Below are 230,686 nucleotides of genomic sequence, written 5' to 3' on the forward strand. Positions count from 1 at the left end.
AGCAGCATTTATTCCGCCAAAACCAGCATTAGTCATAACACCGATTGAATTATCAGGTATCAAACGCTCACTGGTTGAAACCCATCCTTCAGCATCCATGTCAGCTTCTTTTAAATTCACAGTAGGAGGTACTTTTCCATCTCTCAGCGCCCGCATCGCAATTATCATCTCAACAAGACCGGAAGCAGCCATAGTATGGCCTATTCCTCCTTTAATAGAATATACCGGCTTTTTATCTGTGAATACAGCCTTAAAGGCCCTCATCTCCATCGAGTCATTATAAACCGTGCCTGTCCCATGGGCAGAGATGAAACCAATATCTTTATCATCAGCGCCGGCAGACAACAGAGTTTTTTTTAAAGCTAATATCAATCCCTCGCTGCCGCGTGCAGGCCCGGTCATATGGTTGGCATCATCGCTCAATCCCCATCCGAGCACCTCACCTGTTATCTCTCTGTTTTCCTTGCGGGCCCTCGCTTCGCTCATAAGCAGCACAAAAGCAGCAGCCTCTCCAACGCTCAATCCGTTTCTGTTTTTATCAAAAGGCATAGCTGAAAACTTATCAAGCGCCATGAGTGAAGAAAAACCTGAAAAGACAAATTCAGTCACACTGTCACATGCAATAACAAGCACGCATTCCGTTCTTCCGCATTTTATCATTGCACAAGCCCCGGCAACTGCTGCTGCTGCAGAGGAGCAGGCAGCTGAAATAATCATCCCTTTATCCTTTGTGCCTGCAATTGAAGAGACCTTTTCGAGAAAAACGGACTGGCTGTTTCCCTGAATATTGTTTTGGCCTTTCAGTATCTTCTTTTCCAAAAGGTCTATCTCACCTTTTGTTGAAGCAACTATAAGACTGGCGTCATCAGGGATTGCTTCCTTATACTTCTCGAATAAAGAAACGAGCATCTGCTCAACCAATGAGTTTTTTCCAAGATACTCAAGCCCTTCTATAGTCGCCGCATATTCTGATTGAAATGCACTCGCATCAAATCTTCTTAATTTTGAGATAGCTGTCCGGCCTGCAAGGATATTTTCCCAGCAGGCATCTGTACCATTGCCATATGGTGTGATCATGTCACTGGCAACAGCAACAACCTTTATTATGTTTTCTGGAATTCGCCTGCTCTCCACCTGTTATGGCACCTCTCCAGTAATGCGGGTAAGACTATGCATGCCTCCCCGGTTTTTGCATCGGTCAATAATTGCACAGTATATCCTGACACAGCAAGGGTCCCGTCCATTTTGTAAAGACCATATTCCGTATTCAGCCTGGCGCCTTCATGCCAGATCAGTGAGGCCCTGGCAATAAACTCCTCGTCAAGAAAAAGGGACCGGTAGTAATCTATATGTAATTCGACTATCGGGGCGCGCAATCCTGTCTCGTAGAATTCCTTATATGTAAGCCCGCATATCCTACCCAACAGCTCAGCAGCTTCTTCAAAGTATAAAGGGTACCTTCCGTACCAGACAATGCCCATAGGATCAGCTTCGCTGAAATGAACGCGCCTCAGGCGCTCAGCAACAATAGGGGCAGGTGCGTCATCGCCTGTTTCAAAATAAGACTTTCTCTTTCTCGGTCTCATCGTTTTATTCTTTCCCCTGATCAAAACTGCCTTTTAATTTCATCTCAGCCACGGCCTTGCCATTCCTGCTGACAGACGCCTTAACCACAAAAGCACTGTTAGCGTCCTTTATCCCGCGGCAGACGCAAATGATTTCTTCAGAAGGAAAAACAGGAGCAAGGAATTTTACAGATACTATCTCTTTAAGCAATACTGATTTCCCCGTATATTTTTCTATCATCGTGGTGACACACTGTATCTGGCAGACACCCGGCAATACTTTCTCCTCCGGGAAATGTCCCTGAAAGCCGAGAAAATCTTCAGGGAATATAAAATAGGCAGTCAATACCCCTTCGTCCCCTGATCCCAGTCCGGCCATGTATTTTTCTATTTGTTTTTTTATACTCAATCCGAGATTTCCTTTAGTCTTACTATCAGTCTGTAGCCGTATTTATAATTCTTTAAAATAGTCCCGCCAGGATATATCTTGCCGTCCCTGCTTTGATATTCATAAAAAGAAACCCGCCATACAGGGCTCCCGTTCTCATAATATGTTTTTTCCTTTAAATATTGGTCCTGTCCTGAGAAAACATATTCAGCTGTCCCTTCTCCTTCTTTCTGCCTGAAGACAACAGCGAATTTCTCCTTTGTTGCTTCAGCCCAGTCTGAGGGAACCAGGTCAAAAGATATACGTTTGATATCTTCACCTACCGCCTTTGTAAAGTTGCCCTTTGAAGTAAATTCCGAAAGGGCAAAGCTGGTATTTATACTGTCCTTGTCAATTGATATTTCGAAAAGCTTCATTCCCATCTGGTTTATACAGGCAAGGGTACAGGTCCTTTTCGCGGTATCAACATCTATAAATCCTATGCCGGAAAATGTCCTCAAATTATACTCAAAGACAATTGTGTTTAGCAAACGGGAGCGCTCAGGAAGACTGCCTTTAAACCTTTCTCTTACAGCAGCAGGATCAACGGAGGCATAAGACTGATCAAGCTCTTTCTGAAACGAAATGCTCTCGCACCCGATTATGAGGAACAGAATGCAGAGAATTACAGCTCTCCCAACTAATGACATTAAGCTCATGCGCCCTCCTTTTGTTTCCGTGTTGACAGCATAATGCAGAACGCGGGCACAACGAACATAGCAGAAAGGTATCCTGCTGACATGCATATCACCATCGCCATACCGGTTGAAGAAAAGGCCGGATGTTTGGCAAAAAGCAGGGCGCCTGCACCGATAATGTTTGTAGCAGCAGACATAGAAACGACAAACGCGGTTCCCATAGTTAAATTATTCCTGTAATCATATGTTCTGCCGATACCGTAGTCCACTATAACACCGCTTGTAATGATCGCTGCAACAATGTTCACCACATTGAGAGGAAAACCAAGGAGCGACATAAGACCGGTTAACCATATCATTCCGGTTAAAACAGGGATGAGGGCAATAGCAGTCTCCCTGATGTTCCTGAAAAATAAATACGTCAGGACAATATTGAATATTACAGCAAGCGGTATAAGGAGCTTAGCTTCCTTTGCTGTGAAACTTGATATTGATTCGGACATGGCACGGCCTGAGACAATGAACGATCCCGGATAATCCCTGCTCAGGTCTGACATGGTTTTTATAAATTCCTTTTCATCAGGGAAAAATGACAGCATCCTGTATCCCTCAGGCCTTTCCTGAACAAACCTCTCTTTTACATTATCTATGAACCCGTTATTAACATTGTTTTTATCCACAGCTTTATAAAGGTTATCAAAAAAAGGAGAAAAGGCATTTTCTGAAAAATCGTACTTCCCCGACTCACTCTTAATTAGAGCTTTAAGCCTCGCCTCCCTTCCCTGCTTCCAGAAATTATTCCAGTCTTCAACATTTTTTCTTCTCGTCTCTTCAGAAGACCAGAACATGGCCAAGCTCGAAAAACGCTCAGTATTCATGGATTCTGCAACCCTTTGGAATATTGCGTCATTTGTTTTCATCGCCTCCTCAAAAGTACTGCCAGTAACCACAAAGATCGCCTGTCCACCCTTCCCTCCCCAGACCTCATGAAAGCTTTTTTCTGCATTTATCACCTCAGGCTCACTTCCGTCGAGCTGTTTGATATCACTTTCTATTCTGGTATTCAGTGACAGTATCGCAGCAGCAACAGTCAGAATAGCCCACAAGCCTATGCTCACATTTCTCAGCTTCGGGTTTTTTTCGAGCCTGTCCGCTATCCTCGGCTGTTTTATCTCAGGACATTTTTTCCAGGACAAGGTGAGGGGCAGGATAAAGAGCGCAAATAAGAGGGATATTACAATACACAGTATTGAGAAAAGGGCCAGTTGGTGGTATCCATGGATTTTTGAGAAGTAAAGGACATAAAATCCGAATGCCGAAGTTATAGCGTCAATGCATAAAAGTTTAGCGAGCTTCAGTGCCCGGGATGAGTCAGCGCCTTTTCTTGCTGAAATATAGACCATGAGGCCGTAATCAACAGAGATACCTGCTATCGCAGTCCCGAATCCGATGACCAGATAGGAGAGTTTTCCTGCATAGACACTCGAAATATTGATCGCTATGGCTACCGCAATAAGCGGAATAACATATACCAGGACAACTCTCATGTCCCTGAAGACAGCAAAAAAAAGCAGGAGAAAAACGATAGAAACCATGATCGACAGAAGACTGATATCCCGCTTAATGACCTTCTCGTTGCTGACAGTATGCCGGTGCCCGCTGATTACATCCGCTGAGATATACTTTGGTAACCGCCCGATATTTTCTTCAAGTGCAGCCAGAAGCCTTTTGGAGTTAGGCCCGTCCGTTATCTTCACCGGCGTCTGAATGATCAGCATCGCATGACGGCCGTCACTGCTTATAAAATGGCCGTCTTCAACAGAGACGTCATACCCCATAGAAGCAGGAAGTGCCTTCAGCTTTTCCATGAGAATGAAGTTTATGCCGAGCGGGTCTGCCCTGTATAATGGCGTCATAAACACGCTCTCCGGCTTCAGAGACTGTATATAGATCCTCTTTAATTTTTCTGATACTGATGCAGCATTTATAAGACTGTCAATAGAGGAAAGGTCTTTCTCAGTAAGGATCTGGGGGGCATAATTCAAAAAAAAACCATCCATCATATTCATGACGGAAAACCCTGTGGTCACCTTAGTGAATAGAGGGGGAGATAGAGAGGCAGCCAGCTGATCTACTGCATTAAAAAGGTTCTTTTTTCCTGCATCATCAGTTGTGAGTGAAAAAGATACGATGATCTTGTCGGACAAATTTGAATCCCGCAGGAAATTCATGCTGCGGGTAATCTCTTCATCGGGCGGAAGCATCAGATCGATGTTGCCCTCGTAATGCACAAAGAAAAGCCCGGCTCCGGCTGTGATGTTAAGGAGGATTATGACAGAGAGAACGAACTTCTTGTTGGCCTTCAGGAAATCAGACAACAAAACAAAATACTTATCAAACACGCTTTACCTCAAAAAATCTGCTTTCAACAGGCATGTCCAGCTGAGTATTGGAAAACTCGATAGTGGTCGTATCTCCGCTCATTTCATCAATCATTATCTTTCTGAGATATTTTTCATCTTCCCTGAACGTTATCGTGATGCTTTTGATCATCTTCTTTGCGATGTTCTTATCATTTGGGACAAACTCGATGACCAGAGGATGCTGCTGGAGTATGCTTACGTTATTGTCATCCATAAGAGCCCCGTATTCCCCTGAGAACCATACTGATAATTGGGTTATGACGTTCTTAAATATCGGGTTCTTCGCAAGAGACAGCTCCTGTACCTTGTTCGTATCTTCATCCCATTGCCGGATATATTTATCTGTGATGACCACTGAATATTTCACGGGCTTGTCAACATGCCAGGCCAGCATATTAGGCTTCTGCATATAGATGCGTCCGCGCAGGATTATCTTCTTTTTGAACATCGCCAGATTTTTTTCCTGTACAAAATCCGTCTTGAGGCTCTTGAAGTTAGAGACTTTTTTCCCTATCATGCGAAGCAGTTCTTTAACCTCCGCTGATTTGGCAGAGAGTTCACCTTTGCCGCTGTTTCCTCCTGCAGTCTCGCAAGCGGCCTGGTCAAAACTGAAAACAGGCAGGAAGAAAGCAAGGGACATTATAAGAAGAAAATTTATTATTATTTTCATTTTTCTATTTTTCATCCTGCCAGACCTTTATCTCGCCTCTGGCTATAATGTCCTCTCCCTTGAATATCTCTCCCTTTATTACCCCGAACCCGCCATACTTCGCCAGCTTACAAACTGATACCCGCAAGGTATCGCCGACGCGTGCGCTCCCGAGGATCTCCAGGTTCTTTACTCCAAGCAGAAAACCTTTTGACCCGCCGTTGCCATTCTTTATTTTTCTGAACCCGTCCTGTGCTGCAATCGATTGGGCAATAAGCTCAGGATAGGAGGCTTCGTCAAGCCTGCCGTCTTCAGAGACGAATATAGTGTCCTTTGAAATCTCGACTTCAGTTATGGATTCACGTTCTTTTATTGCGACCAGTTTTTTAACGATGAGCATCGGAGGTTTGTGAGGGATTAATTCTGAAGCGTTTACGGGAAGCCTGACAATATCGTCCTGCCTGTCCGCGTTCTTCCAGCATAATGGGTCAGAAGCAAGATAGTCGCCTGTCAGTTGATAAGCTGCACCCCTGCAGCCATAACACTTGTTCAGATTAAGGCATTCACTGCACGGCCCCTTGATCGTCTTTTTATAGTTCTTCAGGTCCTGCATTACCTCGCTCTCACGGATAATATCAGCCAGTTTCTTCTCCCTGATATTCCCGACAGGTATTGTTACTCCCACGCAGGGCTGTACATATCCGTAAGAATCAATTGCACAGGAGAACTGGTGGCGCAGGCATTCTCCTGCAACCAAAGGCGGCTGGGGGTCCCAGTTGTTTCCGTATTTATCGCGGTCTATCTCAGCTATCCTGCAGAAAAACTTATGTATGCGTTCAGTGTCAACATCCAGCAGATCGTTTGCTTTGGCATTCCCCTGAGGAGTTATCATTTCAAAAAAGGGTATAATGTTCTGGTCCCTCAGCCACGTCCACATGCCTTCAAGTTCAGCAATATTCTGCCTGCAGATAATTGTACTTATCCCGAGAGGAGCGCCTGAAGGATAGCCAGTGCCTTTAAGGTTATTGAAAGCTTCATATATCTGATTATATGCGCCCTTTCTGCCTGCAAGCATGTCCTGGATCTTCTCATCGGCCGAGTTCATCTTCAGTACCACTGCAACTCCGAGCTCATATAACATCCGGGCCTTTGAGGCGTCTATGCCTGTGCCGTTTGTAAAAAGTTCCACATACAATCCCTGTGATTTTATGAAACCGAGCATGTCAAAGATGTGCGGATAGACCATCGGTTCTCCGCCGAGGATTATTATCTTCTTCGCGCCCAGTTCTTTTACCTGAAGGACTAAATCCTTGATTTCCCCTGCAGTTAATTCTCCCTCAAATCTTGAATCATCCTTTGCATAGCAGTAAACACAGTTAAAATTGCACCTGCGGCTGAATTCTATCTCAGCTGATAAAAGCCTGTTGTTGCTGACAGCATCTTCTATTTCCTCCGGAGAAAATTCAGCTCCATACATGCTGTTGTTACAACTCTCCATTTGTCTGTCTCCTGTCTATCAATCTTATTAATTTCCGTGAATTCCCTGAATAAACCTGCTCCATTACCTGCTCTTCACTCATAATGACCACCTCAGGACTCACCCTCAGACTGGCCTGAAGCTGTGCAGAAATGCTCTCCGGCGAACATGAACCATTGTTCACTGATACATATATCTTTACGTGATCGGAAAGGTCATAATTGCTTGTGAGCGTGACATAGTATTTGCTTATGCCAGGTATCCCGTCCAGCACAGAGTATATGGCCTGAGGATAGAGGGTCGTACCCCTGAATTTTATCATCTGTTTTTTTCTTCCGAGTATAGGCCCGAGACGGGGGGAGAAACGCCCGCAGCCGCACGGCTCGTCTATTATAAAACTTACATCACCAGTCTTGAATCTAAGCAGAGGCATCCCATCTATGGAGAACGGCGTTACAACGACCTCTCCTGTTTCCCCTGCCTGTAAAACCCTCCCTTTTTCATCCACAATCTCAACGATGGCGAGATCCGGATGGAGATGTCCTCCTGCCTGCATCCTACATTCGCAGAAAGTCGTAATGGTTTCAGATGAGGCATATGTCGAAAAAACCTTTGCTCCCCACATCTCCTCAATGTGAGATCCCATTCTAAGAAGTGACATATCTTTATCCCTTAAGGGTTCACCGATACAGACCAGTCTCTTTACGCCGATATCGCGTGGATCAATATTTTTTGATTCTATATATTTACCAAGCTTAAGGATAAAAGAAGGCACACCGACAATGACAGTCGGCCTGGCCCTCTGAATTATCTCAAGGTGGCTTGCAGTAGTGTTCAGCCCATTTCTGACAGCAGCAGCGCCGAGGCTTCTTATACCCAGAAAGTAGGCAAGGCCTGCGACAAAACATTTATCAATAGTACAGGTAAGAAGGACAATGTCATCAGCCGTAATTCCGCATCCGGCAAAAGATATCTCTTCATTGTATGCAAGCCTCTTTAAATCGTTTTCAGTGTACATAATCTGTGAGGGTTTACCGGTAGTTCCTGAAGAAAAGACTATATCAACTATTTTCGAAAGAGGCGCTGCAAGAAAATCATCGCAGTATTTCCCGAATTCTGATTTGTCGGTATACGGCAGTTCATGCAGATTTTTAAGGCTTATATTCTGTATGTCCATCCCTTTCAGCGTCCTGCGGTAATAGGGCGAATTGTTAATCAGATAATCCAGATGCTCCCTGAGAAGTTTCTCCTGTACTTCACTTATCCTGTCTCTGCCGGAAAATTCAATATTTCTGTATGAAGCAGAAAATTCTTTCATGCCTTGCACTCCATCAGGGAAAGTTCCTTGTCTATAGTTTCCCGCACTCTGTTCTTAAGAGAAAAGACGCTAAAATCCTTGTATTCCTCCCAAAGGACCGCAGGCAGTCTGCGCACTCTGATCGTACCGGGATGTAAAAACAGAGAACCCCTCGGCGGAATATTTTCACTTCCTGAGATACAAAGAGGGACTATCATGGCCTTTGATCTGAGAGCCAGGCGGAATGCCGCGCCATGAAAAGGGCCTATCTCCCTGTTTCCAGAACGGGTTCCCTCAGGAAAAAAGATTATTGAAACGCCTTCATCAAGCAAGGCTGCTGCCTTTTCATTAAAATCTTCAGGCATCATATTCCTAATGTCCAGATATTCCGCCATTCTTGCAAAACGTCCCAGTACAGGAATACGGAACGGCCAGATGTTCACAACCTGCACTGCTTCAAGAGGCAGAACGCACATCAGAAAAGCGTCAGTGGCTGCCCTGTGATTGCAGACAAAGATATAAGACCCGTCAGAAACTTCTCCTGAATGGTCCTCGTAATGAATCCTTATGAACGGAAATGTAACAGATGTCATCACCATGCCATACCAGCTTATGCAGCGCCTGAATCTTTTCATGACAGTCCTTTTTGATACGAAAAAAGACAAAAAGAACACAAAGAGCGAGAGTAGCGGAATAACAATCGCAGAAGCAATTAAAAACATCACATAAAAATAAATGTTCATCAGAATGAGTAATATCCTACCCATTCTTCAGGAATCCTTCCTTCCTTCAGCATTTTTTATTGACAAAATAAACTGATACACGTCCTGCAGGGTGCGTATGTTTCTTATCTTCTCTTCATTTCTGATATTTATCCCGAAGCTCTTTTGGAGCGCAACAACTAAATCCACTATATCGAGGCTGTCTAACCCGAGGTCGCTGAAGATATGCGCCTCAGGCTTTAACCTGTCGCTTTCTATCTCGAAAAACTCTTCAAAGACCTTATTGGTCTTCTCGATAATCTCCTCCTCAGTCATTCTTCCACCTCATCAGTATAATTTTACAACTTCCTGCAGACAAGTGCTGCATTAATACCTCCAAATGCAAAACAGTTCTTTAATATCGTATCTATTTTTTTTGTGACAGGGCTTGTGACATGATTTATTCCCATGCACTCAGGGCTTACATTATCCAGATTAAGAGTCGGATATATAACACCTTTCTGCATCATCTGCAAAGAGGCGATGAGCTCGATCGCGCCGGAAGCCCCAAGTGTATGGCCTATATATCCCTTGAGGCTGCTTACCGGGACAGAAGAACCAAAGACCTCTTTGATAGCCTCAGCCTCTTCCTTGTCTCCCTGAATTGTTGCTGTAGCATGGGCATTTATATAATCAATATCATCCTTTGTGATTCCGGCATCGCTCAGCGCCTGCTGCATGCATAGAACCATAGAGTCTTTATTGGACTGGCTGACGTGCGAGCCGTTTCCGTTCGTGCTGTAACCGATAATCTCAGCGTATATCTTTGTATTCCTCCAAACCGCGCTGTCATAATCTTCGAGGACAAGAACACCGCTTCCTTCACCGCAGACAAGGCCATCCCTGTCCCTGTCAAAAGGCCTCGGTGTCTTTGACGGATTATTGTTAAAACCTGCTGAAGTGGCCATGAGAACATCAAAAGACCCTGTGACGGTAGGATGGACCTCTTCAGCCCCGCCGCAGAGCATTATCTCCTGCCTTCCCAATCTCACAAGGTCATATCCCACCCCAATTGCATGAAGTGAAGATGCGCAGGCAGCTGAGGTGGCCATTATAAAACCTTCCAGCTCGAGGTACTGGGCAACGTTCGCAGCCGCGGTATGCGACATGCACTGAAAGAACATCGAAGAGTTAAGCTGACTGATGTCCTTTTCCGGCAGCATTATCTCAAAGGCGTCGTTAATGCTCTTTGCACTTCCCATAGTTGAGCCGATGACGCACCCGATTTTCAATTGAGGGATATCAGAGAAGCTGAAGCCAGAATCAGCAAGCGCCTGTTCAGCGGCCTGTGCTGAAAAAATACTCATGCGTCCCATAAAACGCCTCTTGTTCCTTGGTATTTTACGTTCATTCTGTATCTCTGCCGGTGCAGCAACATGGCTCCTGAGGCCTGTATATTTGTCCCAGCCTTCCATTAAACGCACTGCGCTCCTTCCATGATCGATCCCATCCATCAGCGCTTTCACATCATTGCCAAAGGGAGAAACAGAACCCATTCCTGTAATTACGACTCTCTTTAACTGCATAAATTCCTGCTCATAAATCTGCTGTATTTTTCATCTTTAATAATTGATTTTCCAACAACAAAGGATGACATCATCGCTCCTATTATTCCCGGGAGGAGTGAGCTTTGCCCGGCCGCATACATATTGCGCACAGGCAGTTTCCCTATCAGATTATACTGCCCGGCCTTCTGTTTGATTCCATATGCAGACCCGTCATGACTGTTCAGATAGTCCCTGAAGGAGAGCACTGATGCCGAATCGATCACTGTTAAGTGTTCTTTATAATCAGGATAAACCCTGAAAATTCGTTCTTTGATGCTCTCAACTCTTTCCTGCTTATAATCCTGATATGCCTGCGGCCTCTTTCCTCTTGCCGTGCTCTCCCATTGTTTAACATGTTCTATGAAAGAGGTGCCGAGGACGTTCATAATCCTTTGGCTTTTCCCGTTCACTTCTTCTGTGGACCTGATGATCACCAAGGCCTCTGCGCCTTTGTATTCAGGGTCCAGAAGCCGGTTGATATCTGTGTGAGGGAAAAGAGAGACGATTGAACTGCCGGAATCATGTTCGTTATAGCCTGAGTCCAGAGCAGCAAATAAGGCAAAAAAACCGGCAGATGCCTCGAAGGAGGAGACACGGCTGATAAATGCTTTACTTAATAATCCATCAGGAATGAGTTTAAGAATCTCTTTCGGATGTATTGTAAGGATGCAGTTCTCAGACTCTATCTCCTCGCCGGTGTTCAGAACGAATCTGCCTGCACGCTTGTTGCGTATATCGGTTATCTCAGTAATATAGCTGCTGCAGGCGACCTCTATATCAAAGTCCTTAAATTTGTTTTTGAAGGCCTCAATTAACGAAGCGCCACCGCCTTTAATGCGTGAAACAGATTCATACAGGCCAAAACATATCCTGCTATGGCTGGCAAAAGAGATCTCCCTTGGCCGGACTCCGTAACACATCGCAAAGCCGGATAACAGGGCCTTCAGCACTGCATTTCCTGTCAGGCTATTTAGTACTTCTTGGAGAGAAACAAAATCCTCATCGAGCCAGCCCTGAGTCATCGTGAGTGTACGAAGGTTCATTGAAGGCGTGTGAGCGCATACATGCTGGACTTTATCAAAATATTTGTCTACAGCCGCTGCAGCGGACGGAAAATAATTCTTGAATCTGTCCCTCAACTTACTAAAGCCGTACGGAACTTCATACGACCTGTTTTCGGATTCAAAATAAAAAGAGTTGGCGTTGTCTTTAGGAAGAAAAACCGGTTGAATCAAATCATAAAGGCCGAGAACAGACAGCATATCATGCAGCATCCCGCCCTTCTGCAGTCCTCCCGTAAAATGAAAGCCTGTATCAAAAGGTATCCCATTCCTGTAGAAAACAGAAATGGACCCTCCGATATGCGGGGCCTTTTCCAGAAGCAGCACCTTGCGGCCGTTCATCCCAAGGATAAGGGACATTGTCATACCGCTGATACCGCTGCCGACAACTATATCGTCATATTTTTTCATATAATTTTATATTTGCTCAGTGGAGCTGGAACTTTTAAAGACCAAATTCTAAATTGCCAGTCCCCCATTAATACCGATAACCTGTCCATGTATATACATGTCTTCTTCAGTACATAAAAAATTAACAACTGATGCTACATCTTCAGGCCTACCTAACCGGTTAACGGGTATCAGGTTCAGAACCTGCTCTTTGGGAAGCCCTTCTGTCATATCTGTTTCGATAAACCCGGGAGCAACCACATTTATGAGTATGTTTTTCTTGCCGACTTCACGGGCTAAGGCTTTGGCAGCGCCGATCAATCCAGCCTTGGAAGCGGAGTAGTTGACCTGACCTGCCTGCCCTATCTGTCCTGACACAGAGGACACAACAACGATGCGCCCTTTTTTGGCCTTTAACATGGAGAATAATATTGTGCGGGTCACATTGAAGAATCCGTCAAGATTTGTAGAAAGTACAGTGTCCCATTCGTTTTTTGTCATCCACATAAGGAGATTATCTTTGGAAATGCCTGAATTGTAGACCATGACATCGGGGGAAAAATCCTCTACCCTTTTTCCTAATGCAGTTTCTGTCTCTTCATAGCTGGAAACATCGAAGGGTATTAAATCACAGGCGCTTCCCAGTTTTTCTATTTCTGATTTAACCTTTTGGGCAGCCTCATGATTGCTTTTGTAAGTCAACCAAATATCAAAGCCGGATTGAGCCAGCCGTAAGGCTATGGCGCGTCCTATTCCACGGCTGCCACCAATTATTAACGCAATTTTTACCATAAGATTAAAATACAGAATGTAATCTTTCTCATAATACAATCTCCTTTATCATGGCCTTGAGCTCCAATGCTGTCTCTTACCCCTTGGGCATGGTGACCTGACCTGTAGAAGTAACCTTTACTGTCAGCATAAATACCTCCAGTAAGGATAAAAATCCTGACTTTTATTGTAAAGGACTTGTCAGTTTCTGTCAACATTTCTGCAGCTAACGTGTTGTTAACAAATAGAATTGTCAGGTTATAGAGCACATAAACTGATCTTCCCCAGATTTAACAGACACTGAGTTAAGTTAGGCTGCCATGAGTGTGCCGCCCTTTTCTAAAGTAATTCCACTCGCTCCGAACGACATGCATCATTAGGCTTGAAAGCATAGGATTTTCTGACAAACCATACAAACTTAAAATATAAAAAAGTATAAAAATATAGCTCAAAAAAACTTAAAATAAATCATCTATGAATATAAAGGGTGGCAAATGGTGCTTATGAGAAATAAGTTATTGATATTAAAAGAATTTCTCAGAACTCATAACCCGAAGGTCAGAGGTTCAAATCCTCTCCCCGCCACCAACTCAAGAGGCTAAATTGCCGGTTAATTTTTAAGTCTTTCATCCTGTTACAATAACCTCATCTTGTAGTATCCATCACATTTAAGGTATATTTTTCTATGGTTTTAACAGGACTTGACAGATTGGAAAAGGCATGGCCGGGGGAATTAAAAGGCTTGCGCGTGGGGCTCCTCGCGCATCCTGCTTCTGTGAACAGAAAACTTGAACATGCAGTAAATGTATTCTTCAAATCCAAAAAATTCAGACTCAAAGCGCTCTTTGGCCCTCAACACGGAATAAGAGGAGAGACGCAGGACAATATGGTTGAATGGAAGGGATTCCGTGACCCGCAGACAGGACTTCCTGTTTACAGTCTCTACGGACATACCAGAAAACCAGAACCTGAAATGCTTAGGGATATAGATGTCCTTGCTATAGACCTTCAGGACATCGGCTCAAGATACTATACATTCATCTGGACCATGGAACTCTGCATGCAGGCATGTCTTGAAAATAGAAAATCAGTTGTTGTCCTTGACAGACCAAACCCATTGGGAGGTTTAGCGATAGAAGGCGCTGTGCTTGATATGTCATATGCGTCATTTGTCGGACAGCGTCCTTTGCCGATAAGGCACGGGATGACTGTTGGAGAGATAGCAAATTATCTCAAGAACAAATTTTATCCGTCTCTAAATTTACACATAATCAAAATGCATGGCTGGAAGAGGAATATGTTCTTTGACCGGACAAAACTTCCATGGGTCATGCCCTCCCCTAATATGCCAACACTTGATACCGCAATTGCCTATCCGGGAATGTGTCTTCTTGAAGGGACAAACCTGAGCGAAGGAAGAGGAACGACAAGGCCGTTTGAGATATTTGGCGCTCCATTCATAGAGCCTGACGCACTCATAAAAAGGCTCAAAGAATTTAAAATTTCAGGTGTTATTTTCAGGCCAATATTTTTCCAGCCCACATTCCAAAAACATGCAGGAAGCCTGTGCGGCGGCAGCCAGATTCATGTTATTGACAGGAATAAATTCAGGCCTTTCAAGGCAGGCGTTGCAATCCTAAAGGCAGTCCGCGATCTTTATCCTGAACATTTCAGGTGGAAACAACCGCCATATGAATACGAAACACAGAAGATGCCGATTGACATACTCGCAGGAACAGACAGGCTGAGAATAGAGATAGAGAAAGGCGAATCCATCAAAAACATGGAAGAGTGGTGGACAAAAGAATTAAAGGCATTTCAAAAAATCAGGAAAAAATACTTAATGTATTCGTAATTGCTGCTGACTTTTATGCCAAAATTTTCTATAAAAATATTCCTCCCTGCTGCTGGTCTTGGTGAAAGGCTGAGGCCGATTACATATCACATCCCAAAACCATTGCTGCCGGTTTTAGGGAAGCCTTTGCTTGAAATCATTTTAGATAAATTAGAAATATCTTCAGGCAGGATCGGAATCAATCTTCATTACAAGCCTGAATTAATGCGCCAATGGATTAAGCAGTCCGCATTTGCAAACCGCATGGAATTATTTCCTGAAGACTCTATTCTCGGCACCGGCGGAGCATTGAAAAATGCAGAAGCATTTCTTTCAGATAATCATTTTCTTGTGCACAATGCGGACATCCTGTCTGATATTGATTTCACATTCCTTATCGAAACTCATCTTTCCTCTGGAAATATTGCAACACTGGCAACACACAACTATCCAAAATATAACAATGTGGTTGTGGATGAGAACGGTTATGTAATTGACGTTGAAAATCCCGGCACATCAATCCCGAATCCGGACACAATAGCCAAAAAAATTGCGTATACAGGCATTGCCGTATATTCTCCTGAAATATTAAAATTCCTGCCATCCGGCGTTTCACATACAACAATAGCTTGGATTGCCGCGGCCAAAGCCGGACATAAGATTCGAGCTCTTGATTTTACTGGATGCTACTGGAGTGACATCGGAACACCTGCTACCTATGCCTCTGCAATTATTGATGCGTTAAGGAAGGATGGAGAGACGGTTTATATTCATCCCTCTGTAAAAGACTGTAATGATATTGATGTGGATGGATATATCGCCATTGAAAGAGAAGCTATATTAACTGAAGGTTCTTCGCTCAGGAATTGTATAATGCTTCCTGGCAGCAAAACGGAAAGCAGGAAACATTACGAAAATTGCATTCTTGGCGCTGCTTTCAGAATAGACCTTAAAGAATCAGAAGTAATAAGCGCATCAACGGATGAAAGTAAAATTCTCATAAGCACAGGAGGCTCTGACAGAAAATATTACAGGATTGAAAAAGACGGGAAAACAGCAGTACTCATGGAATGCAGAAAAAACGATCCTGATTTTGAGAGGCATATTGAATACACAAAATTCCTGTCAAGATACTCCATCCCCGTACCTGACCTTCTTGAGGCAAAAACAGAAAAGATGCAGGCAGTATTTGAAGACCTCGGAGACATCTCGCTCTATAGCCGGCTCAAATGCAGGCGCGAACCTGAACAGCTTGAGGCAATGTACAGAAAGGTTTTGGATATAGCAGTCAGTATCCACACAAAGGCGACTGCGAATGTTTCAGAATGTCCAATGCTTCAAAGCAGGGTTTTTGATTACGAACATTTCAGATTGGAGACGAGTTATTTCATGGAAAGATTTGTGGAAGGCATTAGAGGAATAAAGATTAAAAACATAGCAGCCTTAGATGATGAATTCCATGGGCTCGCGCAAAAGGCTGATTCATTTCCGAAAACCATAATCCACAGGGATTTCCAGTCACAGAATATCATGATACATAAAGGTATTCCCCGCCTTATAGATTATCAGGGAGCAAGAATGGGACCTTCTGCATACGATGTTGCATCAATCCTATGGGATCCATATTACAGGCTTGAGGATAATATGAGAGAGAGGCTGTTGGAATATTATTTTGATAAGATGAAAGCTGCCGATTTACTCTCCTCGGCGAGTCGCCTGTGGCAACCCATTCACCCGGAGACTTTAATAATCTGCCGCCTCCAGCGACACATGCAGGCGCTCGGAGCTTACGGATTCCTCTCTGCTGTAAAAGGGAAAAGATATTTTCTGAAACATATCCATGAAGGATTAAGGCTTTTAAAAGAAGATGTCGCTCTTGTGAAGAATGATTATCCTGTATTGTATGGGCTGGTTATGGAGTTGTAGAAAAAATCTCATTCCTCATTTTGCAATTTTATCATATTAAACTCCTTAAGATTCTCCATCAGTTGCTCTTCTGAAATAACTCCAAGTTGCACTAAAGCCTCACCGAAAAATATATAGGTGTCTTGCTGTTCCTTTAAAAGTTCTTTTAACTGTTCCTCTGAAAGATATTTTCCCCTTACTGCAATCTCTCCGAACTTCTCCTGCATATCTTCCTGAATTATGAGTATCTTGTTTACATCATCCTCTGTAAGCCAGCCTTTGTTCCTGGCAAGCTCTCCAATCATCAGATTGTTCTTCTTCTGTATGAAGCGAGCCCTTAGAATATCCAGTTCATCAATAATCTTTTTTTCAAGAAGATACTGTCCGAATTTCAGAAATTTTCTCATTCATTAACTCCTATCCTTGCCTTATACTAACTCACTATAGCAAAAGTATTCGTGCATATCAAGTCTAAAACTATTGACATCTTCGCTTGCTAATCCTTAGAGTTAAATACAAATGGATTTGCTTGGACAGGTAAATACAGCGATAAAAAAACATTCAATGCTCTTTGAAAAAGACAGGGTTTTAACCGGTCTTTCAGGAGGCCCTGACTCTGTATGCCTTCTTCATGCGCTGAATAATTTAAAGGATGAATACAAGATGGAGCTTCATGCTATATACATCGACCACGGCTTAAGGCCTGACGAAATTCCTGTTGAAATAGAATTCTGCAAAACCCTCTGCGAAAATCTCGGGGTGCCGTTTATCACTAAATCTGTTGCTGTAAAGTCTTATGCCAAAGAGTATGGGTTGAACAAGCAAGAAGCGGCAAGGGAACTGAGATATAAAATGTTTGAAGATGTTGCTCTTGAAATAGGCTCAAACAGGATTGCGCTTGCGCACAATGCAGATGATCAGGCAGAGACATTCTTCATGAGAATTCTAAGAGGCGCAGGACAGAAAGGTCTTACAGGCATCCCGCCTGTAAGAGGGAAAATCATAAGGCCGCTTATTGAGATTGAAAGAAAAGATATAGAAGAATTTCTTGATAGCATATCGCAGTCTTTTATTGTTGACTCATCGAATCTCAAAAAGGATTATTTCAGGAATTGGCTGAGGCTTGCTGTCATGCCGGAGTTCAAAAAGCAGAACCCCGCTCTGGTCAATACCATAAGCAGGGTCTGCGAGATTATCAGAGAGGAAGATAACTATCTTGAGCTTATCGTCACAAAGACATTGATGAAGCTCATTCCTAAAAAAACAGATAGGACAATTGAACTTTTTCTCGTACCGCTTGAAAATATGAATAAGGTCATCCTGCGAAGAGTCTTAAGAAGGGCAATTGATGCGGTAAAAGGTTTAAGGGGAATCGGCTTTGTTAACATTGAGGACATTATAGAGCTTGTGAAAAAAGGCGATTCCGGCGACAGGATTTATCTTCCGAAAGGCGTCAGGGTCATTAAAGGTTATGCAACATTAATCCTCACTTCAGAGCAGCCTTCGCAGCTTCGTACATACAGCCTTAACGTACCTGAAGAGCTTGCATTGAAAGAGTCCGGTATTCTGATAAAGTCTTCATCTGCTGACAGTGCGGAGATTTCCTGCGATGGAAAATCAAAAGTCATGATTGACGCTGAGAGGATAAAGCTGCCCTTGGTTGTGCGGGCAAGAAAGGCAGGGGATTTCTTTTACCCTGCCGGTTTCGGCAAAAAGAAAAAGCTTCAGGATTATTTTGTGGATGAGAAGATACCAAGAGATGAGAGGGATTCAGTACCAATAGTTCTTTCGGGAGAGGATGTTGTCTGGATTGCAGGATACAGGGCAGATGAGAGGTTTAAGGTGACGAATGATACAAAAAAGATTTTGATGCTTGAGATAAAGCCATTGGCGGGGAAATGAAGGGGATTTTTCTTTATACGAATCTTAAATTGTGCTATATACGGCAAGTAAAATGAAAAACAAAATGCGGCCTAATTGCATTATCTCCCTTAGCTCATTTACAAAAGAAATTAGTTTTGTTATAAAATAAAGCAAGTTAATGCGGTAAATGAAAACAACGGAAGGAGGGCATATTATGTATGGAATGAAAGAAATAATACAGGAAGCTGAATCCCTTCCTGTTGAGGAAAGGGCAATAGTTGTAGACTCTTTACTGCAATCTCTTAATCCTCCAGCCGCTGAAATTGATATGGAATGGTTAAAGGTTGCAAAACGAAGACTTGCGGAGTTACGCTCTGGCAGCGTGAAGCCAATCCCGGGAAATGAAGTGTTTGCTAAAATTCGTGAGCGCTTTGAGAAATGACCTTTTCATTTCATTCCGAGGCAGAATCAGAGTTCTATGAGGCTATTGATTATTATGAAAATTCCGCACTCGGCCTCGGTTATGATTTTTCACTTGAGGTGCTTGCCGCTATTCAGAATGTTGTCAGTTACCCGACAGTATGGCCAATCATAGAAGAAGACATCCGGCGCTGCCTTGTAAACCGTTTCCCCTACGGTGTTGTCTATAGTATTGAGCAGAGCGAGATTTTCATTCTTGCAGTAATGCATCTGCGCCGACATCCTGATTATTGGAAAAACAGGGTAAGGAAGTAACCAAAATCTCCCCTTACCCCTCTTTGAAAAAGAGGGGAATTAAGAATGTGCACGATTCTTTTAAATCTGTTATATTCTATATCCAGATAATGATTTGGGACATTTTAAATTCAAATGTCTGTCATTCCTGCGTAAGCAGGAATCCAGCACTCAGCATAGACCATGCATTTCTGGATTCCGCATCAAGTGCGGAATGACAAAATAGAACAGGAGGTTTTGGAGAGAAAATGGTACGGGTTCGTTTTGCGCCGAGTCCTACAGGGCATCTGCATATTGGAGGAGCGAGGACTGCTCTTTTTAACTACCTTTTTGCAAGACACAATAACGGCAAATTCATACTGAGAATTGAAGACACTGACAGGACACGCTCCACAGAAGAATACATAGAGGCAATCATCGAAGGAATGCAATGGCTTAAACTCGAATGGGATGAAGGCCCATTCAGGCAGACAGACAGGTTTGATGTATATAGAAGTTATGTTGATAAACTTCTGAAAGAAGGCAAGGCATATTACTGCTACTGCTCGCCCGAAGAGCTTGAGCAGAGAAGAAAAGAGGCTCTGGCTCAGGGAAAATCTCCAAAATACGACGGAAGATGCAGGGATAATAAATGCCCTAAAGGAGCTGTCAGGTTTAAGATGCCGCAGGAAGGCCAGACAGTTGTTGATGACTTAATAAAGGGCAAGGTTGTATTTGAAAATGATCAGCTTGATGACCTCATTATAATGCGCTCTGACGGAACGCCAACATATAACTTTACAGTTGTTGTTGATGACGTTGATATGAAGATAACGCACGTTATAAGAGGTGACGACCATCTGAATAATACGCCAAAGCAGATACATATATATAAAGCACTCGGGCATGAGATTCCATTGTTTGCGCATCTTCCGATGATTCTCGGCTCTGACAAGACACGACTCTCAAAAAGGCATGGAGCAACGTCTGTGATGGCTTATAAGGAGATGGGTTATCTTCCTGATGCTTTGATAAATTATCTTGTGCGTCTCGGATGGTCCTGCGGAGATCAGGAGGTGTTCACAAGGGAGGAGTTAATAAAATATTTCTCTTTTGAGAATGTCGGTAAATCATCTGCTGTATTTAATCCTGAAAAACTTCTGTGGCTCAACAGCCAGTATATCATCAAATCAAATCCTGAAGAACTTGGAGAGCTTGTGATTCCCTTTCTTGAAAATGCAGGCGTAATCCAAAAGGGACAGCAAATAGACAGGCAGTGGCTTTCAAGGGCAATCAAAACACTTCAGGAGCGGGCAAAGACATTGGTTGAGCTTGCAAATTCCCTCAGATATTACATAGCAGAAGATGTTCAATATGACGAGAAGGCAAAGCCAAAATTCCTGAATGAAAAGAGTATGCCGTATCTTAAAGAACTGAAAGAGGGCATCGAATCAATCTCTGATTTTTCAGCTCATGAACTTGAAAAGGTCTTTAAATCTATTGTAGAAAAGCATGGAATAAAGCTTGGCGCCCTCGCCCAGCCCGTGCGCGTTGCCATGACCGGCGGCACCGAAAGCCCCGGCATATTCAAGTTGCTTGAGGTTCTTGGGAAAGAAAAGACGATTAAGAGACTTGAGAGAGCGATTAAGACAATAGAAAGCGGAAATTGATATGAATACCGACAAACCTACTGATTTTATAAGAGAGATAATCAGGGAAGACCTGAAGGCAGGGAAATACGACAGCCGTGTTCACACTCGCTTCCCTCCTGAGCCAAACGGCTACCTTCACATCGGCCATGCAAAATCAATCTGCCTCAATTTCGGAATCGCAAATGAATTCAACGGTCTTTGCAACCTGCGCTTTGACGACACAAATCCGACAAAAGAAGAAGTTGAATACGTTGAGTCAATAAAAGAAGATGTCAAATGGCTGGGATTTGACTGGGACAAGAGAGAGTATTATGCATCTGATTATTTCCAGAGACTTTATGATTACGCTGTTGAGCTTATCAAAAAAAGCAAGGCATATGTATGTGACTTAAGCGCTGATGAGATTAGGGAATACCGCGGAACACTCACAGAACCCGGCAAAGAAAGCCCATATCGCAACCGCTCTGTCGAAGAAAATCTTGAACTCTTTGAGAAGATGCGTAAAGGCGAATTTCCTGACGGCTCTCGCACCTTGCGGGCAAAGATTGACATGAAATCAGGGAATATAAATATGCGCGACCCTGTTATCTACAGGATAATGCATGCAGAACACCACAGGACAGGCAATAAATGGTGCATCTATCCCATGTATGATTTTGCTCATTGTTTTTCCGATTCAATAGAAGGAATAACGCATTCCATCTGCACCCTTGAATTTGAAGACCACAGGCCCTTGTATGACTGGTTTCTTGATGAACTTGGAGTATATCATCCACGGCAGATTGAGTTTGCGAGGCTTAACCTCAGTTACACAGTCTTAAGCAAGAGAAGACTCATCCGGCTTGTTCAGGAAGGGCATGTCAATGGATGGGATGATCCGAGAATGCCGACAATATCAGGATTAAGAAGGCGCGGTTATACTCCGGAATCAATCAGGAATTTCTGCGAGCGCATTGGCATTGCCAAAAGAGACAGCCTTGTTGACATGGCTCTGCTTGAATACTGCATCCGCGAAGACCTGAACAAAAGCGCTCAGCGGGTTATGGCGGTTCTCAAGCCGCTGAAGGTAGTGATAACAAATTACCCTGAAAATCAGACCGAAGAACTTGAGGCGATAAATAATCCCGAGGATGAGAGCATGGGCAAAAGAAAGGTTCCTTTCTCGCGTATTCTTTATATTGAGAGAGATGATTTCAGGGAAAATCCTCCCAAAGAGTTTTTCCGCCTGGCGCCACGTAGTGAAGTGAGATTGAGATATGCGTATTACATCACTTGCGTTGACGTTATTAAGGACAAGACTACCGGAGAAGTTACAGAGCTTCACTGCACCTATGACCCTGCAACCCGCGGAGGAGATTCTCCTGATAAAAGAAAAGTGAAGGCAACATTACACTGGGTCTCCGCTTCTCATGCAATTGAGGCAGAGGTGCGGCTCTACGACCATCTCTTCACAAAACCGAGCCCCGGCGAAGAAAACGATGATTTTAAGACAGACATCAATCCGAAATCACTTGAACTGCTGAAGTCATGCTTTGTTGAACCAAGCCTTGCCGATGCGAAAACCGGTGACAGATTTCAGTTTGAGAGAATGGGTTATTTCTGCGTTGACCGTGATTCAACAAAAGAGAAACCCGTATTCAACAGGACAGTCACCCTGCGCGACACTTGGGCAAAAATAGAAAAAGCTCAGAAAAAGGGATAATGCTCAAAGTTAGCAGCGGCTATCCGCATCCTCAGGAGTGACCAGTTAAACATCATTTCTGCAAATCCCTGTCATCAATATGAAACTTATGAAGCATCCTGTGCACAATTGGCGAGAAAATGATTCCCATTATTGCAATAAATAGAAGTCCGCTAAAAAGCGCATATCCTGACGCAAAAACTTTTGCGCCTGTACCGGCAAGAGGATTTACCGGGCCCATACCGCCCAAGATCATAGACGCATTGAGAAGGGCATCAACCCAGTCAAGACCGGCAATCCAGTGATATCCGGCAACTCCGGCGAACAGGGCCGCTAAAATCAATAAAATGGAGATTCCGATAGCGCCTGCCAATCTTCTCATGAAGACTGCAACCGGAGCTATTTTTTCGTGTTTGCGTTCAAACATGTCTTAAGCCTCACTTTCTGCATAAGAATCAAACACATATTCGGCAATAATCACGACTGCGTTTTTAACTTTCCGGAAGTTTAATTCTGAATATAGTTCCTTTATCAGCTCTTTCTACAGATACAGCCCCCCCGTGCGAGACGATTATCTTATGCACTATCGCCAGCCCAAGCCCTGTGCCCTTCTCCTTCGTTGTATAGAACGGCAGAAAAATCTTGTCTTTAATCCCCTCAGATATTCCATGCCCTGTATCAGATACGGTAATCTCTGCATAGCTACGAGTCTTTGCATACCCGAAACTAAGCTTCCCTCCGCCCTTCATCGCATCAGCGGCATTCTGAATCAGGTTTGTGAATGCCTGCCTTAGAAGTATCTCATCGCCCGATATGAAAACAGACTTGTCAATATCCAGAAGAACTTCAACACTGCCGCTAACACCTGCGATGCTTGACACACAACTGTTTATGACTTCATTGAGATTGATTTTTGAGAGAATTAATTCAACAGGCCTTGCAAATGACAAAAAATCAGAGATAATCCTATCCATAACCTCAATCTCCTTTGAGATTGCCTCAACTGTCGGTATCAGCGCAGCGTCAGCCTTTCTGGAAAGCAGTTTTGTATATCCTGCAATCACTCCAAGAGGATTCCTGAGCTCGTGTGCAATACCCGCAGACATCTCTCCGAGGCTTGACAGCCTTTTCCTTAGTTCCGCCTGAGACTCCAGCGCCTTAAGCTCTGTAAGGTCGGTAAAGACAAGTATGTTGCCTATCTCTTTACCCTCATTGTCACGCAAAGGTGAAAAGGTAAGCCCGAGCCACAGCTCCCTGCCGTCAGGCAACTTATACTGAACCTCTCCTCTTTCAATGGGCTTTCCTTCTTTAAGGAGTTTTGCTATCGGGTTTTTAAAAAGTTCCTCGCAGTTCCTTCCAATTGCATCTTCTGCCTTTATGCCAAGAATCTTTTCCGCTGATGAGTTCATGGTCTTGATTCTTAAATCCCTGTCAAAACTTATTACACCGCTCGGTACGCTCTGAAGGATATTCCTGTTGTAGCTTTCAACATCCCCTGCCCTCTGCTCGGCGAGCTTCTTTAACACCTCAAGCTCTTTCTCCTTTTCTTTCAGCTTGGAGACAAGCTCATGAAATGTATCAACGACAAATCCTACATGCGAAGTATCCTTCTGTTCTTTTTTTTTCTTTTCCTTGTTGAATTTCAGGAATGCCCTGAATAAATAGAAGAAGACAAGTGTTACAATCAGGAATATAAAAAGAGGCAAGTATGCTGCTTCGGCGCTCATCTAATTCCTATATACCAGAAAAAAATCTCCTGCCCTGCAAAGAGTGTTATAATTGCGCCTGCCGCAAGGAACGGGCCGAATGGTATCTTGCTCTTTCTTCCGCTGCCCTTAAATACCATCAGGAATATGCCCCATACAGAACCAAAGAGACTTCCGAGAAAGGTCGTCAGCAGGACAGATTTCCATCCCATCAAAGCTCCAACCATTGCCATCATCTTTATGTCGCCTCCGCCCATTCCTCCACGGCTGAGAACGGCAATCAAATAGAAAAGGCCAAACCCTGTGACAGCGCCGATAATTGAAGTCTTAAATCCCATTAAGCTCCATCTCAAAAAAGGGTCATAAAGCAAAAATGAGCCTGCGATCAATCCTATCAGGGCACCGGGAATCGTTATGCTGTCGGGTATTATCTGGAAATCAACATCAATGAATGTTATCACTATCAATGAAGAAACAAACGCAAAATAAAATAATGTGTGCCATCCCATTCCGAATCTCCATAAAACAGCGGTATAGAAAAAGGCATTCACAGCCTCAACCACCGGATACCTGAGAGATATATTTCCCTTGCATGCCCTGCATCTTCCGGCAAGCATTATATAGCTGATAATCGGTATGTTATCCCATATCTTTATGGGTGTGTTGCATGACGGGCAGTATGAAGAAGGCAGGATTATTGATTTCCCTCTCGGGATTCTGTATATGCAGACATTCAGGAAAGAACCGACGATGGAGCCGAAGATAAAAACCATGAGGTAAATAATCAGGCTGTGCATATTTATTCCACCTTGCTTATCTCGGATACCTTCTTATTTATATCTTCAATCTCGGAATTAAGCTTCTCTATCTCGCTTATAGAGTCTGCTATAATCTTGTCTTTCAGCACGTTCTTTTCATGTTGTTCCTTCAGCTCAAACACACGCTCGCCGATAAGCCTCAGCTTTTCAGCCCTTTCTTTTTCCTTCTTATCCCTATCGCTTACAAGCTTGATAACAGAAAATTCAATCTTCATCCGTTCGGATAAAATGGAAGAAAACCATTTTATCCTCTCTATGCCGGAATCAAAATTATTCTTAATCCTCTTCCACATAAAACCTCCTTGCCTTTAATGCTAATTCATTCAAAAATCAGGAGTCAATTCAGCTTTAAGCAATGTCTCATAATAACATAACAGCCGTTTATGAAAACACCTTTCCCAATTTGAAAAATCCTCCGGATATGCTATAGTTTAGACAAATTTATAAAAATACGGCAGTCTGTATAGTAGATATTGGCAAACTACTTCAAAAAAGGGGGCAATAAACTATGCTGAAGGGATACGGTGGACTATTTGGATATTTGACGGGAGATTTCGGCACAAAGCATGTCAACGATATACTACATGAAGTTCGTGCGGCTGAACGAAGTAACGTAAACGATTATGACGAGAAACTTGTGAACCAGTCAATTGTGCATACTAGGGAAGATCTGGCAGGCGTGTTTTTACATGTCAGTAGCCTTAATCAACAGGTATGGATAATTAGGCGATCGCTTCTCATTGCAAACATTTTGCTTGCTCTCCTTTTAATTCGACTATGGTGAAACTGAGTCGCTTTACTGCAACGAGGCACGGGATGCGTAAATGGGGAAGAACGGAAAAGGGGATGGTTGTTCTAATTAAATGAAAAAAGTCTTTATCTCATATGTTAGAAGCAATTCCGAGGCAGTCGACCGGATATGCGACGAATTGAGAAAAAATGCTATTGAATATTGGATTGATCGCGAACAAATAAAGCCCGGGACATTATGGAAAACGGCGATAAAAGAAGCCATAAATGATGGAGCGTATTTCCTCGCATGCTTTTCTCGTGAATATGAAGAAAGGACTGAAACCCACATGAATGAAGAGATAATATTGGCGGTCGAGATTTTGAGAAAAAAGCATTTTAATAGCGGTTGGTTTATTCCAGTTAAACTAAGTGATTGTAATATTCCATCTTATAACATTGGCGCTGGAAGCACTTTACAAGACATACATTATTTAGAGTTTCATAAGGACTGGGAAAGAGGAATAAATAGATTGATAGACATGATTAAACGAGACGAAAATTTAAAGCAGGATGATATTTATGAAAAGTTCTTCGAAAAGCAATATATCTATCAAGGATTAAAAAGTTTGATTGAAAAAGGGGATGGTATCGGATTTCATAATGCTGATCAAGGGCATCCCGTATATCAATCGGGCGCTAAAGGCAGGTTAGATGAAATGTGGGAGTATGCTGACTCATCAGATAAAAATCTATTATTCCAAATGCTATCCAAGCTAACTAAAGAACTCAAAGAGTTAGAAATAGAAAATTATAGATTTATTTGGTGGTATGATTTCAGCGAGTGGAAAGATTTCTGCAAATTTGCAGTTGACGTTTACAATAAGAAACGCGGCTATACATAAATGTATAAATGGGGACGATTCTAATTAAATGAAAAAGATGCAAACAAGAAAATGGGAATAATAAATACACCCGTTCTCTTTAAGCGGCTTAAGGGATCGCGAGAAACTGCACCCCTCCCTGCGAGCGTGGCCGTTGTGCTAAAATATTAACAAAATATAGTAGGAGGTACTGATATGGCTGCTGTGAAGGAGGCAATGACAAAAATTATTAGAGAACAGCCCGAAGATGCCTCGTATGAGGAAATAATGCGAGAGCTGGCATTTGAGCGAATGATTGAGCGGGGATTAGAAGATTCACGAAATGGCAGGATGTGCAGTGATGCAGAAATGGGGCAACGCATTCGTTCATGGCAAAAATAAGGTGGACGTCAGAGGCGGAAAAGTGGCTTAGAGAGATTCATGAATATATTGCCCAAGAAGAACGAAAATGGAAATAATAAATATAACCGTCCCCATTAAGAACCACATGAAAAACATATTATTGTCAGCGTTAATTCTTGTCGGTCTGGGCGGCTGTGTTCCGGTAGACAAAGTGCCCGGATCCGGAGGTGAGCTTATCCAAATAAAACAGGGAAATGTCGGCACTTTCCATGAACTCAGGGTAGGTGTCACAAATATAATCAAAACTGATTATGTTGATGAGGCTGGCGTAAAAAAGCAGCGTTTAATAGCTGTATTGGCATTATTTATCGACGGGAATCCCCCGCAGGAAAAGGATTTCCAAGTTCATGCGGGGCAGAAGATAATAATGGATAAATACTCAGTGTATGTGGAAGAAATACGAGGAACTGATAAAGGTCTGGTAACATTGCGGATAGAAGAGATCTCTAAATCTCCAACCCGGTAAAAAGTGAGAACGCAGAGGGACACTTTCCGGATTTATCTACTATCTTTTCCATAACCCACAGCCCAAAACTATCTTGAAATATAACTTTTTAATTTTTCCAGTTTTCTACCTTTAATCCTTCTACTCGCTCAAAATACTGCGTGTTATCAGTAACCATTACGAGATTATTTGACTTGGCAATGCCGGCAATGAGAATATCTATATCATCAATCAAATTGCCTGATTTTTTGAGGGATGAATATATCTTACAGGAAGATAAAATACTTACCTTATCAAGATTGATAATATCTATAAGCTCACAGAACTTATCAAATTCATCAATTCTTTTGACTGCATTTATGCTCTGCAGCCCGCTGACGATTTCATAGCAGGAAATTATAGATATAGCAATTGATCCGATATTATTTAAGACTTTTTCTTTTGGACTCAGGTCACCCCTAAGATAAAAAGATATGATGTTTGTATCTAAGAGATACCTTATCACAGGATTCTTTCTCTGAATGTGCGTTGACGCCGTGAGTGGATTTCATCAAGCACAGCGCTTTCCCTGCTTGACATGTTTTTCCAAATGCCAAACAATTTTAAGGCTTCCTGACGTTTGTCTTTAACAGCTTTTTTCTGACTTTCAATGCCGATTCTGAAAAGATGGATGAAATCATAAACCTCCGCTATCTTGTCTTCGGGCAGTTTCTCCACTTCTTTTATTATTCTTTCCTTTATGCCAGCCATACTTTCACCCCCTTGCTTACGGCTATTTTATCATAAATCAGCTTGTCTTAAACAATTCAATCTTCCCCTTCCAGAACATTTCAAGCCCCTTCTTCAATTCAGGGAATGTATTTAGCTCAGCATCCTTATCAATCAATGCAAATGCTTCTTTCCTCGCAGTTTCAAGAAGTCTTGCATCTCTTATAATATTTGCAAGCTTTAGGTCAGGCATCCCTGCCTGTCTCGTGCCGAAAAATTCTCCCGGCCCTCTTATGTCAAGGTCTTCCTCCGCAATCCTGAATCCGTCATTAGTTTTTATCATTATATCAAGCCTTCTCCGCGCATCTTCGCTCACAGGCTCATACATTAAAAGAAAACAATACGACTGGCTGCCTCCCCTTCCCACTCTCCCTCTTAACTGGTGAAGCTGGGAAAGCCCGAACCTCTCTGCATGGACTATAAGCATCATCGCGGCGTTAGGCACATCCACCCCGACCTCTATAACCGTAGTGCTTACAAGGACATCAATCCCGCCCTTCTTGAACGACGCCATTATATTTTCCCTCTCCTGCGGTTTCAGCCTGCCGTGAATAAGCTCAACCTTCAGGCTCGGGAATATTTTCTCAAGCGCCTCTTTGCCAATTATCGCTGATTTGAGATTCGTTTTCTCTGTCTCATCAATAACAGGATATACGACATATACCTGCCTGCCTTTTTTTGTTTCTTCTGCAATTGCCCTGTAAATGTATTCTTTCTGTCCTGCATTAAACAAGCGCGTTACAACAGGGCTTCTGCCCGGAGGAAGTTCATCTATAACAGAATAATCCAGGTCTCCGTAGAGCGTCATTGACAGGGTTCTTGGAATAGGCGTAGCTGTCATGACAAGGACATCGGGATTCACGGCTTTCTTCCTGAGAAGCTGCCTCTGCATAACGCCGAATCTGTGCTGTTCATCTATTATCGCAAGCCCGAGGTTTTTAAATTCCACGCCTTCCTGTATAAGCGCATGTGTTCCTATGATTATATTAATTTCTCCTGATGCAATATCGCAGCGCAGCGCCTCTCTCTCTTTTTTCTTGCTTCCGGTCATAAGGCATACCTTCAGCCCCATATCCTCTATCATCTTGTGTATGTTTATGTAATGCTGTCCTGCAAGTATCTCGGTAGGAGCCATTAAAGCTGACTGATAACCGCACTCGGCAGCAGTGAGCATTGCCATAACCGCAATAACAGTCTTGCCGCAGCCTACATCTCCCTGAAGAAGCCTGTTCATCGGGTGTGGCCTTCTCATGTCATAAAGTATTTCTTCAAATACCCTCTGCTGCGCCGAAGTGAGTTTGAATTTAAGCGCACCGAGAAATTTTCTGACAAGGACGCCGTCTGAACTAAACGCTATCCCATTCTCAACCTCTTTGCCCTTTTTAATTATTGAAAGTCCGAGTTCAAACTTAAAGAGCTCCTCAAAATAAAGCCTTTTCTGATAGATGCTTGAACAGCTGTTAAGGCTGTCTATATCTATACCGCTTTCAGGGAAGTGAGAATTCAATATGCTCTCAGTGAGCCCCTGAAAATTATTTCTAATGAGTATTTCCTCCGGCATATTGTCAGAGACCTCTTTGATGCAGGTATTGATAAGATTGAACATTATAGCCCTTAACTGTCTTACGCTCAGGCCTGCGGTCGTCCTGTAAACCGGGACAATCCTTGCAGTATGTATAAAGGCATCAGCGTCATCGGTGACAAACTCATATTCGGGATTATCAAATTCAAAGCCGATTCCCCGGTAGGGATTTCTCTTAACAATGCCGCTCAGGATTACTTCCTGCCCCTCTTCAAAGTTCTTTTTCAGGAAAGGCTGGTTAAACCACTTGCCTTTGACAAGGCCACTTCCGTCAGATACCGTTAACTCAAACAGCTTCATATTACGCCTTGGAAGCTTTATGACCTCGGCAGCGACAACCTTGCCGATAACAGTCTCAAGCCGGCCATATCCGAGAGCGCTTATCTTTTTGATATTCTTTCTGTCTTCGTATCTGTATGGAAGGTAGTAAAGGGCTTCTTCTGCTGTCTTGATTCCAAGGGTGTTAAGGAGCTTTGCGCGCCGTGGGCCGACGCCTTTGATATATTGTACAGGAAATTCTGAAAGGTTCTTACCCATCAACAGATGGTTTGTTTTTCTTCAGCGCTTCTTTGTCTATTGCCTCTTCTAATACTTTGTCTGCTTCTTCCATCTTAATCTTGGAGTACTCTGTGTCGCTCATTATGTCTATGTCCCATCCTGTAAGCTTCATGGCAAGCCTTACATTCTGCCCTTTCTTGCCTATTGCAAGCGAAAGCTGCTGGTCATTGACAACCACCATTGCAGTCTTGCTTTCTTCATTTATGCCAATCCTTTCAACGCTTGCGGGGCTCAGCGCACGGGCAATAAGCATCCTCGGGTCATCAGTCCATGGGACTATATCTATCCTCTCCCCTCTAAGCTCCCTCACGATAGACTGAACCCTTGTTCCTTTCATCCCAACACATGCGCCGACCGGATCTATGGACGCATTTGTAGAATAAACAGCAATCTTGGTCCTGTCACCCGGCTCACGCACTATATCCTTTATCACCACAAGCCCCTCGCTTATTTCAGGAACTTCCATCTTGAACAATGCCCCAACAAAACGCGGGTTCGTTCTTGAAACAAGTACAACAGGTTCCTTTGTGCTTATCTTCACTTCTTCTATCTGCGCCCTGACAGTATCTCCTCTCCTCAGATTTTCCCCGGGCAGCGCTTCGCTTTGAGGAAGAATAGCTTCAGTTTTGCCGATATTAATATAGTAATTATTTTTTTCCTTCCTCATTACAGACCCGCTTACAACCTGCCCGACCTTATCTTTGAACTCGGCATAAATGACATCACGCTCAGCCTCGCGGACTTTCTGAAAGATAACCTGCTTCGCTGTCTGGACAGCTATCCTGCCGAAATCGTGAACATCAAGCGGCAGGTCCACGCTCTCCGCCCCGGCTTTGTCAGAAAAAAGTTTTTTCACGTCAGACTTGGAAATCTCCATGTCTTTATCGGAAACCTTGTCCACAATAATCTTTGTCTCATAAGCCGTGATATTGCAGGTTTTAGGGTCTATCGTAAGATGGACATTCGTTCTTCCGCCATACCGCTTTCTTGCAGCAGAAAGCAGCGCAGCTTCAAGCGCAGCAAGAAGAATTCCCTTCTCTATGCCTTTTTCCCTGCTCATCTGGTCTATTCCCTGACAGAGTTCTTTTGTCATTTTATCTCTATCTCCAGTCTGGCCCTTGATATGTTATCAAAAGGGATATTACGCTCTTCCCCGTTTATATCTAATTGTATAAGGTCCGCAGTTATACCGGTTATCCTGCCGAGAAAAAAATTCTGGTTATCTATCTTGTCTTTAGTAATTATCCTCACAAGTTTCCCCTTACTCCTTTCAAAATCCTTCAACGCAGTTAACGGCCTGTCAAGCCCCGGCGATGAAACCTCAAGATTGTAAGGTCCCTGCAGAGAGTCTTCCGCTTCAAGCAGTAAACCAAGTCTTCTGCTGAATCTCTCACAGTCGTCAAGAGTCACCCCGCCGCTTCTGTCTATCGTAACTCTCATCAATGTCCCCTTCCCTCTGCCTGATAACCTTACTTCAAGCACCTCAACGCTCTGGTCTTCGGCAATCTGCCTTGCCAGCTTCAGTACTTCATCAGCAACAATTGACTGTTTTGTATCCATATACCTATAAAACAAAAGAGTGGGAAAACCCACTCTTTTGTTAAAATAATGCTAAAGCTGTTTAAAATATATAATAATACTGTTTTAAGTTACCACTTTATCACCAAAAAAGCAATCATTTTCAGGGGTGGTTTTTTCCACCCCTGAAAATGATAAAAACTTATTTGCCCGCCGGTGCTGCCGGAGCTGCTGGCGCTGCCGGTGCTGCCGGAGCTGCTGCAGGAGCCTCTGCCGGTTTCGGAGCCTCAGCTGGTTTTGGAGCCTCTGCCTTCTTGCAGCCTACTGCTGTAAGAGCAAAAGCTACAATCAGCAATAATGAAAGGATTAAAGCTATTACTTTCTTCACTTGGGTCACCTCCTCCTTAATATAATGTAAAACAGACCTTAATTTGATAACATATATAATAAATATTGTCAAGATTTTTAAAAAAATGATACTAAACGAATCAGGGGGGTTTTTATGGCAAATTTTAACAATCCGGCACTTATCATCTTCGACCTTGACGGCACACTTGTTGACTCGGGCAAAGACATAACTAATGCATTAAATTATGCTATAGCGCCATACGGCTTTAAGCCTCTTACTGTGGAGGACACCATTAAGATGGTCGGAGAAGGACTGACAAGGCTTATAGAAAAAATTCTTGAAGACAATAATGTTTACATAAAAGATGCTGTGCTCGACAGGTTTATCAAATACTATTCGGAACACCTCACTGATTTTACAAGGCCTTATCCGGGAGTAATAAAAACCCTTGAAATTCTCGGGAGGTATAAAAAGGCAGTGATATCCAACAAGAGGGAATCTCTGTCAAAAAAACTCCTTGAACAACTCGGACTCATGAAATTTTTTGATGTCGTGCTCGGAAGCGACAGCGCTGCTGAAAAAAAACCGTCACCGGAGCCTGTTAAAAAAGTTCTTAAAATTCTCGGCATAGAGCCTCAAAGAGCTATTATCGTGGGCGATAGTGCCTTTGACATACAGGCAGGTAAAGGCGCAGGGCTAATCACAGTGGCGGTAACTTACGGATTCAGGGATAGAGAATCACTCGCCAGCGCAGATTTTTTAATTGACAACATGGCCCAGCTTCTGACATTGATAGAAAAAAATAACGCGCAGGATATTCTTACTTAATGAACCTAACGTTAGACACCATACGCTATATAAAACTTTACCAGAATAAGAAAGGTTACAGGTTTTCTGTAGATGCACTGCTTCTCTATTCATTTGTAAACATACACAGAGCATACAGGATTGCCGATCTGGGAGCAGGCTCCGGGATTGTAGGAATCCTGCTGGCGAAAAAATATCATGATTCAGAGGTGGCCCTTATCGAAATTCAGAACAGCCTCGCCGGACTTGCAGAAAAGAACATCGTCCTTAACAAGGTTGAAAAGCGAGTAAGGGTAATCAGGACAGACATAAAGAAATTCAAACCCAGCAATCCAGAACTTGAAAATGAAACAATCATGTCTCAAAGAGACACAAAGAGCAATGAAAATGTCATTGCGAGGAGCGGTAGCGACGAAGCAATCTCAAAAGACAAGATTGCCACGCCTTCGGCTCGCAATGACAGGTTAGAGGTATTTTCAGGTGAAAATACTCTCAACTCACCGCTCCTAACTCCCAACTCTTTTGATCTCGTTGTATCAAACCCTCCGTTCAGATGCCAGAAGACAGGAATTATAAGCCCTTCAGATGAAAAGGCTATTGCAAGACATGAAATAGAGCTAAAACTTGCAGATTTAATACAGGCCTCGTGCTCGCTTCTGAGGTCCAAAGGCAGATTCTGCATGATTTATCATCCGTCAAGGCTTGTGGAACTCATTGACGCCTTGAGGGAGAAACATCTGGAGCCGAAAAGATTAAGGTTTGTTCATTCCAATCACATGACAGAGGCAAAGATGGCGCTCGTAGAGGCGATAAAGGACGGAAGGACAGAGATGAAAATTGAGAATCCCTTGTACATATATAAAGAAGACGGGACATACACGGATGAGATGAAAGCCCTCTATTAAATAGGGCCATTTTTACTCTCTATCTTTTTTTTGCCCTCCCTGCTTTCCTTCTTGAGGTAACATGCCATATTCTGAAAAGCCTTTCAAGTTTGTCTTTATATGCCATTGATAAAAAAACAGCAACAACAGCAGCGCCCAGAAGAATAAAAAAACTGTAATACTGCTGGTTGTGAATATAACTTCCTCCAAGCGTCAGCAGGACAGTGCCGGCAAATCTGCCCACTGTACTGATGATGAGGAATTCCTTTGTTGTCAGGTGCCCCAGCCCGAGGATATAACACAGAGAATCTTTTGGAAAGCCCGGTATAAGAAATAACAGAAAGACAAGGAAGGCGCCCTTATGATGAAGAAGATAATCATATCTCTCTATCGTTTTCTTTTTAAGGAATTTTTCAACAAAAGGCCTTCCGAGAAATCTTGAAAGAGTAAAAGCCACCCATGAGCCGATGGTTAACCCTATTGTAGATAACAGTATACCAAGGGATATGCCATACAGGTAACCACCGATGAAGCCTGTAACCTCTCCGGGAATAGGAGCGGCAATAACCTGAACTGCCTGAAGGACTATGAACCCTATAAAAGAGAGAGGGCCTAACGAATTGAGAAAATCGGCCACCCTCTCTTTATTCAGAAAAAAAGAAACAAGCCCTGTCTGATAGAGGATTATCGTTGACCCTGCAATAACTACCACCAGAATTAGCAGCTTGAGCCATATCCTGTTTTTAATTTTTACTATTACGCATCTCCTTTAAGGTTATAAGCTTTCTTATTTCCCCATTTTATCAATAAATGGTTTTATCAAGTCTATAGGCACCGGGAATATTATTGTTGAGTTCTTCTCAGTTGCAATCTCTGTAAGGGTCTGTAAAAATCTGAGCTGAAGCGCTCCGCTTTCTGTTGCTATAATCTTTGCCGCATCAGCAAGTTTCTGTGATGCCTGGAACTCTCCCTCTGCATGGATTATTTTGGCCCTTCTTTCACGCTCGGCCTCCGCCTGTTTTGCTATGGCCCTTTGCATCTCTGCAGGGAGGTCCACATTCTTCACTTCTACTGTAGTAACCTTTATCCCCCACGGCTCTGTCTGCTGGTCTATCACCTTCTGAAGTTCTGCATTTATATCCTCTCTTTTTGCCAAGAGGTCATCAAGCTGGCTCTGGCCGAGAATGCTCCTCAGAGTCGTCTGGGATATCTGTGAGGTTGCGTAATAAAAGTCCTCCACAGCTGTTATCGCCTTTATAGGATCCATAACCCTGAAGTAGACAACAGCATTCACCTTGACCGAGATATTATCCCTTGTGATGACATCCTGCGGCGGGACATCAAAGGTAACCGTCCTGAGACTCACCCTGACAAGCTTGTCAATCACAGGTATTATGATTACAAGCCCCGGGCCTTTTACAGGAATCACCCTTCCAAGCCTGAAGACAACACCTCTTTCATATTCCCTCAATATCTTAATTGCGCTTGAGAAGAAATAGATTACTAAAAACATTACAATCAAAAATCCCATAAACTGTGGCGGTATCCCTGTCATTTTGTCCTCCTTTTTTTAGTGTCAGCTCCAGTTTTCAGTGTCAGCCTGTCACTATTCACTTTTGTTTTCTAATTTTTACCTTCAACCCTGATACTGATTCAACAACTATTTTCTCGCTCTTTGATATCGTCTCATCAGAATATGCAGACCATCTTTCTCCGTGCAATAAAACCACGCCGCTGTCCCTCGTTATCTCTGTATTTGCAATTCCCTCCATCCCGACAAGCCCCTCAGAACCTGTCACAGGTTTCCTTTTGTAGGCCTTGTATGCAAGGCCGACAACTACAGTAAAAAACAGAGCCGTTACAATTACTGCAGGAAGAATCAGAAACAGCGACAGCTTCATAAACGGCCCCGGCGATTCAAACAACATTAACGAGCCGAGCAGCATTGCAATGACGCCGCCAATGGTTAAGACGCCATGCGAAATTATCTTTATCTCAAGTATAAAAAGTATTATTGCGAGAATAATCAGGAGAAGGCCGGCATAGTTCACAGGCAACGTCTGGAATGCATAGAATGCAAGTATAAGGCATATCCCTCCCATTACGCCGGGGAAGATAGCGCCGGGATTTGTCAGCTCAAAGAACAATCCGTAAAATCCGAGAAGCATAAGCATATAGGCGACATTCGGGTCTGTAATAACATTGAGAATCTTATGCCTCAGGTTCATTTCTTCTCTTACAATATTTGCGTTTGCGGTCTTTAAAATCTTCTCTCCCATAACAGTTTTCACCTTTCTTCCGTCTATAGCTGAGAGAAGTGTAATAAGGTCTTTGCTCACAATATCTATAATTTTTTCCTTTAATGCCTCTGCTTCCGTAGCAGACACGCTTTTCCTCACGGCATCCTCAGCCCACTTTGAGTTTCTGCCTGTTCTTTCTGCGAGTGATTTTATATAAGCGGCAGCGTCGTTTGTAACTTTTTCTGACATTACCTTATCCATTTTTTCCCCTACTCCGACAGGATGCGCAGAACCAATGTTTGTGCCCGGAGACATGGCTGCAACATGGGCTGCAAGGGTTATAAAAACACCTGCTGACGCTGCCCTTGCCCCGCTCGGCGAGACATAGACAATCACAGGGACTTCACTTCCGATTATATTCTTGACTATATCCCGCATTGATGTGTCAAGGCCGCCCGGCGTATCAAGCTCTATTACAACAGCCTCGCGTTTCTGCTCATTAGCCCTTTTAATGCTCTTGCCTATATATTCAGCGGATGCAGGATTTATAACGCCGTTGACTGTAAGGACCAGCACATCCTTTTTTTGCTCCTGAGAAAAAAGCGGCACTGAGAGGGAAAGAGACAGTAAAGTTAAAAGGGCAAGTGTTCTCTTTAACATGTTAGAATTATACCATAAAGTAATTATGCACTGTATAATATAGCCATGAAATTCATAACAGAACATAAAATAAACGGCAAAAAACTGAGTCTTGTGCAGGGCGATATAACTGGAAGGGATGTGGATGCCATAGTTAATGCAGCGAACTCCCACCTCCGGCATGGAGGCGGTGTTGCCGGCGCGATTGTCAGAAAAGGCGGGCAGATTATTCAGGATGAAAGTGACAGCATTGGTTTTACGCCTGTTGGAACGGCAGTAATCACAGCCGCAGGCAAGCTTCATGCAAGATTTGTCATTCACACGGTAGTGCCCATAATGGATGAAGGCGATGAGGACAACAAGTTAAAGAATGCTGTGCTCAGCGCCTTAAGTCTTGCATCAGAAAAAGGATTAAAAAGCGTCTCAATGCCTGCGATAAGTTCAGGAATTTTCGGATTTCCAAAAGACAGGTGCGCAAAGATTCTTGTCAATGAATCAGCAGATTATCTCAGGAAAAACCCTCAATCTTCCCTTGAAATTGTTGAATTCTGCATTTACGATGACAACACAATGGAACATTTCAAAAGGGAATTTGAGAGGCTTTAAGCATTATAGAAGGAAAATCGCCTTGAGCGGCAAGCGAAAGGTGATTTCGCTTCTTATAAAATCCCTGTATGCTCTTGCAGTTTCTTTCTCCCGATTCTCATCGGCAAATAAAAAGCAATGGCATTTATCAGAATAATCATAATCACGCCCAAGGCAATCTGAATTTTCGCTGATAAATCCACCGCTCCCTTCATATTATAAACATAAAAAATCCACGACTCGAGGGATAATGTGGCGATAACAACACTGAATGCAATGAGCATGAAAGCCATGCCTCCGAGGCTCATGGATACAGAGGCAATATTTTCATGCTTGAATTTTGGATAGATTGCTCCGAATCCTGTGCCGAGTCCGCTCACAGACACGCAGAGCATAAGGACTGTTCCAAGCGACAGATACATCAGAATTCCTCTGATATTCATAGCGAGATTTGTGAGGAATACAAGAACAAGCATAAGCAAAGTCACAGGAATGAATCCATAGAGGAACTTTGACCGGATAAATCTGTTCATATCAACAGGCGAAGTCCTTATAATCCAGAATGCCTGACCCTCAAGGCTCACGGATGCATAGATAAATCTCGCTGAAACAGCAGACAGCACAAGCCCTGATAAAACCAGATTAACAAGAACCATAATCTCCATTATGAATGGGAAACCTGAAAGGGCGTTGACCGGAATTGACTTAAAATTATAGATGTAAATCATTATGAGTGCGCCTATTATAAACACCTGCGACCACTGACCTGTGTCCCTGAAGAATGTTTTTATGTCCTTGTAAAACATTGCAGTATTTATTTCAGGATAATAGCCTCCTAAAATCCCTCTTCTGACCCTTTCGCCTGACGGCTGAATCCTCTCCATATTCATCCTGTAAAACCTTAATCCTGCAATTTCGGACAGAAGAAGAAAAAACAAGGCATTGCTCAGAAGAATTATCGGATAAAAAATACTAAAACTGCTTTTTTTCAGCACTGGGAAAACCGCCTCTGTAATCCAGTAGCTTGGAAGAATTGGGGATTCTGTTTTGAATGACATTATGGAATTTATGAAACCCTCAGGAGTGCTCATATCCTGAGGGATGAGTCCTTTTATCAAAAAATAAAGCAAGAGGAAAAGAACCACGCCTATCCCAAAAAGAACATTTCTTGTCCTTTTGGCAGGGAAAAGTCTCGTAAGTATGTGCGCAATTGTGATACCAATGCCTGCTGTTATCAAACTGAATAGAAGAAAACATCCAAGAATCAAAAGATAATAGCCTGCTGCCGCGCCATAGCTGATACCGTATGCAATAAATACCGGCGGCATGAATGAAAGCGCCATCCATGATGAATTCATGAAAGCCTCAAATGTCTTCAATCTCAATATATCCCTAATTTCAACAGGTTTTGAAAGGAGAAGCGGAATATCTTTTGATAGATAGAAAGAAGAGATTGCGGTGATTATGCTGCTCAGGATAAGAAAACCCAGCAGGCTGAAAAATGTCATTGAGAAGAGTTTCCTTGAGAGTATCTCACCGAAAAACTCAATTCCTCTGACATATGATAGGACTTTGTATGTCCCTATATAAAAAAGAAGCCAGAAACCGACGCCGATTGCAATAAAAGGAAGCCTTCTGAGCACAACCTTCGTGCTTATTGAATTTTTCAGTGAAAGAAGTTTAGGTCTTATAAGTAACAGCATTTTGTTATTTAAATACCTGTATTTTCATCAATAAGCAGGGCTGCTTTGAGCGGCATTAGAGATTTTTCGGTAACGGTTCTCAGCGAAATGAAGCGGCCACAGCCTCGACTGTCTGAGTTTCCCGAATATTTCGGGAAACGAGTTTCGAGGGTGTAGCGGAATGAGCTTTAGAACTGTCGAAAAATATCTCGGAAAGCGAAAGGCTGTCCTGCTTATTAGCAAAAAGAATACTATATCCTGCCCTATCTTCATTCACTTCCCATCTTTAAAAACAACCCTTCAAGTCCGCCATCCATACCTGATATTTCCTCTTTTGTTTTTATTGAGATTATTGAGCCTTTGTTAATGAACCCTACCCTGTGGCATAGCTCCTCAGCAATATGAAGGCTGTGGGTTGCAAGGAATATCGTAACGCTTTTTGAGCTTAAATCCTTAATTACGCCTTTGAGCATCCTTACGCCGAACGGGTCCAGCCCCATAAAGGGCTCATCTATCAGAAACACTTCAGGCCTATGAATAAGGGCAGATGCAAAGAGCAGCCTCTGCCTCATGCCCTGCGAAAAACTCTCTATCAACTCGTCTTCAACATCCTTGATGCCGAACAGCTCAAGCATTTCGTCTATTCTTGATAACGCTTCGTTCCGGGGGATGCTGTATATTGACGAGATAAATATGAGGAATTCCCTCGCAGTAAGTTTTTCATAGAGAAATGCCTTGTCAGGCACATAACCGAGCATTGATTTTGCCTTTATTGATTCATTAACAATGTCATATTTCCCTATGACAATCTTTCCTTTGTCAGGTGTGAGAAGCCCTGTCATCATCCTTATTGTCGTGGTCTTTCCTGCCCCGTTCGGGCCGACAATGCCAAAAATCTCACCGATGTTTACAGTCAATGAAATATTTTTTACTGCATGTGTGGCGTTGAAAGATTTGGAGATGTTATCAAGGATTATCATTGCTGTCCTCTTATCTCCCTTATCCTCTGAACAACGGGAGGATGGGAATAATAAAAGCTTGCATATAACGGATGGGGATGGAGATTTGAAAGATTATCTTTTGAGAGTTTTATCAATGATGTTGCCATTGCCTCCCGGTTCTCTGTCATCTCAGCAGCAAACCTGTCAGCCTCCCTTTCATGTCTTCTTGAAAAATAGCTGAATATAGGCGTCAGCGGGAAAGATACTATTCCTCCGATAAACCCCAATATGAGAAGGCTTGCAAAAACTGTATCATTCTGAATATTGAAAATCCTTATAAGAATTCCCGATTTTATCATCATGAACGAAATATAAATGCCTATCAGGGACATTGCCTCTATAACAATAATCATTTTAAGGACGTGCTTTTTCTTCCAGTGCCCTGCCTCATGCGCAAGAACAGAGAGAATCTCGCTCTTTTCCATCTTCTTCAAAAGCGTGTCATAAAGCACAATCCTTTTTACCTTTCCTATCCCTGTAAAATATGCATTTGTGTGTGTGCTTCGCTTTGACGCATCAATCTTGAATACCCTGCTTATCTTTATCCCGACCTTTTTCATTAAGTCCCTTATTGAGCCTTCAATCTCCTCATCCTCTATCGGAGTAAACTTGTTGAATAGCGGCTCAATAACATAGGGCGAGATATACATCATGAAGATGCTGAATAGGAGGAAAAAGAGCCAGACAAACAGCCACCAAAAATCAGGGCTTGCCTTCATCAGATACAATGCGCCTGATGTCATAATGCCTATGAATATTGTGGAGAGTATAATTGATTTTATGAAATCGCTTATCCAGAGTTTCCATGTCATTGTGTTAAAACCGTACTTGTTTTCAATCCTGAATGTGCTGTAAAGGTCAAAAGGAATGGAAATAATTGTATTTGCATAACTCAGGACAAGGAAGAAAACTAATCCGCTAAGAATAAATGGCATATTGAAGGAGACAATCCAAGAGTTATACATATTCAGCAATCCTCCGAAGAAAAATGCCAGAACAAGAATGTTTCCGAAGATGGATTCTATGAACCCAAACCGGCTGTGTTCCAGAGTATAGTCCCTTGTCTTTTTCAACAAGTCTTCATCAATATAATCCTTGAATTCTTCAGGCACAACATCGCCGTATTTTCTCAGATGGCTCAGATTGAGAAACTTAAGCCAATAGCCGAAGAGGGCAATAAGGATATAGCTTATCAGCAGAATAATTTGATAACCTTTCACTTGAAAATACCTCTACCCTGTCATTGCGAGCCGAAGGCGTGGCAATCTTGTCTTTTGAGATTGCTTCGTCGCTACCACTCCTCGCAATGACATTTTCATCACTCTTTGTGCCTCTTTGAGACATGAATGTTTCATGGAGTTTTTATCTTACGATATTTGTAGGAAATTTTGTTGACACACCCTTCTCTATTTACCTACAATTACACATACACAAAAAGACGCATGTGGCATAAAATATAACGTTAGCACTCTGAAAATGGAAAAATGATAATGGAACTGATTGGTATCATTCATACGCCATACAAGGAAAAGGACAAATGTCCGATCCAACCCTTATACGCGCCTGATACAATAGGCCGTGTGGAAGTATTTGAAAAATACGCAGCAGGACTAAAAGATATAGAGACCTTTTCTCACATTTATCTGCTTTATCAGTTTGACAGGGCGGGAAAAATAGAATTAATAAGACCAACTTTTTTAGATGATGAATCCCACGGAATATTTGCAACAAGGCACCCATGCAGACCAAATGGTATTGGGATGTCCATTGTAAAATTAAAGAAGAGAGAGAATAATGTTCTGATAGTGGAAGGCATTGATGTATTAAACATGACTCCATTGCTCGACATAAAGCCATACATACCACGGTTCGACCGTATTGAAACAGCAACTGAAGGGTGGACGGCCAACAAACAATGGCGGCCAAAGCCAGAGGGAAGAGAGTGAAGCAGGGAACGGGGTTGAGGGAGGGTGGGTTGAGGGACACATCCCATATTCTTTTTAAAAGATTACCGGCAACGGCGTATAACATGGCGGAAAAGATTAACATGCAAACCTTGCAGGCATCTTTTCCGCCAAGAACGTTAGCCGAAAGCCCCAAAAATGGGTAAGCGCTGAGAGACACTTTCTGGATTTTTATTATACTTTCCATTACAACGGCAGATAACAGAGTGTTTGTGATTAACACACAAATTCCGAAGGGGACTTCTTAATCACTCAAACGTTATCTGCTCACTGCCCGCAGGGTTGTTTATCATAATTCCTACCTATACTCCAGCCCCTCAATCCTTATCTTTCCTATAACAGCAAGAATCTGCATCTGTTTGTCTATATCGCCTGTTGTAATCCTTATGTGCGATGCGTCTGCCGGAAATTGTCCGAGCGTCGGGTCAATCGCAATCCATTGACCAATAAATATCTCAGGCCATGCATGATAATAAAAATAGCCGTCCTTATACGTAAGCCCGAGGGCAATCCTTGTTGGTATCCCCGCTGCGCGCGCAAGTGCGGCATAGAGCGTAGTATGCTCATTACAGTCGCCCCTCCTTGATTTCAGTACCTCTGTTGCTATCGGGATTGTTATCGCCGGAGTCTTTCTGATATTCCTGTAAACCCAAACATAAAGAAGCCTCGCCTTCTTTAATGCATCTTTTTCATCTCTCACAATTTCCTTTGCCATAGAAATAATCTCAGAGTCTTTTGACTGAATAAACATCGTATCCTTTAAATATTCTTCCGGAGACTTTAAACTTTCAACTTTGGACTTTGTCGCCCCGGCGACTCGCCTGTGGAGAGAACTTTGAATTTCCTCTTTTTTAATCTCCAGCACATCTCCTCTGAGATTCTGCCTTCCGCCGTCAAGTTCAAGAACCTTTAAATCAACTCCTGAAAGCTTTACCCTGAGATATTTTGTATCGTATGGGAGTTTTAAATTAAACGGCACTGCAACCTGTGCAATAATGTCCACGGACGGGTTCCCTAATTGTATTGCATCAGCTTCGGTTTCTTTAATCAATACAAATCCAAGCGGACTTTCCTCTCTTAATACCTCTCCCTTTTCAGTAAGCCATACTGAAAATTCAATTCCCTTAAACGACCCGCGCAGCCTGAAAACCTCACGCATAACATTCATTGACATTATCCGCTCTTTCCCTTCCACCTCAACAAAAATGCGCTCCCGAGTCATGGTCAGGGGATCAATGATACTCATGCTGAGTTTCTTTCCTGTTTTAATCCCTCCATCAAGAATATTAGGAATCAGCGAGAGATTAAGAGAGGGCTCATCTTTCAAGGCAATCATCTGTTCAGATTTTGTACCCGCAGTTTCCATAGATACCTTCAGATTTTTGCCCTCTACCCTTCCCTTGATATTCATAGTCACATCAGAATTGAGCATAAAGTCAAAGGATCTAAGTTTCATATCAGGACCAAGATATGCGGCGGTAAATGTCTCCATATCCTTCTGAACATTCATAACATTGAGCCTCATCTTCGTCTGCTCTGAAATTTTATACCCGTCACCTGCCTTTTCAACTTTCCTGTGGGAGTATCCTGTTTTTTCGCCCTTATAATAAAGCCCCATCCACTGCCCTTTGTACAGTTCTTCAGAGAAAATATTCTTATCCGCAGCATAATGCGCAGCCTGATTTAATCCGTAATGCCTGAATAAAAGGAGGGCAGTCGTAACAATCCATAAAACAACAATGGCGGCATAGAAAAGTCTTTTAGGTGTGATGTTTGCCATATCTATATTTAATTTTAGCTAAAACAACTGTCTTTAAGGAAGACATCGGAATGGATTAAAACTTGAGAGTGTTGAGAAAATTTGTTTTTGTGTCATTCCCGCGAAAGCGGGAATCCCGAAGTCTCTGATTTTAAAAAATACTGGATTCCCCGATCAAGTCGGGGAATGACGAATTTGGGACTTTTTTCCCTGTTTCAAGTTGCAGCTTGAGACCGGGAAAAAACATATTGACAAGAGGCAAGCAAAGTTATATGTTTTAATTAGGTAAACAAGCTGTTTTAATAGCAAAAGGGGGAAATGTTTTCTTGTCTATGAGCTAATCAGTCTATTTTAAAAGTAGGAGGTATTTATGGCTATTTCAAGACGTGATTTCTTAAAGTTCTCCGGCGGCACTGCTGTAGCTGCCGGAGCCGCAAGCCTCGGCCTTACACCCGAAGAGACTGCAGCCAAGGAATTGGAACTCCGCACAAAAGGGGCAAAGGAGACAAAGACAATCTGCCCTTACTGCTCAGTAGGGTGCGGTATGGTCGTCCACACAAAAGACGGCAAGGTCATCAACACAGAAGGTGATGTAGAGCATCCAATCAGCGAAGGAACTCTTTGCTCCAAGGGAGCATCTCTGTATCAGATAATCAATAACCCCGCTCGGCTTACAAAACCGAGATACCGGGCTGCTGGCGCAAGTGAATGGAAAGAGGTTGAATGGGACTGGACGCTTGACGAGATTGCAAAAAGAATAAAGGCTACTCGTGACAAGACTTTCAATACTACCTCAAAATCAAAAGTGAAAGAAAAGCAGGCTGACGGCACGGAGAAAGAAGTAGAGAAGGATTTTGTCGTAAACAGAACAGACAGTATAGCGCATGTTGGAAGTGCAAATATTGACAATGAAGAATGTTACATACTTCAGAAACTCCTCCGTTCATGGGGGCTTGTATATATAGAGCATCAGGCGCGAATATGACACTCCCCAACTGTAGCGGCTCTGGCAGAGTCGTTCGGGAGAGGCGCAATGACAAATCACTGGATTGATTTCAAAAATGCAGATGTGATTCTTGTAATGGGAGCAAACCCCGCAGAGAACCATCCCATTTCAATGAAATGGATAATGAAGGCAAGGGAACAGCGAGGCGCTAAGCTTATTGTTGTTGACCCGCGCTTTACAAGGACCGCTTCAAAGGCAGACATATACGCTCCGATGCGTTCGGGTACGGATATCGCGTTCCTCGGCGGTATGATCAAATACATACTCGACAACAATCTCTATTTCAGGGATTACGTTGTCAACTATACCAACGCAACATTTCTCGTAAATCCCGAATTCAAAGGCCCCGGCGAGCTCAACGGCGTTTTCTCAGGATACGATGAAAAAACAAGGAAGTACGATAAAAAGACATGGTCTTTTCAGATGGATGAAAAAGGACTTCCGAAAAAAGACATGACTCTAAAAGACCCGAACTGCGTATTCCAGCTTATGAGAAAACATTACTCCAGATATACGCTTGATAAGGTCGCAGGCATAACCGGAACGCCAAAGGAGAAACTCGTTGAGGTCTATAAAACCTATGCATCTACGGGAAGGCCTAACAGGGCCGGCACAGAGCTTTACGCAATGGGCTGGACGCAGCATACTGTGGGAACTCAGAACATAAGGACGATGTCTATCATCCAGCTTCTCCTCGGCAACATGGGAATAGCTGGAGGCGGTATCAATGCCTTGAGGGGCGCATCAAATGTTCAGGGATCTACTGATCATGGGCTCTTGTTCCACATACTTCCCGGTTATCTCCCTGTGCCAACCGCTACTATTGCTGACCTAAAGACTTATATCGAAAAATTTACCCCTAAGACAAAAGATCCAAAGAGCGTCAACTGGTGGGGAAACAGAGGGAAATATATCACAAGCTATCTGAAGGCGATATGGGGCACAAACGGGACCGCTGCCAATGGTTTTGGTTATGAATGGCTTCCAAAGCTTGATGAAGGCCAAAACGGCTCATGGCTTGTGCTTTTTGACCAGATGTTCAAGGGAAAATTTGAAGGGTTCTTTGCATGGGGACAAAATCCGGCATGCTCAGGGGCTAATGCAGGAAAGGTAAGAAAGGCACTGTCAAAATTGAAATGGATGGTGAATGTAACTTTATTTGATGATGAAACAGGCTCTTTCTGGAGAGGCCCTGAAATGAATCCAAAGGAGATTCAGACAGAGGTATTCCAACTCCCTGTTACTTCCTGTGTTGAAAAAGAGGGTAGTTTTACAAACTCAGGGCGTCTTGCACAGTGGAGATATAAGGCAATAGAACCTGCAGGTGAATCCATGCCTGACTCATGGACAATAAACGAACTCCACTTTAGAGTGAAAAAACTTTATCAGAAAAAGGGCGGCAAATTCCCTGAGCCTATACTTAACCTCACATGGGATTATGGAAAGAAAGGGCCTGACGGCAAGATCAAAAAACTTGATATACACAGTATTGCAAAAGAGATTAACGGCTATTACCTTGAAGATCTCTTTGATAAAAAAGCAACCCCTCCGAAACAGCTTGGCAAAAAAGGACATCTCGCTACAAACTTTGTCACATTACAGGCAGACGGGACAACATCATGCGGAAACTGGTTATACGGCGGAAGCTACACTGAGAAAGACGACAAGGTTGTAAATATGATGGCAAGAAGAGGCAAGAAAGACATAGGAGGGCTCGGCATGTATCCTGAATGGGCATGGTGCTGGCCTTTAAACAGAAGGATAATCTATAACCGCGCATCTGTTGACCCGCAGGGTAAACCATGGGATACAAAAAGAGCTGTTATCAAATGGAATCCCAACAAGCTGGATCCAAAAACAAAGAAGACTGCCCCCGGATGGGATGGAGATGTGCCTGACGGGCCCGCTCCTCCGCTGGCTGATGAGAAAGCAGGCAAATATCCGTTTATCATGAGAGCAGACGGCATGGGCGCAATATTCGGGCCGGGACTTGTTGACGGGCCGTTCCCTGAGCATTATGAGCCTTTGGAATGTCCTGTTCAGGAAAATCCGATGTCCAAAAAACACAGAATAAATCCAACTGTAAAGCTGTTTTATGGCGTAACAGGTCCGCATGACAAGCCTGCAAAGGACGGCGGACTTCCGGAAGACGTATTCTTCTCATGCGACATAAGGTATCCATACGTTGCAACAACTTACCGCGTATCAGAGCACTGGCAGACAGGAGTTCTCACAAGACACGAACCTTGGCAGCTTGAAATGATGCCCCAGCAGTTTGTTGAGATCAGCAACGAACTTGCAAAAGAAAAGGGGATAAAGAACGGCGATAAGGTTACTGTATCTTCTGGCCGCGGAAAGGTATGGGCAGTTGCATGGGTAACTGACAGGTTCAAGCCCTTTAAGGTGATGAACACCACTGTTCATCAGGTAGGTTTGCCGTGGTGTTTTGGCTGGCAGTATCCAGAAGATGGCAGCGGCGGAGACAGCTCTAATCTTCTTACACCAACAATCGGCGATGCAAATACAATGATACCTGAAACAAAGGCCTTTATGGTCAACATAGAAAAGGCATAGGGGGTGATGACATGTCAAGAAAAGCATTAGTGATTTCTCCGGAATTATGTATAGGATGCAGGGGATGCCAGACAGCCTGCAAATCATGGAACCAGCTTCCTGCTGCAAAGACATCAAACAAAGGCACTGCTGAGAATCCGCCTGACCTTACACCGAATTTATACAACAAGATACGCTATGTTGAAATACCCTCAGAGTCAAATCCGGTAAGATGGCTCTTTGTCAGCCAGAGATGCATGCATTGCGATGACGCAGGATGCATGAAGATATGTCCTGCACCCGGCGCTTTATTCAAGACAAAGGAAGGCGCTGTCGGATTTGATAAGGAAAAATGCATTGGATGCAAGCTGTGCGTTGCAGGCTGTCCATTTAATGTCCCGCGATACGATGAAAAAGACAAGATTACAAAGTGTCACCTTTGCTCTGACAGAATATCGCAGGGACTTGAACCTGCCTGCGCAAAGACATGTCCTACGGGAGCGATATCCTATGGCGACAGGGATTCAATACTGAAGAAAACACAGGGCACAGGCTATCAGAAACTTTACGGAGAGACAGACCTCGGAGGTCTCGGAGTGCTCTACGCATTTAAAGATGCTCCAAAAGTTTATGGGATGGAGGAAAGTCCTGCAATCCCTGATAGTATAGTCTTCTGGCACAAAGTTCTGAAACCGCTTGCTTATTGGGGCATTGGAGGCGCAGTAGTCGCATCCCTCGTTCATTATGTTGCATTCGGCCCTAAAAAAGATGAGGAGGTGAAATGACAATGGCTAACATGGTTAAAAAAGCAAATGCCTTTGAAATACTCAACCACTGGATTATGGCAGTAAGTTTCATTATACTCGTTGTAACCGGATACGGTTTTCTCTTCCACCTTGAACAGTTAAATTCAATCTTCGGCAATTTCAATATAATGAAAAACTGGCACAACTGGAGCGGCGTTGTATTCGCTGTATCCCTGTTCTTCACAATCTTCAATTACCTGCCTGTTTCGCTGAGCTTTGGCAGCGATGACATTGGATGGATATTTAAGGCAGGAGGATATTTCTCAAAGCGGGCAGTAGTTCCTCCTCAGGACAGATTAAATGCAGGGCAAAAACTGCTTTACCTTATTGTTCTGTTGCTCGGAACTGCAATTGCTGTTTCAGGGTTTATAATATGGCTCAGGCCTGCCGGAGTTGATATAAGAAAGTGGGTGCTTTTATCCCATCTTGTGCATAACGTGGGCTTTGTCCTGATGGTTGCGATTATCCCTGTTCACATCTATCTTGCAACCCTCGCAAACCCCGGGACATTCAGGATTATGGTTTACGGCACTGTGCCTCTTGAATGGGCTAAAAAGAGACATGCCAAATGGGTTCAGAAAATGGGGGCATAATCATATATTGACTTCAACTAAAAACGGGATAGACGCATAAACGAAGTCTATCCCGTTTTTTCTATTGCATATTTTCTGAAGGGTGATAGAATTAACAATAAGCATACATTAAGAAAGGGGTGAATCTCTGACAGGAGAGGATATAGTTAGAAAATATCCGCAAGTGCCATGAGTTTTACGGTAGCACCTTCGTAAGATATAAAGGAGAAAGGAGGCGGTGTTTGTATTGAGGCAAGATTCACGGGTCTGTCCCGAGCTGATCGGGAAGTCTCCACAAAGTGGAGCGGATAGCCCCGCATGAGAACTTGCAAGAGCCTCATATATTGTACTAACATCTGCACTTTTACCATGAGTAGTTTAATCTTGCCTCAATCCAGACACAGCCTCCTGTGGCATAGTTAAAATAGTCTTGCCTGTCCTTTTGGCTTTTTCCTTTCAACTTCCTCAAATATCTTTACCTTGCCGTACTCACCGTCAAAGCCGGGCGCTATGCTTACCTTTCCTTTTCTCATCCGTGATATTGCCTCTGCAAGCTGAGGAGAGCCTGCGCTTTCAATCTCCTCTGCTGTACAGTCCATGAGTATCTTAAATTCATTGCCGAGATTTTCAAGCAGTTTAAAATACTCATTTCTAACAGCTTTGCTGTTAACGCCTACTTTCACTGTCTCGGAAATAATCTCAGCGAGCGGGATAAGGGAATAAAAAACAGGTGCATTTTCAGGTTTGAATCCGTTTTTCCTATCAGCAAGCTTATCCACTCTGTGCATAACTCCTATTGTCACTTTTTTCCCGCACACAGGGCATAAATAATTGTTCTTAATCGTCTCTTCAGGCGAAAGGCTCACGCCGCATACCCTGTGTCCGTCATAATGATATTTCCCTTCTTCGGGAAAAAATTCTATTGTGCCTGTAAAACCGCCTCTTTTTTTCATTGCATTTGTGATTGCCGTGTATGAAACGTCTGTATCCAGAATATTAGCCTCTCTTCCTATCTTATGGGGCGAATGCGCATCAGAGTGTGATGTTAATGTAATCCTGTCAAGGCATGACAGCCTCCAGTTCATCTGCGGGTCAGAGGAAAGCCCTGTCTCTATCGCATAAACATGCGGCGTTAATTCTTCAAAACACTCCTCAAGAGAATCAAAACCCGAAGCTGCGCCAAAAACCGAGAAATGAGGCGTCCACGCATGCGCCGGAATAAGCATTGCGTCTTCAGATGCCTCAAGGACAATCCTCAGAAGTTCCTTTGCGTCAAGCCCGAGAATGGGCCTTCCGTCTGCTGACAAATTTCCTATCTTTGAAAGTTTTGAATTAATTTTTTCCGCTGTATTGAAGTCAGGCGCCAAGACAATACTGTGTATCTTTCTTAATCGTCCGTTCTTGCTGTAAATGCAGCTTATCTCTGCTGTAAGCATGAAATACATCTCAGATGAGCAGGACGCGGGGATGTCATTAAGCCAATGCTTCTTTTTCAATCTGAACAAACCGTTTCCGCAATTGTCCAGCTTTTCCCTAATCTCAGTCAGCCATTGCGGGTGAGTGAAATCGCCTGTTCCAAGAACCGTTATGCCCTTTAACTGTGACCATTTCCAGAGATTTTCAGGAGTCATATCCCTGCTTGTCGCGCGAGAATATCTTGAATGCATATGAAGGTCTGCAATAAATCTCATACGGGAAAGTTTTTTAAATGTCCCTTATTCCTTTTCCTGCTTCTGCGGCATATTCTTCATCATCTCTTCCTGCATTTTTTTCATTGCCTCTTCCATCTGCTTTTGCTGTTCTTCCGTCATCTGTTTGCCTTGAGGTATATTTGAGAGCGTTTCCTGCATCTTCTTTGCCGCTTGTTCTGCCTCTTTACCCTTCTTCTCCATCTCTTTTGCCTTTTCCATCCATTCACCTGAAAATTTCCTTGCTGCATACTGCGCTGACAGTGACAGCATTATAAAAAGCGCTGCGATTATTCCCCACACCGTCCATGCCAGAGACGATTTTATCTTATGAACTTCTATTGATGCGGTAATAATGAGATAAAAACCCCATAGAAGTCCTGCAACAGAACCAAGATATGGAATAAAACCAAGAACTGATGTAACAGGGATAATTCCGCTGCTGTATGCAGCGCAGCGATATGCCGTCTCATAATTCTCCTGCGAACCCATTATCTTCCAGATAATAAAAAGGATTCCCGCTGCTATGAAACTGAAAACCAGTCCTATTATCGGGCCGATAATTATTCCTGCAATGGCGCCGGCGCCCATCATGCCTCCTCCCATTGGGCTGATACCAAGATGAGCTAACGAACCGATATAACCTATCACCATGCTTATAACCATCATGGCAACAAGAAAGATTACCGGATGCTGAAACCCGCCTGTCTGCGGCATCTCTCTGTAAAATCCGGACGGATTTGTGATGACCTTTAAGGATGTTGATACTATGCCGTTAACCAGACTCTTACCCTCTTCCATCTTGCCCTCCTGTCATGAAAGGTTTTTAATTGAAAAGCCGACTGTTTGTAAAGTGTAACAATAAATACCATGCCTTGCAACTGTTTATTTTTCCGGTCAGGAATACCTCGTCTTTAGAGGGAAAACAAAACGCAGAAAGAACTGAATTCCTATTGCAGAGAAAGTGATGACGCATTTAAATGGTAGGCCCGGGCGGTCTCGAACCGCCGACCTCTTCCGTGTCAAGGAAGCGCTCTCCCCCTGAGCTACGAGCCTTAAATTCTGAAATATCAGACATTAATTAAAACTAAAAATATGGGTTATTGTCAAGGAGAGCGTAATTAACTTTACAAACAGGATTTAGAAAGGCAGGCAACTAAAACAGCCTTACCTCCACAACCTCGCCCTGCTCCACTCCAAGCTTCCTGAGCGGAATAACAACAATCCCGTCAGCCTTAACAAGCGTAGTTATAAGTCCTGACTTTCCCAAAATAGGATTCGCCCAGATTTCATCGCCCCGCTCTTCAAGGGCAACCCTTATGTGGTCTTCCCTCCCTGAACTTGATGCGATATTCTTTGCCATCTTTGCCGTTACAACAAGTTTTCTGCCTCTGAACCTGTTTTCAGAAATGCCTGTGAGTTTTTTCAGGACAGGTTCAATAAACTGTTCAAAACACACTGTGATGGCAGCAGGATGTCCGGGAAGTCCGAATACAGGCTTGTTGTTTATGATGCCTCCTATCAGGGGTTTGCCGGGTTTAATTGATACTCCGTGGAATAAAACTCCGGGGCTTCCGACATCATTTATAATCTTTGCAGTCATATCTTTTGTTCCGACAGAACTTCCGCCTGTTATAAGCACCATGGCGGAATCTTCGAGAGACTCTTCGACTATTTTTTTTATAACGCTGTATTCGTCCTTGAATATGCCGCGTTTTACAGGTTCGCCTCCTGCTTCTGATATAAGGCCTGCAAGATTAAATGAATTTATGTCTCTCACTTGTCCGGGTTTAACATCACTGTTTGCGGGAACAATCTCATTCCCTGTTGATATTATGGAAACCATAGGTTTTTCATAAACATAGACCTCTGTTATTCCGAGCCCTGCAAGTGCGCCTGTATCCTGAGGCCTCAGCCTGTGCCCTTTCTTTAATACGAGAGCGCCTTTTTTTATATCCTCCCCTGCCTGTATCACATTTTCTCCGGGCGCTGCCGGCTTCATGACCTCTATCATCTTTTCATCTATCGTCTGTGCATGCTCTATCATAACGACTGCATCGGCGCCCTCTGGAAGCATCCCGCCTGTTGCTATCTTTCCTGCAATTCCTTTTTTAAGCTCAAAGTCAGGCATTGCGCCCATCAATACTTCACCGGCGATGTTAAGATATGCGGGAAGACCGTCCGAAGCGCCGAATATATCAGAAGAAGTAACTGCAAAGCCGTCAACCGTTGACCGTGCAAACTGGGGAAGGTTTTCAGGTGAGTATATATCCCGTGACAAAATTCTTCTGCATGAGTGTTCTATATTCAGTTTTATATCGGGAGGAAACACCGCAGAAAGATTTTTAAGTACAAACTCCAGAGCCTTTTCAACGGTAATAACTTCTTCCCTGCCAAGCATGTCTCGCATACGCCCTTCTTCTTAGCCCAAGATTATTCGTTAAAAGCCGGTTCAGATTAGATAATTTTTGAAATGCTTTTTATGTATATGGCTGCCGAGCGGGCTCTTCTTTAAAACTGCCGAATCAGCGCCATTCTGAAGAAGATCAACCATCCTGTCCAATGATTTTTCCTGAAGCCTCTTTATATTTTCCCTCTTATAAACAGAAGCAATGATAATATTCCTGTCGATAAAACTGCTTACTCTCTTCTGATGAAGCCCTGAGATTAACACTGCACTTTTAAGAATCCGTTTATTGGTTTTAAAAGAAAATATGGCGGTATCCAGAGACCCCTCAAGAAAAGTGTCATTCCTTCGCTGAACCTTTTTATCTATTGTGACTGCCCGAAACCAGTATTTCTTGTCAACAATGCTGTCTGCCTTCAGTTCAAGGAATGTATGCCCGACATTCTTTTTCCCTGCTGTCAGCAGCTCATGCGCAACAGTATCAGCGGCAAGATGGCTCATGTAACCATAAACAAAGGCCTTTTGCTGCTGCGTCTTGGCGGCCTCAAAAAGACCCAATGCCACATCCCAGTTGTGCGAACTCTTATCATCAGGCAGATACTTCTTGCCAAAAATAATATCCGCCATCAGGTTGCCGTAAAGGAAGTCGCTTTTGTACTTTTTTATCAGAGCATATATTCCGGCAGGAAGAAGCGAACCGAGGTAATAGAGCTCGCTGCCCAGATAGATATGTGTCAGAGGCCCCCACGCAAAGGCAGCGGAAGGCAAGGCTATAAATGAGATTACTAATAAAAATTTAAACATTATTTAATTCGGTCAAAATGATAAACTGCTGATTCCATATCCACTTATTGTACCAAATCACGTGAGTAAATTTCCATTCAATTTTGCATCTGATTAATAATAGGATCTGCCTTAAGCTGATTTTTCATTTGACAGGCATTCTCCTTCATGATATATTGAACTTAGAATAAATAAAGAAGGAGGTAACCATGTCCTGCAAACCGAGTCACAAATCAACTTGTAAAACAAAAAAGACTGCAACGAAGAAAAAGAAATAGGCAATAAAGTTAAAGGCTGACAAGTAAGCATCAATATTACTGTGCGGGTGTGTGCTGGGTCTCTGAAAGATTAGGAGAGGCGGTATCTTTACTTCCATTTTCTAAAACCTCTTCGTATTGAGGGACAACAATGCCTCTCTTTATCATTATGTTATAAATCAGATTTGAGCAGTTCACCACATATTTTGAATCGCCGAGAGGATTATACTTTCTCGGATTCGGAAGCACAGATGCAAGTCTGGCAGACTCATCCGCAGTAAGACTGGATGCAGACTTCCCGTAATAATGCCCTGCGGCAGCCTCTATGCCGAATATCCCCGTGTCTCCCCACTCAGCTACATTGAGGTATAACTCAAGAATCCTCTTTTTGCTAAGTATCTTTTCCATCCTCCATGTGATAACCGCTTCCTCTATTTTCCTCATAGGGTTTTTTGAGGGCGAAAGATAAAGATTCTTCGCAAGCTGCTGCGATATGGTGCTTCCGCCAGCCTTGAATTTGCCTGCCTTAATATCTTTTTCCATCGCCTTCTGCATCGCCTCATAATCAAAACCCTCATGTCTCCAGAACTTGTCATCCTCGGCAATAAGCACAGCCTTTATAAGATATGGAGATATCTGCGAGACAGGAACCCATTTCTGCTGGATTCTGTATTTCTTACCCTGCCTTTTCCATTCCCTTTCCCTGTATTCCATAAAAGAAGTCTTCTTTGGATTATGTTTTTTTAGGCTCTCAATATCAGGGAAACTGAAATAGAGATAAGCTGAGATGCCGGAGATTATGAAAACAACAAAAATCCAGCATATCTTTTTAAATGAACTCTTCTTTCTTTTTCTTCTTGCCATAGGTTTCTATTCTATCATCATGCAGGTTATTATTGCCTATAAAGCGGGCTTATTGTATATTGCCGTATTTAAGGCATTATGCTATCATGACGCAAATAGTTTGAATCTGCCTGCGAGGTAGATTATATGTTAAACGCATCAATATATAACGACATAAGAAATAAAAGGAGAATCAAAAATGACCCATGCAGACGATGTTAGGCAATATTGCACTGACAATCTAATTTCACCAGCCCGAAAACGCGATGAAAAACAAATTGTAATTCGAGCCGGCGACGTGCACAGTGCGATGGGATATACAAATCGTATGCCTTTGGTATGCGCTGCCTTGGGTGCTAAGAAATTTGAGGCATTTGCCGGGGTTGAAAGACTAAGCCTCACGGGGCCGACAAACGGAGCAAATGCAATATTCACATTCTTAATAAAATAAGGATTAATGAAAGTCATTTACAAAATTACATATCCCAACGGCAAAATCTATATCGGCAAAGACCTGACGGACAGCATTAATTATTTCGGAAGTGCAGATTCAAAACTTATCGAAAAAGATTATACAAGAGAGCAACGGCGAGATTTTACAATCAGAAAAGAAATTATATGGGAATCAGACACGGCTAACGACCAAGAGGTTAATCAAAAAGAAATTGAATTCATAAATCACCACAGGTCGAATGATCCAACCATAGGCTATAACCAGTGGCCAAAATTCAAGACATGAAACAGAAAACGTTTAACAAAAAAATCGAGGCGACAGGGAATAACGCTATTTCGTTTTCAGTCTCAGGTCTGTGCCCCTGCGCCTCATTTAGGTCGTTATCCTCCCTCTAAAAAAATCCAAGCAATAAAATTGCATCTTGCCTTTTAAAAAATAAAGGTTTGGATTATAATCATTAAGTAAAGAATTGAAAGGAGGCCAAATTATGACTTTAGTAAAAGAACAAATGAATAGAATTATTCAGGAACAGCCAGATGATAGTTCGTATGATGAAATTCTTCGTGAATTAGCGTTTAATCGGATGGTTGAAAAAGGTCTTGCCGATTCTGATTCTAAAAAAACTATAAACAATGAGGAAATGAAACATAGAATTAATACATGGCAAAAATAAATTGGACAGCAGAATCGGAACAATGGCTAAAAGATATCCACGATTATATTTTTCAAGATAATCCGAATGCAGCAATTCGTACTGTAGAAGCAATTTACAACAAAGCTCAGTTACTATTGGAATTTCCAGAAATGGGTTATAAATACAAACATAACTCAGAACGTAATATTCGAATTTTACTTTATGGTCATTATAGAATCGCTTACCTTATAAAACATACTGGAGACATTGATATATTGGGTGTATTTCATGGATCATTAAATATTGAACGTTACATGGTGTAAACCATGACGCTGATTTAGAGTCGCTGCTATTGCAGTATATTAACCATCCTTGAGCTTACAGACCAAGAAGCCTCATTCCTTTTCCAAGATGGTAAGCATTTTTTATTGCATCGTTTATAAATTCCTTTGTCTTCTTCACTGACTCAAGCGTTGAATGACCGGTTGCAAGCAATGCAGTGACAGCCGCTGAGAATGCACATCCTGTGCCGTGATATTCCCCTTCCCACTTTGCAGACTCCATCCTGAAAAAACTGAATCCGTCATAGTATAAATCCAGCGCCTCTCCTTCCAAGTGTCCTCCTGTTATCACCACATTCTCAGTCCCCATCTTTTTTAGTTCCTTTGCGGCTTCTTCCATGTCAGTCACATCTTCTATTGATATGCCTGTCAGAACAGATGCCTCATAGATGTTCGGGGTTATCACCTTTGCCAATGGAAAAAGCTGTTCTCTTATTGCATCCAGTGTTCCGTCTTCAATAAGACTGACCCCTGATGATGATACGGTAACAGTGTCTATCACAAGGTTTTTAAGTGAATGCTTTCTTATGTTTTCAGCAATTACGCCTACCAACTGCCTGCTGTAAAGCATGCCTGTCTTAACTGCATCAGGCGTTATATCTTTTAAAAGAACGTCAAGCTGCTCTGCAAAGAAATTCTTATCAACAGGAAAGACAGAGATTACCCCCTCTGTGTTTTGGGCTGTGAGCGCAGAAGCAACCGAAAGTCCATGAACACCGAAGGCCATGAACACTTTAATGTCAGCCTGAAGTCCTGCCCCGCCTGTAGGATCAGAACCTGCTATAGTGAGTGCGGATTTCATTTATGAATATTATAACTCTGCCGGAAATTTACTGACAAGCCTAAGCTTATGATCGAAAAATAGACATAGGATTATAACCCCTTGAATTACCTGTCATTGCGAGAACCTAAAGGGTTCGTGGCAATCTCATCACAAAAGGCGAGATTGCGGAGCCTGTTCCGAGTCTGTCATAAGAGATTGCTTCGCTTCGCTCGCAATGACAGACGAGGAATCCTCGCAATGACAACTTTCTATGTCTATTTTCCGGTTACGAACATCTATGCTTAAAGCACAGGTAGAAAATCTTATAGATTTATAAAAATTAACAATTGGAAACAGCCTTTACCTGCTTAATGTCTTTATGTTAGCATTTAAAACTTATCTCCGGCTTTATTGTTTGAGCCCGGCGAAACTAAAGTTATAATTTGATGTAAAGTGTAGCTATAATTATTATCTATAAATTCATAGAAATATCTTAATATATTAGGCAGGGAGGTTTAAGCGGAATGATAATAATAGGTGAAAAATTAAGCATCATAGCCAAAAGGGTCAGAGAGGCAATGATGAAAAAGGATAAGGAACCTATACAGGAGATCGCAATCTCTCAGTGGAAAGCCGGCGCAGGAATGATAGATGCAAACATAGGCCCTGCGGAAGACGGCGGAGAGGATTTAATGCAGTGGATGGTTACGACAATACAGGAAGTCGTATCATTGCCGATATGCCTTGACACAACAAATGCAAAGGCAATAGAGGCAGGACTTAAGGTGCATAACAACCAATGGGGCAGACCTCTGATAAATTCAACCTCGAACGACCCCGAGAGATTCCCAATCCTTGAACTCGGGGCGAAATATAATGCTCAGGTTATAGGGCTTACAGTAGGAAAAGGCGGGCTTCCCGCAGATGCGGAAGAGCGCGCTGCAATAGCAGCAGAGATAATGGGAAGGGCCATGGAATACGGCGTTCCCCTTGAAGACATTTATCTTGACCCGCTGGTTTTGCAAATTGCAACCTCTCAGGACCACGCAAAGCATGTGATAAAGGCAATAACGATGTTTCAGGAAATGAACGATCCTCCGATGAAGACCGTTGTCGGCCTTAGCAATATTTCCAACGGTTGTCCAAAGCATATAAGGCCGATATTGAATAAACACTACTTTATAATGCTTTTGAACGCCGGACTTACTGCCGCCATTGCCGATGCTCATGAGATGGCGGAAGCCGTTCAGGAGAAGAGGATGATTGATGATGTCCTTGCCGGGAAAAAGATTGATGACGCTAAAAAAATGACAGAGATAACAAAAACGATTGATGTCATTATGGGCAAAACCCTTTATGCGCATTCGTATTTAGAAATGTAGGAGGTTAATATGGCTTTTACTGTTCCAAAAGAGACTTATTCAGGCAAAGTTTATAATGTAACAATAGGGACAGGCGATAATGTGGCAAGTTTTGGAGGGGAAAATGTGCTCCCTTTTCTGCCTTTTGAAGGGACCATCCCAAACAAACCTTTAATCGCATATGAAATACAGGACGTTCCTCCGGCAGACTGGCCTGAAAACGTTCAGAAACCCTTCAGCAGTGTTTCAGGCGATCCTGTTACTTGGGCCAAGTTCTGTCAGGATACGCTGAAGGCAAAGGCTATAGCTTTAAGGCTTATCGGAACCCACCCCGACAGGGAAAACCGCTCACCTGAGGATGCTGCAAAAACCGTTAAAGACGTGCTTTCAGCCATTAATGTCCCTTTGATAATACTTGGGAGCAACAATGCAGAAAAAGACGCTCCTGTCCTGATAGCTGCCGCTGAGGCTGCAAAAGACAAGAACTGCATATTAGGCAAGGCGCAGGAAGCTAACTATAAAACAATAGCTGCTGCTGCAATGGCTAATAACCATAAACTTATTGCAATGTCAGAGCTTGACATAAACCTCTCAAAACAGTTGAACATTCTCATAACCCAGATGGGTTTTGACAAGGAAAGGCTTATAACAGACCCTATGTGCTCTGCTCTGGGGTACGGTCTTGAATATACATATTCGGTCATGGAGCGGATACGGCTTGCCGCGCTTACACAGAATGACCTCACAATGCAGCCGCCTATGCTTGCGGATGTAGGCATGTATGTATGGAAAATCAAAGAGACGCAGGCGCCTGAATCAGATGTGCCTTTATGGGGCAATGCTGAAGAGAGAGGAATCGCATGGGAGGCAACAACCGCTGCCGCGCTTCTCATGGCAGGCGCAGAACTCTTAATCATGAGGCATCCAAAGGCTGTTGAGGCAGTGGGAAAATTAATAGAGGAACTTATATAGCGTTATAGCGTAAAGGAATAATTTAACGAGACGCAATAACACAATAAACGGAGGTTTTAGATATGGCTTTATCAGGCGTTGAGATATTTAAATTATTGCCAAAGACAAACTGCAAAAAATGCGGTCATCCCACATGCCTGGCCTTTGCAATGAAACTCGCGCAGAGACAGGCGTCGCTGGATCAGTGTCCTGACGTATCTGAAGAGGCAAAAAAAATACTTGGAGAGGCTTCAGCGCCTCCGATACGTTCTATAACATTCGGCTCCGGCGACGAGGCGGTAAAGATAGGCGAGGAGACCGTCCTCTTCAGGCATGACAAAAAATTCGTAAACCCATGCGCTCTCGCTGTTGAAATCAAAGACACTCTTTCCGAGGGAGAGATAACAAAGAAGATAGAGGAAGTCCTTACATCAGAAATAGACAGGGTCGGACAGAAACTCAGAATTGACGCAATAACGCTTACAAACGCATCCGGCGATAAAGGAAAGTTTGAGTCAGCCGCAAAACTTATTGCATCAAAGGCGCCAAACGTTCCGGTAATACTTTCAACAACAGACCCTGCATCTGCAGAAGCGGCTGTAAAGCTCTTTGCCGGTAAGAAGCCCATTATCTATGGAGCAAACTCAGGCAATGCAGAGGCAATGGCAAATATTGCAAAGGCAGAAAAGGCAATACTCGGAGTAGTTGCAGACAGTTTGGATGAACTAGCCGCGCTTACGGAAAAGATAAAATCTCTCGGGGTTGAGGACCTGGTTATAGACTCAGGAGCAAAAAAGGCAAAAGAAATACTTGGAAACAATACCACGATAAGAAGATCTGCGCTTAAGAAGAACTTCAAGCCGTTTGGATACCCTGTGATTAACTTCGCACAGAGAGACGACAGCCTCCATGAGGCTTTGATTGCGTCTGTTGGAATCACAAAATATGCATCAATCATAGTTGTCAGCAGCATTGAGAGATGGAAAAACCTCGCCCTCTTCACTTTAAGGCAGAATATATACACCGATCCTCAGGTGCCGATGCAGGTTGAACAGAAAATATACAAGATTGGAGAAGCAACGCCTGATTCCCCGCTTACAATTACGACAAATTTCTCTCTCACATACTTTATTGTTTCAGGTGAAATAGAAAATAGCAAAGTGCCGTGCAGGCTTGCAGTCATGGACTGCGAAGGATTATCGGTATTGACCGCATGGGCGGCAGGAAAGTTCACTGCATCAAAGATAGCGGCATTTATAAAAGAGAGCGGCATTGAGAATGAAGTAAACCATAGGGAACTGATTATCCCCGGCTATGTCGCGATATTAAGCGGTTCTATAGAAGACAAACTCGAAGGTTGGAAGGTGACAGTCGGCCCGAGAGAGGCAAATGGACTGCCGGCGTTTTTGAAAGCAAGGACAACATAAAGGCAGCTGTTAGCTATTAGTTTTTAGACTTTTGTGAATTGTCCGTTTTTCGTCATTCCCGCGAAAGCGGGAATCCAGAAAAGACTGGATTCCGTGTCAAGCACGGAATGACAGTAGAAGGAATTTACTATTTTGAGGAGGTAACAATGTCCAAGTTAATAGCCTCTGCAGCCATAAGAGGCGCGCATACACTGGTAAAACAAGCAGAAGAACTGCTTGAAAAAACCACTGCAGAAAAAGGCAGAGACTTCGCTTTTGAATTCCCTGACACCGCTTTTTATCTTCCAATGATTTACGCAATGACAGCCTTCCCCGTTAAAACACTGGGCGATATGAAAGTTGCGCTGGGCCTGGCAAAGGAACTGCTTCATGACGAGCCTGAAGAGCATTTATGGAAACCATATCTCGGTGAGGCGCTGGACTCAGGGATGGCAACTCTCTTTGCGGAAGAGATCCTGCTTGCATTGAAATACATAAACGGACTGGAGCCTGCTAAAGATCCCGAGACAGGTTATGTATATAATGGATTTATCACCGACACTATCCAGAGGAATCTGGGTATCCAGCTTGTTGACGGCACAATGCCGGGCTTTGCCGCAATTATAGGCGCTGCTCCGAATGACGATGTCGCCGTAAGCATTGTCAGGGAACTTCAGGAAAAGAATATCCTCACATTCCTTTCAGGCAATGTGAACGGCAACAGCGTTACAAAACAGCTTTTGAGAAAGGGTGTTGAACTTGGATGGGACACAAGAATCGTCCCTCTCGGCCCTGATACAGAACATACGCTCTATGCTCTTGACTGGGCCATAAGGGCATCCCTGATATTCGGCGGCAAAAAACCCGGCGAGTACAAAGAGCATCTCAAATATCAGAAAGACAGGGTCTTTGCATTCGCAGTAGTTCTCGGCGAACTTAACAACATAATATGGACTACAGGAGCGGGAGCAATTAACATGGGATTCCCTGCAATTGCAGATACAGACGTTCCGGTCATACATCCTACGGGAGTATGCATATACGAAGAAGTGGACAAAGAGCTGGACCCTGGAAAGATAGTGCAGAGGGCTATTGAACAGAGAGGGTTAAAGATTAGTGTTGAAAAGCCTCCTATACCTGTTGCATACGGGCCTGCCTTTGAGGGCGAGAGAATAAGAAAAGAGGATATGTTCATTGAATTCGGCGGACAGAGAACACCTTCATTTGAATGGGTCAGGATGAAGGAACTGAATGAGATAGAAGACAACAAGGTAATTATTGTAGGAGACGGCTGGAAAGAGAAATACGAAAAAGGCGGACAGATGCCGTTAGCCATCGTGATAGATGCGGCAGGAAGAAAAATGCAGAAGGACTTTGAGTCTGTCATTGAAAGAAAGATACACCATAACATAAACGAGGCGCAGGGACTCTGGCACATGGGCCAGCGCGACCTCAACTGGATAAGAATCAGCAGCAATGCAAAAAAAGAAGGCATAACATTAGAACACATCGGCGTGGTCATGACAACCATGACACATCACAGGTTCAAATCAATCGTGGATAAGGTGCAGGTTACAATATACACCGATGAAAAAGATGTTCTTGCCATACAGGAAGAAGCGAGAAAGGCATACAAGGATCGTGACCAGAGGCTCGGTTCGCTTACTGATGAGGCAGTGGATATTTTTTATTCGTGCCTCCTCTGCCAGTCATTTGCGCCAAGCCATGTATGTGTCATAAGCCCTGAAAGGCTGGGCCTTTGCGGCGCATACAACTGGCTTGACGGAAAGGCTGCTTATGAGATAGACCCGACCGGAGGCAACCAGCCGATCCCAAAGGGCGCGCTCATGGATGCAAGATACGGAAGATACGCAGGCATAGACGAATACCTGAAAAAGGCATCGGGCGGAGCAGTTGAGACGCTTAATTTATACACAGTCATGGAAAACCCCATGACCTCCTGCGGCTGCTTTGAATGCATACTCGCTATCGTGCCTGAAGCGAACGGGGTCATGATTGTCCAGCGCGGTCATACAGGAATGACGCCCGCAGGCATGAAATTCTCCACACTGGCAGGCTCTGTCGGCGGAGGTGTTCAGTCTCCAGGGTTTATGGGGATAGGCAGAAATTTTATAACGAGCAAAAAATTTCTCTTCGGCGACGGCGGCCTCAAGAGGATTGTATGGATGACAAAGAACCTCAAGGAAGGGCTCAAAGAGGCCTTCAGCAAGAGAGCTGCCGAAGAAGGAGTGTCTGACCTCATAGACAAGATTGCAGATGAGACAGTAGCAGAGGACTCAGAGAAGCTGCTTGAGTTTCTTACTCAGGCAGGACATCCGGCTCTCAGCATGGACCCGATGTTATAATAAAATAGTTTTAAGATGTCATTGCGAGGAGCGAATAGCGACGAAGCAATCTAAAAAATGAACAACTGAGATTGCTTCGCTTTGCTCGCAATAACAAAAGTGTAAAAGTAGGATTTTAGGAGGATAAAATGGAAAAGGTTGTAAAAAGCGCCAATAAAGAAGCAGAACAGATCATAGAATGGGGAGAATCCCGCGGGATTGAGACATGTTTTACAAGGGCTGAAAAGCTCAAGCCCTGCCCGATAGGCGAGACAGGCGCATGCTGTAAGGTCTGCCATATGGGGCCGTGCAGGCTCGCAGGAAAAAATGCTGAAGAAGATGCAAGAGGCGTATGCGGCGCAAGCCTTCCGGTAGTTGCGGCGAGGAATCTTGTCAGAATGATTGCGGGAGGGACTGCCTGCCACGGCAATCATGGAAGGGATATGGTCTATACGCTTTTAGCCGTAGCCGAGGGAGAGGCAAAGGACTTTCAGATAAAGGACGTAAGGAAGTTATACAGAATAGCAGGATACCTCGATATCGAATTTGAAGGCAGGCCTGTAAACGATGTGGCAAAAGACGTGGCCCTCAAACTCATGGAGGACTTTGGACGCCAGAGGGGAGGGGTAGTTAATTTTACGAGAAGGGCGCCACAAAAGACACAGGAGAGATGGAAGAAATGGGGCATTGTACCGAGGGGCATTGATAGGGAAATAGTCGAGTGTCTCGACAGGACGACAATGGGCATGGATGCTGATGCGGACTCCCTTCTCACCCATGGCCTGAGGACCGCGCTCTCAAACGGATGGGGCGGCAGCATGATATCCACAGATTTGACCGATATACTTTTCGGGACGCCCATGCCGGTAAAGGCAGAGGCAAGCCTTGGCATATTCAAGGAAGACGAGGTAAATCTGGTTATTCACGGCCATGAACCTACCCTTGCTGAGATGATAGTTGATGTAACTTGCGAATCTGAGATAGTTGCGTATGCACAGTCCAAAGGAGCAAAAGGAGTGAATCTCGGAGGAATGTGCTGTACGGCAAATGAAGTAATGATGCGCCATGGCATTCCAACAGCCGGAGGTTTCACCAATCAGGAACTCGGTATTATGACAGGGCTCATTGACGCGATGGTTGTGGACGTGCAGTGCATCATGCCTTCCCTTACAGAACTTTCAAAGAAGTTTCATACAAAGGTGATAACGACATCCAACAAGGTCAAGATTCCCGGGGCAGTTCATGTTGAGTTCGATGAGCACAGGGCCAAGGAAATCGCACGCGAGATAGTAAAGATGGCGATAGATAATTACCCGAACAGAAAGGCAACAGGAAGCCATGTTACTGAAAAATTCCCTGTTATAGCCGGATTTTCACACGAATACATAGAATATATGCAGGGCGGAAAATGGAGGGCGTCTTTCAGGCCTCTGAATGACGCGATAATAGCAGGAAGAATTCGCGGAGTCGTAGGTCTGGCAGGATGCGACAATCCGAGAGTTCCTGCAACGGGCATTCACAAATTCCTTGCTACAGAACTGATAAAGAATGACGTGCTCGTTCTTTCAACAGGCTGCAGCTCTGCTTCCTGCGGCACTGCAGGATTTCTCACTCCGGAAATGGCGCTCGAAAACGCAGGGCCGGGCCTCAGGGAAGTATGCGAGGCTATAGGAATTCCTCCAATATTGCATTTAGGATCCTGTGTTGACAATACAAGGATTCTTACAATAGCAAGCGCTATGGCTGCAGAAGGCGGCCTATCTGATGAAATCGGAGGAATGCCTGCAGTCGGCATCGCGCCTGAATTCATAACCGAAAAGGCGATTGCCATAGGCTGCTATTTTGCAGCATCAGGCGTGCCTGTAATATTCGGCGGTGAATCACCTGTTGCAGCAAGCAAGGAAGTTACAAGGATAATGACAGAGGTCTGGTTCGAGAGGTTCAGGGGAGCGCTCCATTTCGAACCCGATCCTGAAAAGATACTTGAGATGGCACTCGATTACATAGACAAGGCGAGAGAGGCGCTTAAGCTCAAGAAGTACGAGCCGGGGAAATTCGGCGCAGAAAGAGTGCTTATGGATATGGCAGCAAGGCGTGAGATTGAAAGAGCGGCTAAACCGCATATTGGAATATATTAAGAATAGGTCTTATAAGTCCTATATGACCTATATTTCGGAGGTTAGATGAAAGCAGCAGAGTTTGATGTCAATGAAAAGATAGGAAATGTCAGGGAAATTCTGACAGATACACAGAAAAAAAGGGGCATTTTAATACATGCATTCCAACAGATACAGAAGGAGCATAACTACCTTCCGGAGGAACAACTGAGATTACTGTCAAGAAAGCTCGATATACCTTTGTCGGAGGTATACAGCACAGCCTCATTCTATAAACACTTCTATTTCAAGCCCCGGGGCAAAAATGTTGTCTGCGTCTGCGCGGGAACAGCCTGCCATGTCAGGGGCTCACATAAAGTGCTCGAAAAATTTGAAGAGGCCTTCGGCGTAAAAGAAGGAGAGACAACGCCTGACCTTGCTCTGACTCTGGAGACAGTCGGATGCGTCGGATGCTGCGGCCTTGCTCCTGTTGTCACGGTCAATGAAGATGTAGTAGGAGATCTGTCTGTTAAAAGGGTTGAGGCCCTGATAAAAGAAGTTAAAGGGAAATAGCTATGGAAAGATTAAAATCTATAGATGATCTTAAAAAACTCAGTGACCGTCTCAAAGACGAAACCTTCAGGCCTGAGATACCAAGAGTAAGGCTCTGCAGCGGAACAGCTTGCACTGCTACAGGAACTCCCAAGGTGCTCTCTGCAATGGAAGAAGAGGCAGGCAAACGCGGAATTAATCTTGATATTGTAAAGACAGGCTGTCAGGGCCTGTGCCAGAAAGGTCCTGTAATGAAGGTTGAGCCTCAGGGCCTATTCTATCAAAAGCTAAAACCCGAACATGCAAAAGCGATTATAAGTTATACAGTGCTTGGCAATATACCTTACAGACAGAGCCTATATAGGGATAATATCCTAAGCGAGCCCATCCCTGAGATGACTGATGTTCCCTTCTACAAGAAGCAGCTCAGAATCGCCTTAAGGAATAACGGGCTTATAGACCCGAAAAATATACATCACTATATCGCAGTAGGCGGTTATTCGGCTTTGGGAAAAGCCTTGGGCTCAATGACCCCTGACCGGGTGCTGAACGAGGTTGATAAGGCTAACCTCAGAGGAAGGGGCGGCGCAGGATTCCCTGCAGGCAAAAAATGGAAACACACAAAGAGCGCTCAGGGCAAGACAAAGCTCGTGATAGCCAATGGAGACGAAGGCGACCCCGGAGCATTCATGGACAGGTCTGTCATGGAAGGAGACCCTCACAGCCTGTTTGAGGGGATGCTCTTATGCGCGTATGCAATAGGCGCAGATTACGGGATGATATATGTGAGACACGAATATCCTCTGGCAGTTAAAAACCTGACACACGCAATCAATCAGGCAATGGAACTCGGAATTCTCGGCAAAAACATACTCGGCACAAACTTCAACTTTACCATAGACATAAGAGAAGGCGCTGGAGCATTCGTCTGCGGTGAATCAACAGCGCTTGTTGCCTCTGTCGAGGGCGAAAGGGGATTTCCAAGGCCAAGGCCTCCAAGGCTTTCAGAGCGGGGCGGAGGCGTCTGGGGTTATCCGAGCAACTTGAATAACATAGAGACTTATGTCTGTGTTCCTCCAATCATAGAGAAAGGCGCTGACTGGTTCATGGGCATTGGCACAAAGAATTCTCCGGGCACAAAGGTATTTGCGCTAACAGGAAAGGTTGTTAATACAGGCCTGGTTGAAGTTCCTATGGGAATTACTCTTAAAGAAATAATATACGACATCGGCGGCGGAGTCATGGACGGAAAGAAATTCAAGGCTGTGCAGACAGGAGGGCCGTCAGGAGGATGCATACCTGAGCGCCTGCTTGATACGCCTGTTGACTTTGATACGCTCGCAAAGGTTGGTTCCATGATGGGTTCAGGCGGAATGGTTGTTCTGGACGAAGACAACTGCATGGTTGATGTCGCAAAATACTTCCTTTCATTTTGCAAGTCAGAGTCCTGCGGTAAATGCCCTCCATGCAGGATAGGCACATACCAGATGCTCGAGATACTGGAAAAAATTACGACAGGAAAAGGCGAATCAGGAGATATAGAAAAGCTGACAGCGATAGGAGAAAAGGTTAAGGAGAGCGCACTCTGCGGCCTTGGAAACAGCGCGCCTAATCCGGTTCTCACTACAATAAAATATTTCAGGGATGAGTACGAGGAGCATATCCATGACAAATACTGCAGGGCCAAGGCATGCAGCGGGCTTGGTGTTTACAGCATAGACCATGAACAGTGCTTCCTGTGCGGGCTCTGCAAACAGGCGTGTGGATTCGATGCGGTGAAGGAAACATCAAGGTCCTTCTTTATAGATCAGGACTATTGTACGAAGTGCAAGGCGTGTTACCTTGCATGTCCGATTGGCGCGGTGAAGATTGAAAAACAGAAAAGAAAAAGTGTCAGTGTCAGTGGTTAAAGTATTATCTGTCATTCCTGCGGAAGCAGGAATCCAGAGAAAAAAGACTGGATTCCGCATCAAGTGCGGAATGACAAAAGTGGGGGTGCGATGAGCGACGTAAAAGAAAAAAAGGTTGAAGACATAAAGAAAGAAGCAGAGGCAAAGAAATGCCCTGTAAGTAAGTCCCTTTACTATATAGAGGAATTTCTTGCAGGCCCCATGTGCGGCAAATGCTTTCCTTGCGAGATGGGCGTCTATGAGGCAAAGATACGGCTTAAAAACCTTACGGAAGGCAAAGGCTCTGAGACTGATATCTTTGCCATAAAAAGAATAGCATCTGACATGCTCGAATCTTCAAGATGCAAAAGAGGAAAAGACACAGCAGCATTCATTCTTGAATGGATGGGGACAAATATCTTTAAAGAACATACAGAGGGAAGATGCCCTGACAGGGAATGCTCTTCTTTAATAGTGTACAGGATTATACCGGAGAAATGCATCTTATGCGGATTATGTCAGGATGCTTGCAAAGATGATGCAATCACAGGAGAAAAGAAAAAAGGTTACAAGAGCGGCTATCTTCCATTCGAGATAAGACAGAAAAGATGCACAAAATGCGGTGAATGCATAAAGGTATGCCCTGAAGGCGCGATTATAGTTGTTGACGTGAAGAGCAAAGAACCGGTGGGAGCAAGATGAATTCAAGATTCAAAATTCAAGACTTCAGAATTTTGAATTTTAAATTTTAAATTTTGAATTTTGCACGATGGAGGACTAAATGGCAAACATGATAAAACTTACGATAGACGGCAAGGAGATTCAGGCTCCTGATGGAATGAATCTCATTGATGCCGCTGAGACTGCGGGGATTCATATTCCCAATCTATGCTACTTAAAAGGGATGCCCGGCATCGGAGCTTGCAGGCTCTGCCTTGTAGAGATAGAAGGCTCAAAGGCTCCTATGATAGCCTGCAATACAAAGGTCAAAGAAGGCATAGTTGTAAATACCAAAACAGATAAAATAACGGAAACCAGAAAGTTTGTCATTGACCTTATCCTCTCTATGCATCCACTGGATTGCATGACATGCACAAAGGCAGGCGTCTGCAACCTTCAGCAGTATGCATACGACTTTGAACTTAAGGAATCCACTTTTACAAGAAAGAAATTAGGATTTTCTATAGACGAGGGGAATCCGTTCATAAAGCGCGACCCTGACTACTGTATCCTATGCGGCAAATGCGTCCGTGTATGCAGGCATCAGGGGACCAATGTTCTTGACTTCATGGGCCGCGGCGTAGGCGCAAAGGTAATAACGGCAAACGACAAGCCCCTTCAGGAATCTTCATGCACCTTCTGCGGAAGCTGTGTTGACGCCTGCCCTGTTAATGCCCTGCTTGAAGCTGACAGGTGGAGAAAAGGAAGAGAATGGGAATACGAAAAAACAAGATCTGTATGTCTCTTATGCGGAAACGGCTGCGACATATCAGTAAGCACAAAAGAAGGCAGAATCGCAAAGATAAACTCGGGCGGAGCTGACGGCTCTGCAGAAAAATATATCTGCGCCTACGGCAGGTTTGGATTTGATTGCATAGAAGCAGAGACAAGGGTAACAGCTCCGATGAAAAAAGTCGGGAATGAACTGAAAGAGACAACATGGGAAGACGCAATAAACATAGTTGCAGACAAACTCAAACATGCAGGCGCGTCAGCAGGGTTTATAAGCACCGCAGGAATAATGAATGAGGATGCGCTTGTCCTTAAACAGCTTGCTTCTGCTGTGAAGTCAAAGAATTTAGATACAACGGCAAGTCTCTACGCCGATGCTGATTCTCTGAAAAATGAGGGCGCTGATATTGATTCAGCAGACCTCATAATACTTGCAGGGCTTAATCCCAGTCAATGGACCAGGGTATTGCCCGCGCTTGATGCGGCAGTAAGAAGGAGAGTAAATTCAGGCGCAAAGCTTATTGTGATAAATTCAGGCGATACAAACATATCGGCAGTTGCAGCATTAAGCATCAAAGGCGATGAGGCAAAGATACTCTCCGAGATTGCGCAGGGTGTAATCTCCAAAGGCGGAAAAGCTCCAAAAGAAATGGTTCATGCGCTCGCATCTGTTGATCCTTCAGATGATGCTATAAAAGGCGCAGAGCTATTCATGGCAGCAAATAATCCGCTGATATTCTCCTCCCCTTCCCTCTACGATGCATCTGCAAATCTCTCATTGATAAAAGGGACAGCAGTTGCAGTACCTATAGAGAGCAATGCCAAAGGCGTTATCTTAATGGGAATTGAAGGCGAAGGAAAATCCTACAAAGAAATGGTTAATGACGGAATGAGCGCAATTTATGCAATCGGAGAGCTTCCTCTAAGCAAGAGGCCGAAAACAGCTTTTCTCGTAGTCCAAAACTCTCACCTGACAGAACTCGCAAAGCAGGCTGATGTGGTCCTTCCGTCAGCAGCATTCCTTGAGGCGTCAGGAACAATGGTTGATTATATGGGAAGGCTTAAATGCCTCTGCAAGGCTATTGAGCCGGCAGGAAGCGCAAAACCTCATAGGGAGATTTTCATGGCAGTATCAGAAGTCCTCGGAAAGACAATAAAAGAGCCGAAGGATACGGACATAAAGAAGGCATTAAAGACAAAGGCAAAGGTTACATTGAAGCCTTTTAAGAAAAAAGAAGGCTTGGATATAAATCCTCAGGAAATGATTGAGTCAATCAATGCCTCTGTAATCAACGGCTCAAGGCTTCTCTGGCTCAAAGAGTCTGAAAAGGCAATGGCAGGAGTTTGACCTGTCATTCCCGCAGTCAGTAAGCGGGAATCCATAATAAATTTTCAAAGGGGCGGTGTCGGATAACACCGCCCCTTTTTTATTTTCTTTCCTTTCATTATAATACCCACATGAAATACGGACTATCCGCAATAGTTGCGGATATGAAGTAGTTCAAGTTATCTGAAATATCCTACATGGGGGAAAAGGTAAAAATATGACAGAATTCAGCAAATCTCAATGGGCAAAAGCAGAGTTCGCACAAGAATACAGGGATAGTGCGGATGTTTATATCGTAGAACGAAAAAGGCTTTTTGAGATTTTGAAGTCTTTTTATAAACATTTTGTCGCCGGCAAATCGGGGAACAATATCCTTGACCTTGGATGTGGTGATGGGATTGTAATCCATGAGCTTTTGAAAATTGATGACTCAATAGTCGCAAACCTTATTGATGGTTCAGAGGATATGCTGAAAAAAGCGGCAGAACGTTTGAAAGGCTTTAATAATATTCATATTTTAAAAGCGAGCTTACAAGAAATTCTGGATAAACAAATTGCACTTCAGAACTTTAATTTTATAGTCTCATCATTGGCAATACATCATTTGTCCATGCAAGAGAAAACAGCCTTATTTAGAACCATCTATTCTCATCTGGATGTTGCAGGGTATTTTCTCAATATTGATGTTATCCTTTCTCCAACAGAAACGCTTGAGCATTGGTATCTTTCGCTATGGAGAGACTGGATTGCAGAAAGAAAAAGTGTTCTGGGAATAAAAGGCAATGCTTATGATGACATTATCCAAAGATATAAAGACAATACGGATAACAAACCAGATACCTTAGATGAACAGCTCAACGCTTTGAAATCTATTGGTTTCAAAGATGTTGATTGCTACTATAAATATGGAATATTTACAATGTTTGGCGGTAAGAAGTAACATGTAAGATACTTCCGATAACACGCCACAAAAGATTAACATCCAAATGCTTCACACTTCTTTTGGCCACAAACGTTATCTGCTCAGTACCACATATCTCCCATTTCTTCCTCTCCCGCCCCCTCAACCGAGTTTTAATGAGCGAATAGCATCAGCCGCCGATAACTGCGGTGTCTGCCTCTAAAGCCTCGGCTATCTCACGCTGCACAATCGGATAGGTTACCGAATTCCATGCATCGCCAAAATGAGTGGAAAGCAAATGTAATGCATCCGGGTCGTCTGTTTCAATAATCAAAATGATTTTCAAAGGAGATATTCCTAACACTTCATATCTGTTAATTGCTTTACACTTCTGCTGAAAAATTCTATCCCTGCCTTTTTTCAGCCATTCCATTCTTTCGCGATTGATATCTGCTCTGGCAATGCCCTCTTTGGCGTCAAAGATAGAAACATACCACATTTTAAACCTCCATAATTTATAGTTTCTAACATTAACTTATCGCTAATTTTAGCTATTGTCAATGTAAAAAACCTATACATACGCCGCTGCTCTCTTGCCATATCCCATTGCGCTTATTCGGGGCTGATTTTCTTCAGGATTTCAATTACCTTGTCTTCCTCAAAAGGTTTTAGGATATAATGACTTGCCCCTGCTTTCAGGCATTCTTTTACCCTGTCCATTGAATCGAGCGCACTGACCATTATTATCTTCAGTTCCTTATTCATGGACCTTAGCATTCTCAGGGCTTCTATGCCGCCAAGCTGCGGCATGATGATATCAAGCATGAGGATATCGGGAGACAGGGAACTGCAGAGCTTTATGGCCTCTGTGCCGCTTGACGCCTCTCCGACAACCGTGTAGCTATTTTTTTCAAGAATCTCCCTGAGAGACTTACGCACCTGCGGAGAATCGTCTGCAATCAATATCTTCTTTGACATAGGCAATTATACCATCATATAAAGTTATTTTGTTTCCTTTGTCACTCTGAGAAGCTCTTCAACGCTTGTTATTCCTTCAATCACTTTTTTGATGCCGTCGAAACGCATATCTTTGTATCCGGTCTTTGCCGCCGCTTCCCTCAACGCGGCAACAGAGGCTTTCTGGGTGATGAGTTCTCTTATTCGTTCATCCACAACCAGTATCTCATAGATAGCGGTTCTTCCTGAATATCCTGTATGCTTGCAATTATCACAGCCCATTCCCTTATAGAATTTCATTCCTTCAATAGATATGTCGAGGCCGGATGCCTTCAATTCATTTTTTGATGGAGTGTACGCCTCTTTGCACTTTGTGCAGATCTTTCTCATGAGCCTTTGAGCAACAATGCCTATAAGAGACGGCGCAAGCAGGAACGGCTCAACCCCCATGTCAGTGAGACGGGTTATTGAGCTGGGCGCATCATTCGTGTGCAAAGTGCTGAGAACAAGGTGTCCGGTAAGCGCTGATTCAGCTGCAATCGCCGCTGTTTCAGGGTCTCTTATCTCTCCGATCATAATGACATCAGGGTCCTGCCTGAGAATTGCCCTCAGGGCATTGGCAAAAGTGACATCTTTTTTCGGATTTACCTGCATCTGATTTATAATTGGCAGCTGGTATTCTATCGGGTCTTCAACGGTTATTATGTTTTTCTCTACAGAGCTTATTTCATGAAGCGCGGCATACAAAGTTGTTGTCTTGCCGCTTCCCGTAGGCCCGGTAACGAGCACTATGCCGTAGGGCTGATTTATGAGCTCAAGAAAGGTTTTATAATTTTTTTCTGAAAAATCGAGAGCATCAATGCTTACCCTTACATTAGCCCTGTTCAGCAGCCTCATCACGGCTTTTTCGCCATAGAGCGTTGGTATGCTTGAAACCCTGATGTCGATTTCCTTTTTGTCTACTTTAATCTTTATTCTGCCGTCCTGCGGCTTCTGTTTTTCGGAGATATCCATCTCAGAAAGGATTTTAATCCTGGATAAAATCCCCGGATGCATTTTCATGGGGTATGTGCCTGTGTCCCTCAGAATTCCGTCAATCCTGAATCTGACAGAAAGGCTCGCTTCATGCGGCTCTACATGAATATCGCTTGCATTATCTTCAACTGCCTCTATTATCATTCTGTCAACAATTTTTACGATGGGAAGGTCGGTTCCTGACATTTTTATTTCTTCTATCTCAGCCCTGCTTATTGAAGTCGGAGATAGCTTCAATGCTTTTTCACTGCTTTCTGTCTCAACTTTCATGAAATAATGTCTGTTTATCGCTTTTGAGATATCAGAAGGAGGCGATATAACAGGGATCACCCTGCATCGTGTTTCAGCGGCGACGAGATCTATGACGAGAATATCAGTCGGGTCGGATACGGCAAGTGTGAGTTCATTGCCGACCTTGAAAAGAGGCATGATATTATATTTCTTTGCCAGGGTCTCTGAAATCATGACAGTTACTTCGGGTTTTATTCTAAGGCCTTCAATCCGCATCACAGGCAGGTTGTACTGTGCGCCAAGAACATTGGCAATATCAACTTCAGTAGCATATCCGAGAGAGATAAGATAACTTCCTAATTTCTGATTGTCTGCTATGTGTTTCTTTTGTTCTTTGAGGGCGGTATCAAGCTGGCTCTGACTGATAATCCCCCTTTCCACGAGGATTTCGCCAATTTTCAGATCGTCTTCTCTTGAAAACATTGCTGTGTTCAGTCGCTCCCCTTTTCAAACATCCTGTCAAGCGTATCCTGAGATAGCTCACCTGCTTCTGCGGTTTCTTTCTTTTTGATTTTTTTCTCTTTCTTGTCCGGCTGGGAGTCAATCAGTTCTTTAATATCTTCTGCTGTATATTTTGCCGACGTGAGTATCCCCGCTGCTGATGGTGTGTTTTCTCCTGCTCCTCCCGGCAAGGGCGCTGCACTGCTCATTGATGAGCCGCAGCCTCCGCAGTATTTGTCTCCAAATGAATTGTGAAAACCGCACTTCCTGCAGAAATTGGCTATTAATGCGCCGCATTCCCGGCAGAATTTTCTTCTGTCTGAGTTCTCAGCTTTACATTTCAAGCATATAAGTGTCATTTGTATTTACGATTATATCAGACCACTGCTGTTTAGTAAATCGGGATAATCAGTCTCCACATCCCCTATTACTTTACATCCCTTCCATCAAAAACCTGTGAATATCCGCCGCAGCCCTTTTCCCTGCGCCCATTGCGCTTATTACGGTTGCAGAGCCTGTTACAACATCGCCTCCAGCCCAGAGCCTTTCCCTTGATGTCCTGCCAGTCTCATTGTCTGCAACAACAGTTCCCTCATTCGTCCTCCGGAGATTTCCGTTATTAGTAAATACCACAGGATTCGGACTCGTTCCGAGAGCCATTATCACAGTGTCAACATCTATGGTAAATTCAGAATTTGCCAAAGGCACAGGTTTTTTTCTTCCTGAAGCGTCAGCGTCTCCGAGCTTCATCCTGATACATTTTATCCCTGTCACGTTTCCGTTAATGTCACCAAATATCTCTACAGGGCTTGTGAGGAAGTCAAAGATTATCCCTTCTTCCTCTGCATGATGAAATTCCTCTAATCTTGCAGGAACTTCATCGCGAGACCTTCTGTAAATAACATGAACCTCTCCTGATTCCATTCCCATTGATTTCTGAAGCCTCACAGCGCACCGCGCTGAATCCATCGCAACATTCCCCGCTCCTATTACAGCCACACGCCCGCCAATCCTTACAGGTGTGTCATATTCAGGAAAGCGATATGCCTTCATAAGATTAATTCTCGTGAGAAATTCATTTGCAGACATGACGCCGCTGTAATTTATTCCAGGTATCTTCATGAAATTAGGAAGCCCTGCGCCTGTCCCTATAAAAACAGCGTCATATTCGCCGAGGAGCTCATCAAGTGTAACTGTCCTGCCGATAATATGGTCTGTCTTTATCTCTATGCCGAGGCACTGAACAGCATAATCTATCTCTGAATGAACGACCGGCTTTGGAAGCCGGAATTCCGGGATGCCGTATATGAGAACGCCTCCCGCCGAATGAAGAGATTCAAATATCGTAACTTTGTGCCCTTCCCTGCCAAGGTCCACAGCACATGCAATGCCCGCCGGGCCTGAGCCAACTACAGCAACTTTCTTCCCTGTATCATGAGGCTTAACCATCGGGCACGTTCTGCGGCTAAGCTCATAATCTCCAATATACCTTTCGAGCCTTCCTATTGCGAGAGGCTCGCCTGTCTTCCCTAATATGCAGTTTCCCTCGCACTGATTTTCCTGAGGGCATACGCGGCCGCAGACAGCCGGCAGATTGTTCTTTATCTTCATAACCCTTACAGCCTCGTTTATGTCTCCTTCACGCAGAGCCTTGATAAACTGCGGAATGAGTACTCCAACAGGGCATCCTTCAACGCATTTAGGTTTTTTACACTGAAGACAGCGCTCTGCCTCCTTAACAGCAGCATCTTCCGGTAAACCCAGGGACACCTCTTCAAAGTTACCCCTTCTAATCAGCGTATCCTGCAAAGGCATCTCCTGCCTTGGTATTTTCATCCGCTCCTGTTTTGTCATTTATCCTTATCCCCTGCGGTCTCATCGCTCTTGTCCAGATTGCAGATATGCTCCCATCTCCCGGAAGCTATGCGCTCCTCATTCAGGTATATCCTCTGCCTTGAAAGAAGGCTGTCCCAGTCAATCTTATGGCCGTCAAATTCAGGGCCGTCAACACATACGAACTTTGCTCCATCCTCAAGCAATACCCTGCATCCTCCGCACATGCCGGTGCCGTCTATCATTATCGTATTAAGGCTGACAACTGTGGGCACGTTAAATTCTTTTGTAAGCATAGAGACAAACTTCATCATTATTGCAGGGCCTATGGCCCAGACATTAGCGATATTCTTTACGCTTAGGATTTCCTTCAACGGCTCTGTGACAACTGCCTTTCTTCCATAAGAACCGTCATCTGTACAGACGATAAGCTCATCAGATACGGTTCTCATCCTCTCTTCCCAGAATAAGAGTCCTTTATTCCGCGCGCCTACTATGGAGATAACAACATTCCCCGCTTCTTTAAGCGCTTTTGCGATAGGATAAACCGGCGCTATGCCTACACCACCTGCCACACAGATGACAGCGCCGTATCTTTTAATCTCTGTCGGATGTCCCAGCGGGCCTGCAAATGTGGCGAGATTATCTCCTGCGTTGAGGCTGCCGAGATGCTTTGTGGATTTTCCTGCTTCCTGAAAGATTATCGTAACTGTGCCTGCACTGCGGTCAAAATCAGCAATGGTTAAAGGAACCCTTTCTCCGAAATCATCTATTCTCACTATCACAAACTGGCCGGCGCTCGCCTTTCTTGCAACATGGGGCGCCTCTATGACCATGAGCTTGATTGCATCATTAAGCGCCTGTTTATCCAAAATGGTATACAAGAAAAGCCTCCATGGCAAGATTATCTGTCTTTAATCATAAAGCATTTTTTATATTTTAATAGCTCAGGCACAAGATTTACAACCAATAACCTCATTTTGAGGTATAATACCTATAATAATTTAACCCCTAAAAAGGCAAAAATGGACCAGACAGATATCACAACCGCTTCAGACAGCTATAACGTAAAAATTCCTGCGTTTGAGGGTCCTTTTGATCTTCTCCTGCATCTCATCAAAGAAAACAAGATTGACATCTATGACATACCCATTGCGGTAATCACAGGACAGTATCTTCAGTACATTGAGATGATGAAAGAACTGAATCTTGACGTGGCAGGCGATTTCCTTGTCATGGCTGCTACACTCATACACATCAAATCAAGGATGCTTCTCCCTGTTGATGAAGAAGCGCCCGGAGAGGAAGAGGACCCAAGACTTGAACTAATCCAGAGGCTTCTTGAATATCAGGCATTCAAAGACGCATCTCTTGGCTTAAGAGAAAAAGAAGAGGAATGGATGAATATCTTCCATAGAGAACCTGTCAAAGATGAGGAGGCTGAAGCAGAATCCGCAGAGCCTGAACTTTATCTGTTTGACGTCAACCTCTTTGACCTCCTCGGCGCATTCAAAAAGATTCTTAACACAGCGCCTCCGGAAATAGTCCGGATAACAAGAGAGGCGCTGACTGTAAAAGACAAGATTTCTCATATAATGGAAATGCTTGAGAATAATGACACAGTAAGGTTTGAAGACCTTTTTAAGGAAGACAGGTCAAGGGTTCAGATCGTAGTTACATTTGTCGCCCTCCTTGAACTGATAAGGCTCGGACTTGTCAGGGCCTATCAGGAAAATGATTTTGGGAACATATGGGTGATAAATCCCCAGAAAAAAGAAATGCAAACCCAGGCTTAAGATTTGAATTTTTTGGAATAAACTGTTAAATTGATTTTAACCATTATGTTGCAGATTAACTCTAAAAAAAGAGGTCTGAAAGCAAGAGAGGCCATTCTCAGGGGCGTCTATGAAGACAACCTGAAAATAATAGGAAAGCAGTCTGATGAATCCGCAAGGAAAATCCCGCTTTCCCTGAAAAAAATGTTTCTACTCTTCTCCGTAGGACTGCTGACTATTCTGGGACAAGGCAGCTACCTGAACCTGCCTTCGTTTCAGGAAACTCAGATGACAGCAAGCATTATAACTCAAAAAAATTATCCGATGCCTCCGCCTCAGGCGGAGGAAACCTCAATGAGTTCTTCGGATTATAAGGAATTTTTCAGTGGTTACAGCATACCGTTAAGCCGCATGTTTGGCCTTGGAGTAAAGACAATAATGATAGACGCCGGACACGGAGGTGATGACCCGGGCACTATAGGGAATATGGGAACAAAAGAAAAAGAAATTACACTGGACATAGCAAAAAAACTGCAAGAGCGCCTTAAAAAACACGGCAGCTACAATATCATTATGACCCGTGAGGATGACATAACACTTCCCCTTAGCAAAAGGGTGGAATTAGCGCAGGCAAGCAAAGCGGATATTTTTATCTCCATCCATTTAAACTATCTTCCATCCATACCTATAAACATAATAGAGACTTACTATTTCGGGCCTTCATCCGATGTCAAAACGCTGAAGCTCGCTCAACAGGAGAATGCAGGCTCACAATACGGCTTAAGCGATTTTAAAGACATGATTGAAAAGATGGGTAAAACGCTAAAACTTCAGGAATCTAAAGAACTGGCATCATCAATACAAAAAAACCTTTTTATAAACAGCAGGAAGAAAAACGGGAACATCCATAACTTCGGCATAAAGAGGGCGCCGTTTGTAGTTCTTCTTGGCGTAGACGTGCCCGCCGTGCTCGCCGAGGTTTCCTGCCTCAGCAACAAGCAGGAAGAGATAGAACTCAACACCGAGAGCCACAGGGAAAATATAGCACGCTATATCGAGGCCGGCATATTGGACTATTTAAATAAAGGAGAGGCAAACTATGAAGCAAAAAGAAATACAGAAAGAAGGTAATATTTTATTCGTCGGGATTGACCTGGGAACATCAAGAAGCTCCATCTCTGCGAGCAACGGCACAAGGCAGTGGATTGAAAGCTATGTCGGCTGGCCCAAAGATTTCATATCATTACAGGTAGTCGGCAAACCTGTTCTCTTTGGTGCAGATGCCCTAAAGCATAGGCTTTCGCTGGACCTCTGCAGGCCGCTTGAACACGGGGTAATCAAAGAGGGAATCGAGAAAAATGAAGAAGCCGTAAAAGAAATTATAAAATATCTGATTGAACTCGCAAACCCTGAACCTGAACAGAAAATCCATGCAGTGGTCGGGGTTCCTGCTGACACCCTGAAAGTAAATAAACTTGCAATCAGAAGGGCAGTGTCGGAATTTGCACACTCGTTGATGGTCGTATCAGAGCCTTTTGCAGTGGCTTACGGACTGAATCTCTTAAATAATTCACTTGTGATAGATATCGGCGCGGGGACAACCGACCTCTGCATCATGCACGGCGCTATCCCGTCAGATGAAGACCAGAAGACTATTATGAACGCAGGCGATTCTATTGACGAACAGCTTTACAGTTATCTTACGGAGAAATATCCGAATTCAAAGTTCAACAAAAATATGGTGCGCCAGTTCAAAGAGAAGTACAGCTTTGTAAGAGAGATTCAGGGTGATATACGCGTAGAAATCCCTGTTGACGGCAAGCCTGTCATGCATGATATCAAAAACGAGGTTAAACGCGCCTGCGAAAGCATTCTCCCCGCGCTTGTAGAAACGACGACCGAAATGATAGCAAGGTTTGACCCTGAATTCCAGCTAAAGATAAAGAACAACATTGTGCTCGCAGGAGGCGGAAGCCTGATAAGAGGGCTGCGCGAATATCTGCAGGATGCTCTGAAGGAGTATGGGCCATGCAATGTAACAACTGTTCAGGACCCGCTGTTTGCAGGCTCAGACGGAGCGGTAAAACTTGCGCAGGATATGCCGGCAAAATACTGGGAACCGTTACAATAGAGTTAAAAGTTAAGAGTTGAAAATTAAGAATCAGCGACTTTTAACTTTACACTTTTAACTCTTAAGTAACTATAGTGAACGACATAAATAAACTGTCATTACGAGCGAAGCGAAGTAATCTCATGGCTTGAGATTGCTTCGGGCTATTGCCCTCGCAATGACAACTTTCTCTTGTCGCTGACTATAATTGAGGGGTGACTTTTCATGACCGGAAAAACAGTTCTTGTAATTGACACGGATGCTGAAACAACACAGCAGATTGTATCAATACTTGAAGCGGAAGATTATCTTGTTTTTACTGCCCCAAACAAAGATATTGGACTTGCGATGGCAAAGAAAGTAAACCCTTCCCTGATATTTGTAAATCCTGCCCTGTCGGGCGCAAGCGGTTTAGAGGTCTGCAAGACAATACATGGCACAGAGCAGCTTAAAGATATTCCTATAGTTGTACTCTCTTCGTTTGAAGGTGCAATGGATCCGCGCTATGCCGAAGTATACGGCATTGTTGATTCCCTTAAAAAGCCCTTCACTACGAAAGAACTCATCTCAAAAACAGGGAATGTTCTATCAATGGAATATGGCGATATCCAAACAAATGCTTTTCAGGATTTTCCGTCAGGCAAGACAGAAGAAACAATTGAATTTGGCGCGGCTGAAGAAACTGTTGTGATGAAACAGCAGACGCAGGAACGGCAAAAAATGCCTGCTGAAGAATTTGACGCCTCAGAGAAAACCATGGTTAGGATGGGAAAAGAGACGCCTGAACCTTTTGAAAAAACTATGGTTGAAAACATTCCATACATGGAACCTGAGGAAATTTTGAAAGGGGAACCTGAAAGGCCTTATAAATTTAAAACAAGCTTAAGGAGGAGGGGTATGAGAAGCAGATTATTTGTTCCTCTTATTGTCGCGCTTGCAATTATCCTGATTATCGGCGCAGGGGTTGGATTTATCCTGTACAAAGAAAACCTGCTGCCGTGGCTGAAATCTTCAACGTCAGTTCCTGTTAAACCGGTACCGGCGGAAAAAGCAGCGGTTACTCCTAATGAACCGCAAAAACCTATGGGTGAGATTCCGGAAAACAAGCCCGCGGCTCCAGCTGCTCCTGCAAAACCATCGGAAATGCCGTCTGTCAGCAACTCAGTTCCTGCTGCCCCGGCAACAGCGCCCAAGCCTGAACCAAAATCAGCAGGAAAAATAATTTATCATGTCCAGCTCGGCGCATTTAAAAGCACAAATAATGCGGAAGCCCTCGCAAAAGATTATAAAGCCAAGGGCTATCAAACCTTTGTACAAAAAAGCGCAGGAAAGGATAAGGAACCACTTTACAGAGTTCTAATCGGCAAATTTGAGAATAAGAAAGAGGCCGTCAAACTTGCGCATAGTATTGAGGTTAAAGAAAAGACAAAGGCGGTTATCTTCAAGGAATAGCTCAACGCTTCACTATGTTTTCTATGCCGATGCGTATCATCATAACAGCTATTGATGCAAGCAATATAGCCATTATCTTTGATATTGCCGCAATCCCGCCCCTGCCGAACAATTTCGTAATTGCCGCAGCCTTGATAAATGAGAAATACACAACAACAAGGTTTAATACAAGAGAGCCAAGCGTCGGCAGAATGCCGTAATGGTCCACAAGCACTAAAAGAGTGGCAAGCACTGCCGGGCCTATAATCAACGGTACCGCTATCGGCACAACACCCATCCTGCCTGAGGGCCTTCTCCTTTCCTCGCTGTGTTTTACTATGTCAAGGATTGCAAAGACAAGAAGCACCAGCCCGCCGGCAATCTTAAAATCATTTGCTGTGATGCCGAGTATCCTGAATATTGCCTCTCCCAAGGCAACAAATGCCAGGCTCACTGCAAGGGCTGTAAGTATGGACTCTCTAACAATTGCATTGTTCTTAGCTTTTGACATGCCTTCTGTGATTGATATGAAAATGGGGAGAACAACAAAAATATCTATTGCCACAAAGATAGGGATAAAGGTATTAATCAGCGCTTTTAAAAAATTTTCCATAAGATAAGACTCCTGAAAACTCCCATGTTTTGATGTCATTGCGAGGAGCGATAGCGACGTGGCAATCTCTAACATGTTGTCTTATATGAAAGCGAGATTGCTTCGCTTCGCTCGCAATGACACTTTTTCCATGGATCTCAAGTTGACTATACCACCCTTAAATCTATAAAGGCAAACGCTTCTCACTCAGGGATATTTCGAAGCCCCTCCACCGCCCTGTTATTTGACGGATCAATCTTTATTGCTTTTTCAAAACTGCTTCTTGCCCTCTGCCGGAACCCAAGCTGAACATAAATGTGTCCTGCATCAGTAAGATAGGCAGGATTGGAAGGAGCAAGTTCTACTGCCCTTTCCAACGCCCTTCCCGCTTCTTTAAACCTCTTAAGCCTGATAAGTGTCAGCCCGTAATAATAATGATACTCTGCTACGGCGTTATCAAGATATACAGCCTGCCCGAAAAGCTGGAAGGCCTCAGAATAATTTTCTTTCCTGAATTCCGCTTTACCTTCTGCAAACATGGACCTTGCGCTCTCCTCCTTATCCGGAACAGCCGTTGTCTTATGTGTTAAACGGTTATCATAGTCTTTTCTCTTCTGAGAGCTTGAAAGGGTTGTATAGGCTGCTGCTATATATGAAAAAATTGCATTTAATTTCCATTTTACCGCAGGTGAATTAATATAAAAATGCCTGTCGGGATGAAACTCTTTGGCTGCTTTATAGTATGCCCTTTTTATATCATCAACCGAGGCCCATTGTTTAACTTCCAAAATGCCGTAATAGCCCATTGCCTCATGGCCGCTGTATATCTTTTCTACCCTGCTCATAAATTCTTCGTCTATTTTAATCTCACGCTCTTCCATGATATCAGCAGCAGAAAACCCTGCTTCAATCACTACGTCCTCCCCTTTTACCTCTATAAGCCTTATGCTCAGGAGTGCACAAATCACCTTCAGCGTTTCAGGCACATCACTCTGCGATAAAGAAACAATGTCCTTTATCGCAGCCCTGCCGTCAACAAAAGACAATATCCTTTTATCTTTTTCATTCAGCTCTATGTCCTGAAAAAGGTTCAGGGGGTTTGAGGAGAAACAGAGGACTGCATCCATCGGCACACACAAGAGGTTGAATATCTTCTGAGGGTTAGCAATCCTTTTTATCCCGCGATAAATAAGGTTTGCTGCGCTCAATTTAAGGGTTATCACCTCATCAGAGGGGAGCGGCCCTTCCTTAAATTTAAATTCAAAACTGCTGCCCTCAAGGCTAAAGAGACTCAAAATAATATTTTCAACCTGTCGTCTTACTACCCAGACCAGCTCCTGCGGCTTGAGATAACCGAGCCTGACGAGTATCGCGCCCTGCTTTTTGCCCGTCTCTTTCAGGAGTTCAACTGACTTATTATACTGCTCAAGATTTATCTTTCCAGCTTTGAGAAGAATCTCACCGAGCCTGTCATTGTCCTGATTTGATGAAGAAAAAATCATATCGCCGTCTTTTATATATACTTTTTTTATGATAGTATCGTTTTCAACCTTTAGCACGCCTGTCTTATGACTCCTCTGCAGTCCTATGAGCACATCAGATAGAGAGTAATCCTCTAAATTGCCTCTACGCGACGCATCATCTCTTTTTATGCCAACCGTAAGCCCCTGAGGTGTCTTTTGAATCCATGCAACCTCCCCCTTTGCGTCTAAATCAGGATTATCCATGTGCACATTAACAAGCGCGCCTTTTGTAATATGCTGGCTATTTTCAACAACTGCTCCGATTCCATCAAATGAGTAATCTACGGCATTGGCATTATACGCCCTTCCGTTAATATCCAGTTTAAGGGATGCTTTTGTGCGGTATCGTTTGAAGTTTCTTTTATCTTTTCCGGCTGCAGTCATAGCGATATGATAATATCATTACCTATAAAAACTCAACATACACGCCGCCGCCCACACCCCTGTGCCCGGGCGTCTTGTTGACAACAGAACATGAGGGTGGTTATAATTTTTTAACATGATAGCTGTCCCGATAATATCGGGATATGCATAATTTTAAGGAGCAAAAGGAATGGGCAGCAGAGAATTTGATGCCATAACTCCTGAAGGCTTGATAAACAGGCTTCATACACACGAGCCGTCCAGCACCCATACTAAGCACAAACAGGGCGCAGAACCGCTTAATACTGAGGTCATAAGAGAAAGGTTTTTAAATGCCCTAAAAGAGATAGCATATCTTGAAAAGGCATTAGAAGAGCAAAATACAGCATTAGCATCAACAGCAGAAGAAAAAGACAGGCTCTTCCACGCATTGAACAAGGCCTTTGAGGATAAGAAAAGACTTCAGGACAGGATTGCAGACATTGATATAGTAAGAAACATGGAGATAGTGGACTTTAAGGCAGGACTTGACAAACTGAGAGATGAACGGGACTTCCTGCTTAAAGAAAAAGATGAACTCATAGAGGATATTTATAAAAGAGACAAGACTATTGAAGAACTGAAATACACGATTGAGAAAAAAGGACTTCAGCTTCAGGAAAGCCAGGCAGACATGGATACCGCGCTTGAGGCTATGAGAAAAACCGAGTTAAAGTGTAAAGAGCTTGAAACACGCTATAAAGCAGTCGAACAAAGACAGGCCGGCTTTGTGGAAACGTCCCCTTTAATATTGAATAACCTGCCCCAAGATACAGAAGCAGAGCCTGAACACCCCAATAAAATAGAGTATCTCAATAATACACTCGCTGCCTTAAAAACAGAAATTGATGAAAAAACAGCAGAAAACGTTTTTCTCAGAAATGAGATATCATTAAACCTAACAGACAGCGACAGCATAGCTGATGAAACATCAGAGGCGGAGGATATAAGCCTCAAACTGGCATTAGCCGCCGGCAGAGACGCCGCGCCGCCGCGAGAAGAAAAGGCTGCAAAAAAACTCTCATCAGATAAAAAACTGCTCTATGTCAAATCTCCGAAAGACACGGAGTCAGGCTCACAATTCTCAGGAAAGATTATATACACAGCGCCAGCCGCAGATATAAAAAAGAAGGCGCTCAGAATAGCCATCCTGTTTGTTCTCGGTGCAGCAGGCATATTCCTGGCATACAAATTTTTTTAACCATCCTCAAGTTGCATACCCGGCAGGTTTCATGAGACAGCAAGGTTCGGAGGAAAAGAACTCACAACCCATTATCCGCAGCAGTTACTTCCTGACTCAACACCGCAGTCACAGGAAGGCGGCCCTCCTGTTATCATGCCGTTAATTATTGCCGCTGCACAGCCTACTCCTGAATTAACGTTTATAGCTCCGAATTCACAGTTGTTAGCGCACGCTCCGCACTCCATGCATCTGTCCCTATCAGTAATAAAAACCTTTTTGTCCTGTAGCAAAAAAACTCCATGAGGGCATACCTCAACACATTTGCCGCAGCCTGTGCATTTCTCTTGAAAAAATTCAAGTGTCACAACATCAGCTATATATTTCATATAAACCATCCTTCCATATTTGCTTTATATGATTCCCCACTGCGAGAGTTTGTATATAATTAATATTAACAAAGATAGGGCTGTCGCAGTCAAATAAACAGGAACACCTATCTTAAGTTCTTTCTTAACGCCTGACATGCTTGTAAAGGTTGTAGAGCCTGTGAACTGAAGCGCTATGTATGAACTTGCAAAAGGGAAAAAGATATATGCTGCTGCGAGAGGCAGCAGGCTTTTATAATACGAAAGTTCAATTCCCTTCATTAAAGCAAATACCGCAATTACGCCTGTCAGCCACCCCTTAACAGCAAAGGACCTGAACGGAATAAAAGGAAGCAAAAGAGGAGTTATGAAGGCGCCAATAAAAACAGACATCAATCCCAAAATCAGAAATGGCAGGCCCCCTTCCCAGGCGTCTTTAAACAGAATGCCTGACGGCTGGATTCCAAACAAAATCAGCACAATCAGGCCAAATAGCGGAAACTTTTTCATGGCAGGATTTATCTCCATGGGCGTAAGTACAAGCCTGTCCAGCATATTAAACCGCACCAACCGCATCTCAGGCGTTTTGATATACCCTGCCCTGATATAAGCAGAGATGTCTTTTGCATGAGCAGGCCCGAAGTAAACCCTGAAGCCTGTTCTTTGCTGAACTATCCGCGCATTGACCCCTACTGCGCCAAGCTGCGGGATAATTATTCTTCTGCGAGTGACTACGTTGTGCAGGTTAGTTTCTTTGATGCGGTTGATAAGTTCATTTGTCCCGAACGTGCCTTTGCCGGCTGCGCACCAGACATTGATGCCCTTTGTATCAAGAACAATTATCCAGGCATTCAGCCCTCTTAATTCCCTTCTCAATATGTCAAAGCTCAGCTTGTAGTTTGCGGTAACAAAAACATCTGATGCTTCATCAGGCTCACCAACAGCATACAATCCCGGGTTAACCGTATATCTCATACGGAAAGAACTCACCCTGCACTTAATCTCTCCCCAGTAATCCTTCCATGTCCAGTCCGGTTCAACCTTGCTGAACACTCTCCTCGGCGAGTCACCCAAGGCGACAGGCTGTCCAGCCGCTTTTTTTACCGCAGTTGGCGGCAAGAAAGATAATTTTTCAATTCCCATTCTGCTTTGCTCCTTTTCTATGCCCTTTATCGCCAGAAAGTTACAGCCCCATTTTCTACTTTAAAACAGTATAATATATTTTGCCATATCTTATATTTTCTTTTGTACTTTTGTATTGCATTTCAGTGCCTGATGTTATTAAATATCTAAGTATGTCTGAACTGACCCCTGTAATGAAACAATACTCAAACATCAAAGAGAAATATAAGGACTGTATCCTTATGTTCAGGCTCGGAGATTTCTATGAGATGTTCGGCGAGGATGCAAAGACAGCGTCAAAGATACTCCAGATTGCCCTGACATCAAGAGACAAATCAAAAGAAGAGCCTGTTCCGATGTGCGGCTTCCCGCATTTCGCCTCTGAAACATATATAACAAAGCTGATTAAGGCAGGACACAAGGTCGCAATATGCGAGCAGATGGAAGACGCCAAAGAGGCAAAGGGCACAGAAAAGGGAATAATACAGAGAGACGTGGTAAGGGTAATAACACCCGGCACACACACACCTGAGCATCCCAAGGAAAATAATTATATTGTGAGTTTCTTTCCTGACGGCAAAAAACACGGCATCGCAGCAGCCGATGTATCAACAGGAGAGTTCATTATTTATGAAACGGTCGAGCCTATTGAAGACGAATTCAGCAGGTTTGAACCCAAGGAGATCCTATATCCTGACACCCTGAGACAAAATATCCATTACTCGGAATCTCTCAAAGACTTTTACGGCACAGCTTATGAAGACTGGGCCTTTGACTATGCAGAAGCATATAAAATTCTCTTAATGCATTTCAAAGTCTCGTCGCTGGACGGTTACGGATGCGAGGGCCTGTCCGCTGCAATATCCGCTGCCGGCGCGCTTATAAATTATCTCGATAAAACGCAGAAAGGAAATCTGAATTTCAGAAAAATCTCAACAATAAATCAGACATCTTTTATGTTCCTTGATTCTGCAACGCAGAGAAACCTTGAATTAATCCGCAATCTCAAAATCAGGACGGAGGAGAACACTCTCCTGTGGGCCATTGACGAGACACTGACGCCCATGGGGGGAAGATACCTCAGAGGATTAATCCTCAGGCCCTTCATTGACATAAGCGAGATACGCAAAAGGCAGAATGCCGTAGAGTACCTTTTTGAAGATTACGAACTCATTGAGACACTGCGCAGCAATCTCAGGAAGCTGCAGGACCTCGAAAGGCTTTCAAACAGGATTGGGGCAAAAAGCGCAAACCCAAGAGACTTGACAGCAATAAGAAATTCCATAACGCATCTGCCTTCCATAAAGAAAGCGCTTCTTTCTTCAAAAGACGTATACCTCAAGTCGATAGCAGAAGAAATATCCGAATTCTCTTCACTGAAGTCGTTGATAGAGTCGTCCATCATAGACACGCCTCCGCTCAGCCTCAGAGACGGAGGAATTATCAGGAATGGCTATAACAAAGAGATTGACAGTCTGAGGAAAATAGCAACAAGCGGGAAAGACTTCATCGCAGAGCTTGAGATGAGCGAAAAAAAGAAGACGGGGATTTCGTCCCTCAAGGTCGGGTATAACAAAATATTCGGATATTATATTGAGATTACAAATGCAAATCTTGACCAGGTTCCCGAGCATTATATAAGGAAACAAACCCTCGTGGGCGGAGAAAGATTTATAACGCCTGAGCTTAAAGAATATGAGTCAAAGGTCATAGGCGCAGAGGAAAGGCTGAAAAATCTTGAGTATCAGGCCTTCAATGAGATACTGAATGAGGCTCAGAAAGAATCGGCGGACCTTGCAAGAACAGCCCATGCCATTGCAGCTTCGGATTTTCTGACATCACTGGCAGTTGTAGCAAAAAGGCATAATTACGTAAAGCCGCGTATAGACGAGAGCGGGATAATCGAGATAACGGACGGAAGGCATCCTGTGCTTGAAAGGATTCCCGGAGAGGAACGGTTTATTCCCAACAATATTTATCTTGATAATGAAAAACAAAGGCTTATGATAATCACAGGTCCCAATATGGCGGGAAAATCCACATACATGAGGCAGATAGCCCTGACAGTCCTTATGGCGCAGATGGGCGGCTTTGTCCCTGCTTCAGAGGCAAGGATAGGAATAGTTGACAGGATATTCACAAGAATCGGGGCGTCTGATTATATAACAAAAGGGCAGAGCACATTTATGGTTGAGATGATAGAGACAGCCAACATACTCAACAATGCCACATCAAAAAGCCTCATAATCATAGACGAGGTTGGAAGAGGCACAAGCACATTTGACGGGATAAGCATTGCCTGGGCTGTTGCAGAGCATATAGCAAAGACAATTAAGGCAAGGACTCTATTTGCAACCCATTACAATGAATTAACAGAACTTGCTATTACACTCGACGGAGTAAAGAACTATAACGTAGTTGTCAAGGAATGGGGAGACGAAATAATCTTTCTCAGAAAGGTAGAAGAAGGGCCTGCTGATAAAAGCTACGGGATTCAGGTCGCACAGCTTGCAGGGCTTCCATCTGAAGTAATCCTGCGGGCAAAAGAAGTCCTCACAAACCTTGAGAAAGAGGAACTGGATGAGGCAGGCGAACCGAAATTTGCATCCCACAAACAGAAAAAGAGAACGGTCCAACTTGACCTTTTTGGAGCAAGAGAGGATTCCCTGCTGTCTGAGTTAATGAACACGGATATGGAAGCGCTATCTCCGGATAATGCATTAAACAAACTCAAAGAACTGAAGAAAAAGTGGGTAAAGTCCTGATATGCATATTCCTCTTGTCTATTCCTGATTTAAAGCCTTTCTTTAACTGTTTTATAATGGGAAAAAATATTAAACCAATCTGTGAGGTTATGCGCAAAAAGAAGCAGTATTTCATAGAGTAAGGCTATCTGCTTATTCCTGCATTTATTCAGGCCTTAGCCCTCAGTATCGTCATTTTACTATCTCCATTCCTGCATTACTTAAAGTTAAACTTAAAGTAAGTTTCCTGCCCTGCTCGCGCTTTCCGGCATTGGATTTATATTCACAGGAATATCACTTATATATAATGCAATACTAATACAAACGCATTAAGTAAAGTGTCATTGCGAGGAGTGAAGCGACGAAGCAATCTCGCAAATTATACTTAAGATTGCCACGCTCCCGTTGGTCGCTCGCAATGACAATGTAACGGCATTTAATGCGTTTGTATTAATTCTCGGGAATCCTTCTTTGCCGAAAGCGCCGCACATGCCGGAGCATTCATTTTCTTGAAAAATCTCATCAGAGCATGAAAATAGAGACTGTGATAAAGTATATGCATGGCAAAAGGGTGTACCCGCATCTATACAGGTAAGGCAATGGGCAAAACTACAGCAAGCGCAGCCCTCTTAAAGGCGAAGATGCTGAAGGTTGGAATGAATGAGAAATAAATTAGCTGGATATATAGTTCGATTGAATTCTGTTAATCTGTTTTACTAAAATTAATTAAAAGTTTTCCATAACCTTGCAAGGCTTAAAATAATGAAACCAAGCAGTCTTAAAATAGGCACCAAATTTACTCTTGCCATTACTTTTATTATTTTAATCTTCTGTGTGGTCTTTTCCCTCCTTCTTTATTCTAATCTCAAGGACAGGGTTATAGAGGACGCTGATGAGAAGACCTTAATCATCATGACCCAGATGGACGCAGTCGGCAGGTATGTCAAAGAAGAATTACGCCCGAAAATGTTTGAAGTTCTTCCAAAAGTAAGCAGGGAGGAAGATTTCGTGGTTGAGGCCATGTCTACCACCCATGTTAGACATAGGATCATGGAAGAGTTCAACAAAGATTTAAAGGATTACACCTATAAAAGGGTGTCAACCAACCCTACTAACCTGAAGAATAAGGCAGACTCCCTCCACGAGCAGAAGCTCGCCTATTTTCAGGAAGACAGGAATAGGAAATCATGGAATGGCGTAATTACGATAGATGGTCTGGAGTATATCATGAGGGTGAAGCCTATAATCACAGAAAAGGGCTGTCTGAAATGCCACGGTGATCCTTCACATGCACCCCTGGGACTTGTCAAGAAATACGGGACAGAGAGCGGCTTTGGATGGAAGGAGGGAGAGGTAATGGGCGTTGATTCAGTCACCATCCCCCTGGCCGTAACCATGGAGCAGATTAGGGGGATTGCCATCTCCACGTTTATATTCGGCTTCGCCAGCCTCCTCTTTCTCTTCATATCGTTACAGGGCGCTTTCTGGAGTTTAGTAAGCAGGCCGTTAACGAAGCTGACTACCATATTCAATGGAATCGTTAAAGGCACCGAGCCGCTTAATCAGTCCCTCCCAATCACAACACGGGATGAAATAGGCGAGCTAACGGACTCTTTCAATCAGATGGCTAAGCATTTATACAACGCGCAGGAAGACCTGAAAAAGAATGCCGAAACACTGCGATCTATCTTTGAAGGTATCAGCGATCCCCTTGCCCTTGTAAATCCTGACTGCTCTCTTGAGATAACGAACCAGGCCTACCGCGAATGGGTGGCAAAGGGAGTTAGCGCGGTGTTTACAAAGGAATGCCATGCTGAAAATTGTGATGCTGACACATTATGCCCGATATGTTTCCTCAAGAAGGTGATGAGGGAAAAAAGGGCGGTCTCCGAATACTGGGAAGACTATGACGGACAATTCTACTATGTTCATCTCTATCCAATCTCTGATGACATGGGGAATGTCATTAAGGCAATTCATTACGTTAAGGATATAACCGATAAGAAACAGATTGAGGAACATATGAGAAGGGCTGAGAAACTGGCTGCGGTGGGACAGCTTTCAGCAGGTGTTGCCCATGAGATCAACAATCCCCTCGGCGGGATAAAACTTTGCTTTAATAATCTTATCACCACAGATATGGACGATGAGACGAGAAGAACCCATATTAAGGTAATAAATTCCGGGCTTGAGCGTATACAGGATATAGTAAAACAGCTTCTTGATTTTTCTAAGAAAACTTCGCTCAGTGTCTCTCCGATGTCCATAAACAACCTTATAGACGGCGTACTAAAGCTTACGGAATATCTCCTATCAGAGAAAAAAATTAAGGTCGTTAAGAATTTCTCTACGGAGTTCCCTCAAGTAATGCTCGACCAGAACAAGATGTATGAGGTATTTTTGAACCTCATACTGAACGCAATTCAGGCGATGGATGGAAAGTCCGGCGAGCTTACCATTGACACAGTGTTAAACAATGGATATTGCGATATCTCTTTTGCTGACACAGGGCCGGGGATACCGGCTAAAGTATTACCGTATATATTTGATCCGTTTTTTACAACAAAGCCCGTGGGTGAAGGAACAGGCTTAGGGCTTTCAGTAAGTAAGTCCATTGTAGAGCAGCACAATGGTAAAATAAGTCTCGAAACATCTGAAACTGGAACAAGGTTTACAGTAAAATTACCACTGCCAAAATGAAAAACAGAATACTCATAATTGAGGATGAGCCGGCCATGAGGATTGGCATGAGCCACTTTCTTTCATCATCAGGATATACTGTTTCGTTCTGTGAAGACGGACTAAAAGGCCTCTCTATAATCGAAAATGAGCGGTTTGATATCGTCATTACAGACCTTAAGCTTCCCGGATGCGATGGAATCACAGTGCTTAACAAGATAAAAACAATCTCTCCTAATACAGGCGTCATAATAATTACCGCTCATGCAGAGGTCAAGACCGCTGTGCAGGCGATTAAGGACGGGGCGTTTGACTATATTGCAAAGCCCTTCTCCAACGAGGAACTCCTCATAACCATTGAACGCTTTCTGAAGTTCTGCAACTTAGAGGCTGAACTAATCCGCTTGAAGGAGACTGTAAGCGGGAAGGTCTGCTTTGAAAATCTTATAGGAGTAAGCCCTTCCATGAAAGATATTTTTGACCGCATATCGTCCATAGCGAAAACAGACGTGCCTGTTTTAATTCAGGGAGAGAGCGGAACAGGGAAAGAACTTGTGGCAAATGCAATACACAACCTCAGCCTGAGGAATGGCAAGGCATTTATAAAAATAAACTGTGCCGCTATTCCTGAGAATCTATTTGAGTCAGAGCTCTTCGGTCATGAAAAGGGCGCCTTTACAGGCGCAGCTGATACCAGGAAAGGAAAGTTTGAGATAACCAATGGGGGAAGCATATTTTTCGACGAAATAGGAGATATGCCTATGGGTCTCCAGGCAAAGCTTCTCAGGGTTCTCGAAGACCATACAATAACCCGCCTCGGCGGCAATGAAACCATAAAGGTCGATGTTAGGGGAATATACGCTACAAGTAAAAATCTGAAGGAAGTCATAAAGAAAGTAGCCTTCAGAGAAGACCTCTTTTATAGAATAAATGTGGTGCCCATTGTGATCCCGCCCTTGAGGGAAAGGGAGGAGGATATCCCATATCTTATAGAACATTTTCTCCGATATTTCGGGGAAAAATATACAAAGCCAGGTGTAAAAATAACATCATCAGCTTATGAGACCCTTATGGCATACCACTACCCGGGCAATGTCCGTGAACTGAAGCACGCCATTGAAAGGGCAGTGGTGCTCTCTAAAAACGGAGTCATAGACATAGAGCATCTCTCTGATGAAATATCAGGCATTTCGGATAGAATTCCATGCATTACTGAAGACCTTTCTTTAGAGGCAAGCGTAAGATGTTTTGAAAAACAGAAGATCATCAAGGCTCTCAATGAGTCAGAGGGCAAGAAGATAGAGACAGCTAAGAGGCTCGGAATCAGCAGAAAGGTGCTCTGGAAAAAACTAAAGGAATACAACATCTGTTAGTGCCCAAACGGGAACACTCTTTCCTTGAAATGTTTCCAACTCGGAACATTTCTCATTACATTTCTGAAACTTTCTCTTATAAAACAAACTCTACTTTAAGTGGCATTTCAATTGCATATACAAACTGTATGAATGGAGACAGCATCCCCAAAATAGGACATTTCTATTTTGGCTTGACAGCTGTAAAATTCATTGTTGACAATCTTTTTCCACCTATGCTAATGTCTGAGAAATTTATGAAATGTCTCAGCGCGGATCCACCTTTTACATAGTTTGATGCCGGAAACGGTATTATTTCTTATTAACCTATAGAGAAAGGAGCGAAAAATGAAGATTTTAGTTGGCCATGATGGCTCGGAACAGGCAGACAAGGCGTTACACAGGGCAGTAGATACGGCTATGATGACAAAGGCCTCGGTAGTTGTGCTTTCCGTGGTGCCTGACCTCTGTATGATGGAGATAGGTATTGATGACTGTAAAAAGATGTATGAAACAATGACCGAAGAATCAAAAAAGAGATTGAATGTCCTGAAAGGAGAATTGTCAAAGAAGGGCGTAAATATGGAAACAGAAGTAAAATTAGGGAATGCTGCTGATATAATCATAAGCACCGCTAAGGAAAAGGGAGCGGATATGATTGTGGTCGGTTCCCATGGGCGGCATGGCGCAAAAAAATACCTTTTGGGCAGTGTATCCTCAAAGGTTGTTGAGTATGCACCGTGTGATGTCCTTGTTGTGAGATAAATAATCATCAGACAAAAAACAAGATATATAGGAGGTGAGCAGATAAATGAAAGAGGTTTTTATACTTTCGGGGATATTCCTCGCACTGGCTGTAATAATAAGCCTTGTTTTATAACCAAAACTAATATGAGGAGGTAAAAGGCATGAATGGAGAAAAGAAATCGCCTGTAGCATTGATTACAGGCCTTATTTTGCTAATTTACGCTATAGTTTTACAGCGTCATGATGCTGCTGCAATACCAGGATTCATGGCAGAGCTTGCAGCTACTCTCAAGACAAGTAAAACAATAGACACACAGGTTAGCGTGGGACTATGGGGAGGGGCAATAATTTCCTTGTTCGGGATATGGAATCTTATCCAGCCCGCCATGAAAACAAAATTTGACAACGTAGTGCGGGCGCCCATGGCAGGAGCAGGGATGATGATTATCCTGGCCTATCTCTGCCGGTTCTACATTGAGCCCATATTTAAAATCTGGGGCAAGGCCGCACAACCGGCGCTTGGTTTTGACTTTGCAGCGATGTTTGGCCTGAATTACATCCTGCTCGGCATTGTTATTGGTATTATATGGGTTAATACCATAGGTGTTCCGGCATGGATGCAGGCAGGTGTTAAGACTGCAAGGCTGGCGATGAAGATGGGTGTTATTACGCTGGGCGCCATGTACAGCATTACTGAGTTGAGATACCTGGGTGGTATCAGTGTAGTAATGATTACAACATTTGTTATGGGCACAGCAATAGCTGTTCTGTGGCTGGGTCAGCTTTTCAAGATACCGAGACCCTTGACAGGAGTGCTTTCTGCCGGCATAGCTGTATGCGGTGTATCAGCAGCAGTGGCAGCCGCGCCTGTAGTTAAAGCGCGCGGTATTGACATGGCATACTCTATATGAATGCTCCTTCTGGTTGGTCTGGTAGGCCTATTTACCTTCCCTCCTATAGCAAGAATAGTGGGCTTCAATGAGCTTCAGTTTGGCGCATGGGCAGGAACAGGAATATTAAACTCTGCTCAGGTAGCAGCAGCAGCCCTTATATTCGACCCTAACACTATAGAGACCTTGAAAGTCGCCGAGATTTTCAATATCACAAGGATACTCTTCCTGCCATTTATTGTTATTATACTTGCAGTCTGGTTCGCAAAGGGTGAGGAAGAAGAGGCTGAGGCTTCCGGGGCCCCTAAGATTAGTATGGGAAAGATTCTTATAGATAAGTTCCCGATATTTGTTCTGGGGTTCATCATCATGTTCGCCTTCAGTTCAACAGGTGTATTCACGCCAAAGGATAATGTGCTGCACGGAAAGAACTTCTATAATGTCAAGCCTGATGAAAAGAAGGAAGTCAGGACAAGGGATCTGAAGAAGATTCAGGCATTTATTGAAACAGGCGAGGTTAAAGATCCCAAGGTCAAAGAGGCGCTGGAAAAACTGGTGGCTGACAAGCAGATTACGAGCGTTGATCAGGCAGACCTCGTTCTGAAAGCACAGGACTTTACAAAAGACAAAGACCTGAAAGCTGTATTCAAGGGCGCGGACTCGAAGGTCCATTCTAAACCTAAAACAATAGGGATAATGAGAGAATACATGATGTGGTTCTTTGCCTTTGGACTTATCGGACTCGGGATGCAGATTACATGGCAGACCATCCGGCAGGCAGGAGGAAAGGCAGCTTTTATCGGCGTGGTTGTGGGCGCGGCAAAGGCAGTCTTGTCTTTCTTTGCAGTATGGTTATTTATTAAAGGCAGCATCTAACAGGAGGTTTAAAATGGCTGAGGAAAAAGCAACTAAAGAAGAACAAAAAAAGATGGAAGAGCGCGCACTCAGTGTCTTTGCCTCTGAGAAAAAGGAAGACATGACTGCGCTGATAATCTCCTTTATCCTGGCGGTAATAGTGCTAATCGCACTTAAGTAAAGAGATTCATGTTTAAAAGAATACTGATAGCTACACACGGCACAGAAGGGGCTAAAAAGGCTGAATCATATGCCATTGGGCTTGCACGGAAATTGGGCGCAGACCTTCATGTCCTCTACGTCATCCATAAGGGCTGGGGGTCGCTGGTCGGCATAGAATGGCTCCATTCCTCTGAGAAGAGAATGGCATTCTACCGCTATGCCGAATCAGAACTGTACCGGATGGCTGATGTGGCCCTGACCGGATTTGTTCAGCGCGCAGAGGCGCATGGCCTTAACGTGAAGTCCTCTGTCAAAGTGGGCGACCCCGGGGATGTTATAGCTGAAGAGGCTGGGGCGCTCAACGCAGATCTTGTCATTATCGGCAGCAGCAACAGCGTAAGGTCAGAGGAATACAAAGCCCGGATATCGCTCAAAAGGCTCATGAAACTTGCACCCTGCCCTGTGCTGGTGGTAAATAACAAATTGGAATTAATGGGAAGGGGAGGTGAGAGGCGCTTAACTGAGGGTGTATTAGCCTGAAAAAGAGAGAAAAGGCATTAAGTTGTTGGGATTCTCAGTGACTTAATGGGTAGCAATAACTAAATAATAGGAGATAAAGATAATGAAGAAATTGGCAATCGCTTTGCTGTGTTTCGCATTTGCAGTTGTAGGTTTTTATAACCTCACACTTGCTGCTGATTGGCCTGATGCCCTTCTTAAAGAGGTAGAGGCGCTAAAGGCAGCTGCTAAAGAAAAGAAGGATATGCCTGCTTCCATCGCCGGAGCAAATAATATAACTGGCGATGAAATCAAGAAGTGGACAGATGAGAAGAAGAAGTTTGTAATTATGGACAACAGGGGGAAAGAGTATGAGAAGGAACATATTGCCGGAGCAGTATCGTTTCCAATAGACGACCTTCTTAAGGACCCCAAGATAGCTGACAAATACGGCAAGGACGAAATTCTTGTCCAGTATTGCAATGGCGTAAAGTGCTGGAAGTCACCGGCAACTGTATTGCTCCTTAAGCACCTCGGATTCAAGAACATCTATTGGTACAGGACAGGAATTCCTGACTGGATAAAGAAAGACTATCCGACGGTAGAAGGTAAGAAGTAAGGTTTTAATGCAACAGATTTTAAGGCGGGCCTGGGTTAACCCAGGCCCGCCTTAAAATCTAAGCTCTTGAGTAGTTTTAGTTATTAGTAATAGCCCATTTGATGTAAAATATACTCCATGCACTACATATCAGAAAGCGTCAACCTGCCCGTCTCAGAAGCAACGGCCTTTAAAGTTCTGTCGGACCTGAATGTAATCCTAAAACTTTCTCCTTACTGGAGCCTGAAGGAACTTAAATCCATTTCTGGTATCCCTATCAAAGAAGGCAGCAGATATGAAGCAACCATTGAGTATTACGCTAAAGAAATAACCGAGACGCACGGATTAGAGGTTGTCGAGTATTTACAGGATAAAAAAATTTCATTTAAGGTAGGAAACGGGGTGCTGAAGGAGATAAACTTTATCATTGAAAAAAACAACACCGGCATCCAGTTGACACACCAGTTTTTGATTGACTCAATAGAGGATGAGACTGTTTTGAAGGGAACTAAAAACGAGCTTTTTTATTGGTTAAGGAGCATAGGCGAATATTTGAAACTTGCGGAAGGAAAGACCTTACGGCAGAGGCTCTTTAAATGGTTTATGGACAGGGCATGGTTAAGGCTGACTCTCTCAGAAAGGAAAATCGCCATTATTGTTACCAAAATCTCCATCCTTGAACTCGTTTTGTTATTGGTATTGATTGTCATATGGAATTTATTCGCATTAAAGTAAAAGTTAAAATAAAATTAAATACACACACCGCAAGGCAATACAGCCAATGGCTGTTTCGGACTGCTTGCCGACATATTAAAACTCCCGGACATGGCTGATTACAAGGCTGTAATACGGAATCTCATCTTTATAGCCATGAATATCTTTATTTTTAAGGCTAAGAAGACTGTATTTTCAATAGAAAATTATTTTAAAAAACATCGGAATCTCGCTCTGAGCGCAAAAAATACCGGAGGTAATATTTGGACTTAGGGATACTTGGAAAAATAACCTTTGACCTTAATTTTCTGTCTGCCCTTTTCAGTATTGTAATAATTGACCTTATACTTGCAGGAGACAATGCTATTGTTATTGCTATGGCTGTCAGGTCTCTGCCTACGGAGCAGAGAAAAAAAGGAATTTTTTTTGGTGCGGGCGCTGCTGTCTTATTGAGAGTTATCGCTACCTTTTTCGTTTCTCAACTTCTTACTATCAGTTTTATAAAACTTATCGGAGGTATATTAATCACATGGATTGCGGTAAAGCTTTTCATGGAAGGAGTGCCGGAAGATAAAATGGATAAAGAAGCGACAACAATTGCACAGGCTATTAAAATAATAGTCATTGCGGACATTACAATGGCTACTGATAATATGCTTGCAGTTGGGGGCGCCTCTCATGGTAATTTGTTTCTCCTCATTTTTGGACTCGGACTGAGCGTGCCTCTCGTTGTCTTTACAAGCAATTTATTGTCAATACTGATGGACAAATATCCCATTATTATTTATATAGGCGCAGCAGTGCTCGGCAAAGTCGGCGGAGAAATGATAATCACAGATCCGTTTACTGTGAATATGCTTAACCCGAGCAATTTGTTTATATATTCCACCGAAGCTGTTTTTGCTGTTGGCGTTATTATTACCGGAAAGCTATGGATGAAATGGAAAATTTCAAAAGCTGAAAAAGAGGAACATGTTCATGAGACAGATTAAACCCCACAATATAATTACGGAGGAACAATGGCAATCTTGACCATATCAAGAGAGTTTGGAAGCGGCGGCAGAGAGATAGGCCTGGCAGTAGCTAAAGCTTTGAACTATGAATACATTAATAAAGAACGAATTCTCGCTGACATACGCGCTACGGGAAAAGATTGGGAAACATACGGCAAAAACCTTGATGAACACTGCCCTACCATTTGGGAAAAATATGACTGGTCGTTCAGGGGTTTCAATGCCCTGCTCCAGAGTCTTATACTGCATTATGCGCTTAACGACAAAGTGGTAATTATGGGAAGAGGCGGAAACTTTCTGCTGAAAGATATCCCTTATGCGCTCAGAGTCCGTGTTACAGCGCCTATTGAACAGAGAGTTGAAAGAATCTTGAAAAGAGAATCAATGGATAAAGACACTGCACACTGGCTTATTGAAAAAACGGATAAAGAAAGGGCATGTTTCATCCATTTGATATACGGTAAGCACTGGGACAGCCCTGAAGAATATGACATGGTGCTGGATGGAGGCTCAAAGACTCTTGATGAACTTACAGCTATCGTTAAAGAAGCACTGCTGGACAGAGACAAGTTTAAGACAGAGGAGGCAATGAATATCCTCAGGATGAAGTCTCTTGCAGCAAAAATCAAGGCAGAACTGCTTACCGACCCATCGTTCTTTATCCCCACACTGGACGTTATTTATGACGGTAAAGAGATTGTCCTCCGCGGCGTTATACACAATCCTAAAGAACACAAGCGTATTGAAGAAAAGGCAAAACAGCTTGCAGGAGAAGTATCTATAAAATGCGAGTTGCATTACAGGACATAAGTTAGGAGTTGAGAGTTAGAAATTGAGAATGCTAAAAAAAGTTTGTTTTGTGTCATTCCCGCGAAAGCGGGAAGCCAGAAGTCTCTGATTTTAAAGAATACTGTATTCCCCGATTAAGTCGGGGAATAACGAATTTGGGACTTTTTCGGGGGTCTCAAATTGAAGAATAGAATTTTTAATTTTCAACTCTTAATTTTCATCACCTTCCGCACATGATAAATCCTCTGAAAAACCGTCACATGCGTAAGGACAAACATTACCAAGAGAATCGGCGTAAACCATCCGGTCAGCAAAGCGAATATCAGAAGGATTATCCTCTCCGGTCTTTCCATGATGCCTGTCTTGCACTCTTCCCCTAACCCCTCTGCCCTTGCCCTTGCATAGCTGATTAAAAATGCGCCAACCAATGTGCCAAGGCTGAGGAAGGCAGCGTTATGCTCACCTTTTGAAGCAAGATACCATGCAACAGAAAGAAAGAGAAACGCATCTGAATATCTGTCAAGCACTGAATCAAGAAAAGCTCCAAACTTTGTAACTTTATTGTTCACCCTCGCAGAAATTCCGTCAAGCATGTCAAGCAATCCGCCGATGAGAATAAGCAAGCCTCCGAGCTTTATGTTATAAGGGATAACTAAAGCGGCAATGGCTGTGATTATAAAACCTGCTATCGTAAAAATATTTGGATGGATTCTGATTCTTTTGAGGATTGGGCTGAGAGGAGCGTCTAAGAAATGGCCGAGTTTGGCGCCAATCATCTATCTCTTTTTCCGGCAATAAATTCTTCCAGCATATTGCGCGCCTGTTCGTCGGAGAATTGCTTCATCGGATGCTTCATGAAATACGCCGATGGAGAAACAAGCGCACCGCCTGTCTTTCTGTCACGCGCAATCTTACAGCACCTTATGGCGTCTATGACAACGCCTGCGCTGTTTGGAGAATCTTCAACAGAAAGCCTTAGTTCAAAATTAACAGGGATATTTCCGAAACCCCTCCCTTCCATCCTTAAAAAGCAGACCTTGTTATCATTCAGCCATGGGATATAATCAGAGGGGCCTATATGAATATTATCCGCATTAAGGGGATTGGTAAGCTGCGACTGAACAGCCTCTGTCTTTGATATCTTCTTGGATTTCAGCCTTGTATGATTCAGCATATTCAGAAAATCGGTATTGCCGCCGACATTCAACTGATATGTATTGTCAACCTTAACGCCCCTGTCAATGAACAGCTTTGTAAGCATCCTGTGTATTATTGTTGCGCCTATCTGGCTCTTGACGTCATCTCCTATAATTGGGATGTTCCTTTCTTCAAAGCGCTTTGCCCACGACCTGCTGGATGCTATAAAGACAGGCACACAGTTAACTAAACTCACGCCGGTTTTCAGGCACGCCTCTGCATAAAAGGCAGTTGCCTTCTCAGAGCCTACAGGCAGATAGTTTAAGAGCATCTCTGCTCCGCTCTGCTTTAAAACTCTTGCGACATCACACGGTTTTTTATCCGCAGCAAGAAATCTTCGTTTCTCAGGATAATCTTTCATGTGCTGCGATATCCCGTCCAGTATTTCTCCCATCTTAACAATGACAGGATAATCATTGAGCTTCTTATTGAATACCTTTGTGCAATTTGGCTCCGCAAACACAGCCTCTTCCAGCGCTCTGCCAACTTTTCTCCTGTCAATGTCAAATGCGGCAACTATGTCCATATCTGCAGGCTTGTATCCTCCGAGGTTATAATGCATCAAGCCCAACGACTTGTCAGGATGCCTGTCCCCCAATCCTTTATAATATCCAATCCCCTGTATCAGAGAGCTTGCACAGTTTCCGACTCCGGCAATCGCAATGCGTATCTTACCTTTCATCTTTTTCAAGAACCTCCATTCATCTCTCTATGTTTTTGGTCGGGGCGACCCGATTTGAACGGGCGACCACTCGCACCCCAAGCGAGTGCGCTACCAGGCTGCGCTACGCCCCGATTATAGAAGTTAAGAGTTTAGAGTTAAGAGTTCCAAAACTTTTCACTTTCAACTTTTAACTAAAAACTACTTAGTATTTCCTTGAGCCTTTTCCTTACATGCCCCAGGATTTTATCCGCCGGCGGGGTATCAGCCGCTTTAGACTCTGCGGCATGCCTGACATAGGAGGTGTTTTCTCCAAACCTTTTCCTGACGCCTTCAATAGTGTATCTCTCCTGATAAAGAAGCCTTTTTATCTCCAGAATAAGTTCAAGGTCTTTTTTAACATATACCCTCTGGCCGGACTTATTCTTTCTCGGTTTTAAAAAAGCAAATTCGGTCTCCCAGTATCTCAGCACATAAGGCTCAATCTCCGCAATCCTGCTTACCTCTCCTATCTTATAAAAGAGCTTATCCGGAATAGGATTCCGGGCTTCAACTCTTTTAACAGAAGGTTTATACATGCCTTACTCTATTATTAACTTTAACTTGTTGCTGGCCCTGAAGGTAATTACCTTGCGCGGCGATATCTCAAGGTCTTCGCCGGTTTTAGGATTTCTTCCCCTCCTTGCAGCCTTCTTCCGGACATGGAAAGTCCCAAAACCTGAAACCTTAACAGACTCGCCTTCTTTAAACGTCTGCTTGAGTGTGTCAAATATTATTTCAATTATGTCCTGCGCCTCTTTTTTAGAGAGGCCTACCTTTTCAAATATCGAATCTGCAATGTCAGCTTTTGTCATATTTACTCCTTAAATCACATGTTATTTAGAATACTATTTTTCTTAATTATATTAAGGAGATAGCTCCTTGTCAAGAAGAAATTAGTTTAAATCTTAAAATAGCCAAGAATCCGGCCTCTGTGCTATTATAACAACAAGGAATTTTATGGCATACACTGACCTGAGGAATTTTATAAATCTTCTTGAAAAAAGGGGACTTTTGCACCGCATAAAGGCAGAAGTTGACCCCTTGCTTGAGATATCCGAGATTACAGACAGGATGTCGAAGAGTCCAGACGGCGGAAAGGCATTGCTGTTTGAAAATGTAAAAGGCTCTTCTTTTCCTGTTGCCGCAAACCTCTTCGGCTCATTTGAAAGGATGTGCCTCGCACTTGAAGTAAGCAAGCTTGATGACATAGCAAAGCGTATAGAGGACTTGCTTAATCAAGCGCCTCCAAAGACATTTCTTGAAAAAATTGCAATGCTTCCGAAGCTGATTGAGCTTTCAAAATATCTTCCTAAATATGTTAAAAGCGCGCCATGTCAGGAGGTCATAGAAAAAGACAACCCCGACCTTTCAAAATTTCCAATAATAAAATGCTGGCCTCATGACGGGCAGGCAGAAGACGAAGGAAGATTCATTACGCTTCCGATGGTCTTCACAAAAGACCCTGAGACAGAAAGACCCAACTGCGGGATGTACCGCATCCATATATACGATAAGAAAACAACAGGGATGCACTGGCATATACATAAGGACGGAGCACGGCATTATGAAAAATACAAAAAATCAGGCACGCGTATGCCTGCCGCAATTGCCGTTGGAGGCGACCCTGCTGTAATTTATTCTGCAAGCGCGCCTTTGCCGGAGGCTATAGACGAGATGCTCTTTGCAGGTTTTCTGAGAAAGGCTCCGGTAGAAATGGTGAAGTGCTTAACAAGTGATATTCAAGTCCCTGCAAACAGCGAGATGGTAATTGAAGGCTATCTTGAACCCGGAGAGACACGCATCGAGGGGCCCTTCGGAGACCACACAGGTTTTTACTCTCCTGCAGAACCCTACCCTGTCTTTCATGTGACATGTATCACGCACAGGAAAGACATGATATACCCTGCAACGCTTGTAGGGAAACCTCCGATGGAAGACTGCTATATGGGAAAGGCAACAGAGCGGATATTTCTTCCATTACTAAGGCTGGATTTCCCTGAGATAAAAGACATAAATCTTCCGATGGAAGGCGTATTCCATAACTTCGCCCTTATATCCATAAAAAAGAGTTATCCGGGCCATGCAAAAAAGATAATACATGGGTTATGGGGAAAGGGACAGATGATGTTTGCAAAATTACTGATTGTTGTTGATGACGACGTTGATGTTCAGAACCTGTCATATACGGCATGGAGAGTGCTTAACAATGTTGACTGGAGGAGGGATGTTGTGCTTTCAGAAGGCCCCCTGGATGCGCTTGACCATGCTGCAAACTGGCCAAGATACGGGGCAAAGATGGGCATAGATGCAACAAGGAAGACGCGTGAAGAGGGGATGATGCGTGACTGGCCCGAAGAGATTCATATGACGGAAGAAATTAAGAAACTTGTTGATAGAAGATGGAAAGAGTATGGATTTTAACCTTTTTTGTCATTGCGAGGAAGTCGAAACGACTGACGAAGCAATCTCTCTCAAAAGCTGATAGCTGTCAGCTTACAGCTAAGGCTAAGATTGCCACGCTGCGCTCGCAATGACAGAAAAAACCAAAGAACAGATACGAGGTAGCAATAAACCATATGACCAAAATTTTCATAACATGGCTCATAAACACAATAGCGATAATGCTTGCTATTAAATTCGTTCCGGGAATTACCTTTTCCGGTGAATGGTGGGGTATTCTGCTCACAGGCGTTGTCTTCGGCATTGTGAATACATTCATACGCCCTCTCGTTAAGTTCTTTACCCTGCCGCTTCTTATATTCTCACTTGGACTCTTTACATTTGTGATAAATGCCGCAATGCTCGGCGTCACTTCATGGGTATCGGAAAGAATGCATCTGGGTTTTCACGTTGATGGTTTTAAGCCTGCTTTCATAGGAGCGTTTCTAATCAGCATCGTAAGCATGGCGCTCTCTTGCCTCGTTCACCCCGTTACTCCCCGCCCTGAAGGGCGAGAGAATTAATGGGCTGAGGGTTGGGCTTTGTGGAGTAACGAGGGGGAACGGAGGAAACAGAAAACGGCATCCGGAAAGCTGAGAATTTTCGTATATTTTTCTCTTGTTTACTCTGTCCGGCAGGTATAAAATATAAAACTCAGAGAAGCAGCAAAGACAATCACAATGGAAAAACAATCACAGATAAAGGGCATAATCAGGTCTCTCGGTCTTGTCTTCGGCGACATCGGCACAAGTCCGATATATACAATTACAGTCGTATTTCTCCTCATGAAACCCACGCATGACAATGTTATCGGCGTCCTGTCTTTGATAGTCTGGACACTTTTAACCCTTGTCACAGTGCAGTATGCCTGGCTTGCCATGAGCCTGAGCAGAAGAGGCGAAGGCGGCACAATAGTTTTAAAAGAGATACTGACATCTCTTCTTTCCTCTAAAAGAAGTGCAGGCATTGTCCTTATGATTTCAATCGTAGGGATTTCTCTTCTTATCGGAGACAGCGTAATCACGCCTGCGATAAGCATACTGAGCGCTGTTGAGGGTTCTCTCCTCATCCCCGGGCTTGGAGGGCTTTCAAAAACAACACTTGTCATCATTGCAGCAATAATCGCAATAATATTATTCGTATTCCAGAGCAAAGGGACAGAGAAAATTGCAGGCGCATTCGGGCCTATAATGGTTTTATGGTTTGCGTCTCTTGCTTTTATTGGAATCGTATTTATCTTTGAAGCTCCGGAGGTTTTAAAGGCATTAAATCCATACTGGGGATTGAAATTCCTTTCGGAAAACGGGATAAGCGGATTTATAGCCCTCGGAGAGATAATCCTGTGCGCAACAGGCGGAGAGGCTTTATACGCAGACATGGGGCATCTTGGCGGCAAACCCATAAGGCAGGCATGGTGTGGAGTCTTTGCTGCATTAGTCCTGAATTATTTAGGACAGGGCGCATTCCTGTTAAAGCATCCGGAGGCAAAGAACATACTCTTTGAGATGGTATTTCACCAGGCAGGTTTAGTCTATATCCCATTCCTTCTATTGAGCATCACCGCAACAGTAATTGCATCTCAGGCAATGATAAGCGGAATGTTCTCAATAGTCTATCAGGGGATAAACACGAGACTGATGCCCATGTTCAAAGTGGACTACACATCCATTGAGAGAAGGTCACAGATATACTTAGGTTCTGTAAACTGGTTCCTTCTTATTTCAGTGCTTTTCATAATGTTTGAATTCCAGGAATCAAGCAGCCTTGCTGCCGCCTATGGTCTTGCCGTCACAGGTACCATGTCACTCACCGGCATAATAATGACATGGATATTCTACCTCAACAAAAAACCACTGCTCTCATTTATCTCTCTTATTATCACCCTCATAGATATGTCATATCTCATTGCAAACTTCTATAAGATACCTCACGGCGGTTACTGGTCTCTGATACTTGCCTCTATTCCGCTTGCCATGATAATACTTTATACAAAAGGGCAGAAAAGGCTTTACAGGAATATGAACTTCATGCCGTTAGAAGAATTCCTCCACAAATTCACCAGAGTATACGAGACTACAGAAAAGATTAAAGGTACAGCATTATTTCTTATAAGAGATGCAAAGGAAATTCCCTTCTATATAACACAAACAATGTTCTATCACGGCATCATGTATGAAGATAATATATTTGTATCCATAATCAAGAGAGACGACCCTTTCGGCGTTACAGGTTTCTTTAAAGAAGACGTCGCAAAAGGCCTTAGGGTGTTTGAGATACAGATGGGATATATGGAGGTGGTTGACATAGAGGAGATATTAAGAGAAGCAGGCGTAGAGGAGAGGTCTGTCTTTTACGGCGTTGAAGAAATAACAACAAGCAATCCAATCTGGAAGGCATTCTATTTCATCAAGAGAAATACTTCAACGTTTATTCGTTTCTACCAGTTTCCGCCAAAAAAACTTCACGGCGTTCTTACAAAGGTGGAGTTATAGTATGCGCGATAAATGCGGCGGCGCGGCAAATCTGAGAACACCTACGCTTAAGGTAAAGAAGTGTCCCGAATGTGATGCCGATGTGGAAATCTTTTCAACCGAAATTGAGACAAAATGCGGCAAATGCGGATTTATCATATACAATGAGATTGAGTCATGCATCCAGTGGTGCAAATACGCAAAAGAATGTGTTGGAGAGGAACTTTATAAGAAATTGAAAAGACAGGATTAACTGCGGTTCTTTTTGTGTTCTGCTGCTTTTTTAATCATCCCGCTTGTCCACTCTGGCGTTCCGAGGGCGTGGGTATGCGTATACGTTGCGAGGACATTTTTATAACACAGGCCGTCCATTTTGTTGATTATCCCTTCGCCACGCTTCATTCTGAAGGCAAAATAGATATTCCCTGCATTGAATTCTGAGGCTGCTTCCGAGTTAATGACGCGGGAATAATGGAACTCATGCCCTTTGAGCACAGCGCCCTCCGGATAAAAGGGATTGGCTTTCTGCACCTCTGCTATTGAATACCCGTGAGCCTGCGGTTTCTTCTCAAGAGAAAAACTGAATGGGAAAATTCCTGTCATTGGATATGTCCTGCCGTCTATAACCAGGGATTCGCCTAAATACATCAGCCCTCCGCATTCAGCATAAACAGGAAGCCCTTTTTCAATGGCTTTCTTCAGGGAATCTCTGAAATCACTGTTTTCAGCAAGGGCTATTGCATGTGTCTCGGGAAACCCTCCGCCGATATAAAGCGCATCAATATCAGGAAGCAATCTTTCCTTCAATGAGCTTATTCCTATTATTTCTGCTCCCATTGCTTCAAGCTCTTCAAAGTTTTCAGGATAATAAAACTGAAAAGCAGAATCCCGTATAACGCCAATCCGCAATCCCCCCATCCCCCCTTTAGCAAAGGGGGGCAAGGGGGGATTTTTTAATTGCTGATTGCTGACCGCTGACCGCTGACCGCTGACTTCAAGCTGACATGCCTCTTTTGCAATCTTTAAAACTGTATCAACATCAATGTATTTCTCAGTTATCTCAAGCGCTTTATCAATCGCCTGCTGCGCCCCTATATGTTCCTGAAAAGGCACAAGCCCCATATGCCTCTCAGGAAAATTTTCTTCCTTCATTCTGGGAAATGCTCCAAGGACAGGAATATTGCAGTATTTCTCTATGGAGTTCCTGATGATGGATTCATGCCTGCTTCCTGCGATATAGTTCAGGATAACGCCCTTTATTTCAACACCTGTATCAAACTTCTGAATGCCTGATATTATCGCCGCAATCGTCCTTGTTGCCTTTGTGCAGTCAACGATAAGCAGGACAGGCGATTTAAGCCTCTTTGCAAGCTCTGCTGTGCTGTGAGTGCCTTGCTCGTCCATCCCGTCATAAAATCCCCTGTTGCCCTCTATAACAGCGATATCAGCAGATTTCGCATGATTCACAAACGAAGGGATAATCCGCGATTCGCTGATTAGAAATGTATCAAGGTTATAGCATGGGCTTCCCGCTGCCGTTGAAAGCCAGCCGCCATCAATATAATCAGGGCCCTTTTTGAAAGGGATAACTTTCATGCCTTTCTTTCTGAATGCAGCTATCAGCCCCAGTGAAAGAGTTGTCTTGCCCGAGCCGCCTTTCAAACCCGCAATAATAATTCTTGGATATTTTGATTTCATATAAAAATTATAGCTGAGGAAAGAAGTTATTATAAAGCATTATTAAATCAATTCCGTTATACATAAAAGAAAAAGGACAAAGGAAAACCCTTTGTCCTTCAGTTTTTGAAAAATAAAAAAACTAAACTTATTTTATCAGTCCTTTTTCCCTGAGATACTCTTCGCTCGGAATCTCCACTGAGCTTGCGCCGCCGCCATAGGAATACATAAGCCTTCCTACATCAATCATCCCTCTCATGGCCTTCTTGACAACATCCATCTCTATCCCGGTCTCGGCATTGATGCCTTTGATGATATCTTTTTCTTTCAGTTTCTTCTTGCCTTTTGCTGCCTCTACGAAGGCAAAAATTTTGTCTTGAAGTTCAGCTGTTTCCATATACCTTACCCCCTTTTTATTTGGGATTGGGGATTAGGGTTTGGGATTTAGCGCTTTTACTAACCCCTAACACCTAACCCCTAACACCTAATTATTGTTACCACTTGAATGTTGCTGATGTCCTCATTGTATCGCGCATGAATGTAAAGTCGTCAATTGACTGGAATGTGAACTCAATGCCTGTAAGAGAGAAGAATCTCTCCCAGCCTATCCTCTCTATCCACTCTCCAACCCTCTCATGCTTCCTCGCATTCTTGGCGTATACTTCAATAATATGTTTTATTGCTGCAACAGCTTTAGGCCATCTCGGCGGCTCGTTTGAGATGTAAGGAATAACGAGCTTTGAGAACTTCGGATTGCTTCTAAGGCTGTTTACCTTCCCTCCGACAACTATTGCAACTCCGTCGCGCTCAGGGTCTTTGATGCTGATTGGCGGACAGACTGTAAAACAGTTTCCGCAGTACATACACTTTTCAGCGTTAATCTTAACGCTTTTCTTTGCAGGATCAGGGCTGATAGCGCGCGTCGGACAGGACCCGATAACAGTCGGGAGTTCGCACATATTCTTGAAGTTGTCGTGGGCAATTGTAGGAACCTTTGTATGAACTGCAACAACAGCTATGTCTGAGCAGTGAACAGCGCCGCACATGTTAACGCAGCATGCAACTGCAAGCCTTACCTTGTTAGGAAGCTTCTTTGATTCAAAATACCCATAGAGTTCATCCATCATTGCCTTAACAAGGCCTGATGCGTCTGTACATGCGCTGTGGCAGTGAACCCATCCCTGTGTATGGACAACATTTGTGATGTGAGGACCGATTCCGCCCATCTTGAAGCCTCTGTCTTTAAGCTCCTTCTTCAGCGGCTCAAGTTTCTTCTCCTCTGAGACGAGGAATTCCACATTGTTTCTTGTTGTGTACCTTAGGTATCCGTCGCAATACTTTTCTGCCATATCGCACTGCTCACGGATTGTCGCAGTGGACAAAAGCCTCGGAGATGCAACCCTGACTGTCCAGAGCTTGTCTCCGCTCTCTCCAACATGAACCATTGTCCCCGGAGTCAGGACCTCATGGTATTTCCACTTGCCGTAATTCTTCTGTATAACAGGCGGCAAGAACTGTTTATAATTAGGCGGCCCGATGTCTGTTTTTCTCTGTGGTAATGCCATCTTAAATATCCTCCTTACTAAATTTTATTAAAATTTGTATTTACCTGTTTTCTTTTCTTCGGCTTCCTTAGCCTTGTATGCAGCGATGTCATCTTCTGTATAGAACATGAATGGGTCTTTTCTTGGTTCCTTTATCTGCTGCGGCTGAGGAGGAACGCCTATTGCCTCAAGAAATGACCTCATGCCCTTCATCTCTATAACTTCACCGATTCTTTCTCTCGGCTTTGCATTTTCATCCCACCAGTCCCATATTTTTCTGATCATGTCTTTGACCTCAGTGTATGGCGGCTCTACCTTAATAAACGGCACGATGACCCATGAAAGCAGTGAACCTACAACGATAGGAGCTTTACTTCCTATGCAGATTGTTGCTCCTCTTTCACCGCTCGCCTTTAATGCCTTTGTCATTTTTGTTATGCAGTGCATGCACCTGCTGCATTCAGCGTTGTTAATTTTCATCGCCTTTCCGTCATAGCTTATGCACTGCGTCGGACACATATTGACGATCTCGGCGTTTATATCCATTCCTTTCTTCGCATAATTCTGGACTTCGGCCTGGTCTATTAATATGTCGCCCTTCCATGTCCCGATGATGGACATGTCTGCACGGGCAATAGCTGCAACGCAGTCACAAGCGCAACCAGAAGACTTTATCTTGAATTTATATGAAAATGCCGGTCTGTGCATCTCATCCTGAAATTCCTGTGTGAGCGCGTATGTGAGATCGAGCGTATCATAGTTTGTCCACTCGCAACGGCCAGGTCCGATGCAGCAACTCGGGGTTCTCAATGCAGAACCTGAACTGCCAAGATCCCATCCGCGGGAGGAATATTCAGCGAATATCGCCTCAAGTGATTCTGTCCTGCAACCCAGAAGAACCAAGTCTCCGGTTGAACCGTGCATATTCGTCAAACCGCTTCCGTATTTATCCCATATATCGCATATTTCTTTCAGCGCCTTGCTTGTGTAGAAAAATCCGCTCGGCTGGTTTAATCTGACGGTATGGAAGTGCGCTACTCCGGGGAATTCATTGCCTAATTCTGAATACCTTCCGATAACTCCGCCTCCATAGCCGAGAACGCCGACTATACCGCCGTGTTTCCAGTATCCAACCTTGGTGCTGTAACATTTTTCAAGATGACCGACAGCGTCATTAGCCATCTCATTGGTCTTGGCAGCTTTTTTCATCTCAGTGACAAAGCTTGGCCACGGACCCTTCTCAAGGTCGTCAATTAAGGGCGTATTATACTTCTTCATCAAATTCCTCCTTTGTGTGATTTTTATAGCCTAATTTTCGTGAAAAAATGTAAGCTACACAGATTAAAACACCTTTTATCTAATGGTCAAATAAAAAAAACTAATCTATAAATCATAATTATTTATTATCGCTGAGAAATCTTATGGCTTCTTTCACCTTCTCTAAATCTACCTGAGTATTGAGGCAGGGGCCAAAAGGCCGCTCGTTTGGAATGCCAAGCACAGGCAGCGGATAGGTATCAACAATCCCGCTGCTAAGGTCTGTTTCGCATGCAACAGCAACTATTGCATCGGGCCTTAAATCTTTTATAAGCCTCCTTGCAAGCGTACCGCCTGTAGCGACAGAAAGGTTAAGCTTATTCTCATCAGCAATCTGGATGAGGTCTTTTATCTCGCACTTGCCGCATCTCTCACAATTATAAATGTTATGCGTAAGCCTGATTGTGCATTCATCTATCTGAAGGCAGTGCGGTAAGAGGAGCAATATCTTCTTTGTCTTCGGATTTTCAGCCCTGACAAGTTTATTGTTAAGGTTTATGATAAACTGCTGAAGCTGTTCTTTCTTATCCTTTCTGAAAGAGCCGATAACCATAAGCATGGGATACAAAAACCTCAACACCAATCCCCTTATCCACCTACGCTTCATCGAAATACATCCCTTCGTTTATGTTTCTTCCCTGAAGAAAGGCGCTTGCCGGCATCACTTTTTTGTTCTGCGGCTGAAGTTCAACAATAGAAAGCAGCCCGCTGCCTGTGCCTGCAATAAACTCACCGTTATGCGCTTTTTCTATACGCCCGGTCATTCCCGAACCGGCAATAGACTTAACACCAATAAGTTTAATCATTTCCCCATTCAAATAACAATACGCCCCGGGCCATGGGTGCATTCCCCTCACAAAATTGGACAGTTCTACTGCTGTTTTTGACCAGTTGACCAGGCCATCCTCTTTTTTGATAATAGGCGCATGAGTGACTCCGCCCTTCTGGGGTATGGGCTTTACTGAACCATCCTTAATCCCCTTTATTGTCTTGAGCAACAGCGATGCTCCAAGTTCAGACAACCTGAGGCTCAGGGTTTCTGTTGTATCCTCATCGCTAATCTCAAGCTCTTCCTGAAGCAGAATATCGCCGGTGTCAAGCCCTTTATCCATAAGCATTGTCGTAATGCCTGTCTTTTTCTCGCCGTTTATTATCGCCCATGCAATCGGTGCCGCGCCCCTATATTTTGGAAGAAGCGATGCATGGACATTTATGCAGCCCAGCGCAGGAAGCCTGAGTATCTCCTCCGTAAGAATCTTTCCGTAAGCCACAACCGCTATAAGCTCAGGCTTAATTGACGAAAGTTTATCCAGAAAAGCGGCATCATTCATTTTCTCGGGCTGAAGCACGTTTATCCCGTTTTTTACAGCAAGTTCTTTCACAGGTGACTGCGAAAGCAGATGCCCCCTTCCTTTTTTTCTGTCAGGTTGTGTTACGACTGCAGAGATTTCTTCTCCAGCCTGAATTAGCGCTTTAAGCGACGGGACTGCAAATAAAGGGGTACCGAAAAAGACTATACGCATTTATCTCCGGGTTTAAAATTAAAAGTTAAGAGTTAAAAGTTATGATTTCTTAGATTTTTCACTTAAAATTTTTTTATAGCGTTTCTTAAAAAACTCTCTTTTGATGGGGCTCAATCTGTCAATGAAGAGTAATCCGTCAAGATGGTCTATCTCATGCTGAAGCGCTCTTGCAAGAAGGTCTCCGCCCGCTATCTCTATGGGTTTGCCTTTTCTGTCTAAACCCTTTACCAGAACCTCCTCTGCCCTTTTTACTTTTGCCCTGTACTCATGGATGCTCAGGCACCCCTCTTCATCTTCAACACTGCCTTTTTTCTCAACAATCTCCGGATTTATTAGCACTATAAGAGGGGTCTTTTCATCAGCCGCGCTTACATCTATCACGCATAACCTCTTTGAAACTCCAACCTGATTAGCTGCAAGGCCAACCCCTTTCGCCGCATACATTGTTTCTATCATGTCATCTATCAATCTCTGGATGCTGCTGTTTATATCAACAACAGGAGCAGTTTTTTCCTTTAAGATCTTTTCAGGATATTTTTTAATTTCAAGCAGCGCCATTCTTTATTATAAACCATTTTAAGGTAAGTGAAGAAATGATAATAACAGGAATAAGGAAAATGTCTCCCTTATTCAAATCTGTTAGAATATTATATGCATCCGATAGAGATAATCAGGAAATACTACAATCCAGAATCCGAGGCTTATAGTTTCCTTGTTCAGCACAGCAGGATGGTGGCAAAAAAGGCAGTTGAAGTTGCTGAGAGGGTCAAGCAGCTGAATCCTGATATAAAATTTATTGAAGAGGCAGCAATGCTGCATGACATAGGAATATTCCTCACGCACGCGCCTCAAATCGGCTGTCATGGAGACAAGCCGTACATCTGTCACGGCTATCTCGGCAGAGAACTTCTGGAGAGAGAGGGATTCCCAAAACACGCAATCGTATGCGAGACACATATAGGTGCCGGGCTTACAAGCGCAGATATAGAAAAAAACAATTTCCCGCTGCCAAGAAGGGACATGATGCCAAAAACTCTGGAAGAACAGATTATATGCTTTGCAGACAAGTTTTTTTCGAAAGACAATGAACCGCTCAAAGAAAAACCGATTTCAAAAGCAAGAGAATTCATAGCGAAATTCGGAGACGATAAACTTAAGCTGTTTGACGAGTGGCTGAAGTTGTTTGGAGAAACAGAGTAACTTTACTTTTTCTTCAACGCCCTTTCCACTGTTCTTATTGCACAGAACTCTCCGCACATGCTGCACACTTCGCTTTCAGTTGGAGGAATCTCTGCCCTCCATTCCCTTACCTTCTCAGGATTAAGGCTCAAGGCAATCTGGCCGTTCCAGTCAAGCGCCTTTCTGCACTTTGCCATCTGAATATCTTTATCAATAGCTCCTTTTATGCCCTTTGCTATGTCAGCGGCATGTGCAGCGAGCTTTGATACGATAACTCCTTCTTTCACGTCTTCTATGGTAGGAAGCCTTATATGCTCTGAAGGAGTAACATAACAGAGGAAATCAGCTCCGGCTGCTCCTGCAATCGCTCCTCCTATAGCTGCTGTTATGTGGTCATAACCCATTCCTATGTCTGTCACCAATGGCCCCAGAACATAAAACGGCGCGCCCTTGCAAATCTCCTTTTCGAGCCTTACATTCAGCTCAACCTGATTCAAAGGAACATGGCCCGGCCCTTCGATAATAACCTGAATATTTTTCTCTACAGCCAGATCCCTTAATTCTCCGAGTGTGAGGAGTTCCTCTATCTGAGTCCTGTCTGTTGCATCTGCAAGGCATCCCGGACGCATCCCGTCTCCGAGGCTCAGGGTCATGTCATATTTACAGGCAATCTCAAGAAGCCTGTCATACTGCTCATAAAGAGGATTTTCTTTCTGATTGTATATCATCCATTCAAGGAGAAACGAGCCTCCTCTGCTTACTATGTCGAGAATCCTTCCTTCTTTTTTCAATCTCTCGACCGCCCTCATTGTGAGTCCCGAATGAACAGTAATGAAGTCGACGCCCTCTTCCGCATGTTCTTCTATTACTTTAAAAAGGTCGTCTGCTGTCATTTTTGCTATTGCGCCTTTCTTTTCAGCGGCACGAACAGCAGCCTCATAGATTGGAACTGTTCCAACTGCAACAGGAGATTTTTCAATCATCATCTTCCTGAGTTCTTTTATAGGCCCTCCTGTTGAAAGATCCATCACGGCATCAGCGCCGTATTTAACAAGGACTTCAAGTTTTTCCATCTCATCGTCCACTGAAATCCTGTCTTTTGAGGTGCCGATATTGGCATTTATTTTTGTGCGCATGTTCTTCCCGATACCCATAGGCTTTATTTTGTGGTTTATGTTTATCGGAATAACGCTCACGCCTGATGCAATATCTACCGAAAGCTGTTCGGGCGTTAACCCCTCTTCAGAGGCAACAAGCTTTACCTCATCTGTGATAATCCCCTTTTTTGCCAGTTCTATTCTTGTCATTTTGCTATTCTCCAATTTGTCATTGCGAGTGAAACGAAGCAATCTCGTCTTTTGAGTTTGTTGCGGCTGATCTTAACCAAGATTGCCACGGGCTTCGCCCTCGCAATGACATTTCAACCTTAGAAAACTCAAATATTTTTCTGTTTCCCCTTTAATCTTTTTAGCCCCTAAAATTCCACTTATCAATGCAATGCCATCAGCGCCTGCATCCATAACCTCTTTAATCTTATTCTCTTTAATTCCGCCAATAGCAAAAACCGGAATTGAAATCTCAGCCTTTGTTTTTCTGATAATATCAACTCCGAGAGGCTGGCCATATTTCAGTTTTGACGGTGTTTTATAAACAGGGCCCAGTGTTATAAAATCAGCGCCTTCCTTCTCTGCCTGTTTTGCCTCTTCGATGCTGTGCGCTGATACGCCTATCATAAATTTATCTTTGACAATTTTTCTTACAGCATAAGCAGGCATGCTCTTCTGCCCAAGATGAACACCATCAGCCTCAACAGACAGTGCAATATCAACCCTGTCATTAATAAATAATTTCGCCCTGTATTTATCTGCTATTTCCCTCATTCTGTATGCCATATCAAGCAATTCCCTTGTACCTAAATCCTTTTCTCTTAACTGCACTGCTTTCACACCGCCCTTTAACGCCGCCCTAACAGCAGGGATTAGGGCTTGGGGATTAGGGATTAGTTTTCTATCTGTTATTAAATAAAGTTTAAAATTAAGTACGTCTTTTCTTTTCACTAATCCCTGACCCCTAATCCCTGCTGTTAAAGCATTCCCTCAATCGGACTGCTCGCAGCAGCATAAAGTTTTTTAGGAATCCTTCCTGCCTTATACGCAAGCCTGCCCGCAATCACCGCATGCTTCATAGCGCTTGCCATTGCAATCGGATCTTTTGCCCCTGCAATCGCAGTGTTAAGAAGCACCGCATCACAGCCTAATTCCATCGCAACAGCAACATCAGACGCAGTTCCTACACCAGCGTCCACAATAACCGGCGCCTTCACTGTCTCTAAAATAATCCTGATATTGTATGGGTTCCTTATTCCAAGTCCAGAGCCTATTGGAGCAGCCAACTCCTCAACATTGTAACAGCCGGCAGTATTCGGAAGAATCTTGTATTTCCTGGGATCAATATAGTCAAACAGGTTTTCGGATTTCCTGTCTATGATATTCACCCTTCTTACAGCAACAGTGACAACATCAGCGCCTGACGCCTCAATAGCCTTCTTTGTCTCCTCAAAGTCCTTATACTTCCCTGTCCCAACCCAGAGACGGGATTTAAACTCTATCCCTTTAATTATAAACTTATCCTCCATATACACTCCTTTTAACCTGATTTATTCACAAATATAAGCAGGAATGGTTTGAGCGACATTCGAGATTTTTCGGTAATAGTTCTTGGCGAATTGGAGCGTCTACAGCCTCGACTGTTTGAGTTTCCCGAATATTTCGGGAAACGAGTTTCGAGGATGTAGCGTAAAGAGCCTTAGAACTGTCGAGAAATATCGGCAGAAAGCGAATGCCATTTCTGCTTATTATCATCTGTTTCCTCCTCCCACAAAATTCACAATCTCAATCCTGTCCCCATCTTTCAGCCTGCAACTGCCATAATCGGACTTCTTTATTATTGAAAGGTTTACCTCAACAGCAACCCTCTCAGGCTTAACGCAAAGCTCTCCAAGAAGCTCCTGAAGAGTCTCAGCCTTTGATACTTCTAAATCTTCTCCGTTTATAACCAGCCTCATAAAAATAAAAAACCGCATCCCTCGAAAAGGATACGGCCTGCCTTCCCATCCCTACGCCGGCATTATCCGTATCAGGTTCATGGGGTCTCCCGATAAAATCGGGACTCTCAGGCTCTCGCCTCCCCCAGGGGTTGATTTAAGTATAGATTAGTTTTTTAACCAATGTCAAACTTAGATAGACTAAAGCGTATTTATCTTATGCGCGAGGCATCCTGCGCCAAAACCATTGTCCACGTTCATGACAGCAATTCCGGGCACACATGAATTGAGCATTGCAAAGAGCGCAGTTAATCCGCCGAGGCTCGTGCCGTATCCTGTTGATGTAGGCACAGCAATGATAGGCTTGTCTGTTAATCCCCCAACAACCGATGGAAGCGCGCCCTCCATTCCTGCAATAACAATGATAACCCTGGCGTCCTTAATATATTTCTTATTGTCCATAAGCCTGTGAAGCCCGGCAACTCCGACATCATAAAGAGTAGTTACCTTGCTTCCAAGAAACGAGGCTGTAACCGCTGCTTCCTCTGCAACGGGGATGTCTGATGTTCCTGCTGTAAGAACAAGAACATTCCCGGTTTTTTTATTTTCTCCTCCTATTGAAATAATTCCTGATGCAGGATGAAAAACAGCGCCTTTGACCTTAAGGGCATTATGAATATCTTTAGCGGCTTTAGTAATGAGGAATCTTTTGCTTTTTTTATACATTGCCTTTGCAATGCTCATTACCTGTTCCTTTGTCTTTCCTGACGCAAAGATAACCTCAGGCACTCCCTGCCTCAGATGCCTGTGATGGTCCACCTTTGCAAATGAGATGTCTTCGTATGGAAGGTGTTTAAGCTTATTTACCGCGCCTTCAACAGAGATGCCGCCGCTTCTCACTGACGAGAGAATCTTCTTTATCTTGTCGTTATTCATCTTTGAAATTAAAACTCAGACTTTAATGCGCGGTTCATGAGGTCATTGACAGCCTCTGCGGGGCTTTTGTCCTCGTAGAGGACTTTGTATACCTGCTCCACAATAGGCATCTCAACATTATATTTTTTTGAAAGGTGATAGGCTGATTCAGCGGTATCCACACCCTCTGCAACCGCCCTTGTCTGCGAGAGAATATCAGCGAGTTTCATGCCTTGAGCGAGTTTAACTCCTGTCGTGTGATTCCTTGAGATTACGCTTGTGCATGTCAGCACCAGATCACCAAGCCCGCTTAATCCGGAAAAAGTCTCCTCTTTTGCGCCCATCGCAAGGCCAAGCCTCCTCATTTCGGCAAGCCCTCTTGTTATCATCGCTGCGCGCGCGTTGCTGCCCAGTCCGAGGCCGTCAGATATTCCTGATGCGATGGCCATCACATTTTTCAAGGCTCCGCCAAGTTCAACGCCGATTAAGTCATTGTTCGTATAAACCCTGAAATGATTTGTATTTAAAATTTCCTGAAGCAGCAAGCCTGTGTCCGTGTCTTCTGTTGCAAGCGTTACTGCCGTAGGTTTTTTCATTATCGCCTCTTTTGCAAAGCTGGGGCCTGAAAGCACAGCGATCTTATGCCCAGTGATTTCTTTGAATATAGAAGAAACTGTCAGAAGGGTTCCGCGTTCTATCCCCTTTGATGCGCTTATGATTACTGCTTCATCGGGAATATAAAAATCCGCCTTTTTGAATACTGCTCTTGTATATTGTGTCGGTATAGCGCTCACAACATATCTGGCCTGTTTTACGGCTTCATCTAATTTATGCGTGATTCTTATGTTGTCGGGGATAGCAATATCAGGCAGGTAAATACTGTTTATTCTTGTGTTCCTTATCTCTTCGGCAAGAGATTCCTCATATACCCATAGAGAAATGTCAAAGCCCTTCTCGGATAAAATACACGCAAGGGTGGTCCCCCAGCTTCCTGCGCCTATGACTGCAATATAGCCCATAAAAAAAGTTGAAAGTTGAAAGTTGAAAGTTGAAAGTTAATGATTAAAAATCTCCTTGTCATCTTAGTTCATAGCTGAGAGCTATTAGCTGATAGCTGACAGCTAAAAATCACCATTTTATCAATGCCGAGGCCCATGTAAGCCCGCCGCCGAAAGCCTCAAGAAGAACATAATCTCCGTCTCTTACCCTGCCCTGCCTTACGGCCTCATCAAGCGCAATAGGGATAGAGGCGGCAGAGGTATTCCCATATTTATCAATATTGACAAAGGCCTTTTCCATCGGAATATTAAGCCGTTCAGCAGTTGCCTGTATGATTCTCATATTTGCCTGATGAGGAATAATCAGGGAAAGCTGGGATGCCTTGAGCTTATTTTCTTCGAGGGTTCTTGACACAAGATTTTCAAGCGTCCTTACAGCAACCTTGAAGGTCTCGTTGCCTTTCATCTTAAGATAGTGCATCTTCTTTTTCAGTGATTCCTTAGAGGGAGGATTAATCGAGCCTCCGCCCGGCATGTGCAGGAGTTCCCACAGCGCTCCGTCAGACCTTATATGTGTAGAAACTATTCCCCTGTCTTCATCTGTGGCTTCCAGTATTACGGCTCCGGCGCCGTCGCCGAAAAGCACGCAAGTGGTCCTGTCTTCCCAGTCGGTAAATCTGGAAAGGACTTCTGTGCCGACAAGCAGTATTCTTTTATAAGCGCCGCTTTTTATAAAGCTGTCTGCTATCGAAAGCCCGTAAAGAAAACCTGAACATGCGGCATTTACATCAAAGGCAGCAGCTTTTTTTATGCCAAGCTTATGCTGAAGATGACAGGCAGTTGCAGGCATAGGCATGTCTCCTGTGACTGTTGCAACAATTATCAATTCAATATCTTTTGGTTTTATATCAGCTCTTTTCAGCGCCGCCTTTGCCGCCTCATACGCAAGATCAGATGCCGCCTCTTTCTCGCTTGCTATCCGCCTTTCCCTTATGCCTGACCTCTCCATGATCCATTCATCAGAGGTATCAACCATCTTTTCAAGGTCTAAATTGGTAAGCACACGCTCCGGCACATAAGAGCCTGTTGCGATAATCTTAGCCCTTAACAACAGCCTTCTCCTTTGCGCGAAGATTCAATATCTCCTCTGAGATAATCTCATGCACTTTCTTTCTGGAAAACTCTGATGCAACCCTGATTGCATTTCTTACTGCGCGCGATGAAGATCTCCCGTGGCTTATTATGCATGTGCCGTTTATTCCGAGCAGGGGCGCGCCGCCATATTCGGCATAGTCTGTTTTCTTTCTGAAGTTCTTCAGCGCAGGCTTCATAAAAAGATACCCGACCCTTCCTGCTGCCATTCCTGCAATCTCCCTTTTGAGCATTTTTATTATCATATCAGCAAGACCTTCACTGGTTTTCAAGACTACATTCCCTATAAACCCGTCGCAGACCACCACATCAGCATCGCCTGAAAAAATATCTTTCCCCTCTATATTTCCTATAAAATTCAGATTTGTGCCTTTAAGAAGCTTGAATGCCTCTCTGGTAAGTTCGTTGCCCTTCACATCTTCCTCGCCTATGCTCAGAAGCGCCACCTTCGGCTCGCGTTTGCCGAAAATCGCCTTGCAATATGAGCTGCCCATCAATCCAAACTGAAGCAGATTCTCTGCCTTGCAGTCAACATTTGCACCCGCATCTATCAGAACAAACAGGCCTTTGAGTGTAGGTATTGTCGCCGCAATTGCGGGCCTGTCAACGCCTTTTGATTTCCCGAGAACAAAGAGCGCCGAAGCCATTGCAACGCCTGAATTGCCTGCGCTCACCACTGCGTCAGCTTCTTTATTTTTCACGGCGTCAACAGCGCGCCTGATAGAGGAATCCTTTTTTTTTCTGAGAGCGGTAACTGGAGACTCATGCATTCCTATGACCTGAGATGTGTGCCTGATTTGAATGCGGTTGGAGGTGCAGCGCCTGTCCTTCAGTTCTTTCTTGAGCTGTGCCTCGTCCCCGAAAAGTATGACCTCAAGGTCGTCGTATTCGCTTACACTCTCAACCGCGCCCTCTACCGTAACAGCAGGGGCATAATCGCCCCCCATGGCATCAAGGGCAATCCTCATGCTTCCTTTTCAACTGTTTCAAGAACCTTGTTGCCGTTGTACGAACCGCAGCTTGGGCATGCCCTGTGCGACAGCTTTAATTCCTTACATTCAGGGCACGAGCTTAGATTGGGCGACTGTCCCTTCCAGTTTGCCCTGCGTTTGTCTCTTCTGGTCCTCGTATGTCTATGCGTCGGATTAGCCATTTTTTTACTCCCTTCTTAATAATTCTTTTAATTCTTTAAGTCCCTCAAGTCTTGAGTCTGTTCTATCTAAACTGCATTTGCATTTATTTACATTTAAGTCTGTCCCGCATTTCGGGCATATTCCCTTGCAGGTTTCACTGCACAGCGGTTTCATGGAAACATTCAAAAGTATCTGCTCTTTCAGCAGTTCCGTGAGATCAAGCTCATCCCCGAAATAAAATCCTGTCTCCAGTTCATCTTCCCTGATCTCGCGCTTGCCCTCTGCCTTTAATTCCCCGGCAGGGTGGTAAGTTACAATAATTGGAGCGCTTATTTCAGATGTATAGTTTTTCAGGCATCTGCTGCATTCAAACTCTGCGCTTGCCGTTATCTCACCCTGTATTACAACCTCGGGCATTATCTTACTTATGCTTAACTGCCCTTTTACAGGAGAAACCAGTTTTATAACATCTGACTGAAGCGTCTCATCAATTGTAAGTTCCAGACCCTCATCAGGTATCTCTGAAATCAATATCTTCATCTTTGCGTACCAATAGAGAAAAGTGTTTAATTATAAAGAATGCATTAAAAACATGTCAAGGAAACCGAATGTGAAATTTACCTTGACCAACATTTTGGTATCTTATATCATTGCTAACATGGGGATAGAGAATATACTAATACGGTCATTAGTAAGGACACATAAAAAAAGTCCGTCATGCCCGCAGGTTGTAAGCGGGCATCCAGTGTCTTTTCTGGATTCCTGCCTTCGCAGGAATGACAATCGTGTAGTCTTACTTATGAACTCCTTAGTAAAACAAAAAAACTGCTGTCCCGAATTGTGGTTTATGCGGAGGTTTAATATAAGACATATTTTTACAATTATGATTGCTGCTCTTTTTTTGTTTTATCCATCGCATGGTTTTACAGCGGTTAAGGAGATTGTTTCAGAAGGGGCATACAATATGGGCGATGGCGAAACCCCGACTGTTGCAGAAAGCAGGGCATTGCTTAATGCAAAGCGGGTTGCCCTTGAACAGGCAGGGACTTATGTGGAGAGTTATACAAAGGTGGAGAGTTTTCAATTAACAAAAGACGAGATACAGGTTCTGGCGTCAGGGATTATGGAAGTGGAGATACTTGATAAGAAAAGGACTATTGTCGGCGACGGCTTTCGCTTTTGGGTAAAGATAAAGGCAAAGGTCAATCCTGACAGGATTCAGGAGATGGCAAATAAAGTTAAAGACAAATCAGTTGTTGAGGATTATAAAAAGATTCAGGAGGCTTATGACAGAAGCCAGAAAGAGATTGGGGAATTAAAGAAACAATTAGCACAGACAAAGGATAAGAAGGAGAAGAAACAGGTAGAGGCAAAGATTTCTGATGAGGAGAGCTTGTTTCAGGCAAATGAGTGGTTTGCTAAAGGATACCAGCATAATTTAAATAACGAACTTGATAAGGCAATAGAGGCATATACAAGTGCAATTGCCCTGAATCCGAATTATGTTGAGGCTTATAACAATCGTGGGATTGCCTATTATAATAAAGGTCTTTATCACAGTGACAAAAGTCAACTTGACAGGGCAATTGAAGATTTTAATAAGGTAGTTATATTAAATCCGAATAGTTACTCGGCTTACTTTGCTCAAGGGGCGACGTATCTTTATAAAGAACAGTACGATAAAGCGATTGAGGAATTCAATAAAGCAATTGTCTTAAACCCGAATAGCGATTTGGCCTACGTGGGCCGTGGATTTGCCTATGATAAGCAGAAAGAATTTGAGCGAGCGATTGAAGATTATAATAAAGCGATCCAATTGGGGGGCTATTGGCAGGCCATGGCATATAGCAACAGGGGGCTTATCCGTGCAAATAAAAAACAATACAATATGGCGATTGAGGATATCGGTAAAGCGATTACGTTGGCTCCGAATAATGCCAAGTACTACAGCGTGCGCGGTTTCGCTTATGCACTATCAGGCAATATGGGGAGAGCTATTTCTGATTTTCAAAAGTCTTGTGATATGGGGGATAAAATCGGGTGTGATCTTCTGCAGAAGGTTTTACAAAACAGATAATCAAAAAATGGATGCGGACAGCTGATAGCCGCAGATGATTTCAGGCGTCCTACTTATAAACCTCTCCCCATCCATACCGTGAAAGTCTCTTATATACAGACCAGCCGTATTTTTTTCTGGAATGTTTGTCTGCTGATTTGGTAGTCTTTCCAATATGAAAGGACAACCGGTCACTTCCCGCAACCCTTGGGTGTTCGTGCCCACGCTCTATTTCGCCGAAGGCCTTCCTTACATCATCATCAACACCGTCTCGGTCATCCTATATAAAAAGATGGGTATCGACAATGCCAGCATCGCATTCTGGACAAGCTGGCTCTACCTGCCATGGGTCGTCAAGATGTTCTGGGGGCCGCTCGTGGACATCTACTCAACGAAGAGAAGGTGGATTATCTCCACGCAGTTCAGCATGGCTGTCTGTCTATTCGTTACAGCGTATGTGCTGAACACAGAGGGATATTTCTTCCTTTCTCTCTCAGCCTTTGCAGTTGGCGCATTTGTTTCTGCAACACATGACATTGCCACAGACGGGTTTTACATGCTTGCTCTCAGCAAGGAGGAGCAGGCGCTATTCGTTGGTATCCGTGCCACGTTCTACCGGCTTGCCATGATCTTCGGCTCAGGCCTGCTCGTGTATACGGCGGGCAGGATCGAGACTCTCACAGGCAGCATTCCATTGAGTTGGACAGCTGTCATCGGTGCGTCAGGTTTTGTATTCGTTCTTGTGCCGCTGTATCACACGTTTGTGCTTCCCTTTCCAGCGAACGACAGTAAACGTTCACCACGGGACGCTGCAGGTGATGTTTCTTTTCTTGAAATATTTCGTTCTTATTTCAAACAGGAAAAGATCGGGGCGATCATTGCCTTTATTCTGCTTTACCGTTTCGCCGAAGCAATGCTCCTGAAGCTGGCCCCGCCTTTTTTACTGGACCCCAAAGGTGCGGGCGGTCTGGGACTTTCTACCTCACAGGTCGGGCTCGCGTACGGCACGGTGGGCATGATCTGTCTGGTTGCGGGAGGAATCCTCGGCGGATGGCTCATATCCCGGTTCGGGCTTAAGAAGTGTATTTGGCCCATGGCGATTACGCTCCACTTCCCTGATATTTTCTATGTATATATGGCCTATGTGCAGCCTGAAATCGGGCTTGCCTATGTCCTCGTTGCCTTGGAACAGTTCGGATACGGCTTGGGATTCACGGCATTCATGGTGTATCTCATGCACATTGCACGGGGCAGGTACAAAACGTCCCACTTCGCTATTTCTACAGGCATTATGGCTCTGGGCATGATGCTGCCGGGATTCATCAGCGGGTATCTCCAAGAGGCAGTTGGATACCGGATGTTCTTTGTCATCGTCTGCGTCCTTGCTATTCCGGGCGTCCTGACCATTCTATTCATTCCTAAAGACGAAAAACAGGAGTACGAGTGATGTTCTCCAGTGCTCAAAGACCCGACAGTATCCCAATCCCGATAATATCGGGACAAGCTCATGGGTTGATAGCACAGAGGGAATTTTTTACTTCAAGGAACTATTCTTAGCACGGCTACTGAACCGCTCTTGTTCGCTTCTGAACTCAGGATATTTGCTTACTGCAAAAAGAATTGATACAAGCAGTAAAACAGCGGCTATAATGCGTGTCTTCTTTTGGCTGAAGATTGCAGGGAAGGCAGCAAAAAGCGCTGCAAGCACAAAAAGAGCAAATGCTCCTGACGGAGACATTATAAGCAATCCAACAAACAATAAGATTGCCGCAAACCATGCAAGCGCATTAGCTGATTCTTTTTTCATCTGAAAATACCTCTATCCTGTCATTGCGAACCAAAGGTGAAGCAATCTCGCTTTATCGATTGCCACGCGGAGTTTATCCTGAGCGTAAAAACAAGATTGCTTCGCTTTGCTCGCAATGACAGAAAGCGAAGGGCTCGCAATGACAACATTGAAACTCTAATTAACATACAGGATATTTCCCTCTGCTTAAATCCATACAGAATTTATTTATCTCTGAAAACTCTCTCTCAAATATCTCCTCTGCCGTCTTTGCTATCTCGCCAATCTTTCTTCCCCTTTCCAGCAAAACCTGCGCAGTAGCAACCTGCGGTTCATCTATCGGAGTGCCTATCCTGCTTAAAAGAAGGACATAGACTTCTTTAATTCCTTCTACCTTTTCGTAAATCTCCTTCGCAATCTTATGCGCAAGAACATTGTAAATCTTTCCGACATGGCTTACAGGATTCTTTCCTGCTGCTGCCTCTGTGCCTAACGGCCTGTTCAGAGATATCAGCCCATTCACACGATTGCCTCTTCCAACCTGCCCTGAATCTGCATCCTCTGCTGAAGTTCCCAAAAGACTGAGATATACGCCTCCAAGCCCCCTTCCCTTTTCATCAAGAGTATTAAAATACACATTTCTTTTTTTAAACCCCTCAAAGCGTTCAAGAAAACTCTCCATCACATCATGTATGGCTTGTTTTCTCTCAAAATAGTCGTTCTCTGATTTTATGTAATCTGCAAGCAAAGGCATGGCAACTGTTAAATCCAGAACATTTTCCCTTCTCAGCCCCATCACCTTTATATCCTCGCCTGTCTCCGGATATTTTTGTTTGAATTTTTTTGAATTGAGAAACTGTTCAAGCTCAAGAACAATTTTTTCCGTGGGGCTTAAAGGATAATATCCCACAGCTGCTGATGTGTCATTTGCGGGCAGCACTCTTCCTTTCCTCAAAAAAATGTCCGTAAGTTCTTCTGAACCGGGCGCAAGCACAATGCGGTATTTTAAATGCCTCTCAGGGTCAACAAACCTCAAATTTCTCTTCAACCACTTTTTCGCAGCACTAACTGCAATATCAGCCACAGGTATTTCTTTATTGCCTGCCCTGAAAGTCGCCCTGTCACCTATCGTAAGCTCCATCGGCTTAAGAACTCTGCCGCCTCCAAAATATTTCTTAACCCTGCCCGCGGCAAGCAGGCCTTTGTCTATGTTGTGGTGAAGAATTGTGCCGAACTGTTTGATATATTCCTTTGACAATGCCACTGATATTGCATCCATCATCGAATCGCACATGTAATCAGGATGCCCGATGCCCTTCCTCTCAACAATCTCAACCCGATGCTCTGTTATTGACTTGCCCTTATATGTTTCGATTACGATCATCTTCACACCTTCCAGCACATCTTCTTCGCCTTTGCCTTCTCCACCTCTTCTTTTTTTGCCTCGTATCCCTTTTTCCCCATCATGCCGTAAGTGAAGTTCTTGCCCTCCTCAACACCGGGCTGGTTAAAGGGATTCACGCCGTATAAAAAACCTGTGAACGCTGTCGCCATCTCAAAGAAATGGAATAACTGCCCCATGTGGTACGCATCTATCTTCGGAATGCTTATTGTCATATTCGGCCTTTTAATCTTTGACAGGGCAAGCTCTGTTGATTCCTGCTCTGCCTTAATAAGCTCTGAAAGCGTATGCCCTCCGAGATAGCTCGTTCCTTCCACATCCTTAAAAACTTTCGGGATTTCAAAGTCAACCCCATAATCATCAACTTTTATAAATACGACAACTTTATCCTCAGGGCCTTCCATCCATAACTGAAGCTGGGAATGCTGGTCTGTTGTGCCGAGTGACGGATATGGCGTAAGCCCTGACCCAGATTTCCCGAGGCTCTCTGCCCATAACTGACAGAACCATTCTGCTGTTGGTTTCAGTCCGTCAGCATAAGGAATCAAAACATTTATGTTTCTCTTTTCCTCCCTTTCCATGAGATAAAGCAATGTCCCGAAAAGATATGCTGGGTTTTTCCATATCTCTGCATCCGAGCATTTACTGTGAATATCCCTTGCGCCTTTAAGCATTTCATCTGCATCAACGCCTGCAACCTCGGCGCAAAGCAAACCCACAGGGCTAAGGACAGAATATCTTCCTACAACACCCTGCGGAATTGAGAGTGTCCTGAATCCTTTTTCATCTACAATCATTCTCAGGCTGCCTTTTTCAGGGTCAGTTGTCGCAATAAAATTTTTTGCTGAATCAGAAACAGCGCTGTTCATCTTATCCCACAGTATCATGAAAGACGCCATTGTCTCGGCAGTGCTTCCTGATTTTGTGATGACATTAACCGCTGTTTTTTTAATGCCTGCCAGAGATAAAATCCGCTGAAGCGTCCTCGGATCGACATTATCATAAACAAACACCCTTGGCTTCTTGTCAAGGTTGTGGAAAGGGCTCAGCGCCTCCAGTATCGCCCTCGGGCCAAGTGCAGAGCCGCCGATACCGAGGATTAAGAAGTTCTCAAATTTTTTCCTGACATCTGATGCGATTTTTTTAATCTCTGACGTGTCCTGCTCAAGAAGGCCTATAAATGCGAGTTCAGGCCTTTCTTTTGCCTTTATTCGTTTATCAATTTCATATACGACTGCCTTTATACCCTCAATCTGTCTCTCAGAGATGCCCTTCTCTCCTATCACATCCCCCATCATATTTGAAAAATTGAGCTCAAGCATAATATTCCTCCATGGATTCAGGCTTCCTTTGCCGCCTTGAATCCCACTGTAAGAAGCACAATTAGAACTGTTGTAATCCCCACAAAAATCCCGGCTATATTTATGACCTTAAGCCACATGAGTATAATCAGAATTACGAAAAGAATAAAAAGTCTTATAAGGCTGAAGAATACCAGTTTTCCGCTTACCTGCTCTCCTGTGCCGACCAGACCTCCGATGCCCCATGCAAGCCCCTTGAGATTTGCAAGGGCAAGTATCCCGCCAATCAGGATGCTCAGAGGAAGCCTCTTCCACTCAATTACAGCCGAGATTATTGCAATAGGAATCAGCGAAAAAACAGACTGCCTATATACCCTTTTTATTATTTCCGTCATCCCCATCGTATGTCTTCCTCGCCATTCTTATGAGTTCGCGAAAACCTGCAATTATCCCGATTATTAAAAAAATAATTGTAAGCCATGGATATGTTATTACACCGAGGTATTTATCGAAGAGATAATCAAGCCCGTATCCCATAGCAAGCCCGACAAAAGTCGCAAGCACAAGGTTAAGCCCTATCGTGCTTGCCTCAAGAAGCTGCCTGAATAAGGGTTTTTCTGCCATAAAAGTTAAGAACGAAAGTTAAAAGTTTTCCCTCTTTCGTATTTATGTTGAAAAATCCAAACTGGATACTCCGGTCAAGCCGGAGTATGACAGAATAAGAAGTCATTCCCCGACTTGATCGGGGAATCCAGAAGGTTTGTCATTTGTATAACTTTCAACTTCTGTTTCTTAACTCTCAACTTTCTTTTAAAGACTCGTAAGCTGCTTTTACTGTTTTCTCTATGTCCTTTTCCGTATGCGCAAGCGACATAAAACCTGCTTCGAACTGGGAAGGCGCAATATTAACTCCTCTCTTAAGCATCCCCGTAAAGAATCTTGCAAACTTTGCGGTGTCAGATGTCTTTGCAGTGTTGTAATCAAAAATATCCTTATCAGTGAAATATGTGCAGAACATAGCGCCTGCCCTGTAAAATCTGGTTTTTACGCCAGCCTTCTTTGCCGCATCAACCAGCCCCTCTTCAAGTATTGCACAGAGTTTTTCGAGTTTTTTATAGGTCCCTTTGCCTGATAGAATCTTGAGGGTTTCAATGCCTGCCGTCATGGCAAGCGGATTTCCTGAAAGCGTGCCTGCCTGATAAACAGGTCCCTCCGGCGACACCATTGACATAATCTCTTTTTTGCCTCCGTATGCTCCGACTGGAAGCCCGCCTCCTATCACCTTGCCAAGACATGTCATGTCTGGCTTTATCTTAAAATATTCCTGAGCGCCTCCATACGCAACCCTGAAACCTGTCATAACCTCATCAAATATCAGGATGATTCCGTATTTTTTTGTTAGCTCTCTAAGCGCCTCAAGGAATCCCGGGCGCGGAAGAACGCATCCGATATTTCCCACAACAGGCTCAACTATGACGCAGGCTGCTGATTTCCATTCTCTTTCAATCACTGTCTTTAATGCACCTAAATCATTAAACGGAAGAGTTATAGTATTCTGAGCATAGGACTTCGGAACTCCGGGGCTGTCAGGGACTCCGAATGTCATTGCGCCTGAACCTGCCTTAACAAGCAGGCCGTTTGCATGGCCGTGATAACATCCCTCAAATTTTATAATCTTATCCCTCTTTGTAAATCCCCTCGCAACCCTTATTGCGCTCATCGCTGCCTCTGTCCCTGAATTCACCATCCTAACCTTATCTATGGACGGATATGCCTTAATAACAAGGTTTGCGAGTTCAATCTCAAGAAGGGTTGGAGCGCCATAGCTCGTTCCTCTTTCTATCGCTGATTTCAGCGCCTTAACTACTTTTGGGTGTGCATGCCCGAGTATGAGAGGCCCCCATGAAAGCACATAATCAATATAAGAATTGCCGTCTACATCATATATCTTTGAGCCTTTTGCCCTTTTGATGAAAATAGGATTTCCGCCCACAGCCTTAAACGCCCTGACAGGACTGTTCACGCCTCCCGGCATCACAGCCTTTGCCTGATTAAAATATTTCTGAGATTTCCGATAGGTTTTCATCTTCTGAAAGTGCTCAAAGTCTATCATGAAAATATTTTATATGTCAAACATCTTCTGAATCAGCACAGAGAGACGATTATTTGACTTTACGCATTTTTTTTGGTTATTCTTCATTATGGATTGGCTCATAAAATCTGCCATTGTTACAGGCCTTTTTGCCCTAACGTTCATGCTTAACATGCCTTTTGGTTACCTGCGGGGAAAAACAAAAAGATTTTCATTGAAGTGGTTTCTTTATATACACCTGCCGATACCTTTTGTCCTGCTTGCAAGAATACTATCGAATATTGATATAACATATATCCCCTTGTTTGTATTAGCCGCAGTCATAGGCCAGGTCTGGGGCGGAAAACTGGAGTTTAAATCTTGAAAGCTAATATCCTCGTAAGCCCCCGCAAGATAGAGCTTCGTGAGTTGAAAGTTCCGGAACCCTCTCGCGGAGAAATCCTTGTAAAAATCAAGGCAGCGCTTACCTGCGGAACAGACCTTAAGGCTTTCAGCAGGGGACATCATATAATTCCGATGCCCGGAGTCTTCGGACATGAATTCTCCGGAATAATTGCGGCAGCAGGTAAAGGAGTAAAAAAATTCAGAAAAGGCAATGAGATAATGGCAGTCCACAGCGCTCCCTGCCTTAAGTGCAGATACTGCAAGAGAGGGCTTTTTAATATCTGCGAAAATATAATGGAGACCAAAGTCCTCGGAGCATTCGCAGAGTATATTCTGCTTCCGGAGCATATTGTGAAACAGAATGTATTTCGCAAACCTAAAAACCTGACATTTGAAGAGGCTGCATTCCTTGAGCCGCTGTCATGCGTTATACACGGAATGCAGGGACTGCAAATAAAAAAAGGTGACAGGGCCTTGATAATAGGCGCGGGGCCCATCGGGCTTCTCCATCTTCTTTTACTGAAAAATAAAGGCGCTGATGTGATAATTTCAGGCTTTGAGAAAAGGCGCCTTGCGCTTGCAAAGAAACTCGGCGCTGCGTCAGCAGTAACACCCGATAGCATTGAATCCAATGTAGAAAGTTTTACCGGGGGGTTAGGCGTTGACTATGTATTTGAGTGCACAGGCCAGCCTTCCGTATGGCAGTCAGCGGTATATTATGTCAGAAGGGGCGGAACAGTTATTTTATTCGGAGGATGCAAGACAGGCACAACAGTGACTTATGATACGAGCAGGCTTCACTATGATGAGATAACATTAAAGGGAGTATTCCATTTCACGCCTGCTGATGTTAAAGAGGCGTATAACCTCCTGAAAAAACGGCAGATACCTGTATCAAAGCTGATATCAGGGCAATATCTCCTGACCGATACTGAAAAGGCATTTTTGAAACTCATGGAAGGCGAAGGGATAAAATATGCGATTATTCCCTGAAGCTGTTCCATCACCTCTGAGCCCCTATCTTCACTCATCTATGATAAAATAGTTCACAGCAAGAAGGAGGTTGTTATGCCCAAGACAATAGAAGCTATATATGAAGACGGAGTTTTCAAGCCATTAAAAAAGATACGGCTAACTGAGCATCAAAAAGTGGAGTTAAATATCTTTACAAAAGACGAGATTGATAATATAACAAAAACGGCCCTCGATATTATAGGAATCGGCAAAAGCACATTCAAAGATACCGCACAAAAACATGATGAATATCTTTATGGTAAAAAACGCCACCTCTTAAAGAAAGTCCAATGATAGTATTTGTTGATACAAGCGCATGGGTTGCGATTGCAGACAAAAATGACCAGTATGCAGCAGAAGCAAGCAACCTTTATAAAGACCTTATCTTTAAACGAGAGCAACTTACCACTTCTGATTTCGTTCTTGTAGAAACCTACAATCTCCTTTCGCAAACCATAGGAAGCAAAGCCACAGTAAGTTTTGGCAATAAACTAAAGGCTATCCCTTTTTTAAAATTAATTTCAATAACTCTCAGTGATTGGGAAAGAGCATGGGAAATCCTTGACAAGTATGGGGATAAGAATTTTTCTTTTACAGATTGCACAAGCTTTGCTTTAATGGAACGATTAAAACTTAGAGATGCTTTTACTTTTGACGCTCACTTCACTCGGTATGGGTTTAGTCGAATCCCATAAATTTTAACAATGAAAGTTGCTAAACTCTACAGTTTTAATGATATCAGGATTGAGGATATTCCAATTCCGGAAATTGGTCTTGGAGACGCCCTCATAAAGACACATGCCTGCGGCATATGTTCCGGCGATGTGATGCCGTGGTATATAGAGAAAAAGGCTCCGGTTGTCATCGGGCATGAGCCCACAGGCGAGATAGTGGAAGTCGGCAAAGACGTTACTTCATTTAAACCCGACAGCAGGGTGTTCACGCATCACCATGCACCGTGTTTTACATGCAGGTTCTGCAGGCGCGGTGATTATGTCCAGTGCGAGACATGGAAAAACACAAAGATAATTCCCGGAGGGATTTCAGAATATATTCTCATACCTCAGATTAATCTTGAAAATGATACACTGCGCCTTCCTGATACGCTCAGCTACGAAGACGGCACTTTGATAGAGCCAACTGCATGTGTTGTTAAAGCTCTGAAAAGAGTCGCCATAAGAAGAGGAGATACTGTCCTTGTTATAGGGCTTGGCTTCATGGGACAGTTAAATGTCCTGCTTGCAAGGAAATACGGCGCAGGCAGAATCATCGGAGCTGACATGGTTCAGTTCAGGCTTAATAAGGCAAAGGAACTCGGCGCAGACGAGGTGATTGATGTTTCAAAAGACAAGCTCATTGATGCCCTTAAAGAATTAACTGAAGGAGAGATGGTGGATGTGGTTGTGGTCGGGCCGAACAGCGCCGAAGCAATGAAACAGGGAATTGAATGCACAGGCGCAGGAGGAAAAGTCTTATTCTTTACGCCTGCAAAGCCTGATGAGAAACTTATAATTGACCCGAATGAACTCTATTTCAAAGATATAAATATTGTTACAAGTTACTCCTGCGGCCCTACAGACACAGTGGATGCGCTTGAAATAATAGAGAACGGAATTGTAAGCGCTGAAAAGCTTGTTACGCACAGATTCCCGATAGAAAAAACTGCCGAGGCATTCAGATTAACGGCAGAGGCAAAGGATTCGCTAAAGAGCGTTATTGTGTTTGAATAGAAGAATTTGACCCCTTTCCCCCCACAGTTTAGCCTTCCGCCCTTCCCGCCCTTGACAAAAGCATCGGTTATAATTACCATATATTATGGTTATATTACCAACTATTATGGTAAGAGAGGTTTGAATGCTGGAAGGATTGTTCGGGAATGTAATAATTGAGAAAATTCTGTTCTTTCTCTATGTATATGGCGAGGGGTATCCCATGGGCATGGCAAGGGTCTTTGGAGTGCCGGTAAACAGAATCCAGCAACAGCTTAAACGGCTTGAGAACGGCGGGGTTGTCGCAAGCCGGCTTGTCGGAAAGGTAAGGCTCTATACATTTAACCCGAGATTCCCTCTTCTGAAGGAACTAAAGGAGTTGACGGCAAGGGCTTATGAATTTGTTCCTAAAAATGAAAAAGACAGATATTTCACTATGCGCAGAAGGCCGAGAAGGGCAGGAAAACCATTGTGAAAACCGATTGGGAAAATATAGGAATTAAAGAACTCGCTTCTATCATATCCAGCAAGCTCAATGAGAAAGGGATTGATGCAATTCTTGTAGGCGGCGCCTGCGTTTCTATACTATACAAAGAATAAATATCTTTCTATTGACCTTGATTTTGTATCTTCCGCCACAATAAAAGAAATTTCTCCGGCGCTTTCAGAACTGGGGTTTGAGAGAAAAAGCTCTCGTCATTTTGAAAGAGAAGACTGCCCTTTCTTCATAGAATTTGTCTCTCCTCCCGCAGCCATTGGCAGCGAACCCATTAGAGGAAAAACCGTTCTACAAACAAGGCGCGGGAGCATTTTCCTGCTCACACCAACCGACAGCGTTAAAGACAGGCTTGCCGCATATTATCACTGGAATGACCCTCAGGCGCTGGAGCAGGCATTAATGCTTGCAAAGGCGCAAAAAATTAATCTGCAAGAAGTAAAACGCTGGTCAGAGAAAGAAGGGCATAAAGATAAATATAATTTTTTCCTGAAGGGGCTGAAGAAAAGCAAATAATTTTCCATTAACATCCGAGGCAAAAGACACGCTGAAGAGTGTGACTGTGTTTGAGTAATCTTTTTATGCTATGAAACTAAGATTAAATACCCCGTTGCCTTTTTAGTTTTACTTAATCCATCCAGTAATACAAAACTTTTTTAGTTTCGCTGAGTTTTTTGCCATCAAATAATCGCATTTCATATGAAACTTCATAAGCGCTATTGTTGTAAGTAACTAAAACTTCGTATACCCCGTTTTGGTCTAAGTCAACAATCCCAATAATTGATGATATTTTTTTAGTTTTTGTTAAAAGTTTTGATTTTTTTTCGTCGGTAATAAACAAAAAAGATGTCCATTCATCATCCTTATCCCCTTCGGTTTTAAATCTCTCTATATTATGATGCACTACACTTAAAAAATCATACTTTGTTTTTGAATTAGGCAAGGAGATATTTATAGCTTCATCAATATAAAATGTCTCACCTGATGACAAATGTTTTCTAATACTTTCAGAATATTTATTTGCATAATCTTTCGGTAGCTTTTTAATGGAGCCCACCGAGTCTGCCGAAGGATATTTAGCTCTCACACCAAGCAATGAGTCAGAAGCACCATCAAATCCAATTTTTTTATTCAGGCGAAGCAGGGCACAAGAGACTTCATTCGCATAGCCACACGCTTCTAAAATTTGTGTAACAGTTCCTTTAACTATTCCAGAAGACGCGGTAATTATAAAAATTTCATCTCCTAATTTGACGCTGTCTTGATCATTTTCTTGGGGAATAATAGCCACCGCCCCTTCACCTTCTAATTTGCCTTCGTGGAATTCCGCACCAAGATAATCTATTGAGCGAATTAAAAGGTAATGATCAAAAATAGTTTTTTCTTCAGCAACAGAAATATGAAATCTACCAAAACTAATAAACAAAACTATCAGCACTACGAAAAGTTTGGCGCCACAACTCATATTTCCCATACCCTTCTTAATTTTAAAATTCCCCTTTCCAATCCTGCCAGCATTATAACAAAAAAAGAAAAAATGGTGAATAGACTGACAATTTGATAGAATGCATCGAATGGTTACGCTCGGCAAAAAAACTCAAAATAGAAAAATAAATCATGCAGACAGCAAACTATGGACAGCGACCGGTTTTTTACAGCAGGAAAATCATCTATCAATCAAACAATGCTTCAAAGTCCCTTGGAGTGATGATTTTGACGCCTCTAAAGTTTTTCAGCACAAGCAGATCAGCATCTCCTGTTACAAGATACGCCGCCTTAGCCGCGAGAGCGCAGGCGAGGACGTTGTCGTCATCGGCATCCCTGCAAATGTCCGTAATTTTGACGTTGTGCTTAATGACATGGTCAATAGCCTCGCTGACAGGCTCCATTGCTGAAGCTGTTTCATCATGTGAAAGGCGAAATTTCTTTGAGAGGATGCGCCGGATTTCGGCCATAATGAACGGGCATGAGACGAGCGAAAATTCCCGGCTGCGGGCCCTGTGCAATAATTTTGCGCAAACCCCTTCTGTGATGATTGCCGCAATGAGCACATTAGTGTCAAATACGGCAATCATGATATCGCTTTAAAAACATCCTCTTCACTGACGATGCCGAGTTTCTTTGCCTTTGGGCCGAGCTTTTTCTGCACTGCCCTGAGCTTTGTTTCCCACAGGAACAGACTTAGAGACTCCTTTACGATGTCGCTCTTGTTGCGCCCTGTGCCTTTTGCAAACCTATCGAGTTCCTCGGACATGTTTTCAGGCAGGCTGACAGATAATACTGTTCTCATAAAGCACCTCCTGTATTACAATACACTACAATTGCAGCGATTGCAAGGCCTCATTCGGTTGCTTTCTTCGCGATAGTGACATAGAACAGCAGCGCCAACCACCAAAATCAAACTTTAAAACATGTTAAACTATTTCATTATGACTAAGAAGAAAACTCCGATATCATGCGACTGGATAGCTGGGCATATGCCTGTTAAAGGGAAAAAGACCAACAAGAGCAGACTCTACAAACACAGCGGCAAATTCAGATGGCAGGGGATAAAGGCCGAGAAATATAAGCTGATCAGTGGAGACTGGGCAGATATTGCGAGACAGACATTAATCGGAAATAAAGAGGAGACAGCTAAGTTTCATGTCAGGTATTTTGAGATAGCGCCCGGCGGCTGCAGCAGTTTTGAGAGGCATAAGCACGAGCATGTGGTTATATGCGTGAGAGGCAAAGGCAAGGCTATTGCCGGAAAGAAAAGTCATATCCTGAACTTTCTTGATACGCTTTACATGTCTCCAAACACACCGCATCAATTAAGGAATCCGTTTAAAGCGCCATTCGGATTTTTCTGCATAGTCAACGCAAGAAGAGACAAGCCGAAGACATTGAAACATAAATGTGCTTGATTTATTATTCATATGAAATCGTATAATACTTTTATGCAGTCAATCCTTTTCAGACCTGCTGCTTTAATAATCTTGATTGCAGCCGTTCTTATGTTTACAGGTCTGCCTGAATATGTCTTCGCTGCGCCTGCTGAAAAGCCTTGCTGCGATGACTGTAATAAAGGCGCGAACCCAAATTCTGTTGATTGTTCCACTCCAGATTGTCCGCATTTCTTGTGCCTTTCAATTAAGACTGTTTCACCCTTTATATTATCTGTTTCAGCAGAAGGTGTTTATATTCCTCGATTCGCAGAGGAACTGTCTTTAAAATCAATTCCCAGACCTATCTTTCATCCTCCTACAATTAGTTGACCTGAAATTTGAAGCTTCACACAATGTCATTGCGAGGAGCGGAGCGGCGAAGCAATCCCGTTTTTTAGATTGCCACGCCTTCGGCTCGCAATGACAAAAGTGAAGAGCATCGCACTACACTAACAGGATATGTTGAATTTAAATCTTAGGAGGTCATCATGAAAAAGTATATCTTTGTCGTTATGGCAATTATTCTCATAGCAGGAATTGTCTTTGTGAGCTTAAGTAATGGAAAGACTAAAGCAATAAAGAAAGACGGGATATTGAGTGTCAACGATATTCAGGCAGACCCCACGGCTTATAAAGGTACCGTTACCATCACAGGAGTCGTTGCGGCAAGGCCTCCGTCTGATCCAAAAATCTTCGCCATAATAGAGACAACAGAGGCAAAAATCTGCAAACAGACAGGCTGTGCAAGGTTTTATCTCCCTGTAAAGTACGAAGGCGAGACCCCGAAGGTGTGGGATGAGGTGAATGTTACGGGGAGCTTTGCTGAAGGCAAATTGCTCTTTTTAGCCACAAAGGCGGATGTCCTGAGACATCTTACCTTTTAAGGAGTAAAAAATGAATATCACAAAACTCGTATTAAAGAATATCACACGCAGAAAGGGAAGGTTTATCTTCACACTTCTCGGAATAACCATCGGGATAGCCTCTTTTGTAACCCTCTTATCCCTTGGAGGTAGTCTAAAAAACGAGATTAAAAAACAGGCAAGTGAACTTGGTGCAAATCTTATCGTAACACCCAAGGGCTGGTGCGCCTATGAGCAGGTCTCGGTCTTAACAGGGGAGCAGCTGCCTGAGGCAATACCTTTTGATGTAGTGAAAAAGATATCTGCCATAAAAGGGCTGAAAGCGGTCCCCTATCTTACAGAGAGGACAGCAATAAAAAACAATCCTGTCCCTGTAATCGGCATCCTTCCTGATGAGATGAAGGCATTTAAGGGATGGGATATAGAGAAAGGCGAATACTTCTCTTCAAAGGATGAAAAGGCCGTTATCATTGGCTCAGGCATCGCACAGCAGTTCAAATTGAATCCTATGAATGAGTTAACAATTAGGGGAGAGAAATTTCCTGTGAAGGGAGTTCTTAAAGAAACAGGGAGTAAGGATGACATTGCTATATTCATGCCCCTTTCGGTTGCACAGAGACTTTACAGTGCGGGTGATAAAGTCTCATTTATAGCGGTAAAGGTGGATGATATTTCAAAGACGGATGAGTATATACTGAGGATTCAGGAAACCTCCAATGTCGCCGTGGTCTCTGATAAACAACTCCTTAAATCTGTGCTTTCTATTGTAGGCACTGTCAGCCTTACCCTTCAGCTTATTGCAGCGGTTGCCATTCTTGCCGCAGCCTTTGGGATCATAAATACTATGATGACTACAATTTACGAGAGAAAGCGTGAGATAGGGATTCTCCAAGCCATCGGAGCAAAGAAGGTCACAATCTTTAAGGTCTTTCTCCTTGAGTCAGGTTTCTATGGCCTTCTTGGAGGCATCATTGGAGTGGCTTCAGGTCTTGTCTTTTCTTCCATCGCCTCTCCTTATATATCCCAGAATGAGTTTACTGCCTTCTTAAAAGGTTCAGAGGTTGCTGTAGCCTTTGATTTAAGACTTGTCCTTTGGTCATTGATTTTCTCCCTTTTTGTCTCTCTCGTCTCAGGGCTTTACCCTGCATGGAGGGCGTCAAGACTCACACCAGTGGAGGCGATAAGCTATGAATGATATGATCATCAAAACAGAAAATCTGATCAAAACCTACAACTCCGGCAAGGTGAAAACTTCTGCACTGAAGGGCATCAGCCTTGAGATACCGAGGGGAACATTTTCATGCATTATAGGGCCATCAGGTCATGGAAAAAGTACATTGATGCATCTTTTAGGCGGGCTTGACAGACCGACAGATGGTCGTGTCTTTGTTGAGGGCATGGATATTACAAGATTGAGCAACAGCAAGCTTGCGGATTTGAGGGCAGAAAAGATAGGATTTGTCTTTCAGTTCTTCAACCTCCTCCAAAACCTCACAGCAGAGGAGAATGTGGAGACTGCCATGATGTTTTCAAAAAATAGGAACAAATATAAGGAAAAGGCCTCAGGGCTTTTATCATTAGTCGGTCTTTCAGACAAGCTTGATGCAAAGCCATCTGAATTATCAGGCGGGCAGCAGCAGAGGGTTGCCATTGCACGGGCACTTGCAAACGACCCCGATATATTGTTAATGGATGAACCAACAGGAAACCTCGACTCAGAATCCGAGACAGAGGTCATTGGTCACATTTCCGAGTTGCATAAAAAAGGGAAGACCATTGTTATCGTTACCCACAATGGAGAAATAGCAAAAAAGGCAGAGATGGTTTTCAATATCAGGGACGGAAAGCTTAAGGGGTAGTATCTTGACCATGCCGCATATCTCGGAAGAGAGCTTGAGAAGGCATATCTCTCCATAATTTATGGTTTTAAATATACCCAGGACAGCGCATAGTTTCTTCTTGACCTTCTATCTAAGTGGAAGGTTTATAATTATTACCATGAAAAGATTCTTTATCGGAGATATAGCGAAGAAGTTTGGATTGAATCCACGCACCATCAGGTATTATGAAGCGATTGGAATTCTTCCAAAGGCAACAAGGACAGAAAGCGGCTACAGGGTTTATACTGATGAGACTATTGAAAGATTGGAGTTTATCCTCAAAGCCAAAACCCTCGGCCTCAAGCTCAGCGAGATAAAAGAAATAGTGCTGCTCCATGAGAAAGGCGAAGTTCCGTGTGAATGCACAAAGGAGTTTATCAGAAATAAAATCTCAGAGATTGAAGATAAGATTAACAACCTGACAGAGTTGAAAGAAAGACTCGCCAAACTTTTAAAACTTAAAAAATACAAGTCTCTCCCCAAATTCATCTGTCCAATTATTGAATCAGAAAAAACCTCTTGACTCTCCATCCCACTGGATAGTTTACGCTGTAATTAGAAGGGAGGTGAGTAATAATGAAAAAGTTATTATTTATTCTCACGCTGATAGTTGCGCTCGGACTGAGTTCTTTAGGGTTAGCTGGGGACTGTCCTCTGGAGGGAACTCCACAGTGCCCGAAGATACCACCATGCTGTCAGCAGTAACAGCGAAGTAAGGGGATTTCATAAGGGGGACTTTGTCTCCCTTATGCCCCAGGGGAAGTGATGGAGATGTCAAAAAAGAGAAAAGTTGAGGTCTTTATAGCAGGATGTCCGCTCTGCGATGAGACAGTGAATCTCGTAAAAAAGCTTTCCTGTCCGAGCTGCGATGTGACGGTCTATGACCTGAGAAAGGAAGGGATGGATAAGGCGAAGAAATATGGAGTTAATTCTGTGCCTTCGGTAGTTGTGGATGGAAAGATTCTTGATTGCTGCAAAAGGAGAAAGCCCATAGAGGCTGACCTTAAAGCAGCAGGCATAGGGACTTCACTTTAAGAGAGATATTTCTTGATCTCCTGAAAAAAGTTCTTGACCCTGGAGTATACTCCATGGTTTATACTTTAAATATAAGCGAGGCTGGAGGATGAAATATTTGACCATAGGGCAACTGGCAAAGAAGGCAGGTGTGAATATTGATACCATCCGCTATTATGAAAAGCAGGGACTTATCCCAAAGCCATCACGGCGTGAGTCCGGCTATCGGCAGTATTCTCAGGATTCGGTCAAACGCATACTTTTCATAAAGCGGGCAAAGGATCTCGGTTTCTCTCTCAAGGAAATCTTTGAACTCCTCTCTTTGCGCCTTGACTCCAGAACAAAATGCGGAGATGTAAAGAAACGGGCAGATATTAAAATTGCTGAAATAGAAGGAAAGATCCAGACCCTCCGGCGGATGAATGCAGCGCTTGTAAAGTTAGTAAAGGCATGTGAGGAAAATAAACAGGCCGGTGAGTGCCCTATACTGGAAGCACTGGATATGAATGGAGGAGAAAACTTATGATCCCAATTGAAATTAGTCCACAGAAAAGTAGTGTGTTCCGATGCCCGTCCTGCGGCAATAATGGCAAGGCTGTTAAGACAACCACTCTTTACTCACTCATCAAGAAGGAAAGGCAGGACAGTATTACTGACTCCCGTTATTTTTTCTGCGACTCAAAAGGGTGTGATGTAGTTTACTTTACAGAAAACGGGAACCAGACCTTTCACAAACAAGACCTGGTTGTCAGGGTTGGAGTCAAGGAAGATTCTCCCCCGCGACCGGTCTGTTACTGCTTCAATCACACTGTTGAAGAGATATTTGATGAGATTCAACTGACCGGTAAAAGCACGGTCATGGATGACATAAAGTTACATATGAAAAAAGGTGGTTGCTCCTGTGAGACCAGAAACCCACAAGGTTCATGCTGCATGGGAACTGTGGAATATTTTGTAAAAGAGGCATTTCGCCAGTTTGGGAAAACTGAGAGAGGAGGTGAGTTTATGAAAGAAAATTTGCACAGAATAGCAGAGGATTACTGCTGTTCTAAAGTGGAGAAAGGTTCTATGGAAGGTGTGAGGAAGACAAACCGTTTTGCTTACTTAGGACCTTTAGGGGGTATTATATCAGCTATATTAGCTTCTCTTTGCTGCGTTGGGCCTTTTGTCCTTGTAATGTTGGGAGCCAGCGGCGCATGGGTCGGAAATTTAAGGGCCTTTGAGCCATACCGCCCAATTTTTATCCTGTTCACTATGGGTTTTTTAGGTGCAGGATTTTACAATGTCTATAAAAAACCCAAGGATGACTGCAAGCCGGGGAGCCTTTGTGCTGTCCCGCAGACAAAAAAGGTAGGGAAGATTGTCCTCTGGATAGCCGCAATCCTTGTGGTATTTCTGCTGCTTCTTCCTTACCTGATTGGTCTTCTGGTGTAGCAAAACAATTGCCGTTATAAAACCTTATGCAAAGTTAAAAAGGAGGATTTTGTTATGAAGAATGCATTTAAGATTTACAGAATGGTCATTTCAGCTTTTGTCCTGATGGGACTGGTTTTCTTTACCATTTCCATGGACAATGCATGGAGCGCTGAGGGAAATTTAAAGCAGGTAACGCTTAAGGTTGAAGGCATGACATGCGCTGCATGTCCAGCGGCTGTCAAGGCAGCATTGAAAAGACTTCCGGGTGTAGTCAATGCGGATGTGAGTTTCAAAGAGGCAAAGGCAACGGTAAGTTATTATGAAGGTAATGCGACCGTTGAACAGATGATAAAGGCAATTGAAGACGCCGGATACAGCGCCCATAAAGAACCTCTTTGAGGGGGGTTAAGACATGTAGAGGAGAGATAAGGTTTATTTATTTTTTGCTTAAAGTTGAATGGTTGTTCAATTATGGAAAGGAGAAGGATATGATGCGCAATTGGATGGGAGGAGACTGGATGTGTGGATACAGTATGGGCTGGGGATGGTTTGGTCTTATCTTTATGATAGCCTTCTGGGCGCTGGTAATCTTAGGGATTGTCTACCTTGTGAAAACACTTGCCGGTAGAGGCTCAGCACCTACAAAAGAAGAAACACCTCTTGATATTCTCAAGAAGAGATATGCAAAAGGTGAAATTGATCAGGAAGAGTTTATCAAAAGGAAAAAGGATTTAGAGTAGAGGGTTGATTTAGACATGAAAATTCGGGTAATATGAGAGGACATGAAAAATTTCAATAAAACAGCAAAAGGTTTGCTTATCTTATTCGTCCTGGCAGCCTTTTTAATCATTCCATTTGTTGACAGTATCGCCTGTGATGACTGCATGTCTCCGTCCACAGGGAAAGGTGCTGATGTTAAGCATCTCTGTCCATTATGCTTTAATGCTACTGCTGATGTTAATTTTCACGACTACAGCCCTACTTTTGAAACTGCATCATCAGTCCATGAGGCAAAATCTATAGCCTTTTTAGAACCTACATTTTCAATCAACAAACCGCCTCAGAATTAATCGTTAATCAAATCTGACAGCAGCCTTAACTTCTGTGTGTTTTAGATTGTTAGAATATTATTGTAAATTTGGAGTTAATCAATGTTGAAACTCTCTTTTTTATATATACTGATGCCGTTAACCATGTTATTCCCACCCGTCATTCATGGCCAGGCATATGGCCAAACAAGGACGCTCAATATTATCTATACAGGCGGCGTAAATGGCGAGCTTGAACCATGCGGTTGTTCTCCAAAAACAGATTTTGGAGGTGTTGCAAGACGCGCAGGTTACCTTGCCGAACATCGAAAGACGCTTTCTCCTTATATTCTCATTGATGCCGGGAATTTTTTAGATAAGGATACCCCTCAGGGGAAGCTCAAGGCCGAGGCAATGCTGAAAGCCTTCAGCATTATGAAATATGATGCAGTCGCTTTTTTAAAAATGGAAAAGGAATTCCCTTACAGCTTCTTTTCCGGTCTTTTAAAAAAATATAAAATCCCTGTTATCTCTGATATGCCCCAATATAAACAGTCTATCTCAATTAAACGTGATGCTTTTGTTGTTAATGTCAGCGTAAACCCGATGAATTATCAAAAGGGCAGATTGAATGTCCTTCTTACAGACCAGCCTATTCCCGAGATTAAACACCTGAAGGGATGGAATGTCATAATACTCTCATCAGGAGAAATACTTGAAGAGCCTATCAAGGCAAATGGAACGATTATTGTAAGCGGTTATCCAAAAGGAGAGAGATTGGGCATCCTGACACTGCAGTTTGACAGCGGTGGAGAGGTCTTAGAATCTAAACACAAGTGGCAGGCCCTTGGCAAAGATATAAAAGAAGATATAAATGTCCGAAAGGTTCTAAAGAAATATGATGCAAAGATTGCAAAACTTTTAAAAGATGACTACAAACCACCAGCAGATACACCTTACCTTGGTGTTTCTAAATGTGGAGAGTGCCATCAGCCTTTTGTTGAGAGCTGGAAGAAGACACGACATGCCGGCGCCTTTTCTTCGCTTGAGCGGGTGGGCAAGTCAGCAGACCCTGAGTGCATAAAGTGTCATACTGCAGGCTTTGGTGAGAAAGGAGGTTTTTACAGCGCTAAAACAACGCCAATGCTGACAAATGTTCAGTGTGAGGCGTGTCATGGATCAGGGAGAGAGCACCTTCTGAACCTTTCGAAGCCGATGCAGCCGGTGGCGGAATCTCTCTGTCTAAAATGCCATACAAAGAGCGCAAGTCCTGATTTTAATTATCCGGTTTATATGGAGAAGATCAAACACAAATAATTGGAAAATAAAGAAAGATTCAATGTTCAAGATTCAATATTCAAGACTTAAAATCGAATTTTGAATGTTAAATTTTGAATGTTAAAGAAGGAGGAACATGATGTTTAAAAAAATGCTTTTAGTGTTACCGTTGTTAGCCGTGGCGTTTTCGCCTTTAAGTGCAGAGGCCGAGATTTTTATAAAAGGTGTCTATACCAAACTACCGGTGCATCAATTTAAATTTGATGGGAAAACAGTCGAGGTAATAGAATTTATGAGCTTCTACTGTGACGGTTGTTATTCCTTTGAAAAGGCAATCCCTGCTATCAAAGGAAACTTCCCAAAAAAGATTAAATGGAAGACCGTACCAATCTACTGGGGCAAGGGTTCTCCAAAACCGGGAGAGGCGTATTTTCTTGCGGAGGAGGCCGGCAAAGGAGAAAAGATGAAGGAAGCCCTTTTCCGTGCCCACTTCGTTGAAAAAAAGAACATAGGCGATGTAAAAGTTCTTGAGGAGATAGGGAAAAAAATAGGGCTTGGCCTTGATTTTAGCAAAAGACTGAGAGCGGGGGATAAGGCAAGAGACGTCCAGAAGGCGCTGGATATGGCTGGTGCGTACGGCGTCGAGGAAACCCCTACTTTAATCATCGCCGGTAATATTATGACAAATCCCCATGCGTTTAATCATAATATTGAAGCCTTCAGGGAAAATGTTATGATGATTCTCGGGAGTATACTTAAATGAAAAAGATGATAATAATCTTGATGCTTATTATTGCTGGATTAGCGCTTTTCTTTTTTATGCCAAAAGAAATAGAGAGGGTACACAGGGCTATGGCTGCAGTCGGCCTTAAAGCGCCTGACTTTGAGTTGCCGGAATTAGACACCGGCAGCAAGGGTTCGTCTATGATATGGAGGCTCTCGGAGTTAAGGGGTAAGGTTGTATTTATAAACTTCTGGGCCTCCTGGTGTGATGAATGCAAAAAGGAAAAGCCTGCTATGCAGAGGCTTTATGAGAAGATGCAGGGCAGGCCTTTCCAGATGCTCACAATCATTTACAGGGATGATGCAAAAAAGGCTGTCGATTACATGAAGATAAATGGCTATCCCATGCCTGTGCTTCTTGATTACGACATGAAGGTTGCCAGAAACTATTGGGTCAGAGGGGTGCCCGAAACATTTATCATTGATAAAGAAGGCATTGTAAGAGAGAAGATAATCGGTCGAAGGCAATGGGACAGTCCTGAAGCTATAGGGCTCATTGAGAAGCGGCTATAGTGACTTCTTGCGAAGATATGGAATGAGGAAACCGTTTATGAATCCAGATAGAGAAAAGATATTTACCATAAAGGGTATGGACTGTGCTGACTGTGCCATGAAGATTGAAAAGGCAGTCTCTAAGATTCCCGGCGTAAAACTTGCCCATATCTCTTTTGCTACCGAAAAACTAAAGGTGGTTTCTGAGACTCAATTAGATGAAATGCAGATATTGGATGTTATCAAGAGAATGGGTTACTCTGCCCAGGCGGAAGAACCATATAGGGCTATAACCTTGAATATAGAGGGGATGGACTGTGCTGATGAACAGGAAGTTATCGAGAAGAAGATGAGGGCATTAAATGGCAGTAAGGATTTTGATATCTATCTTATGACTCAGCAGCTCAAGGTATCTTATGACCCGGCGCTTATTTCAGTTCAGGATATTATTAAATCAATTGCTGAAACTGGGATGAAGGCGTCTCTGGTAAGGGATAAAAAAGAGAAAGGAAAGTCCTGGTGGAAAGAAAAAAGGCAGATGCAGTTACTCATTATCTGCGGCCTCTTAATAGTCATTGCCTTTCTTCTGGAGCGTTTTGGACTTTCTCATGATAAGGCAAAAGTCGTATATGGATTTGCAATACTCACTGGCGCCTACTATCCGGCAAGGATGGGGCTTTCCGCCTTGAAGACTTTGACACTCAATATAAGACTCCTGATGGTGATAGGCGCAGCAGGGGCTGTTGCGCTGGGCCTGTGGGAAGAGTCCGCCCTCCTTGTCTTTATTTATTCTCTTGGCGATGTCCTTGAAGCCTATGCTGTTGATAAAGCACGGGGAGCGATCAGGGCCTTGATGGAACTCGTTCCGAAAGAGGCGCTTGTGCGCAGAAATGGCAATGAGATTGTCCTTCCCACCGAAGAGATCAATGTTGGTGATATAGTTATCGTGAGGCCGGGCGAGAAGATTCCTATGGATGGCAAGGTGATAGCCGGCGCCTCCTTTGTGGATCAGTCTCCAATCACAGGGGAATCAATCCATGTAGAAAAAAAGATCGGTGACAAGGTTTTTGCCGCCACGATCAACCAGAGAGGCTTCCTTGAAGTGAGAGTGACGAAGAGGGTAACAGATACAACACTTGCAAAGATTATCCACTCTGTTGAAGAGTCTCAGGCAAGAAAGTCTAAGTATCAGCGTTTCGGGGAAAGATTCGGGAAATACTACACACCGGCGATGTTCGCCTTAGGTATTGGAATAGCATTTATCCCCCCTTTATTCTTTGGAGGAGATTGGCAATCCTTTATATATCGCGGCCTGGTGGTCTTTGTGGTCTCCTGTTCCTGCGGCCTTGCCTTATCAGTTCCAATATCTGTTGTGGCTGCGATCGCAAATGCCGCGCGAAACGGTGTCCTATTTAAGGGCGGCGCTTATCTGGAGGTCGCAGAAAAACTCAGAGCCATCGCCTTTGACAAGACAGGAACCCTTACCATTGGAAGGCCTGCGGTTACTGATATAAGCGTTCACAATAATCTCTCTGAAAAAGAGGTTCTTTCTATAGCAGGCAGCATAGAGTCCCGTTCTGAACATCCTATAGCAGAGGCAATCGTAAGAAAAGCAAAAGAGGCAGAAGTTACCCTGCTACCAATCGAAGGATTTGAGGCGATGGTAGGATTGGGGGTAAAGGCACGGCTTAATGGTGACATATATTTCATCGGAAGCAGGCGACTCTTTTTAGAAAAAGGTATTTCATTAACTCAGGCACAAAACGAAGAGGTATCTCGCCTTGAAAACGAAGGGAAGACTGTTTTGCTCTTAGGCAGTGAACACAACCTATTAGGCATGTTGGCAGTAGCTGACAAATTAAGAACTGACGCAGAAGAGACTGTAGCAATATTAAGAAGATCAGGAATAAAGGTAGTCATGCTCACCGGTGATAATGAGGAGACAGCAAAGGCGATCGCCCATCAGGCAGGGGTGGATGAGTATCTGGCTCAACTCTTACCCGAAGATAAAGTCGAGACGGTAAAAAAGCTTAAACACAGGTATGGCAGAGTTGCAATGGTTGGAGATGGCGTGAATGACGCCCCTGCCATGGCTGTCTCTGATATCGGAATAGCAATGGGAGCAGCAGGAACGGATGTGGCTATGGAAACCGGAGACATTGTTCTGATGTCTGATGATCTCTCTAAAATCCCTTATGCCCTAAGGTTAAGCCAGAGATCAATTAAAAACATCCGTCAGAATATAATTGCCTCTTTAGCCATCGTGGCCTTCTTGATCCCGGCAGCCTTGATTGGATGGATCGGCCTACTGCCCGGACTGCTTCTTAATGAGATTAGCGCCCTAATAGTAATTGTTAATGGCCTCAGGTTACTGAAATGAAGGTATATTTACATTGCTTGTTTAAGACAAAAAATTTTATTATATAAAAATCAAAAATTCAGCCAATGGCTCGTAGAGTAGAGGAGAATATCTAAGTGGAAGAAAAAAAGAATCAAACTCTTACAGACAAAATCTGGGATTTCTTTTCGTCAATAAAATTTGCTGTCGTGATTTTCGCACTTATCGCCCTTACCTCAATAATAGGCACCATCATAGAGCAGAATGCAGCGTCTGAAAAAAACATCAAGCTGATTGGTAAACTCTTTGGAGATTCAATTGCCCCGGCGCTGTACAAGGCATTTGATTTTTTAGGCTTCATGGATATGTACCACTCATGGTGGTTTGTTGCGCTGCTTATGCTCTTTGCCGCAAATCTCACGGTTTGTTCCATTGACAGGCTTCCGCGGATATGGAAACTCGTAAAGGAGCCTGTTAAGCCGTTGACCGCTGAACAGTTCAAAAATCTCGGCAAAAAAGAAACAACTCTTAAAGGCAAGACTGAAAAGATAAAAGAGGCAGCCGGAGCCGCAATAAAAAAAGCAGGTTTTAAGTTCCTTGAAACAAAAGAAACTGACGGTTATCAGCTATATTCAGAGAAAGGCAACTATACACGGCTCGGCGTTTACATAACACACTTAAGCATACTTCTGATATTAATCGGCGCAATCATAGGAATATTCTTCGGCTTCAAAGGATTTTTAAACCTGCCCGAGGGCAAGACATACTCGGTTGCTTTTGCACAAACAGGGAATTTAAGTCCTGCTCAAGAATCAGAAATGGAAACTATTATAGCGGCGTTGCAGTCAGTGGAAGGCAGCAGTTTAAAGGCAGCACAGAAATTAGGCCTGGAGGAACAATCGCTAAAGTTAAAGATGAAGAGATACGGGATTTGGCCCCTCGGTTTCAGCATCACGTGCAATGATTTCAATGCGGACTTCTATAGTAACAGTGATATGCCAAAGACTTATAAAAGCTGGCTTACAATCACAGAGAATGGTACACCTGTCAAGATAGATGGTAAGGAAATACAGGAAATAGAGGTTAATACACCCTTGAAATACAAAGGGGTAACATTCTATCAGTCAAGTTATGGGCTTACCCCCGGAGGCGGTGAAAACAGCGTGTTTAAATTCAGAATAACGCCCAAGGACGGCAAGACAGAAGATATTGAATCCAGATTTGAAGGCGCATTCAGCATCCCCGGAACAAATCTCACAGGTAAGATTGAAGACTTCTCGCCTGCCTTAGGCTTTGACCAGTCTACCGGCAGGCCGTTTACCTACGCGGAACAGATGAATAACCCGGCTGTCTTTGTAAGTTTCTATGAAAACAACAATAAAAAATACGGAGGATGGATACTAAAGAGATACCCTGAAACATGGAAACTGCCTGAAGGGCATATTGTGGAGTTTGTTGATCTCTGGGGAATCCAGTACACAGGGCTGCAAGTCAGAGACGACCCCGGAGTATGGGTTGTTTACCTTGGATGTATACTAATGAGCATAGGCCTTTATATCGCCTTCTTTATGAGTCATAAAAAAATATGGCTTAGGCTTATTGAAGAAAAAAACAGCACGAGGATAATAGTTGCCATGACTGCAAACAAGAACAGACAGGGATTTGAAAGGAAGATTGATAATATGTTTGCCCTTCTGAGCAAATCGGTAGAGGGAGGAAAATAATGGACAGTTCCACACTATTCGGCATATCCACAATGGCTTACATACTGGCAATGATAATCTACATCGCATATCTTGCCTTTAGAAATTCACAGACAGGCACAGCAGCAACAGCGCTTACGATAACAGGCTTTATCTCCCAGACATTAGCAATCGCGGTAAGGTGGTCTGAGTCTTATGCGCAGTGGACAACTCTGATGCCTGAGAGCACATTTATAATGTCTCTGCTGAGAAGCGCTCCCCTGAGGAATCTCTATGAATCTCTGGTATTCTTTGTCTGGTGCCTTATACTGGGGTATCTGATAATAGAGTTCAAATACAAAAACCGCTCTTTCGGCGCATTCATAACCCCTGTGGCAGGCATCGCGCTTGCATTTATCGGACTGTCAGGCATGTCAAAAGATATATCGCCATTGGTCCCTGCACTACAGAGCAACTGGCTTCTCGCACATGTGACAATGAGCTTCATTGCTTATGCGACATTTGCAATCTCATTCAGCACAGGATTGATGTATCTCATAGCCACATCAGAAAGACAGGAAAAAAGACATCTCTTCTGGGCTGTATTTTCTGCCTTTGCAATACTGCTTGCGCTTATCTCCCAGAGTCCGGATACAATTATTCTGTGGATACTAAGCTTTGCCTTTGTCATAGCAGTGGACATAAAGCAGAACATAGACATTGCCAGGCGCATATCCTCAAAGAAATCCGCCTCAGGCGGAGGCAATTCAGGAGGCGCCTTAAAGACATTACTGACTGTAATCGGCCTTTCGCTTGTCAGCATAGCGGCAATATTGATATTCATACAGCTTGTTAAGCTTCAGATTATAAAGGCGGACGATGCGGCAAAGCTAAGACATCTTGAGACCGCTGCGCTGGCATCTTCATTCACAGGAAATATTATGGGGATTGTCGGTTTCATATTCTTCATTTGCATTGTATTGATAAAATATCTGATGCTGAAAAAAGAATACTATCTCTTCTGGACTTTAACCTCAGGAATATTCGTATTCGTGCTTATGGCTATGGGCCTTGATTTCCTGATGTTCAGGGTTATGGAAACAATGCCTGCTCAGGATGGCAGCATAGGTCTGAGAGCTACCCTGCTCAGCCATTCTCCTGTTATTGCGGTGGCCAGTTATGCGTCACTAACAGCCTTTCTGTATGTGATATGGCATTACGGCCATATCTTAAAAAAGATAATTTCCGGCATTAACATTTCTACGGACTTTCTTGATGAGATTACATACAAGAGCATATCTATCGGCTTTCCTGTTTTCACGCTCGGAGGACTGATATTCGGCGCCATTTGGGCTGACCAGGCCTGGGGAACATACTGGGGCTGGGACCCGAAAGAGACCTGGTCGCTCATAACATGGTTTGTCTATGCCTTTTTCCTTCACAGCCGCATGCTCAGAGGATGGAAAGGCAAAAAAGTTGCAATCGTCGCAGTTGTAGGTTTTATCATTGTGATATTTACTTACCTTGGAGTAAACCTGCTTCTTTCAGGCCTCCACGCATATGGAACCAATTGAATAGGACAAATCCCGATTTAGAAATTGTCATTGCGAGTGAAACGAAGCAATCTCAAGCGTTTGCAGAAAGATTGCCACGAACCCTTCGGGTTCTCGCAATGACAGCAAAGACAAGCCGTTAGCAAGTCTAAATCGGGATTTGGGAATAGGACTGCGCTTGAAGCTCTATTCTGGGTTGCGCTATAATAGTTAAAAGTGAAACTTAAACTACGGAGGAGATAAATGAATAACATAAAGACAATGTTTTTGCTTGTAACCTTAACGCTTATACTTGTATGGGCAGGCGGCGCATTCGGCGGAAAGAATGGAATGACCATAGCCCTTATCATTGCGTTGGGGCTGAACCTCTTTGCCTACTGGTTCAGCGATAAGCTTGTGCTGAGAATGTACGGCGCGCGGGAGGTGACAGAGGCAGAAGCCCCTGAACTCTACGGCATCGTAAGAAGGCTTAGCCAGAAGGCGCAGATGCCTATGCCAAAGGTTTACATGATAGAGGAAGACCAGCCAAATGCCTTTGCAACAGGCAGGAACCCGAAACACGCTGCTGTTGCCGTGACAACAGGAATTATGCGTATCCTGAGCCGTGATGAGCTCACTGGAGTAATCGGACACGAGCTCGCGCACATCAGCCACAGAGACATACTGATAAGCACGATTGCCGCTACCATTGCAGGAGCCATAAGTTATCTCGCGCAGATGGCGCAATGGGCAGCTATCTTCGGAGGCAGGAGCAACGACGACGAAGGTGGCAGTCCTGTTGCATCTCTTGTGATGATGATAGTGGGCCCGATAGCCGCGCTTATTATCCAGATGGCAATCTCACGCTCAAGGGAATATGTTGCTGATGAAGGCGGCGCACGGCTTGCAGGCAATCCAAGATACCTTTCAAGCGCCCTGAGAAAACTTCATATGGCATCGCAGCAGATACCAATGCACGCCAGCCCTGCAACATCTCACATGTTCATAGTCAACCCTCTAAGCGGAGGAGGACTTTTAAAACTCTTCAGCACCCATCCTCCGATGGAGGAAAGAATAGCACGGCTGGAATCCCTGAGCCTGTGAAGAACAGACAGTTGGGAGTTGAGAGTTGGAAGTTAAAAGTTTTTAAAGACTCAATCATTAACTTTCAACTCTCAACTTTTAATTTTCAACTTTCAACTCTTGCTATCTTCGCATACTTGACTCTTAATCCTTATAACTGCAAAAATATTGCTGAACATGAAGACCCTTGTAACAGGAGCCACCGGTTTCATCGGAAGCCACCTCGTTGAAGAACTTTTAAAAAGAGGACACAGCATCACCTGTCTTGTAAGAAAAACCTCTAATCTTCAATGGATAGACGGGCTCAATGTCAGATTAATATACGGAGACTGCGCAATAAAAGAATCCCTCCTCAATGCAGTCGCTGATTTTGATTATATCTTTCACCTTGCAGGACTCACAAAGGCATGTTCGGAAGATGACTATTATAATGCCAATGTCAAAGGGACAGAGAATATAGTAAAGGCAACTATTGAAAACAATCCCGGCATTAAAAGATTTTTCTATCTGAGCAGTTTGGCAGCAGCAGGGCCGAGCTGCGATGGTAAGCCTCTTAATGAAGATTGCGAGCAAAGGCCCGTATCTCTTTATGGCAAGACAAAACTGGAAGGAGAGAAAATAGTATACGGGAATAAAAAAAATCTGCCCATAACTATTATCAGGCCCCCTGCAGTTTATGGGCCGAGGGACAAGGATTTGCTGGTATTCTTTAAAATGGTAAAATCAGGGGTAGTGCCTTATTGGGGCAAATGCTATTACTCTTTTCTGTATGTGTATGATCTGATAAATGGTATAATACTCGCTACGCTGAGCAAAGAAGCAGTAGGAGAGATTTTTTTTATGACCGATGGCAATATTTATTCGAGTGATGATATTATTGAGGCGATATCGGATGCTCTTCAGAAGAGGCCGATGAAGCTGAATATCCCTAAGTTTGTTATGCCTGCGCTCGGGTTTATAGCCGAAAAAGCAAAAGGATTGAGTATAATAAGCGCTGACAGACTTAGGGATATAATGTATTCTCACTGGATTTGCGATACACATAAAGCAAATGTCCTGCTAAAATATGAGCCTAACGTAGGAATAAAGGAAGGTATAAAATGGACAGCGGATTGGTACAGGATACATCAGTGGCTGTAAACAAATCACCCGATATCTTTGAAAAATGCCTTAAGTTTACAAAGGCAAAGGAATTGATATCTTGCGGACTCTATCCTTATTTCAGAGTCATAGAGAGCGCCCAGGACCCTGAAGTTACAATGAGCGGCAGAAGAATGATTATGGTGGGCTCAAACAATTATCTGGGACTCACAAATCATCCAAAGGTAAAAGAGGCTGCAATAGAGGCAATAAAGAAATACGGCTCAGGATGCGCAGGCTCACGTTTTTTGAACGGAACTCTGGATATTCATGTCGAGCTTGAAGCTAAACTTGCGCGGTTTATGCGAAAAGACGCGGCGCTTATTTTTTCAACAGGGTTTCAGGTCAATCTTGGAGTCATCTCTGCCCTCATAGGAAAGGACGATATTGTAATCATAGATAAGATGGACCACGCAAGTATAATTGACGGATGCAGGCTCTCTTATGGAGAAATAAAAAAATTCAGGCACAATGATATGGCTGACCTGAAAAGGGCGCTGGAAGAAAATAAAGATAAAGGCAAATTAATCATTGTTGACGGCGTATTCAGCATGGAAGGAGACATAGCAAAGCTGCCTGATATCGTGGAACTCGCAAAAAAATATGATGCGCGGCTGATGGTTGATGATGCCCACGGCATCGGAGTGCTCGGCAAAACAGGCAGAGGCACAGCAGAACATTTCGGGCTTGAAGATGAAGTTGATCTCATCATGGGGACCTACAGCAAGTCACTCGCCTCCATAGGAGGCTTCATCTCCGGAGACTCTGACATAGTCCATTACATAAAACACTTTGCGCGCGCTCTGATATTCAGCGCAAGCCCGCCCCCTGCTTCAATTGCTGCCGTAAGCGCAGCAGTGGATATCATAGAAAATGAACCGGAAAGAAGAGAAAGGCTCTGGAAAAATACAAACAGAATGTTAAAAGAACTCAGAAGGCTTGGATTTGAGACAGGCCCGAGCGAAACACCGATTATTCCTGTAATAGTCGGGGAAAATGAACTGGCGTTTAAGATGGCGCTCATGCTGCAGGAAGAAAGGGTATTTGCAAATGTTGCCGTAAGCCCTGCGGTGCCAAACGGAAAGGCGCTCATAAGAACAAGTTATATGGCTACCCATACAGATAAACACCTTGATATAGTCCTCAGCGCTTTTGAAAAAGTCGGCAGGGCCTTAGGGCTGATAAAGTAACTTGAAGACAAATCTTGCGCTCAATAAAGATCATAGAGGTCAAAACCGATAAGCGCCTTGATGCATTTATAAAATTTCCATTTTCTTTATATTCTGAAAATCCTTTTTATGTCCCGCCCCTGACAAAGGAACTCAAGGAACAATTTTCAGATAAAAATCCATTCTTCAATCACGCAAAGGCCAGATATTTCATCGCTGAGAAAGACGGGAAATGCGCCGGCAGGGTAATCTCGATAGTGAACCAGAGACATGTCCGGTTTCATAACGAAAAGGCAGGGTTCTTCGGCTTTTTTGAATGCGTCAATGACACTGGAGTTTCATCAGCGCTGTTGGATAAGACAGCAGAAGAACTTAAAAGAGAAGGCATGGAGATAATCAGGGGGCCGATGAATTTTTCAACCAACGAAGAATGCGGATTTCTCATTAATGGCTTTGAGGAGCATCCGATGCTGATGACTCCCTACAACATGCCCTACTACTCCGATTTAATGGAAAGCTATGGTATGGGTAAGGCAAAAGACCTTTATGCCTACATCTATGACGTAAAAGACACTCTTCCTGAAAAAGTTCTCAGGGTTGCGGCAATAGCAGAGAAACGCGGCATCACTGTGCGGCCTGTGAATAAGAAAAGATTCTCAGACGAGATGAAGGCATTCAAAGAGATTTACAATTCTGCATGGGAAAATAACTGGGGCTTTATACCGCTTACGGACGATGAGATTGACTGCATGGGCAACAGGCTTAGGCAGATAGTTGTTCCGGAACTTACGCTGATTGCGGAAGACAACGGCAATCCAGTCGGTTTTCTGGGGCTTCTTCCTGATTTCAACCGCGTCCTCAGGCATATGAACGGCAGGCTCAACCCGATAACAATAGTGAAGGCTTTGTATTACTCAAAAAAGATAAAAGACCTAAGGCTGCTGCTCCTTGGCATAAAAAAAGATTACAGGAATAAAGGCGTGGATGCAATTCTCTTCAGAGAGGGATTCAAAGGCATAAAAAAAGGCAGCTATAAAAAGGTTGAGTTTTCATGGATACTTGAGGATAATATTCCTGTGCAGAGGATTGTTGAGATGACAGGCGGAAAGCTATACAAGCAATACCGCATATATGAAAAAAAATTATAGTATAATGAGGCTCTTGCAAAAGTCTTTAAAAGCTGGATTGCTTCGCTTCGCTCGCAATGACAAATGACGTGTTTACTGTCATTGCGAGGAGTGGAGCGACGAAGCAATCTCTAAAAGTCTGACTTTTGCAAGAGGCTCTAATGTGAATTACTTTCTTGACAAATAGCAAAACCATGTGATAATTAATTCACATTATCAAAAACCGAAAGAGGAGGAAAAATGTACCCGGAAGATCTTAAATACCACAAAGAACACACATGGGTCAGAGTATCAGGCAAAAAAGCAACCATCGGCATAACGGATTATGCACAGGACGCTCTGGGAGATATTGTATATATCGACATGCCGGAAACTGATACTACTATTGAAGCAAACAGCGAACTCGCAGAAATTGAGTCCACAAAGGCAACCTCATCTGTTATCAGCCCTGTGAACGGCACTGTCATTGAAGTTAATGACGACCTGTCAGAATCTCCGGAGATAATCAATGAGGAGCCATACGGAAAAGGCTGGATAGCCGTCATTGAGATGGATGACAATTCTGAAGTTGACGACCTCATGGAGTCAGCGGACTACGCTAAGTACGTTGAAGAGGAAGCAAAATGAGAGTTGCTATACTTGGCGCAGGGCCCGGCGGATATGTTGCGGCGCTCAAGGCCGCACAGTTAGGAGCGCAGGTTACCGTCATAGAAGACATAGAGGTGGGAGGAACATGCCTTAACAGAGGATGCATACCTACAAAGGCGCTTGTCGCATCAGCAGAGGCATATTCCAAAGCAAAAGGCCTTGAAGAATTCGGCATAGAACTCAGGGGTGAACTTATCCCCAATCTCCAGAAAATCAATGAGAGAAAAAACAAGATAGTAAGCGTTCAGGTAAAAGGAATCAGAGGGTTATTCAAAAATTGGGGGGTAACTTTAAAAGAAGGCAGAGGCGCCCTGCTCTCGCAGAAGGAGATTGAGGTAAGGGGCAAGGACGGCTCAACTGAAAAGATTGAGGCAGACAAAATAATAATAGCAACAGGTTCGCGGCCTGCGCAGATACCTTCTTTCATCTTTGACGGGAAAAAAATACTCTCAAGCGATGATGCGCTAAACCTGACAGAGCTGCCAAAATCCATGCTTATCATAGGCGCCGGAGTTATAGGATGCGAGTTTGCCTGCATCTATAAAGAACTCGGAGCTGATGTGACGATGGTGGAGATGATGCCCCGTGCGGTTGTCACCGAAGATATGGAAATATCCGGGCTTCTGGAAAAGGAACTGAAGAAGAAAAAGATAAAACTTTATACTAATGTTAAGGTGGAAAAAGTTGAGGTAAAGGAAGACGGCGTTCACGCCTTTCTGTCAGACGGTAAAGAGATTATCGCTGAAAAAGTTCTCGTATCAATCGGAAGGGCGCTTAACAGCGATGGCATCGGGCTTGAAAACACCGGCATTCAAAAAGGCAAAAGGGGAGAGATACCTGTAAATGAAAAAATTGAGACAAATGTTCCTGATATTTATGCGATAGGTGATGTAACGGGAGGAATGCTTCTTGCGCATACCGCCTCAACTCAGGGAATTGTCGCGGCAAAAAATATCATGGGGCATAATGAGAAAATGGATTACAGCACTGTGCCGGCAGCGATATTCACATCTCCTGAGATTGCATCAGTAGGATTGAGAGAGCACCAGGCAGAAGAAAAAGGCGTCAGGATACGAACAGGCCATTTTCAGTTCAGAGGCCTGGGCAAGGCTCATGCAATGGGAGAGATAGCGGGTTTCATAAAGGTAATTGCGGATGAAGCCACCGACAAACTCCTCGGAATGCACATCATAGGGCCGCATGCATCCGACCTTATTCATGAGGGAGCAGTTGCAATGAAGGCAGGGCTGAAGGTCAGAGACATTGCAAATACGATACACGCGCACCCTACTCTCTCAGAGGGAATCATGGAAGCTTCGGAAGACGTTCACAACGAGGCGGTGCATATACCGCCCAAGAAATAGGAGATGCTTTTAGTTGACTCTGTCCATGGGATAAAAATGCTAATGAAAAATTTGGTCAGTCTATATACTGCCATACTCATTGCCGCCTTTCTTTCTGGGCAAGCTTTTGCTGATGAAAACGCGATAATCAGACTTCTCTCCCTCCCCGAAGAAAAAATTGATGTGGGAAAAACTGCCTTGATAATCGCAAAGGACATATATCCAGAAATTGATGTAAATGCATATTCTGCAAAAATTGATGCGATGGTATCTAATGTAAGAATTCTCACGAAAGGCAGTTCAGACCCTGATTACAGAATAAGAGCTTTGAATACATACCTTTACAAGATTGTTGGAATAAAATACGATTTTTCAGATCCTTTTGGTAAAAATACAAAGAATCGTTATATAAACGGAGTTCTTGATAGCAAAAGAGGCAACTGTGTCTCTATTCCAATTCTTTACCTTGCAATTGCCCAACGCCTCGGTTATCCAGTGTATGCAGTAGCAGCGCCAGAGCATCTTTTCCTGCGATATGTGGACCCAATATTTAAAGATCAGAACATTGAAGCAACCGGAGGAGGGGGTTATTCGTCAGACAAAGAATACATAAAAAATTTTCAGATTTCCAAGGCTGGAATCAAAAGTGGAACATACCTGAAAACGATGTCTCACCGTGCGCTCGTTGCTGATATGGTTTCACAGCTTGCTGGATACTGGATTGAAAAAGGAGATTTTAGGAGGGCTATCAGGTATCTTGAAAAGTGTGTTAAGATAAGTCCGAACTCGGCGGAAATCAATTCTAATTTGGGAAAAAGTTATTGGTTATATGGGAAGACTATGCGGTTGGATGAAGCCTATGAGTATTTTAGAAAAGGAGATTTTTATTTTAAAAAAGGAAAAGCTTTGGGGTTAGTGAAACTGCCACAGGAAGATTATATAGCGGAAGTAAAAAGGAAGGCTATGGCGGAAGCTATTAGGAATAAGGGAGGAAACAATGAATAAGAACTTAATTCTTGTTCTCGTTGCGCTTTTATCGGTGTTCATGTATACCGTCTCCGAAGCCCGCTGGTATGACCCTGAGAGCGGAAGATTTCTCAGCGAAGATCCGATTGGTTTTGAAGGTGGCGATGTAAACCTGTACAGATATGTCGGAAATAATCCAGTGAATTGGATTGACCCATTTGGTTTGATAGCACTTTCACCTGATGAGATAGCAACGCTTGTTGCTGCCAACAATAAGTCGGGACTGAGCAATGAATTGATCATGTGTATCATCTGGACTGAGAGTGGTTTTGATCCCGATGTTTCACACGGCTCCCAAACGGAAACAGGACTTATGGGTATGACAAAAAATGCCGCTAAGGATGCTGGTTATACATTGGCAGATATGAAAGACAATTCAAAGAATGTTGCTGCTGGATCAGCATATCTTAAAATTAGGATTAACAGAGCAAAGGGCGACCAGGAAAAAGGCATACGCGGTTTCGGTACCGGAGCAACGTACCAAATTAATAAAATACTTGAATGTGAGAAGTGTTTACAAAAAAATCCTTGTAATGATAAACAGTCTTGTTTAAATAATATTCATAAATAAGAATGACTAAACTTCTAAAAATTATCTTTTGGGTATTCACGTCTTTGCATTGTTTTTTCAATGCACATGTATATGCAACTGAATACGATGGATCTACATTCATTCAAATTAACGAAACAAAGGCAACTAAATACGAATCAATAATAAAGCAATCTGGCTTGCTTGCTATGCAATATGTTGATTCCGAGAAGAAATTGCTGGTCACTGTAACTAAAGAAGACAGTAAAGATAAATTTCCTTTTCGCTGTCTGGCATTTTATAAGCGGTTAAAGGGGACCGACTTCAAGAAAATTTCTGAATATCGGACACCTGATTCCTTTAATACCGCATACACTTCAATAGATAGCGATCGACTATTCACAGTTTGGTCAACAGGAAGTGCTTTTAGGCTCGCTGTTTTCTCAATAAATAATAATGAAGCAATCAATGTAGTCTTATATGTAGGCTGGAAAGGGAGTTACGAACTTGTTCATTTAACACCCAATATTGATTGGGATATAATCATTCCTGTTGGTTGGATTCCAGGGAAAGGGCCTCAATTTGCAGAAGTATATAAATGGGATGTCGACAAGTATATTAGGATTTGTTCCATCCCATGGGATGATAGATTTAATTGCAAATTGATAAACGGAAAGAAATAAGAGTTATACTCTTTCCAAGAGAATACAGAAAACGGGGAGGCATTTATGGGATTAATTACAGACGTACATGCGCGCGAGATAATTGATTCAAGGGGAAATCCGACAGTTGAGGTTGAGGTGTTTCTCAGCAGCGGAGTGTCCGGCAGTGCAGCAGTGCCGTCAGGCGCATCAACAGGCACAAGAGAAGCGCTTGAACTCAGAGACGGCGGCAAAAGATTCCACGGCAAAGGCGTCACAAACGCTGTCAGAAATGTTCTCAAAGGGATTGCGCCTCAGCTCAGAGGAATAGATTCCTGCGACCAGACTTACATAGATAATCTGATGATAGAGATTGACGGAACCAAAAATAAAAGCAGGCTTGGCGCAAATGCAATACTCGGGGTCTCGCTCGCCGTATGCAAGGCCTCAGCAGAAGAGGCAGGGATGCCGCTTTACAGATATATCGGCGGATGCAATGCAAAGGAACTTCCTGTTCCGATGATGAATATCCTTAACGGAGGCGCGCATGCTGACAACAATCTTGACATTCAGGAGTTCATGATAATGCCTGCCGGATTTAAGGATTTCGCCTCTGCGCTGAGGGCAGGCGTTGAGGTATTTCATAATCTTAAAAATATTCTCAAGAAAAAAAGGCTGAGCACCTCTGTCGGAGATGAAGGCGGATTCGCTCCTGACCTCAAGGGCAATGAAGAGGCAATCATGCTCGTAATGGACGCAATAAAAATGTCAGGCTATAAACCCGGCAAAGATATTTATATTGCGCTTGATGCGGCGGCATCAGAATTCGCAGACCCTTCAGGCAAGGGATATAATTTTGAAGGCAGGAATGTATCATCAGACAGAATGGTTGCGTACTATGAAAACCTCACAGCCAAATATCCGATACTTTCCATTGAGGACGGTTTATCGGAAAACGACTGGGCCGGATGGAAAATCCTCACTAAGAGACTTGGCAAAAAAGTGCAGCTTGTTGGAGACGATGTGTTCGTCACAAATACGGAAATCCTTAAAAAAGGGATTAAGGAGGGAATAGCCAATTCCATCCTAATCAAGCTTAACCAGATAGGCACACTGACCGAGACCCTTGACGCCATAGAGATGGCAAAGAGGGCCGGTTATACGGCTGTCGTCTCTCACAGGTCAGGCGAGACCGAGGACACCACAATAGCAGACCTCGCAGTTGCATGCAACACAGGGTTTATCAAAACAGGCTCGCTTGCGCGAAGCGAGAGAGTGGCAAAATACAACAGGCTGCTCAGGATTGAAGAAGAACTTGCTGATTCTGCTATATACAAAGGCATTGAAACATTCTATAATCTAAGCAAATGAATTCGGATAACCTTTTAAGAAAACAGGTTGTATCTGAGATTAAAAAAAAGAGGCTTATCACCTTTATCCTCATAATACTGAGTTTCATCTATCTTGCAACAAATCTTCTTGTGGGAGACGCCGGACTGTTGAAATACGGAGAACTTTCAAACAAAAAGCTCAGCCTTCAAAAGGAAATAACTGAGCTTGAAAAAGAAAACACCCGCATTAAAACCCAGATAAAATCCCTGAAAGAAAATCCGTTCTACGCGGAAAAATACGCGCGGGAAGAGTTCGGCTTAGCAAGACCTGACGAATACATCTTTCAGTATGACAGATAATCCGCTTTACATTGCCTTCCTTTGGCACATGCATCAGCCTTATTACAAAGACCCTTTCACGGGGATATACAGGCTCCCGTGGGTGAGGCTTCACGGCACAAAAGACTATCTTGATATGGTTGAAATACTTGAGGATTTTCCGGAAATAAAACAGACATTTAACCTTGTGCCGTCTCTGCTCGAACAGCTAAGGGATTATACTGAGAACAATGCAACGGACATCTATCTCAGCCTTACCATGAAAAATCCACGGGATCTGACAGACGCCGACAAAATATTCATGCTTGAGAACTTCTTCCTCGCAAACTGGGACAACATGATAAAGCCATTCCCGAGATATTACGAACTGCTTGTCAAAAGGGGAGTGCGATTTTTAAAGGTAGAATTAGCAAGGACAATAAAATATTTTACCGTACACGACTTTCTTGACCTTCAGGTGCTGTTTAACCTCAGCTGGATAGACCCGATGTACAGGCGGAAAGATCCTTTCCTGAGCGAACTCGTAAAAAAAGGCAAGGGATACACCGAGGATGAAAAAAAACTTCTGATAGAGAAACAGTTTGAAATTCTGAAACAAATAATTCCAAAGTATAAAGAACTCAATGCGAAAGGACAGATAGAATTATCCGCATCTCCATTCTACCACCCTATCCTGCCGCTCTTATGGGATACGGATTTATCAAAAATCGCCATGCCGCATGTCAGACTGCCGCAGAAAAGATTCTCAAACCCTGAAGATGCGGTAAAGCAGATAAAAGATGCTGTAGGGTATTTTGAGAAAACATTCGGGTACAAACCCGCGGGCATGTGGCCGTCGGAAGGCTCTGTAAGCGAAGACGTAATAAGAGCTGTTCATGCTGAGGGTATAAAATGGGTTGCCACAGACGAAGGCATACTGGCAAATTCGCTTGATATAAGACTGAGAGATTATTCAGGCAGCGTAACAGAGCCGTCACGCTTTTACAGGCCTTACAGCTTCTCTGACGTCTCGATAATATTCAGGGATCATAAGCTCTCAGACCTGATAGGGTTTGTGTATTCTGAGTGGGAACCTGAAAATGCGGCAGATGACCTTATTAACAGGCTATTGAATATCCGTTCCTCGCTTCCTCACGACAGGCCATACATTGTTCCGATAATTTTAGACGGTGAAAACGCATGGGAACATTTCAAAAATGACGGGCATGATTTCCTGAGCTGCCTTTACGATCGGCTTTCAAATGAAAAGAGATTAAAGGCTGTCACAGTGTCGGAATTTCTCAAACACGACTCCGGCGAGAAACTCGGCAAGCTTCATGCCGGTTCATGGATAAATGCAAATTACAGTATCTGGATAGGCCACGAGGAAGACAATATAGCATGGGATTATCTGAATGATACAAGAACTGACCTTGAGGCCTTTACAAAACTTAATCCCGGCAAACCTGTTGATGAAGCCTGGCAGGCCATATATGTCGCTGAGGGCAGCGACTGGAACTGGTGGTATGGCGATGAACATCAGACAGAGACTCAGGAAGAATTTGATGAACTTTTCAGATTAAACCTTATGAAGGTATACAGGGTAATGGGAAAAGAGACGCCGCCAAGCCTCTTTGTCCCTGTGCTCAGAGAAAACCGGGCAATCTCCCCTGAAGTAATAATAAGAGGATTCATAAATCCTAAAATAGACGGTATGGTTACAAGCTATTATGAGTGGTATCAGGGCGCACACATTGCAGTCGGGAAATCAGGCGGCAGTATGCATAAAGCAGAAAGCCTCGTATCATACATCTATTACGGTTTTAACCAGAGCACACTGTTTTTGAGGATAGACCCCAAGACATCATTTAATGACTTTCCGCCTGATACAACATTTTCCATAAATATTGCAAAGCCGTTTGCATTCAGAATCAATGTGGCATACAGAAATGGATTAGTACAACCCGAACTTTTTGAAAAGAAAAATGGAGAATGGGAAAAGATAAAAGATATAACTGAAGCGGCAATGCAGGACATACTGGAAATAGCCATACCCTTCAAAGACATAAAAGCCAAAGCAGAGGATGAACTCAACCTCTTTATCACCGCTTACAGAGGCAATGAAGAGATTGAGCGTTGTCCATGGAGGGGGAATATAAGCGTGACAGTCCCCACGCCTGATTTTGAGGCGACTATGTGGTATTGATATTAGCCGGTAGCTGTTAGCCTGTCCCAAACTTTTTATTGACCGCACAGCATCAATAGATTAAAATTAGCATGTGCTGAAAACATATTTTAAACGGCTATTTGATGTCGCAAAAAGAGGGGACGCAAGAGAGGAAAGTTATTATTCCTCGCTCGAAGAACTCCTTAAAAACTACGCTGCGTCTATCAATAAAAAACAAGTCCACATTACCACTCTGCCTAAAAAGACTGATGCGGGAAATCCTGACTTCAGGATATGGGATGGAAAGCAGCAGATTATCGGCTACATAGAAGCCAAAGCGCCGACAACCGAATATTTAGACCAGATAGAAACATCGGGCCAGTTAAAACGGTATTTACATATCTTCCCGAATTTATTATTAACCAATTTCTTTGAATTCAGGCTTTACCGCAACGGCGTTTTAGTTGACAAAGTTTTGACAGGCAGGCCATACGTTATTCACAAACTCAAGACTGTGCCTCCTGTTGAAAAAGAAACTGAATTTCTTAAACTCTTAGAAAAATTTTTCTCGTTCTCTCTGCCGAAAGTCTATGACGCTAAAAATCTTGCTGTTGAGCTTGCAAAAAGAACGCGCTTCTTAAAAGATGAGGTCATTGCCCAAGAATTGGAAGAAGAAGAGAAAAGGGGCAAGGGGAATATCCTCGGCTTTTATAAGGTCTTTAAAGAGCATCTCATAAGCGGGCTTACTAAAGAAGACTTTGCAGACCTTTATTCGCAGACTATCACATACGGATTATTCGCTGCCAGAACAAGAACAGAAAACGGCTTTAACAGAAAACTTGCTTATGACAAAATTCCAAAGACAATCGGCATTTTAAGGGATGTCTTCAGATTTATTTCGCTTGGCGACCTCCCTAAACCTATGGAGTGGATTATTGACGATATCTCGGATGTTCTGGCTACAACCGATGTTTATAAGCTGCTTGATGAATATTTTAATCAACACAAAGGCAAAGACCCTGTTGTTCATTTTTATGAAACATTCCTTGCAGAATATGACCCGAAAATGCGAGAGAAAAGAGGCGTATATTACACACCTGAACCTGTTGTCTCATACATTGTTCGCTCTTTGCATCATATCCTGAAAGAATATTTTGATAAGAAGGATGGTTTTGCGAGCCAGTCCGTAACAGTCCTTGACCCTGCGGCAGGAACGCTCACGTTTCTTGCAGAAGCCGCAAAACTTGCAGCGGAGGAATTCACATCAAAATACGGCGAGGGTAAAAAAGCAGGCTTTATCAAAGAACACATTCTCAAAAACTTCTATGCCTTTGAACTAATGATGGCTCCTTATGCAGTCGGCCATCTGAAAATGTCTTTCCTGTTGGAAGAACTCGGCTACAAACTTCAGGCAGACGACAGATTTAAACTTTACCTCACTAATACTTTGGAAATGGAAGAGCTTGCACAGACAGAACTTCCGGGCATGGTCTCACTCTCAGAAGAATCGCACTTGGCAGGAAAGGTAAAGAAAGAACAGCCTATTCTGGTAATCCTCGGCAATCCGCCGTATTCAGGCCATTCAACCAACGTATATGATGAGGTAAAGGTTTATTATCAGGTTGACGGAAAGCCGCTTGGTGAGAAGAATCCCAAATGGCTTCAGGATGACTATGTGAAGTTTATCCGTTTTGCCCAGTGGAAGATTGATCTTGCAGGAGAAGGAGTCTTAGGCTTTATAACAAACCACAGCTATCTTGATAACCCGACATTCAGAGGAATGCGTCAATCTTTAATGCAGAGCTTTGACGAGATTTATCTGCTTGACCTTCATGGCAACAGTCTTAAAAAAGAAAGATGTCCTGATGGTTCTAAAGATGAGAATGTCTTTGATATTCAGCAGGGTGTTGCTATTGCTCTGTTCATTAAGAGAAAGAACGTAAAGAAGAAGATTTCACATTCTGAACTATGGGGCGTAAGAGAAGACAAATATGATTGGCTTAATAAACACGATATTAAAACAACAAAATGGAAAACAATCAGGCCGAAATCCGAGTTTTATCTTTTTATACCGAGAGATGAAGGGCTATTAAAACAATATGAAATGTATCCAAAGGTAACCGATATCTTTCCATTAAACAGCGTTGGAATAGTCACATCAAGAGATGATTTTGTTATTGATTCTGACAAAGCTGCTCTGAAAAGAAGAATTATGCAGTTCAGAGATAAAAAAATGCCTGATGAAATTATTCGAGAGGCATATAACCTGAAAGACAAACCTAACTGGAAGATTAAGGATATAAGAGAGAGCATCATGAAAGATGACGATTGGGAACAGGCAATAACAAAGATTCTTTATCGCCCCTTTGACATAAAGTGGATTTTTTATCACGATATTTTGATAGAAAGATCGCGTAAAGAAGTTATGCAACATATGTTGCAAGAGAACTTAGCATTGATAACACACAGACGTGAGGAACTTGATATTCCATATACTCATTTTCTTGCAACTAATCTGATATCTGAACACGGCTGTCTGTCTACAAAAACTACAAACTATCACTTTCCCCTTTATCTATATCAACCAAAAGACAAACCTAAAAAGAAGTCGCTGAGCAGCGTCATGCTGCTTTTTGAACCGCAGGCGGAATATGGTGCAAAAAAACCGAATCTATCTCCTGTATTACTGGAGAAATTATCAAAGGACTTCAAGAAGGAGCCTTCGCCTGAAGAAATCTTCTGCTACCTCTATGCAGTGCTTTATTCAAACATCTACAGGACAAAATACGCCGAGTTTCTAAAAATAGATTTTCCGAGAGTTCCTTTCACACAAGATTATAAGCTCTTCAAAAAGATGGGCGGTTATGGCGAAAAGCTTGTTGAACTGCATCTTCTGAAATCCTCAGAGCTTGACGCGCCTACTGCAAAGTTTGAAGGCAAGGGAAATGATAAAGTTGAAAAACCGAGATATGAAAAAGGAAAACTTTATATAAACAAAGACCAGTATTTTGAGGGCATATCTCACGAGGTCTGGGAATATCAAATCGGTGGTTATCAGGTCTGCGACAAATGGCTTAAGGATAGAAAGGGAAGACCTCTATCTCTTGATGACATAACGCATTACTGCAAGGTCGTAACTGCCCTAAAAAAGACAATAGAGGTTCAGTCAAAAATTGACAGCGCATATCCTGAAATTGAAAAAGAAATTATAAAATTCTAACTACAAAAGGGTTCGCATGAAATACATCATTATCGGCAATGGCGTTGCAGGGACAACTGCCGCAATCAACATAAGAAAGATTGACCATGAAGGAGAGATAACCATACTCTCTGACGAGGCTTATCCTTTTTACAGCCGCATACGGCTTATGGAATACATAAGCGGAGACGTGGATGAAAACGGCCTTATCATTTATAAAGACGCATGGTATGAAAAGAACGACATAAAGCTGCTGCTTAACACACCTGTATCTGAGATAGATAAAAACAAAAAAGAAGTCATCACACATTCAGGGCATATACTGAAATACGATACGCTTCTTATTGCAGCGGGAGGCCTCTCATTCGTCCCGCCAATCTCCGGCTCTGATAAAAAAGGGGTGTTTACGCTAAGAACACTTAAAGATGCCATTGAAATCAAAAAATACTCTGAACAATCAAAGAGAGTCGTCCTGATAGGTGGAGGAGTCCTCGGACTTGAGGTTGGAAACAGCCTGAGGAAGACAGGACATTCAATATTTGTGGTGGAGTTCTTCCCAAGACTGCTTCCAAGGCAGATGGATACGGAAGGCGCTGAAATCCTGAAAACACAGATGGAAAAAATGGGATTTGCCTTTTTCCTTGGCGCAAAGACACGGGAGATAACAGGGGACGAAAAGGTTAAGAGCGTTATTCTTGATGACGGAACAATTATTGACTGCGATATGGTGATAATATCTGCCGGAGTCAAACCCAATGCAGAACTCGCTGATAAATTCGGAATCAAATGCGATAAAGGGCATAAAGGACTTACTGTAAATGACAGGCTTGAGACAGAGATTAATGACATATACGCTGCAGGCGACATTGCAGAACATAATGGGATATGCTACGGCATATGGCCTGCCGCAGAGGAACAGGGCAAGATTGCAGGAGTCAATATGGCAGGAGGCAGCGCAACCTATACAGGCACGCTGCCTTCAAACATTCTGAAGATAGCGGGGATAAATCTGATTTCTGCCGGAGATATAGACCCTGACAAAAACCTTGAAGCAATCGTGCAAAAAGACAGCGAAAGTTTTATATACAGAAAACTCGTTATAAAAGATAATTGTATTGCAGGCTGCATACTGTATGGTAATATTGACGCCTGGAAAAAGATTAAAAAGGCAATGAACGAAAAGAAAGATATAAGCCGTATAAAAACAGACCTTGAAAAGTGGGATATGGAGGCATTGTAGTGGACCCGATAACTCACAGCCTTGCAGGAGCGGCAATCGCACAGCTTGGATTCAAAAGAAAAGGAGCCTTCTGGGTGCTGCTGATCTCATCCTTCGCGCCTGATCTTGACTACATAACAAGATTCTGGGGAGTGGACGTATTCCTCAGATACCACCGCGGAATAACGCACGGAATTCTTGCCCTTTTTTTGGCGCCGCTGATTATAGCCGTTATAGCCGGCTTCAGAAAGGGGTTTTTCTATTACTATTTCCTGTCTTTCCTGTCCTACGGTATTCATATATTTATGGATCTCACAAACCAGTATGGCACACGTGTTCTTTCGCCTTTTGACTGGAATGCATATTCGCTGGATATCAGTTTTATCATAGACCCGTACATATCAATCGGACTATTTTTATGCGTGGTCCTCGGCAGATTCAACAGAAAAAGAGCCGCTCTGATCGCTGCAATTACATTTATACTTTTCTTCTCATATTTCGGCGGCAGATATTATTTGCGCAATGCAGCCAAGGACTTCCTCAAAGAAAAACTCGAAGCTAATACCTACAAGATGTGTCCTCTGCCGAATGATTTTCTGAGGTGGTGGTTTATAGCAAAATCAGGCGATGAGATAAAAGTCGGCTTTGCCGACCTTTTCACAAAGAGGATATGCATTCAGGATACATTTACGTTTAACGATAAAAACCCTCTGATTAAGCGTTCAAAAGAGACAAAGTTCGTGCAAAACTTTCTCTACTTTGCAAGATACCCCTACCCCGAGATAAAAAAAGAAGGCGGCAGGACCATAGTGCTGTGGAGGGAACTTGCCTATTCATTCATGTCCGGAGAGCATTTTACGGCAAGTGTCACATTTGACGAAAATAACAAACCGGTTAAATCGGAATTCAAATTTTAGTTTTATTTCTGCTTCTTCATCAGAGCCTGTCCTATGACATTCCTCTGAATCTGGTTTGTCCCCTCATATATCTGAAGTATCTTTGCATCCCTCATCATCTTCTCAACAGGATACTCCCTCATATAACCTGAGCCGCCCATCACTTGAACAGCATTCGTAGTAACCTTCATCGCAACATCTGTCGCAAATACCTTTGCCATGGCAGACTCTTTTGTTACGTCCTTTGCACCGCTGTCTATGAATCTGGCAACAGCATAAACAAGCGCCCTTGCAGCCTCTATCTCAGTCGCCATATCAGCAAGCATATGCTGGACTGCCTGAAAGCTTATAATCGGATGTCCGAACTGAACCCTCTGTTTAGCAAATTTCACAGCCTCATCAAATGCGCCCTGTGCAACTCCTACCCCCTGAGCTCCAACACCGCCCCTTGAGTTATCCAGAGTCTTCATGGCAACAACAAAGCCCATACCTTCTTTTGCGATGAGATTTTCCTTCGGGATTCTGCAATTCTCGAATATCAGCTCGGTTGTGGAGGATGCCCTGATTCCCATTTTCTCTTCCTTCTTGCCGAAAGTAAACCCCGGAGTTCCTTTTTCCACAATGAAAGCTGATGCGCCTCTGGGCCCCTTTGTCTTGTCAGTCAGGGCAATTATTGTATATACCTCTGCTTCGCCGCCGTTCGTTATCCACTGCTTTGTGCCGTTAAGCACATATTCATTTCCTGCAAGTTTTGCGGTTGTCTGGATGCCTGCTGCATCGCTTCCCGCATTCGCCTCAGTAAGGCCGAATGCAACAAGCCTTTTACCTGAAGCTATGTCAGGCAGATATTTCTTTTTCTGCTCATCAGAGCCGAAAAGAAGGATTGGATATGCCCCAAGCGCATTTGCAGCATAAGTTGTTGAAACGCCAAGGCATGCCCTTGATAGTTCCTCAACAGCAATGCACAACTCAAGGCTGCCCTTTCCGAGTCCTCCGTATTCTTCCGGTATAAAAAGCCCGAACAGGTCTGACTGTGCAATCACCTTCATTATCTCCCACGGGAATTCTTCTTTCTCGTCAAGCTCTCTTCTTACAGGCACGATCTTATCTTCCGCAATCTGCCTTGCAAGGTCTCTTATCATTGTCTGCTCTTCAGTTAAAAGATAATCCATTCTTCCCTCCACTATCTAATAAGTTATAAGTTAGAAGTTAAGAGTTAAAAGTGATTTTTTTCATAAACTTTTCATTTTCAACTTTCAACTTTTAACTTCTATCCTATACTGAGAGCTAATTTTAGCAGAAATCAGTAGATATTTGAAAGCTAAAAAATATAAAAAGAGTTAAAATATACTATGAAACAATCATGCCGACAAATCGGGACAAAGGGGAATGAAAATGTCATTGCGAGGCGAAGCCGAAGCAATCTCAAAAGGCGAGATTCCTCGCTTCGCTCGGAATGACAACGAGAGGTATTTTCAGGTGAAAATTAAATGCCCTATGTGTAAAAAGACAACGACATGGGAAGAAAATCCAAACAGGCCGTTCTGCTCTGAAAGATGCAAGCTCCTGGACCTCGGTAAATGGGTGTTTGAGGAATATAAGATTCCTGGAGAAAAAGCTGAAGAGAAAAAAGAAGAGACAAAAAAATCAGATGAAAAGGATAAATAACCTTATGGTTAAAACCTATGCAGATGGAAGGGGATAGCATTCTCGCTCATTCTCGTTCCGATAAAATCGGGACTCCGAGGTTTTGCCCGCTTTTATTATCTGCTTTCTTACTGTCGGAATTGCGTGCAAAAAAACCGCTCAAATACCATCCCCTTCCATTAGTCGTGTGCACCTTTTTGCTGCTTTTTATTCTATCATGCTCGCCGCAGAACCGCCTTTCCGGCTATCTCTATTACAGGCTTAATACAAATCCGATAACATTGGACCCTGCGCTTATTGTGGATATCACAGGCGGCTCCCTATCGGCAAAACTCTTCAATGGCCTTGTAAGGATGAACAAGAATCTTGACCTCATCCCTGACATAGCATCAAAGTGGAAGATATCAGAAAACGGGCTTGTATACGGATTCGAACTTAAAAAAGGCGTGATGTTCTCCAACGGCAGAGAAGCAACAGCCGGAGACTTCAAATATTCATTTGAAAGGGTTCTTAATCCAACAACAAGGTCCCCCAACACATGGGTCTTTGACAAGATAAAAGGCGCAAGAGAGTTTATGAATGGTAAAGCGAAAGAGGTTTCAGGCATAAAAGCAGTAAACGATTACATGCTTGAGATAACCCTTGATAAACCTTTTTCTCCATTTCTGAACCTCCTTGCAATGACCGCTGCGTATGTAGTCCCTGAGGAAGAAGCGGAAAAATGGGGAGTGGATTTTTCATCTCATCCTGTTGGCACAGGGCCGTTTACCCTCAAACACTGGCTTCCAAGCAGGGAACTTCTGCTTGAGGCAAGAACCGATTATTTTGACAGCCTTCCAAAAATCAAAGGTATCGCCTATAAGATAATCCCCGAGGACCTGACAACAATAACGGAATTTGAACTTGGAAATCTTGACGTGATAACCATTCCTGCGTCAGCATTCTCAAGGTTTAAAAAAGATAAAAAACTGTCAGATTTCATATCATCAATAAATGGGATAAACACATATTACCTCGGGCTTAACTGTTCAAAAAAGCCTTTTGATAATCCTCTTCTCAGAAAGGCAATGAACTATGCAGTTGACAGGGAAAAGATGTTAAGGACTGTTTACGAAGGTAGGGGAAGAATTGCATCAGGGCCTGTGCCTGACATATTGAGAAAATGGAAGGCGCCTGCATCTTACGAATATAATCCATCAAAAGCCAGAGAGTTAATAAAAACCGCAGGTTATCCGGATGGGCTTGAAGTCAATTTTTATATAACAGCAGACAACGAGGTTGTGGATACTGCCGAGGTAATACAGTCATATTTAAAAGAAGTTGGGATTAAGGCAAATATCAAACAGCTTGAATGGAGCGCATATAAGGATGCAATCAATAAAGGCGAGCCTGACATGTTCTGGCTTGGATGGTTTGCTGACTATCCCGACCCTGAAAATTTTCTCTTCCCTTTATTCCACTCGGCAAACCTTGGCCCGGCTGGGAACAGAGCAAGATATAAAAATCCTGTAGTAGATTCTCTTATTGAAAAAGGCCAGCACGCACAAACGACAAAAGAGAGAAACAAATACTACGAAAAGGCAGAGAAACTTATAGTCAACGATGCGCCGTGGGTATTCTTCTGGCACAAAACTGATTATACATTAAGACAACCGTGGGTGAAGAATTATCAGATATATCTTATCTACAGCATTGATAAGGGAACGGAGATAAGCTTTTGAGATATAGGCAGTGTTACCTTTCGCTTTTCTGTGATATTTTTCGACAGTTCTAAACTCATTCCGCTACATTCTCGAAACTCGACCTTTGGTCTCAGACAGTCGAGAATGTTCCGCCAAAGGCGGACGCTGCATTTCGTTAAGAACCGTTACCGAAAACTATCAATGTCGCTCAAAATAACACTGCCTATTATTATGCAAGCATAAGTTCAACGTTGTGGCTCAATAATCACCTTTATGGACTCCTTTGCCTCAGCAACAAGCTTGAAACCAAGCTGCGCCTCGGACATGCCCAGCCTGTGCGTAATCATATCCTTTACATTTACCCTCCGGGCGCTGATAAACTCTATTGCCAAAGCAAGGTCAGAAGGCGCTGCTCCGTAGGACGTCACCATCTTTATCTCATTACGCCAGAAATCATTTATCGGAACAGAGACATTAATCCCGGGTTCTGGTACTGCAAAAAATAGAATCGTACCACCTTTATCAACAGACTGAAGAGCCTGCTCAATGGCAGGCATTGCGCCTGTGCACACTATCACACAGTCAGCCAGTCTTCCGTCATTCAGTTTACGCACATGCTCAGGCACATTCTCTTTAGCATTTATAACGCTGTTTGCGCCGAACTTCAATGCCGCATTAAGGCGGTATTCATTTACATCAGTTGCCATAATCTTTTCCGCCCTTTCCACGCCCGCATCCTTTGCAAGATTTATATGAAGAAGCCCTGAAATCCCGCTGCCAATTACAAGAACGCTTTGTCCGGCTTTCAGGTTTGCGACCCTCTGTCCTCTCAGAATGCACGCCAAGGGCTCTATGAATGTTCCTTCTTCATAAGTCATATTCTCTGGGAGGATATAAACGCCGCTCTTAACATTTATCTCAGGCACTCTGAGATACTCTGCAAAACCTCCGGGGTCATAATTTGTTTTATGCAAGGTCTCGCATGCTGTATGATAGCCGCTCAGGCAATAGCGGCAGGTGTTGCACGGAACATGATGGGACACAAATACCCTGTCACCTTTTTTATAATTTTTTACCCCCTCGCCCACTTCAACAATCTCTCCTGTGATTTCATGCCCAAGAACACGAGGAGCTTTTTTAATCCTGTACCATTCCATTACATCGCTTCCGCATATCCCGCTCGCCATGACCTTAACCAGCATCTCGCCTTTTCCGATTTTAGGCACAGGCATCTCCTCAACCCGCACATCATTATTCCTGTAATACATCGCCACCTTCATAACAACTCCTGAAAATAGATTTACAATTCTCAATAATATACCATAGAGAAGAGATTTTGTTTGACAGAGAGAAGGGCATTAAGTAGAATTTAGGCATTGAGGCTGATTCAGCTAAAGTTGGTATATTCTTGATGTTCATACGCAATATTCATACAAGGAGTATTAATGAAATCTAATAATGTTCCTGAGTCAGTATATTTACCATCAAACGAGCCTTATTTGGGCAGAGATTCGGTTTTTCATTTTGATCAAGTTATTCTTTCCTGTCTTGATGTAAATACGGATATTGCCGCTTATACTAAGCGAGTTGAATTGTCAGACATTCAAAAGGCTGCTTGTCAAATCGTTCCGCAGGGAATTAATCTTGCTCTGACGATCAGAGAACTCATTCGGCAGGGCTATCTTTTCGGCGCACTAGTGCTTATGCGGCCATTGATTGAACGCGTTGCTGTGATCTCATATCTTCATGCAAATCCTAATGAGATTAAGGTTTGGCAGACAGGATGGAAGTTTCGTGAAAGGCCAAGCCTATCCAAAATGCTTGAAACAATGAGCGGCAAGGCCGACATCACAACAGCTAAACAGATATGTGAAACTTTTGGGCACATTGTGCATGGCGATCCTATTGGTTCACAGTGGAATTTAGTGCGTCTCACCGATAGCGCAGTTGGTTATTCTGTTGGAAAAGTTATTAATGAACCTGAACTATGCGACTTCATTTGTTTTCAGTCTTATCTTTATCTTATTGTTTTGATGGGTATGATGGCAGCATGTTTTCCTGATGCACCAAGCAGTAAAAGAAACGAAAGTATTTCGCACTAATGAGCACTGCGCATAACATCAGAGCACAAACGGCTAAAACTTCAACCTTATCAGATTCGTTTGTGCCGCAAATGTTATCTGCAACCCGAAAGGAACCATTATGAATAAAAATACTAAATCCAAAAGACTCAAATCTATAAAAGTAAAACCAACTGGTGAATACCCCTGCCAGTGGGATGATTTGATTGACTCTAAAAACAATGTTATTGCCACTATATACACTCTGAAAGAAGGCAAAAAGGATAATCTGAAATCTGGAATTACAAAAGGGACAGACGGAATTTACGATATTGTCGTTAATTCAAAAGAGATTACTGTTGAAGTAGTAAGAAACGCCCTCGTTGATTTGGAAAAGGTTACTGATAAACGGTAAATGCTTGCTTCGTCTACTCTGTCATTCCGCACTTGATGCGGAATCCAGTTAGTCGTAATTTACTGTCTCAAAAAAAAGTGTCTGGATTCCTGCCTCCGCAGGAATGACAACACAATAAAATAGGTTTAATGCCTGCTCAGTTCTGCCTTGCTTGCGGTAACGCCCTTTACCTTCTTCGGTGATTTCTTTGCCTTTGCTTTCAGAGCCTTATAGATTTCGTATGCCCTTTTGGGCGTGGCGTTATCATGGACAATCGCCCTTACAGCCTGAATCATCGCAACAGGAGCTTCTGACTGGAAGATATTCCTTCCCATATCAACGCCTGCCGCGCCCTTTATTATCGCATTATGAGTAAGCTCAAGAGCCTCATATTCGGGAAGTTTTTTTCCTCCTGCCATAACAAGCGGCACAGGGCATGTCTTAACGAGCTTTTCAAAACCCTCGCAGTAATATGTCTTTACAATATGCGCTCCAAGCTCTGCGGCTATCCTGCAGCTCAAGGCAAGATACCTTGCATCACGCACCATGTTCTTTCCAACTGCCGTGACAGCAAGCACAGGCATCCCATAGCGATGACCCTCATCAATCAGTTTTGTAAGATTCAGAAGCGTCTCTTTCTGATTTGGAGAGCCGACATATATTGAGAGAGCAACTGCCGATGCATTTAATCTTACCGCATCTTCCATGGAAACGGTCAACCCTTCATTGGACAGGTCTTCATCAAGAATGCTGTTTCCTCCTGAGACTCTTATGACTATCGGCGTCTCTGATTGAGGATTAACAGATGTGCGGGCAATTCCTCTTGTCGGCATTAGAGCATCAGCATAAGGAAGCAGCGGCTTGATTGTTTTTTCTGCATCTTCAAGCCCTGTCGTAGGCCCGAGAAAGTATCCGTGGTCAACCGCAAGCATAACGGTTTTTCCGTCAGATTTAATTATCCTTGAAAGACGGTTCTTCAATCCCCAGTCATACATAAAATCCTCCTGAAAAAAGTTTTAAGTTAAAAGTGAAGATTTAAAAGTTATTAAAAATTTCTCTGAAAAACTCTCAACTCTTAACTCTTAATTTTTAACTTTTACTATTTATTGCCTTTCTGCTCAAACAATGTCTTTACTTCGTTCATAAGCTCGCTTATATCCTTAAACTGCCTGTAAACAGACGCAAACCTCACATACGCAACCTTATCAAGCTCTCTCAACGAAGACATTACCTCTTCTCCGACCCATGTGCTCTGTATTTCCTTCACACTGAGGTTTATGAGCTTCTTTTCTATGGAATCAACTACCCCTTCAAGCAATTCAACACTCACAGGCCTTTTTTCGCATGCCTTTTCAAGCCCCCTCAGTATCTTCGGCCTGTCAAACGGCTCACGCCTTCCATCCTTTTTCACAACCATGGGGACCACATCTTCAACACGCTCATAAGAGGTGAAACGCTTTCCGCACTTCAGGCATTCACGCCTTCTGCGTATCGCATCGCCTTCCTTGCTTGTCCGCGAGTCAATGACCTTGTCTTCTAAATTTCCGCAAAATGGACACTTCACCTGAAAATACCTCTCAACCTATTGATTTATAATCATTAATAATTTGTCATTCTCTGGCTTGACCAGAGAATCCAGAACATAGGAACTGGATTCCCCGATTAAATCGGGGAATGACACTGTTAAGTATTTTTATCCACTTTTGTGCCGACAGGTCGGCATGTGGGTTTCATAATAATTTTCAGGATGCATCATGTATCATGCATCTAAATGCTAATATATCGGAAATCTCTTGCAGATATCCCCTGCCCTCTGCCTGAGCCTTCCAATCTTTGCCTCATCAGAGTTGTTCTTCAACACTTCATCTATTATCTCTGCTATATCTGTCATTTCCGCCTCACCCATCCCCCTTGTAGTAACACACGGCGTGCCAAGCCTCATACCGCTTGTTATTGCAGGAGGCCGTTCGTCATAGGGAATTGAATTTTTATTAACTGTAATGCCTGCCTCGTCCAATGCTTCTTCAGCTTTCTTTCCTGTTACCCCTTTATTTGCGAGGTCAACAAGCATGAGGTGGTTGTCTGTCCCGCCTGATATTATCCTGAATCCCCTTTTTATAAGTTCCTCAGCAAGCTTTTTTGCATTTTCTATAACCTTTTTCTGATACTCTTTGAACCCATCATTCAGAGCCTCCTTAAATGCGACTGCCTTTGCAGCAATCACATGAACCAGAGGGCCTCCCTGAATTCCAGGGAAAATCATCTTGTCTATAGCCTTTGCGTATTCTGCCCTGCACATTATCATCCCGCCCCTTGGCCCGCGGAGTGTCTTATGTGTCGTTGTTGTAACAAAATCTGCATAAGGCACAGGAGACGGATGAAGGCCTGCTGCTACAAGCCCTGCTATATGCGCTATGTCTGCTGTCAGATAAGCGCCGGCCTCTTTTGCAATCTCCGAGAATGTCTTAAAGTCAAGAATCCTTGAATAAGCGCTGGCTCCGACAAGTATCATCTTCGGTTTGTTTTTTACCGCAAGCCTGCGCACCTCGTCATAATCAATGTACCCAGTCTCTTTATTAACTCCGTAAGAAATGCTTTTATAAAGTATCCCTGAAAAGTTTACGGAGGCCCCATGCGAGAGGTGTCCTCCGTGGCTGAGGTTCATACCGAGAATGGCATCTCCGGGTTTAAGAAACGCAAAATACACAGCCATGTTGGCCTGTGTCCCTGAATGAGGCTGGACATTTACATGCTCGGCTACGAAGAGTTCCTTTGCCCTTTCTATTGCGAGATTTTCAACAATGTCTGCATATTCACATCCGCCGTAATAGCGCTTATTCGGATATCCCTCGGCATATTTATTGGTAAATACAGAGCCTTGCGCCTCAAGAACAGCAGGACTCGCATAGTTTTCCGATGCGATAAGAACAATCTTCTGTTTTTCTCTTTCTATCTCTCCCTGAATCGCCCTGTAAATATCCGGGTCTGAGAGTTTGAGCCTTTCAAAGTCCATGTTTTATAAATCTTTCCTCTATCAGTTTTATCTTTGTAAGACGATTTGCATGCCTGCCGCCTTCAAATTCCGTGCTGAACCATACCCTGACAATCTCTTTCGCAAGGTCTTTGCCTACAATCCTTCCGCCTATCACAAGCACATTTGCATCATTGTGCATCCTGCTCATCTTTGCGGTGAAGAGGTCATTGCAGAGAGACGCCCTTATATTGGGAATCTTATTCGCAACAATTGACATGCCGATGCCTGTGCCGCATATCAGTATGCCCCTGTCTACCTTGCCTTCTGAGACTTCCCTTGATACCTTTTCTCCAAAATCAGGATAGTCCACGGACTGAGCGCCGTTTGTGCCTAAATCAAGGCATTCTATCTTCATCTCGCTGAGGATGGAGATTAGCTCATTTTTTAGCTCTACGCCCGCATGGTCACTGCCGATTGCAACTTTCATTTTTACCCCGTTAGAAATCCCCGCTGCTTACCCCGTTGGAAAGCCAAAGACTTTCTAACGGGGGTTACCTCGGATACGTATCTTATCTAAGAGTGAAAGTGTAAGTCAAGGTTCTGTCTCTTCAACCGAAAAATAGATATAGAAAGTTGTCATTGCGAGGATTCCTCGTCTGTCATTGCGAGCGAAGCGAAGCAATCTCTTATGACAGACTCGGAACAGGCTCCGCAATCTCGCCTTTTGAGATAAGATTGCCGCGAACCCTTCGGGTTCTCGCAATGACAGGCAATTCAAGCGTTTATAGTTCTATGTCTATTTTTCGGCTCTTCAACTTCCCGCTTCCTAAAAATGGTTGATTGTATTATAATTTCCTCAAAAATAACTTCATAAGGAAAGGAATACAGCTTATGTTATTCAAATTAGTTTTACTCTTTATGGCAATATTTATCCAGTTGCTCCCCTCAAAAATCTCTGCCGAGACAAGGATCCGCTGCGCGTCAACAACCAGCACGCAGAACTCGGGATTATTTGATTACATCCTGCCGATTTTTGAAAAAAAGACAGGGATAAAGGTTGACGTTGTCGCAGTTGGCACAGGCGCGGCTATTGAAATAGGCAGGAGAGGCGATGCAGATGTTGTATTCGTTCACGCTAAAGAGCAGGAACTGAAGGCTGTTGAGGAAGGTTATTTCGTCAACCGACATGATGTAATGTATAACGATTTTGTTGTGATTGGCCCGTCAAACGGCCCTGCAAAGATAAGGAGTATGAAATCGGCTTCTGAGGTGTTCAAGAAGATAGCTGAAAGCAGCGCCTTCTTCGTGTCGCGCGGCGATAACTCAGGAACTCATACAAAAGAACTTTCCCTATGGAAAAAGACAGGGATAGAGCCGAAGGGACAGGGGTGGTATCTTGAGGTTGGTCAGGGGATGGAAAAGACCCAGAGAATCGCCAATGAAAAGCGCGCATACACGCTTACAGACAGGGGCACATGGCTTGCAACAAAAGATAAGGATAAACTTGAAATGTTAATAGTTCTTGAAGGCGATCCCGTATTGTTTAATCAGTACGGCGTCATGGCGGTAAATGCTGAAAAGCATAAACATGTAAAATACAGAGAGGCCATGGAGTTTATAAACTGGATTATATCAAAGGAAGGTCAGAATGCTATTGCGTCATTCAGGGATAAACACGGGGATCAGTTGTTTTTTCCCAATGCAAAGTAAAATATGGATTCAATAATAGAGGGGTTTAAAAGGGCGTTTTTACTTATATTTAACCTTGATGCGGAATTATTAAGCATAATATTCTTATCACTCAGGGTATCGGGAACTGCGCTTTTAATCGTGTGCATATTAGGTATTCCCTTATCCACGCTAATAAGCTTAAAAAAATTCCCTGCACGGGGATTATTTATAAGCGTCATGAATACCTTTATGGGGCTTCCTCCTGTTGTCGTCGGCCTTTTTGTTTATATGATGCTGTCAAGAAGCGGGCCCGTCGGTTTTATGGGACTCCTTTATACGCCCTCGGCAATGATTATCGCCCAGACAATACTCGCTTTTCCCATTGCGGTGTCACTCTGTCATTCAGCGATTATCAGCGTTAACCCTATCATAAAGCAGGCTTCAATGACACTGGGAGCAACACCCCTTCAAACCTCGGTTACCATAATAAAAGAAGCGCGGTATGGGATAATGTCAGGTGTGATTGCGGCATTTGGAAGGGTAATGGCAGAGGTCGGAGCGATTCTTATCGTTGGCGGAAATATTGCGGGATACACCCGCGTTATGACAACAACCATTGCTCTGGAAACAGACAAAGGGAATTTTGAACTTGCCATAGCGCTCGGAATTATACTTTTAACTATCTCGCTGCTCATAAACTCGGCGCTGCACTTTATACAGAGGAAAGGAGCGCTTCCGGTAAACAGATGAGCATGAGACTTAATATATCCGAGGTCCGGAAAAGCTATAACGGAAAACCTGTTCTGAATGCCTGCTCCTTTTCTTTTGACAGAAACGGCGTTTATGTATTAACGGGATCTAATGGCAGCGGTAAATCCACGCTGCTCAGGATATGCGCCCTTATTGAAAATCCTGATAAAGGAGAGGTCAATTATTTCTCCGGCGATAATATAATTAGCAAGGATATCGGATTAAGACGAAGGATTACCCTTGTTTTGCCCGGGATTGGTTTGTTTAACACTACAGTTTTTAATAATGCAGCTTACGGGCTGAAAATAAGGGGAGACAAAAGCAAAGAGATAGAAAGAAAGGTCTATGATGTATTGAAATTTGTCGGACTCATTCATAAAAAAAATCACAATGCCCTTACGCTTTCAAGCGGCGAAACCCAGAGGCTCGGCATTGCAAGGGCAATGGCCATAGAGCCTGAGATGCTCTTTCTTGATGAGCCTACCGCATCCATTGATAATGAGAATACAGAGATTGTGGAGAATATAATCTTAAATATGAAAAAAGAAGGCAGATCCAAAATCATTATTGCCACCCATGATATGCTACAGGCTGAAAGGCTTGCTGATTGCATGCTCATCATGGATGAGGGGAAAATCAGCAAGGTTTAAGTTGCACTCCGATGCTCTTTTTTAGTATCTTATTCAATCTACTTGCTTTGCCGGAGTGGCGGAATTGGTAGACGCAAGGGACTTAAAATCCCTCGTGGGAAACCTCGTGCCGGTTCAAATCCGGCCTCCGGCACCACTATTTTTCAAGATATGTTTAATCCCAATCCCAGAGTCCGAGTGGCACATTTCCTCTTTTATTTGCTGATGCGTGGCATTCTGAATCATTCACCGACAACTTAGCTTGACTCGCTTTTGTTAACTATGAGGAAAAAGAAAAAAGCCTTTGAGATTAAAGAATAATTCTCTAAAATCAAAGGCGTTCCCAAAGCATCATGCCTACCTGAAATCTATAGTTACTTCTTTATTCAGCTCCACCTTAATCCCGGGTATATCTTTCATCAACTTTTTAGCATCCTCAATTGTATTCGACTTTACCGTGCTGAACTTCTTTAAGTCCTCCGGCTGCGCAAAAAGTTTGCCGAAATCCATCTCCATCAGCGTAATCATGGAGCCTTCCCTGTGTGTAGCATTAGTCTGCACTATGGTACCCATTACCTCGACAGCCAGCCCTATCTTCATGCCGCCAAACATCTCTTTCATCTGAGCCATTACCATCTCGGAATTCGGATCGTCTATCTTCTCTTGTTTGACTTCTTCCCTGGATTCTTCGGGTTTATCAACTGGTTTCTCTTTAGGCATCTTGACAACTAGTTGAGACGGGTTTCCCTTAGTTAACTTAAACACTATAATCTCCTTTTTGCTGTCCGCCTCTTTGCCACCACCCCGGGAACCGGGCATGTTTCCTCCCGGATTTTGATTAAATTTCAACTTATTTATATCCTTAAAAGCATATATCGCCTTATATCCTTCGAACTTATCGGTTGTAACCCTTTTGCTCGAAACATATGTTGTTCCTTCTCCCAGTTCATTAGCTTTTTTCTTAAGCTCTTCCACATTCAAAATACCAAAGGCTTCTTTATCTTTCCCTTTGTTCTTTTTGGCCTGCTTATTATTTCCATCCGCGAATGCGCCAGCCATCTGTTTTTCCATGGTCTTCATCTGCTCGACTAATTCCTTACTCATCAAAAATGTTTCCTCGATGGTGCCGCTGCCATCAGGCCTAACACTTACAAGTGTGCTTGCCTGAAAACATCCTGCCAAGCTTAAAAACAACAAAAAAATAGTTATAAATGAAAGTGTTTTTCTCATAATAATCCCCTTATTTTGTCAGCGCCGAATATTTCCATCTTTCTCGAAATTCCGGCGCTATTTTTTTAGAAGTTATTACAATGCAAATTTCTAATGAGGCTGATTGATAAAACCGTTGACGAGCTTTATAAGTTCCTGCGTTTGTATCGGTTTCGGAAGATATGCGTTAGCTCCGATGGCAAGCGCCCTCTTTTTATCTTCCTCTGCGCCTTCTGTTGTTATTATTATTATAGGTATGTCCTTATAAATGGGATTGCCCCTTACAAGGCTGACGAGTTTCAAGCCGTCCATGACAGGCATGTTTATGTCTGCAAGTATGAGGTCTATTTTTTCAGAAGATAATTTTTTCAAAGCATCAACACCGTCCGTTGCTTCAATCACCTTTGAGCCTGCTATCCTTTTCATAGCAAAACCGATGAGCTGTCTCATCGTCGGAGAATCTTCTACCACAAGAATATTCGGCATCTTATCAGCTACCTCCTCGGCTTTTCTTTCAGCATATCAAGGAAACTCTGTATTGTGGTCAGTTTCCTCTCTGATTGCGTATATAGTTTTGAAGAAAAAATAGCAGTGGCTGCATGCCCTGCAAGCAGATTAAAAAGCTCGTAGTCAACATTTGAGAACTTTTCTTTCTGAATCAGAAGAGAATATATAGCAATAACACCTATCACATGCTCCTTAATCTTTAAAGGGATACAGACTATGGGGTTTTCGGTAGAGATACTGCCTCTGTTATTATGTATATTTTCAGAAAAATAGCTCTCGCCTTCTTTTGCAGCAGTCCCTATAATCCCTTCGCCAAACCTTACCTTAGGAACATCAGAAATGGCTATGCCTTCTGTCCCGACAGGGATAAGCTCGTTTGTTTTCTCTTCTATAAGGAGCACTGCGAATTTCTCGGCGCCTATGAGGTTTATCACTATTTCAAGGACTATTCTCAGAACTTCATTGAAATCCAGAGTTGAATGCAGCTGGTAACTTGCAACGTAGAGGTTGGCAAGGTTGTTATTCTCATCTTCGACTTCAACATACTTTGCCGCAAAATCCTTATTTTCTTCCTCAACCTGCCTGAATCTTTCCTTGAGGGAATTCAGTTCATCTTCCGTAATCTTTATCCGCTCTTCATAAAGCCTTATCTTTGCCTCATCGCCTGAACGCTCAACAGCTTCTTCAAGCTGGGCAAGCTTGAACCTCAACCTCTCATTTTCCTTAAGAAGCTCTTGAGTAAACTCCTCTCCCTTTCTGAACATCTGAAGAAACTCATCAGCCTTCTTTCCAATACTTGTTTCTCTTTCCATCAATTTACCCTCTGTTAACTATATTTATTAACTCCACCGGTATTTCAGAGAGCGGAAGCACGCTGTCCGCTGCTCCTGCGCTTATGACTTCAGCAGGCATTCCAAAAACCACGGCTGTTTCCTCTGATTCAGCTATAGTATAACCGCCTTTTGATTTAATTTCCAGCATCCCCTTTTTCCCGTCATTCCCCATGCCTGTAAGAACAACACCCATTGCCTTGGTCCCGTAATGTTCTGCGGCAGATGACATCATTAAATCAACCGAAGGCACATACTTGTCCTCTTTGACAGCTTCTTTTAACCGCACATGACATCCGCGCCCTTTTTTCTTAAACATCATGTGGCAACCGCCAGGGCAAATCAACACCCTCCCCTGTTCAATAACATCACCGTCTTCCGCTTCTTTTATTTTAAGCTTAGAGATATGGTCCAGCCTTTCAGCCAGAGGCCCGGTAAAACCCTTTGGCATGTGCTGGCTTATAACTACCGACGCAGCAAAATTATGCGGAAGCCGCGTAAGGATTATCTGCAGCGCCGCAGGCCCGCCTGTTGACGAGCCTATTGCCACAACTTCTATGTCGCCTATCACTGAATCAGTTTTGGCCTGTGCTTCAATATCGCCGCTCAACAGGCTGAGACTCTTGCTTAACTTATCCATTCTGAGGTTTCTTATTCCCTTTACCTTTGCGAGAAGGTCATTCTCTATGCTCTGCAGCTCCACAGACGCCTTCTTTGTCGGCTTTGCAATAAAATCAACAGCGCCCAGTTCAAGCGCCTTAAACACTGTCTTGGTGTCGGAATAAGAACTGACCATTATCACAGGGGTGGGTTTTTCTTTCATCAGCCATCTCAGAAAACTGAATCCGTCCATGGCAGGCATTTCAAAATCAAGCGTAATAAGGTCAGGCTTCAGTCTCAATGTCTTTGCCATCGCCTCTATGCCGTCAGACGCTATGCCTATAACCTCAATGCCCGGGTCTGCCTCAAGCATCTTCCTTATCGACTGCCGGCTGTAAGCCGAATCATCAACAATAAGAATTTTTATCTTTGGTTTTGCTGTCATAGTTTTATATTTTATTCCCCCATACCATTTTCTCAAGACTTTCAGGTGACATTGCTACCGTAAGTTTTGGCGGTTTTTGATAAACCATATCATGTTTGAAGTGCTTAAGCGTAAAGGCTGTAGAAATATTCATCAACGACTCTGCATGGCCCAGCAGCAGATACCTTCCGTCAGTAAGCCTTTCATGAAAACCCCTGATTACCTTTTTTCTCGCCTCCAGATCAAAATATATAAGCACATTCCTGCATAATATCACATCCATCTCACCTGCGAATTTCACTTTGAAAGGGTCCAGAAGGTTAAGGCAGCTGAAATTCACAAGCCGCCTGACGTTGTCGTTTATCTTATAGAAATTATTTTCATATGTAAAATATTTTTCTATATAATGCTCCTCCGTAGTCCTGAATGAATTCTTTCTGTATACACCTCTCCTTGCATGCTGCAATACTCTCTGGTTGATATCACTGCCGAGTATTTCCACATCCCACCCCAGAAAAAAACCCTGCTCCAGCGCCAGCATTGCGATTGTATAAGGCTCTTCTCCTGTAGAGCAGCCTGCAGACCATATCCTTATCTTCTTTGACTCCCTGTTTGTATTCTTAAGCTCAGGCAGTATCTCCTCGCTCAGCGTTTTCAACTGGCTCATTTCCCTGAAAAAGTAAGTTTCATTTACAGTGAGGACATCTACGATAAAAGAAAGCTCTTCATCTCTTCGCTTATCATATAAAAGGAGCCTGTAATAATCCCTGAAATCATTCAGCTGATGGCTTTTTACTCTCTTTGACAGCCTTTTCTCCAGGATGTATTTTGAATTATCATCAAAATACATCCCGCAGTAATCTTTTATGAGGTCCCTGAGGAGTCTGAATACGTCATCTGGTAAGGAAATGCTTTCTTCTATTTCAAGCATTAAGACACTCCTCCACAGCCTTTCTTACAACAGGGTCTTCTTCTTTATCCAGTAATTTCTCAAGCTCAACCCTGACGCTTCCGCCTGCAGCAGACACCCTCGCACAGAGAACCTCAACAGCCGCCATTCTTGTGGCCCAATCAGAATCGTTAAAATATGGCAGGATTATGCCTTCAATAGCATTAAATGGAGCAAGTGATTTTATAGCAGTCCTTCTTATTTCTTTATCATGCGAAGAAAGCATTTCTACTAATGCGCCCCTTGCAGTTTCGCCGCCTATCCTGCTCAGAGACTCTATGGCTGTAGTTACAACAAATCCATTAGGGTCTGAAAGCAATTTCATAAGCTGTCTTACAGTGGCCTTATCACCTAATTCACCGAGCGCCTTTACCGCTGCCGCCCTGACTGCATCATCAGGGTCAGTGAGCAAAATGAGAAGCGATTCTGACACTCCTTTCCCCTTAATCAAGCCGAGGCTCAATGCCGCAGAAACCCTTATGTCTGCATTCTCATCCGTAAGTGCAAGCGTCAGATATTTTATAGACTCGTCTGTTTTTATCATGGACAACGCCTTGACAACGGCATGCCTTACCTTGATGTTGTCATCCTTCAGCGCAAAGCCGATTGCCGGCACAGCCTTAACAGCTCCAATCTCACCAAGCAATAATACAGCATTTTTTCTCAGCACAGGATTCCTGCTGCCGATCAGCTTGATTAATTCATCTGATGAAAGACCTGCCTTAAGGCTGGATAATGCGGCCACGGCTGCCTCCTGTACATCTTCGTACTCATCAGAGAGCAGTTTTTTTATTTGCTCTACCGCCCTTAAATCACCTATCCTTGAGATAGCAATCGCTGCGAGCGCTCTCACATGCCCGTCCTCGTCTTTCATCAGTCCTTCAAACACATCATAAAAAACAGGCGAGGCCAGCTCGCCTGCCACATCGCATATAAACCTCTGCTGGTAGGGGCTGACTGTATCAAACAAAGACAGAATGACCTCCGGTTTGTCTTTGCCTATGAAGACAAGCGCCCTTTTTACGTCCTCTGCCAGATCCTCTTCCAATGAAAGCTCCAGAAGCGGAGCAAGCGCCCTTTCATCTCTCATAAGGCCCAGCAGCAGTATTGCAGAAATCCTCATATCTGCCTTAGCGCTCCAGGCATGCGCAACAAGGATATCAATAATGCGGTCCACGAAGAACTTTTTCATTTCTTCTGCAATAAATTCTTCTTTCACGCCGTTATGATAAAAATTCCTTATCGTCTTTATTGCTTCTTCCTGTATCGTCTTTGATGAATCCTCAAGAAGGGGGACTATGTTCTTGAGCGTTTCAGGCGCAGAAAACCTGCCGAGCGCCTTTAGCACCGGTTCTCTGAGGGTCTTTGTAGAAAGGGCTTTAACAAGAGAAGGTATAGCCTTTCTGTCGCCAATCCTTCCAAGCGCATCTGCGGCAGGATATGACGTCCACAGGTCGCCGCTTTCAAGTATCTTTATCAGCGCATTCACAACAGCCGGTTCGCCTATTTTCCCAAGATGTTCAACAGCAGTGGCCCTGACATTGTCATCCTCGTCTTTAAGGGCGTCAAGCATCAGCGGCAGTGATCTTTTGTCTCTGAACTCTCCGAGCACATCTATTATAAATTTCCTCACATCCCTGTTCTGAGTATTGAAAGCCTCCATGAGAAATGTTGTAGTCTTCTTGTCTAACTTTATGAGAGTTTCTATTGCTGAGTTTCTCGCTCCTGCATTATCATCAATATAAAGAAGGGCAATCAGGCCGTTGATATACGCTTCTACGGGATAATCATTAAGCAGGATGTCAACTGCTGTCTTTCTCACCCTCCAGCTGACATCTTTCATTGCCTTAAGAAGCAATCCGATAGAGGCATCAGAAGCTGCGCCTCTCAGGCTCTCAACAACTTCTCTTCTTACCTCTACATCTTCGCTGTCAAGCAGATTTTCCGGTTTCTGCATCTTTCTCCTCTCTCTACTCATGGGTCGTAGACGAGCCATCGGTTATGAGACCAGTGGATTCTTCTCGCTTCAGTCCGCTCTCATCCGCCTGTGGCGGAGAGGAGAACGCGTCCGAGGAGGCGGAAAGCATTATCTTTTCCTTTGATGTAAGAAGCCTTTCAATATTAAGGAGGATTACTATCCTCTCTTCTTTCTTGCCAAGGCCTGTAAGATATTCTGTCTTCAAACCCTTAAACATTGCCGGTGGAGCGCTTATCTCCTCAGGACTAAAAGGGACTATCTTATCTATTTCATCAACCAGAAGTCCTATCTTCTCATCCTCGCAGCGGACCACTATTATCCGGCACTTGCCGGTTTCGGTATGAGCGCCGAATCGCTTCCTGAGGTCCAGCAAAGGGATTACATCGCCCCTTACATTTATAACGCCTGAGATAAAATCAGGCAGTTCAGGAAGAAAATAGATCTTCTGCGATTTCAGTATCTCAACAACACTGCTTATGTTGACGCCGAAATCTTCTTTTCCTATTTTAAAAACAGCAAATTTTTCCATAACTCCTCTGGTATACATAACGTCATAAGTCCTATACGCTTTGTCATTCCGGCTTGCTCGGCATGACAGAGAACTGCCGTGGATGCGGCATATTTTACGCCGCTAAGTATAAATAAATGTTTTCTCATCATGACAGCATCCCCAGTTTTAACATCATGGCCTTTACGCTGTCGTAATCTTCATCCCTTGCCTCGGTGAAGCCGGTATATGCCTTGGCTATAGATTTAAGGACCAGCCCTCCTTCAGCAGAAGTATCTATCAGGGCAGTTAAGGCTGACCTCAGCAGAGAAACCTCCTCTTTGCTTAATGACTTATTGACGCAGATATTGAATTCAGGAATATCTTCTGAAATCTTCAGGAACTTTAACCCCTGATCCTTGAATTTGTGTGCCGTGTCCTCCATAACGCCTCCTCCGTCAAAATCACCCTTGAGCACTGCCTTAGCCACATCATCATGGTGGCCGAGATAGTCGTAATAAGAAAGATCTGTTATCTTTATTCCCGCCTCTAAAAGCATGGCCCTCGGGACGATGTGGCTTGACGTTGAATGGAAGTCTCCGAACGCAAAGGTCCTCCCCTTCAACTCTCCTATGGAATTAATGCCCCCCCTGTCCGCTTTTGTGATTATTACCGAGTGCTGATAAGGCTTGCCATTTCTTAAAGCCTTTACAATTACATCAACACCGTATTTCTTGCGCGCCTCTATATAAGTGGACGGCGTCATAAAGCACATCTGCGTAACATTTTGCCCTATAGCATCAACCGTTTCCTCAAAGTCCATTGCTAACTTAAGGTCAACCCTTCTGCCTAATTTTTTACTGAGATAATCCGCTAAGGGAGTGAACTTCATAAACATCTCCGCGGGGGACTCTAATGGTATAATTCCAAATTTCAATATGCCTTTCTCCTCAGAAAACCTGAACCTTCCTATTTCTGTGTCAAGCAGCTCTGCCTCTTTCTGCAGGCCCCTCAATGAATTATTTACATTAAATGCGAGGTCCCGATTCCTTTTCGGAATGTCTTTAATCTTTTCAATGGATTTCCACATCTGATTAGAGCCTATCTTTTGTTCATAAATTGCCTTTGAAATCTGCTGGCTTTTGCCGGAGACTACCTCAATGGCCCCTGATATGTGTTTGCTGGTCGCTGCCTGTTCGTCAGCCGCTGACCTGACCTGATGAGATATATCCCTCATCTTTTCTGTTGCGCCCATAATCAGGGTGGTCCCCTGCGCCTGCTCTGATGTTGACTTGGCAATCATGCCTGTCATGTTTTTGATGCGCTCCATTGCCTCTGAGACAAGCCTTATCGCCTTTGCCTGTTCGCCTGTGGAACGATCTATGGAGAACGCCATCTCGGAAGACTTCTTAGAACTGTCCAGAATCTTCTTTAATGAATCTGACGCCTCTTTTGAGAGTTTCAGTCCATCATCAACTGATTTCAGCCCCTCCCCCATTGCCTGAACAGTGCCTTTTACTTCCTGCTGAACAGACTGGATGAGAGAGCCTATCTCCTGCGTTGAGAACGCTGTCCTCTCTGCAAGGTCTTTAATCTCCTCCGCAACAACTGAAAACCCTTTTCCATGTTCGCCTGCCTGCGCTGCGAGTATAGCGGCATTCAGGGCCAGGAGGGTTGTCTGGTCGGTAATATCATCTATCACATTGAGTATCTTGCCTATCTCCTCGGACCTGTCGCCGAGCTTCTTGACAAAATCGTTTGTTTTTTCAACGGAAGACTTTATATTCTTCATTCCCTCTATAGTTTTTTCTATGGAGCCCATTCCGAATGTTGACGCGTCAGTCATGACCTTCTCTGACAGCTTCGCCGATTCTTTAGCGTTTATCTCAACATCTTTCACAGAAAATTTCATTTCCTCTATGGCAGAAAGCGTCTCCTCTGTTGCAATTGAAAGATTATCGGCATTCTGCGCAACTTCTTTTATCGTGGCGGAAAGCTGCTCAATAGAAGATGACGTCGCATCAACAGCGCCGGAAAGGTCATGGGTATTATTTTTAACATTCCCTATCGCATTAGCCATCTCCTCCATCGAGGCTGCCGTCTCTTCCGTTGAGCCGGCAAGCTTTTCAGTGCTCTCGGTAATCTCTGATATAGCGGCGTTCAGCTCTTCAACCGAACTTGATATATCCGCTATGGCCTCTGTCTCAAGCTGAGTGCCGTCCAGCACCTTTTTTGAGTCCTTTCCAACACTTTCAACAACATGCGTGACCCTTTCCGAGATATCCTTTATCCTCTGCAGTATCCTTCCCACCGAACTCACAGACTCCTTTATAGAACTGTTTAGCCGCGCAATCTCATCTTTACTCTTTATGTCCACATCAAATGAAAGGTCTCCCTCCTCCAACTTCAATGCTGCCTCTTCCATCGCCTTAATAGGCAATATAACCATTCTCCTGAGCATGAGCCAGAGCACAAGGCTGAACCCCAGGGCGCCGGCAATTGTCAGCAAAATAACGGTTATTACTGATTTCTTTGCCCTTTCATATTCCTTTTCTATTGTCAGCGAAACCTTTATAGCGCCAAGGATAGCTCCTTTCTGCGCATGACATACCTGGCATTCAGCGGCATTTTCAAGAGGTTTGTAAAAGATATACCCTTTTGCATCCGATATAACAATCGGCTCCTTAGCATTTATAATCTTCTTCATAGCTTCAGCTTCGGTGGCTGGAGCATCTTTTTCGAATGCCTCTCTCCCTTCGGAATTTACAACATGGAGGCCGGCTATGCCTACGGTCCCGCGCAAGCCCTCTATAAGCTTTTTCGTAAGGTCGGGCCTGTTGTCCAGCATTGTCATCTCAATGTTCTTCTTTATAATTGCAGCCGTGGTCTCTGAATTTTCTCTTGTAATTCCGTAAAGAGTTGACTTCTCTATAAGCATAGTCATGACGCCAGCAAGGACGACGCCTACAAGAAGCATGGCTAAAACAGTAATAATTATCTTTAATTCAAGTTTTTCTCTCACAAGACCTCCGGTTTAAAATTCAAAAAATAAATTTATTATAGTCAACACCAAAAGAAAGTTGTCATTGCGAGGAGCGCAGCAACGTGGCAATCTATTGAGATTGCTTCACGGAGTTTATCCAGAGCGACAAAAAGAGATTGCTTCGCTTTGCTCGCAATGACAAAAGCGAAGGGTTCGCAATGACACGCCGTCATTGTCAACTTATCTAAGTCGTTCACTATAGTTCTCAATTCTCATTTTAGATTTATATCCACCGCCTCTTCCAGACGTAGGACCGAGATAAACCTGCCGTTGTAAAGAACAACGCCCCCTACGAACATCAGGTCTGACTCGCTGAGATGAGCCGGCGGCTCTGCAATGTCGGATTCATCAATGCGAATAACACCGTTTATCCTGTCTATCATTATCCCGATACGTCCCTTTGGGCCTTTCAGAGTCAGTATCTTTTTACGCACCTTGCCCGATGCTCCGTTATCTTTAATTGAGAGCCGCTTTTTCAAGTCTAAAACAGGCATTACCTTTCCCCTGACAGAAGTTATGCCGAGGATGTAATCCGGCGCTTTCGGAACCATTGTAATTTGCTGGGGAGTGAGAATCTCTTCAACTTCAGAGATCCTGAAGGCAAATTCTTCCGCGGCAAGCTGAAACGTAAGAAGTTCTATTATGCCTGAGATTGCCTCTTCAGGTTTAGCTGTTTTTGAAACAGATTCAGCAGGACTTTTTTCTTTAACAGTCTCCTGCTGGGAAACAACCTGAGCAGGCACATAGGGCTGGGGGTTTTCCCCCTGTATGCTGTCTACTATATACTGTCTACTGTCTTCTGTTTTCTCAGCGGTGTCTGGCTGCTGTTGAGCGCCTCCGCCAGAGGCGGATGTAATATCATCGGCAGCCTTGTCCTCTTGCTTTTCTTTCTCTGCTTCTTCTTTAATCTTTTTTCTAATTTTCGCTATATCCATTTAGTCCAAACTCCTGAGCAGCTTCGTTAATTAATTGCCTTTCAATTATCCTGCATTCATTGCCAAGCCCGCTTAAGAGCGCGGCAGTCGCCAGGCTGTTAATCAATCTCGGGACGCCGCAGGAATATGCATGAAGCGCCTTTAACGCCTCACCGGTAAACAACTGCTCCTCGCATCCGCCCACCTTCAGCCTGTGTTCCACATAACCAATTATTTCATCTTCGCTTATCGGCCCCAGGTGATAAAAAAGTCCGATGCGCTGCTTCAACGGCAGATATGCCTTATGATTTAACCTGCGCCTTAAGTCCGGCTGTCCCACAAGTATAAGACTTAAGAGATTTGCGTCATCAAGCTGAAAGTTTGTAAGCAGCCTGATCTCTTCGAAGGTATCCTTGTTCGGGATAAGCTGAGCCTCATCTATGATTATCACAGGGGTAATCCCTGACTTATAGTCTTCATAAACTTTTGAATATATCGCCTCAAGAAGGTCATCCTTGAGGCTCGAAAATCCGCCTGAAACGGCAATATCAAACCGCTTGGCAACTGTCCTGAGAAACTGCGCCGGCGTGAGGCGGGGATTAATAATGAGAATAATCCTGTATTTTTCTCCGAGCGAGTCTATCAGCGCGCGCGTGAGCGTAGTCTTGCCGCAGCCGACATCGCCTGTCAGGACCACAAGTTCTTTTTCTTCAACTGCATACTGCAGTCTTGCAAGCGCCTCTTCATGCGCTCTGCTCATGAAAAGAAATTTAGGGTCAGGTGTTTTAGTAAAAGGCCTGCGTTTTAATCCATAGAATTCCTCATAGATCATAAAGGCCCCCTTTTACTTTTTGTTTGACTACGGAATCATCTATAAGGCCGTCAACATCTATGACAAGAATAACTTCATGCTTGCCTATCTCTGCCGCGCCTGCAAAACCCCGAAGGCCCGTAAAATATTCTCCAAGTGATTTAATAACTATTTCGTGCTGCCCGAATAACTCGTCAACCATCAAGCCGTGCCTTCTGTTTCCGGTTCCTGCGACAACGGCAAAAAACCTCTCAGGCTCTTCATCCGTTAGAGCAAAAACCCTTCCGATATTTGTTATCGGAAGCATCTCGCCTCTCAGATTATAAACATCCTTTCCATCAACGGCCTGGATATCGCCCCTCGTAATAATAAGCGTCTCTGATATGGAAGTAAGCGGTATCGCAAACTTCATGGTTCCGACTCTTACGATAAGCGCTTTTATGATGGCCAGGGTAATCGGAATCGTCAGGGTAACCTCAGTGCCCCTGCCTTTCTCTGTATCAATTTCAGCAAAGCCGCCTATTGCCGCAAGTTTCTCTTTTACAACATCCATGCCCACACCGCGGCCCGACACCTCGCTGACCACCTCTTTTGTGCTGAACCCGGGCGTGAATATGAAATTTACAAGTTCCTTCTCATCCATCTCTGCGTTTTTATCCAGAAGCCCTTTCTCAATTGCCTTCTCCTTTACCCTCTGAATGTTAATGCCTCCGCCGTCGTCTTTTACCTCAATGATAACGTGGTTGCCGCGCTGGGACGCCTTCAGAATAATGGTTCCTGATTCCTTCTTCCCGTTTTTTTTCCTTTCTTCCGCAGACTCTATGCCATGGTCAATCGCATTTCTCACAAGATGCATTAAAGGGTCAATTACTTCCTCTGCGATATATTTGTCAATCTCAGTGTCCTCGCCGTACATAGCAAGCTCTATGCGCTTTTCTGTCTCCCTTGAGTATTTCCTTATAACCTGCGCAAGCCTTGAAAATATCTGTCCTATGGGAACCATCCGTATCTCAAGAACCTGGTTTTGAAGTTCAGCCAGTTTCCTTTCCAGCGTCTGGGCGATTTTATTCACATCAGCAACCAGCGGAGAATGCCTGTAACTCTCTGCGAGTTCTTCGCTTATTCTTTTTACAGCGCCTTTCACAAGCGTCAGCTCGCCTATGGTATTAAGGATCCTGTCCAGTTTCTCTATGTCCACTCTAACAGTCGTAGTTGTGCTTTTAAGCGTAGTCTCCTGAGACTTCTGCTGGGGCGCCGCAACCTCTGCAATTTTCTGGCTGACCAGTGTGTCAACCTCACACCTTATCGTATCCTTAAGTTTTTCTGCAGGCTCAAGGCTCCCGAACATGAGATTGAAGCCAATGGAATCCGGCGGAACATTTGAAGAGGTAGGCAGCGTTGATATCAGTTCGCCTTTTGACTTTATTGTCTTTGTAAGTTCTTCCAGCGCTTCATCAAAATCCGACAGCGAGAAAACCGCCTTTGCAAGATAAATCCACTTACCTTCCTGTATATTTGTCTTTAATCTGTGCTCTTCGTATTCTGTCAGGACCATGAGCATGGACTCATCAATAAGGCCCTTAAGCTCAAGCCCCGTTGTCTTCCCCGCAAGAGAATTTCTGAACACCTCTATATTCTTAAGATGTCCGCTTACATCCTGTTCTTTGTCTTTATCCTTAGTGAGTTCTTCAACAAGCAGTCTCAGTATGTCAATATTATTAAACAGAAATCTTACAACTTCATCCGAAATATCAACCTTGCCGAGCCGTATCCCGTCAAGCAGGGACTCAAGCGCATGGCTGAGGTCTGAGATGCCCTGATGCCCGAAAAGCCCTGAAAGCCCCTTGAGTGTGTGTATAGAGCGGAACAGCGCATTAACGCTGTCGGGATTCGGTCCTGTTTGAAAGGTATCCTGTATCTCAAGAATCAGTCTGCCCGACTCTTCAAGGAGGTCTGATGCTTCAGCTATAAACTCTTCTTTGGCTGAACTCATAAGTTCAATACTTTCCTTACGATGTCCTGCAGTTCCGTAGCCTTGAATGGTTTAGTTACGTATGCGCTCGCTCCAAGCGCCATTCCCCTCTTTTTATCCTCCTCGCTCCTTTCAGTGGTAACTATGATAAGGGGGATATTGCTGTATCTCGGATTGCTCTTCACGAAATTTATCAGTTCAAGGCCGTTTATGTCAGGCATATTAATATCCGTGACGACTAAATCAAAGTCCTGAACAGGAAGGAGTTTTAAGGCGTCAAAACCTGTGGGCGCTTCAACTATGTTAAAGTCTCCGAGTTCCTCTATAACTGCCCTTATCAGAGAGCGGGTAGTTGTTGAGTCTTCAACTATCAGAATTGATTTCACATGACCCCCTTTTCCTTCTTCTCTCACGTCAATAAACTTTTTTGTATTTGCCTTATGTTATATTGCAAGACCTGACCCTTCTACTTACTGTTCCGTTACCCATACGGTTACTACAGGGACTATAACCTTTGTCTTTTTTGTTTTGCAAAAAGTAGCCTGTCCCCTTTTTCATCCTATCAATGTTGTAGGTGTAGGCGTCTTGGTGATGAGGGCCTGTTAATCTGTTTCCAACAGGGTCGTAGGTAAAGGTCTCTGCCTTATGTTCATAGATGTGTTCTTGTTCTTTACCTTTGCCTGTGTGCTTTATTTTTGAGGGCAGTGATTGAAGGAGTTGAACATATCTCACGACAAGCAGATAGGCAACAATCTTCCGCATCAACAAGATTTTCTGCAGTTGTCTTATATCTTTATTTCTCAGCATCGTCTCTATTCCTCAAAAGTAGCCTGTCCCCTTTTTAGTCTTTTTATAATTTTTCTTGTTAAATGGGCGAAATACCCACCAATTAAGCCTACTGGTATATATATAAGCAGAGATAATATAATTTTAAAGTTTAATTCTGGTATGTGGATTGATTTTGTAGTTGCAGAAACTACAATCACCAAATTTAGTATAGAAACCAAAATCATGATGACAGAAAAAATGCCTCCAATTAGCAATGGTTTTTTATTGATGAGTAAATTTGTAACGTATGCTCCAACAAAAATAGGTAAATATTCAGAAATATAATAGGGGAAACTATTAACCATTAATATGGCTAATAGTATTGATGTTACTATTCCAAGGCAGATGCCGAATAGGTATTGTTTGAATACTATTACAATAGTCATAACGATTTATTCCTTTTCCTTTATTTTAAACATACATTTTTCATATTCAATATTACATTTTTGAGCTTCTTTATCATCTTTGCATCCTTTTTCAGGTATAGCTTTTTGTAAACATTCTTGTTTTTCCGCTTCACAACACACTGATTCTTTAGCCCCTGAGCAGCCCCAATTCACATATTTTTTGCATGCCCATCTACCGAGAAGGGGCAGATCTTTGCACGGATTATATCTGTCTAATCCAAAAGGATCTGTAAAGTTCACCGGATTATTTCCTACATACCTATACAAATTCACATCTCCCCCACCAAACCCAATCGGATCTTTTGAGATGAATCTGCCTCTGCTCGGATAATAATATCTTCCTCTGTAGTAATACATTCCAATCTCAGAATCGTACTCCCTTCCTGTAAAATTATAAGGCTGGATTAGGGTTCCTGTCTGTGAGGCAATAGTGCCATATGCCTTGTAAATATATGTCTTAACTGCGCTTCCTGTGCTGTCTGTCATTGTCTTTATGCTTCCAAGCGCATCTGCATGGTAGTAGTAGTTTGCCCCTCCTTTCTTAATCCTCAAAGGCTCGTCTATACCAGGGCCGTGGGTGTATCTGGCAGCTACAGCTCCGGTTCCGTCATATTCTGTTACGATGTCTTCGTTGTCATATAGGTATTTTGTGATTACTCCGTTTATGTCTTTCTTTATCCTCCTGCCAAAGGGGTCGTATTTGTATTTCACTACGGTGGCGCCAGGCCGTATTATTTTTTTGAGCCTGTTTTCATAATCCCAGAAGTATTGCGTTAGAGCGCCTGTTGTCTTATTTGTCTTTGTTATAAGATTGCCGTTGTTGTCATAGGTGTCTTTTATCTCTTTTATCCTTTTCAGATATTTCAAAACAAGCAGATAGACATACAGTCTTCGCATTAGCAAGATTTGCTGTAATTGTTTTATGTCTCTATACCGCAGCATTTAAATCAGCCTGTCCCCTTTTTTTCTAATTACTTCTTCCCATTCCTTTTTGTAACGGTCATAGGGCTTTAAAGAATCCTTGATGTCTTCCAATGAAGGCACTAATAAAAAAGCAATAATGCCTACCAATGCCTTATAGTACCACTGCAACGATTTCCAGAAATATACGCCAAAAAATAAGATGGCTATCCAGATGACAACATATATCCATCCTCTCATTAGGGCAAATATATATTGTCTTCGCGTAAGTAACTGTTGCGATGTAAGTTCCGCTAACGAGGGCATGGTATTACTTACATCCTTTCGGCTTCGGTGGTTCTATTTCTTCTTCGCAGGGTAAAATTGCTGCACTTATGATCGAGCCGATGCCAACGCCAGTTTCCCAAGCAAGACCTACCAATGCAAAATTAGTAGCGGCAGTTCCAGCAGCAATGATGCCTGTTTCAAGACCTGTAAAAGCCACTCCTTGGAGCGCTGCACCACGAAAACCAAGCATAGCCCACTGGCGCAATGTAATACCGCCAGTTAGTTCAGCTACTTTTCCACCTGTCAGAAGCCCCATGCCTACGCCGGGTATAATCGCAGGAGCTAATGCGCCTGGAATGACTTTATTCGTTTGCCAGAAATTCTCCCCGACTCTTGACCAGAAAGGTTTTTTACATTTTAACCCCCACGGGTCCACCCAGTTCACCGGATTATTTCCTACGTAAAGATAGAGATTAATCCCTCCTTCAAGTCCAATCGGGTCTTCACTTATAAACCATCTCATTTTTATGTTTCTGCTTTTTGAATACATAAGTACCGAATTAAATCATCCAAAGTTCCAAATTTCTTATTGTTAAATGAGAGACTGACTTTTTTTGCCTCATCACGTATAACATATTCAAGATCAACGATTTCATCTTCCACCAAATGGCCTTCAACCGGCCCTAATTCTTTATCGAAACGATCAGTTGGACGCAACAGGCACGGATCGAGCTTAAGAATCTCAGCAATTTTACCCCACATATTAGTAAATCTATGTATCTCAATTCCTGAATCCGCATAAAAACGATAATAGATATCTCTTACGTCCATTTTACCTCTTTCTGCAAATCTTTGCCTTTTCTTTGGCAATCGTTTTGCTTCCAGCAAATGAGCCACAATCCCAATAATTCCAAGTAATACCAAAATTAATATGAAAACAAATGCCTTCATAATTAAAACATGCTGCAGTCGAGTTTACAATAAATAGAGCAGCTTAGCACCAACCCTCCAGCATAACTAGCTGTACCTACGGCTGCAACATTTGCATAGGGATTAACTACCCGAAGTGCAATTGCGGATCCTCTTAGACCGACACTCCTTAATGTAATACTAGCAAGGCTTGTAAATGGATTTTTTGAGCCTAATAATAGTTTATTCCCGGGATATGGCACAGAAGCGAAAGGACTTCCTACCCCAAGAATGCCCAATGCTATTAATCCCCCACTTTGCTTATAACAATTCTCAAAACAACTTGAAAAGTTGCAACACTGAGATGCTGCAAGCCCTTCCGGATCCACAAAGTTCACCGGATTATTTCCCACATACCTATACAAATTCACATCTCCCCCACCAAACCCAATCGGATCTTTTGAGATGAATCTGCCTCTGCTCGGATAATAATATCTTCCTCTGTAGTAATAAAGACCTGTCTCTGGATCAAACTCTCTTCCCGTGAAGGTGTAGGGCTGGATGAAGGTCTGGCTCAATTGATAGGTAATCCTTCCGAAGCTGTTATATTCATACTTCTGCACTACTTTCCCTGTGCTGTCTGTTATGGTCTTGATTGAGCCCAGCCCATCAGCATGATAGTAGTAGCTTTGTCCGGCTCGCTCCATTGCCAGCGGCTCGTCAATGCCCGGGCCATGGGTGTATTTTGTTGTGAGAACACCACTTCCGTCATATTCAGCCAGAATGTCTTCGTTGTCATAGAGATAACTCTTGATTGTTCCGTTCACGTTTTTCTCAAGCCTTCTTCCAAAGGGGTCGTAGGTGTAAGTTATAAGTTGAGAGTTAGGAGTTAAAAGTTGAATTAATCTATTTTCAAAGTCGTAGGAAAATGTGGTTGTTTCTCCATTAGTCTTACGTACCTTCCGTATGAGGTTTCCGTTGGCGTCATAAGTGTAGAGATAAGCAGCATCTTCTAAGAGTCTGTTGGCTGTATCTACTGTTGTGTTTGCTCTATTGCCGACTGGGTCATAGGTAAATTGCTCTGAGGGCGGCTTTGGATGGGTGGCCTGCGTGAGTTGATATATGACGTCATAGGCATAGTTGTGTGTGCCGGCGCTTTCGGTCATGGTTGTGCGATTGCCGACGTTGTCATGGGTGTAGGTAAACGAGTTAAGAGTTGAAAGTTTTGAGTTAAAAGTTATGAGACTTGTAAGACGGCTGTTGCTGTCATAGGTGTATGTTGTCTGCACTACATTTGGATGTCTGAGCTTTGTCCGCCTCCCGAGGCTGTCGTAGGTAAATCCGAATTGTTTTCCTGAGGGGTTTGTGATTGAGGCAACAAGGTTGAGAGCATTGTATGCGTAACTTGTGATGCCTCCTGTCGGGTCTGTCATTGAGGTGCGGTTTGAGTTTGCATCATAGGTGTATTGCAGGGTTTTGCCAGCGCTGTCAATGGAACTAATTATTCTCTTGTTTGCGTCATAGGTGAAATTGTATGCAATGTATTGGTTTCCAGCATATGTAAGGCTGCTGTTTGCATTGTATTGATAGGCGGCCATGTTGCCGTCAGGATAGAGTTTTTGTGTGAGTCTGTTTACTGCGTCGTATGAATAGGTGATGGTGTTTGCATTTGCATCGGTCTTTGTCTTGAGGTTTCCGTTTGGGTCGTAGGCGTATGCGGTTATGTTTCCCAGCGGGCCTGTTTCTTTTATGAGTCGGCCGGCGAGGTCGTACTGGAATGTTGTGGTATTGGCTTTGGCGTCTGTTACTGTTGTGAGTTTATCTCCTCCGCCTCCGCATGATGAGCAGCCTGTGCTCCCATAGGCAAATGTCGTGATAGCGCTGAGCGCATCTGTTGCCTTTGTTACCTGGCCCCTGTAGTTGTATCCATAGTTTGTGGTGTTGCCGTTGGCGTCTGTTACGGATATTTTGTTGCCGTTTTTGTCGTAGGTGTTTGTTGTTATATTGTTCAGCGGGTCTGTTACTTTTATGGGTTTGTTCAGGCTGTTGTATTCAAGCCTTGTTATATGGCCCTGCGCATCTGTCAGGGTCAGGAGATTGCCTGATATGTCGTATGTGAATGTTGTTACTGCTCCTGTTGGGTCTGTGATTGTTATGGGATTGTTATACTGGTCATAAGTAAGAGTTGTGAGTTGGGAATTCGGAGTTATGAGTTGTATAAGGTTGCCTTTGGAATCGTATTGATATTGGGTAACTGCTCCTGAGGCGTCTGTGGTTGTTAAGAGGTTGCCTTTGGCATCATAGGTGTATGTTGTTACTTTGTTCTGTGAGTCGGTGATGCTGGTTATCTGTCCGAAGGTGTTGTAAGTGTAGGCTGTTGTGTTGCCTAATGCATTGGTTGCTGAGGTCCTGTTTCCTGATGTGTCGTATGTGTATATGGTTGTGCTGCCCAGTGGGTCTGTTTCTGTTATAAGGTTTCTGTTGCTGTCGTAGGTGTATGTGGTGGTATTGCCCAGCGGGTCTGTCTTTTGTGTGGTTACGTTTAGGAGAGAGTCGTATTTGTAGGTCCATATGCCTCCGTCTTTTTCCGTTGCTGTTGCTGTGTTGGTTACGGTGTCATAGGTTATGCTTTTTGTCTTTCCTTCTGGGTCTGTTGATGAGACAACTTTATTGTTTGCATCGTATGCGTATGTTGTTACATATCCCATTGGGTCTGTTTTTGTAAGCAGCTGGTTGTTTGTGTCGTATGTATATGCCCAGTTGAGAGTTCCAAGTTGTGAGCTGGCAGTTGAAATCTGAGTAAGCATGTTATTGCTGTAGGTGAGGCTGTAGCTGTTATTGCTTGGCTCTGTTATGCCTGTGATTTTGTTGGTTGAGTCGTAGGTGAGATAGGTTGCCCTTCCTGAAGGGTCTGTTATGGTTGTAAGGTTGTCGCCTGTGTAGGTCAGGGTTGTTGTGTTATTGTTTCTGTCTTTTATGGATGTGAGTTTGCCTGTGGCTCTGAAGTTGTAGGTTGTGTTGTTTTTAAGCGTTCTTGTGAAGGTGTTGTCGCTGTTAACTGTTATGTATGATGTGTCTCCGCTATTGGCTTCTGGATAGTAGATGCCGTTTGTTAGCCTGAAGTATATGACGTTTCCGTCTCCTTGTTTGAGGCCTATGCTGCCATCAGGGTTAGAGAATAAAAGAAGATTATAGTTGTGTGTCCAGCCTTTGCCGAGTGAGCCATTGTATATGTCTATTGAGTTATAGCTTAAAGTGAAACCTGATGTAGCTGTCTGGAATAGTGTCTGGTCGTGGTAGAGGTTGCCGCTTGCAGGGTTTGCGGAGGAGCCAAGGGTAATATTTGTAGGAGGGATATTGGTGCATGGATCTTTTCCAAGAGTTGTCTCTGATTTCTGGACATTGCAGTCTTCATCAACCTGTCCATCGCAGTTGTTGTCCATGTTGTCGCCGCAGACTTCAGTTGCGGGTAAAACCTCGCCTGTACATGCTCCCCACTGCCCGTTTACGCAGGTCTGTGTTCCGGATTTGCATTCTCCAATACCCTGTGTTCCTCCTGTGCCTGTATAGCAGGAAATGGTCTGGCCGTTTGTGCAAGTAGGGCATTGCCATTCATTAATATTAGATACTACACCTATTATTATATTTGGGTCTGAACTGTTACAGGGGTAACCACTCGAACCACATAAACTGCTGCAAACAACGCCATGTGAGGAACAACTTCCTGCATTACACCCTGCTGATACCGAACCCAAATAACACCAAACATCATACCGATACTTTCCTGTGTAAACATTTGTTACACAACAGAATCCCCAACCACACATAATAGGAGTAAGCTCGTTACAGGAAGATGTCAATATCCAATGCCCCGCATCCGTAACCCTTGCTGTTTTTGTCGCAACACTACCGTCAGAACAGCTTGCCGTTACTGTTATGCCCCCGCAAGAAGCCGGCCCTGTGGTCAAAACACCATTTGAACTGATACTTGCCCCTGTGCCTGTAACGCTCCATGATACAGCGCCGCTACAATCTGCTGCCGTATATGACGCACTGCTGTTTGTTGTTATTGTTTCAGAGCCTGTTATGGTTATTGCGTGGGAATAGGCTGCGAATGAAAGGAAGAAAGCTATTGTTATGAATAGGAATAAGACAAAAAATAAAAAGGCAACAGTCTTTTTCATTCCGTCCTCTCTGAATCCTTTATGCGTCAACTTATTTCTCATCCCTTTATAAGACTCCCCCTAAAAAGAGTTTCTGAACAGAATGTGAATTCTAAAAAGGGCATCGCTATGATGGATTCTAACAAATACCAGTAAAAAAATCATCATGTCTTTGTCTTGTTCTCCATAGTTTTTTGCATTTCATTGAGCCTGCGCTGAAGAAGTGATTTTTCAAACGCAAGCCCGGCCTGGCTTATAAATATCTCAAGCCCCTCTGTCTCAGCAATAGGCTCGCCTGCCGGCATATTGTCGCAATAAAGCATCGCGGCAACTCTCCCTTCTGCAATGATAGGGAAAACCCCGACTTCAGACGGCCAGCCTCCTCCAAGTTCCTTTATCATCATTTCCGTTATTTTGTCTTTTTCCATCGGTCCCTTGTACGAACGCGCCTCATTAATAATCTTTGTGAGAAACGGACTGTCTTTCAGCGGAAGCGCCGTCTCTCTTATCTTCTCGTCAGCTCTTTCTATCTCAAGCCCGAACTGTCCCAGCCCTGCCATCTCATTTTCTCCGGCCATAAACAAAACGCCTCTCTGGAAAATATCGCTCGCAAATCTGAGTATGAGAAGCGTTATCTCAGAAGCTGAATTCGGGAATCTTAATTCCTGCGTAAGCGACTTGAGGGCTGAGATGTCTTTCCTCTCTGCAACTGCAGGCCCGCCCCAGTCTGATTCCCATCCGCCTTCCTCTGCCGTTTCTCCTGTCAGTTCCTCATTAGAAACAAATTCCTGCTGTGCAGATTCATCATATACCCTCGCACCCTCCATAAGAAGATACTCAGGGCTGATTCCCTTTGAGACTTCCCATCCAAGATCCTCTATCTGTATACTGTCTTTCAGTTCAAGGTCCTCAATCTCAAACTGAAAATCACCGTCATGCCAGAGCAGAAGATGATAAACAGCTTTCTCTATTCTCTTCTTAGAAGCCTTCTCAAGTGTATCTTTATTTACAGCGCCGAGATCAAAAAGTATCTCTGCGACAGACTTTGCGGGCAGCTTTTTTTTTACTTCCAGAGCCATCAGGAGCGATGATTCTTTTATGGTCCCGCTTTTAAGGAGGTCGTGCCCCAGCGTTCCGTCAAGTTGAGTAGTCTCAGCCCTGACAACAAGACCGTTCCGGAACACAATCATCGCGTTTCCTGATACCCCATTGATTACAAGCGTCCCTGTTTTTTTCCCGATACTCAGTATCTGGAAAATATCAGAAAGGGCCAGGTCTTCAAGCCTTCCAACAAGACTCATTCAATCTCCACTCCCTTAGGAATCACGACTATTCCTTCAGGGCTAACGTGAAATCTTTTTCTGTCGCCTTCAATATCATAACCGATTACCGTTCCTTCCGGCACACAGACGTCCTTGTCTATTATCGCCTTCTTTATTTTGCAATGCCTTCCTATCTCAACATTCTCCATGAGCACCGATTCCCTGACATCCGCCCAGCTGTTAACCCTCACATTAGGAGAGAGCACAGAGTCCTGCACACGCCCTCCGCTTATGATACATCCGTCGCACACAATGGAATCCAACGCTATGCCAAGCCTGCCGCCTTTACGCTCCTGCGCAAAAACAAATTTTGCGGGCGGGTACTGGGGCTGATACGTCCTTAACGGCCATTCTTTATCATACAGGTTGAACATCGGATCCACAGATGCAATCTCCATGTTTGCCTCCCAGTATCCGGCAATAGCGCCTACATCTCTCCAGTATTTTGCCTCTTTTTTATTCTCATCCTTGAAATTATAGGCAAAAAGTTTTTTAGTCTCAATCATGTCAGGTATAATATTTTTCCCGAAATCATGAGCTGTTGAACGAAACGCATCACTCATAACTTCGCTTAATACATCCTGAGTATTAAACAGATACACTCCCATAGAAACAAGAGCCTGATTTGGAGACCCCGGCATTGACTTTGGCTTTTTAGGTTTCTCTTTAAATCCTATTATCCTTGATTCTTCATCAACCTCAACAACACCAAATGACGAGGCCTTCTCCCTGTCCATCTCTATTGCCGCAATCGTCCCGACTGCGCCCTTGCTGATATGGGAACTGAACATTTCGGAATAGTCCATCTTGTATATATGGTCTCCCGAGAGGATAAGCAGATACGCAGGAGACTCCTTCTCTATAAAATATATATTCTGATACACCGCATCCGCTGTTCCTTCATACCACCTCTCATCGACACGCTGCTGAGGCGGGACAGATATGATAAATTCGTCAAGCTCCGGATTGAGCAGATGTTCCCAGCCAAGCGCCAGGTGCCTGTTCAATGAGAGAGACTTATATTGTGTAAGCACCGCTATTTTCCTGATGCCTGAATTGATACAGTTGCTCAATGTGAAATCAATTATCCTGTATTTTCCTCCGAACGGAACCGCTGGTTTTGCCCTGTGAATAGTTAAGGGGTGAAGCCTCTCTCCTTTGCCCCCTGCAAGAATAAGGGCAAGCATATCCTTTGTTTGTCTGTTTTTTCTCCCCTTATTCATAAAAACAATCTGAAGCCTGTGTTTGTAATGATTTTCAACCCCTTATTATTACTTCTTGCTTGTTGAAGTATATCAGTAAAAATCTAAGAGTGTCAATGAGTTAGAGGCGTTTGAATATGCCATTTTCAGACGTGAAACTATGCACATGTATTCACCAAGCAAAGCAGGCCGGCAAGACAGTAAAATGGCAAGATAGTAAGATGGGAAACTGAGATTTTGGGAACTGGGGGTGAGAATGGTTTTTCTTATGACAAAACTGCGGAAAGTGTCCCCGATTATTTCCACTGATTATTTCCTATAATCCAAAGATTAAGACCAGCATTCGAGGTGCGCCTTGGTTCTGTATTTCCTTTTTTTCCTTCATACCAATCCCGCGCTCTTTAACGGCTTAACGTGCTTGTCAAAATTAAAAATATCATACGCAAAAAGGCAATAAAACTCAACTGCTTTTATAGCGCTGTACTTAATACGCCCCATAAAGCAAAAACACTCATATCTTAACTACACTGCATGCCTACGAAATAAGCCGCAAAAATGCCTATGCCGTAAAAAATTGCATGTAAACCAAACTCAGCCAGTAAAGATGATGTTGCTATTTCCATAAATCTGTCCTCCTTTCTTAGCCCCGATGGAATCAGGGTTAAACTTTTATATGAAGCACGGGAAATCCCAGGATGCTGCCTCTTGTTTTCGCCTTTGAAAAGCCCTGTCAACCTTTGCGGCACATAGGCGTCCAGATGAAGGATTGCCTTGGGCCATGAGCTTATTGTTAAAGGGTTCGTATCCAATTGCTCACCTGTATTTCCTTATCACGGCTGTTACAACGCCCGCTATCTTCAGTTCTTTTTTGGGCTTTATCGGTTTAAATTTAGGATTCGCAGGCATAAGGGTTACGCCGTCTCCGCTTTTATCCAGATATTTCATGGTCCATTCTCCGTCAACCTCTGCAATCACAATATCCCCGTTCTTGGGAGACTGTCCTTTATCAACGATAACCATGTCTCCGGGAAGTATGCCAGCCTCTGACATTGAGTAGCCTGAGACCTTTAGTAGAAAAGTAGCCTGAGGATTTTTTACAAGGAGATCATCAAGTGAAAGGGTGTCTGAAAGCTCTTCTTCGGCAGAGCTCGGGAAACCTGCTTCAACAGTGCCGAGCATCTTTACGGAAGCCGCTATAGAAACTGGTATGAGCCTGCCTTTGTCATCCCTTTCCAAAACCTTGAGTTTTTCAAGCTTATTGACCAGCTTATAAACAGCATTCTTGGACTTCATCCCAACCATGTCTCCTATTTCAGAAAAACTCGGCATCCTGCCTTTTTTATGATAGAAATCTGCTATATCCCTGATTCTGGCCTTCAGCCTGTTTTCTCTTAAGTCTTTTGTCATGGCTCCATTATATGGTGAACGATAGTTCACTGTCAAGAGAATTCTTAAAACCAAACCGCCCCATCCTGCGTATTTCACAATATATAATCGCCAGTCTCATTTTTTGGTAAGATATACCTGAACATGAAAAACATCAGAAAAATAGTCCTTGGAAACAAAATCAACTCAAAGGTATTCTCCCTTGGCAGAGAGGCCTATATAGTCGGAGGGTATCTGAGGGATATCCTCATTGGGAAAAAATCAAGGGACCTTGATTATGTCGTCAGAGGAGACATAAGGCAATTTGCCGGACTCGTTTATGCCGCTCTTGGGCTGACACCAGGGAAGGGAACAACCGTTGAACTCAAGAAAGAACAAATGATAAGGATTGTTCTCAAAAATGGGATTACGCTTGATTTTACAGAACTGAAAGACAGTATTAGAGATAACCTCAGCGGCAGGGATTTCACAATGAACGCTATTGCATGGTCGCCTGAGACAGGGCTCATCGATCCGTTTAACGGTATAAAAGACATCGCAAAGCACAGGATTAAAGCTATATCAATAGATAATTTCAAGAACGACCCGTTAAGGCTGCTCAGGGCTTATCGCTTTGTTTCAGAACTTGGCTGGAAAGCAGAGCCGGAGACAAGAAAAATGGTAAGGCATCTGAGAAAAGAAATCAGAAAATCTGCTCCTGAAAGGATTACGCTTGAGTTTTTTAAGCTCCTTAATTTCAAAAACTTCTATAATGCCCTGAAAACAGCATCGGATGACGGGCTGCTTGAATGTTTCCTGTCCATCCCACGCAAAAGACTGTTTGAGAATATCAGGACTATTCCTTCCCTTGAATTGTGCATTAAAAAACTTCCCTTAAACTTCAAACGAAATATTGAAAAACCTTTTTCTCAGGAACTAACGCTTCACGGGCTTCTCCGGCTTGAGCAGGTTCTTTACAGTTCAGCATTGAACAAAAACAGACTGCGATTAAGCAGGATTATATTCGAGAGGCTCAAGATGGTTCATGAGCTTCTATCTAAATCAGAAAAACAGGACATATTTTCTCAGGAAAATCTTTTTAACACTTTCTTTAAAGCAAAAGATTCTGCCTTTGACCTTCTCATACTCTCAGGAAATGTAAAACTTCTTAGTCAATTAGAGAGATTTAAAAAGATATGGAAAAGAAGCCTTCTCGCTTCAGAGGAGATTATGGAGATAACAGGGCTTAAAGGAGGGGTAAAGCTCGGAAAGCTCATTTACGGATTGAAAAAGATGCAGTTTGAAGGTAAGCTTAAGACGAAAAAAGAGGCAGAGAAATGGCTAAAAAGTATTTCTCCATAGATTTACAAAATATCCTTTATTGATTTTACAGGCGAATAAAATCCATTCGCAATCATCCGATTTAATATCACATCCACCTCATGGCCGCTTAAAGCTTTCTTTTTAACTGCCTTTATAATAATGCCTATTGTTCCTGTCAGTTTCACTCCCAGTAAATCTGCCTCTCTCCTCGCCGCCCTGTCATCACAGGCAAATACATAACCCCTTGTCTTTGCCGCAGCAATGCTGGACGCCTCGCCGAAGCCGAGAGATACGGAAAGCGTCTCGAACAAAGCCTTTTCTTTTTCGCCTTTTAATGCTATCTCTTTAAGCCAGCCCTCTTTTATGGCTTCGTTAACTCTCACAAGTTTATTATGGCCGCCGAGTATTCCCCTCAGATTTTCAGCCATCACAAAATTAGTTGCATACGAAGAATTTACATAGAGTTTTTTGATGACATGGAAAGAATCTGACAACGCAAAATTGCTTAACACACAGCAATCAAATAAAATCTCAGGCATTTAAGGCATCCTGCAAAACCTCAGATGGTTTTTGCGTCATGATGCGTATCCCCTGCTTCTTCAAATAGAGTCTCGCGCTCACAACATCAACGCCCAGCACTTCAGATAGTTTGCCAAGGCTTATCAGCCCCTCTTTATATGATTCAATTGCAATCGACTTTCTATGCTGAAGAGCATCTTTCCCGTAAGTAACATCAAGTGCTTCTCTTACAAGACCGCCAAGAGTGCCCTCTCCCCTCTTCGCATATGACTTAAGCTTCTTGTGCTGCTCATCAGTAAGCATTATATTGGTCCTTTTCATTTTGCCTCCATATGTGTAACTATATGTGTAATGTTACCATTGCGGGGTATAAGGCGTCAAGAAAGATAACAGCTATGCGTTAATGCGTGAAGGCAAGAGAATTCATCAGAAAATGCAGGCGATGCGGTTTCTAACTATTAGACTTCCGTGCTATTGTGGTCGGATGGGACAGGCAGAGGGAGTAATAGTTGAAAAAATATTATTCTTCCACTTTCTTCTTCTTTACAAGCCTCACATTTGTCTCTTCCACTTCCTCGGCAAACTTCAATAACTGCTTTCTAATTCTACTGTCAAGATTATCCTCCTCAAGAATCTTTGCAAGCCGTGAGAGATTCAGCCCTGACACTTCTTCCCAAATACCCGCTTTCTTAACATGCTTTTCAAGCTCTTCCCTGCCTTCTTCCCCTGATTTGGGGAAGTTCAAGACTTCTTCTTCAGTTATCTTCAAAGCAAAATCGCTCCCTGTTATCCGGCTGACCCCCTCTTTCTTTGCATAGGTAATCGCAGCGTCTTCTATTAAATCAAGTTGTTCCTGAATAGCCAGTTCATGCTCTCTCAGAGCCTTGATATTAGCCTTAAGGGTTGCATACTTGTTCACCAGAGCCACGCCTTTTTCTTTCAAATATTTATTCGGAGGTAATTCCTGCACCTTGTATTCATGCTTTTTAGCAGGACAGTATCCATGAAAGTCGCACCAGTCGCAGAGGTTGCTTTCTTTCGGCTCGAACTTTGTATCTTTCTCTATTGTCTTGATAAGCGAGACGATCTCTTTTTGCAGGTCTTTCAACTGGGCATCTGTCCGCGTTGACAAGAACTCTTTATCGAATATCAGATAATGCCAGATGAGTTGAACATCCTTTACATCAGGATATTTCTCCTTGATGCCGATGTGATAAAGCGCAAGCTGCCGGTCGTTGTCGAACTTGTCCTGTGAAGGGAGAGAACCCGATGTCTTGTAATCGTGGATTTCATACATGCCTCTTTCCGGCTGGCTTAATCTGTCTATAAAGCCCCTGATGGTATAGTTGTCAATCTTGAATGTTATCAACTGCTCTGTTGCCAAAGTCTTCGACTGATTAAAGGGCTGATGCCGCTTGTAGTAATTTGTGATAGCTTCTTTGCCGGCATTCCGGTAATGGTCTTTTGTGAACCCCTTTTTTATAACAACCACATTCTCATGCCAGTTCTTGTCCCACTCGTTTTTATAGCAGCCGAGCAAATCATCAAGACTGTTCAGTTTTGTGAGAATCAGTTCTTTGTATAGTTTTTCGAGCACATCGTGTACCCGGCTTCCAAGAAATGCCTCTATCCCTTCTTCCGCACCTTCGGGAAGTTCTACCTTGTCAATATATCTCAGCTTATACTGCTGCGGGCAGTTTTCATAGGTAGATAATTTGCTGTTTGAATATATAGGCATTCTTCACCTCTGTAATTTAAACTGTTCAGATTGCATTAGTAAAATAGCATTTCCTTCAATTTTTGCTCAAGAATTTTCTTTTTTATCAGTTTACGATAATTTAGCGCTATTGATTCTAAAAACTTCTCTAATTTCTTCTTCTGAAAAATCGGGACATAACGGATAATACAGCGGTTCGTGAATTGTGATAAGGGATTCAGCAGTAATAATAGTATAGCTGCCTTTGACAGTAAAGATCGAATCAACAGTAAGATCTCTAAGTATTTTGTCCCTTTCTTCCGGGGTGGAGGGTGTAAAAGCCAATTCGACTTCAAAAACACCACCAATACTGTCTATCCCCCAGCATTCTATACAAATCTGGAACGAGTTATCCGGATGAACAAAGCTTTCTACCTGATTGATCTTAACAATTGTACGCAATTCATATTCGTGGCAGAACAAATAATGTGTGCATAACCGGTCTTCTCCCGTTTCCATATTAGTTATTAGTCCTCTTATAATATTTTCTTTCACATTCGACTCTCTTTCTATTTACTTATTGGCAGATACTGACTCAATACCATACATCGTTGCGTCTGACAGCATTTTGTTTTTAACGGTTTTTTTCATATAATCCCTCCTTGAATATGGCCTTTATTTTCATGCTTATATTTTAACAGCAGACCTCCCCCATAGCGTGTCCGAGGTTTAAAAAAAAGAATTTTAGCAGATTTTTAGGTGGCGATGATACTTAAGCGATTTAGGGGTGGATGGGACAGGGGGAGGATTTAGTGGAAAATGTACGCGGACTTTTTTCTCCTAAAAGATGCTGTAAAAATATGGGAAGCGTCCCTCAGCCCAGTTGTTCCTAATTTCGTCAAACCCTACACCCATGCCAAATCTTCATCGCCACTCTAAGTAGCCTTACCCCTCTCTTTTCTATTTCTGCCTTTGTCCATGTATCGTGTTTCGCTATAATCTTTGTCAGCCAGTAAGGACTTTTTTTGTAAACTTTCTTTTTTTCCTTAAAACCGTGGTTACTCAGTTTGGTATTATATGCGGTGAGCGTAAGATTCCCCATAACATGCAGGTTCTTTTTCAAATCCGATAAGGCATCAGAATCCCAATCGTCCATTTCTGCCTGTTGCGGAAACACATGCTCAATCTGAGATTTAGCGATCTGCAATTCTTTATCAGCAGACTTGTATCTTTCTATGCTTTCTAAAGCAAATTTGGCTGTTGCAGGTGCAGTGGTGTAAATAGGGGATGAGACAAAGCATGTTTTGAAATGCTCATCTCCATGCCACTTTTCATCTCTCAGGATTTTAGCTATGTTTTTACCCTTCTTGTCGATTAGTTTAACTGCAATCATAGCAAAGACCTGGTTTAGATCACGTGACACTTTGCTATTAAACGCTCTGCGAACAACGAATGACTCAATGTATCTCATAGCCTGTTCTAATTCCTTGCTAGTTATCTCTTCATTTGCCAGAGAACGATATAAAACCAGCAAGACTGGATAGTACGTTGTCATCTTTAGGTCTGCAAGTCTCTGCAACTGTGAACGAAGCTTCTCTCTGTCCTCAAGTTTGGGATTGATAAATTTGCAATATTTCTCGGCTTCCTTGAAAAGCTTTTTTAATTTATCCTCTACATGACCAGCACAAAAGTAAGAGCGTAACTCCCTGAACAGGTCAGTTGTACTGATATATTTTCTTTTTTCAACAACCAGAAAAGCCCGAAGAAAGTCCCGCAATGTTTTTTGAAATTCAGCTTTTCTATCCCTTACATTACTGCCAGATATACTTTCCTCTATCTTATCCTCTATTGGCCGCCAGTAAGCATTATTTAGCCTCTGTTGTTCCTTACCATTTCTTACAAGGCTTAAAATAAAATTCCGAGCAAGATCAGCCTGGGTTAACGGAACGCCAGCATAGTTAATTGATTCGAATATGGCATGAGCATCATCATCACCAGTGAGAACAATTTCTACAAATACCATTCTCGTCAATACTGTCTTCAGAAACTTACCGAAGTGGCTTCGTTTCTTTCCTTTCGTATTCTCAATATAGTTCTGAATTCCGTCATAGAAAAAGTCATAACCTGCCTTGACTTGTTTGTGTCGAACTTTCTGAAGTCCTTCGGCATTTTCTAAAAGACGAGCAAATGCATCATGATCATGGAGCGATGGCTTAAATCGTGGATTTCCTTTTATCAGAAGACGTTTTTCTATTTCTTTATATTTAGCAGGCGCGTATTCATTGGTCAATTTCCTCAAAACTGTCAAAATAATTGTGAATGTTGCCAAGCGTTGCTGACCATCAATTATTGTAAAATGACGGTCTCGAGAATCGGGCTTAAAAACCAATGTACCCATAAAATGTCGTTTGCCTGTTCCATCAATAATATTCTTTATGTCTTATAGCAACTGCTCAAAGTTAATTTGCTTCCACGCATAGCGTCTTTGAAACGGAGGAACAATAAATACATTCTTATTCCTACAGCCTAAAAGATTTTCTATAGTTCGCTCCTCAACCTTCATTTGTTATCACCCACAAAATATACTATTATCATGAAATCCTTTTTTTAGTCATTAAAATAACATCCGATAAAGGGAATTAGCAATGAAAGAATGATAACCAATTATTCTTCCATTATATCCCCATTCTCAAGAACTCTCAGCGTAATCCATTCATAATTATCCCTCTCAACAGTCTTTTATATACTCTGCAGAACGATCCCCTTCATGCCCACACATTATTTTCTCGCCTCTTTCGCCAACTCCGCCTCTATCTCCTCAATCGTGGGCAGATTCTTTTTCAGCTTAGCGGGTAAAGAGCGCGTAAGCTTTGTCTTCCATTCAGCTACACCAATGGGTTTCCTCATATCGCGCAGGGCATATTCTGCAAGAATTCTGTCTTTTGTGGCACACAAAATGATGCCGATAGAGGGATTATCTTCAGGCGCTTTTACGAGATCATCAAGGGCTGACAGATAAAAATTTATTTGCCCTGCATATTCAGGCTTGAATTCTCCGACTTTCAACTCAACCACAACGTAGCAATGCAGTCGCGTATGATAAAAAAGAAGGTCTATATAGAAGTCCTGTCCTGATATTTCCATGCGAAACTGTTTACCTACAAAAGCAAAGCCGGCTCCCAGTTCAAGCAGGAATTTTGTGATGTGATTGACAAGTTCCTTTTCAAGAGCGCGTTCGTGAGTTTCTTTGTCAAGAGTGAGAAAATCAAAGACATAAGGGTCTTTCAGCACTTGATGTGCAAGATCAGATTGTGGCGGCGGGAGAGTTTTTCTGAAATTGCTGATTGCATTGCCTTGTCTACGGTAAAGATCGCTTTTTATCTGCAGGACAAGAATGTTCCGGGACCAGCCGTTTTTAATAGTTTCACGTATATACCATTCTCGTTCAGTAGAGCCTTTAACTTTATCCAGAAGGGTAATATTGTGGTACCACGTAATTTGTGCAAGCACCTCTTGCACAAATGCTTCATCCCGATATGCAGCAGCAAAGGCGCGCATATACTTGAGATTGCGAGGCGAGAAGCCCTGCATATCAGGAAATTCCCGTCTAAGGTCGGCTGCAAGGCGGTCAATAACTTTCGACCCCCAGTTTTCATTTGCCTGTCTTGTAAGAATTTCCTGCCCGATTTGCCAATAAAGCAGCACCAACTCACGATTCACCGACATGACAGCACGTACTTGCGATGCGCGTATCCGTTCTTTTAGAGTGGTTAAAAGCTCTGCGTAACCAGTCATATTTGTTGGAATATTTTTATTCATCCTCTGTCTCTTTCTTCTTCCCCAACCTCACTCAAAATCCGCATAAATCTCGCCGAAATTAATCCCTGCGATATTGGCATTGAGGCAGACGCTTTCACTATCTATGCGTCATCTGTCTTCTAAGAAAATACTGCCAGTCGTGGTAATGTTTAAGCGTCTCTGCTTCAAAGAGTATTCTCTTGTTGCTGTCAGTATCAACCAGAATTAATCCGTCGCTAATTATCTGAAACAAAAAAAGAGGGGAGTCAACATCGTTCAGTGCCGTAATCTGCACCTCCGAGCCTATCTCTTGAGATATTTCAGCCTCAAGATAAAATACCGTCCACTGCGGGAGTTTTTTAGCGTCATTCTTGAAATAAACGGCAATGTCCCAATCGCTTCGCTCACCTGCAAGCCCCTTTGCCTGTGAGCCAAATAAGTATGCAAACTCTATATTAGGATTTGCTCTGAGTATTTTCCGTATTTTTTTAATCCTGATATCGTTGCTCATAATTTCTCTATATAGCCAATAAATTTTTTAATGTCGCTTATTCCCGATTTTAAAAACCTTTTCAGGTCTTTGGTTGTATCTATCTGATAGTCATGGGCAAGAAAATTTCTCAGTCCGGCAATATAAACAAACTTTTTAGCAAAATCTTTTTGAATGACATTATAATCGCCGAGTTTGTATATGGCATCGCTGTAAGTCGCAGGTTTTGGCAATCCTTTTGTGGTAATTACCATATCAGCTATATCAAGGGCTATCTCAGCACAGAGATAAACAGATCGCTCAGTTATTTTCTTTATATCAACAGATATTTCTAACTCTCTAAAAAAAATTGCCTTGTTTTTCTCTAAATAAAGTACCTCTTCTTTGAGTTTTTCAACTTTCCTGAAAAGCACTTCGTTCATAGTTTTTATCTCCTCTTAAATCAATAACGCTGTGGATATTATATCATTTCTTCACTCAAAATCAGCATAAATCTCCCCAAAATTAATGCCTGCAATATTGGCCTTGCCATAGGAATTTCTGAATGACAGCTTTGCCTCCTTTATCATAAAACAGCTCGCATGCTCATTTTTTAGGTCTAAATATCCTCATATTGCGCAACTTTTTAATTAGGGCAACTATGATTAAAATCTCTTTTATTGGTGGTTTTTTGTCGTCATCATCGGGGTTGTCAATCTCATCTTCAATGGTTTTAAGAAGCTCTTTTAATCCCTCATCTTTAGGAAATTTCTTGAGACCCTCTGAAACAATATCCCTCGCATCATTAAGCCAGCCCTGTTCAAAATAAACAGCGCCGAGATTACAGTATAAGGCAGGATCATCTTTAGGAAATTTTCTGATTCCCTCCTTTGCTATTTTAATGGCATCATCCTTTAACCCCATGTCGTAATAGGACCAGTATAGTCCATTGTAATCATCAGAGCCAGCACATCCTTTGTTAAGCAGAGATTTAAAATGTCCTGATGCATCTTCAGGATAGCCCATTTGCAGATGGCAGTACCCAACCTGTGTGATGAATAAAGACTCGTCAGGATATTGTTCTGCAATGTTTTGGTATACCGGGAGTGCATCTTCGTAAAGTCTCAATCCATAGAGGGCATTTGCCTTGCTGAAAAGTATCAACTTATCTCCCGGATCAAAAGCCAGCGCCTGCTCAAAATATTTCAAGGATACGGAGTAATCGCCTGATTGATGATAAACGTTTCCCATTGCAACCAAAAGGGATGACGATTCCGGAAATCTCCCTAAACCCTTCTTTAACAGCTTAACTGCTTCATCGTAATGTCTTATTCCTGTAAGTGCCCTGCCTAAACCGAGATATTTTATTTCACCCTGCATCTTCCATGACATTGACCTGTATAAGACAAATCCTTTTTCATATTCGCCTGCATCAAGAAGAAGCCATGCAAGCTGGCTCTTCAGATAATCAATATATCCTTGAGACATATTGCAACTGTTGTTTTCTTTTGCCGGAACCAGTTCCTTTTTTGCCTTATAGAGCCTTGCCCTCAGTCTCTTAATCTCCTTATAAACCTCTGTATGCCTTGGGTCTTTTCTTGCCATAGATGCCCTCCTTTTTGGTAAGGTGTATTTCATGCTTATATTGTAACAGCAGACCTCCCCCATGGCATGTCCTATGTTTTTGAGGTTAGCTTTTTAGTAGATTTTTGTGATTTTCTTTGCTTCTGCCTTGATTAATTCTCTGAGGCTTTTAGGCTTGATTACTTCTACATCAGAACCGTGCTTCAAAATTTCCATCATTATTTCTGCATAGCTTGCAACCGGGAAGGTTAATTCAATTGAGCCGTCTTTCAGGACTTTTTCTTTTTGGTCTTTATCCCATATCTGGCCTCTAATCCATTTTGATTTTTGCGGAGAAAATCTAAGCGTTACCTGTTTTAGGGAACTGCCTTTATAAATCCCAAAACCGGAATTGAGATACTCTTTAATATCAAAGCCTTTTTGTACTGTGAATATCCTGTCCATAGCTTTAACACTGCTTATCCTTACCATATTAAAACTTCTGATTTCATTTCTTAAATGGCAATAGGCAATCAGATACCATGTTCCCATATAGTTAAGAAGGTGATAAGGGTCAACAGACCTTTCAATCCTCTCATCGCTTGCAGGAGAATAATAAGTAAAACTAAGGCGTTTCCTCTTTATGCAGCCATTCAGCACTGCCTTGAAAATTTCCTCCGGAGCCGGAGAATATTCTACCATCTGGAAGGACAGGGTATTTTCGAGTTCATCTTCTGCGAGGCTGTGCTTTTTCAGGATGCCTGTTATTTTATCTATGGCAGAAGAAAGCTCCTGCTTTATAAAATCTCCGCCAATTCCCTGAAGCATCTTTTTTGCTATCAGGAGTGAGGACAATTCCTCAGAGGAAAGATAAATCATGGGCAGGGAGAAAGTTTCATCCCGATAATAATAGCCCTTTCTGCTCTGGTCGTATAACAGCGGGCATCTAAGCCTGTCCCGCATGAATTCAATATCCCTTTGGGCGGTCTTAGGCGATATTTCAAATTCTTTTGAAAGCGCTGTGGTGTTCGGGTATCTCTTTGATCTAACCTTATGGTCAAACCAGAGAAATCGCTCATAGATGTTCTTGGCGCTCATGTGAAACAAGTATAGCAAATTTCCATTCTGAATTGCTCCGTCAAAAATCTATAGGGAAAAGACATAATAGTCTCTTGCAGAAAGGATAAAATTTGAAAATACTTTGTCAAAAGATTATGCTACTTTATAGTTTTAAATAGGAGGTTTCACCATTAAACTCTATATCCTAAAACGCCTTTTTGTCTTAGTCCTTCTCCTATTCGGCATTACGCTTCTTACGTTTTCCCTTACAAAAGCGCTTCCCGGAGACCCTGTTCAGAGCATGGTGGGTGAGAGGGCGCAGCCTGAGGTAATAGAAAAGATAAGAAAAGAACTCGGGGCTGATAAAGACGTCTTCAGCCAGTATGCAGGATACATAAAACTTTTACTCCAAGGCGAGATGGGAAGGTCCTATTACACAAACAGAAAAGTCCTTGACGACATACTTATAAAATTCCCCAACACTATGAAACTCGCATTCGGAGCAATGGTCATTGCAGTCCCGATAGGAATCCTATTAGGTTTTATTGCCGCATATAAAAAAGATACGCCTGTTGACAGAATTATATCATCACTCTCCATAATGGGATTAAGCCTTCCTGTATTCTGGAGCGGTCTTCTCATAATGCTCTTTCTCAGCCTTAAACTGAGACTTTTCCCTCCGTCAGGCACAGGAGACTTGCGATTTCTCGTTATGCCTGCACTCACACTGTCCCTTCCTGCCATTGCAATGCTCGCAAGAGTTACACGGACTTCTGTGATAGAAATAACCGGGATGCCTTTTATAGGCACGGCAAGGGCAAAAGGCCTGAGCGTCTTTAAAATTAATGCCATACACATATTCAGAAATATTCTCATCCCTTTGGTCACTGTAATCGGGCTTGATATCGCAAGTTATTTAAACGGCGCCGTGCTTACGGAAACGATTTTCGGCTGGGACGGCATCGGAAGATTTACGATGGACGGGATAATAAAGAGGGACTATCCTGTGATCATGGGGTGCATAATCATAGGCACTGTTGTCTTTGTTCTTATCAACATTATAGTTGACATCCTGTACCACTATCTTGATCCAAGGGTAAGGCTCTATGCATCTGACAGGTAAAATAGCCGGCTCTGTAATAATTATAATATCCATCCTTGCGGTATTTTCCTCTGTTCTTTCACCTTATGACCCTGAAAAAATTGACCTTGACTCCATAAAAGAACCGCCGGGCATCAAACATCCCTTCGGCACTGACAACAAAGGAAGGGATATTCTTTCAAGGGTGCTTTACGGCGGAAGAATATCCGTAAGCATTGCCGTGATAGCGGCATCCATCTCCATGTTCATCGGGCTTGTTATGGGACTCTGCTCAGGCTATCTCGGCGGCAAGATTGATACGGCAATCATGGCAATTGTAGACCTCATCCTTGCATTCCCCTCTCTGCTGCTTGCAATAGGAGTATCCATAATATTTCCGGCAGGCGTATATACTGTAATGATAGCAATAGCATTTGTGGGGTGGGCGTCATTTGCCCGGCTGATACGTGGACACGTCTTAACCTTGAAAGAGGAAGCATACATAGAAGCCGCTGAAGCCATAGGATGCAGCAGATTCAGGATACTATTTGTGCATCTGATGCCTCAGTGCCTTCCTATCGGACTTGTTATGGCCGGCATCAAACTCGGAGGCTATGTCCTGACAGAAGCGTCACTCAGTTTTTTAGGGCTTGGCGCCCAGCCTCCAATGCCGACATGGGGCTCTATGGTAAGCATGAACAGGGCCTATATTGCGTCGGAGCCGTGGATGGTTTTATTCCCGGGGATGGCAATAGCCGTTACAGCGCTGTGCTTTAATGTTTTAGGCGATGCCCTTAGAGATAAATACGGTTTAAAAGTAAAAATGTAAGGAGATTACGACTCCCGTATCCTCTCTTCTTCTTCCTGCTGGGTCTTGCATTCCATACAGAGCGTCGTTACAGGCCTGGCATCAAGTCTTTTGATGTTTATCTCCATGCCGCAGTCATCGCATATTCCAAATGTACCGTTATCTATTCTGTCCAGCGCTTCGTCAATTTTCTTGATCAGTTTCTGTTCCCTGCTTCTGAGCCTGAGCATAAAATTCCTGTCTGTTTCTGCTGTGGCCTGGTCACCCATGTCAGGGAATACAGTCTGTCCCGGCAGGGCATTTAAAGCCTCTTTAGCCTCTGCGAGCAATAACTCTCTCTGCCTCAATATTTTTTTTCTTATTTCGTGAAGTTTCTTTACCCTGAAAATGTCCCTGAGAGTAGGTTTCTTAGCCTTTTCCTTCTGTGCAGCGGCTTTTACCGCCTTTGATTTTACCCATGTCTTTGGGGCTGCAGGTTTCTTACTTTTCTGCTGCCTCTTTGAAGGTTTTGAGGAACGGGCTGATTTATTTTTCCCCGCCTTTTTAACTGTCGCTGAAGTCTTAGTCTTTTTCTTTTTTGTCATCATTAACTCCTGAAAGAATTTTTTTAACCTAACAGAAACAGTGCTGCTTAGTCAAGATGTATTCCAAGACAAGGAAATATTTTGTAAAGTATTGCTGCTATAAGTTATAATTCTACTAAAGACTATGGCGCCTGGGGAATATGCCGACAATAAGCGCTGAAAAAGAAGTTTCTGTTGAACCTGCTGCAATAAGGGCATAGGCAGAAGGCAGGAGAATTTTATAGCGAAGGAGAATAGAGATAAGGTCTATGGAAAAGGTTAAGAAAAAAATCCTGATACTCGCAGGTGATACAGAGAGAAAGTTGATAAAGGACCTCCTTAAAGAAGACTACACCACCATCACCCTTGAAGGAATAAAGGCTATTGATAAGATCAGGGAGGATAGGCCAGACATAATTCTATTAGGCTGTGGCATTAATAATTTAGACCCTGAAGAGCTCCCTATGGCAGTATTAAAGGGCAATGAAGAGATGGAGAGGATACCTGTAGTTTTGATTTATTCTGAAGATGACGAAAGGCTTCCTTACAATAAGTTGGGCGCATCCTTTGTAAAGAGACCAATAGATAAAGAGAACCTCCTTAGTGCAATTTACAGGGCAAGTCCCATTTCCTTCGAGCCAAAAGAGGAGAAAAAAAGGATACTCATCGTAGACGATAATGAGGCTACCCGAAAGGAGATCAGAGGGGTTGTGGAAAATCTTGACTATTCAACCCTGGAGGCAAGAAGTGGTTCAGAAGCACTAAACATAGTAAATAAGGAAATGCCAGACCTTATTATTCTCGACATAATATTACCAGACTTTGACGGCTTCAAAATCCTTCGTCAGTTAAAGAGAAATTTAAGGACAAAACATATCCCTGTTATCCTGCTTTCAGCCATCGAAAAGCCAGAGGAGAAGGCTAAGGGGCTCATCCTCGGCGCCTCTGATTTTATAACCAAGCCCTTCTCCCCTCTGGAATTTAGCGCAAGGGTAGAGATGCTCTTAGAACGAACAGAGGAGGGATATGGCGCCAGCCCAAACACAAGGCTCCCCGGTAATATCTCCATAGAAAAGGCGATAACAGGAAGGATAAGGATGAAGCGTCCCTTTGCAGTATGTTACTGTGACCTCGATAATTTTAAGGTATACAATGATGCCTATGGATTCTTTAAAGGAGACAAGGTTATAACGTTGACGGCACAGATCATTATGGAAACGATAAAGGAACTCGGAAACAATGATGACTTCATTGGCCATATCGGAGGAGATGACTTTATCCTGATAACAACACCTGATAAGGTTGATGCACTCTCTGCCAGGATAGTGGAGATCTTTGACAAAATCATTCCCTTCTATTACGACAAAGAGGCAAGGGCGAAGGGTTATATAGAAGGGTTGGACCGGCAAGGAAGGCAAAACAGATTCCCTATTATTTCCATATCCATTGCGGTTGTAGATAATATGAACAGGAATATAGGACATATTGGAGAGGTCTCTGACATAGCTGCTAAACTGAAGAAATTGGCCAAGATGACCCATGGGAGTGTGATCATAAAAGATAGGAGAAAAGACTCATGATTATATGCTGCACTGTCAGACCTGAAACGAATCTCCATTACCCCTTTTCAACACATTCCATACTCTTGAGTAAGCTAACAAGAAAAGTTGCTTCTTTGGTTTGTAGTAATTTTGTATACACAGGAGGCTTATAATGGCACAGGAAACAAAGAAAAAACCGATGCTGGGTGAGGTCTTGATCGAACACGGCATCATTACCGCAAGCATGCTCAAAAACGCGCTTAAGAAGCAGTCGCAGGTAGGAGGCAAGATCGGATCGATTCTTGTCGAGATGGGATATATATCGATTGACACGCTGCTCGAGTTCCTGAGCCAGCACTTCGACATTCCCGCCACAAATCTGATCAAGATTGATATTCCCGCTGATGTGCTTCGCGCGTTGCCTCTGGACAAAATCAAGGCTTACAAGGTCCTGCCTCTCAAGGTGGATGATCAGTACACGCTGGCCATGGTTAATCCGAATGACTTCATGGCACTGAGTGAGATCCAGTTCATTCTCGGCAGGGGAGTGAAGCCGGTCGTCGTTGCGTCGTTGCAGATCGAAGCGGCGCTGAAAAACCTCCAACCCGGAACGATCAAGGCGTTGAAGGGTAGCGACATCGAGAAACAGACGGCGATATTAGCTCAGCAAGCCGCCCCCGACATCAGACCTCTCCTGAAGTTGCTCTCCGAAGCCAACGCCACGGACATGCAGCTCACCGCGGGGGTTCCTCCCGCCATGAAGATGCGGACCGAGCTCCACAGGCTCAACATGCAGGCTCTGACCCCCGGTCAGATGACTGCGCTTGCGAATGGGATCATGCCCGAAGAGCAGCGGGCCAGGTTCCAGACGTCCAACGACCTCGACTTCGCGATCACGGACCTGGACTACGGCCGGTTCCGGGTCAACATCTATCGGCAGCGGGGATCGGTTTCAATGACGCTGCGCCACATCCCTGATAAACTTTCATCTATCAATGACCTGGGTCTTCCAGAAGACCTGGAGGGCTACGCCCTGAAGTCGCAGGGACTCATTCTGATCACAGGCCCGGCGGGCCACGGGAAGTCCACCACGATGGCTGCCATGGTCGACCTGATCAACAAAAAGAGGAAGTGCAACATCGTGAGCTTGGAGGATCCGATCGAGTATCTCCACGTCCACAAGAACAGCAACGTCAACCAGCGTGAGATTGGCCTCGATACCGAGTCGTTCTACGAGGGACTGAAGCGCGTCTTCAGGCAGGGCCCGGATGTGATCGTCGTCGGCGAGATGCGCGACCCGGATAGCTTCATGATCGCGCTGCAGGCCGCGGAAACCGGGCACTTAGTGTTGAGCACTATGCACGCGAGGAACTCGACGTCCACCGTTGAACGCGTCGTCGACATGTTCCCATCTCACCAACAGGCGCAGGCAAGGAACCAGTTGGCGGACTCACTGCTTCTCGTCCTTGCACAGAGGCTTGTCCTGAAAAAGGACAAATCAGGGCCTATACTTGCATATGAAAGGCTCATTAATACCTACAAGATAAAGAACTTCATCAGAGACAGCAAGACCCACCAGATTCGCACCCAGATGCAGATACCCGGGGAAGACTACTCCTCAATTGATGTCAGCCTGGCGCGGCTGTGCCTTGACGGAAAAATAACAGCCGAAGAAGGCGCCAAACATGCTGACAACCTCTCTTTCTACCAGGAAATGATAAAGGGCAAAGGGACCAAGTGAAAAACAACAACACGGTCTTACACTGTTTTATTTCTAGATTTTATTCGGGACACTGATTTTAATTTTATTGGTCTTCAGGCCTAATCCTCAGACATAGTTGTTGACAAAAAAAGAAGTATATAAAACAATAGTGATATGACAAAAGAGATATTTCCCGAAGGCCAGGTAATATTCAAGAATAAGTCTTATACGGATGAGTTTTTTAGCATTACCATGGATGAGATAGACAAGGCAGGAGAATCATTCATGGGAATACTCAAGGCTGATGAACCGGACGCCGCCTATTTCCTGTTTTTCCTTAAGGGAGACGCTTATGCGGCAGGCTGCATCAAAAACGACAAGCCCATGCCGATAAGCATAAAGGATTTCATGCAGCGTATTTCAACAGAGACATCCGAGAGAACCCTCTCCCTGCATAAAACAGACCCTGTGCTGTTTAAGGGAATGCTCGTATTCCTTCAGAGAGATCCTTCCACAAAAGTAACAACAGATATGATTAATCTTGACAGCTTCCTTAACCAGATTAAGAGCGAACAGGCAGCAGCCTTTGTCATCCTGAAAAGAAATAATACTTATAACTTCTTTTATTTTCATTCCGGCGAACCGGAAATGGCGCATTTTGCAGACGCATCACATGCAGGAATAACAGACAGCCCTATCGCAGAGCAGATGCTCCTTTACGCGTATCCTGCTGATAAAACACCTGTTGAGGTATTGGTCTACCGCGATATTAAAACCTCTGAAGCAAGCGATACTGCTGATGTAAAACAATTCCTGATAGCCGATGCTCTCATGCACGAATCCCGAAGCCTCGGGACAACGCAGGCGGATGTTGCCCCTCCTGCAGCAGAGGCAGAAAAAGAGGAAAAAGCATTAAGGGTAAGGATTGAGGTGACAGACGGGCCGCAAAAGGGCAATAAGTTTAATGTCCCGCTTCCATGTACAATAGGGAGAAGAGACGCAACTATCAGGATAAGAGATATGACTATCTCAAAAACACATGCATCTATAGAGGTATCGGAAGGGAAAATAATTTTCAGAGACCTTGACAGCACAAATGGCAGTATTGTCAACGGGAAAGCAGTGAAAGAAATTGAATTGTCAAGCGGTTCTACTGTCCAGATGGGCAATACCACTTTGAAGATACATTTTGTAACAAGCTAACGCTGTGAGGTATCAAATATAAAACAGCCTTTATGCTGTCATTGCGAGGAATTCCCCGATATTATCGGGGGATGACGAAGCAATCTCAAAGGAAAGATTGCCACGCTTCGCTCGCAATGACAAGAAGGAAAAAAACATTAGCAGAAGGAGGGCATAATGGTAATAGGGAAACCTTTTTTTACGGTAGAGCAGATTAATAATAAGGTTAAAGAACTCGCTGACAGGATATCAGCGGATTATGAGGGGAAAAATCTTCTTGCTGTTGGAATACTGAAAGGGGCCTTCATGTTCTATTCTGACCTTGTGAGAATGATAAAAGTTCCTCTCACAGTTGACTTTATAACAGCTTCCAGTTATCTGAAAACCATCTCAACGGAAAAGGTCAGCATCCACTGTGACATCAGAGAAGATGTGAGAGGAAAAGATGTTCTGCTTATTGAAGACATCGCAGATTCAGGGATAACTCTGAATTATATCCGTGAGAGAATACTCGCGGCATCGCCAAACAGTGTCAGAATATGCGTATTCCTCAACAAATGCGGCCGCAGGGTAGTGGACGTGCCCCTTGATTATATAGGTTTTGAGATACCAAATGAATATGTGGTAGGCTATGGCCTTGACTATGACAACAAATTCAGAAACCTTCCATATATATCCATTTTTAAAAAGACAGTCACGGAAGGCAAATAAAACTATCGGGAGCTGCATAATTAATGTTAGATGTTTCGTCATTGACCCGAAAATGAGTATTTTGCCGTCATTCCGCACTTGATGCGGAATCCAGAGAGTAGGTTTCTGGATTCCTGCCTTCGCAGGAATGACAACAATACTGGGAGCATAAGACATTAATATTACATTAATAAGAGAGGCAGGGAGACATTATGTTTGAACTGATGGTAGATACAACATTTGCTGCTGCGCACCAGTTGAGAGGCTATAAAGGCAAATGCGAACAGATGCACGGGCATAACTGGAAAGTTCAGGTGCATGTTGTGGCCGAAAAACTTAATGATATAGATATAGCAATAGACTTTCACGATTTAAAAGAACTTCTGGATGAAGTTATAGCTCCGTTAGACCACTCTTTTCTAAATGACATCTTTCCGTTTACAGAGAAGAATCCGTCATCTGAAAACATAGCAAAATGGATATACGATACCCTTAACAAAAAACTGCCCGATGAACATGTCCAGGTCTCTGCGGTCACGGTATGGGAATCAGAGACAACAGCCGCAACATACTATGAAAACTAACAGAGAATTTGCATCTGACTTAGTGGGAATTGCCCTCAGAAACGGCGTAGAGCAGGCAGAGGCATACATAAAGTCATCAAAGAATCTGTCTCTGGAAGTGAAAAATCAGGAATTAGATGCTGTAGAATCCTCTCTGAGTTTCGGTTATTCCCTGCGCGTTATACGGGACGGAAAACTTGGATTTTCCTACTCAACATCTGCTGATGAGTCCGAATCAGTCATAAAAAGTGCGATAGAGGCGGCAAAGTGGGCAGATGCGGATGAATACCTTGATATGCCCCGAGCATCTCTGGGCTCACCGCAGGCAATGGAATACGGAAGCCTTGAAGTATTTGACGGAAAGGGATGGAACATAAAAGAGGACGAGGCGGTAAAGCACGTTCTCATCATAGAAAAAGCAGCAAATGATTTTGACAAAAGGATAAAGAAAACGAGAAAGGCCACAGGGACATTCAGCAGCGGCGAGATATTTATATTGAACTCAAAAGGGATTGACATATCATATCCGTATACAAAATTTACCGCGCAGGTTATGACCGTGGCTGAGGAAAACAGCGAGAGCCAGATGGGATGGGATTTCAACGGAAGCAGGGTTTTGCAGGACGTATCGTTTGAAGACGTCGGCAGAAATGCCGCAAAGCGTGCAGTCCAGATGCTTGGCGCAAAAAGGATTAACACCGTAAAAGCGCCTGTCATCCTTGACAATTCAGTGGCATCCGAGTTTTTGGGCATATTTGCGTCATCATTTTCCGCAGAATCAGTGCAGAAAGGCAGGTCGTTATTAAAAGATAAAATCGGCAAGAAGGTTATAAGCCCGAAGGTAAATCTTGTTGACAGCGGCATCATTCCGCGGAGGCTCGGCACGAGGCCTTTTGATGATGAAGGAGTTATTACTTCAGAAAAGGTCTTGATAAAAGAGGGGGTGCTGCAGGGTTTTCTTCATAACACCTACACTGCAAAAAAAGATGGGGCATATTCCACAGGCAATGCAGTGCGCGGAGGATACACAGGGCTTCCATCAGCAGGGATATTAAATCTGTACCTGAAAACCTCTTCCGAATCCGATGTCATACCCTTCAACACTCTCATTTCATCTATGGACAAAGGGCTTTATATAACAGAGGCCATGGGAGTGCATACTGCAAATCCCACAACAGGAGAATTTTCCATTGGAGTTTCGGGTTTGTGGATAGAAAACGGAACAATAAAATTCCCTGTAAAAGAGGCCGTGATATCAGGAGACATGCTCGGTCTTTTCAGTAGGATAGAGGCCGCAGGCGATGATATGAGATTCTACGGCAATATAGGAACACCGAGCCTGCTTATCGGGCCGACAGACATAAGCGCGTAAAACAAATCTAAGCTGTTCCTCTTAGCCCTCTAAAATCACTTGCCTGTCTTCCCTATCGGAAAAGCCTGTCCGCTGATTGATATGGTGGGATACTGGGACTTCTTAAAGACTTTTTCTGCAAGAACAGGCACTTCACTATCAACATAATCAGCAAGCTCGGTTGTTTTCACATATCCTGTCTTTCCCTTATCAGCCTTCCCTTTTAATCCTTCTACAAGCACATAAGTGAACAAGCCATGCCCCTGATAACCTTCCACTGCCTCCTGCAAAGATGTGGATGCTGAAAGAATGGTTGAGCCCACTGCCCTGCTCAATATTTTCATTGCCGTATCCTCGCTCATCCCCCTTGTAAGCATTGCCACCTGTATTGCCTCTCCCAAAGCGCCTGCGCTGCATGTGTCAATGATAATAAGCTTCTTTGTTGCTGGAATATTTGCTATAAGCTCCTTGAGCATTCCCTGCGGCAATGCGTCTGTCTTAAGTTTTTCTGTCCTTGTTGAGCCTACATTTGAGGTTATTAGAAAATACTCTCCATCATCAACTGTTCCGTGACTTGCCACAAAAAAAACAAAGACATCATCAGGGTTCAATGCTTTATAGGCTTTAAGCTCTTTTATGATGTTTTCATTTGTTGTGTTTTCTTTTGTAATAAGTTTTTTTATGTTTACTTTTTCAAACAGCCCTGCGGTCACATTTTTAAGCGTATTTTCAAAAAGCTCTGCATCAGAAACAGCATATTTGAGTTGTAATTTTGGGTTTTTGTATTCGTTGATGCCGACTATGATGGCATTAAGAGACGGCTTTGTCAGAGATTTAAATGAGGCGGTTATCTCATGAAGCACATCATTGCTCTGCATGGTATTGTCACCATTAAAGGCGATTGCACGGATGGTGTTAATACCGTTTGTGAGTTTAAGGTTGTAGGTCTTTAAGACCTCATTCTTGTTTGTCGGGACAATTTTTACTCCCCTTGCGCTGTCAAGCACTACTGCAGAGCCGTTGAGATAGAGCCTTACGTCGCCAATACCGCCACCAATGTCAACAATCTTCAGGGTTACCTTTGCTTCATCCTTATTTGCGCTTTTCGGTGTGTCAACAATCGTCACAACCGGAGGTTGCTTAACATCAGCCAGTGTTTTAAAGTCCTTTAACGAGCCGCCTGAAAGGGCAAGCTTTACAAGGTCAGGGCGGTAGAATGCCTCACGGTAGTTTTCAATGCCATAGACGTTATTACCGATTCTCACATTCAGATGTTTATCGCCGTTGGCAGATGAGTTGTAATAGCCTTCAGGCGTGATAACTATCCATTCTCCGTCGGTGAATCGAACCATCTGTGCAACCTCTTTGCCCGTAGAGATGTCCCATATCCTTACTGTGCCATCGCGACTTCTGGAAATGGCATTTTTGCCATCGGGGGAAAAGATTGCCTTAGCCGAATTTGTATGGCCTGTAAAAGTCCTTATCTCCTTGCCCGTTGAGACATCCCAGAGCTTAATTGTGTAATCATCGCTTCCAGAAAGTGCAAACTTTCCATCAGGGGAAAAAGAGACGGCATCAACTCTATTTGCATGCCCTGTGAATATCCTTATCTCTTTGCCTGACGATATTCCCCATTGCGTGAGGGTCTTATGCCCACTTCCTGAAAGCGCATACCTTCCATCAGGGGAAAAGGCGACTGAATTAACTTGCTCTGTATGCCCTGTAAAAGTCCTTATCTCTCTGCCTGACGATATTTCCCATAGCTTGAGGGAGTGATCCCCACTTCCCGAAAGTGCATACTTTCCATCGGAAGAGATGGCAACTGAGGTAACTCTAAGAGTATGTCCTTTAAAAGTTTTTATTTCCTGACCAGTTGAAATGTCCCATAGCTTAAGGGTATCATCATGGCTTCCCGAAAGTGCATACTTTCCATCCGGGGAAAAGGAGACGGAGTTAACACGAGATGTATGCCCCTTAAATGACCTTATTTCATTTCCTGTAGCAACTTCCCAGAGCTTGAGGGTATCATCCTCACTTCCCGAAAGTGCATACTTTCCATCTGGTGAAAAGGAGACGGAATTAACATCAGATGTATGACCTTTGAATTGCCTTATCTCTTTGCCTGTAGCTATTTCCCAGAGCCTGAGGATTTTATCCTCACTCCCTGACAATGCATATCTTCCATCTGGTGAAAAGGCGATGGAGGTTATCCACTTTGTATGCCCCAACTGCACAAAAATCTCCGGCTTTTCAGAGGCAAAACAGGCTGCGAGATAATGCAAATAGCAATGAACAACAACAAATGGCAATAAACAACAAAATGAACAATAAATAAAGTAAAATAAAAAGTTATGACTACTTCCTGCTAAATGATGTGGGAAAATTTCTAAAGTGAAAACATCCTCTTTAAAATCGCCTTTAAGTGTTCTCTTTCTGAAGCATCTATTGCGCCAAATTGTTTTAAAACATAATGCTTTTCTATCGTTGCCTGCTTGCTGAGCCTGATATAAGATTCTGCAATTAAACCGCTTTCTTTCCAGTTAATAATCCGGTGATCAGTATCAGATGTATATTCCTGAGAGGTAATCCTTGCTATAAGAATATCTTGGTCGCCGGAGTCATAAAGAACTACTGCTGGCCTTTTTGATATGCCTTGCAAATCGGTATGCGGAAACCCGATGAGGATTACATCTCCAAAGCTATAAACTGTCATAAATAGCGTCTTTAGCTGAATAGCCCTTGAAAAATTCAGAAAGTGTCATATTGTTCCATAAGGCATCTTCAAGCATAACTACAACCCTAACTTTGGAATATGTTTTGAGCTTGTCCTTCAGGTCTTCAGGGATTGATAAATGCCCATCTTGCAAAACATCTGCATAGTATTCATAAGTCTGTTGAGAAGCCATTTTAAAGCCTCCTTTCTTTGACGTTCTTATTATACATTAACCACAAAAATCATGCCCCAGTTGCACAAAATTATATCAACGCCCTCTTTCCCGTCAGCTAATTTCCGCATTCTAACGGATTGTTTACCGTGTTCTCTTTACACTACCTGTCCCAAAATCGTATAATTAACATCCGTATCGTCTGTTATTAAAATAATCTTGGAGAAATTAAATAACGATGAACATTGTAGTCTGCATAAAACAGGTTCCTGACAGCGCGGAGGTAAGGATCAATCCTGAGACCAACACCCTCATCAGGGACGGCGTGCCCACCATAATAAACCCCTACGATATGCACGCAATCGAGGCAGGCCTGCAGATAAAGGAAATGACAAAAGGCAAGGTCACGGTAATAACAATGGGGCCTCCGCAGGCAGAATCAGCCTTGAGAGAGGCAATATCAATGGGAGCCGACGATGCAGTGCTTTTAAGCGACAGGGCGTTTGCAGGCGCTGATACATGGGCCACTGCTTTTACAATCTCCAGGGCAATAGCGAAAATCGGAGCAGACATCATCATCTGCGGCAAACAGGCAATCGACGGCGACACAGCGCAGGTTGGGCCGGAGATGGCAGAGTTTCTGGATATACCTCATATCGCATACATAAGAAAGATAGAGGACATAAAGCCTGATTCAATAAAAGTCCAGCGCATGATGGATGAAGGTTACGACATAGTGGAGTCCTCATTGCCTGTGCTTCTGACAGTGGTAAAGGAACTGAACCAGCCAAGGCTTCCATCCTTAAAGGGCAAAATGGCGGCAAAAAAAACAGAGATTAAAAAGTTTGGAGCTAAAGAACTTGAGATTGACGAAAAAGATACAGGGCTTAAAGGCTCTCCGACACAGGTCAAGAATATTTTTGCGCCTGAGGCTCGCGGAGACAGAAAGGTGCTGTCAGGAACGCTTGAAGAACAGGTTAATCAACTTGCAGAGGAGTTAAAGCAACTGAAATGCCTATAATTGTTGACAGGGATAAATGCACAGGCTGCGAGACATGCGTAAGTGTGTGCCCTTTTGATGCTATAAAGATAAAAGATGACGGCAAGGCATTTATAAATGAATACTGCCAGATGTGTATGGCATGTCTGAGCGCATGCCCTGAAGGCGCGATTATTGAGATAAAAGAAGAAGGCGCGCCTGTCAGCTATCAGCCGTCAGATTACAAGGGCGTCTGGGTTTTTGCAGAGCAGAGGGAAGACAGCATCGCCGCAGTCTCGCTTGAACTGCTCGGCGCAGGAAGAAGGCTTGCCGATGAACTTAAGACAGAACTCTCTGCTGTCCTGTTCGGAGCATCTGAAAAAGATGCAAATGAACTCATAAAATGGGGGGCGGATACGGTATATCACTCAGGCAATCCTGTATTTGAAAAATTCAATGATGAGCCATATTCAAAACTGCTTGTTAATCTCATTAAAGAACATAAACCCGCCATAGTCCTTGCAGGAGCAACACCAATAGGGCGCTCATTCATACCGAGGGTCGCAGCAAGTCTGAGGACAGGGCTTACAGCAGACTGCACGTCTCTTGGTATTGATAAGGATACAGGGAATCTCTTACAGGTGCGTCCTGCATTCGGCGGAAATATCATGGCAACAATATTATGCCCTAATCACAGGCCGCAGATAGCAACAGTAAGGCCGAGAGTCATGAAAAAAAGTGAATATAATCCTGAAAAAAGGGGTGAGATTGTCTCAGTAGATACAGAAAATCTAACCAGTAGAACAAGGGTTATAGAAACGATAAAAGAGACTTTGGGATGTAAGGTAAATCTTCAGGAGGCAGATATAATCATAGCAGGCGGCAGGGGACTTGGAGATACAAAAGGGTTCAATCTCCTCTTTGAACTTGCAGAAATACTCGGAGGCACTGTTGGCGCCTCAAGGGCAGCGGTGGACGAGGGCTGGATTCAATACAGGCATCAGGTAGGACAGACAGGCAAAACAGTCTGCCCTAAGATATATATAGCATGCGGAATATCAGGCGCAGTCCAGCATCTTGTGGGCATGCAGTCATCGGATATAATTATTGCAATAAATAAAAATCCTGAGGCTCCGATATTCAATGTCGCGACTTACGGAATAGTCGGCGACCTATTCGAAGTGCTGCCGTTGCTGATAAAAAAACTGAAAGAGATTAAGTCGTGAAACTCGCCTTTGTCTTTCCCGGACAGGGCGCGCAGCATGTAGGCATGGGGAAAAACCTATATGAAAATTTCGATGAAGTAAAAACACTTTATAAAGCAGCCTCGGACGCGCTGGGCTATGATGTTGCTGATTTAAGTTTTAACGGCCCTGCTGAAGAGCTTAACAAGACTCATAGAACCCAGCCGTGTCTTCTTGCGGCGAGCATGGCAGCATACACAGCCTTGAAGGTAAAAGGAATAAAACCATCAGTTGTTGCAGGCCACAGCCTCGGCGAATACTCAGCGCTTGTTGCGTCATCGGTCTTTTCATTCAGAGATGCTGTAAAACTCACAGAGAAACGCGGGCAGCTTATGCAGCAGGCGGTTCCTGAAGGCAAAGGACTCATGGCTGCTATTCTTGGACTGGATAAGGATAAGGTCAATGAGATATGCTCTTCTGTGCGCTCGGGTTATGCTGCGCCTGCCAATTATAACTGTCCCGGACAGATAGTAATCTCAGGCGAGAAAGAAGCAATTGAAGAGGCGATGAAACTCCTGAAAGATGCAGGCGCAAAAAGGACAATACTATTAGCAGTAAGCGCTCCGTCACACTGCGCCCTAATGGAAAATGCCTCCAGAGCGCTCTCTGAGTTCTTATTACTTGAAAATATAGAAATGAGTGCCCCCTCTATTCCCGTTGTAAGCAATGCAGCTGCAACATTTCTGGACACTGTTGACAGCATAAAGGCATCG

General features: G+C 43.4%; 233 protein-coding genes, 3 tRNA genes, 1 pseudogene and 1 riboswitch (2 of these 238 only partly in view). Of the genes and pseudogenes, 114 read left to right on the forward strand and 123 right to left on the reverse strand.

All coding sequences use genetic code 11. From position 1 onward, the window contains the following. The 13 genes in view from HY035_02305 to fabG are tightly spaced (at most 48 nt apart) and all read right to left on the reverse strand, a layout consistent with a single transcriptional unit that may run on beyond the window. A protein-coding gene (locus HY035_02305; protein MBI3377222.1) for a beta-ketoacyl-[acyl-carrier-protein] synthase family protein crosses the window boundary here: on the reverse strand, window positions 1–1,134 show its 5' portion. Its footprint begins 15 nt before the window's first position; 1,134 of the gene's 1,149 nt are visible here — the first part of the coding sequence; the start codon lies at window positions 1,132–1,134; its stop codon lies beyond the left edge, outside the window. Beyond that, entirely contained in the window at window positions 1,104–1,586 is a 483-nt protein-coding gene (locus HY035_02310) for an acyl-CoA thioesterase (protein MBI3377223.1), read from the reverse strand. The genes HY035_02305 and HY035_02310 overlap by 31 nt, the downstream gene beginning before the upstream one ends. A 4-nt stretch (window positions 1,587–1,590) precedes the next feature. Next, window positions 1,591–1,974, reverse strand: a complete 384-nt coding sequence (locus tag HY035_02315) for a hypothetical protein (protein MBI3377224.1) — start codon at window positions 1,972–1,974, stop codon at window positions 1,591–1,593. Beyond that, window positions 1,971–2,651 carry a DUF3261 domain-containing protein gene (locus tag HY035_02320; GenBank protein ID MBI3377225.1) on the reverse strand — a complete coding sequence of 227 codons (681 nt, stop codon included), beginning with the start codon at window positions 2,649–2,651 and terminating at the stop codon, window positions 1,971–1,973. Before HY035_02320 ends, HY035_02315 begins: the two co-directional genes overlap by 4 nt. Next, window positions 2,648–5,032: an MMPL family transporter gene (locus HY035_02325; GenBank protein ID MBI3377226.1), complete on the reverse strand. Its 2,385-nt coding sequence runs from the start codon at window positions 5,030–5,032 to the stop codon at window positions 2,648–2,650. The genes HY035_02320 and HY035_02325 overlap by 4 nt, the downstream gene beginning before the upstream one ends. Continuing rightward, entirely contained in the window at window positions 5,025–5,723 is a 699-nt protein-coding gene (locus HY035_02330) for an outer membrane lipoprotein carrier protein LolA (protein ID MBI3377227.1), read from the reverse strand. The genes HY035_02325 and HY035_02330 overlap by 8 nt, the downstream gene beginning before the upstream one ends. 4 nt (window positions 5,724–5,727) lie before the next feature. Further along, on the reverse strand, window positions 5,728–7,200 hold the full coding sequence (locus HY035_02335) for a radical SAM protein (GenBank protein MBI3377228.1): 1,473 nt from the start codon (window positions 7,198–7,200) through the stop codon (window positions 5,728–5,730). Continuing rightward, a complete protein-coding gene (locus HY035_02340; GenBank protein ID MBI3377229.1) occupies window positions 7,187–8,497 on the reverse strand; it encodes an AMP-binding protein in 1,311 nt (436 codons plus the stop codon). The genes HY035_02335 and HY035_02340 overlap by 14 nt, the downstream gene beginning before the upstream one ends. Beyond that, on the reverse strand, window positions 8,494–9,243 hold the full coding sequence (locus HY035_02345) for a 1-acyl-sn-glycerol-3-phosphate acyltransferase (protein MBI3377230.1): 750 nt from the start codon (window positions 9,241–9,243) through the stop codon (window positions 8,494–8,496). The genes HY035_02340 and HY035_02345 overlap by 4 nt, the downstream gene beginning before the upstream one ends. Before the next feature lie 3 nt (window positions 9,244–9,246). After that, window positions 9,247–9,513, reverse strand: coding sequence for an acyl carrier protein (locus HY035_02350; GenBank protein MBI3377231.1), 267 nt, complete (start codon window positions 9,511–9,513; stop codon window positions 9,247–9,249). A gap of 23 nt (window positions 9,514–9,536) precedes the next feature. Then, complete coding sequence (locus HY035_02355) at window positions 9,537–10,763, reverse strand: beta-ketoacyl-[acyl-carrier-protein] synthase family protein (protein ID MBI3377232.1); 1,227 nt, start codon at window positions 10,761–10,763, stop codon at window positions 9,537–9,539. Then, window positions 10,754–12,256: an NAD(P)/FAD-dependent oxidoreductase gene (locus HY035_02360; GenBank protein MBI3377233.1), complete on the reverse strand. Its 1,503-nt coding sequence runs from the start codon at window positions 12,254–12,256 to the stop codon at window positions 10,754–10,756. The genes HY035_02355 and HY035_02360 overlap by 10 nt, the downstream gene beginning before the upstream one ends. 48 nt (window positions 12,257–12,304) lie before the next feature. Further along, window positions 12,305–13,027: a 3-oxoacyl-ACP reductase FabG gene (gene fabG / locus HY035_02365; protein MBI3377234.1), complete on the reverse strand. Its 723-nt coding sequence runs from the start codon at window positions 13,025–13,027 to the stop codon at window positions 12,305–12,307. A gap of 664 nt (window positions 13,028–13,691) precedes the next feature. Between fabG and HY035_02370 the strand changes: the two genes are divergently transcribed. Beyond that, window positions 13,692–14,861 (forward strand): DUF1343 domain-containing protein, encoded by a 1,170-nt coding sequence (locus HY035_02370; protein ID MBI3377235.1) that lies wholly within the window; start codon window positions 13,692–13,694, stop codon window positions 14,859–14,861. 15 nt (window positions 14,862–14,876) lie between these two features. Continuing rightward, window positions 14,877–16,766: a phosphotransferase gene (locus HY035_02375; protein ID MBI3377236.1), complete on the forward strand. Its 1,890-nt coding sequence runs from the start codon at window positions 14,877–14,879 to the stop codon at window positions 16,764–16,766. Between the two features lie 8 nt (window positions 16,767–16,774). Here the strand turns inward: HY035_02375 and HY035_02380 are convergent, their stop codons facing one another. Then, window positions 16,775–17,152 carry a hypothetical protein gene (locus HY035_02380; protein ID MBI3377237.1) on the reverse strand — a complete coding sequence of 126 codons (378 nt, stop codon included), beginning with the start codon at window positions 17,150–17,152 and terminating at the stop codon, window positions 16,775–16,777. Window positions 17,153–17,264: 112 nt separating this feature from the next. Between HY035_02380 and tilS the strand changes: the two genes are divergently transcribed. The 5 genes from tilS (at window position 17,265) to HY035_02405 (ending at window position 22,655) form a co-directional block, all read left to right on the forward strand. After that, window positions 17,265–18,647: a tRNA lysidine(34) synthetase TilS gene (tilS, locus tag HY035_02385; protein ID MBI3377238.1), complete on the forward strand. Its 1,383-nt coding sequence runs from the start codon at window positions 17,265–17,267 to the stop codon at window positions 18,645–18,647. Between the two features lie 175 nt (window positions 18,648–18,822). Continuing rightward, a complete protein-coding gene (locus HY035_02390; protein MBI3377239.1) occupies window positions 18,823–19,050 on the forward strand; it encodes an addiction module protein in 228 nt (75 codons plus the stop codon). Next, complete coding sequence (locus HY035_02395; GenBank protein ID MBI3377240.1) at window positions 19,047–19,343, forward strand: type II toxin-antitoxin system RelE/ParE family toxin; 297 nt, start codon at window positions 19,047–19,049, stop codon at window positions 19,341–19,343. The genes HY035_02390 and HY035_02395 overlap by 4 nt, the downstream gene beginning before the upstream one ends. Window positions 19,344–19,570: 227 nt before the next feature. Continuing rightward, entirely contained in the window at window positions 19,571–20,971 is a 1,401-nt protein-coding gene (gene gltX / locus HY035_02400) for a glutamate--tRNA ligase (protein ID MBI3377241.1), read from the forward strand. Between the two features lies 1 nt (window position 20,972). Continuing rightward, the gene (locus tag HY035_02405; GenBank protein ID MBI3377242.1) at window positions 20,973–22,655 is read left to right on the forward strand and encodes a glutamine--tRNA ligase/YqeY domain fusion protein; all 1,683 of its coding nucleotides are present in this window, start codon (window positions 20,973–20,975) and stop codon (window positions 22,653–22,655) included. Window positions 22,656–22,707: 52 nt separating this feature from the next. On the opposite strand, the gene HY035_02410 is transcribed toward HY035_02405, so the two are convergent. The 4 genes from HY035_02410 to HY035_02425 all read right to left on the reverse strand — a co-directional run bounded on the left by HY035_02410 (window position 22,708) and on the right by HY035_02425 (window position 25,451). Further along, window positions 22,708–23,061, reverse strand: coding sequence for a hypothetical protein (locus HY035_02410; GenBank protein ID MBI3377243.1), 354 nt, complete (start codon window positions 23,059–23,061; stop codon window positions 22,708–22,710). A 64-nt stretch (window positions 23,062–23,125) separates the two neighbouring features. After that, window positions 23,126–24,361 (reverse strand): PAS domain-containing protein, encoded by a 1,236-nt coding sequence (locus HY035_02415; GenBank protein MBI3377244.1) that lies wholly within the window; start codon window positions 24,359–24,361, stop codon window positions 23,126–23,128. Continuing rightward, window positions 24,358–25,137, reverse strand: coding sequence for a prepilin peptidase (locus tag HY035_02420; protein ID MBI3377245.1), 780 nt, complete (start codon window positions 25,135–25,137; stop codon window positions 24,358–24,360). The genes HY035_02415 and HY035_02420 overlap by 4 nt, the downstream gene beginning before the upstream one ends. A 2-nt stretch (window positions 25,138–25,139) precedes the next feature. After that, window positions 25,140–25,451, reverse strand: a complete 312-nt coding sequence (locus HY035_02425; GenBank protein ID MBI3377246.1) for a hypothetical protein — start codon at window positions 25,449–25,451, stop codon at window positions 25,140–25,142. 570 nt (window positions 25,452–26,021) lie between these two features. On the opposite strand from HY035_02425, the gene HY035_02430 reads away from it, so the two are divergent. The 3 genes from HY035_02430 to HY035_02440 all read left to right on the forward strand — a co-directional run bounded on the left by HY035_02430 (window position 26,022) and on the right by HY035_02440 (window position 27,639). Further along, window positions 26,022–26,792 (forward strand): toll/interleukin-1 receptor domain-containing protein, encoded by a 771-nt coding sequence (locus HY035_02430; protein ID MBI3377247.1) that lies wholly within the window; start codon window positions 26,022–26,024, stop codon window positions 26,790–26,792. A gap of 174 nt (window positions 26,793–26,966) precedes the next feature. Continuing rightward, window positions 26,967–27,152 (forward strand): hypothetical protein, encoded by a 186-nt coding sequence (locus HY035_02435; GenBank protein MBI3377248.1) that lies wholly within the window; start codon window positions 26,967–26,969, stop codon window positions 27,150–27,152. 67 nt (window positions 27,153–27,219) lie between these two features. Then, on the forward strand, window positions 27,220–27,639 hold the full coding sequence (locus tag HY035_02440) for a hypothetical protein (protein ID MBI3377249.1): 420 nt from the start codon (window positions 27,220–27,222) through the stop codon (window positions 27,637–27,639). 88 nt (window positions 27,640–27,727) lie between these two features. On the opposite strand, the gene HY035_02445 is transcribed toward HY035_02440, so the two are convergent. The 6 genes from HY035_02445 to HY035_02470 form a co-directional block, all read right to left on the reverse strand. Next, complete coding sequence (locus tag HY035_02445; GenBank protein ID MBI3377250.1) at window positions 27,728–28,123, reverse strand: PIN domain-containing protein; 396 nt, start codon at window positions 28,121–28,123, stop codon at window positions 27,728–27,730. Beyond that, the gene (locus HY035_02450) at window positions 28,120–28,368 is read right to left on the reverse strand and encodes a hypothetical protein (protein ID MBI3377251.1); all 249 of its coding nucleotides are present in this window, start codon (window positions 28,366–28,368) and stop codon (window positions 28,120–28,122) included. The genes HY035_02445 and HY035_02450 overlap by 4 nt, the downstream gene beginning before the upstream one ends. 37 nt (window positions 28,369–28,405) lie before the next feature. Next, complete coding sequence (recG, locus tag HY035_02455) at window positions 28,406–30,508, reverse strand: ATP-dependent DNA helicase RecG (GenBank protein ID MBI3377252.1); 2,103 nt, start codon at window positions 30,506–30,508, stop codon at window positions 28,406–28,408. Continuing rightward, entirely contained in the window at window positions 30,498–31,619 is a 1,122-nt protein-coding gene (nusA, locus tag HY035_02460; GenBank protein MBI3377253.1) for a transcription termination/antitermination protein NusA, read from the reverse strand. The genes recG and nusA overlap by 11 nt, the downstream gene beginning before the upstream one ends. Next, window positions 31,616–32,086 (reverse strand): ribosome maturation factor RimP, encoded by a 471-nt coding sequence (locus HY035_02465; protein MBI3377254.1) that lies wholly within the window; start codon window positions 32,084–32,086, stop codon window positions 31,616–31,618. The genes nusA and HY035_02465 overlap by 4 nt, the downstream gene beginning before the upstream one ends. Window positions 32,087–32,246: 160 nt before the next feature. Further along, on the reverse strand, window positions 32,247–32,432 hold the full coding sequence (locus tag HY035_02470) for a hypothetical protein (GenBank protein ID MBI3377255.1): 186 nt from the start codon (window positions 32,430–32,432) through the stop codon (window positions 32,247–32,249). 114 nt (window positions 32,433–32,546) lie between these two features. Between HY035_02470 and HY035_02475 the strand changes: the two genes are divergently transcribed. Then, window positions 32,547–33,221, forward strand: coding sequence for an HAD-IA family hydrolase (locus HY035_02475; GenBank protein ID MBI3377256.1), 675 nt, complete (start codon window positions 32,547–32,549; stop codon window positions 33,219–33,221). Further along, the gene (locus tag HY035_02480; GenBank protein ID MBI3377257.1) at window positions 33,221–34,105 is read left to right on the forward strand and encodes a tRNA1(Val) (adenine(37)-N6)-methyltransferase; all 885 of its coding nucleotides are present in this window, start codon (window positions 33,221–33,223) and stop codon (window positions 34,103–34,105) included. The genes HY035_02475 and HY035_02480 overlap by 1 nt, the downstream gene beginning before the upstream one ends. 19 nt (window positions 34,106–34,124) lie before the next feature. On the opposite strand, the gene HY035_02485 is transcribed toward HY035_02480, so the two are convergent. The 3 genes from HY035_02485 to HY035_02495 all read right to left on the reverse strand — a co-directional run bounded on the left by HY035_02485 (window position 34,125) and on the right by HY035_02495 (window position 36,984). Then, window positions 34,125–34,802, reverse strand: coding sequence for a TVP38/TMEM64 family protein (locus tag HY035_02485; GenBank protein MBI3377258.1), 678 nt, complete (start codon window positions 34,800–34,802; stop codon window positions 34,125–34,127). A 69-nt stretch (window positions 34,803–34,871) separates the two neighbouring features. Next, the gene (locus HY035_02490) at window positions 34,872–35,639 is read right to left on the reverse strand and encodes a slipin family protein (GenBank protein ID MBI3377259.1); all 768 of its coding nucleotides are present in this window, start codon (window positions 35,637–35,639) and stop codon (window positions 34,872–34,874) included. Window positions 35,640–35,694: 55 nt separating this feature from the next. Next, entirely contained in the window at window positions 35,695–36,984 is a 1,290-nt protein-coding gene (locus HY035_02495) for a nodulation protein NfeD (protein MBI3377260.1), read from the reverse strand. A 45-nt stretch (window positions 36,985–37,029) separates the two neighbouring features. Between HY035_02495 and HY035_02500 the strand changes: the two genes are divergently transcribed. After that, window positions 37,030–37,569: a macro domain-containing protein gene (locus HY035_02500; protein ID MBI3377261.1), complete on the forward strand. Its 540-nt coding sequence runs from the start codon at window positions 37,030–37,032 to the stop codon at window positions 37,567–37,569. A gap of 53 nt (window positions 37,570–37,622) precedes the next feature. Here HY035_02500 and HY035_02505 read toward each other — a convergent pair whose 3' ends face one another. From HY035_02505 to HY035_02515, 3 genes are all read right to left on the reverse strand, one after another. Next, on the reverse strand, window positions 37,623–39,251 hold the full coding sequence (locus HY035_02505; protein MBI3377262.1) for a hypothetical protein: 1,629 nt from the start codon (window positions 39,249–39,251) through the stop codon (window positions 37,623–37,625). Window positions 39,252–39,499: 248 nt separating this feature from the next. Next, window positions 39,500–40,210, reverse strand: coding sequence for an ABC transporter ATP-binding protein (locus HY035_02510; GenBank protein ID MBI3377263.1), 711 nt, complete (start codon window positions 40,208–40,210; stop codon window positions 39,500–39,502). After that, the gene (locus HY035_02515; protein MBI3377264.1) at window positions 40,207–41,451 is read right to left on the reverse strand and encodes a M48 family metallopeptidase; all 1,245 of its coding nucleotides are present in this window, start codon (window positions 41,449–41,451) and stop codon (window positions 40,207–40,209) included. Before HY035_02515 ends, HY035_02510 begins: the two co-directional genes overlap by 4 nt. 264 nt (window positions 41,452–41,715) lie before the next feature. On the opposite strand from HY035_02515, the gene tsaA reads away from it, so the two are divergent. Then, on the forward strand, window positions 41,716–42,177 hold the full coding sequence (gene tsaA / locus HY035_02520) for a tRNA (N6-threonylcarbamoyladenosine(37)-N6)-methyltransferase TrmO (protein MBI3377265.1): 462 nt from the start codon (window positions 41,716–41,718) through the stop codon (window positions 42,175–42,177). A gap of 316 nt (window positions 42,178–42,493) precedes the next feature. On the opposite strand, the gene HY035_02525 is transcribed toward tsaA, so the two are convergent. Next, window positions 42,494–43,975 carry a transglutaminase domain-containing protein gene (locus HY035_02525; GenBank protein ID MBI3377266.1) on the reverse strand — a complete coding sequence of 494 codons (1,482 nt, stop codon included), beginning with the start codon at window positions 43,973–43,975 and terminating at the stop codon, window positions 42,494–42,496. Window positions 43,976–44,324: 349 nt separating this feature from the next. Between HY035_02525 and fdnG the strand changes: the two genes are divergently transcribed. The 3 genes from fdnG to HY035_02540 are packed head-to-tail and all read left to right on the forward strand — an operon-like array spanning window position 44,325 to window position 48,912. After that, on the forward strand, window positions 44,325–47,534 hold the full coding sequence (fdnG, locus tag HY035_02530; GenBank protein ID MBI3377267.1) for a formate dehydrogenase-N subunit alpha: 3,210 nt from the start codon (window positions 44,325–44,327) through the stop codon (window positions 47,532–47,534). 11 nt (window positions 47,535–47,545) lie between these two features. After that, a complete protein-coding gene (locus HY035_02535) occupies window positions 47,546–48,298 on the forward strand; it encodes a 4Fe-4S dicluster domain-containing protein (GenBank protein MBI3377268.1) in 753 nt (250 codons plus the stop codon). A 2-nt stretch (window positions 48,299–48,300) separates the two neighbouring features. Then, window positions 48,301–48,912 carry a formate dehydrogenase subunit gamma gene (locus HY035_02540; protein ID MBI3377269.1) on the forward strand — a complete coding sequence of 204 codons (612 nt, stop codon included), beginning with the start codon at window positions 48,301–48,303 and terminating at the stop codon, window positions 48,910–48,912. A gap of 398 nt (window positions 48,913–49,310) precedes the next feature. Here HY035_02540 and HY035_02545 read toward each other — a convergent pair whose 3' ends face one another. From HY035_02545 to mtgA, 6 genes are all read right to left on the reverse strand, one after another. Further along, window positions 49,311–50,582 carry a DNA helicase UvrD gene (locus tag HY035_02545; protein ID MBI3377270.1) on the reverse strand — a complete coding sequence of 424 codons (1,272 nt, stop codon included), beginning with the start codon at window positions 50,580–50,582 and terminating at the stop codon, window positions 49,311–49,313. A gap of 24 nt (window positions 50,583–50,606) precedes the next feature. Then, entirely contained in the window at window positions 50,607–51,380 is a 774-nt protein-coding gene (locus HY035_02550; GenBank protein MBI3377271.1) for a YIP1 family protein, read from the reverse strand. 180 nt (window positions 51,381–51,560) lie between these two features. Continuing rightward, window positions 51,561–51,635, reverse strand: a tRNA-Val gene (locus HY035_02555). Between the two features lie 100 nt (window positions 51,636–51,735). Then, the gene (locus HY035_02560) at window positions 51,736–52,980 is read right to left on the reverse strand and encodes a molybdopterin molybdotransferase MoeA (GenBank protein MBI3377272.1); all 1,245 of its coding nucleotides are present in this window, start codon (window positions 52,978–52,980) and stop codon (window positions 51,736–51,738) included. 51 nt (window positions 52,981–53,031) lie between these two features. Further along, window positions 53,032–53,790: a zinc dependent phospholipase C family protein gene (locus HY035_02565; protein ID MBI3377273.1), complete on the reverse strand. Its 759-nt coding sequence runs from the start codon at window positions 53,788–53,790 to the stop codon at window positions 53,032–53,034. A gap of 293 nt (window positions 53,791–54,083) precedes the next feature. Next, window positions 54,084–54,890 (reverse strand): monofunctional biosynthetic peptidoglycan transglycosylase, encoded by an 807-nt coding sequence (gene mtgA, locus HY035_02570; GenBank protein ID MBI3377274.1) that lies wholly within the window; start codon window positions 54,888–54,890, stop codon window positions 54,084–54,086. 289 nt (window positions 54,891–55,179) lie between these two features. Between mtgA and HY035_02575 the strand changes: the two genes are divergently transcribed. From HY035_02575 to HY035_02590, 4 genes are all read left to right on the forward strand, one after another. Continuing rightward, window positions 55,180–55,320 (forward strand): hypothetical protein, encoded by a 141-nt coding sequence (locus HY035_02575; GenBank protein MBI3377275.1) that lies wholly within the window; start codon window positions 55,180–55,182, stop codon window positions 55,318–55,320. A 6-nt stretch (window positions 55,321–55,326) separates the two neighbouring features. Beyond that, window positions 55,327–55,608: a GIY-YIG nuclease family protein gene (locus tag HY035_02580; GenBank protein ID MBI3377276.1), complete on the forward strand. Its 282-nt coding sequence runs from the start codon at window positions 55,327–55,329 to the stop codon at window positions 55,606–55,608. 202 nt (window positions 55,609–55,810) lie between these two features. Further along, on the forward strand, window positions 55,811–55,996 hold the full coding sequence (locus HY035_02585; protein MBI3377277.1) for a hypothetical protein: 186 nt from the start codon (window positions 55,811–55,813) through the stop codon (window positions 55,994–55,996). Further along, window positions 55,984–56,280: a type II toxin-antitoxin system RelE/ParE family toxin gene (locus tag HY035_02590; GenBank protein ID MBI3377278.1), complete on the forward strand. Its 297-nt coding sequence runs from the start codon at window positions 55,984–55,986 to the stop codon at window positions 56,278–56,280. Before HY035_02585 ends, HY035_02590 begins: the two co-directional genes overlap by 13 nt. Before the next feature lie 55 nt (window positions 56,281–56,335). On the opposite strand, the gene thiD is transcribed toward HY035_02590, so the two are convergent. After that, a complete protein-coding gene (gene thiD / locus HY035_02595) occupies window positions 56,336–57,100 on the reverse strand; it encodes a bifunctional hydroxymethylpyrimidine kinase/phosphomethylpyrimidine kinase (GenBank protein ID MBI3377279.1) in 765 nt (254 codons plus the stop codon). A 485-nt stretch (window positions 57,101–57,585) separates the two neighbouring features. Between thiD and HY035_02600 the strand changes: the two genes are divergently transcribed. The 10 genes from HY035_02600 (at window position 57,586) to HY035_02645 (ending at window position 71,380) form a co-directional block, all read left to right on the forward strand. Next, window positions 57,586–58,443 (forward strand): dihydropteroate synthase, encoded by an 858-nt coding sequence (locus HY035_02600; protein MBI3377280.1) that lies wholly within the window; start codon window positions 57,586–57,588, stop codon window positions 58,441–58,443. A 9-nt stretch (window positions 58,444–58,452) separates the two neighbouring features. After that, window positions 58,453–59,394: an acetyl-CoA decarbonylase/synthase complex subunit delta gene (locus HY035_02605; GenBank protein ID MBI3377281.1), complete on the forward strand. Its 942-nt coding sequence runs from the start codon at window positions 58,453–58,455 to the stop codon at window positions 59,392–59,394. A gap of 62 nt (window positions 59,395–59,456) precedes the next feature. Then, on the forward strand, window positions 59,457–60,800 hold the full coding sequence (locus HY035_02610; protein ID MBI3377282.1) for an acetyl-CoA decarbonylase/synthase complex subunit gamma: 1,344 nt from the start codon (window positions 59,457–59,459) through the stop codon (window positions 60,798–60,800). Window positions 60,801–60,946: 146 nt separating this feature from the next. Further along, window positions 60,947–63,145: a CO dehydrogenase/CO-methylating acetyl-CoA synthase complex subunit beta gene (gene cdhC / locus HY035_02615; protein MBI3377283.1), complete on the forward strand. Its 2,199-nt coding sequence runs from the start codon at window positions 60,947–60,949 to the stop codon at window positions 63,143–63,145. Window positions 63,146–63,273: 128 nt separating this feature from the next. Next, the gene (gene cooS, locus HY035_02620; GenBank protein MBI3377284.1) at window positions 63,274–65,262 is read left to right on the forward strand and encodes an anaerobic carbon-monoxide dehydrogenase catalytic subunit; all 1,989 of its coding nucleotides are present in this window, start codon (window positions 63,274–63,276) and stop codon (window positions 65,260–65,262) included. 45 nt (window positions 65,263–65,307) lie between these two features. Further along, window positions 65,308–65,793 (forward strand): NAD(P)H-dependent oxidoreductase subunit E, encoded by a 486-nt coding sequence (locus tag HY035_02625; protein MBI3377285.1) that lies wholly within the window; start codon window positions 65,308–65,310, stop codon window positions 65,791–65,793. A 2-nt stretch (window positions 65,794–65,795) separates the two neighbouring features. After that, a complete protein-coding gene (locus tag HY035_02630) occupies window positions 65,796–67,682 on the forward strand; it encodes a 4Fe-4S binding protein (GenBank protein ID MBI3377286.1) in 1,887 nt (628 codons plus the stop codon). 90 nt (window positions 67,683–67,772) lie between these two features. Further along, on the forward strand, window positions 67,773–68,363 hold the full coding sequence (locus HY035_02635; GenBank protein ID MBI3377287.1) for a 4Fe-4S binding protein: 591 nt from the start codon (window positions 67,773–67,775) through the stop codon (window positions 68,361–68,363). A 79-nt stretch (window positions 68,364–68,442) separates the two neighbouring features. Beyond that, entirely contained in the window at window positions 68,443–70,461 is a 2,019-nt protein-coding gene (locus HY035_02640) for a molybdopterin-dependent oxidoreductase (protein ID MBI3377288.1), read from the forward strand. A gap of 196 nt (window positions 70,462–70,657) precedes the next feature. Beyond that, window positions 70,658–71,380: a class I SAM-dependent methyltransferase gene (locus HY035_02645; protein ID MBI3377289.1), complete on the forward strand. Its 723-nt coding sequence runs from the start codon at window positions 70,658–70,660 to the stop codon at window positions 71,378–71,380. Between the two features lie 151 nt (window positions 71,381–71,531). Here HY035_02645 and HY035_02650 read toward each other — a convergent pair whose 3' ends face one another. The 6 genes from HY035_02650 to HY035_02675 form a co-directional block, all read right to left on the reverse strand. Continuing rightward, complete coding sequence (locus HY035_02650; GenBank protein ID MBI3377290.1) at window positions 71,532–71,840, reverse strand: hypothetical protein; 309 nt, start codon at window positions 71,838–71,840, stop codon at window positions 71,532–71,534. A gap of 113 nt (window positions 71,841–71,953) precedes the next feature. After that, entirely contained in the window at window positions 71,954–72,319 is a 366-nt protein-coding gene (locus tag HY035_02655) for a response regulator (GenBank protein ID MBI3377291.1), read from the reverse strand. A 24-nt stretch (window positions 72,320–72,343) separates the two neighbouring features. Next, window positions 72,344–74,047, reverse strand: coding sequence for a Flp pilus assembly complex ATPase component TadA (tadA, locus tag HY035_02660; GenBank protein MBI3377292.1), 1,704 nt, complete (start codon window positions 74,045–74,047; stop codon window positions 72,344–72,346). Between the two features lie 8 nt (window positions 74,048–74,055). Further along, on the reverse strand, window positions 74,056–74,409 hold the full coding sequence (locus HY035_02665; protein MBI3377293.1) for a zinc ribbon domain-containing protein: 354 nt from the start codon (window positions 74,407–74,409) through the stop codon (window positions 74,056–74,058). Between the two features lie 88 nt (window positions 74,410–74,497). Next, on the reverse strand, window positions 74,498–75,919 hold the full coding sequence (gltA, locus tag HY035_02670; protein ID MBI3377294.1) for an NADPH-dependent glutamate synthase: 1,422 nt from the start codon (window positions 75,917–75,919) through the stop codon (window positions 74,498–74,500). Next, a complete protein-coding gene (locus tag HY035_02675; GenBank protein MBI3377295.1) occupies window positions 75,916–76,782 on the reverse strand; it encodes a sulfide/dihydroorotate dehydrogenase-like FAD/NAD-binding protein in 867 nt (288 codons plus the stop codon). Before HY035_02675 ends, gltA begins: the two co-directional genes overlap by 4 nt. Before the next feature lie 141 nt (window positions 76,783–76,923). Here HY035_02675 and HY035_02680 point away from each other — a divergent pair, with 141 nt between their 5' ends. The 4 genes from HY035_02680 to HY035_02695 all read left to right on the forward strand — a co-directional run bounded on the left by HY035_02680 (window position 76,924) and on the right by HY035_02695 (window position 81,235). Continuing rightward, window positions 76,924–77,694, forward strand: coding sequence for a segregation/condensation protein A (locus tag HY035_02680; GenBank protein MBI3377296.1), 771 nt, complete (start codon window positions 76,924–76,926; stop codon window positions 77,692–77,694). A gap of 45 nt (window positions 77,695–77,739) precedes the next feature. Beyond that, on the forward strand, window positions 77,740–78,804 hold the full coding sequence (locus HY035_02685) for an N-acetylmuramoyl-L-alanine amidase (GenBank protein MBI3377297.1): 1,065 nt from the start codon (window positions 77,740–77,742) through the stop codon (window positions 78,802–78,804). Beyond that, complete coding sequence (locus HY035_02690) at window positions 78,773–79,804, forward strand: rod shape-determining protein (protein MBI3377298.1); 1,032 nt, start codon at window positions 78,773–78,775, stop codon at window positions 79,802–79,804. The genes HY035_02685 and HY035_02690 overlap by 32 nt, the downstream gene beginning before the upstream one ends. Window positions 79,805–80,008: 204 nt before the next feature. Continuing rightward, window positions 80,009–81,235 carry a response regulator gene (locus HY035_02695; protein MBI3377299.1) on the forward strand — a complete coding sequence of 409 codons (1,227 nt, stop codon included), beginning with the start codon at window positions 80,009–80,011 and terminating at the stop codon, window positions 81,233–81,235. A gap of 1 nt (window position 81,236) precedes the next feature. Here HY035_02695 and HY035_02700 read toward each other — a convergent pair whose 3' ends face one another. Continuing rightward, complete coding sequence (locus HY035_02700; protein MBI3377300.1) at window positions 81,237–81,827, reverse strand: MarC family protein; 591 nt, start codon at window positions 81,825–81,827, stop codon at window positions 81,237–81,239. Window positions 81,828–82,009: 182 nt separating this feature from the next. Beyond that, window positions 82,010–83,713 (reverse strand): DnaJ domain-containing protein, encoded by a 1,704-nt coding sequence (locus tag HY035_02705; protein MBI3377301.1) that lies wholly within the window; start codon window positions 83,711–83,713, stop codon window positions 82,010–82,012. A 169-nt stretch (window positions 83,714–83,882) separates the two neighbouring features. Here HY035_02705 and HY035_02710 point away from each other — a divergent pair, with 169 nt between their 5' ends. Beyond that, on the forward strand, window positions 83,883–84,932 hold the full coding sequence (locus HY035_02710; GenBank protein ID MBI3377302.1) for a hypothetical protein: 1,050 nt from the start codon (window positions 83,883–83,885) through the stop codon (window positions 84,930–84,932). A gap of 71 nt (window positions 84,933–85,003) precedes the next feature. On the opposite strand, the gene HY035_02715 is transcribed toward HY035_02710, so the two are convergent. Next, window positions 85,004–85,309: a 4Fe-4S binding protein gene (locus HY035_02715; GenBank protein ID MBI3377303.1), complete on the reverse strand. Its 306-nt coding sequence runs from the start codon at window positions 85,307–85,309 to the stop codon at window positions 85,004–85,006. A gap of 15 nt (window positions 85,310–85,324) precedes the next feature. Continuing rightward, window positions 85,325–86,422, reverse strand: coding sequence for an acetyl-CoA synthase subunit gamma (locus HY035_02720; GenBank protein ID MBI3377304.1), 1,098 nt, complete (start codon window positions 86,420–86,422; stop codon window positions 85,325–85,327). A 152-nt stretch (window positions 86,423–86,574) separates the two neighbouring features. On the opposite strand from HY035_02720, the gene mutS reads away from it, so the two are divergent. The 12 genes from mutS (at window position 86,575) to HY035_02780 (ending at window position 99,463) form a co-directional block, all read left to right on the forward strand. Then, the gene (mutS, locus tag HY035_02725) at window positions 86,575–89,166 is read left to right on the forward strand and encodes a DNA mismatch repair protein MutS (protein MBI3377305.1); all 2,592 of its coding nucleotides are present in this window, start codon (window positions 86,575–86,577) and stop codon (window positions 89,164–89,166) included. Between the two features lie 741 nt (window positions 89,167–89,907). Then, window positions 89,908–91,845, forward strand: a complete 1,938-nt coding sequence (locus HY035_02730; GenBank protein ID MBI3377306.1) for a DUF3365 domain-containing protein — start codon at window positions 89,908–89,910, stop codon at window positions 91,843–91,845. Then, complete coding sequence (locus HY035_02735) at window positions 91,842–93,197, forward strand: sigma-54-dependent Fis family transcriptional regulator (protein ID MBI3377307.1); 1,356 nt, start codon at window positions 91,842–91,844, stop codon at window positions 93,195–93,197. Before HY035_02730 ends, HY035_02735 begins: the two co-directional genes overlap by 4 nt. 327 nt (window positions 93,198–93,524) lie before the next feature. Further along, complete coding sequence (locus HY035_02740) at window positions 93,525–93,941, forward strand: universal stress protein (protein ID MBI3377308.1); 417 nt, start codon at window positions 93,525–93,527, stop codon at window positions 93,939–93,941. 143 nt (window positions 93,942–94,084) lie between these two features. After that, window positions 94,085–94,834 (forward strand): putative sulfate exporter family transporter, encoded by a 750-nt coding sequence (locus HY035_02745; GenBank protein ID MBI3377309.1) that lies wholly within the window; start codon window positions 94,085–94,087, stop codon window positions 94,832–94,834. Continuing rightward, window positions 94,835–95,689, forward strand: a complete 855-nt coding sequence (locus HY035_02750) for a putative sulfate exporter family transporter (GenBank protein MBI3377310.1) — start codon at window positions 94,835–94,837, stop codon at window positions 95,687–95,689. Window positions 95,690–95,702: 13 nt separating this feature from the next. Then, a complete protein-coding gene (locus HY035_02755) occupies window positions 95,703–95,849 on the forward strand; it encodes a hypothetical protein (GenBank protein ID MBI3377311.1) in 147 nt (48 codons plus the stop codon). A gap of 8 nt (window positions 95,850–95,857) precedes the next feature. After that, window positions 95,858–96,370 (forward strand): universal stress protein, encoded by a 513-nt coding sequence (locus tag HY035_02760; GenBank protein ID MBI3377312.1) that lies wholly within the window; start codon window positions 95,858–95,860, stop codon window positions 96,368–96,370. A gap of 82 nt (window positions 96,371–96,452) precedes the next feature. Then, window positions 96,453–96,947, forward strand: coding sequence for a rhodanese-like domain-containing protein (locus tag HY035_02765; protein ID MBI3377313.1), 495 nt, complete (start codon window positions 96,453–96,455; stop codon window positions 96,945–96,947). A gap of 117 nt (window positions 96,948–97,064) precedes the next feature. Next, on the forward strand, window positions 97,065–97,661 hold the full coding sequence (locus HY035_02770; GenBank protein MBI3377314.1) for a hypothetical protein: 597 nt from the start codon (window positions 97,065–97,067) through the stop codon (window positions 97,659–97,661). 242 nt (window positions 97,662–97,903) lie between these two features. Continuing rightward, on the forward strand, window positions 97,904–98,632 hold the full coding sequence (locus HY035_02775) for a TerC family protein (protein MBI3377315.1): 729 nt from the start codon (window positions 97,904–97,906) through the stop codon (window positions 98,630–98,632). A 27-nt stretch (window positions 98,633–98,659) separates the two neighbouring features. After that, window positions 98,660–99,463, forward strand: coding sequence for a cytidylate kinase family protein (locus HY035_02780; protein ID MBI3377316.1), 804 nt, complete (start codon window positions 98,660–98,662; stop codon window positions 99,461–99,463). Window positions 99,464–99,645: 182 nt separating this feature from the next. On the opposite strand, the gene HY035_02785 is transcribed toward HY035_02780, so the two are convergent. The 5 genes from HY035_02785 to HY035_02805 all read right to left on the reverse strand — a co-directional run bounded on the left by HY035_02785 (window position 99,646) and on the right by HY035_02805 (window position 102,154). Beyond that, complete coding sequence (locus HY035_02785; GenBank protein ID MBI3377317.1) at window positions 99,646–100,218, reverse strand: CDP-alcohol phosphatidyltransferase family protein; 573 nt, start codon at window positions 100,216–100,218, stop codon at window positions 99,646–99,648. Then, the gene (locus HY035_02790; GenBank protein MBI3377318.1) at window positions 100,215–101,321 is read right to left on the reverse strand and encodes an inositol-3-phosphate synthase; all 1,107 of its coding nucleotides are present in this window, start codon (window positions 101,319–101,321) and stop codon (window positions 100,215–100,217) included. The genes HY035_02785 and HY035_02790 overlap by 4 nt, the downstream gene beginning before the upstream one ends. A gap of 36 nt (window positions 101,322–101,357) precedes the next feature. Then, window positions 101,358–101,434: transfer RNA gene (locus tag HY035_02795), tRNA-Pro, on the reverse strand. Window positions 101,435–101,494: 60 nt separating this feature from the next. Beyond that, window positions 101,495–101,878 (reverse strand): MerR family transcriptional regulator, encoded by a 384-nt coding sequence (locus HY035_02800; protein ID MBI3377319.1) that lies wholly within the window; start codon window positions 101,876–101,878, stop codon window positions 101,495–101,497. A 3-nt stretch (window positions 101,879–101,881) separates the two neighbouring features. After that, window positions 101,882–102,154: an integration host factor subunit alpha gene (locus HY035_02805; protein ID MBI3377320.1), complete on the reverse strand. Its 273-nt coding sequence runs from the start codon at window positions 102,152–102,154 to the stop codon at window positions 101,882–101,884. A 145-nt stretch (window positions 102,155–102,299) separates the two neighbouring features. On the opposite strand from HY035_02805, the gene HY035_02810 reads away from it, so the two are divergent. The 4 genes from HY035_02810 (at window position 102,300) to HY035_02825 (ending at window position 106,505) form a co-directional block, all read left to right on the forward strand. Beyond that, window positions 102,300–103,763, forward strand: coding sequence for a menaquinone biosynthesis decarboxylase (locus tag HY035_02810; protein MBI3377321.1), 1,464 nt, complete (start codon window positions 102,300–102,302; stop codon window positions 103,761–103,763). Between the two features lie 155 nt (window positions 103,764–103,918). Further along, window positions 103,919–104,305 (forward strand): phage holin family protein, encoded by a 387-nt coding sequence (locus HY035_02815; GenBank protein ID MBI3377322.1) that lies wholly within the window; start codon window positions 103,919–103,921, stop codon window positions 104,303–104,305. Window positions 104,306–104,461: 156 nt separating this feature from the next. After that, window positions 104,462–106,273 carry a KUP/HAK/KT family potassium transporter gene (locus tag HY035_02820; GenBank protein MBI3377323.1) on the forward strand — a complete coding sequence of 604 codons (1,812 nt, stop codon included), beginning with the start codon at window positions 104,462–104,464 and terminating at the stop codon, window positions 106,271–106,273. Between the two features lies 1 nt (window position 106,274). Beyond that, complete coding sequence (locus HY035_02825; protein MBI3377324.1) at window positions 106,275–106,505, forward strand: hypothetical protein; 231 nt, start codon at window positions 106,275–106,277, stop codon at window positions 106,503–106,505. Here HY035_02825 and HY035_02830 read toward each other — a convergent pair. From HY035_02830 to def, 7 genes are all read right to left on the reverse strand, one after another. Next, complete coding sequence (locus tag HY035_02830) at window positions 106,502–107,950, reverse strand: cobyrinate a,c-diamide synthase (protein MBI3377325.1); 1,449 nt, start codon at window positions 107,948–107,950, stop codon at window positions 106,502–106,504. The two genes, HY035_02825 and HY035_02830, sit on opposite strands and share 4 nt — an antisense overlap. Window positions 107,951–108,077: 127 nt before the next feature. Then, a complete protein-coding gene (locus HY035_02835) occupies window positions 108,078–108,326 on the reverse strand; it encodes a hypothetical protein (GenBank protein MBI3377326.1) in 249 nt (82 codons plus the stop codon). Between the two features lie 97 nt (window positions 108,327–108,423). Then, window positions 108,424–109,494, reverse strand: coding sequence for a dissimilatory-type sulfite reductase subunit beta (dsrB, locus tag HY035_02840; GenBank protein ID MBI3377327.1), 1,071 nt, complete (start codon window positions 109,492–109,494; stop codon window positions 108,424–108,426). A gap of 27 nt (window positions 109,495–109,521) precedes the next feature. Continuing rightward, window positions 109,522–110,751, reverse strand: a complete 1,230-nt coding sequence (gene dsrA, locus HY035_02845) for a dissimilatory-type sulfite reductase subunit alpha (GenBank protein ID MBI3377328.1) — start codon at window positions 110,749–110,751, stop codon at window positions 109,522–109,524. A 118-nt stretch (window positions 110,752–110,869) separates the two neighbouring features. Next, a complete protein-coding gene (locus HY035_02850) occupies window positions 110,870–111,397 on the reverse strand; it encodes a DUF116 domain-containing protein (protein ID MBI3377329.1) in 528 nt (175 codons plus the stop codon). Then, complete coding sequence (locus tag HY035_02855; GenBank protein MBI3377330.1) at window positions 111,387–112,313, reverse strand: methionyl-tRNA formyltransferase; 927 nt, start codon at window positions 112,311–112,313, stop codon at window positions 111,387–111,389. Before HY035_02855 ends, HY035_02850 begins: the two co-directional genes overlap by 11 nt. A 39-nt stretch (window positions 112,314–112,352) precedes the next feature. After that, window positions 112,353–112,871 (reverse strand): peptide deformylase, encoded by a 519-nt coding sequence (def, locus tag HY035_02860; protein MBI3377331.1) that lies wholly within the window; start codon window positions 112,869–112,871, stop codon window positions 112,353–112,355. A gap of 93 nt (window positions 112,872–112,964) precedes the next feature. Between def and HY035_02865 the strand changes: the two genes are divergently transcribed. Then, window positions 112,965–113,513, forward strand: a complete 549-nt coding sequence (locus HY035_02865; GenBank protein ID MBI3377332.1) for an HDIG domain-containing protein — start codon at window positions 112,965–112,967, stop codon at window positions 113,511–113,513. Window positions 113,514–113,515: 2 nt separating this feature from the next. Here HY035_02865 and thiC read toward each other — a convergent pair whose 3' ends face one another. The 10 genes from thiC to HY035_02915 all read right to left on the reverse strand — a co-directional run bounded on the left by thiC (window position 113,516) and on the right by HY035_02915 (window position 121,273). Next, on the reverse strand, window positions 113,516–114,799 hold the full coding sequence (gene thiC, locus HY035_02870) for a phosphomethylpyrimidine synthase ThiC (GenBank protein ID MBI3377333.1): 1,284 nt from the start codon (window positions 114,797–114,799) through the stop codon (window positions 113,516–113,518). A gap of 72 nt (window positions 114,800–114,871) precedes the next feature. Continuing rightward, window positions 114,872–115,549 carry a thiamine phosphate synthase gene (gene thiE / locus HY035_02875; protein ID MBI3377334.1) on the reverse strand — a complete coding sequence of 226 codons (678 nt, stop codon included), beginning with the start codon at window positions 115,547–115,549 and terminating at the stop codon, window positions 114,872–114,874. Window positions 115,550–115,575: 26 nt separating this feature from the next. Beyond that, on the reverse strand, window positions 115,576–116,127 hold the full coding sequence (locus HY035_02880; GenBank protein MBI3377335.1) for a thiazole synthase: 552 nt from the start codon (window positions 116,125–116,127) through the stop codon (window positions 115,576–115,578). A gap of 222 nt (window positions 116,128–116,349) precedes the next feature. Next, a complete protein-coding gene (gene thiS / locus HY035_02885) occupies window positions 116,350–116,556 on the reverse strand; it encodes a sulfur carrier protein ThiS (GenBank protein MBI3377336.1) in 207 nt (68 codons plus the stop codon). A 31-nt stretch (window positions 116,557–116,587) separates the two neighbouring features. Then, window positions 116,588–116,692, reverse strand: a riboswitch (TPP riboswitch). Between the two features lie 44 nt (window positions 116,693–116,736). Then, window positions 116,737–117,471 carry a nickel pincer cofactor biosynthesis protein LarB gene (gene larB / locus HY035_02890; GenBank protein MBI3377337.1) on the reverse strand — a complete coding sequence of 245 codons (735 nt, stop codon included), beginning with the start codon at window positions 117,469–117,471 and terminating at the stop codon, window positions 116,737–116,739. A gap of 8 nt (window positions 117,472–117,479) precedes the next feature. Continuing rightward, window positions 117,480–118,469: an NAD(P)-dependent glycerol-3-phosphate dehydrogenase gene (locus HY035_02895; protein MBI3377338.1), complete on the reverse strand. Its 990-nt coding sequence runs from the start codon at window positions 118,467–118,469 to the stop codon at window positions 117,480–117,482. Between the two features lie 109 nt (window positions 118,470–118,578). After that, window positions 118,579–119,559 carry a ketoacyl-ACP synthase III gene (locus HY035_02900; GenBank protein MBI3377339.1) on the reverse strand — a complete coding sequence of 327 codons (981 nt, stop codon included), beginning with the start codon at window positions 119,557–119,559 and terminating at the stop codon, window positions 118,579–118,581. Further along, complete coding sequence (gene plsX / locus HY035_02905) at window positions 119,546–120,568, reverse strand: phosphate acyltransferase PlsX (protein MBI3377340.1); 1,023 nt, start codon at window positions 120,566–120,568, stop codon at window positions 119,546–119,548. Before plsX ends, HY035_02900 begins: the two co-directional genes overlap by 14 nt. Then, complete coding sequence (rpmF, locus tag HY035_02910; protein MBI3377341.1) at window positions 120,565–120,753, reverse strand: 50S ribosomal protein L32; 189 nt, start codon at window positions 120,751–120,753, stop codon at window positions 120,565–120,567. The genes plsX and rpmF overlap by 4 nt, the downstream gene beginning before the upstream one ends. A gap of 4 nt (window positions 120,754–120,757) precedes the next feature. Next, window positions 120,758–121,273, reverse strand: a complete 516-nt coding sequence (locus tag HY035_02915; protein MBI3377342.1) for a DUF177 domain-containing protein — start codon at window positions 121,271–121,273, stop codon at window positions 120,758–120,760. Between the two features lie 343 nt (window positions 121,274–121,616). Between HY035_02915 and HY035_02920 the strand changes: the two genes are divergently transcribed. Together HY035_02920 and HY035_02925 are read left to right on the forward strand one after the other, a co-directional pair. Beyond that, window positions 121,617–122,810, forward strand: a complete 1,194-nt coding sequence (locus HY035_02920; GenBank protein MBI3377343.1) for a tetratricopeptide repeat protein — start codon at window positions 121,617–121,619, stop codon at window positions 122,808–122,810. Window positions 122,811–122,964: 154 nt separating this feature from the next. Next, window positions 122,965–124,236: an AmpG family muropeptide MFS transporter gene (locus HY035_02925; GenBank protein ID MBI3377344.1), complete on the forward strand. Its 1,272-nt coding sequence runs from the start codon at window positions 122,965–122,967 to the stop codon at window positions 124,234–124,236. 87 nt (window positions 124,237–124,323) lie between these two features. On the opposite strand, the gene HY035_02930 is transcribed toward HY035_02925, so the two are convergent. The 6 genes from HY035_02930 to hemL form a co-directional block, all read right to left on the reverse strand. Continuing rightward, complete coding sequence (locus tag HY035_02930; protein MBI3377345.1) at window positions 124,324–124,596, reverse strand: hypothetical protein; 273 nt, start codon at window positions 124,594–124,596, stop codon at window positions 124,324–124,326. Between the two features lie 160 nt (window positions 124,597–124,756). Continuing rightward, window positions 124,757–125,959, reverse strand: a complete 1,203-nt coding sequence (locus HY035_02935) for a methionine adenosyltransferase (GenBank protein ID MBI3377346.1) — start codon at window positions 125,957–125,959, stop codon at window positions 124,757–124,759. Window positions 125,960–125,961: 2 nt separating this feature from the next. After that, on the reverse strand, window positions 125,962–127,299 hold the full coding sequence (locus HY035_02940; GenBank protein ID MBI3377347.1) for a glucose-6-phosphate isomerase: 1,338 nt from the start codon (window positions 127,297–127,299) through the stop codon (window positions 125,962–125,964). A 17-nt stretch (window positions 127,300–127,316) separates the two neighbouring features. Beyond that, window positions 127,317–127,673: a hypothetical protein gene (locus tag HY035_02945; GenBank protein ID MBI3377348.1), complete on the reverse strand. Its 357-nt coding sequence runs from the start codon at window positions 127,671–127,673 to the stop codon at window positions 127,317–127,319. Beyond that, window positions 127,645–127,902, reverse strand: a complete 258-nt coding sequence (locus HY035_02950) for an AtpZ/AtpI family protein (protein ID MBI3377349.1) — start codon at window positions 127,900–127,902, stop codon at window positions 127,645–127,647. Before HY035_02950 ends, HY035_02945 begins: the two co-directional genes overlap by 29 nt. A gap of 175 nt (window positions 127,903–128,077) precedes the next feature. Then, on the reverse strand, window positions 128,078–129,364 hold the full coding sequence (hemL, locus tag HY035_02955) for a glutamate-1-semialdehyde 2,1-aminomutase (GenBank protein ID MBI3377350.1): 1,287 nt from the start codon (window positions 129,362–129,364) through the stop codon (window positions 128,078–128,080). A 115-nt stretch (window positions 129,365–129,479) separates the two neighbouring features. Between hemL and HY035_02960 the strand changes: the two genes are divergently transcribed. From HY035_02960 to HY035_02990, 7 genes and pseudogenes are all read left to right on the forward strand, one after another. Beyond that, window positions 129,480–129,734 carry a hypothetical protein gene (locus tag HY035_02960; GenBank protein MBI3377351.1) on the forward strand — a complete coding sequence of 85 codons (255 nt, stop codon included), beginning with the start codon at window positions 129,480–129,482 and terminating at the stop codon, window positions 129,732–129,734. Next, a complete protein-coding gene (locus HY035_02965) occupies window positions 129,731–130,747 on the forward strand; it encodes an alcohol dehydrogenase catalytic domain-containing protein (protein ID MBI3377352.1) in 1,017 nt (338 codons plus the stop codon). Before HY035_02960 ends, HY035_02965 begins: the two co-directional genes overlap by 4 nt. Before the next feature lie 75 nt (window positions 130,748–130,822). Then, window positions 130,823–131,062, forward strand: a complete 240-nt coding sequence (locus HY035_02970) for an antitoxin family protein (GenBank protein ID MBI3377353.1) — start codon at window positions 130,823–130,825, stop codon at window positions 131,060–131,062. Then, entirely contained in the window at window positions 131,059–131,463 is a 405-nt protein-coding gene (locus tag HY035_02975) for a PIN domain-containing protein (protein ID MBI3377354.1), read from the forward strand. Before HY035_02970 ends, HY035_02975 begins: the two co-directional genes overlap by 4 nt. Window positions 131,464–131,472: 9 nt before the next feature. Beyond that, on the forward strand, window positions 131,473–132,498 hold the full coding sequence (locus HY035_02980) for an alcohol dehydrogenase catalytic domain-containing protein (protein ID MBI3377355.1): 1,026 nt from the start codon (window positions 131,473–131,475) through the stop codon (window positions 132,496–132,498). 124 nt (window positions 132,499–132,622) lie between these two features. Continuing rightward, window positions 132,623–132,952, forward strand: coding sequence for a winged helix-turn-helix transcriptional regulator (locus tag HY035_02985; GenBank protein ID MBI3377356.1), 330 nt, complete (start codon window positions 132,623–132,625; stop codon window positions 132,950–132,952). Next, window positions 132,949–133,489, forward strand: a pseudogene (locus tag HY035_02990) (hypothetical protein). Before HY035_02985 ends, HY035_02990 begins: the two are co-directional and overlap by 4 nt. A gap of 112 nt (window positions 133,490–133,601) precedes the next feature. Here HY035_02990 and HY035_02995 read toward each other — a convergent pair. The 3 genes from HY035_02995 to HY035_03005 all read right to left on the reverse strand — a co-directional run bounded on the left by HY035_02995 (window position 133,602) and on the right by HY035_03005 (window position 135,263). Beyond that, on the reverse strand, window positions 133,602–134,447 hold the full coding sequence (locus tag HY035_02995; GenBank protein ID MBI3377357.1) for a hypothetical protein: 846 nt from the start codon (window positions 134,445–134,447) through the stop codon (window positions 133,602–133,604). Between the two features lie 199 nt (window positions 134,448–134,646). Beyond that, the gene (locus tag HY035_03000; protein MBI3377358.1) at window positions 134,647–135,048 is read right to left on the reverse strand and encodes a putative toxin-antitoxin system toxin component, PIN family; all 402 of its coding nucleotides are present in this window, start codon (window positions 135,046–135,048) and stop codon (window positions 134,647–134,649) included. After that, entirely contained in the window at window positions 135,045–135,263 is a 219-nt protein-coding gene (locus tag HY035_03005) for a CopG family transcriptional regulator (protein ID MBI3377359.1), read from the reverse strand. The genes HY035_03000 and HY035_03005 overlap by 4 nt, the downstream gene beginning before the upstream one ends. Before the next feature lie 139 nt (window positions 135,264–135,402). Between HY035_03005 and HY035_03010 the strand changes: the two genes are divergently transcribed. After that, the gene (locus HY035_03010) at window positions 135,403–135,879 is read left to right on the forward strand and encodes a cupin domain-containing protein (protein ID MBI3377360.1); all 477 of its coding nucleotides are present in this window, start codon (window positions 135,403–135,405) and stop codon (window positions 135,877–135,879) included. An 8-nt stretch (window positions 135,880–135,887) separates the two neighbouring features. Here the strand turns inward: HY035_03010 and HY035_03015 are convergent, their stop codons facing one another. After that, window positions 135,888–136,073, reverse strand: coding sequence for a hypothetical protein (locus HY035_03015; GenBank protein MBI3377361.1), 186 nt, complete (start codon window positions 136,071–136,073; stop codon window positions 135,888–135,890). A gap of 315 nt (window positions 136,074–136,388) precedes the next feature. Between HY035_03015 and HY035_03020 the strand changes: the two genes are divergently transcribed. From HY035_03020 to HY035_03170, 31 genes are all read left to right on the forward strand, one after another. After that, window positions 136,389–136,784 carry a hypothetical protein gene (locus HY035_03020; protein MBI3377362.1) on the forward strand — a complete coding sequence of 132 codons (396 nt, stop codon included), beginning with the start codon at window positions 136,389–136,391 and terminating at the stop codon, window positions 136,782–136,784. A gap of 10 nt (window positions 136,785–136,794) precedes the next feature. Continuing rightward, window positions 136,795–137,958, forward strand: coding sequence for an ABC transporter permease (locus HY035_03025; protein ID MBI3377363.1), 1,164 nt, complete (start codon window positions 136,795–136,797; stop codon window positions 137,956–137,958). After that, a complete protein-coding gene (locus HY035_03030) occupies window positions 137,951–138,622 on the forward strand; it encodes an ABC transporter ATP-binding protein (protein MBI3377364.1) in 672 nt (223 codons plus the stop codon). Before HY035_03025 ends, HY035_03030 begins: the two co-directional genes overlap by 8 nt. Before the next feature lie 139 nt (window positions 138,623–138,761). Further along, window positions 138,762–139,166: a MerR family transcriptional regulator gene (locus tag HY035_03035; protein ID MBI3377365.1), complete on the forward strand. Its 405-nt coding sequence runs from the start codon at window positions 138,762–138,764 to the stop codon at window positions 139,164–139,166. 248 nt (window positions 139,167–139,414) lie between these two features. Then, entirely contained in the window at window positions 139,415–139,678 is a 264-nt protein-coding gene (locus HY035_03040; protein ID MBI3377366.1) for a thioredoxin family protein, read from the forward strand. Window positions 139,679–139,766: 88 nt separating this feature from the next. Beyond that, the gene (locus HY035_03045) at window positions 139,767–140,183 is read left to right on the forward strand and encodes a MerR family transcriptional regulator (protein MBI3377367.1); all 417 of its coding nucleotides are present in this window, start codon (window positions 139,767–139,769) and stop codon (window positions 140,181–140,183) included. Next, the gene (locus HY035_03050; protein MBI3377368.1) at window positions 140,180–141,091 is read left to right on the forward strand and encodes a hypothetical protein; all 912 of its coding nucleotides are present in this window, start codon (window positions 140,180–140,182) and stop codon (window positions 141,089–141,091) included. The genes HY035_03045 and HY035_03050 overlap by 4 nt, the downstream gene beginning before the upstream one ends. 105 nt (window positions 141,092–141,196) lie before the next feature. Beyond that, entirely contained in the window at window positions 141,197–141,472 is a 276-nt protein-coding gene (locus HY035_03055; GenBank protein MBI3377369.1) for a heavy-metal-associated domain-containing protein, read from the forward strand. Between the two features lie 89 nt (window positions 141,473–141,561). Then, a complete protein-coding gene (locus HY035_03060) occupies window positions 141,562–141,813 on the forward strand; it encodes an SHOCT domain-containing protein (protein ID MBI3377370.1) in 252 nt (83 codons plus the stop codon). A gap of 42 nt (window positions 141,814–141,855) precedes the next feature. Then, window positions 141,856–142,143 (forward strand): hypothetical protein, encoded by a 288-nt coding sequence (locus HY035_03065; GenBank protein ID MBI3377371.1) that lies wholly within the window; start codon window positions 141,856–141,858, stop codon window positions 142,141–142,143. An 81-nt stretch (window positions 142,144–142,224) separates the two neighbouring features. Next, a complete protein-coding gene (locus tag HY035_03070; protein ID MBI3377372.1) occupies window positions 142,225–143,418 on the forward strand; it encodes a hypothetical protein in 1,194 nt (397 codons plus the stop codon). Between the two features lie 97 nt (window positions 143,419–143,515). Next, window positions 143,516–144,142 carry a DsbA family protein gene (locus HY035_03075; GenBank protein ID MBI3377373.1) on the forward strand — a complete coding sequence of 209 codons (627 nt, stop codon included), beginning with the start codon at window positions 143,516–143,518 and terminating at the stop codon, window positions 144,140–144,142. Next, window positions 144,139–144,675, forward strand: coding sequence for a TlpA family protein disulfide reductase (locus HY035_03080; GenBank protein ID MBI3377374.1), 537 nt, complete (start codon window positions 144,139–144,141; stop codon window positions 144,673–144,675). Before HY035_03075 ends, HY035_03080 begins: the two co-directional genes overlap by 4 nt. A gap of 22 nt (window positions 144,676–144,697) precedes the next feature. Then, entirely contained in the window at window positions 144,698–147,034 is a 2,337-nt protein-coding gene (locus tag HY035_03085; GenBank protein ID MBI3377375.1) for a heavy metal translocating P-type ATPase, read from the forward strand. 95 nt (window positions 147,035–147,129) lie between these two features. Beyond that, the gene (locus tag HY035_03090) at window positions 147,130–148,716 is read left to right on the forward strand and encodes a cytochrome c biogenesis protein ResB (protein MBI3377376.1); all 1,587 of its coding nucleotides are present in this window, start codon (window positions 147,130–147,132) and stop codon (window positions 148,714–148,716) included. After that, the gene (gene ccsA / locus HY035_03095) at window positions 148,716–150,248 is read left to right on the forward strand and encodes a cytochrome c biogenesis protein CcsA (protein ID MBI3377377.1); all 1,533 of its coding nucleotides are present in this window, start codon (window positions 148,716–148,718) and stop codon (window positions 150,246–150,248) included. The genes HY035_03090 and ccsA overlap by 1 nt, the downstream gene beginning before the upstream one ends. 222 nt (window positions 150,249–150,470) lie before the next feature. Beyond that, window positions 150,471–151,310 (forward strand): zinc metalloprotease HtpX, encoded by an 840-nt coding sequence (gene htpX, locus HY035_03100; protein MBI3377378.1) that lies wholly within the window; start codon window positions 150,471–150,473, stop codon window positions 151,308–151,310. Between the two features lie 156 nt (window positions 151,311–151,466). Continuing rightward, the gene (locus HY035_03105; GenBank protein ID MBI3377379.1) at window positions 151,467–152,429 is read left to right on the forward strand and encodes an NAD(P)-dependent oxidoreductase; all 963 of its coding nucleotides are present in this window, start codon (window positions 151,467–151,469) and stop codon (window positions 152,427–152,429) included. Continuing rightward, window positions 152,390–153,619: an aminotransferase class I/II-fold pyridoxal phosphate-dependent enzyme gene (locus tag HY035_03110; GenBank protein ID MBI3377380.1), complete on the forward strand. Its 1,230-nt coding sequence runs from the start codon at window positions 152,390–152,392 to the stop codon at window positions 153,617–153,619. Before HY035_03105 ends, HY035_03110 begins: the two co-directional genes overlap by 40 nt. A 14-nt stretch (window positions 153,620–153,633) precedes the next feature. Continuing rightward, window positions 153,634–154,746, forward strand: a complete 1,113-nt coding sequence (locus HY035_03115) for an N-acetyltransferase (protein MBI3377381.1) — start codon at window positions 153,634–153,636, stop codon at window positions 154,744–154,746. Window positions 154,747–154,965: 219 nt separating this feature from the next. Continuing rightward, window positions 154,966–155,352, forward strand: a complete 387-nt coding sequence (gcvH, locus tag HY035_03120; GenBank protein ID MBI3377382.1) for a glycine cleavage system protein GcvH — start codon at window positions 154,966–154,968, stop codon at window positions 155,350–155,352. Next, complete coding sequence (gene lpdA / locus HY035_03125; GenBank protein ID MBI3377383.1) at window positions 155,349–156,737, forward strand: dihydrolipoyl dehydrogenase; 1,389 nt, start codon at window positions 155,349–155,351, stop codon at window positions 156,735–156,737. Before gcvH ends, lpdA begins: the two co-directional genes overlap by 4 nt. 42 nt (window positions 156,738–156,779) lie before the next feature. After that, window positions 156,780–157,721 carry a hypothetical protein gene (locus HY035_03130; GenBank protein MBI3377384.1) on the forward strand — a complete coding sequence of 314 codons (942 nt, stop codon included), beginning with the start codon at window positions 156,780–156,782 and terminating at the stop codon, window positions 157,719–157,721. Then, window positions 157,714–158,313, forward strand: a complete 600-nt coding sequence (locus tag HY035_03135; protein ID MBI3377385.1) for a transglycosylase SLT domain-containing protein — start codon at window positions 157,714–157,716, stop codon at window positions 158,311–158,313. The genes HY035_03130 and HY035_03135 overlap by 8 nt, the downstream gene beginning before the upstream one ends. Before the next feature lie 2 nt (window positions 158,314–158,315). Next, complete coding sequence (locus tag HY035_03140; protein ID MBI3377386.1) at window positions 158,316–158,954, forward strand: hypothetical protein; 639 nt, start codon at window positions 158,316–158,318, stop codon at window positions 158,952–158,954. 45 nt (window positions 158,955–158,999) lie between these two features. After that, a complete protein-coding gene (eno, locus tag HY035_03145; protein ID MBI3377387.1) occupies window positions 159,000–160,283 on the forward strand; it encodes a phosphopyruvate hydratase in 1,284 nt (427 codons plus the stop codon). Beyond that, window positions 160,280–160,603 (forward strand): septum formation initiator family protein, encoded by a 324-nt coding sequence (locus tag HY035_03150; protein MBI3377388.1) that lies wholly within the window; start codon window positions 160,280–160,282, stop codon window positions 160,601–160,603. The genes eno and HY035_03150 overlap by 4 nt, the downstream gene beginning before the upstream one ends. Further along, on the forward strand, window positions 160,593–162,767 hold the full coding sequence (locus tag HY035_03155; protein ID MBI3377389.1) for a glycoside hydrolase: 2,175 nt from the start codon (window positions 160,593–160,595) through the stop codon (window positions 162,765–162,767). Before HY035_03150 ends, HY035_03155 begins: the two co-directional genes overlap by 11 nt. Window positions 162,768–162,840: 73 nt before the next feature. Next, window positions 162,841–165,948, forward strand: a complete 3,108-nt coding sequence (locus HY035_03160) for an N-6 DNA methylase (GenBank protein ID MBI3377390.1) — start codon at window positions 162,841–162,843, stop codon at window positions 165,946–165,948. A 16-nt stretch (window positions 165,949–165,964) separates the two neighbouring features. Next, window positions 165,965–167,167 (forward strand): NAD(P)/FAD-dependent oxidoreductase, encoded by a 1,203-nt coding sequence (locus tag HY035_03165; protein MBI3377391.1) that lies wholly within the window; start codon window positions 165,965–165,967, stop codon window positions 167,165–167,167. Next, the gene (locus HY035_03170; GenBank protein ID MBI3377392.1) at window positions 167,167–168,063 is read left to right on the forward strand and encodes a metal-dependent hydrolase; all 897 of its coding nucleotides are present in this window, start codon (window positions 167,167–167,169) and stop codon (window positions 168,061–168,063) included. The genes HY035_03165 and HY035_03170 overlap by 1 nt, the downstream gene beginning before the upstream one ends. A 2-nt stretch (window positions 168,064–168,065) precedes the next feature. On the opposite strand, the gene HY035_03175 is transcribed toward HY035_03170, so the two are convergent. After that, on the reverse strand, window positions 168,066–169,214 hold the full coding sequence (locus HY035_03175; GenBank protein MBI3377393.1) for an acyl-CoA dehydrogenase family protein: 1,149 nt from the start codon (window positions 169,212–169,214) through the stop codon (window positions 168,066–168,068). Between the two features lie 223 nt (window positions 169,215–169,437). Here HY035_03175 and HY035_03180 point away from each other — a divergent pair, with 223 nt between their 5' ends. Together HY035_03180 and HY035_03185 are read left to right on the forward strand one after the other, a co-directional pair. Then, window positions 169,438–169,710, forward strand: coding sequence for a DNA gyrase inhibitor YacG (locus tag HY035_03180; GenBank protein MBI3377394.1), 273 nt, complete (start codon window positions 169,438–169,440; stop codon window positions 169,708–169,710). A gap of 176 nt (window positions 169,711–169,886) precedes the next feature. Then, entirely contained in the window at window positions 169,887–171,410 is a 1,524-nt protein-coding gene (locus HY035_03185) for an ABC transporter substrate-binding protein (protein MBI3377395.1), read from the forward strand. A 206-nt stretch (window positions 171,411–171,616) separates the two neighbouring features. Here HY035_03185 and HY035_03190 read toward each other — a convergent pair whose 3' ends face one another. Next, on the reverse strand, window positions 171,617–172,651 hold the full coding sequence (locus HY035_03190) for an alcohol dehydrogenase catalytic domain-containing protein (GenBank protein ID MBI3377396.1): 1,035 nt from the start codon (window positions 172,649–172,651) through the stop codon (window positions 171,617–171,619). Between the two features lie 165 nt (window positions 172,652–172,816). On the opposite strand from HY035_03190, the gene HY035_03195 reads away from it, so the two are divergent. Both HY035_03195 and HY035_03200 read left to right on the forward strand, forming a co-directional pair. After that, window positions 172,817–173,473, forward strand: coding sequence for a hypothetical protein (locus HY035_03195; protein ID MBI3377397.1), 657 nt, complete (start codon window positions 172,817–172,819; stop codon window positions 173,471–173,473). Between the two features lie 100 nt (window positions 173,474–173,573). Then, window positions 173,574–173,846: a hypothetical protein gene (locus HY035_03200; GenBank protein ID MBI3377398.1), complete on the forward strand. Its 273-nt coding sequence runs from the start codon at window positions 173,574–173,576 to the stop codon at window positions 173,844–173,846. A 125-nt stretch (window positions 173,847–173,971) separates the two neighbouring features. Here HY035_03200 and lsrF read toward each other — a convergent pair whose 3' ends face one another. The 4 genes from lsrF to rpiB all read right to left on the reverse strand — a co-directional run bounded on the left by lsrF (window position 173,972) and on the right by rpiB (window position 177,286). Then, window positions 173,972–174,820 carry a 3-hydroxy-5-phosphonooxypentane-2,4-dione thiolase gene (gene lsrF / locus HY035_03205; GenBank protein ID MBI3377399.1) on the reverse strand — a complete coding sequence of 283 codons (849 nt, stop codon included), beginning with the start codon at window positions 174,818–174,820 and terminating at the stop codon, window positions 173,972–173,974. 104 nt (window positions 174,821–174,924) lie between these two features. Beyond that, entirely contained in the window at window positions 174,925–175,389 is a 465-nt protein-coding gene (nrdR, locus tag HY035_03210; GenBank protein MBI3377400.1) for a transcriptional repressor NrdR, read from the reverse strand. Window positions 175,390–175,599: 210 nt separating this feature from the next. Further along, window positions 175,600–176,838, reverse strand: a complete 1,239-nt coding sequence (locus tag HY035_03215) for a serine hydroxymethyltransferase (GenBank protein MBI3377401.1) — start codon at window positions 176,836–176,838, stop codon at window positions 175,600–175,602. Next, window positions 176,828–177,286 (reverse strand): ribose 5-phosphate isomerase B, encoded by a 459-nt coding sequence (gene rpiB, locus HY035_03220; GenBank protein MBI3377402.1) that lies wholly within the window; start codon window positions 177,284–177,286, stop codon window positions 176,828–176,830. Before rpiB ends, HY035_03215 begins: the two co-directional genes overlap by 11 nt. Before the next feature lie 404 nt (window positions 177,287–177,690). Between rpiB and HY035_03225 the strand changes: the two genes are divergently transcribed. The 4 genes from HY035_03225 (at window position 177,691) to HY035_03240 (ending at window position 180,006) form a co-directional block, all read left to right on the forward strand. After that, window positions 177,691–178,509 carry an extracellular solute-binding protein gene (locus HY035_03225; GenBank protein ID MBI3377403.1) on the forward strand — a complete coding sequence of 273 codons (819 nt, stop codon included), beginning with the start codon at window positions 177,691–177,693 and terminating at the stop codon, window positions 178,507–178,509. Window positions 178,510–178,512: 3 nt separating this feature from the next. Next, window positions 178,513–179,220: an ABC transporter permease gene (locus HY035_03230; protein MBI3377404.1), complete on the forward strand. Its 708-nt coding sequence runs from the start codon at window positions 178,513–178,515 to the stop codon at window positions 179,218–179,220. Next, window positions 179,217–179,870 carry an ATP-binding cassette domain-containing protein gene (locus tag HY035_03235; protein MBI3377405.1) on the forward strand — a complete coding sequence of 218 codons (654 nt, stop codon included), beginning with the start codon at window positions 179,217–179,219 and terminating at the stop codon, window positions 179,868–179,870. The genes HY035_03230 and HY035_03235 overlap by 4 nt, the downstream gene beginning before the upstream one ends. Before the next feature lie 49 nt (window positions 179,871–179,919). After that, window positions 179,920–180,006, forward strand: a tRNA-Leu gene (locus tag HY035_03240). A 200-nt stretch (window positions 180,007–180,206) separates the two neighbouring features. Here the strand turns inward: HY035_03240 and HY035_03245 are convergent. From HY035_03245 to lexA, 23 genes are all read right to left on the reverse strand, one after another. Next, on the reverse strand, window positions 180,207–181,079 hold the full coding sequence (locus HY035_03245) for a hypothetical protein (GenBank protein MBI3377406.1): 873 nt from the start codon (window positions 181,077–181,079) through the stop codon (window positions 180,207–180,209). A 90-nt stretch (window positions 181,080–181,169) separates the two neighbouring features. Beyond that, window positions 181,170–181,544 carry a response regulator gene (locus HY035_03250; protein ID MBI3377407.1) on the reverse strand — a complete coding sequence of 125 codons (375 nt, stop codon included), beginning with the start codon at window positions 181,542–181,544 and terminating at the stop codon, window positions 181,170–181,172. 8 nt (window positions 181,545–181,552) lie between these two features. Beyond that, the gene (locus tag HY035_03255; GenBank protein MBI3377408.1) at window positions 181,553–182,377 is read right to left on the reverse strand and encodes a GAF domain-containing protein; all 825 of its coding nucleotides are present in this window, start codon (window positions 182,375–182,377) and stop codon (window positions 181,553–181,555) included. 4 nt (window positions 182,378–182,381) lie between these two features. After that, window positions 182,382–183,440, reverse strand: a complete 1,059-nt coding sequence (locus HY035_03260) for a chemotaxis response regulator protein-glutamate methylesterase (protein MBI3377409.1) — start codon at window positions 183,438–183,440, stop codon at window positions 182,382–182,384. A gap of 4 nt (window positions 183,441–183,444) precedes the next feature. Then, complete coding sequence (locus HY035_03265; GenBank protein ID MBI3377410.1) at window positions 183,445–184,350, reverse strand: protein-glutamate O-methyltransferase CheR; 906 nt, start codon at window positions 184,348–184,350, stop codon at window positions 183,445–183,447. Then, window positions 184,343–186,325 carry a HEAT repeat domain-containing protein gene (locus HY035_03270; GenBank protein ID MBI3377411.1) on the reverse strand — a complete coding sequence of 661 codons (1,983 nt, stop codon included), beginning with the start codon at window positions 186,323–186,325 and terminating at the stop codon, window positions 184,343–184,345. The genes HY035_03265 and HY035_03270 overlap by 8 nt, the downstream gene beginning before the upstream one ends. 13 nt (window positions 186,326–186,338) lie before the next feature. After that, entirely contained in the window at window positions 186,339–186,875 is a 537-nt protein-coding gene (locus tag HY035_03275; protein MBI3377412.1) for a chemotaxis protein CheW, read from the reverse strand. A gap of 127 nt (window positions 186,876–187,002) precedes the next feature. Next, window positions 187,003–189,855 carry a phosphate/phosphite/phosphonate ABC transporter substrate-binding protein gene (gene phnD / locus HY035_03280; protein ID MBI3377413.1) on the reverse strand — a complete coding sequence of 951 codons (2,853 nt, stop codon included), beginning with the start codon at window positions 189,853–189,855 and terminating at the stop codon, window positions 187,003–187,005. Between the two features lie 233 nt (window positions 189,856–190,088). After that, on the reverse strand, window positions 190,089–190,811 hold the full coding sequence (locus HY035_03285) for a chemotaxis protein CheW (protein ID MBI3377414.1): 723 nt from the start codon (window positions 190,809–190,811) through the stop codon (window positions 190,089–190,091). Then, a complete protein-coding gene (locus HY035_03290) occupies window positions 190,792–191,619 on the reverse strand; it encodes an AAA family ATPase (protein ID MBI3377415.1) in 828 nt (275 codons plus the stop codon). Before HY035_03290 ends, HY035_03285 begins: the two co-directional genes overlap by 20 nt. Next, the gene (locus tag HY035_03295; protein MBI3377416.1) at window positions 191,612–193,594 is read right to left on the reverse strand and encodes a chemotaxis protein CheA; all 1,983 of its coding nucleotides are present in this window, start codon (window positions 193,592–193,594) and stop codon (window positions 191,612–191,614) included. The genes HY035_03290 and HY035_03295 overlap by 8 nt, the downstream gene beginning before the upstream one ends. After that, complete coding sequence (locus HY035_03300; GenBank protein MBI3377417.1) at window positions 193,591–193,959, reverse strand: response regulator; 369 nt, start codon at window positions 193,957–193,959, stop codon at window positions 193,591–193,593. The genes HY035_03295 and HY035_03300 overlap by 4 nt, the downstream gene beginning before the upstream one ends. 52 nt (window positions 193,960–194,011) lie before the next feature. Then, window positions 194,012–194,380 carry a hypothetical protein gene (locus HY035_03305; GenBank protein ID MBI3377418.1) on the reverse strand — a complete coding sequence of 123 codons (369 nt, stop codon included), beginning with the start codon at window positions 194,378–194,380 and terminating at the stop codon, window positions 194,012–194,014. A gap of 5 nt (window positions 194,381–194,385) precedes the next feature. Further along, a complete protein-coding gene (locus tag HY035_03310) occupies window positions 194,386–194,787 on the reverse strand; it encodes a hypothetical protein (GenBank protein ID MBI3377419.1) in 402 nt (133 codons plus the stop codon). Window positions 194,788–194,793: 6 nt separating this feature from the next. Further along, window positions 194,794–195,750, reverse strand: a complete 957-nt coding sequence (locus HY035_03315; protein MBI3377420.1) for an RHS repeat-associated core domain-containing protein — start codon at window positions 195,748–195,750, stop codon at window positions 194,794–194,796. Next, window positions 195,751–196,035 (reverse strand): hypothetical protein, encoded by a 285-nt coding sequence (locus HY035_03320; GenBank protein MBI3377421.1) that lies wholly within the window; start codon window positions 196,033–196,035, stop codon window positions 195,751–195,753. A gap of 4 nt (window positions 196,036–196,039) precedes the next feature. Further along, window positions 196,040–196,546: an RHS repeat-associated core domain-containing protein gene (locus HY035_03325; GenBank protein MBI3377422.1), complete on the reverse strand. Its 507-nt coding sequence runs from the start codon at window positions 196,544–196,546 to the stop codon at window positions 196,040–196,042. Then, window positions 196,522–196,947, reverse strand: coding sequence for a hypothetical protein (locus HY035_03330; GenBank protein MBI3377423.1), 426 nt, complete (start codon window positions 196,945–196,947; stop codon window positions 196,522–196,524). Before HY035_03330 ends, HY035_03325 begins: the two co-directional genes overlap by 25 nt. A gap of 2 nt (window positions 196,948–196,949) precedes the next feature. Further along, on the reverse strand, window positions 196,950–201,131 hold the full coding sequence (locus HY035_03335) for an RHS repeat protein (protein MBI3377424.1): 4,182 nt from the start codon (window positions 201,129–201,131) through the stop codon (window positions 196,950–196,952). 101 nt (window positions 201,132–201,232) lie between these two features. Beyond that, entirely contained in the window at window positions 201,233–202,369 is a 1,137-nt protein-coding gene (locus HY035_03340; protein ID MBI3377425.1) for a DUF4388 domain-containing protein, read from the reverse strand. Continuing rightward, window positions 202,366–203,613 (reverse strand): glucose-1-phosphate adenylyltransferase, encoded by a 1,248-nt coding sequence (gene glgC, locus HY035_03345; GenBank protein MBI3377426.1) that lies wholly within the window; start codon window positions 203,611–203,613, stop codon window positions 202,366–202,368. The genes HY035_03340 and glgC overlap by 4 nt, the downstream gene beginning before the upstream one ends. A 497-nt stretch (window positions 203,614–204,110) precedes the next feature. Continuing rightward, window positions 204,111–204,401 (reverse strand): hypothetical protein, encoded by a 291-nt coding sequence (locus tag HY035_03350; protein ID MBI3377427.1) that lies wholly within the window; start codon window positions 204,399–204,401, stop codon window positions 204,111–204,113. 4 nt (window positions 204,402–204,405) lie between these two features. Then, window positions 204,406–205,077, reverse strand: a complete 672-nt coding sequence (gene lexA / locus HY035_03355) for a repressor LexA (GenBank protein ID MBI3377428.1) — start codon at window positions 205,075–205,077, stop codon at window positions 204,406–204,408. Window positions 205,078–205,122: 45 nt separating this feature from the next. Between lexA and HY035_03360 the strand changes: the two genes are divergently transcribed. After that, a complete protein-coding gene (locus HY035_03360; GenBank protein ID MBI3377429.1) occupies window positions 205,123–206,319 on the forward strand; it encodes a CCA tRNA nucleotidyltransferase in 1,197 nt (398 codons plus the stop codon). Window positions 206,320–206,321: 2 nt separating this feature from the next. Here HY035_03360 and HY035_03365 read toward each other — a convergent pair whose 3' ends face one another. The 10 genes from HY035_03365 to HY035_03410 form a co-directional block, all read right to left on the reverse strand. Next, the gene (locus HY035_03365) at window positions 206,322–206,819 is read right to left on the reverse strand and encodes a DUF3368 domain-containing protein (protein ID MBI3377430.1); all 498 of its coding nucleotides are present in this window, start codon (window positions 206,817–206,819) and stop codon (window positions 206,322–206,324) included. After that, on the reverse strand, window positions 206,812–207,120 hold the full coding sequence (locus HY035_03370; protein ID MBI3377431.1) for a UPF0175 family protein: 309 nt from the start codon (window positions 207,118–207,120) through the stop codon (window positions 206,812–206,814). The genes HY035_03365 and HY035_03370 overlap by 8 nt, the downstream gene beginning before the upstream one ends. 199 nt (window positions 207,121–207,319) lie before the next feature. Beyond that, window positions 207,320–208,537 carry a PD-(D/E)XK nuclease family protein gene (locus HY035_03375; GenBank protein MBI3377432.1) on the reverse strand — a complete coding sequence of 406 codons (1,218 nt, stop codon included), beginning with the start codon at window positions 208,535–208,537 and terminating at the stop codon, window positions 207,320–207,322. A 90-nt stretch (window positions 208,538–208,627) separates the two neighbouring features. Beyond that, window positions 208,628–209,014, reverse strand: coding sequence for a hypothetical protein (locus HY035_03380; GenBank protein ID MBI3377433.1), 387 nt, complete (start codon window positions 209,012–209,014; stop codon window positions 208,628–208,630). Between the two features lie 379 nt (window positions 209,015–209,393). Then, entirely contained in the window at window positions 209,394–210,893 is a 1,500-nt protein-coding gene (locus tag HY035_03385) for a DUF262 domain-containing protein (protein ID MBI3377434.1), read from the reverse strand. Between the two features lie 380 nt (window positions 210,894–211,273). Beyond that, window positions 211,274–212,314: a DUF1016 domain-containing protein gene (locus tag HY035_03390; protein MBI3377435.1), complete on the reverse strand. Its 1,041-nt coding sequence runs from the start codon at window positions 212,312–212,314 to the stop codon at window positions 211,274–211,276. A gap of 97 nt (window positions 212,315–212,411) precedes the next feature. Then, window positions 212,412–212,804 (reverse strand): nucleotidyltransferase domain-containing protein, encoded by a 393-nt coding sequence (locus HY035_03395; GenBank protein ID MBI3377436.1) that lies wholly within the window; start codon window positions 212,802–212,804, stop codon window positions 212,412–212,414. After that, window positions 212,801–213,205, reverse strand: a complete 405-nt coding sequence (locus tag HY035_03400; GenBank protein MBI3377437.1) for a DUF86 domain-containing protein — start codon at window positions 213,203–213,205, stop codon at window positions 212,801–212,803. The genes HY035_03395 and HY035_03400 overlap by 4 nt, the downstream gene beginning before the upstream one ends. A 163-nt stretch (window positions 213,206–213,368) precedes the next feature. Continuing rightward, entirely contained in the window at window positions 213,369–214,367 is a 999-nt protein-coding gene (locus tag HY035_03405; GenBank protein MBI3377438.1) for a tetratricopeptide repeat protein, read from the reverse strand. Between the two features lie 93 nt (window positions 214,368–214,460). Beyond that, window positions 214,461–215,441, reverse strand: coding sequence for a WYL domain-containing protein (locus tag HY035_03410; protein ID MBI3377439.1), 981 nt, complete (start codon window positions 215,439–215,441; stop codon window positions 214,461–214,463). A 244-nt stretch (window positions 215,442–215,685) separates the two neighbouring features. Between HY035_03410 and HY035_03415 the strand changes: the two genes are divergently transcribed. Both HY035_03415 and HY035_03420 read left to right on the forward strand, forming a co-directional pair. Next, window positions 215,686–216,507 (forward strand): ABC transporter permease, encoded by an 822-nt coding sequence (locus HY035_03415; GenBank protein ID MBI3377440.1) that lies wholly within the window; start codon window positions 215,686–215,688, stop codon window positions 216,505–216,507. Next, entirely contained in the window at window positions 216,491–217,294 is an 804-nt protein-coding gene (locus tag HY035_03420; protein ID MBI3377441.1) for an ABC transporter permease, read from the forward strand. Before HY035_03415 ends, HY035_03420 begins: the two co-directional genes overlap by 17 nt. Window positions 217,295–217,299: 5 nt before the next feature. Here HY035_03420 and dksA read toward each other — a convergent pair whose 3' ends face one another. Beyond that, window positions 217,300–217,857 carry an RNA polymerase-binding protein DksA gene (gene dksA / locus HY035_03425; GenBank protein ID MBI3377442.1) on the reverse strand — a complete coding sequence of 186 codons (558 nt, stop codon included), beginning with the start codon at window positions 217,855–217,857 and terminating at the stop codon, window positions 217,300–217,302. A gap of 248 nt (window positions 217,858–218,105) precedes the next feature. On the opposite strand from dksA, the gene HY035_03430 reads away from it, so the two are divergent. From HY035_03430 to HY035_03455, 6 genes are all read left to right on the forward strand, one after another. Then, complete coding sequence (locus tag HY035_03430; GenBank protein ID MBI3377443.1) at window positions 218,106–219,416, forward strand: response regulator; 1,311 nt, start codon at window positions 218,106–218,108, stop codon at window positions 219,414–219,416. Between the two features lie 133 nt (window positions 219,417–219,549). Next, window positions 219,550–221,118, forward strand: a complete 1,569-nt coding sequence (locus HY035_03435) for a PilT/PilU family type 4a pilus ATPase (protein ID MBI3377444.1) — start codon at window positions 219,550–219,552, stop codon at window positions 221,116–221,118. A gap of 135 nt (window positions 221,119–221,253) precedes the next feature. Beyond that, a complete protein-coding gene (locus tag HY035_03440) occupies window positions 221,254–222,282 on the forward strand; it encodes an FHA domain-containing protein (protein ID MBI3377445.1) in 1,029 nt (342 codons plus the stop codon). A gap of 156 nt (window positions 222,283–222,438) precedes the next feature. Continuing rightward, window positions 222,439–222,972 (forward strand): hypoxanthine phosphoribosyltransferase, encoded by a 534-nt coding sequence (gene hpt, locus HY035_03445; protein ID MBI3377446.1) that lies wholly within the window; start codon window positions 222,439–222,441, stop codon window positions 222,970–222,972. Window positions 222,973–223,163: 191 nt separating this feature from the next. Further along, window positions 223,164–223,535, forward strand: a complete 372-nt coding sequence (gene queD / locus HY035_03450; GenBank protein ID MBI3377447.1) for a 6-carboxytetrahydropterin synthase QueD — start codon at window positions 223,164–223,166, stop codon at window positions 223,533–223,535. Then, window positions 223,525–224,886 (forward strand): TldD/PmbA family protein, encoded by a 1,362-nt coding sequence (locus HY035_03455; protein MBI3377448.1) that lies wholly within the window; start codon window positions 223,525–223,527, stop codon window positions 224,884–224,886. Before queD ends, HY035_03455 begins: the two co-directional genes overlap by 11 nt. Before the next feature lie 35 nt (window positions 224,887–224,921). Here the strand turns inward: HY035_03455 and HY035_03460 are convergent, their stop codons facing one another. The 3 genes from HY035_03460 to HY035_03470 all read right to left on the reverse strand — a co-directional run bounded on the left by HY035_03460 (window position 224,922) and on the right by HY035_03470 (window position 227,771). Further along, a complete protein-coding gene (locus HY035_03460) occupies window positions 224,922–227,174 on the reverse strand; it encodes a caspase family protein (protein ID MBI3377449.1) in 2,253 nt (750 codons plus the stop codon). 77 nt (window positions 227,175–227,251) lie between these two features. Next, the gene (locus HY035_03465) at window positions 227,252–227,578 is read right to left on the reverse strand and encodes a type II toxin-antitoxin system PemK/MazF family toxin (GenBank protein ID MBI3377450.1); all 327 of its coding nucleotides are present in this window, start codon (window positions 227,576–227,578) and stop codon (window positions 227,252–227,254) included. Beyond that, window positions 227,565–227,771, reverse strand: a complete 207-nt coding sequence (locus tag HY035_03470) for a hypothetical protein (protein MBI3377451.1) — start codon at window positions 227,769–227,771, stop codon at window positions 227,565–227,567. The genes HY035_03465 and HY035_03470 overlap by 14 nt, the downstream gene beginning before the upstream one ends. 217 nt (window positions 227,772–227,988) lie before the next feature. Here HY035_03470 and HY035_03475 point away from each other — a divergent pair, with 217 nt between their 5' ends. The 3 genes in view from HY035_03475 to fabD are tightly spaced (each overlapping or abutting the next) and all read left to right on the forward strand, a layout consistent with a single transcriptional unit that may run on beyond the window. Beyond that, a complete protein-coding gene (locus HY035_03475; protein ID MBI3377452.1) occupies window positions 227,989–228,771 on the forward strand; it encodes an electron transfer flavoprotein subunit beta/FixA family protein in 783 nt (260 codons plus the stop codon). Further along, window positions 228,762–229,955 (forward strand): 4Fe-4S binding protein, encoded by a 1,194-nt coding sequence (locus HY035_03480; GenBank protein ID MBI3377453.1) that lies wholly within the window; start codon window positions 228,762–228,764, stop codon window positions 229,953–229,955. The genes HY035_03475 and HY035_03480 overlap by 10 nt, the downstream gene beginning before the upstream one ends. Next, a protein-coding gene (fabD, locus tag HY035_03485) for an ACP S-malonyltransferase (protein MBI3377454.1) crosses the window boundary here: on the forward strand, window positions 229,952–230,686 show its 5' portion. Its footprint extends 210 nt past the window's final position; only the first 735 of its 945 coding nucleotides appear in the window; the start codon lies at window positions 229,952–229,954; its stop codon lies off the right edge, out of view. Before HY035_03480 ends, fabD begins: the two co-directional genes overlap by 4 nt.

This window comes from Nitrospirota bacterium, assembly GCA_016195565.1.
GTDB lineage: Bacteria > Nitrospirota > Thermodesulfovibrionia > Thermodesulfovibrionales > UBA1546 > UBA1546.

Bases quoted from the DNA above. Each gene is read 5' to 3' on its own strand.
- HY035_02310 (MBI3377223.1), bottom strand. From the start codon at position 1,586: ATGAGACCGAGAAAGAGAAAGTCTTATTTTGAAACAGGCGATGACGCA.
- HY035_02320 (MBI3377225.1), bottom strand. From the start codon at position 2,651: ATGAGCTTAATGTCATTAGTTGGGAGAGCTGTAATTCTCTGCATTCTG.
- HY035_02330 (MBI3377227.1), bottom strand. From the start codon at position 5,723: ATGAAAATAATAATAAATTTTCTTCTTATAATGTCCCTTGCTTTCTTC.
- HY035_02335 (MBI3377228.1), bottom strand. From the start codon at position 7,200: ATGGAGAGTTGTAACAACAGCATGTATGGAGCTGAATTTTCTCCGGAG.
- HY035_02340 (MBI3377229.1), bottom strand. From the start codon at position 8,497: ATGAAAGAATTTTCTGCTTCATACAGAAATATTGAATTTTCCGGCAGA.
- HY035_02345 (MBI3377230.1), bottom strand. From the start codon at position 9,243: ATGGGTAGGATATTACTCATTCTGATGAACATTTATTTTTATGTGATG.
- HY035_02350 (MBI3377231.1), bottom strand. From the start codon at position 9,513: ATGACTGAGGAGGAGATTATCGAGAAGACCAATAAGGTCTTTGAAGAG.
- HY035_02355 (MBI3377232.1), bottom strand. From the start codon at position 10,763: ATGCAGTTAAAGAGAGTCGTAATTACAGGAATGGGTTCTGTTTCTCCC.
- HY035_02360 (MBI3377233.1), bottom strand. From the start codon at position 12,256: ATGAAAAAATATGACGATATAGTTGTCGGCAGCGGTATCAGCGGTATG.
- fabG (MBI3377234.1), bottom strand. From the start codon at position 13,027: ATGGTAAAAATTGCGTTAATAATTGGTGGCAGCCGTGGAATAGGACGC.
- HY035_02370 (MBI3377235.1), top strand. From the start codon at position 13,692: ATGGTTTTAACAGGACTTGACAGATTGGAAAAGGCATGGCCGGGGGAA.
- HY035_02375 (MBI3377236.1), top strand. From the start codon at position 14,877: ATGCCAAAATTTTCTATAAAAATATTCCTCCCTGCTGCTGGTCTTGGT.
- HY035_02380 (MBI3377237.1), bottom strand. From the start codon at position 17,152: ATGAGAAAATTTCTGAAATTCGGACAGTATCTTCTTGAAAAAAAGATT.
- tilS (MBI3377238.1), top strand. From the start codon at position 17,265: ATGGATTTGCTTGGACAGGTAAATACAGCGATAAAAAAACATTCAATG.
- HY035_02390 (MBI3377239.1), top strand. From the start codon at position 18,823: ATGTATGGAATGAAAGAAATAATACAGGAAGCTGAATCCCTTCCTGTT.
- HY035_02395 (MBI3377240.1), top strand. From the start codon at position 19,047: ATGACCTTTTCATTTCATTCCGAGGCAGAATCAGAGTTCTATGAGGCT.
- gltX (MBI3377241.1), top strand. From the start codon at position 19,571: ATGGTACGGGTTCGTTTTGCGCCGAGTCCTACAGGGCATCTGCATATT.
- HY035_02405 (MBI3377242.1), top strand. From the start codon at position 20,973: ATGAATACCGACAAACCTACTGATTTTATAAGAGAGATAATCAGGGAA.
- HY035_02410 (MBI3377243.1), bottom strand. From the start codon at position 23,061: ATGTTTGAACGCAAACACGAAAAAATAGCTCCGGTTGCAGTCTTCATG.
- HY035_02415 (MBI3377244.1), bottom strand. From the start codon at position 24,361: ATGAGCGCCGAAGCAGCATACTTGCCTCTTTTTATATTCCTGATTGTA.
- HY035_02420 (MBI3377245.1), bottom strand. From the start codon at position 25,137: ATGCACAGCCTGATTATTTACCTCATGGTTTTTATCTTCGGCTCCATC.
- HY035_02425 (MBI3377246.1), bottom strand. From the start codon at position 25,451: ATGTGGAAGAGGATTAAGAATAATTTTGATTCCGGCATAGAGAGGATA.
- HY035_02430 (MBI3377247.1), top strand. From the start codon at position 26,022: ATGAAAAAAGTCTTTATCTCATATGTTAGAAGCAATTCCGAGGCAGTC.
- HY035_02435 (MBI3377248.1), top strand. From the start codon at position 26,967: ATGGCTGCTGTGAAGGAGGCAATGACAAAAATTATTAGAGAACAGCCC.
- HY035_02440 (MBI3377249.1), top strand. From the start codon at position 27,220: ATGGAAATAATAAATATAACCGTCCCCATTAAGAACCACATGAAAAAC.
- HY035_02450 (MBI3377251.1), bottom strand. From the start codon at position 28,368: ATGGCTGGCATAAAGGAAAGAATAATAAAAGAAGTGGAGAAACTGCCC.
- nusA (MBI3377253.1), bottom strand. From the start codon at position 31,619: ATGACAAAAGAACTCTGTCAGGGAATAGACCAGATGAGCAGGGAAAAA.
- HY035_02465 (MBI3377254.1), bottom strand. From the start codon at position 32,086: ATGGATACAAAACAGTCAATTGTTGCTGATGAAGTACTGAAGCTGGCA.
- HY035_02475 (MBI3377256.1), top strand. From the start codon at position 32,547: ATGGCAAATTTTAACAATCCGGCACTTATCATCTTCGACCTTGACGGC.
- HY035_02480 (MBI3377257.1), top strand. From the start codon at position 33,221: ATGAACCTAACGTTAGACACCATACGCTATATAAAACTTTACCAGAAT.
- HY035_02490 (MBI3377259.1), bottom strand. From the start codon at position 35,639: ATGACAGGGATACCGCCACAGTTTATGGGATTTTTGATTGTAATGTTT.
- HY035_02495 (MBI3377260.1), bottom strand. From the start codon at position 36,984: ATGTTAAAGAGAACACTTGCCCTTTTAACTTTACTGTCTCTTTCCCTC.
- HY035_02500 (MBI3377261.1), top strand. From the start codon at position 37,030: ATGAAATTCATAACAGAACATAAAATAAACGGCAAAAAACTGAGTCTT.
- HY035_02505 (MBI3377262.1), bottom strand. From the start codon at position 39,251: ATGCTGTTACTTATAAGACCTAAACTTCTTTCACTGAAAAATTCAATA.
- HY035_02510 (MBI3377263.1), bottom strand. From the start codon at position 40,210: ATGATAATCCTTGATAACATCTCCAAATCTTTCAACGCCACACATGCA.
- tsaA (MBI3377265.1), top strand. From the start codon at position 41,716: ATGATAATGGAACTGATTGGTATCATTCATACGCCATACAAGGAAAAG.
- HY035_02525 (MBI3377266.1), bottom strand. From the start codon at position 43,975: ATGGCAAACATCACACCTAAAAGACTTTTCTATGCCGCCATTGTTGTT.
- HY035_02535 (MBI3377268.1), top strand. From the start codon at position 47,546: ATGTCAAGAAAAGCATTAGTGATTTCTCCGGAATTATGTATAGGATGC.
- HY035_02540 (MBI3377269.1), top strand. From the start codon at position 48,301: ATGGCTAACATGGTTAAAAAAGCAAATGCCTTTGAAATACTCAACCAC.
- HY035_02545 (MBI3377270.1), bottom strand. From the start codon at position 50,582: ATGAGATTTATTGCAGACCTTCATATGCATTCAAGATATTCTCGCGCG.
- HY035_02550 (MBI3377271.1), bottom strand. From the start codon at position 51,380: ATGGAAGAGGGTAAGAGTCTGGTTAACGGCATAGTATCAACATCCTTA.
- HY035_02560 (MBI3377272.1), bottom strand. From the start codon at position 52,980: ATGCTTGGCAGGGAAGAAGTTATTACCGTTGAAAAGGCTCTGGAGTTT.
- HY035_02565 (MBI3377273.1), bottom strand. From the start codon at position 53,790: ATGTTTAAATTTTTATTAGTAATCTCATTTATAGCCTTGCCTTCCGCT.
- mtgA (MBI3377274.1), bottom strand. From the start codon at position 54,890: ATGGCAAGAAGAAAAAGAAAGAAGAGTTCATTTAAAAAGATATGCTGG.
- HY035_02575 (MBI3377275.1), top strand. From the start codon at position 55,180: ATGGGATATACAAATCGTATGCCTTTGGTATGCGCTGCCTTGGGTGCT.
- HY035_02580 (MBI3377276.1), top strand. From the start codon at position 55,327: ATGAAAGTCATTTACAAAATTACATATCCCAACGGCAAAATCTATATC.
- HY035_02585 (MBI3377277.1), top strand. From the start codon at position 55,811: ATGACTTTAGTAAAAGAACAAATGAATAGAATTATTCAGGAACAGCCA.
- HY035_02590 (MBI3377278.1), top strand. From the start codon at position 55,984: ATGGCAAAAATAAATTGGACAGCAGAATCGGAACAATGGCTAAAAGAT.
- thiD (MBI3377279.1), bottom strand. From the start codon at position 57,100: ATGAAATCCGCACTCACTATAGCAGGTTCTGATCCTACAGGCGGGGCA.
- HY035_02600 (MBI3377280.1), top strand. From the start codon at position 57,586: ATGATAATAATAGGTGAAAAATTAAGCATCATAGCCAAAAGGGTCAGA.
- HY035_02605 (MBI3377281.1), top strand. From the start codon at position 58,453: ATGGCTTTTACTGTTCCAAAAGAGACTTATTCAGGCAAAGTTTATAAT.
- HY035_02610 (MBI3377282.1), top strand. From the start codon at position 59,457: ATGGCTTTATCAGGCGTTGAGATATTTAAATTATTGCCAAAGACAAAC.
- cdhC (MBI3377283.1), top strand. From the start codon at position 60,947: ATGTCCAAGTTAATAGCCTCTGCAGCCATAAGAGGCGCGCATACACTG.
- cooS (MBI3377284.1), top strand. From the start codon at position 63,274: ATGGAAAAGGTTGTAAAAAGCGCCAATAAAGAAGCAGAACAGATCATA.
- HY035_02625 (MBI3377285.1), top strand. From the start codon at position 65,308: ATGAAAGCAGCAGAGTTTGATGTCAATGAAAAGATAGGAAATGTCAGG.
- HY035_02630 (MBI3377286.1), top strand. From the start codon at position 65,796: ATGGAAAGATTAAAATCTATAGATGATCTTAAAAAACTCAGTGACCGT.
- HY035_02635 (MBI3377287.1), top strand. From the start codon at position 67,773: ATGAGCGACGTAAAAGAAAAAAAGGTTGAAGACATAAAGAAAGAAGCA.
- HY035_02640 (MBI3377288.1), top strand. From the start codon at position 68,443: ATGGCAAACATGATAAAACTTACGATAGACGGCAAGGAGATTCAGGCT.
- HY035_02645 (MBI3377289.1), top strand. From the start codon at position 70,658: ATGACAGAATTCAGCAAATCTCAATGGGCAAAAGCAGAGTTCGCACAA.
- HY035_02650 (MBI3377290.1), bottom strand. From the start codon at position 71,840: ATGTGGTATGTTTCTATCTTTGACGCCAAAGAGGGCATTGCCAGAGCA.
- HY035_02655 (MBI3377291.1), bottom strand. From the start codon at position 72,319: ATGTCAAAGAAGATATTGATTGCAGACGATTCTCCGCAGGTGCGTAAG.
- tadA (MBI3377292.1), bottom strand. From the start codon at position 74,047: ATGTTTTCAAGAGAAGACGATCTGAAAATTGGCGAAATCCTCGTGGAA.
- gltA (MBI3377294.1), bottom strand. From the start codon at position 75,919: ATGACAAAACAGGAGCGGATGAAAATACCAAGGCAGGAGATGCCTTTG.
- HY035_02680 (MBI3377296.1), top strand. From the start codon at position 76,924: ATGGACCAGACAGATATCACAACCGCTTCAGACAGCTATAACGTAAAA.
- HY035_02685 (MBI3377297.1), top strand. From the start codon at position 77,740: ATGTTGCAGATTAACTCTAAAAAAAGAGGTCTGAAAGCAAGAGAGGCC.
- HY035_02690 (MBI3377298.1), top strand. From the start codon at position 78,773: ATGAAGCAAAAAGAAATACAGAAAGAAGGTAATATTTTATTCGTCGGG.
- HY035_02695 (MBI3377299.1), top strand. From the start codon at position 80,009: ATGACCGGAAAAACAGTTCTTGTAATTGACACGGATGCTGAAACAACA.
- HY035_02700 (MBI3377300.1), bottom strand. From the start codon at position 81,827: ATGGAAAATTTTTTAAAAGCGCTGATTAATACCTTTATCCCTATCTTT.
- HY035_02705 (MBI3377301.1), bottom strand. From the start codon at position 83,713: ATGACTGCAGCCGGAAAAGATAAAAGAAACTTCAAACGATACCGCACA.
- HY035_02710 (MBI3377302.1), top strand. From the start codon at position 83,883: ATGGGCAGCAGAGAATTTGATGCCATAACTCCTGAAGGCTTGATAAAC.
- HY035_02715 (MBI3377303.1), bottom strand. From the start codon at position 85,309: ATGGTTTATATGAAATATATAGCTGATGTTGTGACACTTGAATTTTTT.
- HY035_02720 (MBI3377304.1), bottom strand. From the start codon at position 86,422: ATGGGAATTGAAAAATTATCTTTCTTGCCGCCAACTGCGGTAAAAAAA.
- mutS (MBI3377305.1), top strand. From the start codon at position 86,575: ATGTCTGAACTGACCCCTGTAATGAAACAATACTCAAACATCAAAGAG.
- HY035_02730 (MBI3377306.1), top strand. From the start codon at position 89,908: ATGAAACCAAGCAGTCTTAAAATAGGCACCAAATTTACTCTTGCCATT.
- HY035_02735 (MBI3377307.1), top strand. From the start codon at position 91,842: ATGAAAAACAGAATACTCATAATTGAGGATGAGCCGGCCATGAGGATT.
- HY035_02740 (MBI3377308.1), top strand. From the start codon at position 93,525: ATGAAGATTTTAGTTGGCCATGATGGCTCGGAACAGGCAGACAAGGCG.
- HY035_02745 (MBI3377309.1), top strand. From the start codon at position 94,085: ATGAATGGAGAAAAGAAATCGCCTGTAGCATTGATTACAGGCCTTATT.
- HY035_02750 (MBI3377310.1), top strand. From the start codon at position 94,835: ATGCTCCTTCTGGTTGGTCTGGTAGGCCTATTTACCTTCCCTCCTATA.
- HY035_02755 (MBI3377311.1), top strand. From the start codon at position 95,703: ATGGCTGAGGAAAAAGCAACTAAAGAAGAACAAAAAAAGATGGAAGAG.
- HY035_02760 (MBI3377312.1), top strand. From the start codon at position 95,858: ATGTTTAAAAGAATACTGATAGCTACACACGGCACAGAAGGGGCTAAA.
- HY035_02765 (MBI3377313.1), top strand. From the start codon at position 96,453: ATGAAGAAATTGGCAATCGCTTTGCTGTGTTTCGCATTTGCAGTTGTA.
- HY035_02770 (MBI3377314.1), top strand. From the start codon at position 97,065: ATGCACTACATATCAGAAAGCGTCAACCTGCCCGTCTCAGAAGCAACG.
- HY035_02780 (MBI3377316.1), top strand. From the start codon at position 98,660: ATGGCAATCTTGACCATATCAAGAGAGTTTGGAAGCGGCGGCAGAGAG.
- HY035_02785 (MBI3377317.1), bottom strand. From the start codon at position 100,218: ATGATTGGCGCCAAACTCGGCCATTTCTTAGACGCTCCTCTCAGCCCA.
- HY035_02790 (MBI3377318.1), bottom strand. From the start codon at position 101,321: ATGAAAGGTAAGATACGCATTGCGATTGCCGGAGTCGGAAACTGTGCA.
- HY035_02800 (MBI3377319.1), bottom strand. From the start codon at position 101,878: ATGTATAAACCTTCTGTTAAAAGAGTTGAAGCCCGGAATCCTATTCCG.
- HY035_02805 (MBI3377320.1), bottom strand. From the start codon at position 102,154: ATGACAAAAGCTGACATTGCAGATTCGATATTTGAAAAGGTAGGCCTC.
- HY035_02810 (MBI3377321.1), top strand. From the start codon at position 102,300: ATGGCATACACTGACCTGAGGAATTTTATAAATCTTCTTGAAAAAAGG.
- HY035_02815 (MBI3377322.1), top strand. From the start codon at position 103,919: ATGACCAAAATTTTCATAACATGGCTCATAAACACAATAGCGATAATG.
- HY035_02820 (MBI3377323.1), top strand. From the start codon at position 104,462: ATGGAAAAACAATCACAGATAAAGGGCATAATCAGGTCTCTCGGTCTT.
- HY035_02825 (MBI3377324.1), top strand. From the start codon at position 106,275: ATGCGCGATAAATGCGGCGGCGCGGCAAATCTGAGAACACCTACGCTT.
- HY035_02830 (MBI3377325.1), bottom strand. From the start codon at position 107,950: ATGAAATCAAAATATCCAAGAATTATTATTGCGGGTTTGAAAGGCGGC.
- HY035_02835 (MBI3377326.1), bottom strand. From the start codon at position 108,326: ATGGAAACAGCTGAACTTCAAGACAAAATTTTTGCCTTCGTAGAGGCA.
- dsrB (MBI3377327.1), bottom strand. From the start codon at position 109,494: ATGGCATTACCACAGAGAAAAACAGACATCGGGCCGCCTAATTATAAA.
- dsrA (MBI3377328.1), bottom strand. From the start codon at position 110,751: ATGAAGAAGTATAATACGCCCTTAATTGACGACCTTGAGAAGGGTCCG.
- HY035_02850 (MBI3377329.1), bottom strand. From the start codon at position 111,397: ATGAAGCGTAGGTGGATAAGGGGATTGGTGTTGAGGTTTTTGTATCCC.
- HY035_02855 (MBI3377330.1), bottom strand. From the start codon at position 112,313: ATGCGTATAGTCTTTTTCGGTACCCCTTTATTTGCAGTCCCGTCGCTT.
- def (MBI3377331.1), bottom strand. From the start codon at position 112,871: ATGGCGCTGCTTGAAATTAAAAAATATCCTGAAAAGATCTTAAAGGAA.
- HY035_02865 (MBI3377332.1), top strand. From the start codon at position 112,965: ATGCATCCGATAGAGATAATCAGGAAATACTACAATCCAGAATCCGAG.
- thiC (MBI3377333.1), bottom strand. From the start codon at position 114,799: ATGACAAGAATAGAACTGGCAAAAAAGGGGATTATCACAGATGAGGTA.
- HY035_02880 (MBI3377335.1), bottom strand. From the start codon at position 116,127: ATGGAGGATAAGTTTATAATTAAAGGGATAGAGTTTAAATCCCGTCTC.
- thiS (MBI3377336.1), bottom strand. From the start codon at position 116,556: ATGAGGCTGGTTATAAACGGAGAAGATTTAGAAGTATCAAAGGCTGAG.
- larB (MBI3377337.1), bottom strand. From the start codon at position 117,471: ATGAATAACGACAAGATAAAGAAGATTCTCTCGTCAGTGAGAAGCGGC.
- HY035_02895 (MBI3377338.1), bottom strand. From the start codon at position 118,469: ATGGGCTATATTGCAGTCATAGGCGCAGGAAGCTGGGGGACCACCCTT.
- plsX (MBI3377340.1), bottom strand. From the start codon at position 120,568: ATGAGGATTGCCCTTGATGCCATGGGGGGCGATTATGCCCCTGCTGTT.
- rpmF (MBI3377341.1), bottom strand. From the start codon at position 120,753: ATGGCTAATCCGACGCATAGACATACGAGGACCAGAAGAGACAAACGC.
- HY035_02915 (MBI3377342.1), bottom strand. From the start codon at position 121,273: ATGAAGATATTGATTTCAGAGATACCTGATGAGGGTCTGGAACTTACA.
- HY035_02920 (MBI3377343.1), top strand. From the start codon at position 121,617: ATGATTGCTGCTCTTTTTTTGTTTTATCCATCGCATGGTTTTACAGCG.
- HY035_02925 (MBI3377344.1), top strand. From the start codon at position 122,965: ATGAAAGGACAACCGGTCACTTCCCGCAACCCTTGGGTGTTCGTGCCC.
- HY035_02930 (MBI3377345.1), bottom strand. From the start codon at position 124,596: ATGAAAAAAGAATCAGCTAATGCGCTTGCATGGTTTGCGGCAATCTTA.
- HY035_02935 (MBI3377346.1), bottom strand. From the start codon at position 125,959: ATGATCGTAATCGAAACATATAAGGGCAAGTCAATAACAGAGCATCGG.
- HY035_02940 (MBI3377347.1), bottom strand. From the start codon at position 127,299: ATGCTTGAGCTCAATTTTTCAAATATGATGGGGGATGTGATAGGAGAG.
- HY035_02945 (MBI3377348.1), bottom strand. From the start codon at position 127,673: ATGACGGAAATAATAAAAAGGGTATATAGGCAGTCTGTTTTTTCGCTG.
- HY035_02950 (MBI3377349.1), bottom strand. From the start codon at position 127,902: ATGGCAGAAAAACCCTTATTCAGGCAGCTTCTTGAGGCAAGCACGATA.
- hemL (MBI3377350.1), bottom strand. From the start codon at position 129,364: ATGAAAACCTATCGGAAATCTCAGAAATATTTTAATCAGGCAAAGGCT.
- HY035_02960 (MBI3377351.1), top strand. From the start codon at position 129,480: ATGGATTGGCTCATAAAATCTGCCATTGTTACAGGCCTTTTTGCCCTA.
- HY035_02970 (MBI3377353.1), top strand. From the start codon at position 130,823: ATGCCCAAGACAATAGAAGCTATATATGAAGACGGAGTTTTCAAGCCA.
- HY035_02975 (MBI3377354.1), top strand. From the start codon at position 131,059: ATGATAGTATTTGTTGATACAAGCGCATGGGTTGCGATTGCAGACAAA.
- HY035_02980 (MBI3377355.1), top strand. From the start codon at position 131,473: ATGAAAGTTGCTAAACTCTACAGTTTTAATGATATCAGGATTGAGGAT.
- HY035_02985 (MBI3377356.1), top strand. From the start codon at position 132,623: ATGCTGGAAGGATTGTTCGGGAATGTAATAATTGAGAAAATTCTGTTC.
- HY035_02995 (MBI3377357.1), bottom strand. From the start codon at position 134,447: ATGGGAAATATGAGTTGTGGCGCCAAACTTTTCGTAGTGCTGATAGTT.
- HY035_03000 (MBI3377358.1), bottom strand. From the start codon at position 135,048: ATGATTGCCGTATTTGACACTAATGTGCTCATTGCGGCAATCATCACA.
- HY035_03005 (MBI3377359.1), bottom strand. From the start codon at position 135,263: ATGAGAACAGTATTATCTGTCAGCCTGCCTGAAAACATGTCCGAGGAA.
- HY035_03010 (MBI3377360.1), top strand. From the start codon at position 135,403: ATGACTAAGAAGAAAACTCCGATATCATGCGACTGGATAGCTGGGCAT.
- HY035_03020 (MBI3377362.1), top strand. From the start codon at position 136,389: ATGAAAAAGTATATCTTTGTCGTTATGGCAATTATTCTCATAGCAGGA.
- HY035_03025 (MBI3377363.1), top strand. From the start codon at position 136,795: ATGAATATCACAAAACTCGTATTAAAGAATATCACACGCAGAAAGGGA.
- HY035_03030 (MBI3377364.1), top strand. From the start codon at position 137,951: ATGAATGATATGATCATCAAAACAGAAAATCTGATCAAAACCTACAAC.
- HY035_03035 (MBI3377365.1), top strand. From the start codon at position 138,762: ATGAAAAGATTCTTTATCGGAGATATAGCGAAGAAGTTTGGATTGAAT.
- HY035_03040 (MBI3377366.1), top strand. From the start codon at position 139,415: ATGTCAAAAAAGAGAAAAGTTGAGGTCTTTATAGCAGGATGTCCGCTC.
- HY035_03045 (MBI3377367.1), top strand. From the start codon at position 139,767: ATGAAATATTTGACCATAGGGCAACTGGCAAAGAAGGCAGGTGTGAAT.
- HY035_03050 (MBI3377368.1), top strand. From the start codon at position 140,180: ATGATCCCAATTGAAATTAGTCCACAGAAAAGTAGTGTGTTCCGATGC.
- HY035_03055 (MBI3377369.1), top strand. From the start codon at position 141,197: ATGGGACTGGTTTTCTTTACCATTTCCATGGACAATGCATGGAGCGCT.
- HY035_03060 (MBI3377370.1), top strand. From the start codon at position 141,562: ATGATGCGCAATTGGATGGGAGGAGACTGGATGTGTGGATACAGTATG.
- HY035_03065 (MBI3377371.1), top strand. From the start codon at position 141,856: ATGAAAAATTTCAATAAAACAGCAAAAGGTTTGCTTATCTTATTCGTC.
- HY035_03070 (MBI3377372.1), top strand. From the start codon at position 142,225: ATGTTGAAACTCTCTTTTTTATATATACTGATGCCGTTAACCATGTTA.
- HY035_03075 (MBI3377373.1), top strand. From the start codon at position 143,516: ATGATGTTTAAAAAAATGCTTTTAGTGTTACCGTTGTTAGCCGTGGCG.
- HY035_03080 (MBI3377374.1), top strand. From the start codon at position 144,139: ATGAAAAAGATGATAATAATCTTGATGCTTATTATTGCTGGATTAGCG.
- HY035_03085 (MBI3377375.1), top strand. From the start codon at position 144,698: ATGAGGAAACCGTTTATGAATCCAGATAGAGAAAAGATATTTACCATA.
- ccsA (MBI3377377.1), top strand. From the start codon at position 148,716: ATGGACAGTTCCACACTATTCGGCATATCCACAATGGCTTACATACTG.
- htpX (MBI3377378.1), top strand. From the start codon at position 150,471: ATGAATAACATAAAGACAATGTTTTTGCTTGTAACCTTAACGCTTATA.
- HY035_03105 (MBI3377379.1), top strand. From the start codon at position 151,467: ATGAAGACCCTTGTAACAGGAGCCACCGGTTTCATCGGAAGCCACCTC.
- HY035_03110 (MBI3377380.1), top strand. From the start codon at position 152,390: ATGGACAGCGGATTGGTACAGGATACATCAGTGGCTGTAAACAAATCA.
- gcvH (MBI3377382.1), top strand. From the start codon at position 154,966: ATGTACCCGGAAGATCTTAAATACCACAAAGAACACACATGGGTCAGA.
- lpdA (MBI3377383.1), top strand. From the start codon at position 155,349: ATGAGAGTTGCTATACTTGGCGCAGGGCCCGGCGGATATGTTGCGGCG.
- HY035_03130 (MBI3377384.1), top strand. From the start codon at position 156,780: ATGAAAAATTTGGTCAGTCTATATACTGCCATACTCATTGCCGCCTTT.
- HY035_03135 (MBI3377385.1), top strand. From the start codon at position 157,714: ATGAATAAGAACTTAATTCTTGTTCTCGTTGCGCTTTTATCGGTGTTC.
- HY035_03140 (MBI3377386.1), top strand. From the start codon at position 158,316: ATGACTAAACTTCTAAAAATTATCTTTTGGGTATTCACGTCTTTGCAT.
- eno (MBI3377387.1), top strand. From the start codon at position 159,000: ATGGGATTAATTACAGACGTACATGCGCGCGAGATAATTGATTCAAGG.
- HY035_03150 (MBI3377388.1), top strand. From the start codon at position 160,280: ATGAATTCGGATAACCTTTTAAGAAAACAGGTTGTATCTGAGATTAAA.
- HY035_03155 (MBI3377389.1), top strand. From the start codon at position 160,593: ATGACAGATAATCCGCTTTACATTGCCTTCCTTTGGCACATGCATCAG.
- HY035_03165 (MBI3377391.1), top strand. From the start codon at position 165,965: ATGAAATACATCATTATCGGCAATGGCGTTGCAGGGACAACTGCCGCA.
- HY035_03175 (MBI3377393.1), bottom strand. From the start codon at position 169,214: ATGGATTATCTTTTAACTGAAGAGCAGACAATGATAAGAGACCTTGCA.
- HY035_03180 (MBI3377394.1), top strand. From the start codon at position 169,438: ATGTCATTGCGAGGCGAAGCCGAAGCAATCTCAAAAGGCGAGATTCCT.
- HY035_03190 (MBI3377396.1), bottom strand. From the start codon at position 172,651: ATGAAGGTGGCGATGTATTACAGGAATAATGATGTGCGGGTTGAGGAG.
- HY035_03195 (MBI3377397.1), top strand. From the start codon at position 172,817: ATGAAATCTAATAATGTTCCTGAGTCAGTATATTTACCATCAAACGAG.
- HY035_03200 (MBI3377398.1), top strand. From the start codon at position 173,574: ATGAATAAAAATACTAAATCCAAAAGACTCAAATCTATAAAAGTAAAA.
- lsrF (MBI3377399.1), bottom strand. From the start codon at position 174,820: ATGTATGACTGGGGATTGAAGAACCGTCTTTCAAGGATAATTAAATCT.
- HY035_03215 (MBI3377401.1), bottom strand. From the start codon at position 176,838: ATGGACTTTGAAAGGCTCAAACTCTCAGACCCGGATATTTACAGGGCG.
- rpiB (MBI3377402.1), bottom strand. From the start codon at position 177,286: ATGAAAGTTGCAATCGGCAGTGACCATGCGGGCGTAGAGCTAAAAAAT.
- HY035_03225 (MBI3377403.1), top strand. From the start codon at position 177,691: ATGTTATTCAAATTAGTTTTACTCTTTATGGCAATATTTATCCAGTTG.
- HY035_03230 (MBI3377404.1), top strand. From the start codon at position 178,513: ATGGATTCAATAATAGAGGGGTTTAAAAGGGCGTTTTTACTTATATTT.
- HY035_03235 (MBI3377405.1), top strand. From the start codon at position 179,217: ATGAGCATGAGACTTAATATATCCGAGGTCCGGAAAAGCTATAACGGA.
- HY035_03245 (MBI3377406.1), bottom strand. From the start codon at position 181,079: ATGAGAAAAACACTTTCATTTATAACTATTTTTTTGTTGTTTTTAAGC.
- HY035_03250 (MBI3377407.1), bottom strand. From the start codon at position 181,544: ATGCCGAATATTCTTGTGGTAGAAGATTCTCCGACGATGAGACAGCTC.
- HY035_03255 (MBI3377408.1), bottom strand. From the start codon at position 182,377: ATGGAAAGAGAAACAAGTATTGGAAAGAAGGCTGATGAGTTTCTTCAG.
- HY035_03260 (MBI3377409.1), bottom strand. From the start codon at position 183,440: ATGACAGCAAAACCAAAGATAAAAATTCTTATTGTTGATGATTCGGCT.
- HY035_03265 (MBI3377410.1), bottom strand. From the start codon at position 184,350: ATGCTTGAAATAGAAGAAAGCATTTCCTTACCAGATGACGTATTCAGA.
- HY035_03270 (MBI3377411.1), bottom strand. From the start codon at position 186,325: ATGCAGAAACCGGAAAATCTGCTTGACAGCGAAGATGTAGAGGTAAGA.
- HY035_03275 (MBI3377412.1), bottom strand. From the start codon at position 186,875: ATGGAAAAATTTGCTGTTTTTAAAATAGGAAAAGAAGATTTCGGCGTC.
- HY035_03285 (MBI3377414.1), bottom strand. From the start codon at position 190,811: ATGGATATAGCGAAAATTAGAAAAAAGATTAAAGAAGAAGCAGAGAAA.
- HY035_03295 (MBI3377416.1), bottom strand. From the start codon at position 193,594: ATGAGTTCAGCCAAAGAAGAGTTTATAGCTGAAGCATCAGACCTCCTT.
- HY035_03305 (MBI3377418.1), bottom strand. From the start codon at position 194,380: ATGCTGAGAAATAAAGATATAAGACAACTGCAGAAAATCTTGTTGATG.
- HY035_03310 (MBI3377419.1), bottom strand. From the start codon at position 194,787: ATGACTATTGTAATAGTATTCAAACAATACCTATTCGGCATCTGCCTT.
- HY035_03315 (MBI3377420.1), bottom strand. From the start codon at position 195,750: ATGCTGCGGTATAGAGACATAAAACAATTACAGCAAATCTTGCTAATG.
- HY035_03320 (MBI3377421.1), bottom strand. From the start codon at position 196,035: ATGCCCTCGTTAGCGGAACTTACATCGCAACAGTTACTTACGCGAAGA.
- HY035_03325 (MBI3377422.1), bottom strand. From the start codon at position 196,546: ATGTATTCAAAAAGCAGAAACATAAAAATGAGATGGTTTATAAGTGAA.
- HY035_03330 (MBI3377423.1), bottom strand. From the start codon at position 196,947: ATGAAGGCATTTGTTTTCATATTAATTTTGGTATTACTTGGAATTATT.
- HY035_03335 (MBI3377424.1), bottom strand. From the start codon at position 201,131: ATGAGAAATAAGTTGACGCATAAAGGATTCAGAGAGGACGGAATGAAA.
- HY035_03340 (MBI3377425.1), bottom strand. From the start codon at position 202,369: ATGAGTCTTGTTGGAAGGCTTGAAGACCTGGCCCTTTCTGATATTTTC.
- glgC (MBI3377426.1), bottom strand. From the start codon at position 203,613: ATGAATAAGGGGAGAAAAAACAGACAAACAAAGGATATGCTTGCCCTT.
- HY035_03360 (MBI3377429.1), top strand. From the start codon at position 205,123: ATGAAAAACATCAGAAAAATAGTCCTTGGAAACAAAATCAACTCAAAG.
- HY035_03365 (MBI3377430.1), bottom strand. From the start codon at position 206,819: ATGCCTGAGATTTTATTTGATTGCTGTGTGTTAAGCAATTTTGCGTTG.
- HY035_03370 (MBI3377431.1), bottom strand. From the start codon at position 207,120: ATGAAAAGGACCAATATAATGCTTACTGATGAGCAGCACAAGAAGCTT.
- HY035_03375 (MBI3377432.1), bottom strand. From the start codon at position 208,537: ATGCCTATATATTCAAACAGCAAATTATCTACCTATGAAAACTGCCCG.
- HY035_03380 (MBI3377433.1), bottom strand. From the start codon at position 209,014: ATGGAAACGGGAGAAGACCGGTTATGCACACATTATTTGTTCTGCCAC.
- HY035_03385 (MBI3377434.1), bottom strand. From the start codon at position 210,893: ATGGGTACATTGGTTTTTAAGCCCGATTCTCGAGACCGTCATTTTACA.
- HY035_03390 (MBI3377435.1), bottom strand. From the start codon at position 212,314: ATGAATAAAAATATTCCAACAAATATGACTGGTTACGCAGAGCTTTTA.
- HY035_03395 (MBI3377436.1), bottom strand. From the start codon at position 212,804: ATGAGCAACGATATCAGGATTAAAAAAATACGGAAAATACTCAGAGCA.
- HY035_03400 (MBI3377437.1), bottom strand. From the start codon at position 213,205: ATGAACGAAGTGCTTTTCAGGAAAGTTGAAAAACTCAAAGAAGAGGTA.
- HY035_03405 (MBI3377438.1), bottom strand. From the start codon at position 214,367: ATGGCAAGAAAAGACCCAAGGCATACAGAGGTTTATAAGGAGATTAAG.
- HY035_03415 (MBI3377440.1), top strand. From the start codon at position 215,686: ATGGTGGGTGAGAGGGCGCAGCCTGAGGTAATAGAAAAGATAAGAAAA.
- HY035_03420 (MBI3377441.1), top strand. From the start codon at position 216,491: ATGCATCTGACAGGTAAAATAGCCGGCTCTGTAATAATTATAATATCC.
- dksA (MBI3377442.1), bottom strand. From the start codon at position 217,857: ATGACAAAAAAGAAAAAGACTAAGACTTCAGCGACAGTTAAAAAGGCG.
- HY035_03430 (MBI3377443.1), top strand. From the start codon at position 218,106: ATGGAAAAGGTTAAGAAAAAAATCCTGATACTCGCAGGTGATACAGAG.
- HY035_03435 (MBI3377444.1), top strand. From the start codon at position 219,550: ATGGCACAGGAAACAAAGAAAAAACCGATGCTGGGTGAGGTCTTGATC.
- HY035_03440 (MBI3377445.1), top strand. From the start codon at position 221,254: ATGACAAAAGAGATATTTCCCGAAGGCCAGGTAATATTCAAGAATAAG.
- hpt (MBI3377446.1), top strand. From the start codon at position 222,439: ATGGTAATAGGGAAACCTTTTTTTACGGTAGAGCAGATTAATAATAAG.
- queD (MBI3377447.1), top strand. From the start codon at position 223,164: ATGTTTGAACTGATGGTAGATACAACATTTGCTGCTGCGCACCAGTTG.
- HY035_03455 (MBI3377448.1), top strand. From the start codon at position 223,525: ATGAAAACTAACAGAGAATTTGCATCTGACTTAGTGGGAATTGCCCTC.
- HY035_03465 (MBI3377450.1), bottom strand. From the start codon at position 227,578: ATGACAGTTTATAGCTTTGGAGATGTAATCCTCATCGGGTTTCCGCAT.
- HY035_03470 (MBI3377451.1), bottom strand. From the start codon at position 227,771: ATGGCTTCTCAACAGACTTATGAATACTATGCAGATGTTTTGCAAGAT.
- HY035_03475 (MBI3377452.1), top strand. From the start codon at position 227,989: ATGAACATTGTAGTCTGCATAAAACAGGTTCCTGACAGCGCGGAGGTA.
- HY035_03480 (MBI3377453.1), top strand. From the start codon at position 228,762: ATGCCTATAATTGTTGACAGGGATAAATGCACAGGCTGCGAGACATGC.